Annotated in this window: 198 protein-coding genes, 2 tRNA genes and 2 pseudogenes (2 of these 202 running past the window's edge); 53 read left to right on the forward strand and 149 right to left on the reverse strand. The window is 42.5% G+C overall.

Annotated elements, in window-relative coordinates:
- From DRB05_RS20855 to DRB05_RS20865, 3 genes are all read right to left on the reverse strand, one after another.
- Nucleotides 1-1,760 carry the 5' portion of an SDR family NAD(P)-dependent oxidoreductase gene (locus DRB05_RS20855; RefSeq protein WP_128728626.1) on the reverse strand. It extends 1,270 nt beyond the left edge of the window, so the window shows 1,760 of its 3,030 coding nt (coding positions 1-1,760); the start codon lies at nucleotides 1,758-1,760; the stop codon falls past the left edge of the window.
- Between the two features lie 527 nt (nucleotides 1,761-2,287).
- On the reverse strand, nucleotides 2,288-3,409 hold the full coding sequence (locus tag DRB05_RS20860) for a PilT/PilU family type 4a pilus ATPase (protein WP_128728911.1): 1,122 nt from the start codon (nucleotides 3,407-3,409) through the stop codon (nucleotides 2,288-2,290).
- Nucleotides 3,410-3,423: 14 nt separating this feature from the next.
- Complete coding sequence (locus tag DRB05_RS20865) at nucleotides 3,424-4,470, reverse strand: type IV pilus twitching motility protein PilT (protein ID WP_128728627.1); 1,047 nt, start codon at nucleotides 4,468-4,470, stop codon at nucleotides 3,424-3,426.
- A gap of 30 nt (nucleotides 4,471-4,500) precedes the next feature.
- Between DRB05_RS20865 and DRB05_RS20870 the strand changes: the two genes are divergently transcribed.
- The 7 genes from DRB05_RS20870 (at nucleotide 4,501) to DRB05_RS20900 (ending at nucleotide 10,654) form a co-directional block, all read left to right on the forward strand.
- Nucleotides 4,501-5,184, forward strand: a complete 684-nt coding sequence (locus tag DRB05_RS20870) for a YggS family pyridoxal phosphate-dependent enzyme (protein WP_128728628.1) — start codon at nucleotides 4,501-4,503, stop codon at nucleotides 5,182-5,184.
- A gap of 13 nt (nucleotides 5,185-5,197) precedes the next feature.
- Nucleotides 5,198-6,019: a pyrroline-5-carboxylate reductase gene (proC, locus tag DRB05_RS20875; protein ID WP_128728629.1), complete on the forward strand. Its 822-nt coding sequence runs from the start codon at nucleotides 5,198-5,200 to the stop codon at nucleotides 6,017-6,019.
- 9 nt (nucleotides 6,020-6,028) lie between these two features.
- A complete protein-coding gene (locus tag DRB05_RS20880) occupies nucleotides 6,029-6,562 on the forward strand; it encodes a YggT family protein (RefSeq protein ID WP_128728630.1) in 534 nt (177 codons plus the stop codon).
- A 10-nt stretch (nucleotides 6,563-6,572) separates the two neighbouring features.
- Nucleotides 6,573-7,007 (forward strand): DUF4426 domain-containing protein, encoded by a 435-nt coding sequence (locus DRB05_RS20885; protein WP_128728631.1) that lies wholly within the window; start codon nucleotides 6,573-6,575, stop codon nucleotides 7,005-7,007.
- An 8-nt stretch (nucleotides 7,008-7,015) separates the two neighbouring features.
- Nucleotides 7,016-7,609: an XTP/dITP diphosphatase gene (locus DRB05_RS20890; protein WP_128728632.1), complete on the forward strand. Its 594-nt coding sequence runs from the start codon at nucleotides 7,016-7,018 to the stop codon at nucleotides 7,607-7,609.
- Entirely contained in the window at nucleotides 7,606-8,742 is a 1,137-nt protein-coding gene (hemW, locus tag DRB05_RS20895) for a radical SAM family heme chaperone HemW (RefSeq protein ID WP_128728633.1), read from the forward strand. The genes DRB05_RS20890 and hemW overlap by 4 nt, the downstream gene beginning before the upstream one ends.
- A 79-nt stretch (nucleotides 8,743-8,821) precedes the next feature.
- On the forward strand, nucleotides 8,822-10,654 hold the full coding sequence (locus tag DRB05_RS20900; RefSeq protein ID WP_128728634.1) for a DUF885 domain-containing protein: 1,833 nt from the start codon (nucleotides 8,822-8,824) through the stop codon (nucleotides 10,652-10,654).
- Nucleotides 10,655-10,798: 144 nt separating this feature from the next.
- Here the strand turns inward: DRB05_RS20900 and DRB05_RS20905 are convergent, their stop codons facing one another.
- From DRB05_RS20905 to DRB05_RS20935, 7 genes are all read right to left on the reverse strand, one after another.
- Nucleotides 10,799-12,601 carry a HAMP domain-containing sensor histidine kinase gene (locus tag DRB05_RS20905; RefSeq protein ID WP_128728635.1) on the reverse strand — a complete coding sequence of 601 codons (1,803 nt, stop codon included), beginning with the start codon at nucleotides 12,599-12,601 and terminating at the stop codon, nucleotides 10,799-10,801.
- Nucleotides 12,602-12,645: 44 nt separating this feature from the next.
- Entirely contained in the window at nucleotides 12,646-14,037 is a 1,392-nt protein-coding gene (locus DRB05_RS20910; RefSeq protein WP_128728636.1) for a diguanylate cyclase, read from the reverse strand.
- Nucleotides 14,038-14,318: 281 nt separating this feature from the next.
- On the reverse strand, nucleotides 14,319-15,236 hold the full coding sequence (locus DRB05_RS20915; protein WP_161568703.1) for a glycosyltransferase family 2 protein: 918 nt from the start codon (nucleotides 15,234-15,236) through the stop codon (nucleotides 14,319-14,321).
- Nucleotides 15,196-16,332, reverse strand: a complete 1,137-nt coding sequence (locus DRB05_RS20920) for a polysaccharide pyruvyl transferase family protein (protein WP_128728638.1) — start codon at nucleotides 16,330-16,332, stop codon at nucleotides 15,196-15,198. The genes DRB05_RS20915 and DRB05_RS20920 overlap by 41 nt, the downstream gene beginning before the upstream one ends.
- A 389-nt stretch (nucleotides 16,333-16,721) precedes the next feature.
- A complete protein-coding gene (locus DRB05_RS20925) occupies nucleotides 16,722-17,396 on the reverse strand; it encodes a sugar transferase (RefSeq protein ID WP_128728639.1) in 675 nt (224 codons plus the stop codon).
- 2 nt (nucleotides 17,397-17,398) lie between these two features.
- Complete coding sequence (locus DRB05_RS20930; RefSeq protein WP_128728640.1) at nucleotides 17,399-18,640, reverse strand: WecB/TagA/CpsF family glycosyltransferase; 1,242 nt, start codon at nucleotides 18,638-18,640, stop codon at nucleotides 17,399-17,401.
- Between the two features lie 184 nt (nucleotides 18,641-18,824).
- Nucleotides 18,825-19,562: a hypothetical protein gene (locus DRB05_RS20935; RefSeq protein WP_128728641.1), complete on the reverse strand. Its 738-nt coding sequence runs from the start codon at nucleotides 19,560-19,562 to the stop codon at nucleotides 18,825-18,827.
- Nucleotides 19,563-19,912: 350 nt separating this feature from the next.
- On the opposite strand from DRB05_RS20935, the gene DRB05_RS20940 reads away from it, so the two are divergent.
- The 8 genes from DRB05_RS20940 (at nucleotide 19,913) to DRB05_RS20975 (ending at nucleotide 30,548) form a co-directional block, all read left to right on the forward strand.
- Nucleotides 19,913-21,538, forward strand: a complete 1,626-nt coding sequence (locus DRB05_RS20940; RefSeq protein ID WP_128728642.1) for an LruC domain-containing protein — start codon at nucleotides 19,913-19,915, stop codon at nucleotides 21,536-21,538.
- A gap of 12 nt (nucleotides 21,539-21,550) precedes the next feature.
- A complete protein-coding gene (locus tag DRB05_RS20945) occupies nucleotides 21,551-22,063 on the forward strand; it encodes a hypothetical protein (RefSeq protein WP_128728643.1) in 513 nt (170 codons plus the stop codon).
- A gap of 238 nt (nucleotides 22,064-22,301) precedes the next feature.
- Nucleotides 22,302-23,747: a sigma-54 dependent transcriptional regulator gene (locus DRB05_RS20950; protein WP_239966838.1), complete on the forward strand. Its 1,446-nt coding sequence runs from the start codon at nucleotides 22,302-22,304 to the stop codon at nucleotides 23,745-23,747.
- Nucleotides 23,748-23,950: 203 nt separating this feature from the next.
- Nucleotides 23,951-25,183: an oligosaccharide flippase family protein gene (locus DRB05_RS20955; protein ID WP_128728645.1), complete on the forward strand. Its 1,233-nt coding sequence runs from the start codon at nucleotides 23,951-23,953 to the stop codon at nucleotides 25,181-25,183.
- 19 nt (nucleotides 25,184-25,202) lie between these two features.
- Nucleotides 25,203-26,225 (forward strand): glycosyltransferase family 2 protein, encoded by a 1,023-nt coding sequence (locus tag DRB05_RS20960; RefSeq protein WP_128728646.1) that lies wholly within the window; start codon nucleotides 25,203-25,205, stop codon nucleotides 26,223-26,225.
- Nucleotides 26,226-26,546: 321 nt separating this feature from the next.
- Entirely contained in the window at nucleotides 26,547-27,821 is a 1,275-nt protein-coding gene (locus DRB05_RS20965; protein ID WP_205125745.1) for a polysaccharide biosynthesis/export family protein, read from the forward strand.
- An 11-nt stretch (nucleotides 27,822-27,832) separates the two neighbouring features.
- On the forward strand, nucleotides 27,833-29,224 hold the full coding sequence (locus DRB05_RS20970; RefSeq protein WP_128728913.1) for a hypothetical protein: 1,392 nt from the start codon (nucleotides 27,833-27,835) through the stop codon (nucleotides 29,222-29,224).
- Between the two features lie 37 nt (nucleotides 29,225-29,261).
- Nucleotides 29,262-30,548, forward strand: a complete 1,287-nt coding sequence (locus DRB05_RS20975; RefSeq protein ID WP_128728647.1) for an O-antigen ligase family protein — start codon at nucleotides 29,262-29,264, stop codon at nucleotides 30,546-30,548.
- A gap of 612 nt (nucleotides 30,549-31,160) precedes the next feature.
- Here the strand turns inward: DRB05_RS20975 and DRB05_RS20980 are convergent.
- Nucleotides 31,161-31,245: transfer RNA gene (locus DRB05_RS20980), tRNA-Leu, on the reverse strand.
- Nucleotides 31,246-31,562: 317 nt separating this feature from the next.
- On the opposite strand from DRB05_RS20980, the gene DRB05_RS20985 reads away from it, so the two are divergent.
- Nucleotides 31,563-32,060 carry an RDD family protein gene (locus tag DRB05_RS20985; protein ID WP_128728648.1) on the forward strand — a complete coding sequence of 166 codons (498 nt, stop codon included), beginning with the start codon at nucleotides 31,563-31,565 and terminating at the stop codon, nucleotides 32,058-32,060.
- Between the two features lie 90 nt (nucleotides 32,061-32,150).
- Here the strand turns inward: DRB05_RS20985 and lptG are convergent, their stop codons facing one another.
- Both lptG and lptF read right to left on the reverse strand, forming a co-directional pair.
- Nucleotides 32,151-33,218 (reverse strand): LPS export ABC transporter permease LptG, encoded by a 1,068-nt coding sequence (gene lptG, locus DRB05_RS20990; RefSeq protein WP_162847799.1) that lies wholly within the window; start codon nucleotides 33,216-33,218, stop codon nucleotides 32,151-32,153.
- Complete coding sequence (gene lptF / locus DRB05_RS20995) at nucleotides 33,215-34,327, reverse strand: LPS export ABC transporter permease LptF (protein WP_102056161.1); 1,113 nt, start codon at nucleotides 34,325-34,327, stop codon at nucleotides 33,215-33,217. The genes lptG and lptF overlap by 4 nt, the downstream gene beginning before the upstream one ends.
- Nucleotides 34,328-34,523: 196 nt before the next feature.
- Between lptF and pepA the strand changes: the two genes are divergently transcribed.
- The 3 genes from pepA to DRB05_RS21010 all read left to right on the forward strand — a co-directional run bounded on the left by pepA (nucleotide 34,524) and on the right by DRB05_RS21010 (nucleotide 39,742).
- Nucleotides 34,524-36,035 (forward strand): leucyl aminopeptidase, encoded by a 1,512-nt coding sequence (gene pepA, locus DRB05_RS21000; protein WP_128728650.1) that lies wholly within the window; start codon nucleotides 34,524-34,526, stop codon nucleotides 36,033-36,035.
- Between the two features lie 390 nt (nucleotides 36,036-36,425).
- Nucleotides 36,426-36,872, forward strand: coding sequence for a DNA polymerase III subunit chi (locus DRB05_RS21005; RefSeq protein ID WP_128728651.1), 447 nt, complete (start codon nucleotides 36,426-36,428; stop codon nucleotides 36,870-36,872).
- Between the two features lie 20 nt (nucleotides 36,873-36,892).
- On the forward strand, nucleotides 36,893-39,742 hold the full coding sequence (locus DRB05_RS21010; protein WP_128728652.1) for a valine--tRNA ligase: 2,850 nt from the start codon (nucleotides 36,893-36,895) through the stop codon (nucleotides 39,740-39,742).
- 90 nt (nucleotides 39,743-39,832) lie between these two features.
- On the opposite strand, the gene rpoS is transcribed toward DRB05_RS21010, so the two are convergent.
- The 10 genes from rpoS to DRB05_RS21060 all read right to left on the reverse strand — a co-directional run bounded on the left by rpoS (nucleotide 39,833) and on the right by DRB05_RS21060 (nucleotide 46,957).
- Nucleotides 39,833-40,813, reverse strand: a complete 981-nt coding sequence (gene rpoS / locus DRB05_RS21015) for an RNA polymerase sigma factor RpoS (protein ID WP_128728653.1) — start codon at nucleotides 40,811-40,813, stop codon at nucleotides 39,833-39,835.
- Between the two features lie 63 nt (nucleotides 40,814-40,876).
- Nucleotides 40,877-41,698: a peptidoglycan DD-metalloendopeptidase family protein gene (locus DRB05_RS21020; RefSeq protein ID WP_128728654.1), complete on the reverse strand. Its 822-nt coding sequence runs from the start codon at nucleotides 41,696-41,698 to the stop codon at nucleotides 40,877-40,879.
- Between the two features lie 124 nt (nucleotides 41,699-41,822).
- Nucleotides 41,823-42,461: a protein-L-isoaspartate(D-aspartate) O-methyltransferase gene (locus DRB05_RS21025; protein WP_128728655.1), complete on the reverse strand. Its 639-nt coding sequence runs from the start codon at nucleotides 42,459-42,461 to the stop codon at nucleotides 41,823-41,825.
- Between the two features lie 9 nt (nucleotides 42,462-42,470).
- Nucleotides 42,471-43,211 (reverse strand): 5'/3'-nucleotidase SurE, encoded by a 741-nt coding sequence (surE, locus tag DRB05_RS21030; RefSeq protein ID WP_010377409.1) that lies wholly within the window; start codon nucleotides 43,209-43,211, stop codon nucleotides 42,471-42,473.
- 41 nt (nucleotides 43,212-43,252) lie between these two features.
- Nucleotides 43,253-44,284 (reverse strand): tRNA pseudouridine(13) synthase TruD, encoded by a 1,032-nt coding sequence (locus tag DRB05_RS21035; RefSeq protein ID WP_128728656.1) that lies wholly within the window; start codon nucleotides 44,282-44,284, stop codon nucleotides 43,253-43,255.
- Nucleotides 44,281-44,757 (reverse strand): 2-C-methyl-D-erythritol 2,4-cyclodiphosphate synthase, encoded by a 477-nt coding sequence (ispF, locus tag DRB05_RS21040; RefSeq protein ID WP_128728657.1) that lies wholly within the window; start codon nucleotides 44,755-44,757, stop codon nucleotides 44,281-44,283. Before ispF ends, DRB05_RS21035 begins: the two co-directional genes overlap by 4 nt.
- Nucleotides 44,750-45,448 carry a 2-C-methyl-D-erythritol 4-phosphate cytidylyltransferase gene (gene ispD / locus DRB05_RS21045; RefSeq protein WP_128728658.1) on the reverse strand — a complete coding sequence of 233 codons (699 nt, stop codon included), beginning with the start codon at nucleotides 45,446-45,448 and terminating at the stop codon, nucleotides 44,750-44,752. Before ispD ends, ispF begins: the two co-directional genes overlap by 8 nt.
- The gene (gene ftsB, locus DRB05_RS21050) at nucleotides 45,432-45,725 is read right to left on the reverse strand and encodes a cell division protein FtsB (RefSeq protein ID WP_128728659.1); all 294 of its coding nucleotides are present in this window, start codon (nucleotides 45,723-45,725) and stop codon (nucleotides 45,432-45,434) included. The genes ispD and ftsB overlap by 17 nt, the downstream gene beginning before the upstream one ends.
- 38 nt (nucleotides 45,726-45,763) lie before the next feature.
- Nucleotides 45,764-46,402 carry a hypothetical protein gene (locus tag DRB05_RS21055; protein WP_193554591.1) on the reverse strand — a complete coding sequence of 213 codons (639 nt, stop codon included), beginning with the start codon at nucleotides 46,400-46,402 and terminating at the stop codon, nucleotides 45,764-45,766.
- An 84-nt stretch (nucleotides 46,403-46,486) separates the two neighbouring features.
- Nucleotides 46,487-46,957 carry a DUF2947 domain-containing protein gene (locus tag DRB05_RS21060; RefSeq protein WP_128728660.1) on the reverse strand — a complete coding sequence of 157 codons (471 nt, stop codon included), beginning with the start codon at nucleotides 46,955-46,957 and terminating at the stop codon, nucleotides 46,487-46,489.
- A gap of 84 nt (nucleotides 46,958-47,041) precedes the next feature.
- Between DRB05_RS21060 and DRB05_RS21065 the strand changes: the two genes are divergently transcribed.
- Genes DRB05_RS21065 through DRB05_RS21075 form a run of 3 tightly spaced genes read left to right on the forward strand, consistent with a single transcriptional unit; the run spans nucleotide 47,042 to nucleotide 49,345 of the window.
- Nucleotides 47,042-47,278 (forward strand): DUF1653 domain-containing protein, encoded by a 237-nt coding sequence (locus DRB05_RS21065; RefSeq protein WP_128728915.1) that lies wholly within the window; start codon nucleotides 47,042-47,044, stop codon nucleotides 47,276-47,278.
- A gap of 43 nt (nucleotides 47,279-47,321) precedes the next feature.
- A complete protein-coding gene (locus tag DRB05_RS21070) occupies nucleotides 47,322-48,158 on the forward strand; it encodes a MoxR family ATPase (protein WP_128728661.1) in 837 nt (278 codons plus the stop codon).
- 2 nt (nucleotides 48,159-48,160) lie between these two features.
- Nucleotides 48,161-49,345, forward strand: coding sequence for a VWA domain-containing protein (locus DRB05_RS21075; RefSeq protein WP_128728662.1), 1,185 nt, complete (start codon nucleotides 48,161-48,163; stop codon nucleotides 49,343-49,345).
- A gap of 47 nt (nucleotides 49,346-49,392) precedes the next feature.
- Here DRB05_RS21075 and DRB05_RS21080 read toward each other — a convergent pair whose 3' ends face one another.
- Together DRB05_RS21080 and acs are read right to left on the reverse strand one after the other, a co-directional pair.
- The gene (locus DRB05_RS21080; protein WP_010377395.1) at nucleotides 49,393-50,046 is read right to left on the reverse strand and encodes a response regulator transcription factor; all 654 of its coding nucleotides are present in this window, start codon (nucleotides 50,044-50,046) and stop codon (nucleotides 49,393-49,395) included.
- 85 nt (nucleotides 50,047-50,131) lie between these two features.
- The gene (gene acs, locus DRB05_RS21085; protein WP_128728663.1) at nucleotides 50,132-52,072 is read right to left on the reverse strand and encodes an acetate--CoA ligase; all 1,941 of its coding nucleotides are present in this window, start codon (nucleotides 52,070-52,072) and stop codon (nucleotides 50,132-50,134) included.
- Between the two features lie 319 nt (nucleotides 52,073-52,391).
- Here acs and DRB05_RS21090 point away from each other — a divergent pair, with 319 nt between their 5' ends.
- Nucleotides 52,392-53,552 carry a DcaP family trimeric outer membrane transporter gene (locus DRB05_RS21090; protein ID WP_128728664.1) on the forward strand — a complete coding sequence of 387 codons (1,161 nt, stop codon included), beginning with the start codon at nucleotides 52,392-52,394 and terminating at the stop codon, nucleotides 53,550-53,552.
- A 64-nt stretch (nucleotides 53,553-53,616) separates the two neighbouring features.
- Here DRB05_RS21090 and DRB05_RS22685 read toward each other — a convergent pair whose 3' ends face one another.
- The 10 genes from DRB05_RS22685 to DRB05_RS21135 form a co-directional block, all read right to left on the reverse strand.
- Nucleotides 53,617-53,781 carry a hypothetical protein gene (locus DRB05_RS22685; RefSeq protein ID WP_161568704.1) on the reverse strand — a complete coding sequence of 55 codons (165 nt, stop codon included), beginning with the start codon at nucleotides 53,779-53,781 and terminating at the stop codon, nucleotides 53,617-53,619.
- A 15-nt stretch (nucleotides 53,782-53,796) separates the two neighbouring features.
- Nucleotides 53,797-54,675 (reverse strand): protease modulator HflC, encoded by an 879-nt coding sequence (hflC, locus tag DRB05_RS21095; protein WP_026000905.1) that lies wholly within the window; start codon nucleotides 54,673-54,675, stop codon nucleotides 53,797-53,799.
- A gap of 5 nt (nucleotides 54,676-54,680) precedes the next feature.
- The gene (hflK, locus tag DRB05_RS21100) at nucleotides 54,681-55,856 is read right to left on the reverse strand and encodes an FtsH protease activity modulator HflK (protein WP_128728665.1); all 1,176 of its coding nucleotides are present in this window, start codon (nucleotides 55,854-55,856) and stop codon (nucleotides 54,681-54,683) included.
- Nucleotides 55,857-55,948: 92 nt separating this feature from the next.
- The gene (gene hflX / locus DRB05_RS21105; RefSeq protein WP_010605651.1) at nucleotides 55,949-57,238 is read right to left on the reverse strand and encodes a ribosome rescue GTPase HflX; all 1,290 of its coding nucleotides are present in this window, start codon (nucleotides 57,236-57,238) and stop codon (nucleotides 55,949-55,951) included.
- Between the two features lie 24 nt (nucleotides 57,239-57,262).
- Nucleotides 57,263-57,526, reverse strand: a complete 264-nt coding sequence (gene hfq, locus DRB05_RS21110) for an RNA chaperone Hfq (protein ID WP_128728666.1) — start codon at nucleotides 57,524-57,526, stop codon at nucleotides 57,263-57,265.
- Nucleotides 57,527-57,602: 76 nt separating this feature from the next.
- On the reverse strand, nucleotides 57,603-58,493 hold the full coding sequence (gene miaA / locus DRB05_RS21115; protein ID WP_209319078.1) for a tRNA (adenosine(37)-N6)-dimethylallyltransferase MiaA: 891 nt from the start codon (nucleotides 58,491-58,493) through the stop codon (nucleotides 57,603-57,605).
- 106 nt (nucleotides 58,494-58,599) lie between these two features.
- Nucleotides 58,600-60,465 (reverse strand): DNA mismatch repair endonuclease MutL, encoded by a 1,866-nt coding sequence (gene mutL / locus DRB05_RS21120; protein ID WP_240036292.1) that lies wholly within the window; start codon nucleotides 60,463-60,465, stop codon nucleotides 58,600-58,602.
- Between the two features lie 3 nt (nucleotides 60,466-60,468).
- Nucleotides 60,469-61,812 (reverse strand): N-acetylmuramoyl-L-alanine amidase, encoded by a 1,344-nt coding sequence (locus DRB05_RS21125; RefSeq protein WP_128728669.1) that lies wholly within the window; start codon nucleotides 61,810-61,812, stop codon nucleotides 60,469-60,471.
- Nucleotides 61,805-62,278, reverse strand: coding sequence for a tRNA (adenosine(37)-N6)-threonylcarbamoyltransferase complex ATPase subunit type 1 TsaE (tsaE, locus tag DRB05_RS21130; RefSeq protein ID WP_010605655.1), 474 nt, complete (start codon nucleotides 62,276-62,278; stop codon nucleotides 61,805-61,807). The genes DRB05_RS21125 and tsaE overlap by 8 nt, the downstream gene beginning before the upstream one ends.
- On the reverse strand, nucleotides 62,275-63,759 hold the full coding sequence (locus tag DRB05_RS21135; RefSeq protein WP_128728670.1) for an NAD(P)H-hydrate dehydratase: 1,485 nt from the start codon (nucleotides 63,757-63,759) through the stop codon (nucleotides 62,275-62,277). Before DRB05_RS21135 ends, tsaE begins: the two co-directional genes overlap by 4 nt.
- An 11-nt stretch (nucleotides 63,760-63,770) precedes the next feature.
- Between DRB05_RS21135 and queG the strand changes: the two genes are divergently transcribed.
- On the forward strand, nucleotides 63,771-64,904 hold the full coding sequence (queG, locus tag DRB05_RS21140) for a tRNA epoxyqueuosine(34) reductase QueG (RefSeq protein ID WP_128728671.1): 1,134 nt from the start codon (nucleotides 63,771-63,773) through the stop codon (nucleotides 64,902-64,904).
- A gap of 162 nt (nucleotides 64,905-65,066) precedes the next feature.
- Here the strand turns inward: queG and DRB05_RS21145 are convergent, their stop codons facing one another.
- From DRB05_RS21145 to DRB05_RS21155, 3 genes are all read right to left on the reverse strand, one after another.
- Nucleotides 65,067-66,200 carry a response regulator gene (locus DRB05_RS21145; RefSeq protein WP_128728672.1) on the reverse strand — a complete coding sequence of 378 codons (1,134 nt, stop codon included), beginning with the start codon at nucleotides 66,198-66,200 and terminating at the stop codon, nucleotides 65,067-65,069.
- Between the two features lie 177 nt (nucleotides 66,201-66,377).
- On the reverse strand, nucleotides 66,378-68,330 hold the full coding sequence (locus DRB05_RS21150; RefSeq protein ID WP_128728673.1) for an ATP-binding protein: 1,953 nt from the start codon (nucleotides 68,328-68,330) through the stop codon (nucleotides 66,378-66,380).
- A 138-nt stretch (nucleotides 68,331-68,468) separates the two neighbouring features.
- Nucleotides 68,469-68,957 carry a GNAT family N-acetyltransferase gene (locus tag DRB05_RS21155; RefSeq protein ID WP_128728674.1) on the reverse strand — a complete coding sequence of 163 codons (489 nt, stop codon included), beginning with the start codon at nucleotides 68,955-68,957 and terminating at the stop codon, nucleotides 68,469-68,471.
- A 67-nt stretch (nucleotides 68,958-69,024) separates the two neighbouring features.
- On the opposite strand from DRB05_RS21155, the gene DRB05_RS21160 reads away from it, so the two are divergent.
- The 4 genes from DRB05_RS21160 (at nucleotide 69,025) to DRB05_RS21175 (ending at nucleotide 70,968) form a co-directional block, all read left to right on the forward strand.
- Nucleotides 69,025-69,576, forward strand: a complete 552-nt coding sequence (locus DRB05_RS21160; protein WP_026000907.1) for a glutathione peroxidase — start codon at nucleotides 69,025-69,027, stop codon at nucleotides 69,574-69,576.
- Between the two features lie 64 nt (nucleotides 69,577-69,640).
- Nucleotides 69,641-69,922: a peptidylprolyl isomerase gene (locus DRB05_RS21165; RefSeq protein WP_010377362.1), complete on the forward strand. Its 282-nt coding sequence runs from the start codon at nucleotides 69,641-69,643 to the stop codon at nucleotides 69,920-69,922.
- 99 nt (nucleotides 69,923-70,021) lie between these two features.
- Entirely contained in the window at nucleotides 70,022-70,600 is a 579-nt protein-coding gene (locus tag DRB05_RS21170) for a glutathione S-transferase family protein (protein WP_128728675.1), read from the forward strand.
- An 11-nt stretch (nucleotides 70,601-70,611) separates the two neighbouring features.
- Complete coding sequence (locus DRB05_RS21175) at nucleotides 70,612-70,968, forward strand: DUF2750 domain-containing protein (protein ID WP_010605663.1); 357 nt, start codon at nucleotides 70,612-70,614, stop codon at nucleotides 70,966-70,968.
- Between the two features lie 43 nt (nucleotides 70,969-71,011).
- Here the strand turns inward: DRB05_RS21175 and DRB05_RS21180 are convergent, their stop codons facing one another.
- The 10 genes from DRB05_RS21180 to ndk form a co-directional block, all read right to left on the reverse strand.
- A complete protein-coding gene (locus DRB05_RS21180) occupies nucleotides 71,012-71,398 on the reverse strand; it encodes a VOC family protein (protein WP_128728676.1) in 387 nt (128 codons plus the stop codon).
- 206 nt (nucleotides 71,399-71,604) lie between these two features.
- Nucleotides 71,605-73,074 carry a ribosome biogenesis GTPase Der gene (gene der, locus DRB05_RS21185; RefSeq protein WP_128728677.1) on the reverse strand — a complete coding sequence of 490 codons (1,470 nt, stop codon included), beginning with the start codon at nucleotides 73,072-73,074 and terminating at the stop codon, nucleotides 71,605-71,607.
- 74 nt (nucleotides 73,075-73,148) lie between these two features.
- On the reverse strand, nucleotides 73,149-74,330 hold the full coding sequence (bamB, locus tag DRB05_RS21190) for an outer membrane protein assembly factor BamB (RefSeq protein ID WP_128728678.1): 1,182 nt from the start codon (nucleotides 74,328-74,330) through the stop codon (nucleotides 73,149-73,151).
- Between the two features lie 9 nt (nucleotides 74,331-74,339).
- Nucleotides 74,340-74,957 (reverse strand): tetratricopeptide repeat protein, encoded by a 618-nt coding sequence (locus DRB05_RS21195; protein WP_095728661.1) that lies wholly within the window; start codon nucleotides 74,955-74,957, stop codon nucleotides 74,340-74,342.
- Between the two features lie 9 nt (nucleotides 74,958-74,966).
- Nucleotides 74,967-76,244 carry a histidine--tRNA ligase gene (gene hisS, locus DRB05_RS21200; protein WP_128728679.1) on the reverse strand — a complete coding sequence of 426 codons (1,278 nt, stop codon included), beginning with the start codon at nucleotides 76,242-76,244 and terminating at the stop codon, nucleotides 74,967-74,969.
- 179 nt (nucleotides 76,245-76,423) lie between these two features.
- Nucleotides 76,424-77,542, reverse strand: coding sequence for a flavodoxin-dependent (E)-4-hydroxy-3-methylbut-2-enyl-diphosphate synthase (ispG, locus tag DRB05_RS21205; RefSeq protein ID WP_010377346.1), 1,119 nt, complete (start codon nucleotides 77,540-77,542; stop codon nucleotides 76,424-76,426).
- 5 nt (nucleotides 77,543-77,547) lie between these two features.
- Entirely contained in the window at nucleotides 77,548-78,411 is an 864-nt protein-coding gene (locus DRB05_RS21210) for a RodZ domain-containing protein (RefSeq protein WP_128728680.1), read from the reverse strand.
- Nucleotides 78,408-79,901 (reverse strand): type IV pilus biogenesis/stability protein PilW, encoded by a 1,494-nt coding sequence (gene pilW / locus DRB05_RS21215; protein WP_128728681.1) that lies wholly within the window; start codon nucleotides 79,899-79,901, stop codon nucleotides 78,408-78,410. The genes DRB05_RS21210 and pilW overlap by 4 nt, the downstream gene beginning before the upstream one ends.
- Before the next feature lie 142 nt (nucleotides 79,902-80,043).
- Nucleotides 80,044-81,180, reverse strand: a complete 1,137-nt coding sequence (locus DRB05_RS21220; RefSeq protein ID WP_128728682.1) for a bifunctional tRNA (adenosine(37)-C2)-methyltransferase TrmG/ribosomal RNA large subunit methyltransferase RlmN — start codon at nucleotides 81,178-81,180, stop codon at nucleotides 80,044-80,046.
- A 195-nt stretch (nucleotides 81,181-81,375) separates the two neighbouring features.
- Nucleotides 81,376-81,807, reverse strand: coding sequence for a nucleoside-diphosphate kinase (gene ndk / locus DRB05_RS21225; protein ID WP_010377338.1), 432 nt, complete (start codon nucleotides 81,805-81,807; stop codon nucleotides 81,376-81,378).
- A 320-nt stretch (nucleotides 81,808-82,127) separates the two neighbouring features.
- On the opposite strand from ndk, the gene yegQ reads away from it, so the two are divergent.
- The 5 genes from yegQ to DRB05_RS21250 all read left to right on the forward strand — a co-directional run bounded on the left by yegQ (nucleotide 82,128) and on the right by DRB05_RS21250 (nucleotide 87,987).
- Nucleotides 82,128-83,486, forward strand: a complete 1,359-nt coding sequence (gene yegQ, locus DRB05_RS21230) for a tRNA 5-hydroxyuridine modification protein YegQ (protein ID WP_128728683.1) — start codon at nucleotides 82,128-82,130, stop codon at nucleotides 83,484-83,486.
- A 2-nt stretch (nucleotides 83,487-83,488) separates the two neighbouring features.
- Nucleotides 83,489-83,734: a YfhL family 4Fe-4S dicluster ferredoxin gene (locus tag DRB05_RS21235; RefSeq protein WP_010377334.1), complete on the forward strand. Its 246-nt coding sequence runs from the start codon at nucleotides 83,489-83,491 to the stop codon at nucleotides 83,732-83,734.
- A gap of 223 nt (nucleotides 83,735-83,957) precedes the next feature.
- Nucleotides 83,958-86,645: a PAS domain-containing sensor histidine kinase gene (locus DRB05_RS21240; protein ID WP_128728684.1), complete on the forward strand. Its 2,688-nt coding sequence runs from the start codon at nucleotides 83,958-83,960 to the stop codon at nucleotides 86,643-86,645.
- Nucleotides 86,646-86,647: 2 nt separating this feature from the next.
- Nucleotides 86,648-87,052, forward strand: coding sequence for a response regulator (locus DRB05_RS21245; protein ID WP_128728685.1), 405 nt, complete (start codon nucleotides 86,648-86,650; stop codon nucleotides 87,050-87,052).
- 2 nt (nucleotides 87,053-87,054) lie between these two features.
- The gene (locus tag DRB05_RS21250) at nucleotides 87,055-87,987 is read left to right on the forward strand and encodes a GGDEF domain-containing response regulator (RefSeq protein ID WP_128728686.1); all 933 of its coding nucleotides are present in this window, start codon (nucleotides 87,055-87,057) and stop codon (nucleotides 87,985-87,987) included.
- Between the two features lie 16 nt (nucleotides 87,988-88,003).
- On the opposite strand, the gene DRB05_RS22765 is transcribed toward DRB05_RS21250, so the two are convergent.
- A complete protein-coding gene (locus DRB05_RS22765; protein ID WP_162847800.1) occupies nucleotides 88,004-88,165 on the reverse strand; it encodes a hypothetical protein in 162 nt (53 codons plus the stop codon).
- Nucleotides 88,166-88,344: 179 nt separating this feature from the next.
- Here DRB05_RS22765 and DRB05_RS21255 point away from each other — a divergent pair, with 179 nt between their 5' ends.
- Both DRB05_RS21255 and DRB05_RS21260 read left to right on the forward strand, forming a co-directional pair.
- Nucleotides 88,345-89,505 (forward strand): M23 family metallopeptidase, encoded by a 1,161-nt coding sequence (locus DRB05_RS21255; RefSeq protein ID WP_128728687.1) that lies wholly within the window; start codon nucleotides 88,345-88,347, stop codon nucleotides 89,503-89,505.
- Between the two features lie 125 nt (nucleotides 89,506-89,630).
- Entirely contained in the window at nucleotides 89,631-90,344 is a 714-nt protein-coding gene (locus tag DRB05_RS21260) for a response regulator transcription factor (protein WP_128728688.1), read from the forward strand.
- 100 nt (nucleotides 90,345-90,444) lie between these two features.
- On the opposite strand, the gene pyrE is transcribed toward DRB05_RS21260, so the two are convergent.
- Together pyrE and rph are read right to left on the reverse strand one after the other, a co-directional pair.
- Entirely contained in the window at nucleotides 90,445-91,089 is a 645-nt protein-coding gene (gene pyrE, locus DRB05_RS21265) for an orotate phosphoribosyltransferase (RefSeq protein ID WP_128728689.1), read from the reverse strand.
- 21 nt (nucleotides 91,090-91,110) lie between these two features.
- A complete protein-coding gene (gene rph, locus DRB05_RS21270) occupies nucleotides 91,111-91,824 on the reverse strand; it encodes a ribonuclease PH (protein ID WP_010377321.1) in 714 nt (237 codons plus the stop codon).
- Between the two features lie 153 nt (nucleotides 91,825-91,977).
- On the opposite strand from rph, the gene DRB05_RS21275 reads away from it, so the two are divergent.
- Together DRB05_RS21275 and DRB05_RS21280 are read left to right on the forward strand one after the other, a co-directional pair.
- Complete coding sequence (locus tag DRB05_RS21275; RefSeq protein ID WP_128728690.1) at nucleotides 91,978-92,838, forward strand: YicC/YloC family endoribonuclease; 861 nt, start codon at nucleotides 91,978-91,980, stop codon at nucleotides 92,836-92,838.
- 129 nt (nucleotides 92,839-92,967) lie between these two features.
- Nucleotides 92,968-93,513: a hypothetical protein gene (locus DRB05_RS21280; RefSeq protein WP_240036280.1), complete on the forward strand. Its 546-nt coding sequence runs from the start codon at nucleotides 92,968-92,970 to the stop codon at nucleotides 93,511-93,513.
- An 18-nt stretch (nucleotides 93,514-93,531) separates the two neighbouring features.
- Here the strand turns inward: DRB05_RS21280 and DRB05_RS21285 are convergent.
- The 7 genes and pseudogenes from DRB05_RS21285 to DRB05_RS21320 all read right to left on the reverse strand — a co-directional run.
- Nucleotides 93,532-93,864, reverse strand: a pseudogene (locus DRB05_RS21285) (DUF3427 domain-containing protein); the annotation flags it as partial.
- Nucleotides 93,865-95,002: 1,138 nt separating this feature from the next.
- Nucleotides 95,003-96,120 (reverse strand): annotated as a pseudogene (locus DRB05_RS21295) (hypothetical protein).
- 48 nt (nucleotides 96,121-96,168) lie between these two features.
- Entirely contained in the window at nucleotides 96,169-97,518 is a 1,350-nt protein-coding gene (locus tag DRB05_RS21300) for a type II toxin-antitoxin system HipA family toxin (RefSeq protein WP_128728692.1), read from the reverse strand.
- The gene (locus DRB05_RS21305) at nucleotides 97,508-97,798 is read right to left on the reverse strand and encodes a helix-turn-helix transcriptional regulator (RefSeq protein ID WP_128728917.1); all 291 of its coding nucleotides are present in this window, start codon (nucleotides 97,796-97,798) and stop codon (nucleotides 97,508-97,510) included. The genes DRB05_RS21300 and DRB05_RS21305 overlap by 11 nt, the downstream gene beginning before the upstream one ends.
- 324 nt (nucleotides 97,799-98,122) lie before the next feature.
- Entirely contained in the window at nucleotides 98,123-100,006 is a 1,884-nt protein-coding gene (locus DRB05_RS21310) for a hypothetical protein (protein ID WP_128728693.1), read from the reverse strand.
- Nucleotides 100,007-100,143: 137 nt separating this feature from the next.
- The gene (locus tag DRB05_RS21315) at nucleotides 100,144-102,579 is read right to left on the reverse strand and encodes a DUF2309 domain-containing protein (protein ID WP_128728694.1); all 2,436 of its coding nucleotides are present in this window, start codon (nucleotides 102,577-102,579) and stop codon (nucleotides 100,144-100,146) included.
- Nucleotides 102,579-104,147 (reverse strand): NADH-quinone oxidoreductase subunit L, encoded by a 1,569-nt coding sequence (locus DRB05_RS21320; protein WP_128728695.1) that lies wholly within the window; start codon nucleotides 104,145-104,147, stop codon nucleotides 102,579-102,581. Before DRB05_RS21320 ends, DRB05_RS21315 begins: the two co-directional genes overlap by 1 nt.
- A gap of 110 nt (nucleotides 104,148-104,257) precedes the next feature.
- On the opposite strand from DRB05_RS21320, the gene DRB05_RS21325 reads away from it, so the two are divergent.
- Nucleotides 104,258-105,151 carry a LysR family transcriptional regulator gene (locus tag DRB05_RS21325; protein WP_128728696.1) on the forward strand — a complete coding sequence of 298 codons (894 nt, stop codon included), beginning with the start codon at nucleotides 104,258-104,260 and terminating at the stop codon, nucleotides 105,149-105,151.
- Between the two features lie 164 nt (nucleotides 105,152-105,315).
- Nucleotides 105,316-106,935 carry a FapA family protein gene (locus DRB05_RS21330; RefSeq protein ID WP_128728697.1) on the forward strand — a complete coding sequence of 540 codons (1,620 nt, stop codon included), beginning with the start codon at nucleotides 105,316-105,318 and terminating at the stop codon, nucleotides 106,933-106,935.
- A gap of 13 nt (nucleotides 106,936-106,948) precedes the next feature.
- Here DRB05_RS21330 and mutM read toward each other — a convergent pair whose 3' ends face one another.
- Both mutM and DRB05_RS21340 read right to left on the reverse strand, forming a co-directional pair.
- The gene (gene mutM, locus DRB05_RS21335; protein WP_128728698.1) at nucleotides 106,949-107,758 is read right to left on the reverse strand and encodes a bifunctional DNA-formamidopyrimidine glycosylase/DNA-(apurinic or apyrimidinic site) lyase; all 810 of its coding nucleotides are present in this window, start codon (nucleotides 107,756-107,758) and stop codon (nucleotides 106,949-106,951) included.
- A 24-nt stretch (nucleotides 107,759-107,782) separates the two neighbouring features.
- On the reverse strand, nucleotides 107,783-108,268 hold the full coding sequence (locus tag DRB05_RS21340) for a hypothetical protein (RefSeq protein ID WP_128728699.1): 486 nt from the start codon (nucleotides 108,266-108,268) through the stop codon (nucleotides 107,783-107,785).
- A 207-nt stretch (nucleotides 108,269-108,475) separates the two neighbouring features.
- On the opposite strand from DRB05_RS21340, the gene DRB05_RS21345 reads away from it, so the two are divergent.
- Both DRB05_RS21345 and DRB05_RS21350 read left to right on the forward strand, forming a co-directional pair.
- Nucleotides 108,476-109,399, forward strand: a complete 924-nt coding sequence (locus tag DRB05_RS21345; protein WP_128728700.1) for a manganese-dependent inorganic pyrophosphatase — start codon at nucleotides 108,476-108,478, stop codon at nucleotides 109,397-109,399.
- A 36-nt stretch (nucleotides 109,400-109,435) separates the two neighbouring features.
- The gene (locus DRB05_RS21350) at nucleotides 109,436-110,125 is read left to right on the forward strand and encodes an AraC family transcriptional regulator (RefSeq protein WP_128728701.1); all 690 of its coding nucleotides are present in this window, start codon (nucleotides 109,436-109,438) and stop codon (nucleotides 110,123-110,125) included.
- Here DRB05_RS21350 and DRB05_RS21355 read toward each other — a convergent pair.
- Entirely contained in the window at nucleotides 110,122-110,520 is a 399-nt protein-coding gene (locus DRB05_RS21355) for a hypothetical protein (protein ID WP_128728702.1), read from the reverse strand. The two genes, DRB05_RS21350 and DRB05_RS21355, sit on opposite strands and share 4 nt — an antisense overlap.
- Nucleotides 110,521-110,757: 237 nt before the next feature.
- On the opposite strand from DRB05_RS21355, the gene DRB05_RS21360 reads away from it, so the two are divergent.
- Nucleotides 110,758-111,459: a transglutaminase family protein gene (locus DRB05_RS21360; RefSeq protein ID WP_128728703.1), complete on the forward strand. Its 702-nt coding sequence runs from the start codon at nucleotides 110,758-110,760 to the stop codon at nucleotides 111,457-111,459.
- Nucleotides 111,460-111,511: 52 nt separating this feature from the next.
- On the opposite strand, the gene DRB05_RS21365 is transcribed toward DRB05_RS21360, so the two are convergent.
- On the reverse strand, nucleotides 111,512-112,555 hold the full coding sequence (locus DRB05_RS21365; protein ID WP_128728704.1) for a sensor domain-containing diguanylate cyclase: 1,044 nt from the start codon (nucleotides 112,553-112,555) through the stop codon (nucleotides 111,512-111,514).
- A 210-nt stretch (nucleotides 112,556-112,765) separates the two neighbouring features.
- Nucleotides 112,766-114,394 carry a pyridoxal-dependent aspartate 1-decarboxylase PanP gene (panP, locus tag DRB05_RS21370; RefSeq protein ID WP_128728705.1) on the reverse strand — a complete coding sequence of 543 codons (1,629 nt, stop codon included), beginning with the start codon at nucleotides 114,392-114,394 and terminating at the stop codon, nucleotides 112,766-112,768.
- Nucleotides 114,395-114,849: 455 nt separating this feature from the next.
- Between panP and DRB05_RS21375 the strand changes: the two genes are divergently transcribed.
- On the forward strand, nucleotides 114,850-116,772 hold the full coding sequence (locus DRB05_RS21375; protein WP_128728706.1) for an EAL domain-containing protein: 1,923 nt from the start codon (nucleotides 114,850-114,852) through the stop codon (nucleotides 116,770-116,772).
- A gap of 32 nt (nucleotides 116,773-116,804) precedes the next feature.
- Here DRB05_RS21375 and DRB05_RS21380 read toward each other — a convergent pair whose 3' ends face one another.
- The 9 genes from DRB05_RS21380 to DRB05_RS21420 all read right to left on the reverse strand — a co-directional run bounded on the left by DRB05_RS21380 (nucleotide 116,805) and on the right by DRB05_RS21420 (nucleotide 124,723).
- The gene (locus tag DRB05_RS21380) at nucleotides 116,805-117,470 is read right to left on the reverse strand and encodes a methyltransferase domain-containing protein (RefSeq protein WP_128728707.1); all 666 of its coding nucleotides are present in this window, start codon (nucleotides 117,468-117,470) and stop codon (nucleotides 116,805-116,807) included.
- 104 nt (nucleotides 117,471-117,574) lie between these two features.
- Nucleotides 117,575-118,342: an ABC transporter permease gene (locus tag DRB05_RS21385; RefSeq protein ID WP_128728708.1), complete on the reverse strand. Its 768-nt coding sequence runs from the start codon at nucleotides 118,340-118,342 to the stop codon at nucleotides 117,575-117,577.
- A gap of 2 nt (nucleotides 118,343-118,344) precedes the next feature.
- Complete coding sequence (locus DRB05_RS21390) at nucleotides 118,345-119,265, reverse strand: ABC transporter ATP-binding protein (protein WP_128728709.1); 921 nt, start codon at nucleotides 119,263-119,265, stop codon at nucleotides 118,345-118,347.
- Between the two features lie 6 nt (nucleotides 119,266-119,271).
- Entirely contained in the window at nucleotides 119,272-119,895 is a 624-nt protein-coding gene (locus tag DRB05_RS21395) for a flavin prenyltransferase UbiX (RefSeq protein WP_128728710.1), read from the reverse strand.
- Between the two features lie 5 nt (nucleotides 119,896-119,900).
- Entirely contained in the window at nucleotides 119,901-121,244 is a 1,344-nt protein-coding gene (gene mpl, locus DRB05_RS21400) for a UDP-N-acetylmuramate:L-alanyl-gamma-D-glutamyl-meso-diaminopimelate ligase (protein WP_128728711.1), read from the reverse strand.
- Between the two features lie 245 nt (nucleotides 121,245-121,489).
- On the reverse strand, nucleotides 121,490-122,263 hold the full coding sequence (locus DRB05_RS21405; RefSeq protein WP_128728712.1) for a CsgG/HfaB family protein: 774 nt from the start codon (nucleotides 122,261-122,263) through the stop codon (nucleotides 121,490-121,492).
- Nucleotides 122,264-122,710, reverse strand: coding sequence for a curli assembly protein CsgF (locus DRB05_RS21410; protein WP_128728713.1), 447 nt, complete (start codon nucleotides 122,708-122,710; stop codon nucleotides 122,264-122,266).
- A gap of 1 nt (nucleotide 122,711) precedes the next feature.
- On the reverse strand, nucleotides 122,712-123,101 hold the full coding sequence (locus DRB05_RS21415; RefSeq protein WP_128728714.1) for a CsgE family curli-type amyloid fiber assembly protein: 390 nt from the start codon (nucleotides 123,099-123,101) through the stop codon (nucleotides 122,712-122,714).
- Between the two features lie 98 nt (nucleotides 123,102-123,199).
- Complete coding sequence (locus DRB05_RS21420; RefSeq protein ID WP_128728715.1) at nucleotides 123,200-124,723, reverse strand: curlin; 1,524 nt, start codon at nucleotides 124,721-124,723, stop codon at nucleotides 123,200-123,202.
- A gap of 624 nt (nucleotides 124,724-125,347) precedes the next feature.
- On the opposite strand from DRB05_RS21420, the gene DRB05_RS21425 reads away from it, so the two are divergent.
- Together DRB05_RS21425 and galU are read left to right on the forward strand one after the other, a co-directional pair.
- On the forward strand, nucleotides 125,348-127,846 hold the full coding sequence (locus tag DRB05_RS21425) for a S8 family serine peptidase (RefSeq protein ID WP_128728716.1): 2,499 nt from the start codon (nucleotides 125,348-125,350) through the stop codon (nucleotides 127,844-127,846).
- 267 nt (nucleotides 127,847-128,113) lie between these two features.
- Complete coding sequence (galU, locus tag DRB05_RS21430; RefSeq protein ID WP_128728717.1) at nucleotides 128,114-128,995, forward strand: UTP--glucose-1-phosphate uridylyltransferase GalU; 882 nt, start codon at nucleotides 128,114-128,116, stop codon at nucleotides 128,993-128,995.
- A gap of 162 nt (nucleotides 128,996-129,157) precedes the next feature.
- Here the strand turns inward: galU and DRB05_RS21435 are convergent, their stop codons facing one another.
- Complete coding sequence (locus tag DRB05_RS21435; protein WP_128728718.1) at nucleotides 129,158-129,553, reverse strand: VOC family protein; 396 nt, start codon at nucleotides 129,551-129,553, stop codon at nucleotides 129,158-129,160.
- Nucleotides 129,554-129,574: 21 nt separating this feature from the next.
- Here DRB05_RS21435 and DRB05_RS21440 point away from each other — a divergent pair, with 21 nt between their 5' ends.
- Complete coding sequence (locus DRB05_RS21440) at nucleotides 129,575-129,865, forward strand: ribbon-helix-helix domain-containing protein (RefSeq protein WP_128728719.1); 291 nt, start codon at nucleotides 129,575-129,577, stop codon at nucleotides 129,863-129,865.
- Nucleotides 129,866-129,874: 9 nt separating this feature from the next.
- On the opposite strand, the gene DRB05_RS21445 is transcribed toward DRB05_RS21440, so the two are convergent.
- The 35 genes from DRB05_RS21445 to wecA all read right to left on the reverse strand — a co-directional run bounded on the left by DRB05_RS21445 (nucleotide 129,875) and on the right by wecA (nucleotide 170,358).
- Complete coding sequence (locus tag DRB05_RS21445) at nucleotides 129,875-130,552, reverse strand: hypothetical protein (RefSeq protein WP_193554592.1); 678 nt, start codon at nucleotides 130,550-130,552, stop codon at nucleotides 129,875-129,877.
- Between the two features lie 241 nt (nucleotides 130,553-130,793).
- Nucleotides 130,794-132,407 (reverse strand): hypothetical protein, encoded by a 1,614-nt coding sequence (locus DRB05_RS21450; protein ID WP_128728720.1) that lies wholly within the window; start codon nucleotides 132,405-132,407, stop codon nucleotides 130,794-130,796.
- Nucleotides 132,408-133,001: 594 nt separating this feature from the next.
- Nucleotides 133,002-134,612 (reverse strand): hypothetical protein, encoded by a 1,611-nt coding sequence (locus tag DRB05_RS21455; protein ID WP_128728721.1) that lies wholly within the window; start codon nucleotides 134,610-134,612, stop codon nucleotides 133,002-133,004.
- Between the two features lie 542 nt (nucleotides 134,613-135,154).
- Complete coding sequence (locus DRB05_RS21460) at nucleotides 135,155-137,275, reverse strand: YjbH domain-containing protein (RefSeq protein WP_193554593.1); 2,121 nt, start codon at nucleotides 137,273-137,275, stop codon at nucleotides 135,155-135,157.
- Between the two features lie 203 nt (nucleotides 137,276-137,478).
- A complete protein-coding gene (locus DRB05_RS21465) occupies nucleotides 137,479-139,440 on the reverse strand; it encodes a nucleoside-diphosphate sugar epimerase/dehydratase (RefSeq protein WP_128728722.1) in 1,962 nt (653 codons plus the stop codon).
- Nucleotides 139,441-139,580: 140 nt separating this feature from the next.
- On the reverse strand, nucleotides 139,581-140,135 hold the full coding sequence (locus DRB05_RS21470; RefSeq protein WP_128728723.1) for a sugar transferase: 555 nt from the start codon (nucleotides 140,133-140,135) through the stop codon (nucleotides 139,581-139,583).
- A gap of 21 nt (nucleotides 140,136-140,156) precedes the next feature.
- Nucleotides 140,157-141,062 (reverse strand): NAD-dependent epimerase/dehydratase family protein, encoded by a 906-nt coding sequence (locus DRB05_RS21475; protein WP_128728724.1) that lies wholly within the window; start codon nucleotides 141,060-141,062, stop codon nucleotides 140,157-140,159.
- A 7-nt stretch (nucleotides 141,063-141,069) separates the two neighbouring features.
- Nucleotides 141,070-141,876: a glycosyltransferase family 2 protein gene (locus DRB05_RS21480; protein WP_240036282.1), complete on the reverse strand. Its 807-nt coding sequence runs from the start codon at nucleotides 141,874-141,876 to the stop codon at nucleotides 141,070-141,072.
- A 32-nt stretch (nucleotides 141,877-141,908) separates the two neighbouring features.
- The gene (locus DRB05_RS21485) at nucleotides 141,909-142,859 is read right to left on the reverse strand and encodes a hypothetical protein (RefSeq protein ID WP_205125746.1); all 951 of its coding nucleotides are present in this window, start codon (nucleotides 142,857-142,859) and stop codon (nucleotides 141,909-141,911) included.
- A gap of 316 nt (nucleotides 142,860-143,175) precedes the next feature.
- Nucleotides 143,176-143,649: an acyltransferase gene (locus DRB05_RS21490; protein ID WP_128728726.1), complete on the reverse strand. Its 474-nt coding sequence runs from the start codon at nucleotides 143,647-143,649 to the stop codon at nucleotides 143,176-143,178.
- Nucleotides 143,649-144,863, reverse strand: coding sequence for an oligosaccharide flippase family protein (locus DRB05_RS21495; protein WP_128728727.1), 1,215 nt, complete (start codon nucleotides 144,861-144,863; stop codon nucleotides 143,649-143,651). The genes DRB05_RS21490 and DRB05_RS21495 overlap by 1 nt, the downstream gene beginning before the upstream one ends.
- Before the next feature lie 321 nt (nucleotides 144,864-145,184).
- On the reverse strand, nucleotides 145,185-145,658 hold the full coding sequence (locus DRB05_RS23060) for a hypothetical protein (RefSeq protein ID WP_240036284.1): 474 nt from the start codon (nucleotides 145,656-145,658) through the stop codon (nucleotides 145,185-145,187).
- Between the two features lie 27 nt (nucleotides 145,659-145,685).
- The gene (locus DRB05_RS21505) at nucleotides 145,686-146,594 is read right to left on the reverse strand and encodes a hypothetical protein (protein WP_128728728.1); all 909 of its coding nucleotides are present in this window, start codon (nucleotides 146,592-146,594) and stop codon (nucleotides 145,686-145,688) included.
- A complete protein-coding gene (locus tag DRB05_RS21510; protein ID WP_128728729.1) occupies nucleotides 146,578-147,288 on the reverse strand; it encodes an acylneuraminate cytidylyltransferase family protein in 711 nt (236 codons plus the stop codon). The genes DRB05_RS21505 and DRB05_RS21510 overlap by 17 nt, the downstream gene beginning before the upstream one ends.
- Nucleotides 147,289-148,377 carry a nucleotidyltransferase family protein gene (locus DRB05_RS21515; protein ID WP_240036285.1) on the reverse strand — a complete coding sequence of 363 codons (1,089 nt, stop codon included), beginning with the start codon at nucleotides 148,375-148,377 and terminating at the stop codon, nucleotides 147,289-147,291.
- Nucleotides 148,334-148,987 (reverse strand): acetyltransferase, encoded by a 654-nt coding sequence (locus DRB05_RS21520; protein ID WP_128728730.1) that lies wholly within the window; start codon nucleotides 148,985-148,987, stop codon nucleotides 148,334-148,336. The genes DRB05_RS21515 and DRB05_RS21520 overlap by 44 nt, the downstream gene beginning before the upstream one ends.
- On the reverse strand, nucleotides 148,980-150,050 hold the full coding sequence (gene neuB, locus DRB05_RS21525) for an N-acetylneuraminate synthase (protein ID WP_128728731.1): 1,071 nt from the start codon (nucleotides 150,048-150,050) through the stop codon (nucleotides 148,980-148,982). The genes DRB05_RS21520 and neuB overlap by 8 nt, the downstream gene beginning before the upstream one ends.
- Nucleotides 150,050-150,718 carry a PIG-L deacetylase family protein gene (locus tag DRB05_RS21530; RefSeq protein ID WP_128728732.1) on the reverse strand — a complete coding sequence of 223 codons (669 nt, stop codon included), beginning with the start codon at nucleotides 150,716-150,718 and terminating at the stop codon, nucleotides 150,050-150,052. Before DRB05_RS21530 ends, neuB begins: the two co-directional genes overlap by 1 nt.
- Nucleotides 150,715-151,512 carry a formyltransferase family protein gene (locus tag DRB05_RS21535; protein ID WP_161568706.1) on the reverse strand — a complete coding sequence of 266 codons (798 nt, stop codon included), beginning with the start codon at nucleotides 151,510-151,512 and terminating at the stop codon, nucleotides 150,715-150,717. Before DRB05_RS21535 ends, DRB05_RS21530 begins: the two co-directional genes overlap by 4 nt.
- Nucleotides 151,513-151,613: 101 nt before the next feature.
- Nucleotides 151,614-152,771 carry a UDP-N-acetylglucosamine 2-epimerase gene (neuC, locus tag DRB05_RS21540; RefSeq protein ID WP_128728734.1) on the reverse strand — a complete coding sequence of 386 codons (1,158 nt, stop codon included), beginning with the start codon at nucleotides 152,769-152,771 and terminating at the stop codon, nucleotides 151,614-151,616.
- Nucleotides 152,768-153,919: a LegC family aminotransferase gene (locus DRB05_RS21545; RefSeq protein ID WP_128728735.1), complete on the reverse strand. Its 1,152-nt coding sequence runs from the start codon at nucleotides 153,917-153,919 to the stop codon at nucleotides 152,768-152,770. Before DRB05_RS21545 ends, neuC begins: the two co-directional genes overlap by 4 nt.
- A 9-nt stretch (nucleotides 153,920-153,928) precedes the next feature.
- Nucleotides 153,929-155,119, reverse strand: a complete 1,191-nt coding sequence (locus DRB05_RS21550) for a UDP-N-acetylglucosamine 4,6-dehydratase (protein ID WP_128728736.1) — start codon at nucleotides 155,117-155,119, stop codon at nucleotides 153,929-153,931.
- A gap of 342 nt (nucleotides 155,120-155,461) precedes the next feature.
- The gene (locus DRB05_RS21555; RefSeq protein WP_128728737.1) at nucleotides 155,462-157,696 is read right to left on the reverse strand and encodes a polysaccharide biosynthesis tyrosine autokinase; all 2,235 of its coding nucleotides are present in this window, start codon (nucleotides 157,694-157,696) and stop codon (nucleotides 155,462-155,464) included.
- A gap of 14 nt (nucleotides 157,697-157,710) precedes the next feature.
- Nucleotides 157,711-158,145: a low molecular weight protein-tyrosine-phosphatase gene (locus DRB05_RS21560; protein WP_128728738.1), complete on the reverse strand. Its 435-nt coding sequence runs from the start codon at nucleotides 158,143-158,145 to the stop codon at nucleotides 157,711-157,713.
- Nucleotides 158,146-158,157: 12 nt separating this feature from the next.
- Nucleotides 158,158-159,273: a polysaccharide export protein gene (locus DRB05_RS21565; protein ID WP_128728739.1), complete on the reverse strand. Its 1,116-nt coding sequence runs from the start codon at nucleotides 159,271-159,273 to the stop codon at nucleotides 158,158-158,160.
- A 759-nt stretch (nucleotides 159,274-160,032) separates the two neighbouring features.
- Entirely contained in the window at nucleotides 160,033-160,512 is a 480-nt protein-coding gene (gene rfaH / locus DRB05_RS21570) for a transcription/translation regulatory transformer protein RfaH (RefSeq protein ID WP_128728740.1), read from the reverse strand.
- Between the two features lie 443 nt (nucleotides 160,513-160,955).
- Entirely contained in the window at nucleotides 160,956-161,816 is an 861-nt protein-coding gene (locus tag DRB05_RS21575) for a hypothetical protein (RefSeq protein WP_128728741.1), read from the reverse strand.
- Nucleotide 161,817: 1 nt separating this feature from the next.
- A complete protein-coding gene (locus tag DRB05_RS21580) occupies nucleotides 161,818-163,011 on the reverse strand; it encodes a polysaccharide pyruvyl transferase family protein (protein WP_128728742.1) in 1,194 nt (397 codons plus the stop codon).
- An 8-nt stretch (nucleotides 163,012-163,019) separates the two neighbouring features.
- Complete coding sequence (locus DRB05_RS21585; RefSeq protein WP_128728743.1) at nucleotides 163,020-164,303, reverse strand: oligosaccharide flippase family protein; 1,284 nt, start codon at nucleotides 164,301-164,303, stop codon at nucleotides 163,020-163,022.
- Between the two features lie 203 nt (nucleotides 164,304-164,506).
- A complete protein-coding gene (rfbC, locus tag DRB05_RS21590; protein ID WP_128728744.1) occupies nucleotides 164,507-165,049 on the reverse strand; it encodes a dTDP-4-dehydrorhamnose 3,5-epimerase in 543 nt (180 codons plus the stop codon).
- Between the two features lie 14 nt (nucleotides 165,050-165,063).
- On the reverse strand, nucleotides 165,064-165,939 hold the full coding sequence (rfbD, locus tag DRB05_RS21595; RefSeq protein ID WP_128728745.1) for a dTDP-4-dehydrorhamnose reductase: 876 nt from the start codon (nucleotides 165,937-165,939) through the stop codon (nucleotides 165,064-165,066).
- Between the two features lie 3 nt (nucleotides 165,940-165,942).
- Complete coding sequence (rfbA, locus tag DRB05_RS21600; RefSeq protein ID WP_128728746.1) at nucleotides 165,943-166,809, reverse strand: glucose-1-phosphate thymidylyltransferase RfbA; 867 nt, start codon at nucleotides 166,807-166,809, stop codon at nucleotides 165,943-165,945.
- Nucleotides 166,810-166,830: 21 nt separating this feature from the next.
- Nucleotides 166,831-167,904: a dTDP-glucose 4,6-dehydratase gene (gene rfbB, locus DRB05_RS21605; protein ID WP_128728747.1), complete on the reverse strand. Its 1,074-nt coding sequence runs from the start codon at nucleotides 167,902-167,904 to the stop codon at nucleotides 166,831-166,833.
- Nucleotides 167,905-168,113: 209 nt separating this feature from the next.
- Nucleotides 168,114-169,298 carry a nucleotide sugar dehydrogenase gene (locus DRB05_RS21610; RefSeq protein ID WP_128728748.1) on the reverse strand — a complete coding sequence of 395 codons (1,185 nt, stop codon included), beginning with the start codon at nucleotides 169,296-169,298 and terminating at the stop codon, nucleotides 168,114-168,116.
- A 7-nt stretch (nucleotides 169,299-169,305) separates the two neighbouring features.
- The gene (wecA, locus tag DRB05_RS21615) at nucleotides 169,306-170,358 is read right to left on the reverse strand and encodes a UDP-N-acetylglucosamine--undecaprenyl-phosphate N-acetylglucosaminephosphotransferase (RefSeq protein ID WP_128728749.1); all 1,053 of its coding nucleotides are present in this window, start codon (nucleotides 170,356-170,358) and stop codon (nucleotides 169,306-169,308) included.
- 572 nt (nucleotides 170,359-170,930) lie between these two features.
- Between wecA and DRB05_RS21620 the strand changes: the two genes are divergently transcribed.
- From DRB05_RS21620 to DRB05_RS21630, 3 genes are read left to right on the forward strand one after another with little or no spacing between them, the layout of a single operon-like run.
- A complete protein-coding gene (locus DRB05_RS21620; protein ID WP_128728750.1) occupies nucleotides 170,931-171,776 on the forward strand; it encodes a glycosyltransferase in 846 nt (281 codons plus the stop codon).
- Nucleotides 171,776-172,810: a glycosyltransferase gene (locus DRB05_RS21625; protein WP_128728751.1), complete on the forward strand. Its 1,035-nt coding sequence runs from the start codon at nucleotides 171,776-171,778 to the stop codon at nucleotides 172,808-172,810. Before DRB05_RS21620 ends, DRB05_RS21625 begins: the two co-directional genes overlap by 1 nt.
- Complete coding sequence (locus DRB05_RS21630; RefSeq protein WP_128728752.1) at nucleotides 172,807-173,523, forward strand: WecB/TagA/CpsF family glycosyltransferase; 717 nt, start codon at nucleotides 172,807-172,809, stop codon at nucleotides 173,521-173,523. Before DRB05_RS21625 ends, DRB05_RS21630 begins: the two co-directional genes overlap by 4 nt.
- Nucleotides 173,524-173,611: 88 nt before the next feature.
- On the opposite strand, the gene DRB05_RS21635 is transcribed toward DRB05_RS21630, so the two are convergent.
- The 18 genes from DRB05_RS21635 to DRB05_RS21720 form a co-directional block, all read right to left on the reverse strand.
- Complete coding sequence (locus DRB05_RS21635; RefSeq protein WP_205125747.1) at nucleotides 173,612-175,600, reverse strand: secretin N-terminal domain-containing protein; 1,989 nt, start codon at nucleotides 175,598-175,600, stop codon at nucleotides 173,612-173,614.
- 10 nt (nucleotides 175,601-175,610) lie between these two features.
- Complete coding sequence (locus tag DRB05_RS21640; protein WP_128728754.1) at nucleotides 175,611-176,084, reverse strand: hypothetical protein; 474 nt, start codon at nucleotides 176,082-176,084, stop codon at nucleotides 175,611-175,613.
- A complete protein-coding gene (locus DRB05_RS21645; RefSeq protein WP_128728755.1) occupies nucleotides 176,081-176,623 on the reverse strand; it encodes a hypothetical protein in 543 nt (180 codons plus the stop codon). The genes DRB05_RS21640 and DRB05_RS21645 overlap by 4 nt, the downstream gene beginning before the upstream one ends.
- Nucleotides 176,620-177,576: a hypothetical protein gene (locus DRB05_RS21650; RefSeq protein WP_128728756.1), complete on the reverse strand. Its 957-nt coding sequence runs from the start codon at nucleotides 177,574-177,576 to the stop codon at nucleotides 176,620-176,622. The genes DRB05_RS21645 and DRB05_RS21650 overlap by 4 nt, the downstream gene beginning before the upstream one ends.
- 3 nt (nucleotides 177,577-177,579) lie before the next feature.
- Nucleotides 177,580-178,419, reverse strand: a complete 840-nt coding sequence (locus DRB05_RS21655; protein WP_128728757.1) for a type II secretion system protein GspK — start codon at nucleotides 178,417-178,419, stop codon at nucleotides 177,580-177,582.
- Complete coding sequence (locus DRB05_RS21660; RefSeq protein ID WP_161568708.1) at nucleotides 178,412-179,095, reverse strand: prepilin-type N-terminal cleavage/methylation domain-containing protein; 684 nt, start codon at nucleotides 179,093-179,095, stop codon at nucleotides 178,412-178,414. Before DRB05_RS21660 ends, DRB05_RS21655 begins: the two co-directional genes overlap by 8 nt.
- Complete coding sequence (locus tag DRB05_RS21665) at nucleotides 179,082-179,510, reverse strand: prepilin-type N-terminal cleavage/methylation domain-containing protein (protein WP_205125748.1); 429 nt, start codon at nucleotides 179,508-179,510, stop codon at nucleotides 179,082-179,084. Before DRB05_RS21665 ends, DRB05_RS21660 begins: the two co-directional genes overlap by 14 nt.
- On the reverse strand, nucleotides 179,491-179,934 hold the full coding sequence (locus DRB05_RS21670) for a prepilin-type N-terminal cleavage/methylation domain-containing protein (RefSeq protein WP_128728760.1): 444 nt from the start codon (nucleotides 179,932-179,934) through the stop codon (nucleotides 179,491-179,493). The genes DRB05_RS21665 and DRB05_RS21670 overlap by 20 nt, the downstream gene beginning before the upstream one ends.
- Complete coding sequence (locus tag DRB05_RS21675; RefSeq protein ID WP_128728761.1) at nucleotides 179,918-181,108, reverse strand: type II secretion system F family protein; 1,191 nt, start codon at nucleotides 181,106-181,108, stop codon at nucleotides 179,918-179,920. The genes DRB05_RS21670 and DRB05_RS21675 overlap by 17 nt, the downstream gene beginning before the upstream one ends.
- Nucleotides 181,105-182,772 carry a GspE/PulE family protein gene (locus tag DRB05_RS21680; protein ID WP_128728762.1) on the reverse strand — a complete coding sequence of 556 codons (1,668 nt, stop codon included), beginning with the start codon at nucleotides 182,770-182,772 and terminating at the stop codon, nucleotides 181,105-181,107. The genes DRB05_RS21675 and DRB05_RS21680 overlap by 4 nt, the downstream gene beginning before the upstream one ends.
- Nucleotides 182,753-183,157, reverse strand: a complete 405-nt coding sequence (gspG, locus tag DRB05_RS21685; protein ID WP_205125749.1) for a type II secretion system major pseudopilin GspG — start codon at nucleotides 183,155-183,157, stop codon at nucleotides 182,753-182,755. Before gspG ends, DRB05_RS21680 begins: the two co-directional genes overlap by 20 nt.
- 211 nt (nucleotides 183,158-183,368) lie before the next feature.
- Nucleotides 183,369-184,076, reverse strand: coding sequence for a thioredoxin domain-containing protein (locus tag DRB05_RS21690; protein ID WP_128728764.1), 708 nt, complete (start codon nucleotides 184,074-184,076; stop codon nucleotides 183,369-183,371).
- Nucleotides 184,077-184,743: 667 nt separating this feature from the next.
- The gene (locus DRB05_RS21695; RefSeq protein ID WP_128728765.1) at nucleotides 184,744-186,540 is read right to left on the reverse strand and encodes a hypothetical protein; all 1,797 of its coding nucleotides are present in this window, start codon (nucleotides 186,538-186,540) and stop codon (nucleotides 184,744-184,746) included.
- A gap of 248 nt (nucleotides 186,541-186,788) precedes the next feature.
- The gene (locus tag DRB05_RS21700) at nucleotides 186,789-187,667 is read right to left on the reverse strand and encodes an O-antigen ligase family protein (protein ID WP_161568709.1); all 879 of its coding nucleotides are present in this window, start codon (nucleotides 187,665-187,667) and stop codon (nucleotides 186,789-186,791) included.
- A gap of 461 nt (nucleotides 187,668-188,128) precedes the next feature.
- Entirely contained in the window at nucleotides 188,129-189,022 is an 894-nt protein-coding gene (locus DRB05_RS21705; protein ID WP_128728767.1) for a Wzz/FepE/Etk N-terminal domain-containing protein, read from the reverse strand.
- Between the two features lie 16 nt (nucleotides 189,023-189,038).
- Entirely contained in the window at nucleotides 189,039-191,729 is a 2,691-nt protein-coding gene (locus tag DRB05_RS21710) for an SLBB domain-containing protein (protein WP_128728768.1), read from the reverse strand.
- 407 nt (nucleotides 191,730-192,136) lie between these two features.
- Nucleotides 192,137-192,928 carry a DUF481 domain-containing protein gene (locus DRB05_RS21715; RefSeq protein WP_128728769.1) on the reverse strand — a complete coding sequence of 264 codons (792 nt, stop codon included), beginning with the start codon at nucleotides 192,926-192,928 and terminating at the stop codon, nucleotides 192,137-192,139.
- Between the two features lie 14 nt (nucleotides 192,929-192,942).
- Nucleotides 192,943-193,761, reverse strand: coding sequence for a mechanosensitive ion channel domain-containing protein (locus DRB05_RS21720; RefSeq protein ID WP_128728770.1), 819 nt, complete (start codon nucleotides 193,759-193,761; stop codon nucleotides 192,943-192,945).
- A 200-nt stretch (nucleotides 193,762-193,961) separates the two neighbouring features.
- Here DRB05_RS21720 and DRB05_RS21725 point away from each other — a divergent pair.
- A tRNA-His gene (locus DRB05_RS21725) sits at nucleotides 193,962-194,037 on the forward strand.
- 505 nt (nucleotides 194,038-194,542) lie between these two features.
- On the opposite strand, the gene DRB05_RS21730 is transcribed toward DRB05_RS21725, so the two are convergent.
- The 5 genes from DRB05_RS21730 to secA all read right to left on the reverse strand — a co-directional run bounded on the left by DRB05_RS21730 (nucleotide 194,543) and on the right by secA (nucleotide 204,356).
- Nucleotides 194,543-195,844: an MFS transporter gene (locus DRB05_RS21730; protein WP_045987925.1), complete on the reverse strand. Its 1,302-nt coding sequence runs from the start codon at nucleotides 195,842-195,844 to the stop codon at nucleotides 194,543-194,545.
- 240 nt (nucleotides 195,845-196,084) lie between these two features.
- Nucleotides 196,085-198,676 (reverse strand): family 20 glycosylhydrolase, encoded by a 2,592-nt coding sequence (locus DRB05_RS21735; protein WP_128728771.1) that lies wholly within the window; start codon nucleotides 198,674-198,676, stop codon nucleotides 196,085-196,087.
- A gap of 328 nt (nucleotides 198,677-199,004) precedes the next feature.
- The gene (locus DRB05_RS21740) at nucleotides 199,005-201,077 is read right to left on the reverse strand and encodes a M13-type metalloendopeptidase (RefSeq protein ID WP_128728772.1); all 2,073 of its coding nucleotides are present in this window, start codon (nucleotides 201,075-201,077) and stop codon (nucleotides 199,005-199,007) included.
- Between the two features lie 114 nt (nucleotides 201,078-201,191).
- Nucleotides 201,192-201,584: an 8-oxo-dGTP diphosphatase MutT gene (mutT, locus tag DRB05_RS21745; RefSeq protein WP_128728773.1), complete on the reverse strand. Its 393-nt coding sequence runs from the start codon at nucleotides 201,582-201,584 to the stop codon at nucleotides 201,192-201,194.
- A 63-nt stretch (nucleotides 201,585-201,647) separates the two neighbouring features.
- Nucleotides 201,648-204,356 (reverse strand): preprotein translocase subunit SecA, encoded by a 2,709-nt coding sequence (secA, locus tag DRB05_RS21750; RefSeq protein ID WP_128728774.1) that lies wholly within the window; start codon nucleotides 204,354-204,356, stop codon nucleotides 201,648-201,650.
- A 483-nt stretch (nucleotides 204,357-204,839) separates the two neighbouring features.
- Here secA and DRB05_RS21755 point away from each other — a divergent pair, with 483 nt between their 5' ends.
- A complete protein-coding gene (locus DRB05_RS21755; RefSeq protein WP_235956501.1) occupies nucleotides 204,840-205,325 on the forward strand; it encodes a DciA family protein in 486 nt (161 codons plus the stop codon).
- A 44-nt stretch (nucleotides 205,326-205,369) separates the two neighbouring features.
- Here DRB05_RS21755 and lpxC read toward each other — a convergent pair whose 3' ends face one another.
- The 16 genes from lpxC to mraZ form a co-directional block, all read right to left on the reverse strand.
- Nucleotides 205,370-206,293, reverse strand: a complete 924-nt coding sequence (gene lpxC, locus DRB05_RS21760) for a UDP-3-O-acyl-N-acetylglucosamine deacetylase (RefSeq protein WP_010368639.1) — start codon at nucleotides 206,291-206,293, stop codon at nucleotides 205,370-205,372.
- Nucleotides 206,294-206,381: 88 nt separating this feature from the next.
- Nucleotides 206,382-207,626 carry a cell division protein FtsZ gene (gene ftsZ, locus DRB05_RS21765; RefSeq protein WP_045987929.1) on the reverse strand — a complete coding sequence of 415 codons (1,245 nt, stop codon included), beginning with the start codon at nucleotides 207,624-207,626 and terminating at the stop codon, nucleotides 206,382-206,384.
- A gap of 21 nt (nucleotides 207,627-207,647) precedes the next feature.
- Nucleotides 207,648-208,880 (reverse strand): cell division protein FtsA, encoded by a 1,233-nt coding sequence (ftsA, locus tag DRB05_RS21770; RefSeq protein ID WP_128728776.1) that lies wholly within the window; start codon nucleotides 208,878-208,880, stop codon nucleotides 207,648-207,650.
- Nucleotides 208,877-209,662, reverse strand: coding sequence for a cell division protein FtsQ/DivIB (locus DRB05_RS21775; RefSeq protein WP_069020760.1), 786 nt, complete (start codon nucleotides 209,660-209,662; stop codon nucleotides 208,877-208,879). Before DRB05_RS21775 ends, ftsA begins: the two co-directional genes overlap by 4 nt.
- A 1-nt stretch (nucleotide 209,663) precedes the next feature.
- The gene (locus DRB05_RS21780) at nucleotides 209,664-210,575 is read right to left on the reverse strand and encodes a D-alanine--D-alanine ligase (protein WP_128728777.1); all 912 of its coding nucleotides are present in this window, start codon (nucleotides 210,573-210,575) and stop codon (nucleotides 209,664-209,666) included.
- Complete coding sequence (gene murC / locus DRB05_RS21785) at nucleotides 210,572-212,005, reverse strand: UDP-N-acetylmuramate--L-alanine ligase (RefSeq protein ID WP_128728778.1); 1,434 nt, start codon at nucleotides 212,003-212,005, stop codon at nucleotides 210,572-210,574. Before murC ends, DRB05_RS21780 begins: the two co-directional genes overlap by 4 nt.
- 8 nt (nucleotides 212,006-212,013) lie before the next feature.
- A complete protein-coding gene (murG, locus tag DRB05_RS21790) occupies nucleotides 212,014-213,081 on the reverse strand; it encodes an undecaprenyldiphospho-muramoylpentapeptide beta-N-acetylglucosaminyltransferase (protein WP_128728779.1) in 1,068 nt (355 codons plus the stop codon).
- Nucleotides 213,078-214,253, reverse strand: coding sequence for a cell division protein FtsW (gene ftsW, locus DRB05_RS21795; protein ID WP_128728780.1), 1,176 nt, complete (start codon nucleotides 214,251-214,253; stop codon nucleotides 213,078-213,080). Before ftsW ends, murG begins: the two co-directional genes overlap by 4 nt.
- The gene (gene murD / locus DRB05_RS21800) at nucleotides 214,250-215,572 is read right to left on the reverse strand and encodes a UDP-N-acetylmuramoyl-L-alanine--D-glutamate ligase (RefSeq protein ID WP_128728781.1); all 1,323 of its coding nucleotides are present in this window, start codon (nucleotides 215,570-215,572) and stop codon (nucleotides 214,250-214,252) included. Before murD ends, ftsW begins: the two co-directional genes overlap by 4 nt.
- A complete protein-coding gene (gene mraY, locus DRB05_RS21805; protein ID WP_010368649.1) occupies nucleotides 215,572-216,654 on the reverse strand; it encodes a phospho-N-acetylmuramoyl-pentapeptide-transferase in 1,083 nt (360 codons plus the stop codon). The genes murD and mraY overlap by 1 nt, the downstream gene beginning before the upstream one ends.
- The gene (gene murF, locus DRB05_RS21810) at nucleotides 216,648-218,042 is read right to left on the reverse strand and encodes a UDP-N-acetylmuramoyl-tripeptide--D-alanyl-D-alanine ligase (RefSeq protein ID WP_128728782.1); all 1,395 of its coding nucleotides are present in this window, start codon (nucleotides 218,040-218,042) and stop codon (nucleotides 216,648-216,650) included. The genes mraY and murF overlap by 7 nt, the downstream gene beginning before the upstream one ends.
- Complete coding sequence (locus DRB05_RS21815; RefSeq protein ID WP_128728783.1) at nucleotides 218,039-219,502, reverse strand: UDP-N-acetylmuramoyl-L-alanyl-D-glutamate--2,6-diaminopimelate ligase; 1,464 nt, start codon at nucleotides 219,500-219,502, stop codon at nucleotides 218,039-218,041. Before DRB05_RS21815 ends, murF begins: the two co-directional genes overlap by 4 nt.
- Nucleotides 219,495-221,309 (reverse strand): penicillin-binding transpeptidase domain-containing protein, encoded by a 1,815-nt coding sequence (locus DRB05_RS21820; RefSeq protein ID WP_128728784.1) that lies wholly within the window; start codon nucleotides 221,307-221,309, stop codon nucleotides 219,495-219,497. Before DRB05_RS21820 ends, DRB05_RS21815 begins: the two co-directional genes overlap by 8 nt.
- Nucleotides 221,306-221,629, reverse strand: coding sequence for a cell division protein FtsL (gene ftsL, locus DRB05_RS21825; protein ID WP_128728785.1), 324 nt, complete (start codon nucleotides 221,627-221,629; stop codon nucleotides 221,306-221,308). The genes DRB05_RS21820 and ftsL overlap by 4 nt, the downstream gene beginning before the upstream one ends.
- Entirely contained in the window at nucleotides 221,629-222,561 is a 933-nt protein-coding gene (gene rsmH, locus DRB05_RS21830; protein WP_128728786.1) for a 16S rRNA (cytosine(1402)-N(4))-methyltransferase RsmH, read from the reverse strand. Before rsmH ends, ftsL begins: the two co-directional genes overlap by 1 nt.
- A gap of 14 nt (nucleotides 222,562-222,575) precedes the next feature.
- Nucleotides 222,576-223,034, reverse strand: a complete 459-nt coding sequence (gene mraZ / locus DRB05_RS21835) for a division/cell wall cluster transcriptional repressor MraZ (RefSeq protein WP_128728787.1) — start codon at nucleotides 223,032-223,034, stop codon at nucleotides 222,576-222,578.
- Between the two features lie 429 nt (nucleotides 223,035-223,463).
- Between mraZ and DRB05_RS21840 the strand changes: the two genes are divergently transcribed.
- The gene (locus DRB05_RS21840; protein WP_128728922.1) at nucleotides 223,464-226,457 is read left to right on the forward strand and encodes an EAL domain-containing protein; all 2,994 of its coding nucleotides are present in this window, start codon (nucleotides 223,464-223,466) and stop codon (nucleotides 226,455-226,457) included.
- Between the two features lie 32 nt (nucleotides 226,458-226,489).
- Here the strand turns inward: DRB05_RS21840 and DRB05_RS21845 are convergent, their stop codons facing one another.
- Together DRB05_RS21845 and DRB05_RS21850 are read right to left on the reverse strand one after the other, a co-directional pair.
- Entirely contained in the window at nucleotides 226,490-228,154 is a 1,665-nt protein-coding gene (locus DRB05_RS21845) for an alkaline phosphatase (protein WP_128728788.1), read from the reverse strand.
- Nucleotides 228,155-228,329: 175 nt separating this feature from the next.
- On the reverse strand, nucleotides 228,330-229,544 hold the full coding sequence (locus DRB05_RS21850) for a cation:proton antiporter (RefSeq protein WP_128728789.1): 1,215 nt from the start codon (nucleotides 229,542-229,544) through the stop codon (nucleotides 228,330-228,332).
- Nucleotides 229,545-229,786: 242 nt separating this feature from the next.
- On the opposite strand from DRB05_RS21850, the gene DRB05_RS21855 reads away from it, so the two are divergent.
- On the forward strand, nucleotides 229,787-230,686 hold the start of the coding sequence (locus tag DRB05_RS21855; RefSeq protein WP_128728790.1) for a TonB-dependent receptor. 1,896 nt of this gene lie beyond the right edge of the window; only the first 900 of its 2,796 coding nucleotides appear in the window; the start codon lies at nucleotides 229,787-229,789; its stop codon lies beyond the right edge, outside the window.

The following is a 230,686-nucleotide window of genomic DNA, read 5'->3' on the forward strand; positions in this document are numbered from 1 at the left end:
AGTCCTTGGTACGCAATATGAGATCCTAGTTGGTTAACATAGCGGGATGCGAGTTTGTTATAGAGCTCTGGTTGATTCTGCTGCGCTGATGCCGCAACCGATTGGCTCAAAAGAGTCATTCCAATTGGGAAAAACATATCGCTTAGTGATTTAGCCAAGGTGACAATATCTGGCTTGTTAATTTTGCCCTGATAGGACAAAAAGCGCCCCGTTCGCCACACTCCTGCGAGGACATCGTCAGTTCCAACTAGATATCCATTCGTTTCACGATAGGAGTCAACGATATCTAAAATGTCCTGCGGGATCGGCAAACAATCAAACCCTTGTACGACCTCAAACCAAACCAAACAGATATTGCCTTTACTCAATACTTTTACCAGCTGCTCAACGGCATCACTAGCATGAGGGTCAACATAGATGACATTATCACTATAAGGAGCAAATACGGTACTATCGGCCCAAGTCGCAGCGGATGCATACTGACTTAAGCTCATCGATAACAGAGTTTTTCCACTGTAGTTTTTATTGAAGGTAACAATATATTGTTTGTCTGGATTAGCCATTCGAGCAGCTAAAATGGCATTATCAACAGCACTTGCACCACTCACCGAGGGTAGTGCCACATTGAAGCCTGTAAGCTCAGATATTTTCTTACACAGTAACGCCCAATAATCTTTATCTTGACTGTGCGACTGTAATACGTGAGTCGCGATGGCATCATGGTTGTGACCTCGTAAACTGCACCCATAATTACCAGTACAGTCTAGAATATCCTCACCACTATTAAGCTTTAAACTCAGTCTTTTCGCCGATTTAACGTTAACATCCAAGCCGAGTAAACGATATAACTTCGTGCCCTGAGGGTTGATATACCTAGCCGTTGCCGCCAAGCGACTTTCAAAATCAGTCTCAATTTGATCTAGTTTATAACGTAACGCCTCAGATAGCCTTCCGGCTTTTTTTAAGCGCTCAATTGCAAAAGACAAGATTAAATTATTGCCGCCAAACGTCGAGGAATGCAAAAAACACATCTGAGGGTCATCCCAAGGTTTATACATTTCTGACGACATAATGAGCGCTCCAAATGGCGCTTGATAGTCGACGGCTGACTCACCTAATAAAATAAAGTCAGGTTCAACTTGCTTGGACAGCAATAGCTGCGCCTTTAGCTCAATACGCGATTCGTCCAAACCAAACGCGATATTGTTCTTTTTACAAACACTTCTTAATTTATTGAGACGACGTTTTTCAGCTTTAACTTCATCGCTTGAAGTTACCGGTTCAGCTTGAACTACCACGCTATGTACTTCGTCAGATAAAGACGCGTTTAACAGCGCTTCAATGGAGTCGTAAAAGGTGATACCAGTGGTAAATTCACAACTCCCCCCCAACCCAGCATGAAGCCACTTTTGGAAGAAATGATAGTCACCGAGGAAAGCGATTTTTTTTAAGGTGGGTTTACGGCTGTTTTCATAAGCCTTGTGACGACACAGCTTGATTGCAGCGTGTATAGCCTCATCATATGAGTTGTTGAAAAAGGTTTTGTAATCCTCTTTGATTATAGAAGATTGTAATAGGTCTGAGTAGACTTTTGCTAACTGAGCTAAACTTTCCGACACAAATAAGCTGACAATGAGCATACTTACGCGCTCTGATTGATGAAATGTTAGCGCATGCTCTAAAAACTCGCTTGATGTACACGCATACACCGATGCGTTAACTGGTGAAACCTCTATCTCCCGCTTATGAATACTATTCACAGCAACGTCCTTTTATAAAACAACAAAGATGACAGCGCTCACAAGCTGTCCCCGTAAACGCAAAGCAGGCAAGAATATACAACCTAAAAAACACCAGCGCAACTTTACATTTACATAAAAAACATTACATAAACCAAATAAACAAATTGCATACAAATCAATAAAAGATATTTTCAGTGAAATATTTCTTTCATAATCAGGAGAGAAAAAAGGTTTACTTCTAGCCTAACATTTAAGGCTAAAACGCATCTAAATCACATAAATAACAGAAAGTTAAAATCCCCCATTAGCTAGATAAAATATAACTTATGAGAGATTACGCGAATCAATAAATTGGCAGTAACTAATAGCAAAATAAATTGCAAATAAAGACAGAAAAAAGGATGAACTAAATTGTATTTCACCAGAAATGCAAAAAACAAAAAATTAACAAAAAGGAAATCGGTAGAAGGGATTTTGCAATACGCTCCATCTGAAATTCAAACAAGATGGAGCACATTTTTTAACATTATACTTTAGTATAATGTTTAATTTTTTGAGTCTAGGCCATCTACCGTAACCCCTTGTAGGAAGCCCGCACCTTTTTGTTCATTATTTTGCAGCTTGATCATTAGGCGCAAATCGTTTGGCGAATCAGCATGATGCAGTGCATCTGCATAGTTGATCCGCTGCTGCTTATAAAGCTCAAACAAGGCTTGATCAAAGGTTTGCATGCCCATGTCTTTCGATTTTGCCATTGCCTCTTTAATTGAGCCAATATCGCCTTTTTTAATAAGCTCAGCAACGAGTGGGGAGTTAAGTAACACTTCAATGGCAGCTTCTCGCCCTTCTCCCTTTGAAGAAGGCACAAGTTGTTGCGCCACAATAGCACGCAAGTTCAGCGCCAAATCGTACTTTAGTTTATCGTGCTTTTCTTTAGGGACTAAGTGCATGATACGGTCAATAGCTTGGTTAGCATTATTGGCGTGCAAGGTCGCAACGCATAAATGCCCCGTTTCAGCAAAACTCAGTGCATACTCCATGGTTTCTTGCGAGCGAATTTCACCTATTAAAATAACATCTGGCGCTTGGCGTAATGAGCTTTTTAAGGCAGATTCGAAACTGTCAGTATCAATGCCTACTTCACGCTGAGTAATGATGCTTTTTTGGTGTTGATGCACAAACTCGATGGGGTCTTCAATGGTTAAAATATGACCACGCTGGTTACGATTACGATAACCAAGTAGTGCCGCAAGCGAGGTTGACTTACCCGTGCCCGTACCACCCACAAATAACACCAAACCACGTTTGGACATGATCACATCAGTCAAAACTGACGGCAAACCTAGCTCATTGACATCTGGAATAGCGGTCACAATACGGCGAATAACCATACCCGCACAATCTCGTTGCCAAAACGCAGAAACACGAAAACGCCCGATATCGTTAGCAATCGCAAAGTTACACTCTTTAGTGTCAAAGTATTCTTGCTTTTGCTTGTCGCTCATAATCGAGGTAACAAGATTCAGTGACTGCGCGGCATCCAATCTTTCTTCACTTAACGCTCTTAGCTCTCCATCAATTTTGGCGCTCACAGCAAGCCCAGCCGAAACGAATAAGTCAGATGCCTGCTGATTGGCCATCGTTTGCAAAAACGGTTCTATATTCATCATTACACCACTACTTAATAGCCGCTATTAAACTGGTTTTTATCATGCGCTTTCGCACGCGCATCTTGCTGTGTGATCAAGCCACGGTTTAATAGGTTTGTAAGGCATTGATCCATAGTTTGCATACCGTGCATCCCACCGGTTTGAATGGCAGAATACATCTGTGCAATCTTGTCTTCACGAATAAGATTACGAATAGCGGGGATCCCGAGCATAATTTCATGCGCAGCTATTCGCCCGCCGCCAACTTTTTTCACCAGCGTTTGTGAAATAACCGCTTGTAGCGACTCTGACAACATAGAGCGCACCATGTCTTTTTCTTCACCTGGGAACACGTCCACAATACGGTCGATGGTTTTAGGTGCTGAGGTAGTATGCAAAGTACCAAATACTAAGTGACCTGTTTCTGCGGCAGTTAGCGCTAAACGAATGGTCTCAAGATCACGTAATTCACCGACCAAAATAACGTCAGGGTCTTCACGGAGTGCACTTCTCAGCGCCGCGTTAAAGCTGTGCGTGTCTCTATGTACTTCACGTTGGTTGATAAGACTTTGCTTGTTGTCGTGAACAAATTCAATCGGGTCTTCGATGGTTAGAATATGGTGGTGTTTGTTGTTATTAATATAATCCACCATGGCAGCCAACGTGGTTGATTTACCTGAGCCTGTCGGGCCGGTTACCAACACCAAACCACGCGGGTTATCTGAAATTTTGGTAAAAATGTCTGGCGCCCCCAAATCATCTAAGCTCAGCACTTGATTTGGAATGGTACGGAACACCGCAGCAGGACCACGATTTGAATTAAACGCGTTAACACGAAAACGTGCCAGATTTGGCACTTCGAACGAGAAATCTACCTCAAGGTTTTGCTCATAGTCACGACGTTGATTATCATTCATAATATCGTAGATGAGGCTGCTGACGTCTTTTGCTTCTAACGGCGGGATATTCACCCGGCGTACGTCCCCGTCAACGCGGATCATAGGGGAAACACCTGAAGAAAGGTGTAAGTCAGATGCTTTGTGTTGAACACTAAAAGCTAATAATTCAGTAATATCCATTTATAACTCCACAATGAGCACTAGTACTATATGGTTACAATAGCAGAACGCTTAGATAACGCCTACGGCAGGATAGAAAAAGCCAAGCAAAATTGTCAATTCAGCGAAACAGTACAATTACTCGCGGTTTCTAAAACCAAACCTATCGCCGATATTGAGGCTGCTATTGCGGCAGGCCAAACCCAATTTGGTGAATCTTACGTACAAGAAGCGGTTGATAAAGTTGCCTATTTTAAACAGAACAAAGCGCTTGAATGGCACTTTATTGGTCCAATCCAGTCCAATAAATCAAGATTAGTCGCCGAAAACTTCCATTGGGTGCAAAGTGTGGATAGAGAAAAAATCGCACGCAGGCTGAATGAGCAAAGACCAACAAACTTAAAGCCACTCAAGGTACTGGTGCAGGTCAATATTAGCGGTGATGACAACAAATCAGGTTGTCATCCTGATGAGGTTGATACGCTTGCGCAGTTTATTAATGACTGTCGTCAATTGGAGCTTCGTGGCTTGATGACTATCACAGAGCAAACCGATGACAGACAAAAGCAATTACAATATTTCCAGCAAATGCGCGCTTGCTTTGATAGACTAAAGGACCAATATCAACAGCTAGATACCTTATCGATGGGAATGAGTGGCGATTTAGACACTGCGATTGCAGCAGGTTCCACCATGGTTCGCATTGGTACTGATATTTTTGGCAAACGACAGTGAGGTGAATAACACAATGTCAAACAAGACAATTGCATTTATTGGAACGGGAAATATGAGCTATGCCATTATCGGTGGCATGATCAAAAGTGGCTTTGACGCGCAGTCCATTATTGCCACCAACCGCAATGCAGAAAAACTTGCCAAAGTCGCAGAGCAATTATCGGTAAGAACAACACAAGATAATCTAGAAGCAGTCGCTGCTGCCGACGTCATCGTCTTGTCTGTAAAACCACAGATGATGGCCGAGCTGTGTCAGACCTTTCAAGATGCAGATATTGATATTAGTAATAAACTGTTTATCTCTGTCGCCGCCGGTATTACCGTTGCACGACTGAGAGAAATGCTCGGCCAACCAGTAAAAATGGTGCGCTGTATGCCTAACACGCCATCATTGCTCGGACGCGGCGTGTCTGGCTTGTATGGCGTCGACATCAGCGATGAAGAAAAAGACTATGTAGAGCAAGTATTTTCATCCACCGGTATTGCCCTATGGCTTGATGAAGAGTCGAAAATCAACGACGTGATCGCGGTAACGGGTTCATCTCCAGCGTATTTCTTCTTGTTTATGGAAGCCATCGAAGAAAAAGCTAAATCCCTAGGCTTTAATGCTGAGGAAGCCAGAAAGCTTGTGCAGCAAACTGCGCTAGGTGCGGCTGAAATGGCATTATCACAACCAGAAATTAGCATCGCTCAGCTACGCGCAAACGTCACCTCTAAAGGTGGCACAACCCATGCGGCCGTTGAGCACTTAAAAGCACAGCAATTACCAAAAATCGTAGCGGACGCGATGGATGCATGTATCGCGCGCGCTGAAGCAATGGAAAAAGAAATCTAAAGGTGACCAATGAATGCCATGCAATTTTTAGTCGGGATCGTATTTGATCTATTTTTAATGGTCGTATTACTACGATTCTGGTTGCAGCTTGTCAAAGCCGACTTTTATAACCCGCTAAGCCAAGCGGTTGTTAAAGCAACCTCTTTTGCCGTGAACCCGCTGAGAAAAATCATTCCGGGTGTGGGCGGTTTAGATCTTGCCTCTTTGGTGCTGGCATTCATTATTGGCTTTGCCAAAATGGCGACGCTGATGGCGTTATTCGGTGGTTACTTTGACGCGTTAGGTGCGCTGGTTGGTGGTGCAATTACAGTAGTAAAAGAAGCATTTAGTCTGGTGTTCTGGATCCTTATTATTCGCGCCATCTTAAGTTGGGTAGCGCAAGGCTACAATCCAGTTGCCGCAGTATTTGAGCAGTTAACTGAGCCGATGCTAAGACCTATTCGTAAAGTAATCCCACCGTTAGGCGGACTGGACTTATCTATTTTAGTCCTAATTATCGGCATGCAATTTTTGCAAATTCTAATGATGGATTTACTGAGATAGGAGCGCCCTAATGAAACCATTTATTATTGCATTAATGATGCTGCTTGCACCAAGCGTGTTCGCTCAAGATGAGCAAGGCGGTCAATTTAAAGACTTAGGTCCTTGGGAAGTGCATTATATCGCCTTCCCGTCTACCTTTGTTCAGCCTAAAATTGCAAAAGCGTATGGCTTAATTCGTAGCGGCAAAAAAGCAATTGTGAATATCTCGGTTTTGGCCGACAAGCCAGGCAAACCAGCGGTCCAAGCTCGCGTTGCGGGGAGTGCCAAGAACCTGCTTGGTAAAACCGTACAACTAGAGTTTAAAGAAGTCGTAGAAGGTGAGGCTATATACTATCTCGCCCAATTAGATTACGACAATGAAGATATTTTTCGTTTCGACATTGAGATCAGTGAAGGTAAGCAAAGCCGTAAACTCACGTTCTCACAAAAGTTTTATGTAGAGTAGAGAAACTTATGGCAAATAAAGTGGTACTTGCCACGGGCAACCAAGGTAAAGTCAAAGAGCTTAGCGCGATGCTAAACCAGTATGACATTGAGGTATTACCGCAAAGTGATTTCGACGTGCCTGAGGTTGCAGAAACCGGCACGACCTTTGTGGAAAACGCTATTATCAAGGCGCGTCATGCTGCTAATATTTCTGGCTTACCTGCCATTGCCGATGACTCAGGGCTTGAGGTAGACGCCTTAGACGGCGCACCTGGAGTATATTCCGCGCGTTATGCAGGCACTAACGCCGACGACCAAAAAAATATTGATCACTTACTCGCAGCGCTTGGTGAACAAATTGAGCGCAGCGCACGTTTTTGGTGTGTTTTAGTTTATATGCGCCACGCTGACGACCCAACGCCGATTATTTGTCAGGCAAGTTGGGAAGGTGAAATCACCACAACACAACAAGGCCGAGAAGGGTTTGGATACGATCCAATCTTTAAGGTACAAGGTTTAGACTGTACATCAGCAGAGCTAACCAAGGAAGAAAAAAACGCAATCAGCCATAGAGGACAGGCACTTAAACAACTCGTCAGTCACTTTCAAGGCCTCGCGTGAAACTACCTCCATTAAGTCTTTATGTGCACGTACCTTGGTGCGTGCAAAAGTGTCCTTACTGTGATTTCAACAGCCATGGTAAAAAAGGCGATATTCCTGAAACGGAATATATTCAACATTTACTCCACGATATCAAAGCCGATCTTCACTATGTTCAGGGCCGTAAACTCAGTAGTATTTTTATTGGCGGTGGCACCCCTAGCCTGCTTTCAGGTGAAGCGTACCGCTATTTGCTCACTGAAATCGAGGCGCTAATTGGTTTTGAGGATGACATTGAAGTCACTTTAGAAGCAAATCCAGGTACAGTTGAAACAGATCGTTTTAAACATTATGTCGAGGCTGGCATCAATCGTATTTCGATAGGTGTGCAAAGCTTACAACAGGAAAAGCTCACTCAACTTGGCCGTATTCATGGCGAGCAAGAAGCGCTAAACGCAGCACAAGAAGCCCATCAAGCAGGGTTAAACAGCTTTAATCTTGATTTGATGCATGGTCTTCCCAATCAATCTGTTAGCGATGCCTTAAGTGATTTAGAAAAAGCCATTGCAATGGCACCGCCACACCTTTCTTGGTATCAATTAACCATTGAACCAAATACGCAGTTTGCCTCTAAGCCTCCGGTTTTACCTGAGGATGAAACACTGTGGGACATCCAAGAACAAGGTCAGGCATTACTTGCGGAGCACGGCTATCAGCAATATGAGATCTCAGGCTATGCCAAAGCGGGATTTCAATGTCGACATAACTTGAATTATTGGCAATTTGGCGATTATCTCGGGATCGGCTGTGGTGCGCATGGCAAAATCACTTTGCCTGAGCAGCAACAGATCCTAAGAACCGTAAAAGTAAAGCATCCTCGCGGCTATATGGATCTGAGTAAACCCTATTTATATGAGCAGTGGCATGTTGCAAGCGATGACAGGCCATTTGAGTTTTTTATGAATGTATTCCGTTTAAAAACTGCCGCATCAAAACAACAGTTTATTGACTACACTGGCCTTGAACTTAGCGCTATTGCGACGCAAATTGCTGAGGCCGTAGATAAGGGTTTGATTGAGGAAACCAATGATTCATGGCTAGTTACAAATAAAGGCCACCGATACCTCAATGATCTGCTAGAGTTATTTGTTTAATATAGAAATTATGCGGGTAATATTCACTGCAACCCGCATGAAAACCGCCATTCGGCAACATATAATAAAAGGGTATAAAATGCGTAAATTAACCATTTTAGCAGCAGCGGTAAGCGTCGCGCTTTTTGCTGGCTGTCAACAAACCACACACTCTCCAGCACCAGCTCAAAAAGCTGAACAACAAGTCGTAAAAAGTGAAGTAGAAAAGGCGAACGCACTTTTTGAAGCGTCGTTTACCCGTGGCGTAATGCGTAGCCCAGTTTACCAAACTTATATGGGTATCAAACAAGACTACGACAAGTGGGATGACGGCAGCGAAGCGCGCCAACTTGAAGATCTTGAGCTGACGAAACAAGACTTAGCTGCGCTTAATGCAATTGATCGCAGTAAGCTAGATGCCAATACGCAAGTGAGCTACGATTTATTCAAGCAAGGCCTTGAAAACACCATCGCAGATTTTAAATGGCGTTACCATTCTTATCCGGTAAATCAGATGTATGGTACACACTCTATGGTGCCTGCATTTTTAATCAACCAACATCAAATTACCGATGTGAAAGATGCCAAAGCGTATATCTCACGTTTAAACGGCGTACCGGCTGTATTTGATCAGCTCATCATCGACTTAAAAGCGCGTGCAGATAAAGGTATTATTGCACCGAAATTCGTTTTCCCTCACGTCATTGAGTCAAGTGAAAACATCATCAAAGGTGCGCCATTTGCAGCAGGTGACGACTCAACATTACTGGCGGATTTTAAACGCAAAGTAGCAACTCTTGAAATCAGTGAAGACGAGAAATCAGCACTGGTAAAAGAAGCAACAGACGCGCTAACAACAGCAGTAAAACCTGCTTATAACAAGTTGATTGGTTACCTACATAAACTTGAGAAAAAAGCAGACAAGCGTGACGGTGCATGGAAATTTCCTAATGGCGAGAAATTTTATAATAACGCCCTAGCCCGCACGACAACCACAGCGCTAAGCGCTGAAGAAATTCACGAAATCGGTTTATCTGAAGTGGCACGTATTCATGACGAAATGCGAGCAATCAAAGAAAAAGTGGGCTTCAAAGGCGATTTAAAAGCCTTTATGGAGTTTATGAGAACCGACAAGCAGTTCTACCTTCCAAATACAGAAGCTGGTAAGGCACAATATTTGGCCGAAGCGAAAGCGATGATCGATAATATGAAGTCACGCTTGGATGAGTTGTTTATCGTTAAGCCAAAAGCAGACATGATAGTAAAACGCGTAGAGGCATTCCGCGAAAAATCAGCCGGTAAAGCTTTCTACCAGCAACCCGCACCTGACGGCTCACGTCCTGGTGTATACTATGCAAACCTTTACGATATGGAAGCCATGCCTACTTACCAAATGGAAGCCTTGGCTTATCATGAAGGTATTCCTGGTCACCACATGCAGATCGCGATTGCTCAAGAGCTAGAAGATATGCCTAAATTCCGTAAGTTTGGTGGCTACACTGCATACATCGAAGGTTGGGGCTTATATTCTGAGCTTGTACCAAAAGAAATGGGTTTATACGAAGACCCCTATTCAGATTTTGGTCGCTTAGCGATGGAATTATGGCGTGCGTGCCGCTTAGTGGTAGATACGGGGATCCACGCAATGAAGTGGACACGTCAAGAAGGTATTGATTACTACGTAAACAACACACCCAACGCTAAGTCAGACGCTGTGAAGATGGTAGAGCGCCATATTGTTATGCCTTCACAGGCGACAGCATACAAAGTGGGGATGTTGAAGATCCTAGAACTTCGCGAAGCCGCTAAAAAAGAACTGGGTGATAAGTTTGATATTCGTGAGTTCCACGACGTCGTACTGAAAAATGGCCCGGTTCCACTAAACGTGCTTGAATCATTTGTTGATGAGTGGGTAGCGAGCAAAAAAGGCTAACTCCTACTATCAATATACTTAATAAAAGCCAGCATGCTCAATCATGCTGGTTTTTTATTTCAACTACATAAGCTGTATTTGGAGAAGCAAATCGGTATCAGAAATAATGGCCGCTAGAGAGCGAATTGTTATTCCGCCCTCAGGTTACTCTTCTGTAAAATTAAATTCTGTTCCGGTTAAAATAATATGCAAGCAGGCACCGCCATGCGCTGGGCTTTGCATTTTGATTTCACCCTTCAACTTCTGTGTTACTAAGTTATACACAATGCTCAAGCCCAGTCCTGTACCACCCGAAAAACGCTTTGAAGTAACAAAAGGCTCAAAAATGGCAGGTAGTAGCTCTTTATCTATTCCCGCGCCGTCATCTTTAAAATAAAAATGGATATAATCGTTAATTAACACGGTAGATACCACAATATTGAGCTTTTGTCCGTCAATCTTGGCATGCTTGATACAATTATTAATACTGTAACCAACAACTTGACTAAACACGGATGGGTAACTGTTCAACACTAAATTGTCTGGGATTTCGAGCTCAATGGCATACTCATCATGGTTTAACTCTGATTGGTAGCAATCAAAGACATTTTTAACCAAATGCTTGAGGTTGAAAGAGCTCTTTTCTTCAAACTCTCGATTCACGGCCACTAGCTTAAAGTCATCAACCAGCGAAGCTGTGCGATGCAGATTATTTTCTAATAAATATAACGCTGCTTCTGCCTCAGTAATTAGTGTCGTTAAGGTTTGTCGCTGTAACTTACCAAGTTCAAGTTGCGATTTTAGTGTAGCAACTTGCTCTTTTAAATGCGATTGGCTGGTAATAGCAACACCAAGCGGCGTATTTAACTCATGAGCAAAGCCACTTACCATATTTCCTAAGCTCGCCATTTTGGCTTCTTCGATTAAGCGTTGCTGTGCTGCGCTCAGCCGCGCTAGTAAGGTTTCAATAAATGCTAATAAGTCATCGAGTTGATGAGCAATTTGTGCAATTTCATCATTACCGTCAATATTCACCCTTAGGCTAAAATCTTCAAGCTTGGCAACTTTCACCAGTACCTTATTGATAGCCAATATATGCCGTGTGACTTTGCTATTTTGGTAATTAAGTAAGATAAGCACGGCAATATTCATTAGTACAATTAAAATGAGGCCATATAAAATGATGCTTTCTTTACGTTCTTGCGTAACGGCTTGGGTACGGATTGATACTAATTCAAACTGGCTTCTTAACTTTTGCTTCTCGGTGAACAGCTCAGCACGAACGCCTTCACCGTCGTGTAAACCTAGCTTTCTCAAAATAGTGACATAGCTTGCAAAACCCGCGTCATACCGCTTTAGCAAGTTGCTTATTTCTTCACTTAGCGCATTGCTTTTAATTAGTTGTTCAGCATGCTTCACTAGTTGCTCATGCTGTTGTAAATAACTTAAGTCAGATCTTAATAAAAAGTCCTTTTCTCGGCGTCTTAATTCCAATACTGCAATTTCTAGCTGAGGCATAGCTTTGCCTGAAATCCTATCCTGCAAAGCATGAGCACTGCGTCTAAACTCACCATAAATGCCAGCATTTTCATCATAGCCAAGCTGTTCATACAAACGAATGAGTTCATCTAATTTTGCAAAATAGGCTTTTGACAACTCATTCAGGGTTAAAAGTAGAGGTAGCAAATCCTCTTCATTGGCCATCGAATTTAGCAAATTGCTAAAGCTATCCTGATAGCTGTATTTTAATTGTGGAATAGCAGACACATGCTCCTTCTTTACTCTAATCAGAATATGCTCTTCTTGGTCCATAGTACGCTGCAGCGCTGTTTGTACATGACTCAACTGCGCGGTCAGACGTGCACTACGGCTCACCTCATAATACAAAAACCAGCTGACGAATATGATCACTATCGCAGAGGTAAACGCGGCGATTTTAAAAAATAGAACTGACTGCTTTAACTGCACGGTACACCCTCGCCTAACTAATACTCTGTAAGCTTAGTATAGTTCTAATGAGTTTCCTGATTTGTCTTTAGAATATGATTTTCTTTGCTTTGATGTTGTGACAGATTTTTATCGTAATACATATTGTGATCCGCTCTCGCCATGAGTTCAGACACACTGCTCCGTTTTGATGCAGGAAAAGCGTACCCAACGCTTATCGATGTTTGAATGGTATGCTTATCAATTTGTAGAGGTTGACTTGCAACCTGCTCTTTTATATTTTTTATAATAGAGTTGACCAAAGCGTCTTCTGACACTCTGTGTAAAATAATAACAAACTCGTCTCCCCCTAAACGCGCGATAAAGTCATACACGCGTACTGAATTCATCAAAATAGACGAGACATGGAGTAACAATCTATCTCCAACCTCATGACCAAACTTATCATTTACTTGCTTAAAATTATTTAGATCGAGGTTGAGTAGTACAAATGACGGCTGCTCTGAACGACTGAGTAGGGTATTAAGTTGCCTAATCGCATAACGGCGGTTAGGCAATTTAGTTAAATCATCCTGCAACGATGCGATACGCGCCAAATGATAAGCTCGATAGAGCACTAATAATGATAGAAACAATATCGACGCGACAGCAGTAACCAAAACCTGTGCTTGTTGCTTCGCTTTTGCGTAAGTGCTCTCGTCAATTTGATAATTAGCCACAAGTTGCCATTCACCAGATGGTAAATTGATTGGTATGGATAAATCCGGTGTAGCAAACAAGGTGGCGGTACCATAAAATACATCCCCGCTTTCCCCTTGCCCATCTCGGCCTCGAATAGCTAAAACTGCGTTTTCCAGCTCATTAATTCCACTGTATTCGAGCAACTTTTGATAATCCAAAACCACACTTATCGCGCCCCAATAGTTCTTATTCCTCGGATAGTCTGAAAATACAGGAAACCTCGCTATCAAGGCTTCTCCACCCTGTACGAGCTGTAATGGACCTGCGATAAATACCTTTTGAGAGTTTCTTGCAATTTCAACAGTGCGATATTGTTCAGGGTTAGTGCGAAAATCAAAACCGATAGCCGCTCGATTTCCTTCAACAGGATAAACATGGCTAATAATATTATTTGGTGCAAGACCAACATGGCGAATTAGCGTCGACTTTTCAACCGCTTTTTCAACCACATGAGACCAGTGCTCGATAGCAAAATCAGGATCAATTGTTACGAAAGTCGCTAAACTTTCAGCCAGATAGGTGTCCATAAAAATGGCATTTTCGATTTTGGCACGAATAAGTGAAATATTTGACCTTACCGTTTCAGTTCTTTCACTTACCTCCTGAACCACTATAGAGTGAGAAATAAGCTTTACCGCGTAGAAAGTCAAACTCCAGAACACGATGGTAAACAACGATAACAGCACTATGGTTTGTTTTTCTACGGTTACCTTCATCGCCTCTCTTACCTACCAAGGTTTGAACACTGTCTTACAATAAACCAGATTAGTTACAAAAGCATAGGCGAAAACACAGAAATCGCTAATTTTCCGCTAAGTCCGCGAAAGGAGGCTCCTTGCTAGGCTTAACACAGTACACTGAAACCTTATGTTAGCCAGGTTACTTTAACAGCTAATATGGCTCGCTCTTGGTTGGCTTCATGACTAATAGTTTACGGCGAACTGAGAAGTTCATTGCATGAATATCAAAAATGAACTTACTCATCCTTCACCCAGCCCTATCTAGAAATTAGAGACATCGGACCCGCAATTAAACTATATATTCCCCAGTGTAATAATTTAGCTCTCGCCGCTGGATGCGCTAATAATCTTAGTGCATGCCGATAGCTACGGTGTTTGATGTTTCGTTTTGCTAAATCACACAAGTGGGCACCAATGTATTTTTCTGCCATTTTTGCTGAACAGTCAGCTACTTTACCAATATGGATATCTATAAACAGTCTTTCAGCAAAAGGACAAATTGTGCTTGGTGGCGCTTTATCACAAGCGCTATCAGTAATCCCAATATAGTAAAAACTTTCTATTGCAGGGGTATAAACGATGGTTGAGTTTAACGCTATTTGCACATACAAACTTTGATCTTCACCCATCCATTCCCCTTCTGGAAAGCCGCCTAAACTAGTGAAGGTACACTTATCTAGTACAATACTTGATGCGGTAAAAGGCAAATCACCGTTTGCAGCAATTTCAAAATAATTATTCATTATGTAACCATCTGGATCCCAGCTGGTTAGCGCTATCTTTGCATCAATGTATTTTTGCTTGTCTAACACTTTTTGATAACGAGTCGCATAAAGACCGCCTTCAGGGAAGCGATGGATCAACTTACTAACCTTGGCTAAGAAAAATGGCGACCACTCATCGTCAGCATCCAGAAACGCGACATAGTCACTTGTAGCGTGTTTAACACCATTGTTTCGCGCGCTAGACACCCCTTGATTAGCTTGTTGAATGACACGTAAATTCTCTAGGTTCAGTGCTTTCACCTTGTCCACACTATCATCTGTAGACCCATCATCAACAACGATTATCTCAGCTGCTTGAAACTTTTGAGCAGCTACACTCTGTAGCGCACGTTCAATGCAGTCACTTTTGTTATATAGTGGAATAATTACGGAGAACTGTACTTTGCTCATGAGTTTCACTCCAGTTAGAAATTGATAAAGAAACGGCTTGTTGAAGGGGTAACTTAGGTTGGGTGAAACCATACCTTAACCCGTTGGTAATGCGGTTATGGACATCCGCAACATTAAAAGTGTCAGCGTCAAAGCGATTGTCAGTGCTCGTTGCTGTTTCAAGGCACCACTGAGCGCATTTATTATGATACTCGAGACTAAGATAAGGAGTCTCCATCATGTAGGCATAAATAAGTGCGTGTAAACGCATACCAACAACGACCTTAAACATCGACATGCATTTCAACATTGCAAAAGGGTTGGCGACATAGCTGATCCGCTGTACGTCAACCCAACTAGGCAATGCGGAAACGATTTTGTCATGTACAAGCTTATCGCTAATAAGCGGCTGATCGTTGAGCTCGATTAAATAAATCTTCTCCTGCGTGCTCTCCCAAATTGACGTGATTAGTTTCACAGCTTTTTCAACCCTTTGCTCCTCTGCATATGTATTGACATCACCAAAAGGATTAACCACTTTGGGGCAAAAGTTAAAAGCAATGCCTTGTCTGGCAAGTGGGCTGAATTTGCCACTAAAGTGATGTAGCAATGAGGGAGCAAGGTCAAACGTGTGTTTGATGTTAGCTTGAGGAGCTAACGCTGTTGCGATCTCAAAGCTTTGCTTGTCTCTGACTGTGACCAAGCCACACTCATTTAACAGCTTTTTACATTGCTTTTCAGCGTGGATATCACGGAAACCTTCGATGCCAACGCCTAAAGCCATCGAGTTTTTCGCTCCTGCTAAAGCAAGCATGTGGCGCTTTTGCGCGATGTCTCGACTACTATGAAGCACAGAACCACCGCCAAATATAACTGCTTTTGATTGCAACGCACGCTGATAATGTTTGATACGCTGATGCCCACGAAACTGCCTTAAGGTTTGACCGGTACAGCCAAGCTCTTTCAAAATTGGGTTTTCGATGGGAGCATTTACGGCAATTTTTGTACTTCCTAAAAACGTCTTGGCGCCCAAAATAGTCGCTTGCATGAGTGCATCATCGCCACTGTTCCTCATGCCGTAATAACCAACCAAGTATGCGTCAAAGTGATTAATCATATTATGTAGCTTCCACTAAGATGAAAAGATACGTTTACTACAGCAGTTAACATGCCAATATGTAACCACTTGATTTAAAACAAATATTATTTTATCTTATCAATTTGTTCGCAGATTGCATCGCATATTAAAATGAAAACTGAGTCCCAGTCAGAGCAACTCAGTTTAGCTTTAACGCTTTTGCTGACATATGTAGTGGATGAGTACAGCTGATGCTTTACACCAGCGGAAGCATTAAGTATCCAAGATTCAGACAAGTCAGAATCAAGAGAATCTCGGCGACAACAAGGAAAAATTTTTGCTACTGCTTGCTCTAAGAAAGAAACTGTTAGTAGCGTTGTCGCCGGACTTACTCCCTGTAAACGATTACGTATCAATGTGGATTGATGTTAATAGGCCCCTCTAGCGCCCAAAACACAAGGTACTGTCTTGAGGATAATCTTAATATCTTGCGTAAGACTTTGGTTTTCTATGTAAAGCTTGTCTAACATTACTTGTTGTTGAAATGTCGTGTCAGCACGCCCAGTTACTTGCCATAAACCAGTTAGTCCTTGTTCACAGTTCAATCGCTCAAGCTCATTTACCTGATAAGCATTCACCTCTTTCTCAAGGGCTGGACGAGGTCCTATCAAAAGCATGTCACCACAAACAACATTGAAAAGTTGAGGTAACTCATCAATTGAATATTTACGGATAAAGCGTCCCACAGTCGTGATCCTAGGATCATTACGAAACTTAGCGCATACACCTTCTCTGTTACTTTCTCTTGGGTCTGGCGCACTGAATTTAGGGTCATCTGCAGTATACATAGAGCGAAATTTATACATTGTAAAACGGCGACCTAACTTTCCAACTCTCACCTGCTTATAAACGCAAGGACCTTTACTCTCTATCTTTATGAGCATCATTACCAGCAATAATAACGGAGATATAAGAAGTAGGCCGATACCTGCGAAAAGTCTTTGAAGCATGACAGGGAGCCCATGATGAAGACCGTCAGAGTTATCGCTTGAAGGTGTTGCTGCAAATGTCATGTTACTAGATAATTTTTTAGTAGTGTTCATGATTAAAGCCCTCTCAATGCTTGATTAAGAATATAAACTCGGAATAAAAAAGTAGGGTTACCGATAACGTAGCGATAGAACTTAGTTTTGGGTTCTTGTATCAAACGCCAAACCCACTCTAGACCTAGTTCACGCATCCAAAGTGGTGCTCTTGGCACGTTACCCGAGAAAAAATCGAAAAGCCCACCAACGGCTAACGCACAATTGGCATTGATTTTATGTTTGTTTTGGTCAATCCAGAGCTCTTGTCGTGGTGATCCTAATGCAACTAGCACAATGTCAGCTTGGCTCTCATTGATTTGCTTAATTACCGCGTCGTCATCACTAAAATAACCATGATGTGCCCCCGCCACTTTTAGTTTGGGATAGGATTGCATCAAGAGTTTCGCTGCTTTGTTTGCAACGCCAGGCTTAGCACCTAATAGAAATAGCGACTGCCCAGATTTCTCCATCTGCTCACAAAGGATAGGTAACATATCAGTGCCGTTGCAGTTGTCAGCAAGTTGAACACCAACCTTTTTCACCGCTAAACGCATGCCTGAACCATCAATGAAATTACGGTTACTTCTTCTTAGTACAGAGAATAATGCGTCGTCATCGGCGGCTAGATTGATAGAGTTTGCGTTAATAAAATAAGCGCTACGACAGACCGGTAAATTCGAAGCGCTAAGCACCCAAGTTACAGCCTCTTCCATCTGGCAGTTACTAAACTGAATACCAAAAACTGAGCGAGCATCGCACTGCTTTGCTTTACTCGAATAAAATAAACGGCAGAAGAAAATTCTTACAACCATGGACAGATCAGCTTGCCACCCTTGCTGTGCTTGCTTCTGTAGCAGTGTTTGTGGATCTTCTGCCTTTAAGCCTGTTAGGCTATGAAGTTGGAGGTAGTCAAATAACCCTGGTTGAGTAAATGGCGATTTGAAGTTGTCGATTTTTGGTATAGATATGTTATCTCGCAGCAGTGGGTTACCAACGAAACCAATATCTCCTTTTAAAACATTGAACAACACTGCGCTATCAATAAAAAAACCTTTTCTCCACTGATATAACTCAACTCTAGAACCACTGATATCAATCCAAGATTTTTTCTCTATCGGAGCCTTCATCAGCAGTATTGAAAGTAAAAAATTTACGCTGTAGATTGGCAATAATAGAATGAAAAAAATAGCCGCGATAAGTAGCGATGTATATCTTGTTACTGCTGCGTTTGAGATTTTCTTTTCAAAATTTGACTCTCTCATAAATCACCTCGACTCCAGTTTCCTTACCTAGCTTTTGCTACTACCGTGCCAAAAGTATAAGCTATTGTTTTTATTTGAAATGTGGAAATTAAATGAAGTTAATGGTCGCAAAATGCAAAATAAATTCCGAATTAGAAAATGAATTTAGAAAAGATTAAAAATACAAAAAAAAGACCTAAAGGTCTTATGAAAAAACTTTATATTCTGAAATTACCCTGTTAAACAATATTGGGATCCGCTCTTGTACCTTTTTCAACTTTTCAGCCATCTCAGACTTTTTATTTAAATTGCAACGCAGCATTAATTTTGAAAATTTAAAAACAATTCGATGGAAGATGATATCGAGGAAAGAGCTTTTCATTGGGCCATAATTAAAATGTCTTATATAATCTTCACACTGTTCACTTCTTGTGTTATTCCACTTTTCATTAATAACTTCTAACCCATCACAGCCTTTTGCAAAGTGAATTACATGGCCGTTTTCTCCCCAGCCCACGGTATCTATGTCTGAAACAGGCTCATGGATTGCGTTAATGATTTGATCTAGCCACGCAATAGACTCAGGGCATGATTTCATTAACATCACCCCTGAGTTTAGCTTGCCGCTATATCCTTTCGCCATAAACAAAAATTTATCTGGTTTTACTAGACTTGTCAGTTCAGGACAATCATTTTGAATGTAGGCATCAGCATCAACAAATAAGACGTATTGGTAGCCGGCTGTCAATGCTGCGCGTAATAAGTACAACTTGAGCCAACAACACTCAGCACCAAGATTTGTCACCCACGGCTTTTCAACAACAATATATTCGTATCCCATTTTTTCCGCATATCTGCGCTGACTCTCAAGATGGCGGCGATATCTAATTTGGTACCCGTTCAGTGCTATGCTGAATATAAGTGTAGTATTTTTGCTTGCCATAAAGCCTCCTGTTTACTGTAACAGGCAGTGCAAATACTGCTCCAGCAATTAATCCTAAGTAACACCTAGCAAAAATAAAATTCATAAACATATGATTTTTATTAAAAATAAAATTTCGTATCCCTATCTTCACTCACTAAGCTACTTTTCTTTAGAAGAATGAGCTAGTCGTTTTAACTACTTATTTTAGATATATCACCAATCTGCAAGTCAGACTGCACTGCAAAATGCGAAAAACATGAACACCCTTCCCAAAATAAATCATAACTCAATGATAAATAATGATTTATAAAATTGGCACGGAAACTGACTAAAGTACTCCAAGCGAACTTCAGCCCTTGGAGGCAATCATGAAAAACATTTCAAAGTTAACATGTTCAATTTTTGCGTTAAGCGCCATAGTCTCTAACGCACTGGCAGTCGAAAAGCAGGGTTCAAACTATGTTTGGCAATTCAATTCTGGCCAGCCCTGGCCTCTGGGTTACAATCAAGCGACAGGAAAACCCGACCAACTAACATACGCCAGAGGGGAATATACGCCTGAATTTTTTAAACGGATTGCAAACGCTTTACCAGAAAGTCGAGTAAATGAAGCGTTTATAACTGGAGATCAAGGCTCAACAATACATTTGACTGAGGATGCAGAGGTCTTCATCACATTTATCCATGAGGGTGCGGGTTATAAAAACTCTTTCGGTTACTTTACGTTCGATCCCGAAAACCCTCCTCAAACACCAGAAGAAGTCCAAGAGAAAATTGTTTTTCCAAATTTGAGCTACCCCCACTTAACTAATGGTCACCGTGTGAGCATTGGAGAGTTCCCAGCTGGAACTAGTATCGGCTTTTTTATTGCAGCTAATGGATTTTGGTACTACACAGGGGTTAAGCCCTTCAAAGTTCCCTATTACTACTCGCTGTCTCATCTCAATCCAGAATCTGATGAGTCGCTCAAACAGCACTGTGTATTACTTCACGACGAAGAGCAAAATGAAGTGGTGATCGGATTTGAGGACTTACCACGAACTTGGGGAGATAATGATTTCAACGATGCCCTGTTCAGCGTTAAAAGTTCACCAGAAACCGCCATTTCAGCCTCAAATTTAAGCACAATGCCTGAATCAGATGATAGTGATGCTGATGGCGTACCCGACGACCAGGACGAGTTTCCAAATGATCATACCCGGGTGAGCAGTCAATACTTCCCTTCACAAGATGGGGTAGCAACCTTTGCTTTTGAAGACAACTGGCCTTATCGCGGTGACCATGATCTCAACGATTTAGTAGTAAAGCAGCGGATCAGAATCACGTTCGACAACAATAACCAAGTCAGCGGTTTTGTTTTAAATGGTTTTATCACGGCACGAGGTGCGGCAAATAATAACGGCTTTGGCCTCAGAATTATGGATAGCGAACCTGGCTTGATTGGTGATGCGAGTATCACAATTAACGACAAAAATTATAAAAAGCAGGCTGAAGAATATCAAACCAATGCCGTAATCACGCTATGGCGTAACACCCAAGCGTTTACCACGACAGGCCAAGCAGGTAGCTGTTCACATTTCAACACAGTGATGAACTGCGACTATTTCGCCCCAGTGCCTTTTACTCTTGATGTCAAGTTCGAGTACAGCATTCCAACTTTGACAGTGGCGGACTTTGACTTTTTCCTTTTCCGCACATGGGACCGCTCACTTGAGGTGCATATGGCGGATTATCCACCAACGGATCTATTCGATGACAGTCGACTTGGCAGAAAAGATGATACATCGGATGCACAGAATGGTCGCTACTTTAGGACTGCAGATAACCTATCTTGGGCACTAATGATAAGTGAAGACTGGAATTATCCAAGAGAGTATATCGACGTCGTATGGGCTTATCCTGATTATGAAAAGTGGGTAGAAAGTAACGGTGAAGAAGCACAAGACTGGTATCTCACCAATGAAAGAACAACGCACACATACAGCAAAAAATAACCGGAGGCAATTATGAATACATATAATCAATATTCAATATTAGTTACATTACTGAGCGTAGCCTTGTTAGGGTGTGGTCAAAGTGAGCGCGAAGCCGACACAAACGAAATAGCCAAACATACCTCGCAGGTGGTAACTAACAGCTTTGAACCTGATCCAGTACTACTTAGTTCAACGGCCGCGACATCTAAGCAGTTACATGTCAAACCTGAGTTTACCTTTAAGACGAGTAGTATTGTTAAGCTTGACCTAAGCGGAAATGATGTGTTTGGAGCTTCGTTAGCATCGAAAGCCGTGAAGGTCTATGCGCTAAAAGACCAAATAAGCCAGTACAACGAACAAGCCAACACGCAAAAGTCACTACTCGCGTCGACTCGGTTCGATACTTCAGGGCAATTAGGGCTAGACTTAGATATCCCATCACACTTTAAAACCCTACTGATCAGTGTTGACGGGATGTTAGAAGAAAACCATTTAATAGTGCCGATTGAAACCGGGGTCAATGTAACCCATCAGTTTAACTAACCTGAGGTTTGGATAAGGAATTAATTATTGGAAGCTCAGGTCCAATAGCACTTTGCAACTCTACTCTTATTGGTTTCCCCCACAGCTATCTATAATCCTATAGGTAGCTTTTTTCAATTTCAGCTTAGCAAATCAAAATAAAGTACAAATAAACAGCACTTACTTTTGATTTGCTGGGCTTAGAGCTGCTATATATAAGTTATGGGAAATTTAAGGTCGTAAAGGAAAAATGGAATCAATGCATAATGTGACTCTGCTATTTGTCGATGATGAACCTCTCATTCTCCGCTCTTTAGTTCGAGCACTGAAAAATGAACCCTATCACGTTCTCACTGCGAATAGCGGTGAGGAGGGTCTTGAGCTGCTAAAAGAGCATCCTATAGATGTGGTTATCTCAGATAAAATGATGCCCAATATGTCAGGGATCGAGTTTCTCGGAGAAGTCGCCGAGCAGTATCCCGATACACTGCGGATCATGCTTACTGCCTTCACGGACTTAGAGGGCTTAATTCATGCAATTAATCAGGGAAAAGTTTGGGGTTATTTGCAAAAGCCATTTGAAATAGACAGCATCAAATTAACCATAGAACAGGCGCTGCAAACTAAGATGCTAATCGCCGAGAGGAATATGTTGCGCTCAAGTTTAGCGCGCTATAAAAATGAGTACCGAGCTAAGTTTTATCGCTTTGTCGGGGATTCAGTCGCAATGCAAACTGTCTATAGAGCGATAGAAAAAGCTGGCCCTAGCAGAGCAAATGTATTTATCACAGGCTCAAGTGGTACTGGCAAAGAGTTGGCAGCAGAGGCAATCCATAATTCCAGCGAGCGGAGCAGTAAACCTTTTATTTGTTTGAATTGTGCCGCTATACCAAAAGATCTGATGGAGTCAGAAATCTTTGGCCATATCAAGGGAGCTTTTTCAGGGGCGATAGCAAATCGAGAAGGCGCAGCGTCTGAAGCCGATGGTGGCACTTTATTTCTAGACGAGCTAGGCGAGATGGATATCGCCCTACAAGCCAAGATTTTAAGATTTGTTCAAACTGGTACTTTTCAAAAAGTCGGAAGTGCAAAAACGGAAAAAGTGGACGTTAGGTTTGTGTGCGCGACCAACCGAGATCCGCATCAAGCGATTGCTGATAATTACCTGCGTGAGGATTTATTCTATCGGTTAAATGTTATCTCTATTGATATGCCCCCCTTACATGATAGAGGTAGAGATGTACTGTTGTTGGCTAAGCATTTTTTACAACAGTTTAGTGAGCTAGAAAATAAAATTTTTGTCGGATTTTCCGATAGCGCAGAACAGCTTATTCTACAATTTGATTGGCCAGGCAATGTGCGCCAACTCGAAAACTTTATACATAGTATTGTCGTGATGTCTGACGGTCCATTGATTGATTATGATGTTATTCAGGCCCACCTACCCTCTGATTTATCAATCCCAGTAAAACCTAAAGGTGAAGAGCAGCCTAAACAGGCCACAAAAGCTCCTCAAGACCAACTGACTCACATAAAGCAACGAGATGATAAAAAAGTTGCACCACTGGCTGAAGTAGAGCGTGTTGCCATAGAACAGGCATTGCTCGTATGTGATGACAATGTAGTAAAAGCAGCGAGTCTACTGGAAGTCAGCCCGTCCACCTTATATAGAAAGATCCAACAATGGTCAGAAGCGACTTCATAGCGCTAATTCAGTATATGTAAAATGAATTGCACTTTGCAAAATATCGAATTTGCAAAGTGCAATTTGCTCTCTAGCAGGCTTTATCACGCTTAGGAAAAAATAAAAAGCCATAAAAATCATAACTATAAATAAAAATATTATTTAGACTCTGTTTGGCATGCTTCTTGGAACTGTATAAATATCATTTCTAAAGGCTGACAGTTATGAGCAACCAAACAAGCACATCAACCATACTCGTATCCAACACCTCATATTTGGTTGGTGCTGAAATCGTTGCTAAAGGTTCTCGGCTTTTCAGTATTATGGCAATGGCGGTTTATTTCACCCCCACCGAGTATGGTGCAGTGATGTTAGCGCTAACCATTCATGAGGTACTTCGTTTACTTCTTAGGTCTGGCGCTGGCGTTCAGATCATTCGCGCTTCCGATGAAGCACTACCTTTATTCCTAGGAAATGGCTTGTTAATACAGTGGCTACTTTGCAGCTTACTGTGCCTTATTCAAATCGTAATAGGATGGAGTGCGCAATGGGCCTTTCCGGAGCACGACATTTTTGCTTTGGTTGCCCTAATGGCACTCACCTATCTTGCTTTTCCAGCAGTAAGTACACGTGTTTTTCTTTTGCAACGTAGTAACAGAATGGGCTTATTCAGCTTGATAAGTAGCATTTGCATTATCGTTGAAAACATCACTATCGCGATCGCACTGTATTTTGATGCGCATATGATGGCTATTGTTATAGCCAAATGGTGTTTTGCCCTACTGTGGTTTATTTGTTTTTCTCTGGTACCAAGCGTCTCGCACAAATTGAGTTATCACAAAGATACGTTTTGCTTGTTACTTAAGTCTTCATCACAAATCGCTATCAGTGAGATTTTACGGTCATTGAGAATAAATATGGATACCTTTATCGCAGCACGGCTATTAACACCAGAGCTATTTGGGATCTACAGCTTTGCAAAGAGCGCAGGGATCGGACTGGCTATGTCTATAAGTCAAGCATACACCAGTGCACTGTATCCAATAATATGTCGCCGCACACTAAAAAATAGTAATGGCCACAAGATTATTTTTATTACAACGTTTGCAGTGTCGTCCATATTCATGCTTCAAGCATTAGCCGTACCTGTATATGTACCAATTTTATTTTCATCACAATGGCAAAGTAGTTTTGATACCACATCGTTACTGTGTCTTGTTGCTGTAAGCTCAGTATGGGTCGATACCTACACCACATTTTTAAGAAGCGAAGCACAATACAAACGAGATTGCCACTTTTGTGGATACGCACTATTCGTGTCACTACTTAGTATCACGATTGTCATGCCCAATTCACCCACTCAACTTGCTGCAACCTTGTTAACTGGCAGCGTAGTTTGGTTACTATTTCCTTTAGCTGATATCACATCAAGATATCTACAGCCTAACCCAGCTTAAAACCTTACCGGAGATTTCTATGAAAAGTTCAAAAAAGAAAGCATGCCCAAAAGTAAGCGTTATCATTCCTATGTTCAATGTTGAAAAGTACATTGACGAGTGTATTTGCTCTGTTTTAAATCAGACATTCAAGAACTTTGAGGTTATTTGCGTCGATGATGGCTGTACTGACAATACGTTAAACTACTTAAAAGACTACAAAGACTCGCGTATTCAGATAGTACGCCAACAAAACAGAGGCTTATCAGGCGCTAGAAATACAGGTATAAGGGTTGCAAAGGGAAAATACATCGCCTTTCTTGATGCTGACGATTTTTGGGATCACAGAAAGCTTGAAAAGCACGTACGTCATTTAGATCGAGACTTCGACCTTGGTGTCAGTTACTCTTCTTCTTTATTCGTTGACGAGCAAAGTGCCCTTTTAGGCATTGGTCAGTTTCCCTCACTCAAAAATATTAGCGCCAAAACGATATTGTGCAGAAACCCCATTGGAAATGGCTCTGCACCAGTCATTCGTAAGGATGTATTAGAGCAAATCGCATTCAATGACGGCACTAAAAGTTGGCGTCAGTATTTCGATGAGAGCTTAAAGCAGTCGGAAGATATCGAGACATGGCTACGAATTGCACTCAACACACAGTGGAAATTTGAGGGAATTAAAGAGCCGCTGACTTTCTATCGAGTAAATGCGTCTGGTTTATCAGCTAATCTAACTAAGCAATTTGCTAGTTGGCAATATGCGATTGAAAAAAATAGTCAAAAGCACCCTTCATTCTTTAAAAAATTTGGTTCATTAGCCCAAGCCTATCAGTTGAGATATTTGAGTCGAAGAGCATTACAATCAAGAAACAAGGTTCAGGCATTGAAGTTAATCCACCAAGCCCTATGGACCAACTGGAGAATACTTTCTGAAGAACCGAGCAGAACAGTATTAACTTGGTGTTGCTCACTGTTATGTGTTTTACCAAACACGTTGTACTCTGCTATCGAACGACTAACTATGCGCGCTATAGGTCTACTTCAAAAACGCACGACAGCTTAACCTCCACGACTCTATGGCCAGCGTCGCTGGCCTTTTTCATTTTGCAATGCAAATCTCTAAATTCCGCATATAGTTACTAATATAGATCTCATGTTAAGCATAATAGTGTGAATATCAACTTGAACTTCAAGCAGCATGATTAGAGCACTAGTTAAATACAGATTGATATACAGCCTACTGATTTATATTGATTTAAAATCACTTGCTTGCATAGCTTAATATAGTTTTCATTACCTATACTCTTTCTTATGGTGTGTAAAAAAAACAACTTGGCCTGACTAATGCAGTCTAGTAAGTGACCGAATCCACAAGGAGCCCACTATGAAACATGTATATAAACCAGCATGGCTTAGAGTTTTAATTACATCCGTCATGGGTGGGGCATTGTTAGGATGTGCAAATAACGCTGCATTGATAGAGCTAGAAGATGAGGACATGCAATTTTATGGCTATCCCAATGCTTCTGGCAAGGCAATCAAACACCAAAAGGCCAGTTCAGTGTTTGCGACCAACATTGACTGTACAGATCTACAACAATTCGCAGCCCCAGCAAACTTCCGAGTAGATAAACCATTGACTTTGCAGGGACCACAACAAACGGTAGGCGCAGTAACAACTTCATTCTCATTACACTCTTTGCCACTAAGCCCTGGAGACTTAATTGAATTACATATGGAGTACGGTGAGGGCTTCAATGGCCGCTATATTCTTGACACCACAGGCTCTATTTTTCTACCCGTTGCAGGGGCGATAAAAGCTTCGGGTTTAACTAGCAACCAACTTGCGCAAAAGTTAGAGCTAGCATTGACTAAGGCCAAAATATTCAAAGCCTACACTATTGATGTAAGTGTCAAAGTGCTCAATTGGGCTGCGATAGAGGTACCTGTTTCTGGCGCTGTTTTTCAACCAGGACGAGTCACCATCAATTCAGCGCTACCCGAGCAAGTAATGGAAGAGCGGATAGATGCGTCAGGCGACTACTCAAATCAGCGTCTATTATCGGAAGCTATAAGAGCCGCTGCAGGCATACGACCCGATGCAAAACTGGATCAAGTTATTCTGATCAGACAAGGTTGGCAAATCGAAGCTGATCTCAGCGGAATTCTCACCGGACAGCCTGTTACGGATTACGCATTAATGGCAGGCGACCAAGTGATAGTGCCTAGTACAGGCTGTTTCCAACCTCATTTAGTAAGACCTTCGCAAATAACGCCAAAGGGCTTTAGGGTTTTTATGTCTAATCTAATCGACTCAGCTATGAGTAACTCAAATGCTGCGATCGGGCGATTTTCTAGCAACCTACCCTATGGCACACGTCTTCTACAAGCCGCTATTTCCGCAAACTGCGTAGGTGGCAAGGCGTACACCAATGCACCTAGACGTGTTGCTTTGGTAAGTAACAATCCAATTACTGGCCAGACACAAGTTATAGAGCGCTCCGTTGAACAGTTAATGAGAATGCCCTATCGGGATCTGATCAATCCCTACGTCATGCCTAACGACGCCATTGCCTGTTATGACTCTGACATCACAAACCTGAGAGATATCGCAGGCACCTTACTGGACTTAGTCGCTCCATTTTCGGCGCTAAATTAGGAGGATTTGTGATGGGTAATTATGTACAAACAACAACCTCGTATAGTCGCTTTAGAGCTTTGGTTTATCGAACTCTTCATAGACCTTACCTAGCAACTTGTTTAATAAGCTACTGTGTGATCGCATTAATGGTGGTTTTCTATTTGCAACTGCCTCCAAAGTACAGCAGCGATTTTGATATGGTGTTGCCTGGAACTGGCGCCAACAGCAATGTTTCATTGGATGACGTTGGTCAAGTCGTATCATCAACTAGCGCGCCATTTGGGAAAGGTTATAACCCAAGAGTAAACTACAAAGAAATGTTAATGAGCAGAAATTTACTTGAAAGTGCAGCTACTGCTGTGGAACTGGATATTAAAACTTTTGGTCGTCCAAAAGTAAGACTGACCGAGCAAACTTCTATTCTCAATGTCGAGATCAGCGCCAGCTCAGCTAAACTCGCAGAGCAAAAAGCTTGGGCACTATTTAATGCGCTCCAAAACCAGCTCGAGTTTTTAAGGGCGGATGAAGTCGCACGTAGAGATGACAGCATAAAAGCAGTGCTCGATCAGTATCGCGAGCGCCTAAACATCGCCAGAAACAATATCACCGATTTCCAGCAACGCTCTTTGTTGGTATCCACAGATCAACTAACTCAACACATAGCTACACTTGCTAATTTAAAAGAGCAAATTGTAATGATGAACGCCGAAATTGGCCGCTCAGAATACTATGTATCTCAACTTAGTGTAGACCTAGGTGTTTCACCCTCAATGGCAGGACAAGCATTTGCGCTGCAATCTGATGGCGAATTTCGGGCCTACTTATCCGAGCTAAATGAATCCTCAGCGCAACTGAGTGAGTATCGCTCTCGGTGGGACGAAGGACATCCAAAAGTAAAAGCTGAGCTCGCAAGATTCGAGCAATCAAAGCAAGCCTTACGGATCCGCTCTGAAGGTTTAGTTGGACCTCATGCAGCTCATGCTTTTCAGACAATGGACTTAGAAAGTAATCCTAACCGCGCGCAGCTATTCGCAGATCTGATTGGTGCATTTGCTGCAAAAAAAGGCATTGAAGCAAAGCAAGCGGATTTAAAAAACTCAGTACAGATACTTAGTGAGAAAATAAAAGTTTATGCCAGAGAAGCTGCGGAGCTTGATCGTCTAGAACGAGAATTTGACTTAGCGGAAGCAGTATTTACGTCAGCAGCTGCACGTTTAGAAGCAAGTAAAGCCGATGTATTTGCTTCTTATCCTGTCATCCAGTTAATGACGCCACCATCAGTTTCCATCAATGCCAGCAGTCCCAAAAAAAGCTTAGCGATAGCTGCAGCTTTAGCCGCGATGATCTTCTTAACGATGGGTATGCTAATGGTCAACAAGCGCAGAGAGATAGTGTCGGCTATTCTACAAAAACCGGAATAGTTCACGCTTTCCCCAATAACAACAAAAGGAGCTTCCGATGTTATTGAAAACGGCTCTACCGGGTAAGGACAAACATTTCATCAGCACAGAAGAAATGCTTGTTTGGGCAGGACTGGTACTTACTTATCCAATGTTCTTGCTAGGCATGTTATACGTTATGGGATCTGTTATCGGGTGGATAATTATTTTAGTTATTATCTTGCGTATGTACGTACAAACTAATCGAAAATATCCTCCTGTAGCCCCCCTAGTATGGATTTGGGTATGCGCGATGGCAGTAATGCTAATCGCTTTGCTTATCGCTCACAGTGAGTGGTCATTAGGTTTGCCACAAACAATAAAATCCTCCATAGGGTGGATGAAAGGCTGGGCTCTTCTCGCTATTTTTCCTTTAATCGCCAACTTAGCGAAGATCCGTAAAGAAGTTGTCATTCGCGGTGTTTGTATTGTTGCTATTCACACATTTATTTTCGCCATCGTTTCTATCGCTTTCTATGTAGTGAAGCTACCGGGAGATATTTTTCTCTCTCCATTGAAAGTGATTGGTGGCCCTGGTGAAAGTTTTTTTATGGTGAGCTTTTATGGTATTAACCCGGAAACAGGAGCTGGACGGTGGCGTTTTTTCACCCCGTGGGCTCCTGCTGCTGGCTTTATGGCATGTATTTATTTGGTTTTTTGCTTACAGGAAAAAAACACCAAAATACGCCGATGGGCGATTGCTGGATGTTGGGCAATGTTACTGCTTTCACAATCTAGAGCTGGTATGGCTATTTTCATAATGCTTTTTCCACTTGTTATTTTTAGTGATAAATTAAAGGAGCCTTGGCTTCTGATTTGCCTCGGAGTAATTGTTCCGACTGCGTTATTGTTGGGAGAACCAATTTATAATGCAGTCATGGACTCTTATGAAGCCGTAAAACAACAAAGACCAGGTTCTACGCGCGTTAGGCAAGCTCTCGCTAATATTGCCGTTCAACGCTGGCAGATGGAAGCTCCCATCTGGGGACATGGGATTGTCGAACGAGGGCCCAAAATGGTTGAGTTTATGCCTATAGGATCTCACCATAGCTGGTATGGCTTACTATTTGTTAAAGGGATTGTCGGGGCGCTTGCGCTTGCGATTCCAATGATCATTTCCGCACTTTATTTTTTATGGCATGCACAAACGTCAAAGACTTCTCAAATCGCTTTTTGCCTGCTAACCGTATTCATCTGCTACAGTTTTTTCGAAAATTTAGAAATTCTTTCTTATTTGTTTTGGCCAGCCCTACTATGGTTTGGCTTTGCGTTTTCTGAGAAAGATAAATCCAATTCGTCGAGATAAATCTCGACCTACAATTCGAGGTATAAAAAAACCCCAACCAATCGGTTAGAGTTATAAAAAGTGGTACCAGTGGGCGGACTCTTAACTTGTATTAGCGCAACCCGCGTGGCGACCAAGTCCAGCTCCAAAAGGCTGGTCTGTAGAGAGAAAACAACCCTTTGAGATAAGACCAATTCGTTCGTCGAGATAAATCTCGACCTACAATTTGAGGCGTAAAAAAACCCTTGCTAAAAAGCAAGGGTTATAAAAAGTGGTACCAGTGGGCGGACTCTTAACCTTTATTAGCGCCACCCGCGTGGCACCCAAGTCCGATGCCATAATTTCAAAGCATAAATTTGAGGTATAAAAAAACCCTTGCTAAAAAGCAAGGGTTATAAAAAGTGGTACCAGTGGGCGGACTCTTAACCTGTATTAGCGCCACCCGCGTGGCGACCAAGTCCAGTACCGCAAAGACGGTCTATCGAGATAAACCAATCCATTGAGATAAGGCCAATTCATTCGTCGAGATAAACCAGTCCATTGAGATAAGGCCAATTCATTCGTCGAGATAAATCTCGACCTACAATTTGAGGCATAAAAAAACCCTTGCTAAAAAGCAAGGGTTATAAAAAGTGGTACCAGTGGGCGGACTTGAACCGCCACGCCCGAAGGCAACGGATTTTGAATCCGTCATGTCTACCAATTCCATCACACTGGCATAATTTTTCTTTCATCTTCTAAAACAAGAGAAAATAAAGAAAAACCACTTTGAGCTCAGGCTTTTTTTATTTGCCTTCGTCTCTATGCTTTGCATTATACAAAGGCGATTAAGAACGGCAAGTAATTTTTTTGCAATAAGGCGTTAACTGCTTGTTATTTGCGCACACGTTGTTAAATATTGCCCTAAAGTCAACTTTATTCCTGCTAAAACGACGACGATAAGATGTTGCTAATCCATTAGTTAACGTAATTCAGTAAACGTTTTATCGGTTTATGTGTAAAATACTCCGCAACCTTGTAATTATGAGAGTTGTTATGTCACATTTTGCTCCAGCGAATTTCAGCCGTCGCTTGGCTTCACTTATCTACGACAGCTTAGTGGTCATCGCGTTCGCAATGCTGACTACCGTGTTATTTTTACTAACCATCAATGCCTTAATTTCAGTTAACGTGCTCGCGCTCGGCAATCATGAAGACGTATCGGCGCTTATCCAAGCGGATCCTATCTTATATACACTCCGAGCCACGTTATTGGTGTTGGTTTCGGTGTTATTTTTTGCTTATTTTTGGACTAAGAGCGGCCAAACTATCGGTATGCGCGCGTGGCGTTTAAAAGTGCAAACCCCCGATGGAGCATTGTTAACCTGGCCAAAAGCAATCGCTCGTAGCCTATGCGCGCTACTAGGACTGGGTAACCTAATTGTGTTGTTAGACTTTAAAAAGAAAAGAGCGCTCCAAGACATGCTGTGTGGCACTGAAGTGGTAGTACTAAGCAAAGAGGAAAATAAAAAGGTGTATAACAGCTTAGACTAATCTAAGCTTCAAATAGCAGCTTATTGACTACCCATATTCATAAAAAATATAGGCCTCAATACGAGGCCCATTTTTACTTAGTTCATAACGTTAATTTTGCTTCTTCAACAGATGGATAGCCAGCCCAATAAATAACAAGCTTGGCATTAACGCGCCAACCACCGGTGGCACTTGATATACCATCACGATAGGGCCAAAAATTTCATTACTCAGATGGAAAGCTAAGCCTGTTACCACGCCCATAATAATCCGCGCGCCCATGCTCACCGTCCTCAGTGGCCCGAAGATAAATGACAAAGCCACCAGCAGCATTACCCCAATCGTCAGCGGCTGCATCACCTTACGCCACAGCGCGAGTTCATAGCTACTTGAATCTTGCTCATTTTGCTTTAGATAAGCGAGAAATGACCATAACCCTGTAAAAGACAAAGCATCGGGCTCTATCGATACAACACCTAGCCTGTCTTCACTTAATTCAGACTCGTAGAGCATTGATTTTGAATAATGCGTTGTAATTTGCTGTTGATCGATATGCACTTCTTCCACGTCTTGTAATTGCCAACCGTTAGATATGCTTTGCGCCGACTGAGCGCGTACGATTTTTGCTAGAGTTAGTGAGTCATCAAAATAATAAATTGCGATATCTTTAAGCTTACCGTTTTTTTCAACATTACCAATGTTAATAAAATTGCCGCCATCTTTCGCCCAAACACCACGCTGAGCGCTGTAGACTTCACCACCATAAATTGCTTCGTTTTTTAACCGTTTTGCGGTTTGCTCCGCTTTTGGTGCGCCCCACTCTCCAAGCGCCATCATCAGTAGCGCCAGTACCACTGCCGTTTTCATCACCGACATAATGATTTGAAGACGTGACCACCCTGCCGCTTGCATCACAATAAGCTCACTGCTTGAAGCAAGTGCACCAAGGCCAATCAAGCCGCCTATCAGCGCAGCCATAGGGAAAAACACGACAATATCGCTTGGCATGCTGTATATGGTATAGAGCATAGCACCGAGTAAATCATAGCTGCCACGACCAACCGAACGCAGCTGCTCAATAAATTTAATAAGCGTATTGATCCCAACAAAAACTAATAGCGCGAAACCTGTGGTTTGTAAGATGCTACGCCCTAAGTACCAATCTAGCGTCTTCATCATACCGTCGTCTCCCGTTTCATAAATACCGAGCGAACCCATACTCCAAAAGGTCTTCCTTTCGCAATTAAATAAACGCCGATAAAGAGCACACTTAAGTGGATCCACCAGAGACCAACTGAAGCTGGCACTTTTTCTTCAGCTAACAAAAACTTGCCTGCATTGAGTAAAATGAAATAACCCAAATATAGCGTAATTGCTGGCACGAGCTTAGCGAACTTGCCTTGTCTTGGGTTTACCACACTCAAAGGAACCGCCAGTAAAGTGAGTAGCAAAATGGAAATGGGCACCGATAATCGCAACTGAAATTGTGCTTTTGCTTCTGGCGTATCCATTTCAAGTAACTGTAAGCTTGGAATAGCCTCTAATTTACGGCGTTGGTGTTCAATTTCTTGTTCTTTAATTTGCACTTGATAAGTACCGAATTCAGTGCGATTAAGTGCTTGGCTGAAACCATCGGTCTCGTACCGCTTACCTTCATGAAGGAGTAATTGCTGCTCACCACTATCAAGCTCAATCACTTCACCTTTTTGCGCATACACTAAACGAGCGGCTTGATTTGAGTCCTTCTCGGGCAATTGCGCGACAAACACTTTGTCTAATTCGCGGCCTTGTTCGCTAATACCGTGAACAAATACCACCGCTTTTTCATTGCCCGTTTGCTGAAATCTACCGGCTCTGAGAGTAGAAAGCCCCGATTCCGCATCAGCTTGCTCTCTTAATTGGTACTCTTTTTCGCTCGCCCAAGGCGCAATATACATGCTCACACAAGCGGCCAGTAATGCAAAAAAGACACTGGAGACTAAAGTTACCCTAACGACATACCACTCGCTGACCCCGCAAGCGCGCAGCACCGTCATTTCACTGTCGGCGTAGATGCGACTATAGGCTAAGATGATCCCAAGAAAGAGACTAAGCGGTAAAATATATCCGGCCAACTGTGGCAGTTTCAACGCAAGCATAGCAAGTACTAACTTACCCGGTATACTCCCTTCAGACGCAGAGCTCAGAATGAGTACAAACTTTTGTGACAAAAATATTGTCATTAAGGTGAGAAAAACCGCAACCTGAGATTTTAGTACTTCACCCGTTAAATAGCGGAAAATAAGCAATGTTCGTCCCTATAAAACGTCTTGTTTCACTGGAATAGTGGGAAAAATTGAGTAAACTGATTATTTTAGTCACTTTATTATATGTCAATGCGCCGGAATATCCTACCTAAGGTTAAAGCATATTCATGACTTTAATGTAGGAAAGTGTGTTGGCATAAAAAGTTCAAAATGACATGACAAAGACTCAGGAGTCGCAATGGAATTCAGCGTTAAAAGTGGTAGTCCAGAGAAACAGCGTAGCGCATGTATTGTTGTAGGTGTATACGAGCCACGCCGTCTCTCACCAATTGGTGAACAGCTGGATAAAATAAGCGAAGGCTATATCTCAAATTTACTTAGACGTGGTGATCTTGAAGGCAAACCAGGACAAGTTCTACTTCTTCACCATGTACCAAATGTATTAAGCGAACGCGTTTTGTTAGTGGGTTGTGGTAAGGAAAGAGAGCTCGACGATAAACAATACAAACAAATTATCTCCAAGACCATCAATACGTTAAATGAAACTGGCTCAATGGAAGCGGTATGTTTCCTGACTGAGCAACATGTTAAAGGTCGTGATACTTACTGGAAAGTTCGCCAAGCGGTCGAGACCACACAAGATTGCCTATATACTTTTAATCAGCTAAAAAGCAAAAAGAGCGAGGCTAGACGCCCGCTACGTAAAATCGTCTTTAACGTACCAACACGTCGTGAATTAACAATAGGTGAGAGCGCGATTGAGCACGGTCTTGCTATCGCAGCAGGCAGTAAACTGTGTAAAGACGTTGCGAATATGCCACCAAATATCTGCAACCCTCGTTATCTGGGCGAGCAAGCACAACAGCTGGCTGAAGACTTTGATAACGTTACGGTTAATCTTGTTGGTGAACAAGAAATGAAAGAGTTAGGTATGCACTCATACCTAGCGGTTGGTCGTGGTAGTCGCAACGAGTCAGTGATGTCGGTTATCCACTATAACGGTGGTGATGAAGGCCAAGCACCAATCGTATTCGTAGGTAAAGGCTTAACATTTGACTCGGGTGGTATTTCTATCAAGCCTGGCGAAGCGATGGATGAAATGAAATACGACATGGGCGGAGCCGCGGGTGTACTTGGCTTAATGCGAGCCATCGTACAAATGCAACTACCACTTAATGTGATTGGTGTTTTAGCAGGCTGCGAAAATATGCCTGGGGGCGATGCTTACCGTCCGGGCGATATTTTAACCACTATGTCAGGTCAAACCGTTGAAGTACTCAATACGGATGCCGAAGGACGCTTAGTACTGTGTGATGCACTCACTTACGTTGAAGCATTCGAGCCAGAAACTGTTGTCGATGTTGCGACACTAACTGGGGCATGTATTGTTGCGCTTGGTAGCCATGCGACAGGTTTATTATCCAACCATAACCCGCTTGCCCATGATTTGCTAAAAGCGTCAGAACAAAGTGGCGACAGAGCGTGGCAACTGCCACTTTGGGATGATTATCAAGAACAACTTGAGAGCCCATTTGCTGACTTTACGAACTTAGGTGGTCGCGCAGCTGGCACAATTACAGCCGCATGTTTCTTGTCCAAGTTTACGAAAAAGTACAACTGGGCGCATTTAGACATTGCAGGTACTGCATGGCGCAGCGGTAAGAATAAAGGCGCTACAGGTCGTCCTGTTCCTATGCTGATGCAATATTTACTTAACCGCGCCAATATCACGGACGCACAGCAAGATTAATAGTCCAGTCGCGACTCATAATAATTATAGGTCGTGACATAAAGTCGCTGCTACACAAGGTTAACCCAAACTGTAGCAGCGGGTTTTTCACACGACTATATTCAGCGCCAAATTAAGACGACAAAACAACTAAACCACCTCAGCAAGCGCTCCCTAGCACTTGCCATATTTTATTCTTCTTCTCTTGCTTCTTGATTGATGGTATTGCCTTTATATGGCAGAATACAGGCTTATTTATGTGCATTTAAGTGGCGCTATATTTAGTTTTAAACTAAGCCGCGCATACTGATTTTCTTCGTTTACGCTATCACGGTAAATAAGATTACAGATATTGAGCAGCTGTGGAGCCTGTGGCAAACCTCGGTACTCCTCGCAATTGGTATTATTATCATGACTATCAAAGCGCGCTTTTACGTGTTAAAACAAAACGATGAGCCGGAGATTAGCGTTCCGGCTCATTTTGATCTGGCAGCACAAACTGCGGCGAGCTTATATCAAGCTGGACACCGTATCTTTGTTAACGTCGATAATACTGACGACGCTCATTTATTCGATGAGCACCTTTGGTGTTTTGACGCAGACAGATTTGTGCCCCACAACTTACAAGGCGAAGGCCCCAAAGGCGGCGCACCAGTGGAAATTGGCACTATGCCTCCTGCTGCTCGTCGCCCCGTGCTCATTAATCTGGCTCGGGTCGTCCCTGACTTTATTCGTCGCTTTGAACAGGTGATAGATTTTGTGCCTGTTGAAGCCAGCGCTAAGCAAGCCGCGCGAGAACGCTTTAAGCAACTTCGTGCACTTGGCGCAACAATTTCCACTGAAGACATTGAGAAATAGCATTTTTAGGGTTCTGTGTAATGGATAAAACCTACAATCCACAAGATATTGAACAGTCTTTGTATCAAGACTGGGAGTCAAATGGCTACTTTAAGCCATCAGGCAATGGTGACGCATACTCGATTATGATCCCACCGCCGAATGTCACAGGTAGTCTACACATGGGCCACGCGTTCCAAGACACTATCATGGACACTTTGATCCGCTACCAGCGTATGAAAGGTAAGAACACGCTATGGCAAGTGGGCACCGACCACGCAGGTATTGCAACTCAGATGGTGGTTGAGCGTAAGCTTGCAGCCGAAGAAGGTAAATCACGCCATGATCTAGGCCGTGACGAGTTCATCAATAAAATCTGGGAATGGAAAGACCAATCAGGTGGCACAATTACTAAACAGTTACGCCGCTTAGGTGCATCTGTAGATTGGGATAGAGAACGTTTTACGATGGATGACGGCCTGTCTGAAGCGGTAAAAGAAGTATTCGTTCGCCTATATCAAGATGACTTAATCTACCGTGGTAAGCGTCTAGTTAACTGGGACCCTAAATTACACACTGCGATTTCTGATTTAGAAGTTGAGAATAAAGACAAGCAGGGCCATATGTGGAATTTGCGCTATCCACTTGCGGATGGCGTAACCACCAAAGATGGTAAAGACTACATTATCGTAGCAACCACTCGTCCAGAAACCATGCTTGGTGATACTGGCGTTGCGGTAAACCCGGACGATGAACGTTACCAAGACTTAATTGGTAAAGAAATTCTACTTCCTATCGTCAACCGTCGCATTCCTATCGTTGCTGATGAACATGCAGATATGGAAAAAGGCACGGGCTGCGTAAAAATCACGCCAGCACACGACTTTAACGATAACGAAGTTGGTAAGCGCCATGAGCTGCCAATGATCAACGTGTTCAACAAAGACGCAGCAGTTCTGCATACGGGTGAGTGCTTTACTTTTGATGGTAAGCCACTTGAAGCGATGGATGCCCCAATTCCAGAGCGTTTCCACGGCCTTGACCGTTTCGATGCGCGTAAGCAAATCGTTGACGAGTTTGAGCAGCTTGGTCTACTTGAGAAAATCGACGATCACAGTCTAACCGTTCCTTACGGTGACCGCTCTGGCGTAGTTATCGAGCCACTACTTACCGATCAGTGGTATGTTCGCGTAGCTCCTCTTGCAGAGCCTGCGGTAAAAGCGGTAGAAGATGGTGATATTCAATTCGTACCTAAGCAATACGAGAACATGTACTTCTCTTGGATGCGTGATGTTCAAGACTGGTGTATTTCCCGTCAGCTTTGGTGGGGCCACAGGATCCCAGCTTGGTATGATAATGAAGGTAATGTATATGTTGGCCGTGACGAAGCAGAAGTTCGTCAAAACCATAACCTTGATGCAAGCGTAGTACTTACACAAGATGAAGACGTACTAGACACTTGGTTCTCTTCAGCACTGTGGACTTTCTCAACATTAGGTTGGCCTGAAAACACAGAAGATCTAAAGGTATTCCACCCTTCAGATACCTTGGTTACTGGTTTCGACATTATCTTCTTCTGGGTAGCTCGCATGATCATGATGACCATGCACTTCATCAAAGATGAAGATGGTAAACCTCAAGTTCCATTTAAGACCGTTTATGTGACTGGCCTTATTCGCGATGAAAATGGCGATAAGATGTCTAAGTCAAAGGGTAACGTGTTAGACCCACTAGACATGATTGACGGTATCGATCTTGAGAGTCTAGTGACTAAACGTACTGGCAACATGATGCAGCCACAACTTGCTGCAAAAATTGAGAAAAACACGCGCAAAACATTTGTCGATGGTATTGAAGCACACGGTACTGACGCGTTGCGTTTCACTCTTGCAGCAATGGCGTCAACGGGACGTGATATCAACTGGGATATGAACCGTCTTGAAGGTTACCGTAACTTCTGCAACAAGCTTTGGAATGCTAGCCGTTATGTATTGATGAACACAGAAGAACAAGACTGTGGCTTCAACGATAACGAAAAAGTGTATTCTCTTGCGGATCGTTGGATTTTAGGTCAATTCCAAAATACGGTTAAGGTGTTCTCTGAGCACTTGGATAACTATCGCTTTGACCTTGCGGCAAACACCATTTATGAGTTCACATGGAACCAATTCTGCGACTGGTATCTAGAGCTAACTAAACCAATTCTATTTAAAGGCAATGAAGCGCAGCAGCGGGGTACACGCCATACGCTTATCACCGTGTTGGAAGGCTTACTTCGTTTGATGCACCCACTAATGCCTTATATCACAGAGACCATTTGGCAACGTGTAGCACCTATCGCAGGGGTCGAAGCGAAGACAATTATGCTTGAAGCGTTCCCTGTATTCGACGAAAGCAAAGTTGATGCGCAAGCGATGGCTGACCTTGAGTGGGTGAAGCAATTTATTATCGCTATCCGTAACATTCGTGGTGAAATGGATATCAGCCCAAGTAAGCCGTTAAACGTGCTACTTACTGGTGCAAGCGAAGATGACAAACGTCGTCTAGAAGAAAACCAAGCTTTCTTAAGCGCATTAGCGAAACTGGAAACGGTAGACTTACTCGCAAGCAAGGACGAAGCACCAGCTTGTGCAACTGCATTTATTGGCGACCTTGAGATTATGATCCCAATGGCAGGCCTGATTGATGTTGAAGCAGAACTTGCGCGTATTGCTAAGCAGCTTGAAAAAGCAGAAAAAGGTCTTGAGCAGGTTGAGAAAAAACTTGCGAACGAAAAGTTTGTAAGCAATGCACCTGAAGCAGTACTTGCTAAAGAGAAAGCAAAGTTAGCTGAGTTTAGCGATGCAAAAACGAAGCTACTTGAACAAAAAGCCAAGATAGAAAGCTTATAATCGCTTTCTATCTTGGCTGGTTTTATACCATTTCGAAAATTAAAAAAGCCGCATATTGCGGCTTTTTTAATGAGTAAATTGGTATGAGATTTACTGTTGCTCAAATAGGCTATCGGTACTTAACCCTTCGTGTTGTAAAATGTCTTTTAAGCGTCTCAACGCCTCAACTTGAATTTGTCTTACACGCTCTCTCGTTAGCCCGATTTCGCGACCAACATCCTCAAGCGTAGACGGTTCATAACCAAGCAAGCCAAAGCGTCGCGCTAGCACTTCTCGCTGTTTTGGATTTAACTCTCCCAACCAATCAACAATGTGTTTGTTAATATCGTTGCTCTGCACTTCGGTTTCTGGACCACCGCCTTTTTCATCCGCGATAATATCCAGCAGTGCTTTGTCGTTTTCACCACCAATAGGCGTATCAACCGAAGTGATCTTTTCATTTAGACGGAGCATCTTACTGACTTCTTCGACGGGTCTGTCGAGACATTCAGCGATTTCTTCTGCGGTAGGTTCATGATCTAGCTTTTGTGTCAATTCACGTGCGGTACGCAGGTAAACGTTAAGCTCTTTGACAACATGAATAGGCAAACGAATGGTACGAGTTTGGTTCATGATCGCGCGTTCGATGGTTTGGCGGATCCACCAAGTTGCATAAGTAGAAAATCTAAATCCACGTTCCGGATCAAACTTTTCCACCGCTCGGATGAGACCTAAATTACCTTCTTCAATAAGGTCAAGTAATGCCAAGCCGCGGTTGTTATAACGCCGAGCGATTTTAACCACTAATCTCAAGTTACTCTCTATCATCCGTTTACGAGAGGCTTCACAACCTTTTAATGCTTTGCGCGCGAAGTAAACTTCTTCTTCTGCACTAAGCAGTGGGGAAAATCCAATTTCACCTAAATAGAGTTGAGTGGCGTCTAAGTTTTTAACCACCTCATCTTTGGCAAAAACTTCTTCATTTTCTTCAAGATCTTCAAGTAGTTCGTCTTTCGGCTCGTCAATATTTTCGTCGTCGAGCGTGTCTAACTCTGGAGTTGATTTCGTAGGTAATTTTGCAGTGTGAGCCATAAGTATTCTCCCCAAGCGAATAAAAGTAAGGGTACTCGAACCAATCGATGTACTCGCATTACTTTATGGCAAGTATTTTGCCGGGTTTACAGCTTGACCTTTAAAACGGATCTCAAACCTAAGTGCCGTTTTAGAAGCATCTGTACTACCCATTTCGGCAATTTTATCCCCAACTTTAACTTTTTGCTGTTCTCTGACGAGTAACTTAGCGTTGTGGGCATATGCACTTAGATAATCATCTGTATGTTTCAAAATGATTAAATTACCATACCCACGCAACGCACTCCCTGCATATACCACTACACCGCCAGCAGCAGCCTTAACTGAAGTACCCGGCTTATTAGAGATCTCCAATCCCTTATAACCATTTTCTTTAATGGAAAACTGACGAGTCACCTTGCCTTCAGCAGGCCATTTCCATAGTACCTTATTATTATACAAAGCCTTGGTACTACTAGATTTTTGTGTGGCTTGCCTTTGAACATACTCTCGTTGATTTGGCTTATCAAGCTCTTTTTTGGATGTTTTGTTACTTTTTTGTTTTAAAGACTGAGACTTGTGGTTTACTTTCGTGTATTTTGTGTTCTTTTTGTTTTTATTTCTGGGATACTCTAAGCGTATAACCTGATCCGGGTAAATAGTGTACGGAGGCTTAATTTTATTGATTTTCGCGAGTGTTCTTACATCTTTATTAGCGCTAAAAGCAATTGCAAATAAAGTATCGCCTTTTTTTACTTTGTAACTGCTCCCGTTAATATTAATTTTATGTGTCGAACTGGTCTTACCAGAGTGTAAAGTTGTTACAGGTGCAGGCGTATGATTTGATGAGCAGGCAACAAGCAGGCCGCTTAAACAAATCGATATGATGACCTGAGACTTGTGCATTACTTATATTTTCCAGTGCTACTATCAACGACTATCATATCAATCTAACTTAATTTTGCTTGGTTTTCACATTTTACTGGAAAAAATAGTTATATTTTATGGAGTTGTTTTTAAAGCCTGTAAATTAACCGACTTCGCCAGCAACTAAAGGCACAAAGCGTACCGGTGCTAGGGCGTGGCGAATAAACTGCTCGCCCTGTTTAACAAACAAGGTGAGTGTTTGTGCTTCAACCCCGATGGGAATGACCATGGCACCGCCTTCTTCTAGTTGCGCCAACAACTCATCTGGAACTGATTGTGCAGCGGCTGTAACAATGATCCCAGCAAAGGGCGCTTTTGAAGCCCAGCCTTTCCAACCGTCTCCATGTCTCATCGTAACATTGTATAAGTCCAGCAAATGCAGCCTTCTGCGCGCTTGCCACTGCAGCGACTTGATCCGTTCAATGCTAAAGACCTGCTCAAACACTTGCGCAAGCACGGCGGTCTGATAACCAGAGCCCGTACCCACTTCCAATATGCGCCCCTTAACACCCACTTGCTTTAACACTTCAGTCATTTTTGCGACGATAAAAGGTTGAGATATCGTTTGCCCTTGGCCGATAGGAAGTGCTGTATTTTCATATGACTTATGTTTAAGCACTTCATCGACAAACATATGCCTAGGCGTGTTTGCGATGGCATTGAGTACCATTTTATCTTCTACGCCTTGCTGTTTTAGCAGTTCCACCAGCGCGTTGGCACTGCCCTGATAATTATTCAGCACATACGCCTCTTAAGATAACCAGCTCGCCACGGCATCTAAGCTCTCATAAGCCGTCATATCTACCTTGAGCGGTGTGATAGCGGCATAACCGTTGTTTACAGCATGAAAATCCGTGCCTTCACCAGCGTCACTTTCATGACCTAACGTGCCATACCAGTAAACACTTCGACCCCACGGGTCTATTTGTTCGGTCATGGTATCCGCTTTATGGCGTGAGCCTAATCGAGTGACTTTGATCCCTTTTAAGTCACTTAATGGAATATCAGGGACGTTGATATTAATGATTTGGTCTTTTGGTAGCGGGTGGTTTGCAAGCTTTTTAATGATCTCTACCGTGACATGTGCTGCCGTTTCGTAGTGGGCTTCATTTTTAGAGCAAAGAGAAACGGCAATCGCAGGTAAGCCCACATGTCGACCTTCAGTGGCCGCCGCAACAGTACCTGAATACAGCGTATCATCGCCAAGGTTAGCGCCATTGTTGATCCCTGCAACGACTAAATCCGGCAATTCATCCATCAGTTTGTTCACTCCAAGGTGAACACAGTCGGTTGGCGTGCCATTCACAGAGATAAAACCATTATCTAGCGTAGTTGCTCTGAGCGGGTTTAATAAGGTTAACGAGTTACTCGCACCGCTACAGTTTCTGTCTGGACCAATGACGGTTACGTCCGCGATTTGTGATAACGCTTGATACAAGATAGCAATGCCCTTGGCGTGAACACCATCGTCATTACTCAATAGGATCTTCATATTTCACCTCTTTTTCTTGTTAGACAATGAGTATCTCACTGCTATATCGACTCTTCATGTTTATTAAACTTTTTACTGGCATCTTTATGATTAACAAGCTCTCTGAGCAGCGCCGTGGCAAAAGTTCCTTTTGGTAAACTGAATTCAAGGGTTAGCGTACTGTCGTCAGCCATACTCACCTTAAGCGCTTGGGGTATTAATCTGAGCGCTCTACGCTCATTTTTCATCCCAAACTCAGCCAATCCTTCGTGCCATTTAGCAAAAGGTGCCAACCATTCACGCTCTTGCGGCAATAAGCCCTTTTCACCTTTACCAACCAATGGCGCCGAAAGCAAAATATCGCCATTCAGCAGCCGCTCAATGAGCTCGCAATCAATCTCTGAATCAAAAAAGGCGTTACTACCGCTCAGTAAAAAGATTTCACGGTGCCAAGTCGTTGCCAAACCATGCTCTGCCACGCGGCGACTGACGACTTCGTTGAACAGGTGAGAGCGAGCGGCTGAAAGCACCAGCCCTCGGAGCTTTTTATCGCGGATCTTTTCACCGTCAAATAACCTATCTGCCATGGCTAAGTTGTGGCCATCATGACCAAAACGTTGTTCTCCAAAATAATTAGGAACCCCTTGGCGTACAGCATTAATACGCGACAGAATATCAAGTGGAGCATTCACGTTTCTGAGGGTAATAGCAAAACGATTACCCTTATGACAACCTGTTTTTAACTTTCGATTGTGCCGTATTTGTTGCACCACAAAAATAGAGTCACTATTTAATGCACTAAAATCTATCGACTTTTTAATTGGCACCGGCACACTAAACCACTGCGTACAAACACCGTGTCTGTCTTTAATTCCTGCATAGCTGACATCTCGCGGTGAAATTTGGGCAAATTCTGCAAGCTTTTTAGCGACAAATGCGGTGTTTTCTCCCTTTTTAATGATCTGCAAACAAACGTGCTCACCTTCACCAGTAAAAGGAATATCTAAAATTTCTTCGACTCTAAAGTCTTCTGGTTGTGACTTATAATCGCCGTCAGATAACGGTTTGCCATAAAGATAATTGAGTGTCTTCATGCTTTTACCAATAGCACCACGGCATGGCTTGAGATCCCTTCTTTACGTCCTTCAAAGCCCAGTTTTTCGGTGGTGGTTGCTTTAACATTAACTTGGTCTAGCTGCGCTTCACAATCCGCAGCAAGATTACCGCGCATCGCATCAATATGCGGTCGCATTTTTGGTGCTTGTGCGACAATCGTGACGTCGATATTGCCTATTTGATAGCCAAGCGCTTTCACTTGTTCCATCACGCGGCGTAATAAAATACGACTGTCGATATTTTCAAATTCACTCGCGGTATCAGGAAAGTGCTTACCAATATCTCCCAGCGCAAGCGCACCCAACAAGGCGTCACACAAAGCATGAATTGCCACATCACCATCGGAATGAGCAATAAAGCCCTGTTCGTAAGGAATTTTTTCCCCACAAATCGTCAATGGGCCGGCTCCACCAAATTTATGAACATCAAATCCGTGGCCAATTCTAATCATGCTGTTTACCTTGTTGTTGAATTATAAACTCCGCCAGAGGTAAATCCTCCGGAGTGGTGATCTTAATATTATCTGTGCGTGCGGCTATCAACTGAACTGGTTTTTTTTGTAATTCCATCGCTGATGCTTCATCTGTAACATTGGCGCCTTGCGCTAACCCAAACTCCAATGCCGCCAATAACTCTTCATACTTAAACATTTGCGGTGTGAAAGCCTGCCATAGAGACTCTCTTGGCACCGTTTTTTGCACCAATTCAGTACCACATTTAATCGTATCTTTAACTTTGGCAGCCAGTATGCCACCTTGTCCTTCATTAACACACTTTGCTATCAAGTGATGAATATCTTCAAGCGCTACTAAAGGCCGAGCCGCATCATGAACTAACACCCAATCAGGGCGACTTGGTGCCAACGCTTTTAGCGCCAGTAAAACCGAGTCGGCACGTTCTTGTCCACCTTCACAGTGGCTAAAACGGCTATCAGGCAGTAACGCCGATGAAAAATATCCATCTTCTTTGGAAACGGCGACCATAAATTGACTGACGCACTCAAGTCCGGCTAGTTTTTCCAGTGTGTGTACTAAAATCGGTTTGCCTAATAGTGGAATATATTGTTTAGGCATCTGCGCCTGCATACGACTGCCAACCCCAGCAGCTGGGATGACGACTGCAAGTTTATCGTTTCTTTTCATGAGGTACTTTCGGTAATACACGGATAAAAGTTTCACCAGGTTTAATCATGCCAAGTTCATGACGGGCACGCTCCTCAACTCCTTCAAGGCCGAGCTTTAAATCTTCGATATCCGCTTTTAATAATTTATTTCGTTTACTGAGATTAGCATTGGTTTCTTGGTGCGATTTAACCACGGATTTTATCCGAGTGTAGTCCTCCATGCCGTTGTGGCCGAACCAAAGTCTGTACTGAATAAATAGCGCTAAACCCAACAGCGCTAACTGAAAAAATCGCATTGCTTAATCCAAACTTCTGTTTTTTGAGTCGATTAGGATCACTGACTCATTTTTGTTTTTTGTACTTGTGGCCAATTAATTGAACTGGCAAGTAGCATTTCTCTTAGTGTCAGCCTTCGTGGTACTACCGCTTTGCCAAAATGCCAAGAGTGGCCACAACAGGCTGCGACCATTAACGCTTTAGTCGGCTTGAGCAATTGTACACGCGCTTCATCACTTGCTTGTAAGCTATTGCCATTAACACTAAACCAGCCAAATTGGTTGCAGTGCAATTTGTCAGCCTCACCCACTTGGTCGACACTGTCGAGCCTAACCGTTGTCCCTGTCGGTTCTGCGTATAGCACAGGAACCACCAGCCCTACTTTCACCTTAGTAGTAAAAAATGCTGCGTTGGCAGCCTCATCACATTTAGGCTGTGATTTTTGCTTAGCTAACCAACATCCATTAAAACTATCTAGCTCAAGCGGGACATCACCATGAATAATATGTGTGGCCGCGCGCTCAACATAATACGGCAGGCTGTTTAACAAACGCTGAAGGCGAGTATGATCGGAGAGTTCAGCAAGTTTCGGCAACTCTCTGGCATAAAATACGTTTACAAGCTCGGCAAATACAAGGCGAGATGCTTCGTCATACCAGATTGTATTTTGCTGTTGCTCCAAAACGCCTCCCGTCAATGCAATCTACTTTAGTAGACTGGTGTACATCCTTTATACACTAGCCATGTTTCAAATCAAAGCAAACTGCTCTGTTGTACTTGCTTACGGCTTGGTTCCTAATTTTGCTTGCCCCTCAGCCATAAATTGTACTACTGAACTGCGTTTTTTTCCTATTAAGAAACTACCGTCAGTCAAAAACATAAAGTTCTGCCAACATCGCTTAAATACATCAAAGCGGGTCTCGATCACATCATCTCGAGAGAGACAAAAATACACGGTGGTATTAGCTTGCCAATCAAGAAATTGCTCGATAATTTCAGGAAACGCTTCTCCTGCTTCCCACGGCTGCTCCCAATTGAGGGTCTCTTGCCATGAGTCCGCTTTACCAACCCAGTCTGTTTTATCAAAGAAATCAGGGTGATCTTTTTCGTTGCTTATCATAGTGCTCCAAAGCACCGCAGCACGCGCCGCTGACATTGGTTTTATCAATGCCAGGTCAGATTCTTCGATTGGAAGATCTTTATGTTTGAAAACCCAAGCTTTCTTATAATCGTCCAGCGCAATATAATTCATCTTTAAACACCTTCAGTCTTAATGGCACGGATTATAACATTTCAGCCCGTCACGTACGGCTTTTATTTTTTGGAGCTTGAATTAGTGGATATCACACCTGGAATTTACCGCCACTACAAAGGAAAACTTTATCGTGTGCATGCTTTGGCAACGCACAGTGAAACGCAAGAGAAGCAAGTGGTTTATCAAACCTTATATGGAGATATGAGCTTTTGGGTTCGACCACTTGAAATGTTTTTAGAAGACGTTACGGTCGAAGGCGAAGCGGTGCCTCGCTTCACCTTAATCGAAACCGAAGCAGGGTTGGCAGCGAAAAGCTGATTGTGGCAAGATGAGCCTATCTCATCTGACCACAAGAAGTTGAATTATGTTTAAAGGTACTGATCAATATATTGCTACCTCTGCACTACAACAGGCCGTGAATGCGGCCATCGTTTTAGAAAAACCACTCCTAATTAAAGGTGAACCTGGCACAGGCAAGACCTTACTCGCCGAAGAACTGGCAAAAAGTTTAGATACAGAGCTAATCCAATGGCATATAAAGTCAACCACCAAAGCCCAGCAAGGCCTGTACGAATACGATGCGGTCTCGCGTTTGCGCGACAGCCAGCTTGGCGATCCTCGCGTTAACGACGTTGGCAATTACATCATCAAAGGAAAATTATGGCAGGCGTTTACCGCCACAAAACGTCCCGTTTTGCTCATTGATGAAATCGACAAAGCTGATATTGAATTTCCCAATGATCTACTGTTAGAACTCGATAAAATGGAGTTTCATGTCTACGAAACTAACGAGCAAGTAAAGGCAAAGGTGCGCCCTATCGTTATTATTACTTCAAATAATGAAAAAGAGCTACCAGATGCCTTTTTACGCCGCTGCTTTTTCCACTACATCGATTTTCCAAACAAAGAAGAGATGCAGCAGATTGTAGACGTACATTTTCCACATATTAAAGCGAATTTAGTACAACGAGCACTCGAAAGCTTTTTCCAATTACGCGACACACCAAACCTAAAGAAAAAGCCGAGTACGAGTGAGCTACTCGACTGGTTAAAACTATTATTAGCAGAAGATATTTCCCCTGACGCGTTGCATGACAAATCTAACCAAGGTGGCCTAATGCCGTTATTTGGTGCGCTACTTAAAAACGAGCAAGATGTTTCTTTGGTTGAGAAACTCGCCTTTATGAGCCGCCGCTGATCATGCTCATAGATTTTGTGCTCACCCTTAGGCGTTACGGTATCAAAGCGAGCCTGCGCGAATTACTAGACTGTTTAGAGGCGCTGGATAAAGAAGTTTGCTTTGCCGATCTAGACGGTTTTTACTTTTTGGCAAAAACCATCTTCGTCAAAGATGAAACCTTTTTTGATAAATTCGACCGTGCGTTTGCTGATTACTTTGAGGGAATAGAATCAATAGACCTCTTCTCACAACTTCAACAGCAGCAATTACCAAAGGATTGGTTGCGTAAAGAGTTTGAGAAATCGCTGTCTGAAGAAGAAAAAGCCAAATTGAACGCCATGGGAGGACTCGATAAGCTCCTTGAAACGCTAAAAGCACGCTTGGCAGAACAACAAAAACGTCACGCAGGCGGCAATAAGTGGGTTGGTACAGGTGGCACTTCGCCTTTTGGCGCTTACGGCTATAATCCTGAAGGAATACGTATTGGCCAAGATGGAAACCGCCATCGCAGAGCAGTAAAAGTCTGGGATAAACGTCAGTATCGTAATCTTGACAGTAATACCGACATCAGCAGCCGTAATATTAAGCTCGCACTCAAGCAGTTGCGTAAATTTGCACGCAGCGGAGCAAGTGATCAGCTCGACCTTAATGAAACCATTCGCGCTACCGCAAGACAAGGCGGCATGTTAGATGTGAAAATGGCTCCTGAGCGACATAACTCAGTGAAGGTATTGATGCTGTTTGATATTGGCGGCTCTATGGATGACCATATCCAGCTTTGCGAACAACTATTCAGTGCCGCACACAGTGAATTTAAGCACCTTGAGTTTTTTTACTTTCATAATTGTGTGTACGAGCATGTTTGGCACGATAATAACCGTCGTGACAGCGAATTGCTTGATACTTATCAACTAATTAACCGATACGGCTCAGACTATCGATTAATATTTGTTGGTGACGCGACAATGGGTCCCTATGAAATCACCTATCCCGGCGGTAGCGTAGAGCATTGGAATCAAGAGGCGGGAGCCACGTGGCTGAATCGTTTAACCAATCACTTTAGTAAGGTGGCTTGGCTTAACCCTCAGCCGCAAAGCTATTGGTCTTATTACCATTCGATAGAGCTAATAAATCAATTAATGCAAGACCGAATGTATCCGCTAACAATAGAGGGACTAAGTCAGGCGTTTAAAGAGTTAAGCTAAAGCAGTGCTGCTTGCAAGGTAAGCACCTTGCAAGCAATGATGCGAAGTTAGTCATTCGCTTCGATAGGTTCTAGTTGTAGTTTTGAAGCAATCAATACGGCTTGAGTACGATTATAGACACCCAACTTTCTGAAGATAGCGGTGATATGTGCTTTCACCGTTGCCTCTGAAATATTTAGCTCGTAGGCAATTTGCTTATTCAGCAAGCCTTCGTGTAAATATTGCAGCACTTTATATTGTTGCGGTGTGAGCGAGGCCACTTGCTGAGCAAGCTCTTTGTCTTCACCTTCAAGTTCAGCCACTTTATCTTTCATGCCTTCTGGCAACCACGTGTCACCTTCGAGCACTTGCTCTATGGCTTCGGTAATTTGTTCTACTGACGCCGCTTTTGGGATAAAACCCATCGCGCCGTATCCCATCACTTTAGAGATGATAGAAAGATCTTCGCTTCCCGAAACCACAACAACTGGAAGACTTGGATGATCCTCACGGATCCGAATTAGTCCATATAAATCACCATTGCCCGGCATATGTAAATCGAGCAGGAGTAGGTCTAGTTCTTCTTGTTGTTGTAAGACCGAGAGCGTAGTGTCAAAGTTTTCAGATTCGAATACCTCTAGTCCTTCAAACTGCGCTTTTAGAGCCCCCTTAAGCGCCTCTCGAAATAGAGGATGATCATCCGCGATTAAAAACTGATACATGCTATGCTCCTAAAAAATCGGCTGTTATCGTAAAGATAACAGCGTTATAGTATGTTTATATTAGGTCGCAATTCAAGTTATTCAGTTAACGATTCAATCTATTCTCGATTAATTCATCAACCACACTTGGATCGGCAAGTGTAGAAGTATCCCCTAACTGTTGATACTCATTGGCTGCAATCTTACGCAAAATCCGGCGCATAATTTTACCTGAACGGGTTTTAGGTAAACCTGGAGACCATTGGATCATGTCAGGGGTTGCAATTGGGCTTAGCTCTTTACGCACCCAATTTCTCACCTCTTTAGTTAATTCGTCTGATACCGCTACTCCTTCATTTGGCGTGATATAGACATAGATCCCTTGGCCTTTAATATCGTGTGGATAGCCCACCACAGCCGCTTCAGCAACCGCTTCGTGAGCGACTAACGCACTTTCGATTTCAGCAGTACCGAGGCGGTGGCCTGAAACGTTAAGTACATCATCCACACGACCGGTGATCCAGTAGTAACCGTCTTCATCACGGCGACAACCATCGCCCGTAAAATAAACGCCTGGATAAGCCGAGAAGTACGTTTGTTCAAAGCGCTCATGGTCGCCATAAACCGTACGAGCTTGTGAAGGCCAGCTATCCAAAATCACCAGGTTACCTTCGGTTGCGCCTGTGAGCGTATTGCCTTCCGCATCAAATAGTGCAGGAGCAATACCAAAGAATGGACGGGTCGCAGAACCCGGCTTAAGTGCAGTAGCGCCAGGCAGTGGCGTGATCATGATGCCACCAGTTTCGGTTTGCCACCAAGTATCGACGATAGGACAATCGCTATTACCAATTTGTTCGTAATACCAAGACCAAGCCTCAGGATTAATTGGCTCACCGACCGAGCCCAAAATACGTAAACTATCGCGCTTAGAACTTGCAGTCGGCTCGTCACCTTTCGCCATCAAAGCACGGATCGCGGTAGGAGCAGTATAAAGGATAGTAACGCCATGTTTATCAACAATTTCACCCATACGCCCAGACGTTGGATAGGTTGGCACGCCTTCGAATACAACTTGAGTACAACCATTCACAAGTGGACCATAGGCAATATAACTATGACCTGTGATCCAACCCACATCCGCGCTACACCAGTAAATATCATCTTCTTGCAGATCGAATACATACTCATGGGTCATTGATGCATACACTAGGTATCCACCTGTAGTATGAACTACCCCTTTAGGCTGACCGGTAGAGCCCGAGGTATAAAGAATAAAGAGCGGATCTTCCGCATTCATCATTTCAGGTTCACATTCGGCAGGTTTATCAGCAACTAATTCATGCCACCATACGTCGTGAGTATTCCATTCAACATCGCCACCAGTTAACTGATGCACAACCACATGCTCGATAGTGGTGACACCAGCTTGCGCTACCGCCTCATCAACATTTGCCTTAAGCGGCACACAATTACCACCGCGACGACCTTCATCTGAAGTGATCACCACTTTAGCACCAGAATCTTTAATACGATCTGCAATCGCTGAAGGTGAAAAGCCACCAAACACAACGGAATGGATAGCACCAATTCTTGCACAGGCCTGCATGGCATAAATTGCTTGTGGAGTCATCGGCATGTAAATAGCGACGCGATCACCCTTTGCAACTCCTAGGCTCTTAAGGCCATTAGCAAGCTTTGCGACTTCATCATGTAGCTGTTGGTAGGTAATATTTTCTGTTTGTTCTGGATTATCACCTTCCCAAATCAAGGCGATTTTATCGGCGCGTTTTTCTAGGTGTCTATCGATACAGTTATAAGAGGCATTTAGTACGCCGTCTTCATACCATTTAATATTGATATGGCCTTTGTCGAATGAGGTATTTTTAACTTTACTGTAGGGCTTGAACCAATCTAAACGTTGACCGTGCTCTTTCCAAAATTCTGCGGGGTCATCAATCGACTTTTGATATAGTTCTTGATATTGCTCGTCGTTGATTAATGCTGCGTTCTTGATTTTTTCAGGAACTGGATAAATGCTCTGTGACATAGTCATCTCCATTATATTTAGAGGTCTAGGTCTGCTAGACACGCTTTTCCTAAGGATCACTCAGCCTTGGGTGTTTAAGTATTAGACCTTAGTTGTAGAACACCTGCAAACGTAAAAGTTTCATACAACTTACCGATTGTACCTAATTTAATACAAACGTTATGATCGCCTTATCCTCCACTCATTTACCGTATGCCACCTTAGTCTAATAGACCAATAGGTAATTGAGTAAAAACCAACCTTAAACAACAGTTAGTGATGATTAAAATGAATATCGGCTGCTGCCAACTGCAAAGCACAGCTATTGAGGAACTGAATTATGACAACGAATAATATTAATAAAAAACTGCTCGCGGTTGCTATCAGTAGTCTCTGCGCTCTCCCTGCCACCGCAGCTGAAATTGGCGATACCAAAGTCAATTATGGTGGCTATATCAAGCTTGATGGCATTTGGAGTGACTTTTCTGACGGCGCATTGGGTGCACAAAATATCGGCCGAGATTTTTACGTCCCAGGCACTACTCCTGTCGGGGTTAATTCCGATAGCGATGCTGTATTTGATATGCATGCTCGTCAATCTCGCTTTAATTTAGCCACTGATACTAAGCTGGATGATGGCAGTAGTATCAAAACTAAGATTGAACTGGACTTTATCGCTTCGGTCGGTGGCAATGAGCGCGTCAGTAACTCTTACTCGCCACGTGTACGCCAAGCTTTTGTGACCTATAAAGGCTTCTTGTTTGGTCAAGCTTGGTCAAACTTTCAAAATGTTAATGCATTACCAGAGACTTTAGACTTCGTCGGCCCAGCTGAAGGTACCGTTTTCGTACGTCAAGCCATGGCAAAGTACACCAAGGGAAACTGGTCTTTTTCTATTGAAAATCCAGAAAGCACGGTTACCACTGCAGATAGTGGCCGCGTCGTCACAGATGACGCTAGCATGCCTGATTTCACTGCACGTTACACACACAAAGCTGATTGGGGTCATATTGCGGTAGCTGCACTTGCGCGTCAAATTACCTATAAAGTCGGTGGAGCTGATGAGTCTGAAAGTTCATTTGGGATCAGTGCATCCGGCCGTGTTAATTTCGGTGACAATAACTTGAAGTTTATGCTGACCCAAGGTCAAGGGCTTGGTCGTTACGTAGGCCTAAACGTCGCTAATGGCGCGGTATACGATGGTAACTCGTTACATGCAATTGATTCGACGTCGGGCTTCATCGCTTATCAACATAGCTGGAACGACCAGTTCCGCTCAACATTCTTATACTCATTCTTTAATGCTGATAACGAAAGCGATTTGTTGGCGATAACTGGCGACCCGACAAAATCAAGTATGAGTTACAGCGCAAATTTACTTTATTCACCCGTGAAAAAACTTACTTTTGGTGCTGAATATAAGATGGGTACTCGGGAAACAGAAAGTGGCCTTGAAGGTGATTTAGACAGACTACAACTTTCAGTGAAGTACGTGTTTTAAGGGTTTGTTATTTTAATAGGCCACTACCAATTCACTTCCTAACTGCGGCCTATTGGCCGCTTTTTTATTGTTGGTCGCGACATGTTTCTTCACGACATAAAGTCGCTGCTATGGTGTGCTTTTTTGCGGCGTAAAAGATCACAGCTACTTGTGAGGTTTCATCATCTAACATTTGTGACCATATTGCGCCAATAAAAAACCCCGCTGGCAGGCGGGGTTTTACTATCATTGTAAAAGCATCATCTTATTGTGCTTTTGCATCCTTCATATAATCAAAGAACTTGCTATCCGGTGATAACACCATAACGTCATTCTTATCTTTAAAGGTATTTTTATATGCTTCAAGCGAACGAACAAACCCGAAAAACTCAGGGTCTTTATTATATGCTTTAGCGTAAATGTTTGCCGCCGTTGCATCACCTTGACCGCGAACCGCACGAGCGTTACGCTCAGCATCTGCAAGCATAACTGTCACTCGACGATCAACATCAGCACGGATGGTCTCCGCCTTCTCTTGACCTTCTGAACGGTGCTCTTTCGCCACAGCCTGACGCTCCGCACGCATACGCTGGTAGATTGAGCTGCTTACTTCGTTAGGCAAGTTAATCTGCTTAACACGGACATCCAGCACTTCAATCCCAAGCTCACTCGCACTTTCCGACGCTTGAACTAGTGCTTCTTCCATTAGCTCGCTACGTTCACCCGATACTATCTCTTTGATAGTACGAGAACCGAAGTTTGTTCTTAGACCGTTGTTAACCTTTTGCTTAAGTAGCGTTTCCGCATACTGCTTATCACCACGCGCACGTAGGTAATAAGCGCTAAAGTCATTCACGCGCCACTTCACGTAAGAATCCACGATTAGATCTTTCTTCTCGCTCGTTACGAAACGATCAGGTTGACCATCTAAGGTTTGGATACGTGCGTCTAATTTACGTACTTGGCTAAAGAAAGGAACTTTCAGATGAAGGCCTGGTTCATATACCAACGCATCGCCATTCTCATCTTTTTGTACCTTGCTAAATAGCAATACAATCGCTCTTTGACCTTCGTTTACTACAAAGATACCAGAGAAAGACATGATCACGGCAGTGACTAATAGAAGTAGACTAAAATTCTTCATCTTGATTATCTCCCGTTACCAAATCTGTCGCGATTAAATCTATCGCCGCCTGAATTGACAGAACTATTTTGCTGTTGAGTACCTTCAATCGTTCTACGAAGCTGCTCAATGTCGCTCTGATTTGGCAAACGTACTGGTGACGAAGTGTTACTATGGGATTGCATAATCTTATCAAGTGGTAGATATAGCATGTTATTACCACCTTCAACATCAACCAATACCTTTGAGCTACGGCCCAAGATCTGCTCCATTGCATCAATATATAAACGTTTACGCGTTACTTCTTTTGCCGCTTGATACTCTGGCAGTAACTTCTCAAAACGCTCTACTTCACCTCGAGATTCAAGGATAATACGCTCGCGATAAGCTTCTGCTTCTTGCGTCATACGAGTCACTTGACCACGCGCACGCGGTTCAATTTCCCTTGCATAAGCTTCTGCTTCACGAATGAAACGCTCTTCATCTTCTTGTGCAGCAATCGCATCATCAAATGCGTCTTTTACTTCTGCTGGCGGACGAGAATCTTTAAAGTTAACGTCAGTAACAATTAAACCAAGGTTATATGGTTCAATAATACTGTTTAGCTCTTCCCAAGTGCGCTGACGAACCACTTCACGACCCGTAGTTAACACTTGGTCCATGCGAGAATGACCTACAACGTAACGCAGAGCACTGTCTAGCGCTTGTTGTAAGCTGTGATCAGCATCGGTCACACTGAAACGATAAAGCGTTGGATCTACAACACGATATTGCACTTCAAACTCAACGCTCACGACGTTTTCGTCTTCCGTAAGCATAAAGCCTGAAGCCGACAATGAACGCACCGCTTCAATATCTACAGGAATAACACGTTCGATGAACGTGGCTTTCCAACGCAGACCCGGCTCAGCAATACGGTCAAACTTACCAAATTGCAACACGATGCCGCGTTCAGCCTCTTTTACCGTGTAAATACCACTTAGCGCCCATACGATGGCTGCGATAATAAGTATAAAGACGAAACCAGCACCGCCTAATCCGCCATTACCACCTTTCCCCGGCTTACCGCCGAAAATACCACCGAATTTATTACCAAATTTACGGAATACTTCATCTAGATCAGGTGGGCCTTGATCCCGCCCCCCGCGGTTTTTCCACGGATCGTTATCATTGCCATTATTACCCGGTTCGTTCCAGGCCATAGCTATACTCCATTGTTATTTAAATGAATTAGGTTAAATCTAACAAAATTCGAGCGACTCTCATATAAAAATACGCTCGAAATTGACGATTTTTAACTACCAACGACCAAATCATTGAGATTTCGCCCGAATTCCTTATTGAGCTTTTCCCATTCGATTTTTGGCATTCTTACCGAAACAAGCCAATTGCCTTGCTCGTCGTAGCCTTTTTCATCCACGGCATTGAGCTCAAATAGTGCACCTCGTAAGCGCCCAAGCGCGGGAGGTACGGCAAGCTCAGCCGTGAAAACGGTTTTTGCCAACAACTCTTTAACGGCGTCGAATAACAACGAAATCCCTTCTCCAGAGTGGGCACTTAACCACACTCTGATCGGTTTTCCTTCATCGTCCCTATCTATTCTAGGCGCAACTTCGTCCATTAGATCAATTTTGTTGTAGACTAAAAGTTGAGGAATGTCATTGGCTTCAATTTCCTCTAGAACCAATTGTACCTGTTCTATATTTTCTTTTCTTCTCGGATCTGCAACATCAATGACATGAAGCTGTAAATCCGCTTCACGAGTCTCTGTTAAAGTCGCCTTAAATGCTGCTACCAAGTCATGAGGTAAATGGCGAATAAAACCTACTGTATCTGCTAAGATAACGGGGCCAACATCATCAATTTCTATCTTTCTTAGCGTAGGGTCCAGCGTTGCGAATAGTTGGTCCGCAGCATAAACATCGGCATCCGTAATTTTGTTAAACAGCGTCGATTTCCCCGCATTAGTGTAACCTACCAGAGAAACAGTTGGGATCTCATTGCGACTACGCGCTCGACGCCCTTGCTCACGCACAACGGCTACCTTGTCTAATCGTTTACGAATACTCTTAATTCGCTCTCTTAGTAACCGTCTATCGGTTTCTAATTGGGTTTCACCCGGACCACGTAAGCCGATCCCCCCTTTTTGCCTTTCTAAGTGCGTCCATCCTCGAATTAAGCGCGTAGAGATATGCCTTAGCTGAGCAAGCTCAACCTGCAATTTACCTTCGTGGGTACGGGCTCTTTGCGCGAAAATATCTAAGATCAGCGTTGTCCTATCTAACACTCGGCACTTACAAACGCGTTCTAAATTGCGCTCTTGTGAGGGACTGAGTTGGTGGTTAAATATGATGACATCTGCGTTGTGGATGTTGACAATCTCGGCAATTTCTTCAGCTTTACCCGTTCCGACAAACAACTTTGCATGTGGTGCTTGACGGCTGCCTTGCACAACCGCCACACTACTAACACCAGCAGAAGAAACTAGCATTTCCAATTCACGTAGATCTTCGCGATCTCCTTCGTGTGGAAATTCTATATGAACCAAGACTGCCTGTTCGCCGGCTTCATAACGGTCAAACAAGCATTAAGCTCCTACTAATAAGAATTAATAATTACCTTCTTCACTTTGGTCGCCCGCTTCACTTCCTGTTGCATTTTGGAAGTTAACCGCACGAGCTGGAACCACAGTGGAGATGGCGTGTTTGTAAACCATTTGGTTTACTGTGTTTTCAAGCAAAATCACAAATTGGTCAAATGACTGGATCTTGCCCTGTAATTTAATGCCATTCACTAAAAAAATTGAGACAGGAATGCGCTCACGACGCAAGACATTCAAAAATGGGTCTTGTAAAGATTGGCCTTTTGCCATTTTCTTATCCTTCGTTTTAGGTGTTATTATGTCAGGTCGTTGATTTAATCAGAACACGCTGATTTAACAACTACTATTAGCTTAGCGAAGTTAGAACACGTTGCAAGTTTTCTTGACTATCGGTGTCAAGCCAAGTCACATCTTGCCACCCCCTCAGCCAAGTTAATTGCCGCTTCGCCAGTTGTCTGGTCGCTGCGACGCCTTTGAAAACCATTTCGTTATAATCGCACTCGCCAGCTAAATACTCCCACATTTGCCGATATCCGACACAGCGAATAGAAGGCAAATCAGGGTGTAAATCTTTACGTTGATATAAGGCCAAAACTTCATTTTTAAAGCCTTCATCCAACATTATTTCAAATCTTTTCTCTATACGTTCATGCAAGACTTTTCGGTCACTTGGTGCAATCGCAAATTGATGAAATTGATACGGCAATGCATCCTGTTTGCTTTGCTGCAATTGAGTCATCGTTTTACCACTAATACGATAAACTTCCAAAGCGCGGTTTATGCGCTGCGAGTCGTTTTCGCTGATTTTAGCCGCGGCTTCTGGGTCAATTTCTTTTAACTGTTGATGCAATGCAGGCCAACCCTTTTGTTCAGCCTCGCGCTCCAATATCGCCCTGATTTCGACATCAGCCTCTGGTAATGGCGACAGGCCTTCAATCAAGCCTTTAAAGTACATCATCGTGCCACCCACTAAAATTGGCACCTTGCCACGCTGATGAAAATCATCAATTAGTTTAATAGCATCAGCACGAAACTCAGCAACCGAATAGCTTTGTGCAGGGTCAATAATATCAATTAGGTGATGTGGTGCCTTTGCTTGCTCTTGTGCGCTCGGCTTTGCCGTACCGATATCCATCCCTTTGTACACTAACGCCGAGTCTACACTGATGATTTCGGTATTTAACGCTTGGCATAACTCTATGGCCAATGCGGTTTTACCCGCTGCTGTCGGCCCCATAAGGGTAATGACAGGTAACTTGTTCACATCTAACCTACTAATAAACTGCACTAATCTCGTATTATAGCTGATAGTACATGGTAATTAATACCTACTTAGGCACGAATTACTGCGAACTTAAAAAACTGACCAACTTCTGGGTATCAATTGTAACTGCACTTTTATGAATACGAGCCAAACATGAGGCTTTCGAAAGTAATTTTTCTTTAACTAAATCAAAATGCTGGCTATCGAAATAGCTACTTGGTGTTGAGACTTCTAACCACTGTAACCAATCTTGGAGTTCAGCATCTGAGCTTGGTTCCATCATTTGCTTAGAAATTTCACCAACATCTATGCTATAGAGCGACACAGGCAATTTTTTAACTAAAATATGGCCATCAAAAATTTCAATCGCAAACCCTAAAATTGCCAACCAAGTTTCACGCTGCTGTAATGCTTCCAGTACGGCTTTATCTAACTTGATGCGCACAGGTAACAACAGCGCTTTGCCTTGCAGTGTGCCATCTTGTTCAATTTGCATCTGCCAATATGGCAATAGTCCCTGCCTACAATCACCAAACAACAACTGATTGTCTTGCTCAAGCATAACTTTGCCTTGTGGCAACAACATCCAGCTAGATTTACTGGCGGATATCGGGACGCTACTTACTTCACTTGGCGGTAATGCACCTTCTTCAACTTTATCGAAGTGCTGCATTTGTTGGTGTGATAGCCCTTGATAGAGCTGGTTCACATTGACCTGCTTTTTGCCACAGCCTGTTGCACCGCCATAATTACTTCGACCACTACTTGAGGCTGCTCTTGATGCTTCAGAACGCTCGCCAAAGGCACTTGGAGCCGAATAGGCCTGCGCTTGTGTTTCGGGCTGTAGGGTTGAACGATAACTTTGATGATAGGTTTCATCTACCTGTTCTTGAGGCGTAAATAATGGCGAGGTGGTATCAGGTCCTTGAGTCTCAGTCTCGATTGTATAAGGTAGATCAATTTGTTCCGTCGCGACCTGCTTTATTGCTTGTACAATAAAATCGTGAACCAAGCGCGCTTGATGAAAACGAACTTCGTGTTTCGCTGGGTGGACGTTAACGTCAACTTGTCTCGGGTCTAATTCAAGATATATGACAAAACCGGGGAGATCTTCATGCCCGATTGATTCATCAAATGCTTGACGAATCGCATGCAAGATGAGCTTATCTCGCATCATACGACCATTTACGTAGGTATATTGTGTGCCGTTGTTCACCCCCGCAGGTAACACCCAACCAAATAACCTCAGTCCCTCATGCCCTGAGTCAATAAAGCTTGCTTGCTGTAAGAATGCTTTACCGCCAACTTGCGCAACTCGCTCAACCCCTTTTTCAATAGTGCGTGGGCGATATTGACGAACCACCTTTTGGTTATGAGTGAGCGTGATGGCAACATCAAAACGACTCAATGCAATGCGCTTAACCAATTCATCAATATGGCTAAACTCGGTTTTTTCGGTGCGTAAAAACTTCCTGCGCGCAGGCGTGTTGAAAAACAGATCTTTGACTTCAATGGTGGTGCCATCTGGATGCGCGGTAGGTTGAACCTGCACAGCCATATCTCGCCCTTCAGCGAAAGCTTGCCAAGCAGTTTCTTGCGCTTGCGGCTTAGAGCTCAGAGTCAGCCGCGATACTGAACTGATGGATGCCAGCGCCTCACCTCGAAAGCCAAGCGAAGCAATACATTCCAGATCGTCCAAACTTTTCAGTTTACTTGTCGCGTGGCGAGACAACGCCAACATCAGCTCGTCTTTAACAATACCAATACCGTTATCACGGATCCGAATGAGCTTGTGCCCTCCACGCTCAATATCTATTTGAATGCGCGTCGCACCAGCATCAATACTGTTTTCCACCAGCTCTTTCACAACGGACGCTGGCCGCTCCACCACCTCACCGGCAGCGATTTGGTTGGCCAACCGAGCTGGAAGTATTTCTATCGTCATCATTTACGCTTTTGGAATAGTTAAGACTTGCCCAATAAACAAGGTATTGCTTTTCAGGTTATTTGCTTTTTTCAGTTCACTGACCGTAATACCATAACGGCTAGCCAGCACACTCAATGACTCGCCACTTTTTACTTTATGCGTAACCGGCTTGTTGGATTGCATTCGCGCAAAGAGCGAATTATCCGGTGGGTTCTTCTCATAATAGCCCTTTATCGAACTAAAAATCGCTCGAGCTAAACGCTCTTGATAATGTGGAGACATTAATAGCTTTTCTTCTTTGGGATTTGAAATAAAGCCAGTTTCCACCAGGATCGAAGGTATATCTGGTGATTTTAATACCCCAAAGTTTGCGGCTTGCGGTCTGCTCTTGTGCATTTTTGCCACTTTTTTCAGTTCTTTGACGACTTCTTCTGCGACCTGAAACCCAGTTTTCATCGAGTGTTCCATCGACATATCAAGTAGCGCTTTGGCCAAATACTTTTCGTTGGCCGTATCTTTAATTAAATCGGCAGCCCCTCCCAATAATTGTGAGTGTTTTTCTTTGTCTTCTAGCCATTTACCTATTTCTGAATTTGCTCTGCGCAATGATAACACCCAAACCGACGCACCGCGTGGTTGAGGGCTGGTGAAGGCATCTGCGTGAATAGACACAAAGAAATCCGCTTTTCTTTCGCGTGCTCTTGCGGTTCTCGTATTCAACTTAAGGTAATAATCGCCAGTACGAATAAGCTTTGCGCTCATTCCCGGCTGGCTATCGACTAAGCGTGCTAAACGCTTCGCAATTTGAATGGTTACGAGCTTTTCATAAGTACCAGAAGGTCCAATAGAACCTGGATCTTCACCACCATGACCAGCATCGATGGCGATGACTATATCTCTATCTTGCGCGAGTGTTTTTCGTGGTGTGGCAGTTTTTGTATCGTCATAAGCACTCATCTGCTTACCATACAAATCAACGACTAAGCGGTTTTTATACGGGCCAGTTGGTGCTAGCGCAAAGATTTTTGGCGTAGCGCTGCGGCTAAGCTCCACAACAATACGTGCAGAATTGTTGTTTTTCGGCTTGCTGTGGCGCACCTTATTGACAACTCGATGTTCGTCAGGAACACTCGGAAAGTCTTTTTTTTGCTTGGTGTTTTCAAGGTCGATAACCAAGCGCAGCGGATTTTTCAGCACAAAATAGCTGTAATCTGGCTTATCACTCATATCAAAAACAATACGAGTGCTTTCTGGGGAGGGCCAAACACGCACACTTTCGATGGCGTTTTGGGCGATGCTGTGCATACTCGTTAAGAGCATGCAGATTAAAATGAAAATATAACTAATAGTCGGCTGATTACGCATAATCTTGTAATTGTTTTAATAGTGCCTCGCCGCGGCTAGACTTGGCCTCAAGTGTAATTTGACGGCCATCACCAGCATACTGCATTGTGACGTCTATATCTGGGTTTGGAATAAAGCCTTCACCTTTTTCAGGCCACTCAACAACACAGATAGCATTACTTGCAAAGTAATCCCGGATCCCCATGTATTCGAGCTCTTCAGGCGAACCTAATCGATATAAATCAAAATGATATATTGAGACATCATCCAGTTCATAAGGTTCAACTAAGGTATAAGTTGGACTTTTTACCTTACCTGAATGACCAAGGCTTTGCACGATCCCGCGAGTGAGCGTAGTTTTACCTGCGCCTAAATCACCGTGTAAAAATAGTACCGCACCTTGACGAATAACATTGGCAATTTTATTACCCATGGCAACTGTTGCTGGCTCATCAGCCAAATCGAATTTCATATGACCTGTCGTCACCCTAAAATACCTCGAATATGTTCGAATAAATCCCCGGCCAACATACCTTTTTCGCCATCATGAGCAGCCTGCTCGGCAGCCAAACCATGAATATACACGGCTAGGTTTGTTGCAGCAAATGCTTCCATCCCTTGGGCAATTAAACCGCCTATGATACCAGATAAAACATCGCCCATCCCAGCACTCGCCATTCCTGCACAGCCTGAACGATTAATATTTATCCGCTCACCTTCAGATATCAAACTGCCCGGCCCTTTTAGTACCGTAACAGCGCCATATTCATGGCTAATTTTTTTAGCCACCGCGAAGCGGTCGTGTTCATTTAGTGGTGTCTCTAAGTGGTTCAATAATCGTCTAGCTTCACCTAGGTGAGGCGTTAACACCCAGTTTGATTTTTGCCTCGGTGCATGCGCTAAACAATTGAGCCCATCAGCATCCACAACCATCGGCAATTCAGTTGCCATCGCACAGTTAAAGAGAGCTTTGGCCCAAGCGTCTTGACCAAGCCCGGGACCAAGCACTATCACACTGGCTTTTTTCATCAATGGCGATAACTCATTCGTACTCTCAACACCGTGTACCATTAATTCAAAGCGCCCCTGCAAGACGCTCGCGATATTATCAGGATGAGTAGCGACCGATACAAGGCCAGCCCCTGCTCGCAGAGCGGCTTCTGCTGCCAATCGAATTGCCCCAGCCATACCACGATTACCGCCAATAAGTAACACATGGCCATGTGCATTTTTATAGCTATCTAGTGCTCGCAGTGGCCTTGCTGCCATTAATGTTTCATGATTTAAATAATTAGAAGTTGGCGTTACTAGAGTTTTGAATGCTTCACCAACATCCAAGTCGGCTAACAATAACGTTCCCACAAAACACTTAGCTGAGCCGCTAAGTAAGCCCTGTTTTAACGCGATAAAGGTAATGGTTTCGGTAGCTAAAAATGCACTAGATGCAACTTCTCCTGTTGTGGCATTTATACCGCTCGGTACATCAAGTGCCAACCTAGTAACCGGCAGTTTATTTATTCTGTCATAACAAAGGCAAACATGCTCAGGCAACTCACCTCTAAAACCAGTGCCGAACACGCCATCAACCACAACCGAAAACTGACTTAACTCTGCATCGTTTAAAGAAAAAACCAATGCGCCTTGGTATTGAGAGAATGCCTGCTGCGCATCACCCGTTAAGCTTTCGGGTGCAAATAACGCAAAGACGGTGACGGAAAACCCAGCCTGTTGACATAATTGAGCGACGACAAAACCGTCTCCTGCATTATTGCCTTTACCGGTGATAATTAAGATATGGCTGGATTTGGGCTGGCTGTTTTCAATAAAGCGAAATGCAGCGGCCCCAGCTCGTTGCATTAAGGTACTTAGATCAGTGCCTGATAGCTTAGCGGCTTTTGCTTCATATTGCTGCACTTGTTGGGCTGAATAAGCAAATTGTGGTAAATTGTCCGTGTATTCATTAGCCATTATTTCTTCCCGTGACGACCGATAATATCAATTATAGTGAACTTGCAGCACAAATTAAGCAATGGGGCCAAGAACTTGGCTTTGCAGAAGTCGGTATAACCGACATTGATTTACGTGAGCATGAAGCGCAACTTCAGCGCTGGTTAGACGCTGGCTATCATGGTGAGATGGCGTATATGGCGGCGCATGGAATGAAACGTGCTCGCCCCGCTGAATTGGTTCCTGGCACTCAGCGTATTATTTCGGTAAAAATGAACTACCTGCCACCTGATGCTAGCTTTGCCAGAGCGCTTGGTAATAAAACCACCGCCTACATCTCTCGTTATGCATTAGGCCGAGACTATCATAAAGTGATGCGCAACAGACTCAAGCAGCTCGGACAAAAAATTGAGCAAGAAGTCGGGGCGTTAGGGTTTCGTCCTTTTGTTGACTCTGCCCCAGTGCTGGAGCGACAAATTGCAGAAAAAGCTGGGCTTGGCTGGCGTGGAAAAAACAGTCTAGTGATTAATAAGCAGGCGGGCTCTTGGTTTTTCTTGGGTGAACTGTTTGTTGATATTCCTCTTCCTATTGATAAACCAAACCAAGAAGAGGGTTGCGGCCGTTGTACTGCCTGTCTAACTTTATGCCCCACCGGCGCTATAGTCGAACCTTATGTCGTCGATGCAAGACGCTGTATTTCGTATCTCACCATAGAGCTTCAAGGCGCTATTCCAGAAGAGTTTAGGGCAAAAATGGGCAACCGGATATACGGTTGTGATGATTGCCAGTTAGTTTGCCCGTGGAATCGCTATGGCCAAATAACGGAAGAAACCGACTTTTTGCCGCGAACTCAACTGAAAGATCAGCAGTTATTGAGTTTATTTGCTTGGGATGAAGCAACATTTTTGAAGAACACCGAAGGTAGCCCCATTCGTCGGATTGGACATGAACGTTGGCTACGAAATTTAGCCGTTGGCCTTGGCAATGCACAATACGATGAAGCTATCGTTATAGCGCTGGAAGCAAAGCGTCAAAATACCACTCCCCTTGTTATCGAACATATCGACTGGGCGCTGGAGCAACAAAGGCAAAAGTCAGATCAACATGAGCGCAAAAAAGCAAGGCTGATCCGCATTATTGAAAAGGGCTTACCACGAGACGCTTAGCTGGATTGTCGCGCTAAAGCACGACCTACGGCCAAATAGGTGAACAGAATTGCGTTAAAAAAGTCGCGCTAAAGCGCGACCTACGGCTAAATAGGTGAACAGTATTGCGTTAAAAAAGTCGCGCTAAAGCGCGACCTACGGCGGTATTGGAAGTGAAAGAGACTATTCTGAACGTCGGGAAAGTAGTTTTAAATCTTCCTCGATATCATAGAAACCACTTTTCACTTCTCGCACACTTTCTTCTCGTGCCACTGAACTTTGAATCGCTTTATCGACGTTTTGATAGATAAACATCTCCTGATCTTCATCTAAGCCCATCGTCGGAATGCGCTCTTCGAATAGCTCCTGTAGTGAGCGGAATACTTCTTCATTTTCTTGACGATTTTTATCAAGCAGCGACACCATGCTGTTAAACTTACCCTGCACCATTTTTATCGCTTCTTCCAAATCTTCATGTTGCTGTACCAGCTTGCGTTTAGTAGAAATGGCAATCAACTGTTGCTCAGTTACACTGGCAATAAAACAAATATGATCCCGTAACCTTCCGTGTTTATCAGGATCATCTCCCGGCATATTGAGGATCAAAATACTCAAAAACGGGTAGTTAACCAGTATGCGATTGGTAAATTCATGTAATCGCCCTTTGGTGTGTAAGATCTCAAATAATTCAATCACGATAGGCGAACAAATACCCGCAGTTGCGAAGTGATGTTTTTGTCCCTCAAGCCGGACCTCAACATTACAATTAAGTCCCAGTCCCTTTAAACATTGACATAGCGCTTCTGCCAGTCTCGGGATCGTTTCTATGTCACCAATTTGCTCAATGTAGTTAACAATCTGCCCCATTTCACTGCTATTAGCCATGGCGCTAAATGCCGTGGAAGTTGCATCCTCAATTTGCTGAGCCAGAATATCTTTTTCTAATAGCATTTGGTTCAAGTGCGTGAGCTTAGCTTTTAACTCACCTTGGCCAAACGGCTTAACAATATAATCTTCAGCACCAACCGAATAGCCTTCCATCCGCTCTTCAACAGAACCTCTTGCCGACACAAACATAACAATAATATGCTGTGTATTTGGGTTGGCTTTAATCGCCTTACACACCTCATAACCGCTCATCTTTGGCATGCTTACATCAAGCAAAATCACTTGAGGATCGAAGTCTTCAACTACAGCTAGACATTCATGACCACTTTCAACGGTTTTTAATTCAAAGTCTAAGTCTTCTAAAATCTCTTCAATGATTTCTAAATTAAATGGTTCGTCGTCAACAGCTAAGATTCTTCGTAAAGCCATAAATGGATGTCCTTCCTTTGTTGGTTCACAATGGGAAAAGGTACTGCGGGGAAAATACGGTAACTTCAGATCTATGCTTCAACAGCTCCCAACCACATTGTATTTTTACAAGCTCTATTATTATTTATAGACGCTTACTCAACGCCTTTCCAATCACACCAATTACATCGCATTACTTTAAAGGTGCTCTATTAAAGGCAAGCTCACATTAATACACGCACCGCCCTCAGGATTGTTTTCTGCGTATATCTGCCCTTTGTGCAATAAAATAAACTCCTTACAAATAGCAAGGCCTAATCCCGTGCCGCCAGCACCGCTGTCTGTTTTACTACTTTGTACAAACTTGGCAAAAATTTGCTCCAATTCATCATCAGGAATACCAACTCCTTGGTCGGTGATCTTGATATGAATATCTTGATCTTTACAGCTTAGCAGTACTCTCACCTCACTACCTTCAGGACTAAACTTGAGCGCATTACCTAATAAGTTTCTGATCACTTGGTTCATTTGCTCCGGATCGCAAAAGGTCATCACGCCTTGTTCTGGCTTTTCAAAGCGAATTTTTATCTTTTTCTCAAGCGCAGTGCCGGACACATCTTCAATGCCGCTTTGGATCACATTAATCAAATTATGGAAACTTGGATTAAATGGAAAACGTCCCGCATCTAGTTTTGATAAATCAAGCAAGTTATTAAGAAGCACCAATAGGCGCTCACCGCTGGTTTCGATACGAGATAAATATTTTTTGAGTTTATCTGTAGGTACTTCAGGAGCCGTGAGTTTATCTAAACCAAATCGAGCGAAACTTAAAATGGAGTGCATTGGCGTGCGTAATTCATGGGACATATTGGCCAAAAATTCAGATTTTGATAGATTAGCCGCTTCCGCCGCCTCTTTAGCTTTTTGTAACTGTGCTGTTCGAGCTTGCACTTCAAACTCTAGCAACTCTTTGGTTTCTTCTAACACTTCTTGCTGCTCTTTAAGCTTTGAGACATTTTTAAAAATGACGGCAAATGCCATATCTCCATGATGATCAATTTCATTAAACGTTCCCATTAAAGGAATGCTGCGTTCGCCAGCTTTTGGCAAACTCAGTTCACAGTTGAAGTGCTTTAACATACCAACATGCTTCATTAAGTCGCGCAATTGCGATACTGATATTTCATCAAATAGCTCAAAAATCGATAACGGCTGTAATTCTTCTTGTGTAAGTTCAAACAACTCGCAACACGCGTCATTTGCTTCAATGATATGACCTTGACGATTGAACAACATAATCGGATCTGGGGTATGCTTGTAAATCACTCGCAACAGACTATCGCGCTCTATCAATGCGTCTACCGTATCCTGTAAACGCTCAACTAGCTCTTGGTTATGGCGCCTCAATAACTCCGTTTGCCATAGTTTATGTAAGCTTTGTAATAAATCGCTCTCATCAAACGGCTTGATCAGAATGTCTTCAACCCCTTGACGCACGGCTTCTAACATATCCACTTGATTAACCCGAGAAGTCATCAATAAGCAGCGGCAATTGTGATGCACTTGACGAACTTTATTAAATACATCTAAACCGGTATCTTTCTCTAGATTAAAATCACAGATCAAAAGGTCGACCGACTGTCGTTCAACGACTTGCATCGCTTCATTGAGCGTTGTGGCGGTTGTGACAGCTAATTGTGCACCACGCAGGCCGTTTGCCAAGGCTTCAAGACGAGGAGTATGATGGTCGACCAGCAATACTTTAGGCAGTACTAAGGTGTTAGTAGAACCGATTTCCAGTAGGCGCTCAAGCAAGCCAGTAATATCTTTATTGGCAAAGAAGGGATAGATAACAATACCATTTGGTAGGGCACGGTTAATTTCGCTAAACGACTTCAAGTGCTCCGCATTGTCGGGTTTTGGAGCCAATAAAACTAACTTATCATGTTCTCTTAATTGGTATAACGCTTGGAGCTTATTGGCGGGCACACCATGAGCGATAACGATGACATCAAATTTATCGAAATCGAGATTTGCTTCTAGACTCCGGTAATGCACATGCTCTACCTCACCACCGAGTAACTCAAATAATACCTTTACTCGCATCGCTTGCACACTGCTGCTGTCAATAATCAGCACGCGATTCGTCATAACCAGATCCTTTACCGATAATTCTGAGATCCAGTTTAGTAGAAGAATCACAAGACGCTAAAAAATAGCACTATTTTGATATGTTCTACGCGGCGACTACACTTACTTTTTGAAACAATAGTCCAACGGCATATCAAACTAAGCGAGAGACTTACCCAAAATCGTCAAGCTATAGCGATTACCATCCATAACCGCGACATTGGGTAATTCTCCCCACTTTTTATAACCGTGCTTTTCAAACAAGCGGATACTGGGGAGATTATGAGAAAAAATAAAGCCAAGTAACGTTGTTATAAACAGGGTTGGCGCTTGCTGCTCCGCAAAATCCATGAGTTTACTACCTAACCCTTGGCCTTGTGCGGCTTTTGCAAGATAAATACTCACCTCAGCCGTACCATCGTAGGCAGGGCGTCCATAAAAGCTGCTAAAGCTTATCCACGCAACCACCTCATCTGCCTGCTCTACCACATAAATTGGGCGATTTTGCGTATGTCCGGCGAACCAACTTTGCTTTTGTGCTACGCTTACGGGCTCCGTATCCGCCGTGACTTTGCGGCTCGGTATCGTTTCGTTGTAGATGGCTACAATGGCACAAAGGTCATGCTGTTTGGCGAGTCTAATATTCATGAAGGCTGATCAAGGTAACGAATATTTTCGTATCATAAGAGATAACATAAATAAAAGGAAAGCACTGATGATAAAAAGTCTTTCGATTCTGAGCTTAGCGCTTGGTTTCCTAATCTCGAGTAACGCGTATGCAAAGACATCCAGCTGTGATGATTTTACCAATGTTGAGCTGCGAAAACTGCGTTCTGACGACTCACTCAACCTGTGTGAATTTAAAGACAAACCACTCCTCATCGTAAACACAGCCAGTAACTGTGGATTTACTGGTCAGTTTGAAGGCCTAGAGCAACTACATCAAAAATATCAAGATAAAGGCCTTGTTGTACTTGGGTTTCCCTCTGATGACTTTTTCCAAGAAGAAGACGACGAGAAAGAAACTGCAAAAGTCTGTTTTATCAACTACGGCGTAACCTTCAATATGTTTGCTACCTCGGAAGTCAGAGGCTCTGATGCCAACCCCATTTTCCAACATTTGAATGAAGTAACAAGCTCTCCAAACTGGAATTTTTACAAATACTTAGTGTCAGCTGATCGTAAAACAATTAAGCGTTTTAACAGCCGCACTAAACCTATGTCTGACGAGCTCACTAGCGAAATTGAAAAACTCTTGCCTAGATAAGCTGATTTTTTAACGTACCTAGATTAGAATAAAGTATGAATAATAAATAATCATCGGAGAAATTATGGCAATCGCTAGTGCAAGACACATCCTAGTAGATAGTGAAGCGCAATGCATGGAGCTCAAAGAACGCATTGCAGCAGGGGAAGATTTCGCAGAAATCGCAAAGCAGTACTCCAATTGCCCGTCGGGCCAAGATGGTGGTGCGCTAGGTGAGTTCGGACCGGGCATGATGGTGCCTGAATTCGATAAAGTGGTTTTTTCAGCCCCAATCAATCAAGTACAAGGGCCAGTGCAAACGCAATTTGGTTTTCACTTGCTTGAGGTAACCAGTCGTAGCGATTAATTCGCTTGCGAAAATTGAATCACTTCGCCATCATTCCGTAATACCAACTCGCTACATTTTCTGAATGAGCGAAAGATACTTAGTTGAAGGAATGATGGCATGAAACTTATCGGTTCGAACACCAGTCCATACGCCCGTCGAATTAGAATGTGGGCCGCGGCTAAACAGCTCCCAATGAGCTACCAGCATATAGACATATTTTCTGAAGCAGGCCATGACGAACTTATTCGCCATAATCCTGCTCGTAAGATCCCATTTTTAATAGACGATGCACAACTTATTTGTGATTCCAATTTGATTGTTCGCTACCTCCGCGAAAAGCATCAACTTCCATTTCCCAGTTGGGATCAAGAAAACTGGTTGGTCCTTATCAATGCCTGCAATGATTCTTTGGTGGAGCTGTTACTTAGTAAGCGCTCTGGTTTTGACATTGAACAAGATAAACTATTTTTTAATCTACAGCGGGAGCGAATTGGCCATACCCTGCACTATCTCAATGAAGAGTGTGTGACAGAAGAGTTTTTACACTGTGATTATCTCCAAATCAGTTTATACTGCCTTATTGATTGGGTTCTATTTAGAGAGCTCGTCGACCTGAGCGATTACACCAACCTAATGGCATTTCATAGCCGTTGGCAAAGCCAAGCAATCGCCCAGCAAACTGATCCACGAAATTGAGAACACCTATGATGAATGAAGAAGAAATTGGCTCAGAAGTCAGTGAGTTTATTGAGCAAGTAAAAAATACTGAAAGCGTTTGGGCACTTAGCTCTGATGACGGTGGCATGGTTGTGGTTGACTCTAACCAGTTTGACGAGACTGATGTGTTATTGCTGTGGGATAGTGAAGAAAAAGCGCAAGCTCAATGTCGCGACGAGTGGAGTGAGTTCTCGCCGATGAGTATTGATGTTGAAAGTTTTCTTGACGAATGGGTGCTCGACCTAAAAGAAGATGATGCACTCGTTGGTCTAAACTGGAACGATGACAACGTTTGTGTTGAAATCGAGCCCGTTGGTCTTGCTAGACTACTTGTCGATATCGAATAAAAGCACACCGCATCAACATGGCGCTCACCCCTTGTGAGTGCCGCTATTCACCGGGCTTTGATACCAAAGCAACTAAAGTCCCTTCAATGGCTCTTACATAAGCTTGTGTTACTCTGCCCTTTTGGTTTGGTGGGCTTAATGGCTCAGCCCCAGCGGCTACTGCCTTATCATAGCATTCAGGGACATTTTCACAGCTGATGCTAATTTCAAAACCAAGTGCAGGCTGTTTGGGATGGCAACGAATATAGTCTTGCCTAAACTGTGATTGGGCCAATGGATGACTGGCAAAGGCGAGTTTCACTTCTCCGGTGTCTAGCTCACCATAATCCCCTTCATCGGTCATATCAAAAGTGCTCAAACCAAATGCTTGATAGTAAAAATCCAGCACTTCCTCAACACATTCTACATAAATCACCGTTTTGGCAAACACCTAATCCTCACTATCAATAAAACCTAATGTAACTATATATAACTTAAGCACAAATGTTGGGCAAGGTAAAACAAAGTGAGAGAGTTCTGGGTTAACGTTAATTATAGTCAGATGTGGAAACAGGAATCGGTTGGATAGATATGGAACTTATGTTTAGCTCGACGCACTAACCAGATGGCGTCGAGCTAAACTTCACGCAAAGAGCCTTACGGCTTATTGCGGTTTTCTTTTGCAAATGCACGAAGCTTACGCTTTTGCGATAGCGTCATTTTGTTTGAACGGCCAGCGTAAGGGTTATCCCCTTCGCGGAATTCAATCTTAATCGGCGTACCCATTACGTTAAGCGCTTTACGATAGTAGTTCATTAAATAGCGCTTATAGCTATCTGGCAGTTCATGCACCATATTGCCGTGGATAACGATACGCGGCGGGTTATAACCACCTGCGTGTGCATACTTAAGTTTTACCCGACGTCCACGAACCAGTGGAGGCTGGTGATCCGCCTGAGCCATATCCATAATACGGCGTAACATTGCCGTACTTACTCGCTTAGTCGCTGATTCATAAGCTTCGTCAATCGACTCAAACAAGTGACCAACACCTGTACCATGTAATGCGCTGATAAAGTGCAAACGAGCAAAATCCACAAAGCCCAGTCGTCTGTCTAGCTCAGTTTTGATGCGCTCTTTGACATAATCATCAAGGCCATCCCATTTGTTTACCGCAATAACCAACGAGCGACCCGCATTTAGTGCAAAACCAAGTAGACTCAAGTCTTGATCTGAGATCCCCTCTCGCGCGTCTACAACGAGCAATACCACATTGGCATCTTCAATCGCTTGCAGTGTTTTGATAACCGAAAATTTCTCTACGACATCGCTGACTTTCTTACGTTTACGCACGCCGGCAGTGTCGATTAACACGTATTCTTTATCATTGCGCGTCATCGGAATGTAAATTGAGTCGCGCGTTGTGCCCGGCATATCGTAAACGATAACGCGGTCTTCACCTAAAATACGGTTAGTTAGTGTTGACTTACCGACATTTGGACGACCGATAATCGCGAGTTTAACAGGCTTGTCTTCAAAACCCGTTTTACCGTCTTCGACTTCTTCACCTTCAAGGTAAAGCTCGGCGATATCTTCATCGTCATGCTCAAGCTCTTCATCTTGAGCCGTAAGCTCAGCGATAATCGGTTGTAGCGTCAGCTCTAATAATTGAGTAACACCTCGACCGTGCGCGGCGGCGATCTGTTGAACGTCACCGAGCGCTAACTGGTAAAACTCAGCACAGTTGGAGTCAGCATCAATGCCATCCGTTTTATTGGCGACAACAAAGCAGTTTTTCTGTTGTTTACGAAGGTGCTGCGCGATAGCTTGATCAGCAACCGTCATACCTGCGCGCGCATCCACCAAAAATAGCACAATATCCGCTTCTTCAATTGCAAGCAGCGACTGCTCGGCCATTTCAGTTTCAATGCCTTCTTCAGAGCCATCGATACCACCCGTGTCTACCACAATAAACTCGTAGCCTTCATAGTTTGCTTGGCCGTATTTACGGTCGCGAGTCAGACCCGGAAAGTCAGCAACTAACGCGTCACGAGTACGTGTTAAACGATTAAACAGTGTGGACTTACCCACATTAGGTCGCCCAACCAGAGCGATCACAGGAAGCATAGACTACCTCTTTTAAAAACAACAAAAGGCTTCGCAAAAGCGAAGCCCCATAAAATATCTAAAAATTCAGAAAGTTACTGCGGAATTTGAACTGCGCTAAGTTCACCATCACGCGTGTAAACAAATACTTTGCCATCAACCACAATCGGTTCGACAAAAAAGCCTGAACTATCAAACTCGGTACGCGATACCAACTCACCAGAGCTCTTATCCAGCCAGTGTAAGTTACCTTCCTGATCGCCAACCACTACGTAGTTGCCAGCAACCGTAGGAGCGGTTAGATACCAACCGCGCAGAGCAGGTTGTGTCCAACGTTCAATACCAGAGTTTTTGTCTAGTGCGTACAGTACGCCGTCGCTATCAACCAAATAAATTACGTCAAGATCGAGTGTGAGGTCTCGGTAACTACTGTACTCACGATCCCACACTACATTGCCGCTGCGCACATCAATAGCGACTAGTTTACCATTATAGGCGATAGAATACACATATGCGCCGCTTACAACGGGTTTAGTATCAACATCGACCAAACGTTCAAACTCAGAAGCCCCTTTTGCAATTGCAACATCCGAGCTCCAAGCAGTAAAACCGTTTTCAGCGTTCAGTGCGGTTAACTTGCCACTTTCTTCGCCAACCAATACACCACCATTCGCGCTCGTTGGTGAGCTTAAACCACGTAATGTCAGCGCAGGAACTTCTTGCTCATAGTGCCAACGCTCTTCACCTGTATCTGGGTGCAGCGCAACCAGCTTGCCTGAACCTAAGTTAACGTAAAGAAGACCGTCACCTGCAGCTGGCGCAGACAGCGCTTCACCTGGTACTGACTTACGCCAAACGATTTCGCCAGTTTCACGGTCCAGCGCAAAAACCTGTCCGTGCTCAGAACCAACATACAGTTTGCCATAAGCTTGTGTGATCCCACCTGACAGCTTCGCACTGTCACTGTCTTCCCATGGCCAAAAGCTCTTATTCTCACGAACATCAACTCGCCACTTTTCTTCACCTGTTTGTGCGTCAAATGCTGTCACTAAACCTTCACGGGCAGCTGCAAAAACAGTGCTTTGATAGCTTACTGGAGATAAGCGTGAAAAGTAGTGCTCAACCCCGTCACCAATCCCCTCTTGCCATACAACAGCGGCGTCGAATTGATTGTTGATCTCAGGGAGCGTTAACTCTTCTTCATCATCACTTGAAGAGCAACCCGCGGTGAGTGCTGCAACACATAAAGCCAATGAGGCCATCGTTAACTTCTTCATGGCAGCTCCTTAAACCGTTGTCTTTTGTGCAAGATCATCCAGTTTAATTTGCAGCATAGGATTGCTATTGCCTTCCGCTGCTTCTAATGCCGATTGATAAGCGCTTCGTGCTTTATCTTTGTCGCCTTGAGCAAGGTAAATATCACCTTGGATCTCAGCAAGCTGCGCCTTAAACGCTTCAGGCATTGGCTTAGCCAGTGTTGCAAGTGCTTGTTCGTATTGAGACTGAGACGCTTGTACACGTGCAAGTCTTAACAACGCCGTTGCTTTTAGCTCAGCGTTGGCTACATTATCAGCCGCCCAAGTTAGCTTCTCAGCAGCTAGCTTAAGATCGTCTTTGTCGATTGCCTCTTTAGCAGCAACGAAAGCTGCTAACACGGCGTAGTTAGAATCTGCATTTGCAGCAACAAAAGCGTCGCTTTTTGCTAGTACATCGTCACTTTCAACAACCTGAGTGTATGCTTCGGATGCTGCTTCTGCGCTCTCGATCTGGCTTTGGTTATACGCTTTCCAGCCATATAAACCACCTAAACCAAGCACAGCACCGACTACAATCGTTGTGCCATTTTCACGGAAAAATCGTTTTATTGCTTCTGCTTGTTGTTCTTCTGTTGAATAAATTTCCATTCTAACCTCTTAGCTTACCAGCTCTGCTAACAGCGTTTTTACTTCTGCAAGTGGTAAGGTGATTTGTTCTTTCTGTTCACGCAGATACTTCACTGTCACTTTGCCTTCAGCGAGTTCATCTTCGCCTAGCACTAGCGCAATAACAGCATCGCTTTTATCTGCACGTTTAAATTGTTTCTTGAAGTTGCCACCGCCACAATGAACCATCACGCGAAGGCCAGCAATATCATCTCGTAATTGCTGTGCAACCACTGGAGCTTGAATAGCCGCTTTGTCACCCATCGCAACAACGTATACGTCTGCATTACGACGAATATCGCCCACACACTCCAACGTCTGTAGCATCAAGACTAAACGCTCGATACCCATCGCAAAGCCAACAGCTGGTGTTGCTTTACCGCCAAGCTGCTCTACTAAGCCGTCGTAGCGGCCGCCAGCACATACTGTGCCTTGAGAACCTAAGCTTGTCGTCACCCACTCAAATACGGTGCGGTTGTAGTAATCTAGGCCACGTACCAGCTTTTCATTAACTTGGTATTCGACGCCAGCTGCGTCTAAACGTTCACACAAATTAGCAAAATGTTCGCGTGATTCATCATCTAAGTGTTCAGAAAGCTTAGGCGCATCAACAAGTACAGCTTGTACCTCTGGATTTTTGCTATCCAACACACGCAGTGGATTGCTATACATACGGCGCAGACTATCTTCATCAAGCGCTTCTTTGTGTTGCTCCAGATATGCAATCAAAGCATCACGATATTCAGCACGCGCTTCATTTGACCCCAAAGAGTTGAGCTCAAGCGTAACATGGTCTTGAATGCCAAATTGCTGCCATAGACGCGCCGTCAATAAGATCACTTCGGCATCAATATCTGGCGTTGCCATACCAAAGGTTTCAACGCCAAATTGATGGAATTGACGGTAACGGCCTTTTTGCGGTCTTTCATGGCGGAACATCGGTCCCATATACCAAAGGCGCTGTTCTTGGTTGTATAGCAAACCATTTTGATTACCCGCACGGACGCACACTGCTGTGCCTTCCGGACGTAGCGTTAAGCTATCGCCATTACGGTCATCAAAGGTATACATTTCTTTTTCGACGATATCGGTTACTTCACCGATAGAGCGCTTAAATAGATCGGTCGACTCAACGACTGGAAAACGGATCTCTTGATAACCAAATGCCGCTACTGTGTCTCTTAACACCGATTCTACTTTCTGCCAGACCTGCGTGTCACCTGGCAGACAATCATTCATTCCACGGATTGCCTGAAGTTGTTTAGTCACTGAAAACCCTAACTTAAATTTGTCACCAACCGATTTCCTGCTGCTTTAGCCCTTTAACTAAATACGCTAAAACAGTCTCATCGCATTGGTTTTATTTCTTTAATGCCATTTATCGTCGTGCAGTCTAGCACGCCGTGAGAAAGCGCGAAAATTCGCTTATCTTAACGATTACGCTGGTATCAGTCGATGATTTTTACATCGATTTTTTCTTCGCTTTCTTTTTTCTCTACATATTCTCGGATCTGAGACTCTAATTGAGCGACAATATCATCATTATCAATCCGTGTCTTTTGGCGCTCACCATTGATATAAAGGCCTGAACGGCGATTTGCGCCAGCAAGACCTAAGTCACTGACGAGTGCTTCGCCAGGGCCATTTACCACGCAACCAATCACAGAAACCGAAATTGGTGTGACGATATCTTCTAATCGCTCCTCAAGCTGATTCATAGTATTCACTACATCAAATTCTTGACGGGAACAACTTGGGCAAGCAATAAAATTAATGCCGCGCGAACGAATTCGCAGCGACTTTAGAATATCAAAACCCACTTTGATTTCTTGCACCGGATCAGCCGCCAGTGAAACACGTAATGTATCACCAATCCCTTCAGCAAGTAGCATACCTAGACCAACTGCCGATTTAACCGAACCGGCTCTAAAACCACCAGCTTCGGTGATCCCAAGGTGCAGAGGTTGGTCAATCTCTTTTGCCAGTAACCGATAAGCGCCAACGGCTAAGAACACGTCGGAAGCTTTTACCGAGACTTTAAACTGATCAAAATTATGGCGCTGGAGAATTTCGACATGTCGCATCGCAGACTCAAGCAAGGCTTCAGGTGTTGGTTCACCATACTTTTCTTGCAAATCGCGCTCTAGTGAACCGCCATTCACGCCAATACGAATTGGAATGTTGTGCTCACCCGCCGCATCAATCACTGCACGAATACGGTCTTCACTGCCAATATTACCTGGGTTTATCCGTAAGCAGTCGGCACCATACTTAGCCACTTGTAATGCAATACGGTAATCGAAGTGAATATCTGTGACGAGTGGAATATCCACTTGCTCTTTAATGCTTTTAAATGCTTCAGCTGCATCCATTGTCGGCACAGAAACACGGACAATATCCGCCCCGGCGTCTTGGATAGCTCTAATTTGTGCCACCGTCGCATCAACATCTAAAGTATTGGTGTTTGTCATAGACTGTACTGCTATCGGTGCGCCATCACCAATAGGCACATTACCGACATAGATCCTTGTTGATTTTCTACGCTTTATAGGTGGTTCTGAAAACATGCTGACTACTCTGTTAACGGTAAATTGAATTTAGCTAGACGGTTTTTAGTAAACGCAGGCAATGGCACTGGTTTGCCGTCAAGCGTGACCTCCACGGCCTGATGCTTGCCGAGTATAACAGAAAAAGGGGCCTTACCTTCAACTGTCATGGTATATCCCGCTTTTTTAACACCAAACGCAACACGCTCTTGTGTTGCATCAAACATTTCAACCCAGCTTTCTTCGTTGAAATGCATGACTACTGTGCTCAGTGCGGGGTCTCGTTTTACCGCTTGCGGTTTCGCTTCAACAGGCACTGAAACCTCAGCCTCTCTCGCCTGTGGCTCGCTTTGCGGGGCTATCTCATTAACTTGCTCGGCAGGTAATGCCACCTCATCCATCGCAGGTGTTGTGACATTTTCAGCTGGCGTCTCAAGCTGAGTGACCGGCGTTTCGGGCACCACTTCTTGCTCTGAACTATTGGTCTGCCAAAACCAAAATGCCGATGACCCCAATACGATAGCCAGTACGATGTAGCTCACCATCATTAGGCGGTTATCATGGGCTTCTTTGTGAGTGCGGCGAGAAAAGCTTTGCATCCGCTTTTTCTGTGGCGGCAACTCTGGAGATTGATATTTAGCCAGCACTTCTGCAGGGTTTAACCCCAATAGCGCAGCGTAATTTTTGATATAGCCACGCACAAAAGTTTCAGGCCCTAGGTCTTGATAGTCATCCTGCTCGAGCTTGGTAAGTTGGGCATGAGTCATCTTTAAACGCGATTCAATTTCAGCAAAGCTGATCCCGGCATTTTGTCTTGCCGTTGCTAAAGTTTGCCCGAGTGAAGGCTGCTCTTGTTCAGGTGCTTCCTGCTCTTTCATTGTTTGGTTCATAAAACGTAATTTGTTGGGTCTACAATTAATAATCCGTGGCCTGCTTGCAGCGCCACGTCAGGAGTGAGTTTATTCCATCGCATAATTTCATCGATCAACACACCATATCGATCGGCAATACTGAGCAAAGTATCTCCCGCCGCAATTTCATGCACGACATTGGGATTGTTAAGATACACCTTTTGACCTGCGTATAACCTTGCAGATTCCCGCACTTGATTGTATTCCATCAATTCAACCATTTTAATGTCGTATTTGACTGAAATACTAAATAGGTTTTCACCTGCAATAACAGTATGAAAAGGCACCTGAGGCAGCGTAACGTCACGATTTAATAACGGTACATTTGAACTGCTTGATGACGTAGTCGCTAACACTTGAGGCTCACGTGAGCGAGGACTAAATGTGACTTCCGATGGATCCGGTTGATAAAACTCAACCCGAGCTTCAGAGTCCTGACTAACATTCACTAAAGACGTGCTTTTTGCCACTTCAGGTTTTGCCGAAGGCGCGAAATTATTGGTCTCAGCGGGTGAATCAACGATGAATGATTGGGTTGAATTAGATTGCGTTTTCTTACGCTTAATTTTAATTTTTGGGTTCGCAACAATATGACTGGGCGACGCCTCGGCAAGCTTATTTAACTGTGCTTCTCGATAGCGATTGCGCAACCGTTCAAATTCACTTGCAGCAATGTTATCAGTTAAGATAAGCCCTGCTTGGGCAGATTTGGGGTAACTTTGCACCAAGGTCGTGGCGATGTCTTGCGCCTTCTGTAGGTGGCCCATTTGCACATGTACTAAGTGTCCAAGCATTAAGCTTCTTGGTGAAATAAAGCCACGCTTGGCAACATTATCAAGCACATCTTCAGCTCTTAAGAAATCACTGCGAGCATAATATAGGCCCGCGAGCGCAAGCTGCGACGACATCTGCTGCGCGTTATGCTTAATCGCGCTTTGCAGATATTCCTCGGCCAGAGAATACTCATTTTGTTTCAGCGCACACAACGCCAAGTTTTCATAGCTTGCCGATACCCGCAAATAACTTGGTATCTCTATCGCTTTGAAAAAATATTGGCTCGCCTTGTCATACTGACCAACTCGACAAAGAAAAGTACCGTAGTTGTTTAGCGTGTCAGGGTTATCTGGCTCAATATCCAAAGCCACCTGATAGGCGTTATCAGCGCGTTGCTGCTCACCTACCTGCTCATAGTAATACGCCAATGTATAATGGGCTTCGGCCAGTTTCGGCGCTAACTGTAATGCTCGCTCTAAATTAAATTTGGCTGAAGTGGTGTTACCAGAGTTGAGATATTGAAGTGCCAGTGCAATGCGAGTTCTTGCGGCATTGGTGTTATTGACTTGTTGTTCGGCCACAGGACGCCCGTCGGAGCGATAACTACTCTCCGTCACACAACCTGACAAAACTAAACTCGCACCTGCGAGAATGGATGCAGCCAATCCTGTTTTGCGATAATTTCGCGATTGCATCACTCACCTTTGAATGCCACTGGGTTTTATATCTGCACTATATTACCCAAAAGGCTACGAGATTCATCTATTTTTTGTAAGATAACCAGAACTTATCTGAGGCTCAGATGAAATGAGCTGACCCAAACCAGCTCATTATTTGTTATTGTGCACTCACATTGACAGCAATGGCGTTGTCATCACGTTGCTTTTTCTTGGCTAGACGCTTGGTTCTATCCACAACATCACCAACCAACTGACCGCACGCAGCATCAATATCATCGCCACGAGTACGACGCACAATACAGGTCAGCCCAGCCGCTTGTAACACTTTCGAGAATCTATCGATACGGCTATTACTAGAGCGGCCATATTCATTACCCGGGAACGGGTTAAATGGGATCAAGTTAATTTTTGACGGCGTGCCTTTGAGAACTTGCACCAACTCATGGGCATGATCTGTACTGTCATTCACATCTTGTAGCATCACGTACTCAATAGTGACGTCTTTATTTGCTTTTGAGCCATCAATATAACGACGGCATGCAGCTAAGAACTCTTCAATCGGATACTTTTTGTTGATTGGTACAAGCACATCACGTAGTGGATTGTTTGGCGCATGCAGTGAAATCGCCAGTGCCACATCAATTTTTTCTTTCAAGATATCAAGTGCAGGTACCACGCCTGATGTACTTAGCGTGACGCGGCGCTTGGATAAACCAAATGCCCAATCGTCCATCATCAGCTCCATCGCTGGTACAACGTTATTTAGGTTTAACAGAGGCTCACCCATACCCATCATCACGATGTTAGTAATTGGACGTTTAGTGCTATCGCCTTTATGTAGACCAATGTCAGTTGCCACGCGCCAAACCTGGCCTATGATCTCAGACACTTTTAAGTTACGGTTAAAGCCCTGCTGCGCCGTTGAGCAAAAAGTACATTCTAGCGCACAACCAACTTGGGAAGACACACACAATGTTGCTCGATCTTTTTCTGGGATCCACACGGTTTCAACTTCTTGGCCGCCTTCGAGTAACAGTGCATATTTGATGGTGCCATCTGAAGCCTCTTGCTTTACTGAAATTTCAGGTGCTTTAATCTCACACTCAGCCTGCAAACGTGCACGAAGCTTTTTATTTAAGTTACTCATCTCATCGAAGTTATCGATACCAAAATGATAAATCCATTTCATCACCTGATCCGCGCGAAACGGCTTTTCGCCATATGATGCAAATAACTCGCGCATCCCCTCGCGATTTAAATCAAGTAAGTTAATTTTTTTCTCAATAGTGGTCATGAACAACCTCGGTTAAAGACGGTAAGAACAGCTAAATTGCCAACAACACATTGTACAAAAAAGCAGCAATCATCACAAATAATGTAACGTGTTTTGTGAAGTAGTGTGATTACTTTACAAAGCACGCTTATTCCGCAACTTAGCTGCGGGACAAAAAAAGGGCTCGAAAGCCCTTCTTTGGCACCAAGTCTCGAATTAACGAGTACGTGGGCAGATTTCTTCTTCAGCGAAGAAGTAAGCGATTTCGCGAGCAGCAGACTCAGGCGCGTCAGAACCATGTACTGCGTTCTCGTCGATGCTGTCTGCGTAGTCAGCACGTAGTGTACCAGCTAGCGCTTCAGCAGGGTTAGTAGCACCCATGATTTCGCGGTTTTTACGAACTGCGTCTTCACCTTCAAGCACCTGAACCATTACTGGACCAGAAGTCATGAAAGAAACTAGTGCACCAAAGAAAGGACGCTCTTTGTGCTCTGCGTAGAAACCTTCAGCTTTCTCTTGAGAAAGGTGAACCATTTTTGATGCAACGATTTTAAGACCAGCAGACTCAAAACGGTTGTAGATAGCACCGATGTGGTTTTTAGCTACAGCATCAGGCTTGATGATTGAAAAAGTGCGCTCTAAAGCCATCTTTTTTGCTCCAAAATATTATTGTGAATATTAACGGGCGCGAATTATACGTGTTTTGGTAGAAAAAACCTACTATCTCACGCCGCTTTCTTTGCGAAGAAACGAAAGTTTGGTGAATTATTTGTCGATTAAATACGCAGAATTGCCAGCAGAAGCCTTAAACAGTAAGGTAACTTGCCCTTCCTTGCACAATGTCAAAAAACCTGATCTACATCAAAATTACTTACTTAGCTTTCTTCTATACTGCGCCGCTTTTTAGAATCAGCACGCGAAATCACTCAACAGCTGACCCGTAATCAGTTCAATGTATGAGGTAAACCATGTTTGTACCAGAACTTCTCTCTCCTGCCGGCAGTTTAAAGAATATGCGTTACGCTTTTGCGTACGGTGCCGATGCTGTTTACGCCGGACAACCAAGATACAGTCTGCGCGTACGTAATAACGAATTTGACTTAAGCAACCTCGAAATCGGAATCAACGAAGCCCACCAGCAAAACAAAAAGCTTTATGTCGTATCAAATATTGCACCGCACAACGGCAAAGTGAAAACTTACTTACGTGATATTGAGCCTGTTATCGCGATGAAGCCAGACGCGCTTATCATGTCCGATCCCGGGCTAATTATGTTGGTGCGCGATAAGTGGCCAGACATGCCAATTCACCTATCCGTACAAGCGAATGCTGTTAACTATGCAGCGGTACAATTTTGGGCCAAACAAGGGGTTGAGCGGGTTATTCTTTCTCGCGAGTTGTCGCTACAAGAAATAGAAGAAATTCGTACATTGTGTCCAGACACTGAGCTTGAAGTGTTCGTTCATGGTGCCTTATGCATGGCTTATTCTGGTCGCTGTTTATTATCGGGTTATATCAACAAGCGCGATCCAAACCAAGGTACGTGTACCAATGCCTGCCGCTGGAGCTACGATGTCAAACCTGGTCAAGAAAACGAAACCGGGGATGTTGTCCATAAGGTCGATCCAAAAGCGATTATTCCAACCTTAGGGGAAGGTCAACCAAGCGACGAAGTATTTATGCTCGAAGAGCAAGGTCGTCCAGGTGAATACATGCCTGCATTTGAGGATGAGCATGGTACTTACATCATGAATTCCAAAGATTTACGTGCTGTCCAGTATGTTGATCAACTGACTCGCATGGGCGTGCATAGCCTTAAAATCGAAGGCCGTACCAAGTCATTTTATTATGTTGCTCGCACCGCACAAGTCTATCGTAAAGCCATTGATGATGCTGTTGCGGGTAAACCATTTGACCCAAGCTTAATGAAGACCCTAGAAAACCTAGCCCACCGAGGATATACCGAGGGCTTCTTGAAACGTCATGCACATCAAGACTATCAAAATTACGACTACGGTCATTCGGTGTCTGACCAACAGCAGTTTGTTGGTGAAGTGCTAGGTCGCACTAATAATGGCCTCGTTGAGATTGAGGTTAAAAACAAGTTCTGTACTGGTCACAGCTTGGAATTGATGACGCCTAAGGGCAATATTCACTTTAATCTTGAACACATGGAAAATAAAAAAGGCGAAGCGATAGATGACGCCAAGGGCTCTGGTCATATCGTCAAAATTCCACTGCCAGAAGACATAGACTTAAATCACGCCATTTTAATGCGCAATTTAGGCCAAAGTGAGGACACTCGTAATCCTTTTAAAAAGGCATAACGATGGCATTACTGATTAATGATAAATGTATCAACTGTGATATGTGCGACCCTGAGTGTCCTAATCAAGCCATTTACATGGGCGATAAAATTTATCAAATTGACCCTGACAAATGCACTGAATGCGTCGGCCATTACGACACACCAACTTGTGTGAGTGTCTGCCCCATTGATTGCATCAAACCAGATCCAAACCACAAAGAAAGCCTTGATCAGTTAGCCGAAAAGTACCTTAGACTCACTGAGTAACAAGGTGAAGCCACGCGCTTCACCTTGTTAACCTCTCAACTCCCCCCTCTTCCCTACCTCACGATAAAGATTTCTTACGCCTCTTGTCGAAATTTCAAATAGATATACTACAGTTAAAGCAGAGCATTGGGACTTTTTACTTTCGTAGCTTGAGTGCACTTTTACCGTGTTAAATACGGGCATTTTTATATGAATTGACTTCACGTTAAAGTAAGGAAATAGCATGGATTTGAACTCATTTGAGTCATTTTTTAATAGCGCGTATATGCCTCATGGCCATTGCTATTTATGGCAACCTCACCTGCTATGGACCAATGTTATCTCCGATATTTTGATAGCCGCCGCCTATTTCTCTATCCCCATGGCGATTATGATTTATGCGAAACAGCGTCCTGACGTTGGTAAAAATTGGGTCTTTGTGCTGTTTTGTAGTTTCATCACCTTGTGTGGGCTGACACATTTAATAGGTGTTTACACCGTTTGGCATGGCGCTTACGGTATCCATGGCATCTCAAAAGCAGTCACAGCGTTTATCTCAATGGTAACAGCAGTTTATCTTTTTAGACTGATCCCAAGTGCCGTTGCAATCCCAACCCCCAATCAATTCCATGGCGTAACCGCAAGACTCAAACGCATTACCGATGAAAAGCAGGCACTTCATTCACAACTCGACCAACACAGAGTGACCGAGTTTATGCTCAATGCCTTACCAACCAGTACCTTATTACTTGACCAATTGCTGTCTATCAGTAAGTGCAACCCTTACTTCTATCGTGAACTTGGCTATGACTCTCCTAACGAGCTACTGGGACTGAGACTCCATGACATCGTCAGCTTGGATGATCCTTTTGATAGTCTTGAGTCAATTAGTCAATCACTACTTGACCAAAATGATTTTAGTAAAGAAGCGCTATGTCACGTTAAAGACAAATTTGGAAATCAAATTCCAATGGAAATGCGCCTCGTACAAGAGCCTCATGATGGCACCAACCTAATTCTTGCAGTATTTAACAATCTCTCTTCTCTTAAACGCACCGAGCGGGCACTAGCCGACTCTACAGAGCAAATGAAGCGCGCCATTGGTGCAACTGAGGATGGTATTTGGGAATGGAATGTTGTTGACAATAGTGTGAGTTATTCTGCTCGTTTGAAAACCATGATCGGTAAAAGGGAAGATGAAAAAGTTACTTTTGATGATTGGTTTGCACATATCCATCCAGACCACCAAGATAAAGTACAAGATGCCATAGACCATCACTTTACCACCAAGGAGCAATATCTAGTCGAGTACTTAGGACGTGATAACAAGGGGGAATACGCTTGGTTTTCCGCCGTAGGAAACAGCCAATTTGACGACCACGGCAGAGCTTTGGTGATGTCTGGGGCACTTAGAAACATCCATCAGAAAAAATCCCTTGAGCTACAGATTGCAGAAAAAAACAAAATACTCAATGCCATATATGAAGGCGCAAGTCAGGCTATTTGGTTATTAAAGGTAGAAGAAAAGCAAACATTTCGAGTCCTTGAGTACAATAAATTTGCTTGTCAGCGCACTGGCGTAAAACTTGATGAAATATTGGGGAAAACCCTCAGCGAACTCAGAGGGACAGTGTTAGAAGCGACGTTAGTAGATAGAGTCGAAAAAAACTACCAACTTTGCGTTAAGGTCGCAAAACCCGTAGATTACACCGAAATGGTACCATTCAAAAATAAAGAGTATTGGTACCAAACGACTCTTTATCCACTCAAAGATAGTAAAAACCAAGTTGAGCGTATCGTCGGTATTGCTGTAGATATTACGGCGCGAAAGTTCGCAGAAAAAGAGCTGAAAGACAATCAACACTTTTTGCAACGAATGATAGATTCAGCTGTGTGTGGTCTTTATCTCTACGACTTTAAGCTTCACAAAAACACTCGTATAAATAAACGTTACACTCAGCTATTGGGTTATACTTTTGAAGAGCTTACCAGTGCAAATCTAGAGCTGTGTTTTCATGAAAGTGAACGCGCACTCGTTTACGAGCATATAGATGAAGTGAGAGCCAGCCAAGACGGTGAACTTATTCCAATCAAATATCGGTTTAAGCACAAAGAAGGACATTGGGTTTGGTGTTACTCAGTCGATACCGTGATCACTCGAGATCATAATGGCGAGCCAGAATTAATGCTCGGTACTTTTGTCGATATGACCGAGCACACCGAATTGCTATTGCAATTGCAAGAATCAAACGCTCACCTTGAGCACTTTGCCTACATTGCATCTCATGATTTGCAAGAGCCGCTCAGAAAGATCACTGCTTTTTCAGACAGTTTGGCGCAAAGAATTACGCCAGAGTTAACAGGTTATGACGATGCAAAATTTGAAATAGATCGCTTGGTTGATGCCAGTCAACGGATGCGGATCATGATCCAAGACTTACTCAAATTATCACGCTTGCATTCTCATGAGCTGAAGCTACAAACAACCAATCTAACTTTGTTATTAGAAGATATCTCTGAAGTGATGAGCTTTAGTATCGAGGAAAGCGGTGCAGAAATTAAACTCGAGAATGGTGACTTACCTATCAAACTTGATCCCTCGCTTTTTCTTCAAGTACTGCAAAACTTAATCAGTAACAGCATTAAATTTAAGTCACCAAAGCTTACGCCAGTGATCCAAATTTACACTAGCCAAACCAGTCATGAAACGGTGATCCATTATAAAGACAATGGACTTGGGATCCCAAAATCTCGACGCCAGCAAATCTTTGAACCGTTTAGACGCTTTGGCACCACGCAAGAGTATGGCAGTGGTATTGGGCTTGCGCTGTGCAAACAAATCGTAAAATTACATAGCGGCTCAATAAAATGCCTGCAAAGTGATGATGGCGCTTTATTTGAAATCATACTGCCAAAAGAGGCAAAGGGGTAATAATGGAACTGTTATTAGTTGAGGATGATCCTGATGATGTCTACTTTTTTAAAAGGGCATACAGCAGCCTTGCCAATGCGCCGGAGCTTAAGATTTTTTCTGACGGTCATGAACTGTTGCACTATCTCAATTCTATCGCAACCTATGATCAGGTTATTTTATTGGATTTAAACATGCCAAAAATGAGTGGCTTTGAGGTCATGGAAGTGTTAAAAAAAGAACAAGTTGCCGATAAATTAATAACTGTATGCTATACCACCTCCACTCACCACAGTGACATTCGAAAAGCATATCAATTAGGTGCTAAGTCATATATTACCAAGCCCGGACGCTTAAGTGATTTAGAGTCATTGATCAAATTAATCAAGCAGTATTGGTTTGACAATAACTGTGTCGTGCGAGGGTAACTATGAATACATGGCTGATTTATCTTCTTGAAGACAACGATGAAGATGCTTACTTAGTGAAGCGCACGCTTGCAAATACTGACGGTAGACAGAAGTTTAATGTTAAGCATTTCAAAAATTTAGAGCAACTTAAAACCGCATTAAACACAGTCAAACCAGAAGCCATTCTTATCGATTTGAACATTGATGAGAGCCAAGGCCTTGCTACGCTGATTAAAGTAAAACAACTGCCTATCAGCGCTCCTATCATCGTGTTAACAGGGGTGTCTGAAACGCTGTTTGGCGAAAAAGCAATTCAGCTTGGTGCTCAAGATTACATACCAAAACACGAAGTGAGCGGCCCACTGTTGGCGCGTACAATATCCTTCTCAAAAGAACGTTATGAAATGCAGCGGAACTTGGAGAACCTGGTGGTGATGGATAGGCTCACTATGCTACATAACCGCGGCGCATTTGATAGCGAACTAGAACGCGCGATTTCTGAATCAGAGCGATATGGCCATGGATTTGGTGTGCTGTTTATTGATCTCGATAACTTTAAACCTGTCAACGATCAGCTAGGTCATCAAGCGGGCGATCAACTGCTAAAAATACTGTCGGCTAAACTTAAAATGTATAAACGCGCTTCAGACTTTGTAGCACGCTACGGTGGTGATGAATTTGTTGTTATAGCCACTCACCTAACAGAAAAAAATCAATTACAAAAACTTGCTCAGCATAAATATGACTTGCTCAGCGATAATTACTGCCTCCAAGATGAAAGTGCAAATATCCGCGAAGTAAAGCTGGACTTAAGTATTGGTGCGGTGATTTACCCAACTGACGCTACATCGGCTGAAGAGTTAGTTGCTAAAGCAGATAAAGCTATGTATCACGCTAAGACTAATCACTTACCTTACGCGTTATACTCGGATGCAGGGCTCACATCAAAATAAGAGATGAATAAGGATACTAATCTATTCTATTTTGAACGTATTGTTTGTCAGCTTTTCGCCTAACATGGTTGCGCCTTTCAACGAAAGGCAGAACATTACTTTGCTGCTTTCGGCGCTCCCCTCCTTGTCTTTCCTCGAGTAATTCCTCTAGTTGAGACAGGGTAATTAGCCTTTTCATAGCAACCTCCACATCACACTACTTTCTTTTTTATAGTCGCTTTTACAAAAAACCCCAATCTACCAAGCAAAAATCTAAGCACCTCACTCAAAGAAATCACATTTTAAACTTTTATTTTACAAAATAATCACATTTAGGTATAACTTAATTGAACAAAAAACAAACAGAAAGGATACAACATGAAACGCCACTATCTATCAGCGTGTTTAATCGCGCTCCTCTCACATCAAGCAACAGCAGCAGGTCAGCATGACTCTGTAGCTATGCCTGAATTTACTGCTGAACACATCAATACCTTACCTATTTCTAGTGTGATGGCCGTAGACCCTGAACAGTTCCTTTTCAGTAATGCTTTACAGCAGGTAGATTGGCAGCAAGTACTTGATAGCACTGCACCGCATTTAAAAGACAAGCTCGAAGTGATCTTACACTATGCTGGATACGCCAGTATTAACCCTAAGTTATTGCTGGCACTAATGGAGCTCGAGTCAGGTGTGATAAGCAACCCAAATAATCAAGCTCTCTTTGCACCGTTTGGTACACTCTCTGATGAACATGGGTTTGATGCGCAAGTAAAAGATGTAGCACTTAATTTGAGTGCAAGATACTACGCATTTCAAAAACTTCGCGATGAGGGCAAAGCTAAAAAGTTACCAGCAGTAAACGAAGCAACAGTCGCACTTGCAGATCTAACACACACATCGGTAGATGCCCTACTCAATACTTACCAAACTTTATTTAACGGTGAGTCGTTGGCATTAAAAGCAGAAAACAGCATCGCTTTTAATGAACAAGCTTCAACACAAGCGGTATCCGCTGCTAGCTTTAGCATGAGCTTCCCATGGCCATCCGGTTACGCTTGGTATAGCGGTGGCGCACACTCAAATACGGGCTCTGGTTACCCTTACTCATCGCTTGATTTTAATAATGGTTCAGGTGGCTGGGGAAGTAATACACCTTGGGTTCAAGCAGCACATGGCGGTACGGTTACCCGCTACTCAGCTTGTAATATTCGCGTGACTCATTCAAGCGGCTATTCGACTCAGTATTACCATATGGAAAACCTGCAATATAACACTGGTGATGTCATTTCTGCAGGTGCTTGGCTTGGCCGTTACGCGGACGATAAAGCAACAGCATTATGCCAGGGCGGTCAATCCAGCGGTCCTCACGTTCACTTTTCTCTGCTGTACAACGGTGGACATATTTCACTACATAACTGGTATATCAGTGGTTACCGTATCGATGTGGGTAACTACAATTATGATGATAACTGTAGCCGTTTCTTCTTTGAAAAAAATGGTTATCGCACCTGTGCATGGCGCGCGTTATATAAGTAATTAGAGCATGCACAACCACTTTATTAGGCTCAACTTTTTAGTTCGAGCCTAATAAAAAGCTTAATTTTTTGTAAACTTTATGTATATTAACTTTAATTAAGAATAAAAAAGGATGTACTACTCCAATGTTTGTAAAGGAATATTCTAACAATCCACTAGCATGGCAAGACAGAGCATTTTTTATTCTGACGCATGCTCGAGCCAACACAGGCTCTGCAAACTACACCGTACTTATTAAAGTACTCGAGACGCTCGGGCACACAGTCAAAGTTGATACTCGACTACCAGATCTTGAGCTGCGTGAACAAACCGCGTTATTTTTGGTAGATACAGAGCACCGAGATTGCAATGAGCTTATCAGTGCTGAAGTAAAACTGTTAGCAGCGAAGCACAAGGTTGTACTTTTCAATGCGGTTCAAGAAAGTGTAAATGAGAAAACCGCATTACTCGGCAATGTGAAAGGTATACTTTATCGCAACGCCCCACCAGAGACGTTATTTCAAGGGTTAAGTAGCGTGCTCAAAGGAGAGCTTTGGTTCTGTCGTAGTGCTATTTCAGAGGCATTTAGTGAACTGATTGCCGCCATGCCACAAGCATTGCCTAACAGCGACATCATCTTAAGTAGTGAAGAGTTAAATATGCTTACCGGCAGAGAAAAATCTGTGATCAAACTTATTGCTGCTGGCGCGAAGAACGAAGATATTGCGGATAGACTAAACATCAGCAGTCACACTGTTAAAACGCATATTTATAGCGCGTTTAAAAAAACCAATTCACGCAACCGTGTTGAACTTGCTAATTGGGCGCTACGCCATATACCGATAGTGAGTTTGAATTAAATTTAACACCGATGAGTTCAGGTGCACAATCAAACCAAGATAAAAGAGAAGTAAATAGATGGCTAGCATAGTGCTAGCCATTAGCAGAAAACCATAGGTCTTACGCTACACCGTAACTATCACGGTATGCTTTAACAGCGTCTAAATGCGCATCCATACCACCTTGTTGCTCAAGGTAAGTGATCAGATCAGCCAATTTCACGATGGACACCACTTGAGTACTAAAGTCGCGCTCAACTTCCTGAATAGCAGAAAGTTCAGCTTTACCTTTTTCTTGGCGATCCAAGGCGATTAATACACCGGCAAGATCTGCACCGTTAGCGGCAATGATTTCCATTGACTCCCGAATCGCAGTACCTGCGGTGATCACATCATCAACTAACATGATACGGCCCTCAAGCGCTGAACCCACTAAGTTGCCGCCTTCACCGTGCTCTTTCTTTTCTTTACGATTAAAGCAGTAAGGCACGTCTTTATTGTGATGATCGGCAAGCGCGACCGCAGTCGTTGTCGCGATAGGAATACCTTTGTACGCTGGGCCAAACAACACATCAAACTCAATACCAGCATCTTCCAATGCCGAAGCATAGAAGCGACCTAAACGGGCCAGATCACGACCCGTGTTAAACAAGCCTGCATTGAAAAAATAAGGGCTAGTACGGCCAGACTTTAACGTAAACTCGCCAAACTTAAGCACCTGCTTTTCTAAGGCAAATTCAATAAACTCTTTTTGATACTGTTTCATGTCTTTCCTACTGAGTGTTGATTACGCTAACGCTTGTTTTTGTAGATCGATGATCTCACGAATTGAGTGCTTTGCCAGGCCAAGTAACTCGTCTAGCTCATCGAACGAGAAAGGTTCACCCTCGGCAGTACCTTGTACCTCAATTAGCTTGCCAGTTTCAGTCATGATCACGTTCATGTCGGTCTCAGCTTCTGAATCTTCAAGATATTCTAGATCCGTGATTGGCTGACCTTTATAAACCCCAACCGAGATTGCCGCTATCATAAACTTTAATGGGTTTACATTGATCATGCCTTTGGCACGCATGTGCGTTAGTGCATCTACCAATGCCACACAAGCACCGCTAATTGACGCCGTACGTGTACCACCATCCGCTTGAATAACATCACAGTCGATAGTAATGGTGTTCTCACCCAACGCTTTTAAATCAACTGCTGCACGAAGTGCACGCGCGATTAAGCGTTGAATCTCCATGGTGCGACCACCTTGTTTGCCACGCGCCGCTTCACGGTTGTTACGCGTATGTGTAGAGCGCGGAAGCATACCGTATTCTGCGGTGATCCAGCCCTTGCCTTGACCTTTCATAAAGCGTGGCACACCCGCTTCTACAGAAGCCGTACATAACACTTTTGTGTTACCAAACTCTACCATTACTGAGCCTTCAGCGTGCATTGTATAGTTACGAGTAAATGTAACCGGCCTGATCTGATTTGCAGTTCTTTCGCTTGGACGCATCCACGTTCCCCCATCATCAAAATTTGCCGTACATTATAAAGGGATCATAGAGACTATGCCACGCGATCCGACTAAAAATAAAATTCACTTTAGGGCTGTGTGGAAATTCGGCTATAATGCCTCAGTTAAACCAAGCTAATTTAGGGACTTTATATGATCCATAGTATGACCGCCTACGCCCGCAAAGAAGTGAAAGGTGACTGGGGCACTGGGGTTTGGGAAATTCGTTCAGTTAATCAACGCTACCTCGAAACCTTTATCCGCGCACCAGAACAATTTAGAGGCTTAGAGCCAGTAATACGTGAACGCCTGCGTAAACACCTACAACGCGGCAAAGTTGAAGTATTCCTAAAGTTCACCGCAAATCCTGCGCACGTTGGCCAACTAACCGTTAACGAATCGCTTGCAAAGCAACTTGTTGAAAGCGCAAAGTGGCTACAATCACAAAGCGGCGGTGATATTAATCCTGTAGATATTCTACGCTGGCCAGGCGTAATGGAAGCCGAAGAAGTCGACTTAGACACCGTAAACAGCGAACTGTTAGGTGGCTTTGATGAGCTAATAGAAGACTTTAAAGCTGCACGAGCAAGTGAAGGCGAAAACCTAGAAACCATGCTCACTACTCGTCTTGACGGTATTCTAGAGCAAGTTGCCATCGTTGAAGGCCACATGCCTGAAGTCACTAAGTGGCAACGTGAAAAACTTTCACAAAAATTAGAAGAACTAAAAACCGATATCGACGAAGGCCGCCTAGAGCAAGAACTGATTTACCTTGCGCAAAAGCAAGATGTTGCAGAAGAACTCGACCGCCTCAAGTCACACGTCAAAGAAACCCACAAAATCCTAAAAAAAGGAGGCGCTTGTGGCCGTCGTTTAGACTTTATGATGCAAGAATTCAACCGCGAATCTAACACCCTAGCCTCAAAGTCAATCAACAGCGACATCACCAACGCCGCCGTTGAACTTAAAGTTCTAATTGAGCAAATGCGCGAGCAGATCCAAAATATTGAATAACACACCGATATTCTATCAGCTTTGAAAAACCGCCTCTCGGCGGTTTTTTATTGGGTTCATTTTATGAAGTATATTAACCTTCATAATTTCGCTAAACTTCAACTGTTATTAGAACAAAAAGGCAACTGCATGATTAACCTTTTCTGTACACAAAAACTCATTGCAAAGCTCCCTGTCAATGAAGGAGTTATACCCGCTTGTTCCGATGCAAAGCTGACTGATTTAAGCACGCCAAACACTCACCCTTTGTCAGATTGGCATGCTAATTTGCTCACAATACAACGCAGAAACTGTGTGCTCCTGATGCATAATCAAACCCGCTTTCCGGTATTTATTATTGGTCTCACCAAACCAGATTTTGCAAAGTTAGATTTTCTATTTGCTGATAGCTTTATGAATACCTTGCTAAAAGTAGGTGCAACTAACCAGCAATTACAAAAAGCAGCTTCATTACTCGGCCCGCTAACAATCGCCAAAGCCAATAACCGTAGTGTGCAAGGGACGATGAATCAAATGAAAGGCGATATAGAACATCAACTTTGGTTCGACCAAATTAACATCATGGATTGTTCGCCTTATAGAACTGCCGCCTGGTTAGCTGAACGCCCTTGCATGGTTAAAGGACAAAAAGACTGTATTTGGCCAATTAAGGAAATGCTCGCTTTATTAAGCTAACGCTCCAATATCAACCTGCTAAGCCATTGCTAACTTAGCCGCCTGTTTCCACATAAATGCCGGCATAGAATTTCGCAACTGCCAAGTGATGTTCATGGGCTGCCTACCAATGTGCGATACATAGTCAACTTCGCCAAAATTAACAAATCCTATGGTTTTGCCAAATTCGTCTTTTGCTTGCTCTCTAACAAACAGAAAAAGTCGCTTACCCTTTGCTTTGTGAGTGACATAGTCTAGACCTCTACCATAATCAGGCCTTGCTGAGTTTTGGCTTTGCCAATGGAAAAGCTGTTCATTTATCGCGTAGTCGTGATACATAGTAGTGGGCGAAAACTGCTTTTCGTTTTCATCGAAGAATTCATCTTCTCGGACCCTATCTTTAAGCCATAATATCAATTGATTTGATAACTCAATTTGACGCTGTAATTGGTCGTCTCCGGCAGGCAAGCAATTAACCGCATACTCAATGATCCTGCTTAGAAACCGAGATAGCCATATTGCAGCTTCGGCTTGTTCAAGCACACGCTCCCCAATGTAGAATTGCTCTTTATTGAGGCGACCCGTGATCAAGTTAGTGATTATTTGCTCATAAATGCCAGTTTGATTCATAAGTACTGCTATTCCTTTAATTATGAAAGATAAATTTACACGCTCTCGCATTCAGTGAAAAGTGCGGTTTGATTCTTTAAGCGCTTTTTAGCCATTAACACCTCTACCACCCGCACGTTTAAAACCAACCCAATTAAGCGAGCGTAGTCATGCATTAAGCTAATAGCTAGCTCTCCAATCTGGCTCTTAATATTTATAAACAAGCTTAAAATTACGTCTAAGGATAATGGCGTTACCATAACTAAAGTTACAGCTACGTCGCACGCCAATCCGAATGTATCGCGGAAATTCTCAGCAAGTATCTCTGCAAACAAGTAAAGAACATAAATGGATTGCGACCTTAGGCAAGCGCAAAATCCGCTGCTGACGCGCTGAATGTACTGAGTTTGTGGGTGATTGTGTAGTTGGGTTCATCGTTTCTATTTTTTCCAAATAAGCCTCACTGATCTGTTGAGTTCATTTAGGAGTTTGCCCCAGTTTGTAGATAGTGCCCCAAATAATAAATGCTCTGTGGGCAGGGTTAGGGTGTGGCTAAGTGACGTGAATTAAGGTCTTGCCCAAACTGCCCCAAAAGCCCAGGGATGAGTGCCAAAAGCCTTGTAAAAAAGGGAAGGTCTTGCTCAATTAGAACGCAACAACACATTTAAGCGCATAAAAATGCAAAATATTACACTTTTATGCGCGATAAAGTGTGCAAAGCAAGTTGAGTACTCGTCTATGCGTTTTACCGAACGGGGGAATGCAGAGGTTGGAGGTCTACACAAAGTGACTTTATGGGTAACAATCTGTAGACCTAAAGGCGGACATACAAGCTTTCAACCAATCAAAACTGAATGATATTTTTTACTCACGTCATTTGGCCGACCTATAGCCTCATCGTTTAAAGCAAATCACTCAAACGATTTAAAAGTGCTTTACGGCTATTATTCGCCACAACAAAGCGCTTAAAGCGTTGTTCAAGCGCCGCTTCATCCGCTTTGAACTGATAGGCCTCACACAGCTGATGCAGATAGCGTGATGCCGCATCGTAACCACTGGCGCAAGTTCGATCCGCTTGCTCTTGTGCTTGCTGCCAGTAGTGCTCACGCCGATTGTAAACATCCGTCAACACTTTTTCTTTTTCTGCTTTTTCGATGGCTAATTTTTTGCGAGAGCTGCGGCTTGCTCTTGCTGTAATTGACTTTGCGCTTGCTCAATGAAAGGGGAAACTACCTCGGTGGTTAACCAGTATTAATAGATCTCGTCTGTGTTGATAGGTTCTTTTCGCGCCAGCGCTAAGGCTTGGTGACGGGTTAACTGGCCTTGCTCAAACAGCGCGCGTAATAGCATGTCTTTCTCTGCTTCTGAGAGACTATGGAGCCATGTATCAAACTGAAACTGGATTTGTTTGGCTTGGTGACTGGGTTGTGCGTTCAGCACCATGGCGAGTGCCTTAACCAATGCTAAAGGAATATCATACAGCGCTGCAAACGCCAGCTCCTCTTCACTGAGGTGCTCAAAATCGAATTGAACTAACGGCACTCGTTCAACATCATCATTAAAATCGCACTCTTTGAGCCACATAAAGTACATAAGGCGCCAATCCCCTTGCATTAACCCCCTGCGTAAAGCGGCTAAATGCTGGAAAAAGTCGTCAGCATGCTCATCGTCAAAATACTCGTCATACTCCTCAAGGGAAAAGATCAGCAACTGCCACTCATCGTTTTCGTGAACATGAAGCCCATCACTTGAAAAGCCAAGTAAAGCTTCAGGGAGCGTTCCTGCTGGTAGCTTGATGTAGGCATCGATTGAGCCCCAATCGGCATAGTAAAAACCGATATCAAAGTATTTTAACATCAGCTCAAAAGGCTCTGCTTTTAGATCACTGTAGGTGTAATACACCTGAAAGGACGTAGCGCTGATCTCGGCACGGCTTGAAATGGCTCTGAGTGCTTGACGTGCTTTAGCATCTAAATACCCATCCAGACGCTCAAATTTATAGTATTGATATTCGCTCACGATGACCTTGCTATGTATTTTTTGTGAATCGAAAAGTTTGTTTTACTGTCATTGAAAAAGCGCTGCATTTTCTTGTTTGCGCTGCTCCAGTGTTTTAGTGATCGCAGATGCTGTCGTTTTACTGATCCCTTGCTGCTGTGCAAGATAAGTAAATTGACTGATGGCTTCTGCAACTTCTTCAATGACTTGCCTTGCATCATGCCAACTCCCATAACCAGCACTGGTCGCTAGTTTTTGCATCACCTTAAGCGGTGGCGCTTTGCCATAACCTCCGAACGCAGTGGCATGCTCGTTAAATGGATGTGGGCTGTAGGTAACATCGTAAAAAGGGGCAGGATCCCATTGACCGTCATCCACTTGCAAAAACGCCCAGTTTTTACTGTGGTCGTCTTGATTAGACGACAGCAGGTTAAAAACGGCGCGGCGAAATTGCAGTTGTCCAGCCGCTGGTGATTTACACAACTGACGGCTGGCTTTGATCAAGTCAATGTAATCTAAACTTGGCGTTCTAAAGTCTGCATCCAGCAGCCCGCAAGCGCTGTGCATATGCAGGCGACCTGAACTGCGATTGCCGCTTAAATTGGTCTGCTCCGTGACATAATCAAAACGCTTAAGCGCCAACCAGGCAGACGCACCGCTTGTAGGTGGTGCTTCTATGAGTTGCCATTGCGGCGGTTGACACTTAGCAAGTTCTGCCATTTGTAAATAAACCGCCTCACACAAACCTTCTTCATGGCCGAGCGCGAGATTCTTCGAGGTAAATTTAATCAGCCAAGCCTCATCTCCAAGCTGAGCAAAGGTTCGACAATGCTGAGTTTCCCCAGCAGGCATATAAATCTGCGCTTTTGGCCTTGCCCCACCCGAACTACCACCCGCGACTAATGCAGCCAGTACCTGCTGAGTATGTCCATCTAACTCATCGTGATTATCATCCATATAATCTGACATTGAAGAATCGAACAGCGTTTGCGCTTCTAAGCCTAAAGTAGCTAAATCAATGTTAGCGTTCGTCGTGGTTGAAAACTCAGACACTGGAGAAAAAGACAGCGCTCCCATGCCTTTATCACCGACAAAGGCTAACCTATCCATCGCCGTTAATAGATTAGGCAGGATGCCCTTTTGCCGGAAAATACGATCTTGCAACAGCATGCCCCAGCCATCGGGCAAACAATCTCCAAATACGCCATGTACACCTTGATGCGGCGCTTTAGGTGCGACTTGAACTTGTGTGCTCGAATGCAAAGTAAAAGGTGATAAATTGCCAAACTGCTGCAAATAGCTGTCTGCATACTGAAAAAAAACGCCTTGCCGATTCTGCGCCAAGACCCCTACAGCAACCTGCTCACCTGAGCTTAATCTACGAGTTACCATGAGTTTTTGAATGGGTTTAAAACTCATCTTTTAGCACCTCATCAATACTAGAGGGCATTGTAGCGCGCTCTTTGTTAGATTGTGTGAGCTGATAAAGCCTATCCAATGAGTCGAGGGTTTGCCAGAGCAACAACAATTGGCGAAATGAAATTTGCCCAGTTAGCTCAAACTTCTTAATGGTGGCCGCAGGTACACAGCTTCGCTCAGCCAATGCAGATCGTGACAGTTTTGCCTGCTTTCGTAACTCACGCAAATAAGCCGCATAAGCTTGGCTTACATCGGTATCATCAAGTAAGGTAAAATTCATCCGCAAAAACCAAATGGACACAGTTATATCCATTATAGCGAAATAAAGCAGAAAATGGACATTATTGTATCCATAATAAATAATATGTTGAAAAATCACTCGCTAAAGCCCTTCAAAACTGCTATGTTTTAGCTCTAACAGCAGCACAAAAACGGCACTGTTTTTCCGTAGTCATAGCCAAGAAGCACCACTAAGATTTAGTAAAAGCCATAGACAAGTGGTGGGCAGTTTGGTAGGAAAACAGGCATTTTTGAGCGGTTTCTTTTCGATAAGTTTTTGAGTTTTTATATGTTTAGATTGCCACCCGAGGGTGGCATTTGTATTTTACTCTTCTTTATTTTCGAGTGCTTCTTCTCGGCGCAGATAAGCACCGGCTTCGTCACTACTTGCACGCAGTTGGTGGTTTTGGTCCACAGCTCTCGTTTGCTGGTTGAGTTGGTATACTTGTGAGGCGTTACCTAAATCACGCTCGCTGGTAATTGCGGCAATGGACTCCCGATCTTTTAAGAAACTAATCACATCTTTACGGATGTCGCTTAGCTGTGCATCGTCTTTATGCATTTCTAGAATATGTCTTGGGTGCTCTAGGTTTTTCATGCCCGTGGCAGCGAAGGTCGTTGATACTATTCTCGACACCACTACCCAAGGGGTAATACTGCTGCGTACTAGCGTATTTTCAGAGCGTGTGGAATCGTGAATGCCAGTACCCGTTGATATTTTAGACTCAGTAAATGTCCCTTCACATTTAAAATAAACCAGCAGAGATTCAAACTGCATCTCGGCATAAAATACGTGCGCAGCATTGTTGAGCATTGATGCAAACGATTTAATCAATAAGCCACTTAGCAGTATATGTACGGCTACCATCACAACGGCGCTGAACGACGCGATGTTTTCTTCGCTGAAGGCACTAGAAAAATTACTGATATTGGCGCTCGTTACATAGTGGTAAATATCTACTACGGCATAAGCAAAAAAGACACTTAACCCAAGGGTCACTAGTAGCAGTAAGTTACCACCAAGCAAAGATAAAAACCTAAAGCGCTCAAATGATTTACCTAAATCTAGGGGGAGAACTTTAGGTTGTACTTCTTGGATCATTTCGCCTTTAAAGCCACCTTTACCATCAACTTGTTCTTGCAAGCTCGGATCTAGCTCACGATAAACCCGGTTTGGTACTTCTTTATAGCGGCGATTTGCCATCACCAAGTTGTCTAAGTTAATAAATATCTCGTTTGGATGTACGGACTCTTGCCAGTTTTCTCTTAATTCAGACACTTCAACCACTGGGTTTACTTTATCTAAACGCGCTTTAAGCATAACAGCAATAATGGCGCTACAGCCAAGTGCAAGCACGATAACGCCCGTGAGATAAGCCCAAGTATGAAGACTAGGCAAAGGCGCAAAAAAGAGCTCAATATCGGCTTTACTTAACTTCCCTTCATCCATGATGTAAGACAAAGTTAGGCCTATCAAGATTGGTAGCACAAAAGAGAGCGAAATCACTTTAGCAAGGGTCGCGCTCCCCAAAGATTCAATAGCATGTTCCGCTTTGCGTGAAATCGGTTTAGCCGCGCTGTACCAACATGACAAAATATATATCATCAGTAAGGTGCTATAGATTGGAAAAGTCAGCTCCCCAGCATCACCGGCAAAGCCCGATAGCGATACAAACGCCACCACACCATAAAGCACGAGTGCGGTTAATGTACTCACCCATGCACCAAATAAGCGTTGGCTCATATTTCTGATAGGATAAGGGAGAAAAAGTAATTTAGGTGCAACGCTGTGAAGTAAACGCGATAAGAAACCTTTCGGTTCTACAAACGTGCTGTTCTTTCGGCCAATCAACATTTCTTCTAGCGTTTTAGCACGGTAAGCCACATCAGCCTTTTCTTGCTGGGCGGTTGAAGTTTCTGACTTACTGAAGTTATAAGCTAAAGAGGTGGGGTGATTACGACCCACAAAAAAGCGCAGCGTTGCATATATTCCTTTTGCAAGAGAAGTGATCCCAAGACCTAAAATCAACATGCCAAATAGCATGATGATCCAACCCATACCCGCATCGCTCTTAACGGAGCTGGCGGCAATCACCAGTAATGCAATGCCCGCAATAGTTTGTATTGCACCACGAATAGCAGTGATTTTACCTTCCGTTTTAAATGGGTTATTAAGCCCTAAATCAATAGAGCCATAATCAAAAGCCACTAGCAGCCTCCTTGTATAAACAGTCCAATGTCGGTGGCTAGGAGGTCGTTTAGCTTACGTAGCGTCCTGCCACACCTTTCAATTTCTGCAATACTCTGCACAATAACTTATTAAGTTGCAACGAGTTTCGTTTGAATTCAAAGAAGTTCCCACTTACCATTATCAAATCGTCTAACTTCGTTACAATTAGGCGAAATAGACAGAAGATAAAGCCACTCGTTTTCTACCAATTGTTTTACAACTGAGTGTGCTGTCATGATTTGCTCAAGCGCCTCGGTTGGTGCTTGTACAATGACGCTTAAACGTTGTGGGGTATGCATCCATTTTTCACCGTTGTGAACGGATTGCATTGGCAGGCCAATTCGCAAATCTCCGCCATTACCTTCAAACACTCCAATCCTTCCCCCTACTACATTATGCAGCACCTTGTTACCACTGCCGTATTTGTGGGTATCGGTTACCGAAGCGTTATATTGCATATTGATCCAGTTAGTGACGAGCATAGGAGCGGTTAAAATAGCAGTTAACTGACTAAAGTCTTGGTCTTGCTCGGCGCTGTATTCATGCAAAAAGACTCGGCCTTGCAAGTCAACTCCCTGCGTAACTTGTCTCGGTGCGACCACAAATGCTGCATTGTTGGCAAGGCCCCATTCCGGCCTGACTTGAGACCAATCTTTAGTCCGGGCTATAAATTGCTGCTCTAATTGCTGTACAGATAACTCTTTGCCAGTTATCGCAAGCGTATGAGCACGCTCCACTCGAGCCTGGTGCGATGCCTGCTTTAACCAGCCGGTTACCTCTATATCTACATCACCATAGAGGATTATTGTTTCAGTGGTGGTATTATGTAGCGCTGCAACAAACCGCGTTTGCGATGGAATAGTAATGCCCCGCGCAATTAATTCTGCGCGTACAGCTTGGTCGTTAAGAAGTTGCGCAAGTACTTTAACATTTACTTCCCCCGACTGGCCGCCACATGCACCACATTGCAGCCCGGCTTCATGTAAATTATTGGTGGTATGCGCTCCGTGGCCAACCAATAGGACTGTATCAGCAAATTCATCAGTCAGTCCCATCCCTTTTAATATGCCAGCTGCGAGTTTAGCTTGCTCCAAAACAGTAACTTCGTGTTCGCCTTGTTTTAATTGCCACTTCCTTGAATCAATATGGCTATCGACGGGATGCTGAGTTTCTTGCAGTGAAAACACTTTGCTAAATAGCTGATAAAAGTAACTCATCCCCATCGACTCCACCATCGAAAATGAAGCCGCAGCAGAGTGAGACCAGCTATGCCAACGGCCAGATTGCTGGCGTTTTGTGGCAAGGTGCTGGGGGGCTGGCGTTTGTATTGCGGTGATTGGTGCTTTTAACAATCCGGGCAACTGGGGCCGACTAAAACGGCAGTTAGTCGCATGATAATCAATAGGTAGGCCAAAGAAACCTGCATAACCTATGGTTTGAATACCAGCGTTTTGAGTTTCTAGCGCACGGCGGATCACCTCTGAGCGCACATCAATACAAAAAGCCGCTTGTAAGGTCGGTGTAGCTTGCTCACGAGCGCCTTCAGGTTTTACCTGCTGAGCTTTTATCTGCCCCACTAAAGTGGCTTGATAACTAAGCTCAAGTGCCCGCTGAAATACCAGCCGTGGCAACAATGCTTTTTTATGTTCAAGCACAATCTCAGCAAGTTGCAGCTTTTGCTTGTTCCAATGGTATTGAATACGGGTAAAGGTCGTTGGATGGCGCTCACTCACATAACGCCAAATCACCAGCTCCCACGCCATTCGAATTGCCAATAGCGCACGCATATCGGAAGCTGGATGCTGGGCAAGATCTGCTTGCCAGCGTTCATAAGCCGCCCAAGATGCCCAACCATTAATGTCTAGCAGTAGCATGTGCGCATAATCACTCAGCTCATTAAACCCAATCCCTAAGGTGTCGACAGCGAGTGCAATTAAAGACTCAGGTGATGTTGGCAGAGCCTTAAAGTAATCAACTAAGCCTGACTCCCCCATGACGATGCTTATCCCCAAGTCTCGCGATACGGTTTCATGCCAGTGGCGATACAAACAGAGCCTCTCTTCACCTTGGGTTTGTTTGAGAATAGGCTGCACCTGCTGATAATGCGCGGCGCAAAATTGGCTGATTTGCTGGCTGATCTCCTCTTGCCATGGCATCTTATGTTCAGAGCGGTAGCGATCAAGCAAGTCCGCTAATGTATGCCAATGTGGCAACTCGCCGCAGTGACTTTTTTTGAGCCAATTAAGTAGTGCGCTGGTACTGCGTTCCACCCCGTAATGTGCCGCAGATTGCTGCAACGCTTGCTCTGAAATCGCCTCTTGCTGCCATTGTTCAAGATAAAATGCCACGGGCATTAACATTCTAACCTGTGCCAATGCGCTCATTTTATTGACCACAGCATCAAAAGGCAGATCGCGCATTCCCCAAAATGGATTCACTGCGATTAATTGATCGAGCGGCCAAGTTGGCGCAATACGTGTTTCAGCGCTCAGTAGTTGTTGCTGTTGCGGCTTGGATAGCTGAGTCTGTTTGTTTTCTTGTGTCTCTATCATTACTTCTGCTCCTCGTGCCCTGCAGCATAGCGATGAATGGCTAGGTGTTTCTGCTTTTTAATACTTGGCAAATGGACGGGCCAAAGTAATATGGTTAAACGCGTCATCCACTCGTCTAAATACAAGCCGGCATACAACGCCCGAGAGAGTTTTTGCACCGTTACCAAATGCGCCCGGTAATAGAGCAGATAATTTACTACGATGAGTAACACTACTAGGCCGAGCAACCAAAGATCTGCACCATCGAGTGCTTGCGCCCTGAGCTCATTTGGTAGCGCGACCACCAAGTGCAATAGCCACTTTTGCGCACTATAGGCTGCCAACAACACAACAGCTGCGGTGATGATTCTAAAATAGCTACTAGGGGCTTGCGCCTCAAAACGCAGCGCTAACCACACCGTTAATGCGCCAACCATTAATCCCCAAATACTGACAGGGCCTTGATATTCAATAACGATTGCAGCCGCTGTAGTGAGGCCAGTTGCTACGGCAAGTGCAATAAGCCATTGCCACAAGGGTGGTTCAAGTTGGTCGCTCAAGCGACGAGTCAAATCTTCATGGATCCACTGGCTTGAGTTTAAAAATGCGTGGGCTTTGTAGGCTGAATGCGCCAATAAGTGTAGTAGCGCTAATTCATATAGCCCCAAAGCACACTCCACTAGCATCAATCCCATTTGTGCACAGGTTGACCAAGCCAAGCGCACTTTTAAACTGATCCGCGTTGTCATGATAAGTGCGGCCAATAATGTCGTTATTCCTGCCACAATCAAGAGCAGCCATTTCGCAGCTTCTACGCGTAAAATCAAAGGGCCAAATATCATCACCAAAAAACCACCCAGATTAATGATCCCTGCATGTAACAGAGCACTTACCGGTGTGGGTGATTCAACTACTTGCATCAACCAGCCATGCACAGGCAGTTGCGCGCACTTTATCAGTGCCACAATTGCAAGTAAGCCAGCTGCTGATTGATCTAACACAGTGAGTGTCGTTGAGTGAGTTAAGTAATAGTCAGTGATGTCATTAATCTGGAGCATGCCAGTGCTGAGGTAGATACAAATAAAAGCCCCCAGCAATGCACTTTCTGCCAAGCGTGCCAATATAAACTTTTTGTGGGCGGCCAATGTCGCTCTCGGGCGGTTAGGGTAAAATAGCAGTAAACGGTGCAGGCTCAAACTAATGCCGACCCAAGCCAACCAAAATAGAATGAGGTGATTACTGAGCACCACAATAGTTACACTCAGTAAGGTGGTGAGTAGATAGCGAAAATAACGGCCCCGGTGTTTTTCACCATGTAAATAATGAATGGAGTAGCGCAGTAAAATAAAGCTCATAAAGCCAATCAATGACACCACACTAAGCCGTAAAAAGTTTATTTCAAACAAGCCACTGGCAATATCACCTTGCGTTGCCCAACTCCCCCAGCCAAAAGCGATACAAATTACCACGCCGATAGCAAAACCGTTCGCGATACGAAATAGCCCAGTGTTACGACAAGACGCTTTGCTCATGAAAGACGCAGCAATCAAAAAGTGTAATAGCAACAGCACCACTAAGATATTAATCATTACTTTCTATGCTTCTCACCTAAATCTCTAATTAGATCATTATTCCAGCCTTTTTAATTTAATAAAAATAGATATAATTTAACTATTCGTTCTGTTTTACTTATATATAGATGAGCCGACTTAATTATCACCACCTTTACTACTTTTGGCAGGTTGCTAAGATTGGAAATTTGACTCAAGCAGCTAAAGAGTTACATGTTTCGCAGTCTGCACTCTCTTCGCAAATCAAACAGTTAGAGCATAATATCGGGGTATCGCTATTTGAACGCGTAGGCCGTAGTCTAATGCTCACCAATCAGGGTAAAAAGGTGCTGAGCTATGCCGATGATATTTTTACCACAGGTCAAGAACTCGAAGCCTTGTTAAGCAAAGGCGTGCAGTCAACCACCCATGTAACTATCGGGGTGTTGACCACTCTGTCACGTAACTTTGTAGAAGCTTTTATTAGTCCTTTGATGCGACGCAGCGATGTGCAATTTAAGTTAAAGTCAGGCAGTATTTCTGAGCTGCTCAACGGCTTAACCAATTATGAGCTGGACTTAGTACTTACCAACAGAACGATTAACCTAGATACTTCAGACCCCTACTGGCAGTGTCAACTAGTTGCAAAGCAACCGCTTGCGATTGTTGGCCCACCTGCACTTAAACCCAGCACACAGTTTCCACAAGGTTTTGAAAAAACACGCTGGATCTTGCCACCCGCCAATTCAGATTTACGCACCGCATTTAATGCACTATGCGCTCAGCATCAGTACTTTCCCAACATTTTGGCAGAGGTCGACGATATGGCGATGATGCGACTACTGGCACGAGACAGTGGCGCGGTGGCCGTTTTACCTGCCGTAGTAGTAAAAGACGAAATAGCCCAAGGGGTACTACAGCAGTATCAGGAACTGCCTAATATTTATGAGTATTTTTATGCCATTTCAACACAGAAAAAGGTTGTTCCTGAAGCGATTAAAATCCTGCTGCAAGAAGCGCATGACAAGTCCACACATTTTTAAGCTTACTGATTTTTATTCACCTGGAAGTATTAGAAAATCACGTTTTATTTCTGATTTTTAACTTAGCCCATATTAACGTAAGAAAATTGGCCTAAGCACTTGACCAATTGATGTTTCTTTAGCAAGCTGAAACTATAGGATAAAAATTCGACGAGGCAGTTATCGTGTTCAAGCTTGCGCACAATGGCAATATCTTAATGGATGTGAAGTCAGCTTCACCGCCAAGTGCTGCGTTTGTGATCGAAGCCCTTGAAAAGTCGCAATTTGCTGATTGCGAAATCGATCACGACTCGATTAAGGCCTTTTTCCAAAGCGACTTTCCTGAAAGTCAAATTGTGGTTGCTAAACAGCATGATGCAAAATTTGAAGTTACCTTAAGCGACGATAAAATGCAGGCCTTTGGGCAGCTTAAAACTGCTCGTGGTGGTAAAGCAATATCATTAGAAGAAGCGAAAAAGATCATAGTTAAAGCAGGCGTAAGCCGTGGCTATAAGCAAGCCTACCTTGAAAATATCCTACGTAAACAATTTGAAATTCCACCTGGTGAAGAAGCATCTGGGTTAATCGCCCAAGGTAGACCACCGCAAGACGGCCAGTCAGCCAAATTACTGCCACATATACAAACGCTAAAAGAACGACTTAAGCAGCCTAGAATGCGTGAAGATGGCACCGTTGATATGCGTGACTTTGGCAAGCTTGCAAGCGTTTCGCCCGGTGATTTACTGGTGACTCAAAAGCCCGCAACGCCTGGTAAAGAAGGCTTTACTGTAACCGGTGAGAGCATTGAAGCAAAACCCGGCGATTCGTTCCAGCTTGTAGCGGGTGAAGGTACTGAGATCAACCCTAGTAATCCACTAGAGCTCATTGCTACTATCGCAGGTTGCCCCTCTGATATCACCAACGGTATGCGCGTTGATGACGTATTTACCATTGCCGACGTCACAGTAAAAAGTGGTCACGTCGACTTTAATGGTAGTGTAGTAGTCACCCATAATATTGAACCAGGTATGCGCGTAACCGCCCAAGGCGATATCACAGTGCTCGGCACAGTGGAGTCCGGAGAGTTAGTTGCTGGCGGCAATATTGAAGTACGAGGTGGTGTTATCGGCCACGTTGACCATCAAAATAATGAACAAGGCTTAACCTGCAAACTTATCGCCAAAGGCAATGTTGAGATTGCCCACGGCCAATATACTTACCTTGAAGGCGATAACATTATTATCAACAAGCAAAGTAACCACTGCGATATTAAAGCGCAAAAGCTGATACAAGTTGGTACAGGCGAACAACCGAGTGGCAAGTTGATAGGGGGCTCAATCATTGATGCGCAAATGGTAGTTGCAGGTGAAATTGGCAGTGAGTCTGGCGCTAAAATGATGATTTATCTGGCACGCAAAGGTCTTAAAATCACCCAAGAAACCGACACCCTGTTCAAAGAAGTCGCCGCTACCAATGATTCTTTAGACCAATTACAGCAAGCGATTGAAAAAGCGGAGTTAGTAAAAGATGCTGCTAAAAAGCAGCAACTCAAAACTAAAATTGGCGCAACACAAATGCACTACTGCCAGCAAGCCGAGCACCTTGAGCAAAAGCTCAGCCAACTTGATCACGACTTACACGATTTACTCGACAACACTAAGCTTGCGGCAAATAAAGCGCTTCATTCAGGGGTTGAAATCCACATCTTTGACCGGGTGCATAAAACAACTCGCAGTTATCCCCCGTGCTCAGCAACGCTACAAGAAAACCAAGTTAAGATAGACTTTAAAACCGCCGGCTCCTAGCCAGCACTTTGCCTTAGCGCTGACATTTAGAGCAATACACTGTGCTGCGCTGTCCTAGACGTATCTCTTTTAATGGTGTTTCGCAGCTCACGCAAGGCGCACCTTTTCGACCATACACCAGCAGCTCTTGGGCAAAATAACCCGGTTTGCCATCACTTTGGGCAAAGTCTTTAAGCGTAGTTCCCCCTTGCTTGATAGCTGCACTTAAGGTTTCCTTGATGATCGGTGTCAGTACTTGGTAGCGTTTAAGTGAAATTTTACCTGCTTCTTTTTTGGGATGGATTCCTGCTTTAAACAAAGATTCATTGGCATAAATATTACCCACACCAACCACCACATGATTATCCATAACAAATTGTTTAATCGGCTGCTTTTTGCCTCTGCTTTTTTCAAATAAATATTCTGCAGTAAAAAGCTCAGTCAACGGCTCAGGACCCAGCTTTTCAAAAACGCTATGATCTTCACCCACACCTTGCCATAAAAAGGCTCCAAAGCGACGCGGGTCGTTCAATCTGAGCGACTTACCTGAGGCCAGAATGATCTCCACATGATCATGTTTTTTTAGTGGCTCCGAGCCATCAACAACACGTAAGCTCCCTGACATCCCCAAATGCAAAATCGCAGTGCCATGCTTGGATTCTATAAGCAAATATTTTGCCCGACGCTTAACCGCAAGCACCTTCTCACCCTCAAGCAATTGCACTTCCTCTGGTACAGGCCACCTCAACTTACCATTGTGTACTTTTACGCATTGAATAATATGTTGCTCTAAATACGGTTGAATGCCTAAACGGCTCACTTCGACTTCTGGTAACTCAGGCATAATTCACTCTATTACTGTGTGGTATTACAATTCTATCGGTAAAAATAATGCTTTGGCTTGCTCAGTATCGAGTTCAAACCAACGCTGTTGTTGTTTATCAAATAATACAAAGCCATTATCGCTTGGATACAGTTGATAGCTGAGCGGAAGCTCTTGAGTTGCCAGCCAAAACTGCGCAGCGCTGAGCGCGGGCTCCAACTGCTTTGGCGCCTCAACAACCAATAGCTGTAAACTCTGCCATTTGGCGACAAGCGCACCTAGGGTATCTTCACTAAAGGTCTGGTTTGAGCCTTGCGGTAGCTCTATACGCCAGCTTGTACCAATACGTTCAATTTTATAGCCAGGAAATGCCACGGTTAGGACAAAACTTTGTTCTGGTAGCACAGCTTGTATCTTTGCTTTGTCGTCGCTGGGATTCAATTTATAGTGGAGTCCGTTGAGAAAAAAGATCATCAGTAACATGGAAAAGATCACCACGTTATTCCACGCCTTACGGCTCATTTGAATCATACCCATCTCCTAAGCGTTTGAACGGTTAGTGTATAATACTAATTTGCATTTATACATGCTCAATTAGCCCTTGCTCGCCGAGGCGATTCCGCCTAATTTAACAATCTGTCATTACCGCACCCTATCTACGCCAAATTGCGCATTTACACTATTTAAATGGCAAGTTATTTTGCTAGAATGTGGGCAAAATTTTAAGGAGTTCCGTCAATGGCAATGTATGTAGTGGGTCATAAGATCCCTGATTCAGATTCAATTTGCGGTGCAATCGCACTTGCTTATCTAAAAAACCAAATTGGTGAAGAAGCGATCCCTACGCGCTTGGGTGAAGTCTCACCAGAGACTCAGTTTATTCTTGACCGCTTTGGTTTTGAAGCACCAGAGCTTAAGATGAGCTATGCTGGTGAAGATGTGTATATCGTTGATCACACTGAAAAAACACAAGCACCAGACGACATCGATAAAGCAACTGTGGTTGGCGTAGTTGATCACCACAAACTAGGCGACCTTACGACTTCAACACCACTTGAGTGTTGGATCCGCCCTGTTGGCTGTAGTAACACGATTATTAAAATGATGTACGACTTCTACGATGTAGAAATCCCAGCAAATATTGCTGGGATCATGATGTGTGCAATCCTAAGCGACACAGTCATCTTCAAATCACCAACTTGTACTACTGCGGATATTAAATGTGTTGAAGCACTTGCAAAAATCGCGGGTGTTGATGATGCAAAAGAGCTTGGCATGGAAATGTTCAAAGTGAAGTCAGCAGTTGAAGGCACACCAATTCGTGACTTGGTCATGCGTGATTTCAAAGACTTTAACATGAATGGTAACCTTGTTGGTATTGGCCAGCTTGAAGTAGTTGATCTTGCTGTATTTGATAAGATCAAAGATGAGCTACATGCCGATATCGCGAAATTAAAAGAAGAAGGTAATCGCCACAGTGTGATGCTGCTACTTACTGATATCATGAAAGAAGGCTCACAAATGCTGATCGCTTCTGATGATGAAACGATCATCGCAAAAGCATACGACGTTGAGCCTGAAGCAAGCAAAGTATGGTTAGACGGTGTACTGAGCCGTAAAAAGCAAGTTGTACCACCATTGCAAGACGCATTTGCTGGTTAATACTGTCCGCCGAGGTGAACGCCTCGGCTGTTTTTTATGCTGCACCTCACTCCGGGTATATTCGCTTCTTTTGTCAAAGACTTGAATGCCGCGTGCCATTCACATCACCTTATTCAAATCAACCTGCCCTTGAGCGACTGTATCGCACAAGTCGGTGACAAGACGCTATTTGGCCCAAGCGTAATTGCAGGCGGCGTAGAGCATAGCTTAAAAATGACCTCAGGATGGGTAATATTAGTCGAACCAAAAAGCTTGTATGGTAAGCAACTCCAGAGCAACGGCTGTGCAGCAATCAAGATAAGTACTGCACCAAAGAGCAATGCCAAGCTTGCCGAGTTAATACGCACAGTAGGGCTTACCGAGCTCCCGACGACGGCTCTAGATCCACGAATTGGCAGTGTATTGACGCAATTAGATGCATGCTTTAACGCACAAACTTGCCTTAAACCCAATCACTTTAGCGCCAATACGATTGCCGAGTCACTTTATCTCTCACCAAGTCGCTTTTTACACCTTTTTACCGAGCAAGTGGGGATAGCGTGGCGACCTTATGTGCTGTGGCGCAGGCTGATCTGCTCAGTTGTTGCCATACAGCAAGGCAACAACCTTACACAAGCTGCCATGCTCGCGGGGTTTGCAGATAGCGCTCATTTGAGCCGTACATTTAAACGGCAGTTTGGCATCACACCGACTGAGGCATTAAAAACACAAAGCACTATAAACTAAGCCTTCGGTTTATTACCTTGTTTATAAGCTTCACCAATCAACTTGACCATAGGCAGCGACGATATGGTTAATACGACAAGAAAAATAATCGAATGAACAATCATCTCATCGACCGTATAGCCAATACGAAACTGAATAAATGCCTGAAGCTGAATGTAAACATTAGCAGCAACAAATAGTGCTAAGGACACGCTCCAAAACCACACATCCGTGATAGGACGCTTACCATAAGCGACGCAAAAGGCACCAAATACATTTAAGAGATCTGCGACCAATAACACAATCCCAGTAAACATGCTTGATTCTATTGCTAAATGATCCGGCAGCGTAAATGCATCATAGATTGAGGCAATAAACGTCAGTAGTAAGAAATAAAATAAGACTTTCCATTTCATGCAAGCAACCCTTCATAACCGTAATATATATCATCGCAGTCATCTGGTCGCTGCTTCCGTGCTTTTTCAGTACATTCCTTATCAACAATCTTTGTTGTTTTTCTCATAGGATCCTTCCCTAAATACAAAATAAAAAAATCTAATTGTACACCCATTAACTAACTATGAATTTAGCCAGTTTATTCAAGCTTAGTTGCCTAAGTTGTATCACACTGCTACCAAAATAGGAGCATAACCATGAAGCAATTTTTAGTAACTACCCCCTTAGTTGATTATCAACATTCAGAGATCCAAAGTTTAATAGAAGCAAAAAATTGGCGGCAACTTAATGCGATCACGGCAACGGAGCAAATCTATAACTTTGTCAAAGACGACATTGAATTTGGTTATAGTGAGACAGATACACTAACTGCAAGCCAAGTGCTTAAGCAAGGCTATGGACAATGTAATACCAAAGGAACATTATTGGTTGCACTACTAAGGGCTTGTGATATTCCAACACGAGTTCATGGATTTGAGATAGCAAACGATCTAAAGCAAGGGTTAATTCCTACCCAACTGACATGGTTTGCCCCAAAAAGTATTATCCATAGTTGGGTTGAGGTTTATCTAGAGGAGCGCTGGGTAGAGCTTGAAGGTTACATAATAGATGACGGCTACCTTAAACAGGTTCAGCAACGGTTTTCAATGGCAAAAAACTTTACTGGATTTGGTATTTCCACTCTCTGTTTACAGCAACCCAATAATCGCTTTTCGTTAAATGGTGCATATATTCAAAAGCAAAGTATCACAAGCGATTTAGGGGTTTTTACAAATCCAGATACGCTTTATCAGCAACACAAAAATCTAACTGGCATCAAGCAGTGGTTGTATGCTCACTGCTTGAGACATTGGATAAATCTTCGAGTAAAACGCGTAAGGGCCGGGCGCTTCAACTGAATTCAAAATAGCAACCTAGCCGTAATTGTTGCTGGCATATTTAAAACCACAGCTACTGCGCAAGTATCACGCAGTTACGGCCTGAGGCTTTGGCTTGATACACCGCATGGTCTACTGCTTTTAACGAATGACCAAACGGTAAGTTGGTATTGACTTCAGCAACTCCAAAACTTGATGTAATGGCTATCTCCCCAGACGGTGTGGAAATAACCGCGAGCTCAATTTCCCGTCGCAAGCGCTCGGCAATCACCATTGCAGAGTTTACTGGTGTGTTAGGTAACAGCACGATAAATTCTTCGCCGCCTAAACGACACATGCAATCTTCTAGCCTTAGGGTATTCACACAGATTTCGGCAAAGCTTTTAAGCACTAAATCACCGGTTTCATGGCCGTGGTTATCGTTGATATTTTTAAACTGATCTATGTCTAGCATCATCATACTAAATGGATGATCAAAGCGTGCATGACGACTAATCTCACGTTTTGCATTATCCATTAAAAAGCGCCGATTACTTAATCCAGTGAGCGGATCTTTAAATGCCATATCTGTGAGTTGCTGCTGTAGCTGCCATAGCTCTTTAACCAATAATCGGCGACTGCAGCAATCTGCTATCATCTCCGCAAAAGCAATTTCATCTTTGTGCCATGTGCGTACACCATTATTTCCTTCACAACACACCACCCCGTGTGGAATACCATTTTTAAAGATCACAGTATCTAACATGGTTACTATGTGATTTGGCGTTAAATAACACTCTTGAAATTCAGATGTTCTAGGATCCGCAGCCGCGTCGTTCGCATTTATTGATTGTCCGCTGTTAATTGCAGAAAAATAAGCTGGAAAGTTCTCATACTTTAAGGCCGGTAGTTGCATAGGTAATTCATCACCCTGCCAATCCGTGTTTGCAACATTGATAAGCTCAGAAGGTTTGTCGAGATCATCAAATAACCAGACAGAAACTCGAGTGACGTCTAAGGTAAGCTTACCTTCATCAAGTAAATCAATCAGGAAGCTTTGAAATGTTCCCGATACATCAAGTTCTTGCGAGCTGAGCCTTCTAAGCCTTTGCGTAACATTGCTAAAGTTCTTCAACATAATACGAAGATTTTATTCTTTTCCACTAGCATAACGCGCCATAATTTTTAAGCATAGTCTTAAATACTAGAATTAACCTATGTTTAGGAATATTTTCACACGATTATGTTATAAATAAGAATATAAGTAGAGCAAACCGTAAATAGGGCAATACTAAAAGGTAGTAAAGGTGAGATTAATAGAGTGGCACGAGGCCACTTTATTCGTTGATTATTTAATATATTTTGCGAGGTATTTTTTAAATACCGGATCTGACATTGCCAATTGTCGTTGCTCATCCATGATTTCCTTAAGCAAAGACTCTGATGTCAGAGGGTTAGCCAAGACTACACGAAATACGACCGTTGGTTGGCGATCATATTGCTCTGGTGTTAATCGTGTTCGAGAAACAAAAGAGCGGCCTGCTTCACGCTGACGCTTTTGCATGCTCGCAGTAAAACGGTTAAGTGCGGCATAAATATCGATTTTTTCCTGTTCACCCGCCTGTGCGATTACCGCTTTTATTTGCTCAGGCACATAGCGGTAAGTCAGCAAACATAGCTCAGGTTCAGAGATCAGCTCAAAATCGGGGGTTTGTTTAATTAGTTCGGCAAAATACCGCGCCTTTTCAATCCCTTTATCAATAAGCATCTCATAGCCTTGCCGGCCAATAACACGCAAACATGCATGCACTAACATCGCCATACCCGGGCGACTCCCCTCTAATGTATGACTTCCCAGATCTTTAGAGCCTTTACGTAAGATGTATTCAGCGTGGTGCTCGATTGCATCAGATGCCGCTGGGTCTTTAAACAACACCATACCCGCTCCCATAGGCACATACATTTGTTTATGTGCATCTATGGTAATTGAATCTGCTCGCTCCACCCCTTTAAGAAGGTGGCGATTGTTATTTGATAAAAGTGTTGCCCCACCCCAAGCTGCGTCAACATGAAAGTGGCAATTGAGTTCTTCGGCTAAATCGGCCATCTCTTCAAGTGGATCAATATTGCCCGTTTCGGTCGTCCCAGCGACACCAACTAAGGCCAATACTTTTATCCCTTGTGCTTCAAGTTCATGAGCTTTGGCTCGCATGGCATTAACATCGACCTTATTGTTGCAAGCCGTTTTGATTGAAATGAAGTTATCTCGACCAATACCTAAAACATCTGCGGCCTTGCCTAACGAATAATGTCCTCTTTCAGAAACCAATACCGCTAAGCCTCGATAGCCATAATGTAGCATTGCGGCCACAATACCCGATGCGCCAATACCTTTAAATTCACCATCCGCTTTTAATAAACGGTTTCGTGCTATCCAAAGCGCAGTTATATTGGCGATGGTACCACCCGAACAAAAAGCACCGAGTGACGTTTTCGCGCTGTGCATCCATTTATCGTAGAAAGCATCATCACTGCTATAAACCAAGTGATGCATCATTCCCAATACTTGACGCTCGAGCGGAGTAAAAGCTTTTGACGTTTCGATTTTGACTAGGTTCTGATTGAGTCCCACCATCAACTTCGACAGAGGCAACACGAAATGCGGTAAAGCTGAGGTCATATGCCCAATAAAACTTGGGGCTGCGGTATGCACTGAATGGGCAACTAATTGCTCCATGATATCTTGCGCATAGTCAGAGACAAACATCGGCACTTCGGGGATCACCGCCGACTGAAAATCTTTTTCAACTTCGTGCAGAGGCTTTTCAATTGCCGCAATATTCTCATTTAAAAAGCCAGCCAAATTGCTCGAGATTTCTTGCTCGATTCTGCTTAAAGTTGAATCAGGCGCCTCAGGCACAGTAAATATACGCATTAAGCTTTCTTCAGACGCAACGGCGCAACGCTTTGGACCCATCAATACTACCTAAACATCAAACGGTGCAGTAGCTTACCTACCCATTCAAGAGATTGAGTAGATACAAATTGCACAAGAGATTGTGATACATGAAATGGCTAACTTTACTGTAAAGAAAGGGAATTGTCTTCTATTGTCTAGTTAAAATTCATGAAACATTGACAATTTTATTAAAACCCAACGAAAGTTCAGTGAAAAATCCCCAGGTGTTCTAGCGTTTCTATTTTACATTCTCGTCAAAAGTGAGGTATAAAATAGGAACATAGCCCAGCAAAACGGCACATTACCGACTTGCCTGCAACAATGCATTTTATTGATCATTGCTGAGGAAGTTTTTTGCTTTATTTCTTCTCAAGATATCAATTTATGTTGTATTGTTTATATTATGTAACAAAGCAGCGCCAGTTAGGCATTTTATCGTTGCGAAATAACGATATTGTGGATAAAGGATTATCATGAATACGCGGAGCATAGCTCAACCACTCAAAGCCAAGTCTAAACACCATTTAGCAAAAGCGACTCCGCTTTTAGGGTTTACAGGTTATACTTCCCGACTCCCTGTTGCATGGCTTCTATTAGCCTCATTTATCTTTTTAGCTGCTTTATCGATTTATGTAATCGCCAACTATTACGATACACGCCGCGATATCATGGCCAGAATTGACGCACAGCTTGTCAATGCCGCCACCAGCGCAAACGTCATTGTTGGCAAAAAGTATCACCAATCGCCTAATCAGATAACTGCAACTGAGTTTAAGCAAAAAAGCCACGCACTCACCGAGCTTGCCCGTGCTCTAAACGTTGAATACGTCTATACCATGGTGCTAAAGCCACCTTATGTGCATTTTACTGCATCCAGTTACACTCGAGAAGATCTCAAACTCAACCGACTAACACGCTATCAAGACGTTTATACTGAGGCATCCATTACTCTAAAAAGCGCCTTTCATTCCACCGAACCAGTATTTGAAATCGATAAGGACAAATGGGGTCACTTTAAAAGTGTGTTTATTCCCTTCGTGCTGCCCGATGGCACTACTTATATAGCAGGCGCTGACTTGACAATACACGATTTAGAAAGTCGGTTACAAGAAAGTGTGATGGATGCCGCGATTGACGCTAGCTTCTTTTTTGTGATGTTTTTGATTGTCGTAAGCCTGTACTTTATGTATTACAAGAAAACCTTAACAACGGATAGCCGCACCGGGTTTGGCAACCGAATTGCCCTTGAGCAGGCACTTAAGTATTCTAAGTCGCAACACCTTTGCTTGAGCGTAGTGTGGGTAAAAGAGCTTGAAGATATCATTAGCTTCTATGGTACAGAAGTCGGCGATAACGTTATGGCAAAAGTCATGAGCTACTTTATCGAGTTTACTCATCCGTTTGAGGTTTACCGCCTAACCACCTCTAAAATTGCGCTAGTGACCAGTATCGAAAATGGTGAGCATTATTTGGCGAACTTAACGGAGACATTTCCTTGTGCAAAACCCATATACGATGCGCCGCACTTATACGTTAATTTGTGTGCGGGTGTTGCTAAAGGCAATTGCGCGCTGTTGCTTGAGAATGCCTTTCTCGCGCTGCGTCAGGCTCAACAGCAAAATACCCAAGTCTGTTATTTTGATTCTCAGCTGCAAATAAACCCCCAGCAACAATCAAAAAACCTCCATCTCACTCGTTTACTGCAAAGCGCGTGTGAATCAGACCGCATCATTCCCTTTTTTACGCCGCGTAAAGCTTGTCACGACCATGCTGACATTCAGTACCACTGCACGGCACGGGTCCTTAACGAGCGCGGCGCTATCATCGACGCCGAACATTTTTATCCGGTAATGAAGCAGCCTAAACTTCGCGCACAAATTAGCATGAAACTACTTGAGTTATGCGTCACCCGTTTTCGTAAATCAAACCATGCTTGGAGCATGCAATTAAGTCACAGTGAAATCGCGGATGCGGAATACTTTGAATATATCAGCCAGATCCTACGCCGTTACCCACAACCACAGCTCATCACATTTGAGTTTAATGAAACGGATGTACTCAAAAACTTTAGCGATATGAGCTTAATGATGCAGTCGTTAAAAGCAAAAGGTGCAAATGTTGCGGTAACGGGTGTGAATTGCGGTTTCCTTACTATCAACCGGATCTTAAAACTCCCACTGGATGCCATTTGTTTAGAAGCTAGTATTTGTGAAAACTTAGATGAAGATGAGATGCTGCTGAGCTCCATTGAATATCTAGCAAGTCATTGCAATGCCAAGCGGATAGACTTGATTGTACCCTGTGTTGCCACCAGCAAACAGGCAAAACAATTGGAAGCTGCAGGCGTTGCTAGATTGGAAGGGAGCTGGATAGGCAAAGCAAGCGGCCACCTTTAAGCCGCTTTATCAACCTGAAGTGCCGGATTAAATTAAAGTGTTACGACTAGGCGGGTACTTGATTGACCACTTGCCCAATACTTACGTTCAAAGGGCGTAATGGCCTCATCACTTTCATAGGCTTCCACTTCAACATCAACGCCGCTAAGCGCCAAAGCTCTGGCAAACTCTTTGACATAAATCTCCCAATTACTGCGCAACTCCAACTTACCACCTAACTTGACGATAAAAGGAAACACCGCGCTACCATGCCAACGTCTTTGAATATGTTTAGCTTTCGGCCACGGATTGGGATACAGCAAATAATGGTGAGTTGGCTGCCAATCTGCTTCCAGCGCTAATCGCCAAAAGTCATTGAGATCGGCTTGCACCAAAATATATTGGCCTTGCTCCGTTTGTTTATATTCAACGTCGTGTTTATCTAGTCGATGCGCAGACTTGTCTATGCCAATTACCAATGCATCAGGGTGTCGCTTCGCCAAATTTGCTGTACTTTCACCAACACCACAACATGAGTCCAAAATAATCGGTCCATTAAAGGCCTGTACTCGCGCATTAACCTCATCGAAAGCACTTTGTGTATGTGCCGCAATGGGCTTTTTAAACTCAGCGGTTAGATGCTTAGTAACGATTTCATCGAGCTTATCGTGTAGGCCCTGTTGATTAGTGGTGATACTACGAGAGTTTGCTTCTGTCATAACCAGTCATTATTAAGGGGGATTAGTAAGGATTTTACCTGAAATAACACAAGAGCGCTGCAATTGATGGCAGCGCTCATTTTTCCAAATTAATGCTATTTACGTTAGTGTCTTAACCCAACACCGCGTTTAATCAAGTGCAGTGACAACCAAAATAGACCACATATAAATACACCTAATACCGTAAAGGCGACGCCAATATCAACGTCCGAAACACCTAAAAAGCCAAAACGGAAGGCATTTACCATATAAATGATTGGATTTACCTGTGACACACCTTGCCAAAACTCCGGCAGCAATGTGATTGAGTAAAATACGCCACCAAGGTAAGTCAGAGGTGTCAGCACAAAAGTTGGAATAATACTAATATCGTCAAAACTGTTAGCAAACACCGCATTGATCAATCCGCCCAATGCAAACACGGCTGACGTTAAAATAACCGTAATGATGATAACTGCAAGATTGTGAATTTGAATATCCACGAAAAACAGACTGACGATAGTAACAATAAGTCCGACTAGCATTCCTCTCGCCATGCCACCGCCCATATAGCCAAGCACAATAATATAGTTAGGCACGGGTGCCACGAGCAGCTCTTCAATGCTCTTTTGAAACTTGGTGGAGTAAAAACTCGAGGCAACATTAGAATAGGAGTTGGTGATCACCGACATCATGATTAAGCCAGGTACAATAAACTCCATGTAGCTAAAGCCCCCCATCTCACCAATGCGCGAGCCGATTAAACTGCCAAATATCACAAAATAAAGTGTCATGGTGATCGCTGGCGGTACCAAGGTTTGCACCCAAATACGTAAAAACCGAATACACTCTTTTATCCAAATACTTTTTAACGCGACGCCATATTTCAACACGATTATGCCCCTCTCCCCTGCTCCAGTAAGCCAACAAACAACTCTTCTAAACGGTTAGCTTTGTTACGCATACTTAATACTTGATTACCTTGCTCTGTAAGCTGTGTGAACACCCCATTGAGCCCTTGCGACTTAGCTACTTCTACCTCAATAGTATGGTCATCAACGGTGGTAAATTGGTAACCATCGAGTGCCACAGGCTGCATGGGCGACTTAAGATCAAGTACAAACGTTTCTTTATCCAACTTTGCAAGTAATGCCTTGATGGTCGTATGCTCAACAATCGTGCCTTTATCAATAATCGCAATATTTCGGCACAGCAGCTCAGCTTCTTCTAAGTAATGCGTTGTGAGTATAATCGTTACGCCTTGCTTATTAATTTCACGTAAAAAGTCCCACATTGAACGGCGTAGCTCAATGTCCACACCAGCCGTAGGTTCATCCAAAATAAGGAGCTTTGGCTCATGCATCAATGCTCTTGCAATCATCAAGCGACGCTTCATACCGCCGGATAGCGTGCGGGCTTGCTTGTCTTTTTTCTCAAATAATCCTAGCTGCTTGAGATACTTCTCGGCTCGCTGATGGGCAACGTCTCTTGGCACACCATAATAGCCCGCCTGAGTCACTAGAATTTGGTTTAGCGTCTCGAACTGGCTAAAGTTGAACTCCTGTGGTACTAAACCTAAGTTCGACTTAGCGTCTTCCAGGTGAGTATCAATACTATGACCAAAAACCTCTACACTGCCTTGGGTTTTATTCACCAATGAGGCAATAACGCCTATTGTGGTAGATTTACCCGCTCCATTTGGACCAAGCAACGCAAAGAAATCCCCTTCTTGAACTTCGAGATCAATGCCTTTAACGGCTTCAACGCCGTTACTATAAACTTTTTTTAACCCTTTGATGTTTAGTGCTATTGTCATATTTTATTATTCTCCATAACCCCAGCGTTTAGCTAGGGTATGCTCGATGTTTAGATGATCTAAAATACGGGCCACCATAAAGTCGACCAAGTCATCGATACTTTGTGGCTGATGATAAAAACCAGGCGCTGCAGGCATGATAGTCACCCCCAAGCGGCTAAGCTTGAGCATGTTTTCAAGATGAATTGGACTAAAGGGCGTCTCGCGCGGCACTAATATTAATTGGCCACGTTCTTTGAGCACCACATCGGCTGCACGCTCAAGCAAGTTGTCAGATGCCCCAAGCGCAATGGCTGACACGCTTCCTGCGCTACACGGGCACACCACCATCTGCTTTGGAGCGGCCGAACCGGATGCCACAGGGCTAAACCAGTTATCTTTACCAAACACCTGAACTTGCTTATCTTTAGCACAGAAAAGCGCCTGTAGTTGCTCCGTTGCTTTTTGTTCATTACCAGAGAGTTTTAGATTGGACTCAGTATCCAGCACTACTCTGGCTGCGCTCGAGATTAGCACGTAAACTTGATAGTTTAACGACACCAATACCTCGAGTAATCTCAGTCCGTAAGGGGCGCCCGACGCACCGCTAAAGGCCAGCGTAATTGGCCCATTAAATGTTTGTTCTGACATAATGATTACTTTTTCAATGCAGTTAAAAGTTTGTCGTGGATGCCACCAAAACCACCATTACTCATGATCAACACATGCTGGTTTGGTGCTTGATTTGTCACAACCTGTGCGACAATCTCATCTACGCTTGCAAAACACTGACGACCCGCAGTTTCGGCTTGTGCTTTAAGAGACCAAGATAAGCCTTCTGGTTCGAATAGATACACTTCATCTGCCGCATCAAGCGATTGCAATAAGGTTTCTTGGTGAATGCCAAGCTTCATCGTATTTGAGCGCGGCTCTAAAATAGCAATGATAGGTGCGTCTCCAACTTTAGCTCTAAGCCCTGCTAGGGTCGTTGCTATTGCTGTAGGGTGATGCGCGAAGTCATCATAGACAGTAACGCCATTAACTTCCCCTTTGGCTTCCATACGGCGTTTAGGAGAAATAAATTGCCCTAGCGCTTCGATACTCACCTCAATTGGAATGCCCACATGTCTTGCTGCCGCAATCGCCATCATGGCGTTCTTCACATTATGCACACCAATCGCCTGCCAATTTACTTCGCCTTTTTCTTCGCCTTCAAATAACACCACAAAGCGAGAACCGTCAGCCTTGAGCAGGTTATACGACCATTCTTTGCCAAGCGATTCCTGCTCGCTCCAAAAACCGCGTTCAATAACGTTTTGTAACGCAGCATCATCTGCTGGATATATGGCCTTACCCTGACTGGGTAGCGTGCGAATTAAATGATGAAACTGGGTTTGAATGGCATTTAAATCTGGAAAAATATCAGCGTGATCATATTCGAGATTATTGAGTATTAACGTGCGAGGTAAATAATGGACAAACTTGCTGCGTTTATCGAAAAACGCCGTATCGTATTCGTCGGCTTCGATAACAAAGAATGGCGTATCTGAGGTGCGCGCCGACACACCAAAGTTTTGCACTATGCCACCAATCAAAAAGCCCGGGCGTAATCCTGCGTATTCGAGTAACCACGCTAACATACTTGCTGTGGTTGTTTTGCCATGCGTACCGGCAACCGCCAACACCCATGACTGGCGTAATACATGGTCTTTTAACCATTCAGGGCCCGAGGTATAACACATACCCTTTTCTAAAACATATTCAACGCACGGATTACCACGACTCATGGCATTGCCGATGATCACCACATCAGGCTCAACATCAATGAGTTGTTGAGGGTCGTACCCTTGGGTTAATTCAATACCGAGTGATTCGAGTTGGGTACTCATCGGGGGGTAAACATTGAGATCTGAACCTGTGACTTTGTGCCCCAATGATTGAGCGATGGCTGCGATCCCGCCCATAAAGGTACCGCAAATCCCTAAAATATGTACGTGCATGATGTTAGCGTTCTTTATTATTTCATTGCCGTTTAGATTAACATACTCAGCTTATTGGTGGCTGACTTTATTGTTGAATCTCATGCACCAGTATTATTCTTTATTTTTAGATGGGTGATGTGAGGACGTGTTCAAGGTTTTGTCGCGCTTAAAAATGTGTCGCGCTAAAGCGCGACCTACGGTTGGTGGTGCGTGCCATGCAAAAAGGAACGTTGTGGCAAAGGTTTGTCGCGCTAAAGCGCGACCTACGATGCTGTTGCGGCCGACCACACGCCTTTTTCAATGCCCTGTTTTACCATCAAAGTCAGCGCTTTTTCTATCGCTTGCGTTACACAAATATGCATCGGTTCATTATCGCTAAACCCCGCTTCAGCTTCGGCTAAACGTTTGTAACTCACATAGCGGAAAAAACCAGCCCGAACTTCCATAGATAGCACTTTTTTGCTACTGGCGACGGAGAGCAACACTTGTCCTGTACGAACATCAACTGCGCGCATATAAATGGAGATAACATCCTCACGATAAAGCTCAGATGCACCTATACCAAAATACTCCATCCCCAAACCACCTGTACGGATATTAGAGTCATAGCTGATGATCCCACCTTCTAAAATGATCTTTGCAGTCATTAATGGTGGTAAAGCGCTTGTGTCATTATCATCATTTGCCGCACGGATGATCTTGCGCTCAGTCAGCAGGTTTTGCAGTCCTTCACGCTCTACCGGAATAAACCAATCAGTTTCGTGTAGTGCCTGCATTAAAATTGAATTAGCACCTTGGGTCACCGCTGTTGAAAATGAGCTTACATTATCTTGAGGCTTATATTGCCCAGTTTGGTCACGAAATGAATAAACAGAAACGGGAATTCTACCTTTAGGAGTGGGTAAGTTTTTCAATTCTGCAAAAGTTTCGGTGTCGGTCAACTCAATTGCCACGCTTTGCGAGGGTGGTAACACGCGCGACATGCTGGAACAACCTCCAAGCAGGAACAAAAAAACCAATAAAATTACGCGGAGCATTTAATATCCTCCACCAGCCGATGAGGCAAACCTAGGTACTTCCAGAATGGTTTCCTCACCCGATGCTGTATTCGTTATTCTCACTGTGATTGTGTCGGGTGTGCTGGTGATCACTTGGATTTGATAGTCGCCACTCATAAATGTCGCATCTTGATTAAAGATACTGTCTTGAATATCTTCACCAAACGCTACATCCGTGATCTCTCTCACCAAACGGTTGAGATAGGTACGCTCAAGCGACTCTTGAAACTTTTCATCATAGGTTTTTTCTATGATTGGCGCTCTGTGCTTATTTTGAGATTGCGCTTTACTCAGTAACATATTGGCGTTTAGCGGGTTACCCCCAAATGCTGGATTAATTGGTTTATAAACGAGTTCCGTCGCTGTCACATTTGCACCAATTAACATTAACCCAGCACACACGATTGTTGTTTTTATTATTGTCATGTTACCACCCACTTGCTGCCAAATCTTCTGAACCACTTTGCTGATATTGCTCTCTTGCCATTGCATCCATAATGGTGAAAATGGCAGTTTCGACTCGCTCATCAACGGAGCCGCCTCTTCTTCCCATTGCTGTCGCGTAGACTGCTCGATTATTCATTAATACCTCAAGTCGAGTGCCAGCTCGAGGCAATACCGTTTCTTTCACTGTAATATTGATCCCGGACGTATTGGGAACATCTCTCCAAAGTTGTGAAAACTGAAAGTAAAATTGGTGTCCAAATCGACTTATACTTTGATCTATGACTAAACCATCAATCTCTACATCTTCTCGAGCACTTAGTGAAGCAGGCAAACAAAGCAAAGCACTCAAGAGTATTATTTTTCTTATCATCGTGGATTACTCACAACTCGAGAGGTAGGGAAACTCAATATTTATCTGAATTAAGTAGAGAAAAATGAGAGGCACAGGGCCTCTCATTTATTACTCAATCACTGCTGAGTAATTGTAGCAACGTTGTTGTCACCAACTTGAGTTACGGTAATGTTTTGACCACTACCTGTAATTCCACCTTGGACTAAGTTGCCGTCACCAATTTGGCTTACTGTAAATGCATTATCATCACCGTTAATAATAAATGCCTCTGAGCCCATCCCCATCACAAAGTTGTTACTACCATTTTGTGTGATGTCTAACATATTGCGGCTGCCTTCAAGCATTAAATCGATCGCGTTAAATTCGCCTGATTGCGCAATATCTACTTGGTTTGAACTACTATCAACCACACTGCTCATGGTAAGGGCCACACCATTACCAGTGCCACTTTGTGAAATATCAACGGTATTATCATTACTTGCAAGGCTAACGTCTGGGTAAGAAGACTGTACAATCACCTCGTTCTCAGCCCCAGTCTGAGTAACATCAATATCGTTATCATTACCGTTGAAGTTCGCAACATGTGCAATGTTCGCGTCACCCACTTGAGTCGCTGAGAACTCATTGTTTTCACCAGCAACCCCAAGGTACATCTCGTTGCCATTACCGATTTGCATTGCGGTAAATTCGTTATCATTACCAACAACATCAGCTTGAACTTTATTCTCGTCACCACGCTGCTCAGTCGTCACTTCGTTGTCGTTACCAACTAATAGATCTGATGCAAAGGTGTTAGTTGAGCCTTCCTGATCGATACTAAACTCATTATTGTTTCCAGTAATTTCAAATACGTTAACCGTATTGCTATCACCTTCCGATTGCTCAATCTCAACCTGGTTGTCATCACCAATCACGGTCTCTACAGCAATAACGTTGAAGTTGCCGTTCTGACTCGACTCAATTTCGTTTTCATTCCCTTGTAGGCTAACCACTTTATATTGGTTATATAGACCATTTTGGTCCAAGGTAATTTGGTTCATATCACCTTGTACTGACTCAAGAGTGGCCTCGTTCCACATACCAGCTTGTGTTGCTGATATCTCGTTTTGGCTGCCCTGCATATCAAGGTTGTAAAACCATTGACCACCAGAGCCTTGAGATACCGTAATGGTATTTTGATCGCCATTAATAACATTGATGGCTTCGTTGTTGATCCCAAGGACTCCACTACCTGACTGCTGAACGTCAATCGCATTGTCGTCGCCAGTAACTTCCGTTAATGCGCCGTTTGCTTCACCATCTTGACTATATACTTGGTTATTGTTGTTACCAGTGGTCGTCACAATAGCGACGTTACCAGTACCATTCTGATCGGCCTCAGTAATATTATTGTCGCCAATCGTAGTCACATCTGTCAGGTTAGAAGTACCCAGCTGCACCGAAGCTAACTCGTTACCACCTTGGCTACCTGAAGTTTGTGAGAGTTTGAGTTCGTTACTTGTTCCACTTGCACGCTCCACTTGTGAAAGTGCAGAAGTAGAAAGCGCTTTATTATCTGATTTTGCCTCAGCATGTGCTGTAATTGAATGGGTTAACGCAAGCGCGATAGCGCAACTCACGATAGATTTAGAAAACTTCACACTGTTCTCCTTAGAGATTTATTATATTATTTTTTCAATTAAGTGTTCCGTGCAGGCCTTGAGTTGTTGCCGGACTCAGCCAACCGCAACTTTCCACTTAACTAACGTCCTGTTATGACTCATTTATCTGAGCCGCTCCCACCTGTGCCAGTTACCAGAGTGTTACATTTCGTGAGAAAACATAATCTATATCAAGTCCATCATAACAAAATGATGAAATGATATATTTTATTACGTCTTTTCACCTTCAACTCTAAGTTGGGAACAACTGAAGATAAATAAGAACATTTTACGAAAAAAATACCTTATATTTTTCATATCCCTAAGCGTTAAAAATCACATAAAATTACGGTAGAAAAATGAATCTACCAAAAAAGTATGATCAAACTTCAAACTTCTGCCCGTCACACTCCCTCACAAAAAAGAATTAATTAGCTTGAGAAAAAGACACCCAACCAATAAAAAATCCTGAATTTTTAGATTAACGCTTTTTTTACATTGCACAGGTCTATATCTAGGTCTAGGTTTTAATGCGTTGCCAAAAAGACCACAGCCACTACCAGAAAATTACCAACTCAAAAATTGCGTATTGTTTATACGCTTGAAATTAAAAGGTTATTAATAATGAGATCAAAACTTTCTGCATTGTCTTTGGCTTTGCTACCTGCACTTGCTTTTACTGCTCAAGCAGCAGTTCAAATTGAAACTACAACAGCAACTGCTGATGACAGCATCCTAGTTGTGTTTAAAGAGAATACTTCTGCAGCACTTCGTGCCAATGCAAGAAATCTAGTTAAAGCGAAAATATCTGATCTGAACGCCGACGGTGTAGATGACAAATACCGTCACGTTTTACAGGGTCGTTTAGCAAACTTTAAATTAGACGGTATTACAGCGAAGCAGGCTATCGAAAAGTTAGCAGCACACCCAGCAATCGCTTATGTTGAACCTGATTATCAAGTAAAAGCGTTAGGTATTCCGGATGATAGCCGTTTTGATGAGCTTTGGGGTATGCATAACACAGGTCAAACAGGTGGTACAGCAGATGCTGACATCGATGCGCCTGAAGCATGGGATATCACTATCGGCTCACGTGACGTGATCGTCGGTGTTATTGACACAGGTGTTGATTATACACACCCAGACCTTGCAGCAAATGCATGGCGCAATCCAGGTGAAATCGCAGGTGATGGCATCGACAACGATGGTAATGGCTATGTTGATGATGTTTTCGGTATTAATGCTATCACAGGCAGTGGTGACCCAATGGATGACCAAGGTCACGGCACGCACGTATCTGGTACTATTGGTGCGTCTGGTAATGATGCGACGGGCGTTGCTGGTGTAAACCATGAAGTGTCTATCGTGGGGTGTAAATTCTTAGATGCATCAGGCTCAGGCTCAACTTCTGATGCGATTGAATGTATTGACTATATGGTTGCACTTAAAAATGCAGGTCATAACGTTCGCGTTACTAATAACAGTTGGGGCGGCGGTGGCTTTAGCCAAGCACTTTCTGATGCGATCACTGCAAGTGAAAATGCGGACATTTTATTTGTAGCCGCAGCAGGTAACAGCGCGGTAGATAACGATGTAAACCCTCACTATCCTTCAAGCTACGAGCACGACAGCGTATTCTCTATCGCAAGTACAACACACACTGACGCGATGTCTTCATTTTCACAATGGGGTCTAACGTCTGTAGATATGGGCGCACCGGGTAGTGCTATTTTATCTACCGTTCCTGGTGGTGGTTATTCAAGCTATTCAGGCACCTCAATGGCGACGCCTCACGTTGCAGGCGCTGCGGCTCTAGTACTTTCAATCAATCCAACACTTACCGCAGTTGAGCTTAAAAACTTGCTAATGCAAAGTGGGGATGCCAATGCTGATCTTACCGACAAGACTGTAGCTGGTAAACGCTTAAATGTGAATCAAGCTGTAATTGATGCAGATCCAGAGCCAGGCTTTAGAGTATCAGCTCGCCCTGCAAATCAAGAAATCACTGCTGGCGATACAGCAACATATGAATTTACATTTGCTTCTGTCGCTGACTGGCAGGGCACCATTGACTTGTCTGTTACTTCACCAATTGCAGGTGCAACGCTGTCTGCGACTACTGCAATGCCAGGTGATACAGTAACTCTTTCAGTACCTACTACGGCTTCAACTCAGTGGGGCGAGTATAGCTTTACACTTAACGCAACATCTGGCGAGCTTGCGGATCAAGAGCAAGTAGGACTGTATGTATTACCTCAAGGATTAAGTGATTTCAGCTATGAAAATACTACCACGGTAGACATTCCAGATAACGATGCTTCAGGAATTACTTCTGTGATCACTGTGGCTGACACCGTTACTGTATTTGATAGCAATACCTTAGTGGATATTACACACACCTACATCGGCGACTTAATTGTTACGCTTACCTCTCCTGCGGGTACAGTGGCAACACTGCATAATCGCCAAGGTGGTGGTACAGATAATATTAACCAAACCTTTAACTCTGCGGCATTTAATGGTGAAGTTGCAACAGGTGACTGGACATTGTCTGTCTCAGATAATGCAGGTATCGATACAGGTACATTGAACAGCTGGACACTAAACCTAACAGGCCTAGGTGAAGCGTCACCTCAACCTCCTGTTGCGGGCTTTAGTTTTGTCGCATCTGGTCTTTCGGTAGCATTTACGGATGAAAGCCGTGATCCTAATGATGATATCGTTAGCTGGGTATGGGATTTTGGCGATGGCAGCATCAGCACAGACGCAAGTCCAATTCACGAATTTGCAGCCTCTGGTGAGTACAGCGTTGAACTAACAGTAACTGACAGTGAAGGCAACAGCAACACAACTACACAGTCTGTTGTGGTGAGCGCTGATGAGATTGAATTATCCGTTGCTCGCGTCAATAAATCTCGTTTAGGATTTATCCGTGTAGAGCTAGCATGGCAAGGTAGCAGTGCTGATACCGTGACAATTTACCGTGATGGGCAAGCTATTGATACAGTAACAAACTCGGGTAAATTCAGAGACTTCTCGCGTAATTTAGAAGCGACTAGTTACACCTATAAAGTGTGCCAATCTGGTGATATCTGCTCGAATGAAATCACAGTTAACTTTTAATTATTCCATATCTAAAGGTTAATTGAAGCCCCGAAAGGGGCTTTTTTGCGCAAACTTAGATATCGAGCTATATAATCCTGAAGCACAAGATTTACTTAAGCTTGTAAGCTCTACAACCAGCTCAAACACCACATTCTTGACTGCTAAAAGTCAGGTTTTCATAAGCAACTGTACATATTGCAACAGAAATTCGTTTGCAACTTTACTTATTCTGGTTAGAATTGCGGGCTAAATTAAAAAGGCAGCAAGATTTAAACCGGAGATGATATGAAAGCAGTGATCCCAGTCGCTGGGTTAGGAACAAGGATGCTTCCTATGACCAAAGCCATTCCTAAAGAAATGTTACCTTTGGTAGATAAACCACTGATTCAATATATAGTGAAAGAATGTGTTGCTGCGGGCATAAAAGAAATTGTGTTAGTGACTCACTCGTCAAAAAATGCGATTGAGAACCACTTTGATACTAGCTTTGAGCTAGAGGCAACACTCGAAAAACGTGTAAAACGTAAGCTTTTAGACGAGGTCCGTTCGATTTGTCCTGAAGATGTTACGATTATGCACGTCCGTCAGGGTGAAGCCAAAGGTCTCGGTCATGCTGTTTTATGTGCACAACCTATCGTTGGGGATAATGATTTTGTTGTTGTACTGCCCGATGTGATTTTAGATGAATACACTGCCGATCAAGAAAAAGAAAATTTAGCTGCAATGTTATCTCGCTTTGACCATACTAAAGCCAGCCAAATCATGCTAGAGCCAGTGCCACAGCAGGATGTTTGCAAGTACGGTATCGCTGATATCAATGGCGTGTCGCTACGCCCAGGTGAAAGTAGTGCAATAAAGCATATGGTAGAAAAGCCAACTGTAGAAGAAGCCCCTTCTAACCTAGCAGTTGTTGGCCGCTATGTGCTTTCTAAAAACATTTGGCCACTGCTAAGAAAAACGCCAGTTGGAGCTGGTGGAGAGATCCAATTAACCGATGCTATCGATATGCTGATGGAACAGGAAACCGTTGAGGCTTTTCATATGAGTGGTCGTTCGCACGATTGTGGCGATAAGCTTGGTTACCTTAAAGCCATTGTTGAATATGCGATTCGCGATGAGCAATTAGGTGAAGAGTTTTCACAATTTTTAAACACGCTAATCAATTAAGTATCGCGTCTTAATTTACTGAGGGCTAAACCCGCTGCTACAAATTTACGGAAATTCGTAGCAGCAACTTTGGACTGCGATTGTTTTCATGCCTTTACGCCACAACTCCTTTAACCATTTTATGTCGAGATCGACCACCTTTGGTGCGGAGTAAATCCGTTACTACCGATACACATCACTTCTTTCGATAACTTCAATATCATAACCATCGGGATCTTTAATAAAAAAGAATCTAGCAACTAATATACTTTGATTATAAAAATCCTTTATTTCTTTTGGCTGGTAACCTTTCTCTTGGGCTTGATTAAAAACCGCGGCTAAGTCGTCCACAACAAACGCCAGGTGCCCATAACCATTACCTAGCGTATATTCTTCAGCGACATCATGGTTCCAAGTGAGCTCCAATTCAAACGAGGTTTCATCATTACCAAGGTAGATAAGAGAAAAGTTAGAGAAATCTATACGTCGCTTCACTGCCAATGCAAATACATCATGATAGAATTTAACTGATTGTTCTGCATCTTTTACTCTGACCATAGTGTGGATCATTTTTGCCATTACTTTACCTTTGGAATCAATATGTGTGAGCTCTACGCATCAACCGCCCCCCACCGCTATAAGGTGGTCAAACGTTCAATTCGCATTCAAGGTGTAGTGACTAGCCTCGCCTTAGAAAATGAAACTTGGCAAGTTTTAGAAACCATCGCGCAAAGTGAACAATTAACACTTTCCGAGTTTATTTCGACACTTTATCAAGAAGTAATTGAGCGTCATGGTGAGATCAAAAATTTGGCGTCTATGTTGCGTGTCACATGTTTAACCTACCTTGCAAATAGTAATACACTCGATCTGCAAAGTGGTAGTAACTGATTACTACAATTAATGACGCTCTAGAAATCGTTGCCACGTTATATTTGGGTTAATAACGCGTATGGGAGATATCACTTGTTTGAGTATCGTGAGAGGCGGCTGCTCAACCTCATGACCATCCTCTTTCAATCCAAGCAAATACTGAAAACTGGCTTTGCTACCAAGTTGAATAGCTGAGATGCGGATCTGTTGTTCAAAGTTCAACCTCATACTACTAATAGCAGTTTTCATACCTTGCTGATCAACATTGGGTAAACCACATTTTTGTAGATATCCTTGTCTTTCACCTTCTCCAGAAAACCAAATTCTGACCTTCTCGCTATAACGACCAGTTTTCGCAGGTAAATCGAACATAATACGCCGCTCTCCTAGCTGTTTTACTAATGCTAGATATTGTTCCAGTCCAGCTTGCCATAGTGCAGGATGAATGGGCACCACTCGTGGTTGAATTTTACCGTGGGTGTTAAAGTGAAATACATGAACGTGGCCTTCGTAATAAACATCATCAAGTGTAAGTGAGCCAATTTCATCACTATACGCACCGGTGTAATAACTCAGCAAAGGCAACCAAAAGTGCCAATGCTTAGGCTGTTCACGCTTTAGCTTTTCATCAGAGTAAATATAGCCATTGAACAAGGTATGAAGTTCCATAGAGGAAAATGCTCGTCTGCCTAAATGAGTTTTCATACAGTGGTCAATATCTTGAGTTTAAAACAGATTTAAGTTTAACGGTTTTTAGTCTTTTTCGGAAGTTTGATAGCTCTTGCTCTTTTTCCCCGTGAGCTTTAGCAAGTAAAAGATACACAGCATAAAATCGTTACCATCAAAGAAATGGTTAATTTTGGGAATATGACTTGATAAGTAAATTATTAAGCGTGAAAAAAGCCGCGTCTCCGCGGCTTAACTGATTGGACTAATCATACTTTACTTAGCTGCCTGTTACAGTATCACAAGCTACTGAAACATCGATGATTTCATCTGTTCCATCGGGTGTGATAGACGCTGTAAATGGTGCTGAAATTCGAGGATCTACTCTGACAGCGTATGATGCGATATCACCGTTAAGTGCTGACAGTGCAAATGTACCGTCACCGTTATTCGCAGCTGTGCGGAATGGCTTAGTAGTGCTTGATCTATATTTTACAATCGCACCTGGAATAACTTCTGTTACCGTTGTATCGTTAGAACAAACAGCTCTAACAGTTACATTTTCGTTCACAGTAGTTTGAATTGGGTTTGCTAGCGTGATCGCAATTGGGCCATTACATACCTGAACTTCAGCATTTGTTGATGACGCATTCCCCCACACGTTACCTGCAGCATCACGGATAACTACACGTGCTGTTGCGGTTGAGCTAATACCATAACGCGCTGAAGTACTAGCTGAAACAACGGTTTTTGACGTAGCACCACCGCGTAAATAGCTTGATACGCTCGCATCAGCAGAGGTCATACTCACATATAGACCTGAACTCGGAACAGTATCGCCAGTCACATTAACAGTAATACCTTGCGTACAGATTGGAACTGAACGAGACAGTGTAAAAAACGTAAGGTGGTCGGTTTTAAAAGAGGCTTTGTAAGCCGTACCTTCAGCGTTTAACGCACCAACGGTTGCTTTATTCGTTTCTGATTGCCATTTTCCGGTATCTTCATTATTTGAAGAGACATCAAACATATCTCCCGTCTGAATTGTTCTATCACCAGAAGGTGCTAAAGTTGCGACGGGAAGTGAAACAGAAACGTCGATCTCTTGACTAAATTGCTTGATCTTAGTTCCGTTATTATCTTGCATAGTAACATTGCTTACACCAACAGGTTTTTTAACGCTGGTTGTACTACCAGCACTCAAGCCTGCTGGTAAAACAGCTGAAATCTTGCTAGACGTGGGATCCGCAGAGCCAACCGTTAATGATACAGAAGTACCTGTGACAGCATTACCATTTGCATCTCTTAGCTGCACGCCCGCAGGAATAGAAACATCAGAACTTGCATTACCTTTTGCAGCCACAGCAGTAACAGGAGATGCTGTTGTTGCGTTAGTAACACTTTCAGAAACACTTACTTCAACAACTTCATCACCACCTTTCGACACAAGCGCCAATTCAGCTTCAAGGGTAGCCTCTGAGTCTTCGTTACTTAAGTCAATATCAAAGCTCTTTGAAAAGTAACCGTCAGCAGTTACAACAGCCGTTACAACCCCGACATCAGCTCCTTCTTTTACGGTAAATGTGTAGCTACCGTCTTCTGTTGTAATTTGAGTTATTGCGTCACCGTCGACATTAACCAAACTCGAAGCTGGCTCTCCATCCTCAAAAAAGGCAATTGTCGCTGGTGCAACTATATCAACTGTATCAACGTCAACTACATTGCCACTTACAGCAAATGCTAAGGCCGCAGGGGTTTCTGGCGCCACTATCACCGGATCAGTTGGGTCGGGCGGTGTCACTACTACATTATTATCGTCATCGCTAAAACAGCCTGACAAAGCTAAAGCTGAAGCCACAGATAAAGCGAGTAAAGATTTTTTGTTCGAAATCATGATTGGTCCTTGTTCCCTTTTTTGAAAGCGCCAAGCAGCGCTAACGCGCGTTTTAGTACATCGAAATTTAAATATAGAAAAGGTTTAAGGATTGTCCAGTTTGGAAATAAAATTTTTTAACTGACTAAAGACTTAAAATTTTGAACGACTTTATAACACTCTAGATATTCGAAATACGCGCTCAAGTGACTGACCTTAACACAGCGCTTTCATGACTATAGCTCAGCCTAAATTCGGCTTCTAATCTAGCCCATCAACAAGCTTTTAAGTGTTACCAACTCGAAATAAGGCAGAGCGATATCGGTGTGTTGAATTTGAAGCTAGTGCTTTTTTGGTATTTGCATGAATGACTTTGGTTGTGATTCAACAACACTAAAATAGAGGGTGGCAAGATCGTTTAGACGTTCAGTAATTCACTAAATTAAATTGGGTTTAAGTGTGACTAAACAGCTCGAGTAGATTGTGAGGTACTTCAATAGAGTAAATAATACCCGCATAATTCTCAGTGGCAGAGCTACTGTAAAAAAATAAGCCCTGCTTACCAAAGCAGGGCTTATTATATCTAACTTGTAGTCAGCTTATAAGCTAAGGCTATTAAGAACCTGTAACTTCTTCACAAGCCATTTTTAGCTCTTGGTTAGCAACTTCAGTACCAGCTTCAAAAGTGAATGATGTCGCCTGATCTTCTGCAGTTTCTAGTGACAATACGTCAATGCTCACTGTGTACGTCTCACCAACAACTAGGTTATTTAATGAGTATGTACCTTCAGCATTTGCAGCAAGGTATGTTGCCTTGTCAGCACGGCGGTAAGTAACCACTGAGTTTTGTACTGGAACAGAAACCGACTCGTCATTAGAGCAAACGCCCGTCAAGTCGAAAGATGCTGTTGTGTACTCAACCGCTGGCGCTTCTAACGTTACTGCAACAGCTTCACCACATACTGCTACTTCATTTTCAGAATCAAACCACACTGTACCTTCTGCGTCACGAAGTACAATACGCGCAGTAGCGTCAGCGCTTACATTGTTTTTACCCGCGTTCTCTGCAGTGTAAATCACTTTAGACGTTGCGCCTGAAGCGATAAACTTAGTTGCATTGATATCAGATGACTGAACGTCAACAAATAAGCCGCCTGCTGGTACGTCACCAGTGATATTTACAGAAACATCATTGTTACATACGGCAACTTCATCAGTTGCGGTGAAGAATGTAAGGTGATCTGTCATAAATGAAGCTTTGTAAGCCGTGCCAGCGTCGTTTAAAGCACCAACAGTAACTTCATTATTAGTCTCTTTAGTCCAAACGCCTGTATCTTCGTTATGAGATGAAAGGCCTAAAACATCGCCAGTTTCAACAGCGCGGCCTTCAGATGCTAGTACAGTATCTTTTGGAATAGAGATTGAGATAGAGATTGGGTTGCTGAACTTTTTGATCTTAACGCCATTCTCATCAGTCATTGTTACGTTAGCAACACCGACTGGAGCTGCTAACGTCGCAGCGCTATCTGCATTCAGTCCTTCAGGAAGCACTGCACCGGCAGCTGAAGATGTAGGATCAGCAGAGCCAACGTTAAGTGTTACTTTTGTACCAGTGATAGCTTCACCGTTTGCGTCACGAAGTACAACACCTGCAGGAATTACTACGTCAGCACCAGCTTTACCTTTTGCAGCAGTTGCTGTGATTGCAGCATCTACAACACCGCCTTCAACTTCAGTTTCCACAACTTCTTCAACTGTTGAATCAGTATTTTTAGAAACAAGCGCTAATTGAACCGCCACTTCAGCAACATCTTCTTCCGTAGTAAGATCAATATTAAAGCTCTTTGAGAAGTAGCCATCAGCGGTTACAACAGCTGTAATTTGAGAAAGCTCTGCACCTTCTTTAACAGTAAATACAAAGTTACCTGCTGCACCAGTTTCAACTGTTGCCGTTACTTCGCCTTTGGTATTTACGATATTTTCAGAAGCTTCGCCGTTTTCTAGGAAAGCGATTTTAGCTGGAACAATGTTAGTGCTATCTTTATCAACAACGCTACCACTCACAACTAGAGAAAGTGCATCAGGTGCTTCTGGCGCTACTACTACTGGATCTGTAGGCTCTGGTGGCGGGATAGTTACGTTATTGTCATCGTCACTGAAACAGCCAGAAAGCGTCAACGCAGAAGCGACTGACAGCGCAAGAAGAGATTTTTTGTTTGCAATCATGATTAGTCCTTGTTTTCTTTTTCATTAACAACGCCACGTTAGCGCGTTAACACACAAAAAAGCTCCATTGCTAGGAACGGAAGCTTTAAATTAAAAATTTGTATGGTAGACAGGGACTAAGTCATTCCCTGACCCGATTCAACGTGAGCTTTGCAGTCAACTCTATGACCAAGATATAAACAGCCCACGATGACCCTGCTAATCTATCACAGTAAAGCGTTAGATCCAACCGCTTGATTTAGTTTAAAAGTAGGATACCGTTGGTACACTAAATACACAATGAATGAAGTGAAATTTATCGTAAATAATCGCAACATAATGGTTATTTATTAACGAGGCATAAATTGTAAATGTGTAGCTATCGTCACGAGATAAAATTAAAAAGAGAATCGCGACCCGTAACCACGGTTTACTCCGTAAAAACACACCAAAACACCACTCTCGTAGCGGCGGGTTTATCCCGCGATAAGCGCCCCGCGACACAAAGTCACCGCTACGAATAGGTAATTCCTAGTTATTGTAGACTTACCTGTGACCATCTCTTATTTATAGGTCAAATACACTTCTCTTAGTCGAGCCAAGTTACTATATACATAGCTGCTCGATAAACGCCCTTGGTTTAAGAATGTTTTATCAATATTAACCGGCGTGTTAACTAAATGACCTCGACCAATTGCAATGGCATTTGTTGATTCACCAATTCGCGTACTTGCAGCATGACGCCACGCCTCATTTCCTTTAATTTGACCATAACGTGTTGGTGCCATGTCTTTTCTAGGTGTAAGTGGAATGCTAAAAGATATACCTGCGATTTGCACATCGGTATCTTGCGCAAATATCGACACGTAGCTATCACCAAACCAGAAGCGCGTTTCTAATTTAACACCACTATCCTCATAAAAGAATCGACCTGCAGTTGCGTGAAAACTGACATCTTGCTCAACCCAGTTATAACGATAAGACAAGGTTTGATAATCCTTATCTAAGTCATAATCATCGTACTCAAAGTATCCAAGCTCTGCTGAAAATTGATGACGACCATTGCCACTCAACCAGGTTGTTTCGTTCTTAATACCTGTGTAATCATTAAACTCTTTAAAAAAGCCGATATGTGTTTGGTTATAAATACCATAAGGCAGTGCAAATGTTTGATAGATAGTCGCTTGTGTTAAGCCACTTTGTTTAGCCAAACGGCCAAATGCCTTACCATCATCGTAGTCACTCGTATTGGCAACTTCAGTTTCGGCACTTAAATTAATACCACCGCCATACCACATTGGTACATCAACATCAGCTTTTAAAGCGAGTGAGAAATCATAAACTCCCAGCTCCGTTGCCAACCTTGAGTCCAGTGCAGGACCAACGGTTAACCTTGGTTTAAAGTACGCGCTATTTGCCTTTGGCATACCAACCCAAGACACACTACCAATTGGGTCCATTTCGCCTCGACGAATATCCATATCAGGTGTAGTGCCAGTATTTACAAACTCTCTATAGTTATTAATGTGGCCTCTAAGTGCCAACATTGGAATACCACGGTTTAGCAATTGAACAGTAAACTGCGCGTTCGGCTCGTTCACATGTTCAGCAATACGACCTAATACTAAGCCAATTGCATCTATGTCGTTGCGATTAAAAACATAGTTTTCAAAACTCACGACAACATGAGGGTCTCGATTAAAGCCAACACTCACCGACTCAAAGCCATCTTCCAAGAGTGCCGCTTTTAAAGCGCGCGTTTGCATTGTTAGAGACTTTTTATATTCATCACGCTCTGTGACTTCTTTTTTCGCTTCAGGAAGAGGTTTACGGGCGAGACGGCGCTGCTCCTCATAATGAGCTTTAAATGCCGCTTCTCGCTCGGCGTCTGCATCAAGCGTTGGCGCTGGAGCTGCTTCTAAGGGGTCATTTAATGTTGCCTGCTCAAACAAAGGCATAGAGAAGTTTACACCCCAAAAAGTGTCTTTTTCAGCGTGATCGGTATTACTGTAAAACTTACTGGTAAGCGTTAAAGTACCTACATCATAAATCCATGCTTTTGGTACTGTTAAGCGCAAACCGGCATTAACTGCATCAGCATCATGTTCCACTTGTACAGCTAGCCAGTCTAGTGGCTGCCACTCAATACCCGCAAATGCACCATCCATTTGCCCTGTTGCGCGATCGCTTACCGCAAAACCTGCAGAGAATCTAAAGTCGTTCCATTCACGAGACCCTGCCAAATAATAGGTTTCATAATTGTTAGCCGCACCGCCGAGGTCTTTACCCCCTATTGCTAAGTTAAACCACTCTTTAGGCACAAAAGGGAGTTGGTATTTAAGATTAAAAGAAAGGTCACGGGTCTGCTTTTCGGCTTTTATCTCAGCGTTAAATAGATTGTCATGCATCGAACTTGCAGCTATTTGCCCACTTACTTCTAAGCCATCAAACAGTCCAGCAGCAAAAATATAATTATGCCCATCAACATACCTCTCACCACGAAGATCTAGGTTATTATTGTAACCAATATCTATACTTCCCTTTTTAAGTACCTCAGCAGTAGGGGTATTAAAAATACCAGTGTACCCCGCAAATGCAGTGTAGTTATTTATTTGGGTATCAGCTAAAACAGGTATGCTTGCAAGTGCAATGCTACCTGCAAGAATCGTATTTATTTTTGACATGTGCGCAGACCGATTTTTATTTTCAATTCTTGAATTAAGTGTGAAAGAGCAAATTAACAAACTCAGCCACCGTTATAAGTATTATGTAGATATCCTACAATGAAGTATAGAAAAACCCAACTTCGTAGCAGCGGGTTTAGCCCGAGAAAGATCGTCGCGACATAGAGTCGCCGCTACGAATGTATAACCCCGCGATAAGCATGTTACACGTTTCTAAAGTTAACCACTTTCAGCTCGGACTCACGCTCGACTTCAAGTACTTGGCGTTTTTCATTCCACACCAAATCACAAATACCATCTGTAGGATTAAAACCTGTAGGTGCTTCTAGCAACAATTTACGAATAAGTTCATGATCAAAATTATGACAAGCCGTGTCCATTGCACTCATAAAAGACTCTAGCTCTGCCATCGGTAGTTTTACCTCGTTGGCCGTCATGATCCGTGGATGAGAGGTTTCTTCTACATTGTCACCAATCAATAATTCTTCATATAACTTTTCACCTGGTCGCAATCCTGTACATTCAATTTCAATATCACCATGAGGGTTGGACTCTGATTTAACCTCTAAGCCAGAAAGGTGCACCATTTTGGTCGCTAAATCCTTGATCTTAACAGACTCTCCCATATCTAGCACAAATACGTCCCCCCCCTTACCCATGGCACCCGCCTGAATAACTAACTGCGCAGCTTCTGGTATGGTCATAAAAAACCGGGTGATATCTTTATGCGTTAAGGTAATTGGTCCACCTTCTTTAATCTGCTTACGGAATAGAGGCACAACTGAACCGCTAGAGCCAAGTACATTACCAAAACGTACCATGCAAAAGCGGGTATTTTTAGACGTTACTTTACTTTCAGCCAAGGCTTGTAACACTAACTCTGCCATACGCTTGGTTGCACCCATTACATTTGTGGGGCGCACCGCTTTATCTGTAGAGATTAATACAAAAGTCTCTACTCCCGCGTTAATAGCGGCTTTAGCTGTGTAATAAGTACCAAATACGTTATTACGAACACCCTCAACAACATTTTGCTCTACAAGCGGTACATGCTTATAAGCTGCGGCATGATAGACAGTTTGCACCCCGAAGGCTTTCATGCAAGTTTCAATACGGTTGATACGTTGCACCGACCCCATCACTGGTACTATTTCCAATGATACACCTTTATTTAATGCAAGCTGATTCAGCTCCTTTTCAATGCTATATAAACCATACTCGGACACCTCAAAAAGCACCAACTTTTTAGGTCCATTTAATATGATTTGCCTACACAGTTCAGAGCCTATAGAACCGCCTGCACCGGTTACCATAATGACTTTATCTTTTATATTTGCAGCCATCAGCTCTGTTTGTGGCGCTACAGGGTCTCTGCCCAGTAAGTCTTCGATTTCGACTTCTTTTATATCATTAAGCTGCGCTTTACCGTCAATAACGTCTGCCATACCTGGCACTGTCATCACCTCGAGCGGTAGTTTTTCTAACTTAGTGAGTATTTCTTTACGGCGAGAGCGCGATACGCTTGGTAAAGCAAGCAAAACCTTATTTACTCGCTTTTTATCTATCAAATTATAGATTTCGTCAAAGGCGACAACGGGGATCCCCTGGATAATCGCATTATGTTTGGTAGCGTCATCGTCTAGATACGCCGTAACATAATAGTCAGGACCTGTTGCTAGCGCAGTAGCTAACTGCCGGCCTGCATCTCCAGCGCCATAAATAACCACTGGGGTTTTAGTAAATGAGGTTAATCGCCAAATAAGTGCTCTTACTAAAATGCGCGAACCACCCACAGAAAGTATCATCAACCACGCATAAATAAAGGGCATAGTACGAGGAATGGCGGTTTGCGTAAAAAATGAAGACAACACTAAAATCACGGTACTAATAACTGTACCAAGCACAACAGCACCGACTGCATTAGCCCCAACGTAACGGAGTACAGCGCGATACAAACCAAGTTTTACAAATATCACCAAGCTAATGGGAAGTAATAACGCGAGGATTAACCAGTTATTTAAATTAGCCAATGGTGCAAAGCTATCGAGGCGAACAATAAGCGCTAACCAAAAGGCTGAGACTATAAAAACTGAATCTAATACGAGCGTGAGAAGTCGTTTTTGGCTACGAGAAGCGCCAAGTAAAGCGCGAAACCAACTATCCATTGTGTTCCCTTTTTATTCCAATCCGAATTAAAACCGCAGACGAACTAAAGCATAGTACATGTTGCAGTATACACAAAAGTAGCAAAAATGTATGAGGAAAATATGAAGAAGCTTAAGTTTAAGACAGAAAGTATCTTAAACTAGTGTTTACCAACTCGATCTCCTGACCCACTGCCAGTTACCGTCATTACTATATATTTAAAATAGTTAGCCACTGTCAAAGTATCAATCATTTTCCTGTCTGTTGTCGCAAGTAATTCAGGGGTTGACATATCGATTTCATTCACCTGCGCGAGACCAGTAATTCCAGGCCTAACCGAATATATGTCTTTAGCTTCTCTCGCATATGTGAGCTCTTCTTGATTGTAAAGACCAGGACGAGGACCTACCAAGCTCATTTCACCTTTAAGTACATTCCAAAGTTGTGGAAGCTCGTCTAGTTTTGTTTTGCGAAGAAAATGCCCAAATGGTGTAATAGAAGAGGTACTCGCAAGGTGACTTGCCACAGAAGCGGTATCTACTTTCATCGTTCTAAACTTAACTAAAGTAAATGGCTTTTTATTTCTACCAACTCGCTCTTGAGTAAAAATTGGAGAACCCGTATCAAAGAGGCCAATAATGTATAAAATAACCAAGAAAGGAAATGCGAATAAAAGGCCAAACAAGGCAAATAAAAAGTCGAGTAAACGTATCATTTATATATCCATTAGTTCATATTAAAAACAGCGTCGAATACCTTCATCAATAGTGACGGGTGGCTCCCAGCCTAATATTCTTTTCGTGTGTTCGATATCCACAATTAAAGAGCTCGAAAGCTTTTCTACTGTAGATTTTTTTCCAACGATAGCTGCTGCTAGATTCAAAAAGAAAGTTGGGATAGGCAAAAGTCTTGGCTTATTACCTGAACTTATGATTAACTTTTTCAACAGTTCAGATGTCGATATAACTTCGTCATCACTTATTAAAAAGCACTGGCCTTTTGCTTTTGGGTGACTTACACAAACTATCAGCAAGTCCACTACATTATCTAGCGCTGCATAACTTCTGTGATTGTTAATTGCTCCCAAAGGTAGGGGGTAATTATTTTTGGCGACCTTTAATAACGTACCAAAGTTTCCTGGAGCATCTTTTCCGTAAATTAATGGGCTTCTGATAATAACTATTTCCATTCCAGTTTCTACGCTAATCCTTCTAAGTTCAGACTCAACGCTAAGCCTAATTTTGGAATTATAGTCTAATGGGCGAAGTTCTGTATTAATATTAATGTGAGTTTGGCTACCATATACATTAATCGTATTTAAATAGATGAAGCGTTTTACCCCAGCTTTAGCTGCTTGTTCCGCTAAGCTCACTGTTGCAGCAAAATTCACACTATAGAGATAGTTTTCATCTAAGTTATATCTATGCGCTGCGGAAGCCAGATGAACGACTACAGAAATATTTTTTAGTACAGAAGAAAAGTCTCTATTGCGTGAGTCTGCAAAATCCCTTACTTTAAGCCAATTCTTTGCACCAGGCGCTATTTTTTGTTGCGTAAGAAAGGAAAAACCGCTTGTACGAGGATCTCTTGCCAAGGCTTTACCTACAAAACCATTCGCTCCCGTTACTAATACTTGCTCCATCCTAAACCTACTTAGTAAACTGGACTTTTGATATGACTACTTTCACTATAAAAACATATAGTTTGCTGTTCTTCTTTTTTAGTAAACTTAAAAGGGTAAATAATAATGTATTTAAAAAAGCCACAAAATAGTTAACACCCTCCAAATTATACAGTATATATAGATATGATTGGAAAGCATCTTTTTTATTCGACGATAAAGATGCGTTGTGAACTCTATAACTTGCCAACACTTCCCCCACATTGTACGCGAAATCAAACTTTTTAAGCATATTCAACCAAAGTGCAAAATCATGTCTCTTCTTAGTTTCTGGGAAAAAGAACTTTCCGAATTTATCCACATCATAAACAACTGTCAAACAACCAATAAAGTTCGACTTCAACATCTGCTTATAATTGACTTTTATAGGCGAAAAAATAGGTGTGTTATTTTTATCATTATAAAACTGTTTATAGTCCGAGTAAGTAAAGCCAACATTATTCTTTTCCATAAATTCAATATGGACGCTAAGTTTGTTCGAATACCAAAGATCGTCAGAATCAAGAAAGGCGATATACCGTCCTTTAGATTCTTTTATCGCAATATTCCGACTACCTGCACCGCCTAAATTAGTATCATTATTGATTAATTTTATACGTTGATCTATTAAATACGGAGCGACCACTTCCAAAGTTGAATCTGAAGAGTTATCGTTTACGATAATCAACTCCCAATTATCGTACGTTTGATTCAAAACCGAGTCTATTGACTCCCCAATAAATTCACCAACATTATATGCTGGCATAATAATACTAACTAGTTCTTTACTATTCACACTTCATCTCCACTACTTTTAAAAGACTCAACTTATTTTGAAAATACCTTTCCAACATCAATAAACTTACCGAGAACACAAACAGAGAAAAACAACATAAAGATAGGATCTAATACATAAAGTATGTTCAGTGGTGATTCAAACAAGTTAAGCAACAAATATGGAAAAACTACACAACACAATACGTTTAACTTTACATTCGGATTCATATGATAAGCAAGAGACCTGTATAGTAAAAAAATATATACCGGAATAATAATTAATGAAAATGGAAACAAAGGAGTGTAAAAAACCGATGATATTATTCCTGGAGACGCTCCTGCTCTTTCTGCATGATTTGTAAAAACTACCATATAGTTCAAACGATTTACTGTATTTATAAGTGAGGAATCAAAGTTATCCAAAGGAAGTATTAACGAAAATCTGTTATATAAAGTAGACGTAATTGCATCTATTATCTCACTTGAGTAGAAAACCCCATTTAATGACTTCTGCAATATAATTACAGCAGAGAAAAGTCCCGTTGACATTCTTGGAAATAGAATATCACCATAACTTTTTACAAACGCCAAACCTTCGTCTGTCATTAAGTAATCATACCCTACCTTATTACCTATACCGATAAAAAGTACAGAAACTACTACAACTGGTATAAGAATGATCGCAATTAAAATATATCGCCAATTGATATTACGAAAAGACAGTAGATAAAAATTTGGTTTTAATAACATACATAACAGAATTGGAATTGCCAGAACATGTAAAGATGAATTCACAGACAATACGGAAGCAGCGAATATTAGCAGTAAAGTGAATTTGCTCTTTCTCCCTAATTGATTACCATTAATTATATGAATCAACATTAAGGCTACAATGAAAAACATTAAAGGTTTAATAAAGAAAAGTAAAGAAACAAGAGGCCCAGCATTGGAAAGTCTATTTACATGCCTAAAGCTAGATGTAAAGTTCAACGAAAAATTCACACTTAAAGCAAGATATAAAAACGATAACAAAGTTATCAAGTAGAAAATAAAACTTGAGTTAAACCTTGGGAAATTTATAAAAGAAATTCTTCCAAAATAATAAAAACACAAAAACACCAACAATGTAAACAAAGGGAATACAATCAAGAATGAGGAGTACAGTCCACCATCGAAATTATAATAGTTCATATATCCTTTTTCAAACATAGGGTAAAAAATCAACCCAGGAAGATAAGTAATACATAAGAAAATAAAGAATGATTTAAAACAATTATAATTAAGTGACGTCATATTTTTACTGAAACCCTTAAAGCAGTTATGCTTTATAGTTTTTAATTACAACTGCAGGACAACCAGCAGCCACTGAATTACTAGGGATCGATTTAGACACAACGCTATTAGCCCCAATTAAAACGTTATCACCAATAGTTACACCAGGGCAAATAAACACATTGGCTCCAATCAATACATTATTTCCTATATTTACACTCGATTTTTTTTGTTTCTTAACTCCTTCCAAAATAAACGTAGAAGTATCTAATGTTGATGTATAAATTTTAACATTATGTCCAATCGAAACATCGTTACCAATAACAAGCTCTGTTTCTGCCTGAAGGTTTATATAAGAATAAAAGCTTATGTAGGTATTCGCTCCCACTTCCATACGACCATTTCCATTTATTCTTATTAGAAACCCATTGAACCTAAAGCCTTTAGGCAATTTATACTTTTTATAATAACCTCTATATACAAAAATTTTAAAAAAAAGCGTAAGAAATCGATAAAACATTACAACCCCTTCAACAACTGATTAGTGTATGTTATGCAAAAGAACAACTGAATAACCATACCGGTTAATATAGATAAAGCCATACCTACAACACCTTCAGTAAGCAAAAATGTAGAAAAAACACCTGCAACTCCAACTAAAGAGCTAAAGAAAACCGCCATATTCTTTTTCAAATAGTTCATATATCCCATGAAAAACTTACTCATCCCAAAAATTAAGTATGCCGAAGTCAATATTGCAACCGTAGAAAACAGGTTAGGGTTTTTCTCCAGATAAAATATGAAATATAAAATGTACTGTGCAAAAAGCATTGTAAGGCCAATTGGGATAACCAAAATCAGCTTTGGTAAGTTCTTTCTATAATATTTTAAAAGCTGTTCATCATTACCGCTACACTTTCGAACTAAAAAAGCTCCCCAAGAGGATGCAAAATTATTTACTATAAAAAGAGTTGTAGAAGATATTAATGCAGCTACGCCGTATGAAGTTAAAAGCTCGGGAGTCGTATTACCTAATATTAATTTATCTCCGACAACTAAAAATGACATTGTTAATGAACTTAATACTATCGGAGCTCCATAGCTCAAAGATAAAATTAGCTTTTTCTTGAAATCATTGAAAAATCTAGGCAGCCCTACATCTTTCACAAATGAGTAATAACAAATACTGGAAAAAAGCATACTAGATAATGAGATTATATAGAATGCACTCTTTAAGTCCCCAAAGTGAAAATAACTCAAAACTAAAACCAATGAATTTATAGATGTATATATTAAGAATAACGTACCATACTTCAGAAATAATTGCGTAACCCTATAGTAACCCATTATTATTAAAGAGACAGAATTAAAGAAACTTATCGTGAGAACACTAAACAAGATATCATAGTCAACATTTATGACATGGATGAATGACAAAAAAGTTGAAAAAGAAGCAGTTACAAGAAGAACCACTGGCATCAAGATAAATATTTTCTCATTCACCAATTTAAAGTATTCATTTTCGCTTAAGCTAAATCTAAAGATCACAACAGCCATCGTTGAACCAAATGGCATAATATTGACAAAAAGGAGCATTAAACTTTGATAATAGGTAAAACTACCAAAGTCAGTATTATGTGCATTTGCGGCCAAGTAAAAGTGACTCAAGTAAGTTATACACGAAGCCAATATACTAACTAGGGATGTTTTCCCAAGAATTGATATAAAGTTCATCTGTGACTTATTGCTTCAACGTTTCAAAGTGGTCTGGAATTTTGTCATTCCAAAAATAACAAAATAGCACATATCGACTTCCCATAGTTATTGGCTTACCTCTATGTATACCTTTGGTATCCGCGAAAGCGATAGTCCCCTGTTTAGCTGTAAATTCAGTTATACTCTTCCCTGTTTTATTTAGATAGTGATTCACTTCTGACTCACTAAAACGGTATTGACCAGGAGTAAAATAATTTGAAAAGTATGACTTCAATACATCTCTTTTTGAATGTGATTGCTTAATATATTGAAATGGTCCATTATTTTCATCTACATCACTTAGGTAGCAATAGCCTTGAACTGATGAGTTATTGGTGAATCTCTATGCCAGCCTCCACCCGAGCCTAAATTGCCGTCTTGAGCATCAATTCTAGCCGCGAGTAACATTCCCTCAGGTTCTCTTGTACCTGTGTACTTAGCTAGGATTTTTCGGATTTTAGGGTTTTCATAAAATCTATTGAACTCTTCGTCGATCTCATTGACAAAGTAAACTCGGTGGTCAGCCCCTTCGTCATCAATCCATACATTTGTAGAATTGCTTGCTATCAAGTCATCGATTTTATTACGTAAATTAAGGCATTCCTGAGCTGTAAAAAAGTCATGTTCAACCGCGATGCCTTCAGATTTGAGGCTATTGATAGCATTCAAGACCCCATCTGCTTCTTTGCCTGTTTTTAGGCTATTTATCAATAATCGATATCTTCGAATGATTATTTCTGCAAGCTCTTTTAGTAAAACAATTACGAATTTCATTATAAAACCCTATAGTATCAAACAAACTTAAATTAAGCTCAATTCTTTAATTCCAGCTCTATTAAAAACTTCATAAGAAAGCTTAATAGAATCACTAACCGTTTCATCCTTAACGTCTAAGTAATCAACACAGAAGTAAAAATCAGAATTCTTATGTGCACTAGAAATATTCAAAAGAGCAGTTGAGTAATAGCTAATAAAAACACCTTTACTAGCACGGCCTTTATAAAAGTACTGTTCAATACTACAATTCAACCGAAACACTCTATAACCTAGCAGTTTAATTTTTGACAATTTAACCTCTGACTCACTTCTATGTGCATAATAATTAAATTGTTTGTACTGTGGTTCAAAATTTTCTTTTATATTCTCTAATACTTTTAAATAATCTTCATTATTGATAAAGCCAAGCTCAACCAAGTGCTGACCAATAAAAGATACACTAGATTTTTCTTCATAATATTCAAACAGTTCTATTTCATTGTTTATTACAGAAAATACATCACCATCAAATGGTACAATGGGTAAAGAAGTATAGAGAAAGCATGGAACACTACGTAGCTTATTTACATATGATATCAAATACAACCCATCATCAACGAAGTAAACTTTTCTGTTAAGGTATTTTGAAACTTTAATTAATAGCCGACAAACAATAGAACGAGCATCGCCGAACACCATCTCCTTCTCTGTACATAATGAAAGAATATATCTTAAGTAAAAGTAGATTATTAATGGTATTTTCGTTATACCTCTAGCCGGTAAATAGAAAAATTTGGGTTTTAAACCATCTAAATGCGAATCGAATTGTTTTCGTTGCGTTTCGTTTCCATTATCCCTAATAAATACCACACATTCACTCTTATCGATATTCAGATGCTTAAATAAAGACAACGCATTTTGTAGCTGATAGGGTGACTCAATTATAGCCAGCAATTTCCTTCTCCCCCATGACAAGTTCTACCAACTTAAAATCAAGAGCAGTATCAATATCTAAAGACTTTTCAGGTGACATTATAAATGGATAATAGTCGTCCTCTTGGAATAATTTCTTTGTAGCTAAAAACGTACTCTTATCAACCAAGTAGATTGCGCCATTCAATTGATAAAACGCTTTTAAGTCTTGTGAACGAGTGTTCGATAAACCTTTTATAAACTCTTTAAAATCACTCTCACTTTCAAGAGGGGTCGCCCAAAGCGGCGAGTGCTCACATTTGGCCATTGATACCACTCCCTTTGCCTTTTTTTCGATATACAATGATATGGCATCGTCTATATCTTTTGCAGTTCTCAGAGGAGATGTTGGCTGTAAAAGACAAATGATATCAAATTCCCCTAATAAAACTTGGGCTTTCTCAACTGCGTGCAACAAAACATCTACAGAAGAAGCTGTATCAGATGCAAGCTCTTTAGGTCTATCTAACGGATATATATTCTTGTATTGTTGACTGATTTTAAGTACTTCTGGACAATCGGATGTGGCAATCGTGTCACTTATATATTTTGAGTTTTTAATTGCTTCGAAAGTATAGGTAATCAAAGGCAAGCCATTCAGAAGTTTTACATTTTTATTAGGTAAACGTTTGCTTCCGGCACGAGCCGGTACAACCGCTAACACTTTTGGTTTCATTTATAACCCCAATTCATAAATGTCTGTTTGCGCTTTAGCGAAATCATCATGACGACCTACATCCAACCAATATTCATATATTGGGAATTTTAAAGTCGTAAACCCTTCATTTTGTTTATTCTCAAACAATGTGGGCATATCAAGATGCTCATTAACCGATAAAGAGTCTATAATTTCGTGCGAAATAATATATATCCCCGCGTTGACAAAATAACGATAGGTAGGTTTTTCAACAATTTTAGAAATTGTATTTCCTTCACCTTCAATAACACCAAAAGGTACTTTCAATGCATAATCACGAACACACATTGTCGCATTACTGTTGTGTTTGATATGGAAATCTAATAGCTTACTAAAATCAACATTCGTTAAGATATCACCGTTAATCATGATTAACGGCTCTTTCGGGAGTGATTCAGGCAGTAACGATAGAGCGCCAGCAGTACCAAGGGGCTTTTCTTCATGCACATAAGTAATTTCTACACCGAAATCACTACCGTTACCAAAGTAATTTTCGATGATTTCTGGTAAATAATGTGTGGAAATATAAAACCTATAAAATCCATGGTTCTTAAAGTTATTTATTAAAATTTCTAACATCGGCTTGCCACCCACCTTAAGCATAGGTTTAGGACAATCGTCTGTTAAAGGACGTAAACGTGTACCAAAGCCGCCAGCCATGATGAAAACAGGGTTATTGCGTTTTTCAACTAAAAAGGTATCGTACAATGTTTTAAGTCCAACCACTCTGCCTTCATCGTCAACAATAGGTAACGATAGAATTTCATTTTCCTTCATCATTTTTTGTAGTTCATTACTGCTTAATGAGGCGCAGGCTGTAATAGGGTTACGGTTCATTATTTCTTCAACAATACATGACAGCTCAGTACCTTTTAGTATCGCTCGTCTTATATCCCCATCAGTTACCACACCTTTTAGAACCCCATTTTTCGCGACGATAGCCAGTCGTAATGCTTCTTTATCAATGACGGAAAGTGCTGTTTTGATCGAGTCATCAGGGCTGATTATGATGTTCTCCCAGTTTTTAATACTCACCATCTGCTCCTTTGCAAAAACTTTTTGCTCCATAAACCACTTTCCTAGATGGAATAGAATGCGTGACGTTTGCACCTACTCCGATGATAGTTTCGGCACCAATTGTGACGTTGTTAATAATACTAGCACCTGTCGCTATATGAACGCACTTTTCTAACACAACCTGACCACTTAATGTTGCGCCTGGAGCGATATGACAATGCTCACCAATATCACAATCATGCTCGACTGTTGCAGAGGTATTGACGATGCTATTTTCGCCAATTCTCGAGCCGATGTTAATAACTGCATTTTGCATCACTTGAGCTCCAGCTTCTAACACAGCATATTCTGATACGATGGCTGAGTCAGCAACGATAGTAGCAAATGAATACCCCAAATCTCGATAGCGATTATAGAGTAAACGCCTCAATGACTGCCTAGGCATCGCCCCGATACCATTGACTAGCAATACGTCTTTAGGATTAAAATCTAATACCGCATCGTCACTATCAAAGTGGCGAACACCTGTAAAAATACCATGTCCTACAACTACTTCTGGGGCAACGACACCAACTAACTCTTTTCCTTGTGAATACAGAATATCCGCAAGAACAGCTGCATGCCCCCCAGCCCCTAACATCAGGTAACTGATCTTACTCATCGATTAAATCACCAGCCTCGTACCCTTTACTACTTTCTTTGCCCAAGTAGCTCCAGTATTTTGACGGTTCAATGCCGTGACCAGGCCTTTTGATCGTTAAGTTGTTAGAGGTAAAGCTTTCCCCAACTGAAATTGCTTTTGCAGCAACAAGACTTTTTCTAGCGACCACTTTATTTTTTATTTCTGTTGGTCTGGGTCCTTTTATGCCATCACCTAATACTTTCTCAACAATACGAATACCATCCACCATTGACGCAAGCTCCTCTGGGTCTAACGATGCTTTATGATCGGGCCCTGGTAATGACTTGTCTAACGTAAAGTGCTTTTCTATTAACACTGCACCCTTTGCCACTGCAGATATCGGTACAACAATGCCTTCACTATGGTCAGAATATCCCACAGCAAGTTTAAAGCTATTTGCAATGGTATCCATTGCGTTCAAGTTTATATCCTCGAAAGGGGCTGGGTATTCCGTTGTACAATGAAGTACAATTACTTTTTCTTTCAAAAGCTTTTTTCCTTCATCTGAAAAATATGCCGCCTGCACTTTTTCATCTGTAGGGCTGTCCTCTTGATTCATGTAGCCAAACGCAATCATTCCTAAAGCAGCTTCAATTTCTGCCAATGTTGCCATCCCCGTTGACACAATTAAATCACAACCTGTACGGGCATGCTCAAGTACCAAAGGAGCGTTAGTTAACTCACCTGATGGTAACTTCAAACGTTTTAAGCCTAAATCATTCACTAAGAAGTCTAAACTTTCTGAATCAAACGCAGTAGATAAAAACTCAATACCAAGATTATTACAGTACTCCACCAATTGATGGTGTACCTCATAGCTTAGTTCTAACCGTTTAAGCATACTAAACTGTGACTCTTGGATACCGGTATTTGCTACCTGATACTCAGCTTGCTGTGCTGACTCCGTCACCAAATTTTTGGCTTTGAAAGTTTGAAACTTAACGATATCAGCACCCGCTTTATGCGCAGCATCAACTAATGCAAAGGCTAGCTCTTCATTGCCATTATGATTTACTCCAGCTTCAGCAATTATCAATGTCATTATATTATCTCCTTAATTAGCATAAACGCTTCAGCTGCTTCAGAGTTGCACTGAACTCCCCTAACTCTTGCAAGAGATTCAAGAGCCAAACGTGACCTAGGGAATGGGAATTCCCCAACTTCTGATTCAAATATTTCCAGTATATTGAGTTTTTCATCTAGGAATGCAGAAATATCCACATAAGTTGTGGCTTTAAAGCCTGAACTTTCAGGCTTTAGCCCAAAATCTGTTTCTGACATTGTTTCATATGCTAAAACTCTTTTTACGAATGGGTATCGAAATGACTTGGTCGCAGACATAACTGCATCATAGACGATCTCATGGTCACTATGTGCATCATTCCTATACGGCGTAAACACAATCTCAGGCTTCACCTGTGACACTACCTGCGCGATAGGTCCAATAACATCACCCTTAGCCAACACATCCAGCTTTGCTGGGGGTAACATAAGCTCATGTACACTGGTAAAGTTATAGCACTGAGCTACTTTAAGCATTTCTTCTTGTCTTTTAGCAATTTGAGCTTCTGAAAAGCCTGCTTCTTTAGTCATGCCCGTCACTACGAGCCAATGAACTTGATAACCTTGCTCACTTAACTTTAATATTGTGCCACCACAACCCAACGTTTCATCATCTGCATGGGGAGCCACAACTAAAACACTTTTCACAAATAATCTCCCACATCTATATCCTCTAAAACCGCGTCATGGAGCCAAATAGCTTGTGTTCCAGCGGCCTTAACCAAAATGCTATTCCCTCTTTTCTCCAGTACTTTTCCTGGTTCGATATTTGCGGGAACAGTCTGTTGTAGTATTTCTGAACGGCGTACTTGCACTAGATTTTCTTTGCATAAAAACTCAGCGCATGGATAAGGAGGTGCAAGAGCACGTACCAGATTATGGATCGACTCAGCCGACATTCTAAAATCAATCAGTCCATCTTTACGTGAGCGCTTCCGCCAATATGTTGCACTTTGCTGGTCTTGTTCAGCAAATACGGCAGAGCCTTCCAAAAGAGCCTTTGTAAAGTTTTTGATTTGCTGTTGTGCCGTATGGAGAATTTTATCGTATAAAGACTGCGCATTTTCATCCATATCAATATTTATTGGTTCCTGGCTAATAATCGGACCAGAATCAGCCCCGCTATCCATTTTAAAAAATGTCGATGCAGTCTCGCTCAGCCCTAATGCCAATGCCCATATGATTGGATGGCGACCTCTATTTTGCGGTAGCTTTGCAGGGTGGAAGCCAATAATGCCTTGTTTAGGCATTGCTAATAACTCTTCATCAAGCAAATAACTCCAACCAACACAATAAATAATATCCAAATCGAAGTCGCTTAAAAATGCTTTAGATGCAGTCTTATTTTTTGAATCTTCATAATGAAAGGGTATATTTCTGTCACAGCAAACAGGAGACAAGTCGCAAAAATCAGCATTCACAGCTGAGTTTTTTTTAGTCACTACGGCACATACTTCAATACCTTCAATACTTAGTAATGTCTCTAGTGCCATCCTGCTTGAGTGAACACATCCAATAAAGCCAACTCGCATGGTGCCTCTAATTATAAATCGTAGAATGTTTTGTAAACTAAATTTTCTATAGGAAAACTAAGTAGTTGCGAAAGTATTTTGTTTGAGCTATCACCATCACCATATGGATTAATAGCTGTTGCACATTGCTTTTTAAACTTCTTAGAAGTTGCTACTTCCAAACTGTGGAGAATTGCATTCTTATCATCAGTACAATGCAAAACTGTATCTCCCGATATACGCCCTTTTTGTCTGTCGCCAATATTTATTGTCGGAACATTGAACGTAGGAGCCTCAATTAAACCACTTGAAGAATTGCCTATAACTAAATCACAATGTTTCAACAAGCTTAAATAACGCAGCTGTCCTAAAGATTGAACCAACAACACTCTTGTAGAATGCTTTTCTTTGAACTCATTCAATAAAGAGATCAGAGCTCGGCCATGTGTATCTGCGTTGGGGTATGAAATAATTAACTTATAATCGTTGTATTCTTCAAGCGCACTAAGCAAGTTTTCCAAGCCTTGTGAAGCCCCACTTTTATCAAGAGTTACGGGGTGATATGTGACAACAATATAAGAACTAGAGGAGACATCAAAATCAATTGCCCGCGATAAAGCTTCTCTATCCAACAACTCAAGCGACTTGATGCTATCGATTCCAGGAGCACCATAGTTAAATACCTTGTTTGGATCCTCTCCTAGTTGGATGACCCGCTTTCTATATGTTTCTGTGGCTGTAAAATGAAGATGCGACATTTTGGTAAGTGAGTGCCTAACGGCTTCATCAATTAGCCCCTCGGTAGTTTCACCACCATGTATATGTGCGACCGGGATCTGTGCGACCATGGCTGCCTGAGTAATAGCCATTGACTCGAACCGGTCACCAAGCACTACTAACAAATCTGGCTGATTTCTTTCAAATGCTTCTGAAGCACTTATAAGTGCAAGCCCCATTGATTTAGAAATGCCCACAGGGCTGTCAGAAGATAATAAAAACTCAAGTCTTTCTGATACGTCAAAACCATCATTTTCTATTTGATTTATTGTCTTGCCAAACTCTGGAGATAAGTGCATCCCTCCAACAATTAGCTGAAGCTCTGCCCGTTCAGACTCATGAAGCCCTTTGATAATCCAATATAGAAGTCCATATTCAGCTCGAGTGCCGGTAAATACAGCTATTTTTCTCATATACTTCTCACTACAGGTGTACTTGGAATATTAATAAGGTGCGCCTCTAAATACTCTGAATTCGTCAAATCGCCTCTTAGAGCATTCTCAAACATAGGTAAACGATGCATCAATTGCCAAACAGGCCTAGTCATCACACCAGCCTTGTTTGCATACTTGAGTATCTCATTGCGCTTCTCTACATCAGGGCAAACAATTGCATTTAACCAGTAGTTCGACTTAGCGTACTCAGGCTCAGTAACAAACTTTACATCGCTACCTGCAAAAAATTCCTTATAGTGACAAGCAAGCTTGCGTTTTTGCTCCAAAAACGTATCAATCACTTCCATTTGCGCACACCCCAAGGCCGCGTTGATATTTGGCATGCGATAATTAAATCCCGGCTCATCATGGAAAAATTCGTAAGAGTGAGGAACCTTTGCGGTAGTCGTTATGTACTTAGTTCGCTGCCCACCTTCCTCGTTTGCACACAGCACCATTCCACCACCACCTGTTGTGATAATTTTGTTTCCATTGAAGCTTACTGCGCTATAATCACCAAAAGTGCCTGTATGCCTGCCTTTGTAGTAAGAGCCTAAACTCTCTGCAGCATCTTCGACTAACGTAATCCCCCATTTTCTGCATACAAGTATAAGCTCATCTAATTCAGCAGGGTGCCCAAAAGTATGCATTGGAACAATAGCCTTAATGCGCTGGCCCGTTAACTTATGATGACAACCATTTTCTGTTACTTCTGCATTTTCAGCTAAATAGTTTTCAACAGCAATAGGGCACAGGCTCAAACTTACATGAGACACATCAACAAATATTGGTTCTGCGCCCATATGGTAAAGAGCATTACAAGTTGCAACAAACGTTAGTGCTTGCGTAATAACCAAGTCACCTCGTTCTACCCCTGCCATATATAACGCAGTGTGTAATGCGGCAGTACCATTTACAGTAGCAACAGCTTTCACCGCACCAGTAAAAGCTTCTATTTTACGCTCAAAGTCATCAACAAACTTGCCAACACTAGAAACAAAAGTGCTATCAATTGTTTCCTTTACGTACTTATTTTCATTACCGCTAAAAGTAGGTGCATGAAGTGGAATAAATTCGTTGGTTGAGTATGTATCCCGTACAAAGTCAACAAAACTGTTGCAATCCATATATTTCACCTACATTTTACCGTCTAGGTATTTACCAGTCTCTTTGTGACCAAAATCAGGAATCATCTTGAAGAAAAGTTCAACAATTTGCTCTTTATTCCAGACTCGATCGGCCTTCATTTGTGCAATTTGCTCTTCAAATAAAGTCAACAGCTCTTCTTGGTAGAGTGGCTCATTTTTGATTATTCCTAAATTATCAAAGCGCGTCATGTCTAACACTTCTTTGTCAGTAAAAAACTCTTCAAAGTCTTTCTCACCTGTAGTATCACTATCAGTAAATAAACACGGCCATTTACCTTGCTCTGGTAATATCTTAGCTAATGCTCTAGCCTCATTTTCATCATTGCACAAATAAGGCTCATAGCCCTTATCAGCTAAGTATTTCTTCGCAACGTCTGAAAATGTCACCAAATGTAATAGCTCACTAAGTTTTGGAAAAAATATATCTCGATTTTCACCAAAAATACACGACATTAGACAAAGTTCGCCTGATTCTTGTGGAATTACGAAATACCTTTTAATATCATTAGGTGCGACTATTGGCTGCCTTTTTTCGATTCGCTGATTAAATCCATGCAGCAAAGAGCCGTCTGAAAATGCCACATTTGCAAAGCGAGCTGTCGAAATATCAATTTTCTCACTACGACGCATTAAAAACATTTCCATAATTCTCTTTGAGGCTCCCATCATATTCACTGGATTTGCAGCTTTATCAGTAGAAACGCAAAAGTATTTCTTTACACCTTTATCAATGGATTGCTGAATAGTTTTATCAGTGTTAAAAATATTAACATCTATCATTCGCATGAGCGTATATGGATCTTTTTCACTGCGCACGTGTTTTAAAGCTGATAGGTTAAGCACATAATCATATTCACCATCAGCGTCGATAAAGGCATCATATTCAATTGAGCCAATATCTAACGCAAAGGTCTGAAAATCACCGGCAATATAACCAAAGGTACTACGAATATCTCGAACAAGCTCAACCATATTGTTTTCGCTGATATCAACAACGTGCAATTTTTTCGGATTACGCTTAAAGATCTCTTTTGTAACCGCTTGACCTATAGAGCCCGCGCCTCCTATAACCAAAAATCGGGACTGCGATACAATTTCCGATAACAGCTCCTCTGCTCGTTCTATATCTTGATCAAACAAGAGCTTATTTCTACCTATTAAGTTTAATATATTGCTCATTGATAAATACCTTTAGTATCAATTAAATTCATCTCAATTCTTAGGTCTTTTGAATTGGTCTAAGCTCTTAATTAAGAGTAAAAATATATTTATTGAAGTAAGCTTAGAATTTTATCTAAAGAAGATAAGCTTGACCTATGTAAGCCCACCTATTTTTATAACACCCAATCGCTCGTATTCACGCTCAATTGATTCCCGAATTCAACATTCAGCCCCTATCAAAAAGCAATAATGGTGCAGCCTAACTATAAATATTTTTTTATAGCGGAAAAATCTCAACAACGGGGGCATTCTCGACTTTCGTAGACAAGCCAGATACTGCGGCAAAAAGCCGCAGTTAATTTATGCTTTATCTGATTTGTATTCGTAGTTGTAGTAGCCGTAGTAACCATAGGCGTTGGTTGATTTACGAACAACACCGTTGAATACCACCCCTTTTACATCAATACCATTTTGCTCAAAACGATTTCGTGTAATTTCTAGCTCTTTTGCATGATTTTGACCAAAACGGGTTACTAGTAATGTTGTACCTGCATGGGCACTCACAATTGCAGGGTCTGTTACCGCTAAGATTGGAGGAGTATCAACAATAACTAAGTCGTACATTTTGCTCACTTCCCCAATCAACTTGCTAAAGTTTTCATGCATTAGTAGCTCAGATGGATTCGGCGGTATTTGGCCTCGGGTCATTACTTGCAAACCTTCTACTTGGCTTGGCTTAATCACTTGCGCTAGGTTCAATCGGCCAGAGAGATAATCACTTAAACCGTCATCCCATTTCATGCCAAACTGAGTTTGTAGGTACCCTTTACGCATATCAGCGTCAATAACAAGAATGCGTTTGCCACTTTGCGCCAGCACGGTTGCAAGGTTTACGGTAATAAAGGATTTACCCACGCCAGGACTTGGACCTGAGATAGCAATAACATTGTTTTTTGCTTCTAGCATAGCAAAGTGCAAGCTAGTACGGAGGCTACGTAGCGCCTCAACAGAAAGGTCTGCAGGGTTATCCATGGCAAGTATCGATTTTGCCTTTGCCACTTTACCCTTGCGCGCCTTTGCAAAACCAGTGAGTTTTACTTGATACTCTGAAAAGGGCACGCTGGCGTATACAGGCAAACCCAATGCTTCTATTTCCGCTGGGTCTTCAATACCTTTATGCAGCGCTTTTTGCACAAGCACAATAGCAACAGCTAACATAGCGCCCAGCATGGTTGCCATCACAACGATTAGCGCTTTTTTAGGTTTGACTGGCTGGGTAGTATTTACCTCTGCGTAATCCACTATGCGAACGTTGCCTACCGTACCCGCACGCACAATATCTAACTCTTGCGTTTTACCTAAAAGCAGCGTGTAGATTTCATTATTTACTTCTACATCACGCTTTAAGCGTAGCAGCTCGCGCTGAGTCTCTGGTAAGCCTTGTACTTCACCAGCTAATTCGTTGCGTTGGCGCTTTACGGTATCAATTTGCTCTACCACACCGCGGTAAGAGGGGTGTTCACGCTTAAATTTACGGCCAAGCTCTAAACGCTTTAGCTCTAACTCTTGCAGTTTAGTTTCTAGTTTTACAATTTGTTCTAAAACGCCCTGTGTTTCTAGGCTAATATCAATAGACTCTTGGCGAATTTGATAGTCATTAAAGGCTTTTTCTGCGCGCTCTAGGTTACGCTTAACTTCAGGAAGCTGCACTTCTAAAAATTCAAGAGACTGCTGCGCTTCCGCGCTATTACGCTCCACATTACGACGCACATAAATACCAGCCACTTTATCTAGCACTTTTTCTGCATATTCAGGGCTAGCACTCTGAAGTGCCAAGTTAATAATGCCGGAGTCTTTCCCCTTCTCAGACGCGGATATTGCACTTTGTAGATCTAAAATCGTCTGAAGACGGTTACGTTTAACGATCGAAAACTCGGTCTCTGGACGTGCTATCAAAGTCTTAATAGTCAGCTCAAATTGGCCTTGTTTTACTTCTTCGCCTACTTTACCTGCGAGTACTTCGTCGCCGTCACTTGTTAATAATGCAAAAGACTCATCTGTTCTCGCTTGTAAAACAAACTCTTCGCCTACTGCACTACTTGGTACCTTAAATCGATGTATTTCAACTTGCTCACCACCCCACGCATAAGAGCTTGCGCCGAGGCTTGGCTCTGCAACTTCGCCTTCGCTTTGTGCAACAAATTTACGAAAGCTGCGGCTACCAAATAGTGGAAATAGTTTTGGTTCAACAACGGTATCTAAATTTAATGTGTCGACCGCTTCACCAATGACGCTTCTAGATTTTAGTAGCTCGATTTCAGTCACTGCCGCAGAGGTACTTTCAAACATACCAGACATATCGTCAAAACCAGGAACAGACCCGCCCTTTTCCTCTACCTGAACCATTGCAGTTGCTTGGTAGATTGGCGTGCTAAATATTGCGTAGGCTATACCTAACAGCATAAACAGTGCAGTAATGCCTGCGATAAAAAACTTAGCATCTAATAATGCGCCAACTAGCGCCATTAAATCGATTTCTTGCGTCTCTTCTTTTGATGACTTTTGATTAGAGATAAGATTTGGCTGAGCATTCATATACTCACGGATCCTTATAAATACTGTTGCCAAGCGCTACAGGCGCTATCGATAAGCTCATAAACATGCTCAAACGCTTCACGTGATTGGCGATATGGATCTGGAATTTCTTTATCGCCAATCCATTTACCAAGTAAAAAGGTTTTGCCACGGGCTTGAGGGTAACGGCTGCAAAGGTCAGTTAAATGCCTTTGCTCCATTACGAGGATGAGACTATTTTGTGCAACCAAGGTACCAGTTAACTGGCGACCTTGGTGCTCACTCATGTCGATTCCTTGTTCTTTCGCCAACTCCTGCGCTAATGCATCAGCGGCTTTTCCTTCTAGGGCGGTTAATCCAGCCGACGAAACAGCTACATTTTTGCCACTTAGTTTGTTTTTTAGCAGATACTCTGCCGTAGGACTGCGGCAGATATTACCAGCACAAACCATTAAAACACTATCAAACATGAGTACTCACAATTACTGATTTTCTATATCTTGAATCGCATCCACTGTAGACAATGAAGGCAATAATAAGCTGATAACTTTGTTCCAACGAGCAAGCGGCGCGCTAGTCACATAAACAATATCTTGCGGCTCAAGTTCAAACTGTTCTGCAAGTACTAGAGAGGCTACGTTTTTAGCATGTAGTTGATATACATCTGCTAGTACACCATCTTTTTGCAGGTCGCGCTTACGCAAGACAAAAACACCGTTTGCGTCTGCTGTACGCTCGTTAAAGCCACCGACATCCGTTAGTGCTTCAGCTAGGCTTAAGCCATATCGGTTTACGTCTACTTTGCCCGCCTTAATTACATCACCCAACACATACACGTTGCGTTTATCATTACGACTTACGTGAACAATATCACCGTGTTTAAGTAAGCGGTTTTGTGAAATGTCACCTTCGGCATAAAAGTCATCGAGTTGAATAACTTCTGTTTTGTCACCACGAGTAAAGGACACTGTTTCCCAATCGGCACTTTCTGTTAAACCGCCAGCTTGGTTGATAGCATCAATGAGTGTCACTGGAGTTTCTGTGATTGGATACACACCTGGTTTTGTAACTTCGCCGGTTACATACGCTTTTTGGCTTTTAAAACCGACCACTTTTACGTCGATTTGCGGCTCTTCAATAACACGACTTAGTCTTTTTGCAAGGTCAGTTCTAAGCTCGGTTACTGTGCGGCCAGCAGCAGGAACCTTTGGCGCATAAGCAAAGTTAATTGTACCATCGGCTTGAACACGGAAACCGTCAAACTCTGCTGTTCGTTGTACAGCTGCTGGAATAGTGAGTTCAGGGTGATCCCACACACCAATGGTGATTACATCACCTACGCCAAGACGATACTCGTAATTTGAAACATCAATACCCGCAAGCGACGAGTGATCAATTTGTTTCGCACGTTTGATTTTATGTTCTTGCACCAATTGCGAGTCGATAATATGAATATTTACTTTCTCAAGATCTCGCTCAAGGTTTGCAGTTTGTTCACCAGAACCTATTCCTTCGAAATGGCCACCTGGAACGAGTGTACAGCCACTCATTGCAAGTAATACAGTTGAAGCAATGATAGTTTTACAGCGTAGCGCCATTGTATCTTCCCAAAAGTGTTTATAGTCTTTTCTTTTAATTACTTTTATTGCCTTTTACTTAATAACGTAAAGACAACAGAAATTTCGTGGGCTAATTAAAGCATGCACGATTGTTAATCGCAAGTGAGTACTAGGTTTTGCAGCTGTTCTCACTCTTAGTTCCGTGTTTTATCTGCTATGTGATAAGAATTTGTGTTTTAGCCCCGTAAATTTTCACCAGAACCCTTTATTTAGCGCAAACCATTTTATTTATCATTTTGCAACTAACACACCAAATATAGAACGAAGAGCCAATTATTACAGTCTCTCTAAGATAGAACGTCTGTTCATCTACCAACTATGGACACAACTGCCTGGCTCACCCCTTCTCAATATTTTTAGGCACGCTTCCGCCCTTAGGTTGCAGCTCCTAAATGCTGTTCTAGTTTTTATTTGTTGTGCTTCGGGCCGCAAAGATATCTCAAGGTGATGTATCTACACTTAACTTAACGCACCCAAATAAAATGCTGTTCATTCATCAGCCATAGCTTTGATTAAACTTTTAAAGTAGCTTGTCGCTGTATTATCCAGCTAATTAATTATCTTTAGTAAAATCAAAGTTATTACAGAGCAAATCTAGCCTACAGGGGCCAAAACCACTCATCCTGAGCTGTTTTACTCTTTTGAGTAGAGAAGATTCAAATTTCAACTTAGATAACTTAACCGACAACACAGTACACCTTTAACGTTACAAATAAATAGGAATAAAGGATTAATTTTTCATTGTACCTTTTTAATTATGCCGTTATCAACAACTATTCTCGTATACTGATTAAGCAATTTAATTAATAAAATGCTTCGTAATTCTCCGTCAGGTTGTTGAAATATCGCGTGAATATCCTTATAGCAACCGTCTGTCAACTGAACCAGATCGCCTTCTTTCAAGTCGCATTGCACCTCAACATTGCAAGATTGCATGAGCTTATTAACTAGTTCATCTGGTACTATTTGTAGATCCATTCCATATCGAATGAAATTAGCAACACCTCGAGTGTTTTTTACCGCAGAAAAGTGAGAAGAATGTGGATCAAGACGAACAAATAAATACCGTGGAAAAAGAGGTTGTGTTATCGCTTTCGCACTTGAGTTTTTTTGTTTTATGAAAGTCGGAAAGCAAGATACGATCCCTTGACTTTGAAGATTTGACTGAACTCTGAATTCCTGTTTCGGTTTACAATAAAGTAGATACCAACGTTCCATGCAATAATCCATTATTAATTTTTTTGGTAGCCAAACTAATTATCGGAATTATACTTGAATAGATGCTTGTGTCTAGGGCGTTTCAATAATCATGTAATTACCATCACCAATTAAAAATAATTACACTTATGACAATAAAGCTCTAAACTTATATTATGCTTGAGCCTCATATACTGACATAGGATCAGTTTATCTTTCCTCTTTGTTTCGCAGCAGTTTGATTGCCATTCATACAAAGCAGGGCTTGCGTGGCATTGATATTCAATGTCTCAGGTGAACAGCTTTATGCTCTTGTAAAGACCCTTACCTCACATCCATGTGGGGTAACACAGAAAAATGCCAATAAAGCACTCTTCTTCGATTCAGCTGACTGCATTTTGTTCATTATGGCTCAGCGTTTGTTCAGATTACTATGTTGCGAGCTGGTCTCACTAAAAATATACTTATCGCTTACGATAATGTTTTCCTGAGAAAAGCGCTTTAAATAAAGGAGCTAAATCAAAGGTTGGCTGACCATTAAACAAACGTTTAGCCAAAGTATCGCTGCATACTTTGGTAAGTATTATCAATTGCTTAACTAATGGTGTGTAGTAACGCAGTGTAAGACCCAAATCATAACTTCGCTCAAGTCTTCTAAAAGCAATGACCTCAGCACTTTCTTTTTGATGTCGTGACAATGAATGTTCAAACCCAGGGATTATCACAATTGCTTCAGAGAGTTTCGCTAGGAATACCCGAAAACAGAATGTAGTATCTACCCCATATAAATAAAAGCGCTCATCAAACACACTTCCAAATAAAGCTTCTAACTTATTTGCAATGTCTTTTCCAACAATAAGACCACTTCCAATTGTAATCACTTTGTCTTGTTGCCCTATTTGAGCACTTGGATTTGCCGGCCGACCATTAATAACAGGGTTAACGATCTGCCCCGATGATTTAATCAATGGCATGGCTATCCGATCAGAGACTGCTTGCGCTGAAGCGTCAATGTAACCTTCATTAAGCTGCGAATCATCATCTAAAAAAATATATTTTTCACTCGTTGTTTCGCGAATAAACCGATTGTAAATCGCAGCCAATGAGTGATTTTCAATAGTTTCTTCAATTACAACTTCATAACCAACCTGTTGAAATTGAGACACATCTTTAAATTTCAATGCCTTAGGCCCATTATTCCAAATAACTAGTCTAGCATTTTTATATTTAATCTTAGATCGTAGCAGTGAGTTTAATGTGTCACTTTCGCTTATCTCTTTGTTATATAACAAGACCAAAATGGCAGTATCAAATTCTAGACTCACCTCACTTTTCCTTGATGATATCTAAGATTTTATTGTTATTTTCAATAATAGCTTGATTAATTCTGTCCCTATTTTCTTTTAGCTTCTCTAAACATTCGTTATCGACATGGTCAAGAATCTTTGCAGCATTCCTCATGTCTAAGCACTTATTGAATGGAGCTAGGCTCCAATCTTTAAGGAAACTATCTAATTTAGGGATTTGTGGATTTAAACCGACATGAGGCTTTGCATAAGCCATTGCAGTAATCACTCCGTGTAAGCTTGTCCCGATGAAGAGCGAGGACTGTTTAATCACATACATAATTTCCCATACATTCAGTGGGTAAAGTAATTCGTGTTGATAGTCCAAAATTGCACTGAGTTTTACTAAATACTCATTGTCGTCATGACCCGAAGCATAACCAATTGGTAATAAGATAATTTTTTTACTATTTTTTTGCGCTATGCTCTTGAGATTCTCAACTACACTTTCTATCGAGTTTCCAACTTTTGTAGGTGCGGCTTGAAATACAATATAGTCTTCACTACATGCTAGCCTTACTTTTTCTGATACGTGCTCGGCAAAGGTATCATCGTCAACTAAATCTGACATCAAAAATGCTGAGTCTGGCGCCAATCCTGTCTCAGAAGTTAGTTCCTGTACCTGAGCTTGTGTCCGGGTATCTCGTACCGATACATAAGATGCTTTATTGAGACGATCGACCACCGTTTTTTTATCTTTTGGTCTCAACCACTGAATACCACCACCAACAGTGTTATAAATAACCTTTACAGAAGCGTCAAAGCTTGCAGGATCGACGATAAATGGATATTCCCATTTAGCTGAATAAAACCAATCAGAATAGAGTGAAAAGTATCTTCTGGTCGCCTTTTTTACGAGCGTTAGAAACTTATTAAAGAGTGCGCTTTTTTGCATGTGAAGATACAAAGTTGCATTCGTTGCGCAAAGCACTTCACCACCTATTACGATTACCGCAGATCCATCGTTGAGAAGCGTCGTATAGTTATTAATTGATTCGCTAGGTAAGCATTTGTAGTTGGTTAAATCAGCTTTGCTAACTGCTGCATATTCAAGCTGGAACTCCTCAAGCACCTCTGGTCTATATTTTTTTATGAATCTTTCAAAGAGAATCGGCATAAGGTTATCGCCGTAGTTGTAACGATCAAATGCCCCAAGTAAAACTATTTTTTTCACACACAACCCTAACACGATTTGTATTTACTATGGCGCTTTGCTTTTAGTAAAACGCCACCAATGATAACTAATTGAGGTATGATACCTGCAATTGAGAAAAGTGCCACTGCGGTAACGTCACTACCCAATGCACCACCAAGATAAAAAGCGGATAAAACTAATCCTGTATTAAATATGCTGTTGACTAATAGTACCTTTTCAAACTTCAGCACTGCGACTGCTGCAACACAAGGTCGGTTGATAAAGTTGAAAAAGAGCCACACACTAAACCACTGAGCATATACTCCTGCCTGATGCCACTCTGAGCCAAAAACAGTACTAAATAACCAAGGGGCAAATAAAATTAAAACTATCATTGGAATGACTCCAATGAGTACAAGGACTAGCGTGGACTTTAAAAGAAGTCCGAAGATAGGGATACCAGAGGCAAAACGCTCACTAATATTTGGATACAAAACATCACTTACAGACTTAGCAATTAGGTTCAGTGGCATCGTCAAAATACTACGACACAAAGTAAAGAAGCCTGCAGCTGGTGCTCCAAATAGAGACGCTAGCAAAATAATTGGCAGAGACTGATTAAGCCCAGCTAACAGCCGTTGTGGGGTACGGTATTTAAAAAAGTCTTTAAACTTATATGCAAGAGCGCGACTGTAATGTGTATGACTCATTTTGAAGGGTGTTTCAATAATGCTTCTTCGAAAAACATAAAAATAAGTAATGACGCTGACAGCTGTTACAAACGTTGTAATTGCAATAAGGGTAATTGGGGAATTCAAAGTACTGCCAAGTCCCAGCTTTAACCCATTACTTAGCAAAGACTGAAACAGTAAAACCTTTGAATTTAAAGAAAAGTACTTTTTCCTGAGCGCCAAGTATGTGAACACTTCTAGTGCAGCTAGCAGCAGTACATATACAGAAATTATGACTTCTATTGCATTGAGTTCGCTTAACGAAAAGTACCCAAGTAAAATATCATTGCTACTATACAGAACAATAAAAATGACTAACGACCAACCTAGTGCAAAAACCAAAGACAATATCGCTAATCGTATCGCTGTACTTTCTTTTTTGGGCAGAATTACCGCCATTGAATAGCTAAAGGTCATTAACGGCAATAACATTGTCGCCAATGCAGTAAAACTTCCCAATAGTCCAAATAATTCAGGACCATATAAACGTGTGATAATTGGGGAACAAAGAATTGTTATTAGCTGAGCGCCAGCAGTACCAGTTGCAACAACGAATACACCTTTGACTAGCTTGTTCTCAAATAAGCTTGATATTTTCATATATGAGTTTTCTACACCGAGTGAGTGTACTTTTATTAAGTAGAGTGTGAATTTTTACACAGTAGTCAGCTTCCTAATACTCATTTAGCACGATTAGGTTGAATCCACTCCCAGCAACTAGACAGGGAGTAACTTCAACCAGACTTAAAACTAATTGATTAACTAATCCTCAGCTGATATTTAAAGTGAAATAGGCCTTGGTTTTAGTATTGAAACTCTTTGAGCGAGATCCCCTCTTTATCCTTTTCCGAAAGGAGAGGTTGACCTTTTAAAGGCCATTTAATCGCGAGCTCCTTATCATCCCAAGCAATAGTGACTTCTGACTGAGGGTGGTAATAATCGGTACACTTATAGACAAACTCTGCATGTTCACTTACAACATAAAAGCCATGCCCAAACCCTTCAGGTACCCATAATTGGCGCTTGTTATCAGCAGATAGATATTCTCCGACCCATTGGCCATATGTCGGTGAATCTTTGCGTAAATCAACCGCAACATCAAAGACTTCTCCAGATACAACTCTCACCAGTTTTCCTTGAGTATGTTCTTTTTGTAGATGAAGTCCACGTAAAATACCTTTGCTAGACTTGGAATGATTGTCTTGGACAAATTCAGTTTTTTGATGAGTCACCAGAGCTTCAAACCTCTGTTGATTCCATGTTTCCATGAAAAAACCTCTACTATCTTCAAAAACGCGAGGTTCTATAATTTTGACAGCGGGTATATTTGTATCAATTACGTTCATCTATTTATATCTGCCTATTGGTATTTTTCTATCTGTTGTAATTGCAGTCGCCAATCGCTTTGAGATATTGCAAATTGTTCAAATATTTTTTGACAATTTAATTTAGAATTAGCCGGTCTTGAGGCCAATGTTGGGTATTCTTCTGTTGTAAGCTGGGTAAGTGTGATCGGAGTGGATATGATTCCGCGCTCTAGCGCCCTTTGGAAAATCACGTGAGCAAACTCATGCCAGCTTACATAGGGAAAACCAGAAAAATGATAGACTCCAAACTTAGCTTTTCTATTATAAATAGAGTGAGCCACTGACAACAAAGCATGAGCTATGTCTCCTGCGTAAGTCGGACCACCAAATTGGTCAGCAACGATACCCAATGACTTTTTAGACTGTGCTAACCTCAGCATTGTCTTTACAAAGTTATTGCCATATTCACTAAAAACCCATGCAGTACGAAGAATTATATGGCGCTCGCAAGACTCTCTTACTTGCTGTTCTCCTGCTTGCTTGCTTCGCCCATAAACATTTTGCGGGCTCTCAGTATCGAGTTCAGTATATAACCCCGAACTGTCTCCAGCGAATACATAATCTGTTGATATATGCAGAATCGCCGCATCGTGCTCATCAGCTGCAATGGCCAAATTTCTAGCCCCGTCTCGATTAACCAAGAACGCAGCCTCAATCTCATTTTCAGCATTGTCCACTGCTGTATACGCAGCAGCATTAATAATAACATCTGGTTTAAAACTAGAAACACACTTTGAAACTTGACTTATATCTGTTATATCAAGCTCTTCTCTACCCAGCGCTAAAAAAGTAACTTCTTCTTGTTGTTCAAGTATTGATACAAGGCTTTGCCCTACCTGACCATTTTTCCCTGCGACGAGTATTTTCATTACTTACCCTTTAGATACCAACCGATTCAAATACTGGCCATACTCATTCTTGAGCATTGGCTTTGCTATTTCTAGAATTTCATCTGAACTTAGCCAACCATTTCGCCAAGCAATTTCCTCTAAGCATGCGACTTTCAAACCTTGCACGTTTTCAATTGTTTGGACAAAAGAAGAGGCTTCGTGCAAACTTTCATGGGTTCCAGTATCCAGCCAAGCGAACCCTCTTCCGAGCAGTTCAACATTTAAACTGCCATCTTGTAAGTACATATCATTAATTGATGTTATCTCAAGCTCACCACGCTCAGATGGCGTTACCTGTTTGGCAAACTCAACTACTCGATTATCATAGAAATATAAACCAGTTACGGCATAATTGGATTTTGGAGTAACTGGTTTTTCTTCAATCGAAATTGCTCTCATCTGCTCATCGAATTCAACCACTCCGAAGCGTTCAGGATCTTTTACTTGATAACCAAAAACTGTAGCTCCTTCGCGCTTAGTTGCTGCTTTCAAAGCATTGCTAAACGATTGGCCATAGAAAATATTATCTCCAAGCACTAAGCAAACACTTTCATCACCTATGAACTCTTCACCAATAACAAATGCCTGCGCAAGGCCATCTGGTGACTCCTGTACCGCATAACTTAAGTTAATGCCAAAGTCACTACCATTCCCTAGCAAACGTTTAAAACCTTCATTGTCCTCTGGAGTTGTAATTATCAAAATATCCCTAATTCCAGCCAACATAAGAGTTGATAAAGGGTAATAAATCATTGGCTTATCGTAAACTGGCAGCAATTGCTTTGAAACGCCTCGTGTTAGTGGATATAGTCGTGTACCCGACCCTCCGGCCAAAATTATTCCTCTCATTATATCCTCAACTTACAAATTCTAAATTTCGCCTAACCGCGATCTATTATATGAACCATCCTGAACATTCCGACACCACTTTTGATTAGCTAAATACCACTGAACGGTCTTTCTTAATCCAGATTCAAATGTCTCTTTTGGTGTCCAATTCAGTTCAATCTGCATTTTGGTAGAATCAATTGCATAGCGACGATCATGGCCTGGACGGTCATTTACAAAGGTGATTTGCTCCGCATACTTTGAGTCTTTTGGCACTAGTTCATCTAACAATTTACAGATACTTTCAACCACATCAATGTTCTGCTTCTCGTTGTGCCCGCCAATATTATAGGTTTCTCCAACTCTGCCCTCTGTAACAACGGTATACAAAGCTTCAGCGTGATCTTCAACATATAACCAATCTCTAATTTGGTCTCCTTTGCCATAAACTGGTAATGGCTGCCCTTCGAGCGCATTCAGAATAACAAGTGGGATTAACTTTTCAGGAAAGTGAAAAGGGCCGTAGTTGTTTGAGCAGTTTGTAACTATCGTTGGTAATCCATATGTGCGCAACCACGCCCTAACCAAATGGTCACTAGAAGCTTTACTTGCTGAGTATGGGCTGCTTGGAGCATAAGCCGTTTGCTCAGTAAATAGCGGCAATTTAGCAGCTTGTTCAAATTGGTCTGGGTGAGGTAGATCTCCATAAACTTCATCTGTTGAGATGTGATGAAACCTGAACTTAGCTTTTCGGTCTTCACCTAGCGAATTCCAATATACCCTTGAAGCCTCTAATAAATTATAAGTGCCTACAATATTAGTTTGAATAAACTCAGCAGGTCCGGTAATAGAGCGGTCCACATGACTTTCTGCCGCTAAATGCATTACTGCATCAGGTTGATGTTGTTTAAATACTCTATCTAGTTCAGCGCGATCACAAATATCCACCAACTCAAAGTCATAGCGCTCATCTTTCTCGACATTCTCAATTGACTCTAAGTTGCCCGCATAAGTTAATTTATCCAGATTTACAACCGAGTCACTGGTTTTATTAATAATATGGCGAACAACAGCAGAGCCGATAAATCCTGCACCACCTGTAACTAGAATCTTCAAAATATACCCTTATAAATTACTTTTTATATTCACAGTTCAGCAAAGCAATAGTTAATAACCTTAGCTTCAACTATTGCCCATTACTGTGAAAAACAAAAAAATATGGATTTTTAGACTGAGAAAGCCATAAGCTATTGATATTTAGCTAGCTACAATCAATTTTGATGCTTATAGCACTTAACAATTAAGCTTAATAGAACGGTGTTTATTTAATCGCAGCCAAATATATCTCTTGTATATACTTTACTTTTAACGTCTATAAGTTCTTCAACCATTCTATTTGAGACAATGATATCACTGCGTTCTTTTAGTTCAGAGATAGACTTTACAATTTCGGAGTTAAAAAAATGCTCTCCATCATAGCTAGGTTCATAAACTATCACCGTTACACCTTTAGCTTTGATGCGTTTCATCACCCCCTGAATAGCGGAAGCTCTAAAGTTATCAGAGCCTGCTTTCATAATAAGCCTATAAATCCCAACGACTTGAGGTTTTTTTGCCAAAATTGAATTAGCAATAAAGTCTTTCCTAGTGGTATTAGCTTCTACTATTGCACCTATCATATTGTTTGGAACATCTTGATAGTTAGCCAACAACTGCTTAGTGTCTTTAGGCAGACAATAACCTCCATAACCAAATGAAGGGTTGTTATAGTGATTTCCAATTCTAGGGTCCAGCCCCACTCCCTCTATTATCTGCCGACTACTCAGTCCATGCGCCTCTGCATAACTATCTAATTCGTTGAAGTAAGCGACGCGCATCGCTAAGTAAGTGTTAGAAAACAGCTTTATCGCTTCAGCTTCAGTTGAATCTGTAAAAAGTAGAGGAATATCTGCTTTTTTTGCCCCCTGCTGAAGAAGCTGTGCAAAGGTTTTCGCTATATCAGTGTAACCACCAACAATTATTCTCGATGGATACAAATTATCATGTAAAGCCTTTCCTTCGCGAAGAAATTCTGGAGAGAAAGTTAAATTTTCGAATTGAAACTGCGCCTTTATCTTCTCAGTATAGCCCACTGGCACAGTTGACTTGATAAATACAGAAGCTGATGGAGCATACCTTTTAATATCATGAAGAACTGCTTCAACAGACGATGTATTAAAGTAATTTGTCTCAGGATCATAGTCTGTCGGTGTTGCGATGATGATAATTTCAGCATTATCGTATGCTCGCTGTTTATCCACAGTTGCAGAGAAGCATAAGTCACTAGAAGATAAGTAGGATGAGATCTCTTTATCTTCAATTGGAGAAACACCACGATTTAGCAACTCAACTTTTTCTTGAACAACATCCAGTGCAATAACGTTATTGTGCTGGGCTAGTAACAGAGCGTTAGAAAGACCAACATAACCCGTTCCTACTACTGTGATATTGAACGATTTTCCTTTATTCATTACTACTTTACCTTATTGCTGTGCGCTTTCTGTACCACTTTAAGATTCGCCAAACATGTAATATTGCATAGTTATAACTAATGAATATCGCAATAAATAGCAAAAACATTAATCCCTCTGATACCTGATATACCTCGCCAACAAGTCCTACCATAGCAAATAGAATACCGATAACTGAAATAATGGCTAATGCTTGCTTTGAGGTAAAACCAGCTCGAAGAAAGATGTGATGCAGATGGTCACGGTCTGGACTGAAGGGAGATTTCCCTTTTCTAATTCGCCGAATAATAATCGCAGCCATATCCATAAGTGGAACAGCTACAATCCACAAGGCTGTAACGGGACGAAATGAACTAAATTCCCCCTGCGTATTAATTACAAGTAACCAAACTACCGTGAAGCCAATAAACATGCTGCCAGCATCACCCATAAATATTTTTTTATACTGCGTACCAAATACACCTAAATTGAATATTAGATATGGAACGAGAGCCGCAACCAATAAAATCGACAATAAGCTAGTTTGACCACCACTAAACAAGAGAAATGAAATAGAAATTAGCGTGATAATAGCCATTGAACCGAGTAGCCCATCTATCCCATCAACCATATTAAAGGCGTTGATAATTCCAATAACCGCCACATAAGTAAAGATAACACCAAACCAAGCGAGGTTTACATCACCAAAAAACAAGATATTACCCAAGTTCTCGATGTAGCCGTCCGTCGAAACTATCATCAATGTAGCTACGACAACTTGAAAAAACACCCTAATCCGAACACTTAAATCATGTCGATCATCCATAACTCCAAGCATGACCATTAGACCCGAAGCAAACAGATAACTGGCTAGTTCATTATTTAGGGGGAAAAAGAGGCTTGCGGTAACAGAAACGCTGCAAAAAACTGCAATTCCACCTATTAATGGAATATTTCCCTCGTGTTTCTTCCGTTCATTTGGTTTGTCGACGAGGTTGAAACGAATCGCAACAGGTCTCACTACCCCAATCGCTACAAGAGACATCACGAACGAAAAAAATAAGGCCAGCATGAGCTCCATTAAAAACACTCCAAAATCATATAACTCATTCGTCTACTCGTGCTCTTACACGGCAATCAACATTGATACAGACAAATTACAAATGGAAATAGCGCAACAATTGTAATTCAAAACCGACATAGTGTACTTGATTTAGATTACTTATGCACTATGAAAGGGGATTTCGTCGTCAATCATCATCTCCCGTTAAGCTGTAAATAAAAAGCCTCTTGCTGTTAATAATTGTTATCTCCAGTACAATATCTCTCAAGTGAACTCTCTTTCGCCGGAGCATCTGAATTCAGTTCTCATGAAGATTCAAGTTAATTATTAATAAAAATGGTTCTTTCTCAAAAAAGTACAGCTTTGAAACAAAAAGCTGACGATAAATAGATTCACAAGAAAGGACTCTTATGTAAAAATATGGGGTTCAATATTTATTCCAGAAGTTAACACAGTATTATTCGCACGCTCAGTTGGTGCAGCATGACTCACATCGACTATCGATACTGTTCACGTTGCTCCCTATACCTTACTATTGCTGGGTAGTATTGTGGCTAATTGAATACTTACGCCTACAGATTAAGAGAATTATGACCGTCAGTCTTAAGCACCCAAGCACTTCCCCATTAATCACCATATACATGCCTACCCATAATAGATTAGACAACCTGAAACGGGCGCTATTAAGTGTTCAAGCTCAGAGCTATGGTAATTGGGAATTAATAATTGTTAATGACGGTTCTAGTGATGGGACAAAAGCATTTTTAGATTCGATCCAAAGCGATCAGATCAGAGTATTTCATAATGATAAAGCCAAAGGTGCGTGCCATGCTAGGAATACTGCTATTCAGGCTGCCCAAGGTGAGTTTATTACGGGGCTCGATGATGATGACGAGTTTAGCCCTGATAGATTAGAAGTACTGCTAAGCTCATGGCAACCACAATATAGTTTTCTCTGTACGCCAGTCACAATATGCAAAGGCTCAACCCAAAAAGAGCATCCATTTTTCATCGGGCCTATCTCTATAGAAAGTATGCTGGTTATCAATAAAGTAGGTAATCAAATCTTCTGCAAAACAGAACATCTAAGAGAGATTGGCGGGTTTGATGAAGAATTTAAAGCTTGGCAGGATTACGACACATGGGTGCGGTTCATCGAACGCTTTGGTCCGGGGCTAAAACTACCTAAATCAACCTACCTTCAGCACGAAAGTAGCTCTGTGAGCATAACGCGCTCACCAAATAGGCTAAAAGGATTCTATCAGTTTTTAGCAAAGCATGAGCATTTAATGGATCAAAAACAACGTAATGCTATGAAGTGCTGGGAGCATATAATTAAAGGGCAATGGGTCCCTCTTAGAGTGCTAGCATCGGCTGATCATGCTATTTTCAAATACTCATTTTTCCATAATATAAAACGAATACTAGGTCGATAATGAAATTGCTATTTGTACTTGAGGACTTTACTTTAGGTGGAGTTGAGAGAGTAACTCTACAGTTAATAAAAGGGCTTTTATCAGAGTATGATGTTGAGATTGCAGCTACCTCAGTATGCAAAGAAGGCCCTTTATTAAAAGACTTCGAGAGTATCACCACTGTTTGTGATAGCGCATCAAAGTTGAATAATTTCAAAACGTTAATACAGCAATATAAACCGACCATCGTTATCTTTACAAAAGGTGGGCTGTCAAAATTGGCTGCCGTTTTACCAAAACACTGCAAAACAGTTGCAATACAACACGTTCCTATTCAACTTCCCGAAGAAAGTTGGGTTAAAAACGTTATTCGAAGAATCGGGGCTACACTGCTTTATCGTAAAATGGATAAAGTAGTATGTGTATCTGACGGAATATTCCAGAATCTCATAAAACTAGGCGTTTGCTCAAAAAACAACATAACTAGAATTTATAACCCAGTTTTGAGCGAAGATATTCTTACATTAGCCGATCAGGCGATGCCTGAATATGAAGACTATTACGTTTGTGTTGGGCGACTGCATTATCAAAAGGGCTACGATTTGCTGCTCGAAAGTTTGCTCAAATTAGGAAAGCCGACATGTAAAGTAGTCATCCTAGGTAATGGACCTGACAAAGCCAAGCTAGAAACCTTAATAAAGAAGTACAATTTAGAGTCTCAAGTAATTTTACACGGTGCAACAAGCAACCCTTATAAGTATATTAAACACGCTAAGGCAATCCTATTACCTTCTCGATGGGAAGGCCTCCCAACCGTTTTGGTGGAAGCTAGTTACCTAAAAACCCCCATCATTGCGTTTGATTGTCGATATGGTCCGAAAGAGCTTACGAGAAATGGATTATATGGCTACCTTGTGCCCTTTGGTGATACCACTCAATTTGCAAGTTATATTGATTTGATTGAGCAAGGTGTAATAAAGGAATCCGTGGATACTGAAGAGTTCACACTAAAATCATCGGTTCACAACTACTATAAGCTGTTCAAATCTCTATGAAACCAAGTTTAAATAGAAAGATCTACTCTGGGCATCAATTTTCAGAAATAAGAAATAATGCATTTCTACAGGAAAAAACTATCGCGATCTCGTTTGTAAACCCATTTTCTTACTACGAAGTGCAAAAAAGTGACTCATTAATTGATGGTATTGATTACTATTTCTCCGATGGTGCACTACTTTGCATGCTACACAATCTCTTCTCTCCCAAAATATCTAGGGCGAGCTTTGATTACAGCTCTATTGCAAAACCTTTCCTTGAATACGTTGAACAACATAACAAACGCTTGGCGGTCATTGGAGCAACAAGCTCTGAAAATGCTAAAGCTGTGGAAGTGTTAAAGAAGCAGTACCCCAATCTAAATATCGTGTTCAACAGAGATGGTTATATTGATGATATCGAGCCTGTAGTAAATCAGATTGAAGCTTTAGAGGTAGACGTAGTTTTGGTCGGTATGGGAACTCCCTATCAAGAGAAGTTTTGTGTGGAAGCTAAGAAAAAGCTAACCCGCCCAATGCTACTAATTACATGTGGCGGCTTTTTGACTCAAACCTCTATAAAACCAGACTACTATAATCCTATTATCAAAAAGCTAGGTCTCAGATGGCTGCAACGCATGATAATGCATAAACACGTTAGAGATCGTGTAATAAAACAGTACCCAGCTTTCGTCATCAACTACCTTACTCATATGATATTCAAAAAAAGGTAATCAAGTTGTACACCATAATACTATAGCTTTCTGTTCCGAGCTCTTACAACACAAGATAAGATGGGTTAAAGCTCGGAACAGGCATTTTTTATTTAATCACAATTGGGGCGCTATACAGTTCTGATATCGCTTCACCAAATTCGTCAACTTCTGATTCACTCTTGACTACTTTAGTCGTAATAAGCATCATCAACTCTGTACGCTGTAAGCTATCCACCTTAGCTTTGAACAGGTTTCCTAAAATAGGCAATTCACCTAACGCAGGAACGCCCTGAGTATAGTCACTTTTCTTCTCTTGGATCAGTCCACCTAAAGCTACTGTTTGACCATCCCCAGATAAAACTTCAGTACTAATTGAGCGGTTTGTAATAGTTGGAGAGGAGACCCCACCAAGTGTGTTAGGTTTACCATCACTCACAGACATTGAAACAGATAAAGTCACAACACCTTGAGAGTTAATGATTGGAGTAATAGATACATTAATACCTGTTGAACGATATTGCACTGAGTTTGATACAGAGCTATTGTTACCAAGGTTTTCAACTGTTTGAGTAATTATCGGGATCTGATCACCTGAACTCAACGTCGCAGATTCACCATCTCGAACAATAAAATAGGGTCGTGACAACACTCTTGCATCATCAAGAGAGTCTTTCCAATTGAACTCAGCCTTCCAATCGCCAGATATAGCTTGACCAAATAGCGTTCCGACTCCCGGATCTAACGTCAGCTTATCAGACCCACTTGCGCCAGCTTGGTTATATAGCCACTTAATACCTGATGACATTTCGTCATTCAGTGTGATCTCTAAAATCGTGATATCCAGTATTACTTGCCCTGGTAATACATCCATTTTTTTCAATAGTGATTCAACTAGCCGATACTCATCTTTAGTTGTGTAAAAAATCAACGCGTTCTGCTGTTTATCTAAGCTAAATTTAACATTTTCTGCGCTTTTATTTACAGCACCTTTCGATGCGGTATCCTCACTCCCACCTGATGTTCTGCCTCGTAACAATACATCCAAAGACTCTCGCATATCTTCGGCTTTCGCATACTTTGGCTTATAGATGAAGTATTGCCTTTCATCACCAGCTAATGGCACATCTATTTTTCTAGCCCAAAAGCTAATACGCTCAATTGTATCTTGGCTTGCAGCGTATGCCACGAATGAATTTATGCGTGGTAATGGCACAAAAGAGACATCACCTTCTTTCGATACACTTAAGCCATCTTCTTCCAACAACGCCTTTATTTGTTCAATACCCTCACTAGGGGAAATGTGTGCAAACTCAAATAAACGTATTTCACGACCAAAAGCACGAGGTACATCAAGCATATTGATAATTTTTATAGCCCGCACTAGTTCAGCTCTCTCTCCTTCGAGAATAATAAGCTTTTGTAACGAGTTAACGGTCACTTTGGCTGTCGATAATTTGCTAAGAATATTGGTAATATTTCTACTACTACTATAAACATACGGTACGATATGCGTGATAGCGCCAGCAACTTCAGGGATATCATTGACTTTATTACCTATTCCCACCGCAATTGAATTTTTTTGTTCCGCGCCACTTGATTTCGAAAGGTATAGAATTTCATCTTTTCTGAAGCTAGTCACGCCACTCTCTTCTAGCGCTTTCATTGCAACTCTGTAGAATTCAGTTCTCTCGATGGAAGAAGAAAGATTTAGTGTTACAGTATCTCTAGAAGCTGATAATTTAGGAGATATAACATAGTTAATTCCAAGCAACTCTTGAAATACCTTGTTTGCAAATTCTTTTACGGGCATTTCATCGGCCGAAAAAGTAATAGCAGGGCCTTCAAGCTTAGGAGCAGATTTAGCTTCTTCTTTTAGACGCGTAATTCCCCCCCAATCTTCAACGTTAACTTCTTTAAACTGTCGGTCTTGCTCCTCAACCTGTTGTTTTTCAGAGGCGGTAGCAACCTGTTCATTCCTTTTGTTTAGGAGGGACTTTTCCACTTGAAGCTCTTTGTCCCGTAAACCAGTTTTGCTTGCACAGCCCGAGACCAACAATATTGACATTATCGCCAAATACAGTTTCTTTGAAGGCATTGGTATCATTCTAAACTTCTCCATTAGCTTCACTTGCCATAACAGACACGGTGAGTGGCTTGAATATCTTTAACTCTATCGGTTGGGTGTCTTTAAGCGACAATGTAATGCTATTCACATCAATTTCTGTGATGAGATATTGATAAAACGAGTCACCCTTTTTTATATTCAAAAATTCATCACTATCACTAAGCTTTACCCTGACCCTTGCTACAGCTAACTCGCCAGATGTATAAACAGCAATAAGTGACAGTTGTGCATCTTGGTACAAGGGAGCATCGAGCTTTTTATCGTCGATCTTTTTAAACTCCACGCCTAGATTTCTTGATAGCGCTTCAACATCCAGAGGTGATTCCGTGTGAATATTGATCGTTGTCAGATTATTTTCCTTTTCACTAACATTAATATATGAAGCCATTATCATTTTCAGTGCCCACCAAATAGCAACAATGATGAAACTACACAGTATTAGAAGGTTTTTCATTTCTTTTTATACACCCTCACAAACTCAATGTTAGCAGTTACATGTCCTTTACGAGCCTTAGATTGGAACATGGAGGCTTGCCTAACTCTATTTCCTTTACTAATGTCTTCTAACTCGGATAAAAGATTTAGAATACGATTATAATCTCCAGACACATTTATCATCCCGGTAAAAGCAGAATAAGTGCTGTTAATAGCAACTTCTCGTTGTGGTGCTTTGTTATTAACTTGGACTTCTACTTTTTCAATCGCCACATCAACAACTTCAAGCCAGAGTAACGCTGGATCCTCCTTTTCACTTAACTGCGGAAGACCTGAGTAATTCTCTAGTTGAGAGTCTAATATTTTTAGTTGTGCATCAATCTCATCATACTGAGCAGCTACAACCGCTTGCTTAGATGCAAACACTCTAGCGGCGGCAATTTCATCCATTGATTTTGAAATCCAATCAATCCAAGGAAAGATTAAAAACTCCAAGGAGATCAGAAGACCTATAGCAGCCCCTCCCCATTTTTTTATCAATTGCTCACGTGAGTTCACAGCCAAACTACCTCTATTGTAAAAGCCTCTCCGCCTGCTTTTTGCTTTATAACTGGCCCTGAAAACTTTGCTTCTTTGACTCCGGGAGAGCTAACAACTTGCTTTAATAAATCAGTTGCAGATCCCACGGTGACACCTCGCAGCTCAACCCCTTTAGGTATTACTGTGACCCTTTCAAACAGAACATCCCTAACATTTAATTGCAAACCTGCAAGTTTATTCAGTACATTTGGATTATCGGCTAAAAATTGCTGTAATTCTTTAACTGAGTCAATCTGGTTATTATATTGACGTCGTTTATCAATACTTTCATTCACTTGAGCTTGGTTTAATTCTTTTGCTGAGTCTAACGTCATTTTATTCCAAAAGACGTAGCTAGTAAGGACGGTAGCAGTTATAACACCTGCAGCCAAAAGGCCATAAACTAAGTTTCTATTCGAGATCCGCTCACTTCTTTTTGGTTTACTTCGCTTTATTCGAAGTCCAATAAGATCAAACCATAATAGTTGTGATTCGGATAACGAGAGCTGGCTACTATTTTTATGGGCTAGACTGAGAGGCCAGTTATTCGAGTCTTCTACTTCGCAATAAAGTGGCAGGATGAATTCACATGAATCAGGGATCAGCTGATAAACATCTTTAGGGATGACAAAATATTCAATACTAAAATGACTTTTGCTTAAGTTTCTAGCACGCCAAAAAAACGTACCTTCAAATGGAGGCAAAGCTTTACTTTGTGCCTTGATAATATTAAAAATCTGATTTAAGGAAGACTTTGAATACTGCTTCGTAGTTGCCCAAAAAAGATTTCTATCTAGCACACAGGCTTCAGATAACTTGACTTTGACTGTGGGGCACTGCGTATCTACGAGCTCTTTTTGGCTGTTAAGAAAGTACTTTTTATGTACGACCAAAGCTGTCGCATCATTGATATTTTTATTCGACAACATCATGAGCTAGTTCACTACTTCTTCTTTACTTACAAAATATGGCCGTAACCCTGGGCCTCTCTCAAAACTAAAACGCTTTGAGTAATTTACAGACCCCTCAAATGTGATTTGAATAGAAAGCTTCCCACTGGCGATGCTATCAACACCCCCTTCCCCCTCATCTAGCGAAGGTGTTTGCCCCTCAAATCCAAACGCAGAGTATAAAGACTTAGGTGTAAATTGTCGAACAATATAGGGATTGACCCGAAGCACCAAAAAAGGCTGAATTTGTTCAAATAAATTATCATTTTGGAGAATGTAGCGTAGCTCTTCAACGGTCTGCAACGCTGTATTATTAGGTAAAAAAGGCTGTATATAATCTCCCTTTTCAGCTCCTTCTAGACGGCGAAAATTATCGATATCCTGCCAATCATCAAAGCGGTCCATAATTTGGTTTATGTCGCTAGAGTCTGTGCCGTAATGTAATAATAACTGCTTAAATGCTCCTTCGTTCAATGGCGCGAGCGATACCAGGCCACTTAGATCTTGAGCTCGTACATGAAGGTTACCCCGCTTTGTAGCCTCACCTCTAAAGTTTTTTAGTGAAGGATCTATTAACTCAATCCCAGGATAACGAGAGTTTGGCCCCAAAATACCTAGCGGTGTTGTCATTAACTCATAGATAATTTCAGATTGAGCATTGTCGACTGCAATTTTAGCCCTATTATGTTGCTTGATCATATTTGCCATATTAGCTGTATTGCTACCTTTTTCGGACATAAAGATCATCATACTGGCCATCGCTGCAGTGATCATCAATACTAATAGCAATGCTGCACCATTACTTTTACTTATTTTGCTATTCACTACTTGCACCTAATAAAGAAGGTGGAATTCTAGATATTCGATAGATCAGATGATTGACTTTACCGCGCGCATTATCATTTTTGACCTTAATACGAATAAAAAGAGGCATTATTTTACGCTGAGACGCATAGAATGTATCATTCCAAGTGGGCTTAGGCTTCACAACTATATCTAAGTATTCAGAGTAGTAATTGCTAAACTCAAGCCAGTCTTTCCAACCAAAGTATTGAAACTCAAAGCTTTGGCTGGACATAAATGAAATGCTCTTCTCACAGTTACTCTCATGAATTTTAAAGCTACTTAACGAAACAACACCAAGAGGGACTTCACAATACAACAAATCACGGTCTTTAATATACAGTGTGGATACTGCAATTGGCTCCGATATCAATACTGGAGAACGAGTAACAAACGCAAATCCCTCTTTTTTTCCAATAAAAAAAGGAACTGTTTTGCCAAGCTCGTCTACATACCCATAAGGGAATGCCTCTCTAATTTGTTGATTCACAAGTTTTACTCTAGAAAGCTTGTCAATATCATATCTGCTATTTGAGCTGGTTAAATTTTGTAGGGAGAATCGATAACTCATTACAGCAAGTGCAATTACTATCGAAAAGATAACCATTGAAATTAATACTTCAATCAGGGTAAACCCAGTTCTATTACTTTGCTTCACGCCAGAATACATTTTTGAACTCAGTAATTTTTTTGGGGGCTGGGAGTAATTGAGAAAAAACAGCGCATTTATATAAAATCATCGTTCCATTTGATGTTTCACCGCTTTCACTACCACCAACGCTTGTCAAGGCTGGTTTCTCTGATACCACTTCAACTCGCCAATAGTAACTTTCACCATCATATTTGTACTCACCTTCAACCTGAAGGTTATACTCATACTGATACCTTACTTCATCTTGAATATATTCAAGCATGTAGGATTGCTGTGCCGTTGTAACAAGCCTTCTCTCGTTCAACAACATAGCTTGAGTAACATAACTAATTGCGCTAATAGATATAAATAAAATAACAGAAGCAATTAGCACTTCAATTAGTGTCATCCCTGTCTGCTGCTTAGAACTCAATCGTTTCACTTTTCTCTGTGTCTTTGTAGGTAAATGATAATTTTTTCGCCACTAAATAATTGCTAGAAGACAATTGAACCGTTTCACGTTCAAAACTAAGCTGTGAGAACGTTATTGATTTAAGTGCTGATATATTAGCTTTCTCGGAGGATTCATACTCAACCTCTGGTTGGGGTATTTGTACTCTCCCAGCTTCCCACACCTCTATGTTAAATCCTTCAATACGCACTTCTAAATCACGCCCTCTATAAATTGAGTACTGTTTTGCATATTCAAGCAAAGATTTAAGTTGCTGCTTTTCAGAGTAACGCTTAACTTGTTCTAATTGGCCCCACATATTTGGCAGTACCACAGAACTTGTCAGGCCGACTAGTACCAAAACAATCAGCAATTCGACTAAAGTAAAGCCTTTTTGTTTAGAAAGAGACATCATTCATCGACACTATACTTAGAAGCATCACGATCACGACAGAGCCAACTATCCCCCCCATTATTAGTATCAATAGTGGCTCTAACAATGCGGTAAATTTAGTGAGCCAACTCTCAAAACGGTTTCGAGAGCGATTGGCTATCTCATTAAAAGAGCTTGCTAGGCTACCACTTTCTTCACCTACAGTAATTAGAGAAATAGCAACATCATCATACAGACTAACCCCCTTAAGTTCGTTACTTAAAACACCACCACTACTAACAACGCTCACCACTTTCGTAAGTTTTACGTGAAGTCTAGGGTTAGCCACCGTTTGCAAAGCTAACTGTAAACTATCAGATAAGCTAACACCACTTTCTAATGTCAACTGCAAAGCCGTTGAGAACTTTATACGATCTGAGTGGTTTACTATTTGCTTTACAATAGGAAACTGAATCACCATCGAAAATAGCTTTTTTCTTAGTAAATCTCTTTGCATTGCACTGTATAAAGCTAAGGCGCATAAAAGTAAGAAGATTAGTAAATGAAGCTGATAATTTTGAACCCAAGTCGAAAGGTCTAATAGCAGCCTAGTGTATTCGGGGATCTCTCCACCATTGTCAAACATAGATGACATACTAGGAATGACAAAATTAAAAATAGCCCAGATAGCAGAAATGCAAACGAACAATATGAAAATGGGATAAGTTGAAGCTTGAATAACCTTGCTTCTCAATGCACTTTGAAACTGCAAGTTTTGACTTAACCTTGCAAATACCTGAGGCAAGTTGCCTGTTGCCTCGCCAATTTTCACCATTTCAATATACAAAGTTGAAAAAATATCCGCTCTTTTCGCCAGCGCTTCGCTTAGCACAGCACCTTGCTTTATATCAGCCAGAACAGAGGCCCATACTTGTCCAAGAGCAGAATTCCGATTAGATTGGGCAAGCACATCCAGAGCTTTGTCCACGCGGAGGCCATTTTGAAGTAAAGTAGACAACTGGCTAGTTGACTGCTCTAAATCGTTAAGTGATACTTTTTTACGAATACTTCTCGTCTGTATCTCTTTTATTTCAAGAACTAATAAATCCTTCGACTGTAGCTGATTATATACCGAGCTTTCACTTTCGGCCGTGAGCTCACCTTTTTCTATCTCGCCCTCTGAATTACAGACTTTATATCTGAATACTTGACTCACCCAGCTACCCTCAATACTTCCTCTATAGTCGTCTGACCATTTACAGCTTTTAGAAAACCATCTTGCTTAAGCGTGCGAAGCTGCTTTTGCTCCATCATTTCATAAAGGCTATCGAGAAGGCGCTCATCTTTGGGGAGTTTCTTAACATCTATATCACAGGGCAAATACTCTAGAAATGCGACGCGACCAGAATAACCTGTATTCTCACAGTGTTCACACCCTTTAGCTTGATAAAGAGGCTTGTCTACTCCCTCTGCAACCTCAGATAATTTATATCGTTGATATAGTTCTCTTGTTTCTTGTTCACTTAGAGGTTGTTTACAATGATTACACAAGGTTCTGGCTAGTCGCTGCGCCATAATAGAAACTAGACCGGCGTTTAATAAATACTCTTGAATACCCAAATCCAGTAATCTCGTATAAGCCGAAGGCGCATCGTTTGTGTGGACCGTACTAAAAACTAAATGCCCAGTTAGTGCTGATTGTAAAGCTATCTTAGCAGTTTCATTATCACGGATCTCACCAACCATGATTACGTCGGGATCCTGACGCACAATACTTCTAAGCCCTGCTGAAAAATCATATCCAATCTCAGCATTCACTTGTACTTGGTTAATCCCCGGTAATTGATACTCGATAGGATCTTCTAGGGTAACTATTTTAATATCGGGACGATTTATTTGATTCAAAAAGGAATAAAGAGAGGTTGTTTTGCCTGAGCCCGTAGGTCCAGTCATTAAAATAACTCCGGATGTTTTTTTAAGGTCCTGGTTTATTTTATCGACAAGATCGGCTGAATAGCCTAACTTTTCCAAATCGAATTTAACAGCATTTTTTATTAGAAAACGCATTACGACACTTTCGCCAGTACCCAAGGGCAATGTTGAGCAGCGAATATCTAGGTCAGTAGCACCCGCCTTCATTTCTATTTTACCGTCTTGTGGGCGCCTCTTTTCGGCAATATCCATCCCTGATAGAATCTTAATTCTTGAGATAACTGCTAGCTGAAGGTTGTTGGGTATCGGATCTGCTTCTTTTAAAATGCCATCAATTCGATACCTAGCTCGATATTTACCATTAATAGGTTCGATGTGTAAATCTGAAGCTCCAAGCTTCACCCCTTTATTTATTAGGCTATTTACCAGATTTACAGTTGGCGCGCCTAACGCTAACTCTTTTAATGCACTTAGATTATCACTTGAGATAGAAAGCTCAGGCGTATCTGAAACTAACGCTCGACATTGTTCGGCTAGTAACTCAAAGTCTTTCTTTGTTACAGCGTAAAACTGCTTTTCCTGAGTAATAAAACGAAGGTAATCTAATGCATCACGGCTATGTGGGTTAGCGAATACTATGCCCACCTTCGTCTCACAGACAGAAACCGGAGCCATGTCATTTTCTAATAAAAGCTCTAAATTGATAGATTTTAAAAAGCTTATATAGTCCGCTGAAGTATCTAAGTTATCTTTCCATTTTTTGCAATTAAGCAATGTGCAATATAACTCACAGAGCTGGTCTTCATCAATCCAGCCAGAATTCAATAGTACTATCTCAAGTTGAGAAAGTGCACCTCTCTCAAACTCAGCAACTTGCTGCAGCCGCTCACTATTTAATATTTGCTGGCTGCCAATATACTCATGAACCTTAGAGTTCCACGTCTGCATCTTCACCTTCGCCACCAGGTTTGCCGTCTCGGCCAAAACTCTTCAACTCAAATTGTTCGCTACCGTTTTCACTGATAGCTTTATAACTATATGGATTACCCCAAGGGTCATTTGGTATTTGCTTCGGAAAGTAAGGACCATCCCACATTTCTTTGTTACTTGTCACAAGCTCATCAAGAGTTTTTGGGTAGTAGCCTATATCTAATCGATAAGAATCTAACGCGGTTGAAATAACCTGCATTTGCGCTTTTGCAGTACCCTCTCTAGCAGTACCCACCTTACTAAACATTCGAGGCGCAACAACAGAGGCTAAAAGCCCCAAAATTACCATAACAATTAACAACTCCACTAAAGTGAAACCCTTAATTTTTTTTAACTTTTTCATTTGAATACTCATTTAGTCAATGCTGTTTATATCAAGTAGAAAGCCGTGACCTGCGTAAGACACCAACAACCCAAATTAGTTCCAGCACAATGTAAACAAGGCCTTTGACACAATAAATGCATAATTCTAGAGTGAAAACCCATCACAAGTGGGCTCCATCTATACCGCTGAAATCTAACATACAACGGTATAATTTTGAACTAGTGTAGCTTTACTTTAATGCATTAATTGCAGCACTTAGTTTATCAATGCCACCACCTGTTACGATTTGATAATCAACTAATATTCCGTCTTTCTGCTTTCCAATCACAAATGAAGGAGTGCCATCTAAACCAAGTAGTTGAGCATCAGTAATTGAGCGAGAAACTTCTGCATGTACGGATTTATCCTCAAGACATGCATTAAACACAGTTTCATCTAAGTTAAAGTCAGTGGCAATTTCCTTTAGTGAATCCGTGACTATGTTATTTCCTAACTCAAAAAGCTTATCTTTAACCCCTTCATACTGACCTTGTTTATTTGCACAGCGCAGTACAACAGCGGCATAGCCAGATTTTGGGTGAAGCTTAGTTAATGGGAGTTCACGCGCTAGTACAGCAACCTCACCAGAATCAACAAACTTGCTTTTAAATTCAGGCCAAATTTCTTGTTGGAATTTTTTGCAATAAGGACAATGTAAATCAGTGTATTCAATCATCACAATACTAGCATTTTTATCTCCAATCCATTTACCTTCGTTGGACAGGGGTAATGTATCTGGCTTTACCAGCTCAGCAAGTCCAACTCTGACGGCTACTTGCTGTTGAATTTCTCTTAATTTTTCCACTTCTGCACGTAGCTCTTTAAGCTCAGTATTCTGAGTGGTACTACACCCTAGTAGTAAACTTGATAATGCTATTGGTAATAACCAGTTTTTCATTGAAACTCCTTAATTTAGGTTTTTTTATGACAGGTTGGTCCGGACAAACACAGGTTGTTGGTATACCTGATCAATCTTAGTTTTGGGTAACAAATAACTTTGTGATAACTAGCTTTGACTCTAAGTTCACCAGATACGCTTCACTAATATTGGCATCAGATTATAACGGCGTTTTGATACGCAGGCAGAGTTAATTATAAAACTCACTGTGTTGATAAAGATATAATTGCGGTGAACTTCAAAATTAAACGGTCAGTCCATGATTTACCCAAAACTCATTTTCACAACCACCTTCGAAAACCCATGTCACACTCATATATCAGAAAGCTAGTAGCAAAATATTTAGCCTCGGCTATTTTTGAGCTTTACTACCTCATCGATTTCTACACGAAACGGTAGTGCACGATAAAGCTTTCTTGTCTCGAAAGAGATCACTTAAGTAGGCAAATGAATATCTGTTCGCTTTGTCCCCCTATAAAAGCAGAATCTGTAGATCTATTTCCATTCCATTAGCTCATCTATACTTAAAGTGAATGATGTTTGACGCTAATAGAGTCAACGTTGACCAAAAAAATTGTGATAAGGCACAGAGCCAAACATTAGCCTATAATGATAAAAAAACCCTCGCAAAAGCGAGGGTTTTTAAACTATGGTAAGTAATTAAAAATTACTGAGACCATTCGTTTTGGTCTAGTACTGGCATTACGCGGTCAGTACCACCAATGATTTTCTGTACAGATACACCGTGTACTGAATCTTTAGGAGCAGTAACAGTGAATGTTACAGTATGACGATTGTCAGCTGATTTAGCGTTTGCAGCGTTTGTACCTAGAGATTCTGCAGCGTAACCGCCGTCAGCACCTGTGTAACCTTTCTGAGCAACAGCTTGCTCAATTAGCTTAGGTACGAAGTATACTACAGAAGACTTAGCAGGAACCTGACCAAGTTCTACAGCAGTCACTTTACGAGCGCCAGTGTTACCGTTAGCAGATTCACCAAACACGTCAACTGTTACTTCAGCCGCTTCATCGTGTTCGTTAGTAACACGTACAAAGTTACCTTCAGCATTTACTACGTAAGGAACTTTAAGAACTGCACCGTTAACGCCAACTTTGTGAGTTACTTTGTTATCTTCACAGTGATCAAGCTCACCTGCTGTACCGAAGTCTAGCGTGTAGTAAGTAGTAGCTTCGTAGTTGAAGTTCATGATACCGTCAGTCGGGTTATTCTCAACAACGTAGTACATTGTGTTGTAAGTTGCACCCTGAAGTGGAGCAGTTGTCTGAGTATTAGGCTCTGCATCACCTGTACCAGCATTCGGAGTAAATAGATCAACAGCTTCTGTGTTGTATACAGTAGCAGCAGCTTGAGTTAAACCAAATGAACCCGGTACTGTACCAGTTTGTACAGGAACAGATGTGTCTAACACGCCTGTAGCAGCAGTGCGGCCATTGTATAGGCGCATTTTAACGTTTGCGCCTGGCTCTGCAGTTGCAACGAAAGCTGTTTCTAGGTGGTCATCAGCGTCTAGAGTAATAGCTTGGTCTAGAAGTGCTGCACGGTTATAGAAACCGTTCTTGTAAATCGCTTGTGAGCTAGTAGCTACTAAACGGTTGTTAGCTGCTGCATTGTATACAAATTCAGTACGAGCAACGATCGCATTGCCTTCAGAATTTGAGCTTTCAGCATTAACCTGAACTTCAGCAGTTGTGCCGCCGTGTAGTGCGTAGAACTGAGGAGTGATATCAACAACTTTCTGAGCAGCTGAAACAGCACCTTGGATGTTATAACCATTACCACCATCTGTAATAGCAGAAGTAGACTTGATTGTTACAGACTGTGTTGTAGAAGCTGTAGTACAAGTTGTGTTAGCAATCTTGATACCTACTGGATCGATAGCTGTAGAGTCAGCACCCGTAGAAACACGAGAGAACGCAAGACGAGTACCTGCACCGATAGTGATACCAGCTTTAGTCAGGAAAGTGATAGAAGAAACACCATCAACTGTACCATCCGAAGATGCTACCGCTTCAAAGTTAGTGTTTGCACCAGAACCATCAGCATCTTTTACTAGGTGGATTTGGTTAGCGTTACCAGCGAAAGTTGCACCACTAAGCTCGATAGTGATTTTAGTACCACCAGGGATATCAGTAGTAGGGATGTAAACGATGTGTTGGTCAGTGTTTGTACCATCAACAGCGTCAAAATCTAATGTTAAATCACCAGTAAGCTCATAAGCAACTTTTGCTTCGTTAGTAGCTTCAAGGTTTGCAGCAGTTGCGCCTGTACGGTTAGCTTCTGCGATACAAGCCGCACCGCCGTAGATAGTGTCAAAGCCTGTAACAGCTAGAGCATCTGCGCCTTTGTAAACTTCGAAACAAGCTTCAGTACCTGCGTAAGCATTACCTGCTAGTACAGCAGCAACTGCAGCAGGGATTAAAGCGACTTTATTAAAACGCTTCATTTTTATCTCCATGTATCCGGTGGACACTTTATGTTTTCAGTTAATATTTACACACTCTGGACACCAGAGTATAGCAAAACGTTAAATAAGTTAAAGGGCCCGACCGATACTGCACAAACATGTAGCATCAAATCTAGGCTCGTCTATTATGATAATAAGCTAAATTAAATTCAAGAGCTAGCGCTAAATTAATATGGTTTTAAAAGTAACATAACAAGTCGTATTCGCAACCTTTTCATAAAGATTAATCACACAACACCACCACGACACTTTTTGCTTACATTTGAGGTCAACAAATAACCAGACAACACGTAACCAAATAGCAGGTAAAAGGTAGGCAGCGTTTTAAAGCGGTCGCTTATCGCTGAAGAAAAGCCAAACAGCAAGACTTCTGAGGCGACCAAACATGCTACAGCAAACGCTAGCGCCGTTTGAGTTTCATTCCTCTTGGAGCATAACCCCTTTTTATATACATAACAACAAACTAAGAAAAATACAAACTTAATTACTAGAGCTGCTGTTAACCCTAGAATCCCCCACTTAATAAGGTGAAAGCCATAGAAAGATTCTATTACCTCTATCCTAGTCTCAAGTTCTAATCGATTTGAGCCTTCAGACAACGGCGGTAACTGTGATAAATACTCGCCAGCCAACGCAAGCTCTTTTAGTCGGTGGCTAGTCGAGCCGTCAACATCTCCATCTTCGCCACCAAAAGTCTCAAGTATATAAGAGACTTGCTCAAACTCTTCACTAAAGGATAGAAAAATTGAGACGCTAGCCACAACCATAGCAAACAGCAGTAAGTACGAAGTTTTGCGCGTTCTTGCGCCAGTGAGCCAAAAAGCAAGGCCTAAAATTCCTACCGTCGAGAATAATCCACCTCTACTAAAACTCAAAAACATCGCACAAAACGCAACAAACACAATTGACCACTCACCAACCGACATTGATATTCGCCGAGCAAAAAAGCTGAAATAGTAAAAAATAAAAAATGACAGATAAAACGAGAAGTCTGAAGGATAACCATAGGTTCCTGACCAACGATAAAAATGTAACGGCATGTCATCACTAGGTCGTCCCTTAAATATATCAACGACAGGCCACAGTGCAGGAATGTAAATCAACATTGAAATGATCACCTGAAATACAAACATTTTTTTGAAGAAAACAAAAAATGTACGCAGTTCCTCCTCATCTAGTGGATAGATTAAAGGGATGAGAATATATATCAAGTATATAAGAGGACGTAAATAATCGGGCAGATCTTTAAAGGTTAAAAAGTTAGTAAAAGCCAATGATACAGCCATGTAATAGCTCATCATCACAGTGCAAATAGCCACAACAGCAGTGACGAAGCCTGGCTTAAAGTAAGTGCGTCTAATCACTAACGACAAAGCGACGAATACAAAAGCAAAAACGTGTAGTACTTTTTGTGCGGTGGGGGCCCCTAGAGTATGAGGCAAAACTGGGAATAAAAAAACAAAGAGCCAAACAAGTTTGTTTATAACAAGATTATTAAATATCACGATTAACCTTACATGCCCAGCAATAGCGCTGGGCATACCTATCAAGGAGCAAAGTGCTATGATTAATTATTCGTTGCCCTCAGGCCCGAGACTATTACGTATCCTGTGGCTAACACTCCTCCTAACAACGCAAAAATCACCACGATCAGCGCTCTGTTAGGGCCATACTTACGCTCAGGAATAATAGCGGGGTCGATAACTTTAAAGGCATATTCTTCTTTAACACTGGCCAGCATTTTGGTTCGGTGTTGCTGCTCGATCAACTGATAAAACATTTTTTTTGTTTCAAGCACTTTAGTCGCTTCTAGCGCAGCTTCTAAATAATCGATACTTTTATTAGCTTCAGAGATTTCTTCTTGACGGATCACTTGGTTAATATCTTTCACCAATAAATCGGTGATCTCTTTAGCTACAAAAGGAGATTGATGAAGCACTGATAGCGCGACTAGTCCAGTCTTAGTATCAATTTCCAGCTCAAAATTGTTTTCAATAAATTGCTCAAAAACCATATTTATCGAAATAGGTTCTTCTGCATTCACATCAAATTTCGCAAGCTTATCCGCATCATAGAGCAACTCTCCTTTCTGCCATTCATACGACTTCGCTGCATAGATTTTTTCCTTTAGCTTATGTTTTTTAATAAACTCAGTTAAAAAAACACGACTCTTGAAACGCTCTAAATGCAGCAATGACTTGTCTGCAGAGCCGCCTCCAAGCTGCACACCTGCAAGCGCCGCAAGACCTCCAAGTTGTCCAGATAAGCCCCCACTACTATTTGACGGATTACTTGCTGGGCTTAGAAGAACTTGAGACTGGTAGATATTCGCTTTAGAGAGTGCAAAAGCCACACCTAATCCGATAAACAAACCTGTGACAACAATAATAACTAATAATCGTTGCTTTACTAAGGTGAAAATATCTCCAATTGAAACATCTTCGTTATTTTGTTTAGACATCAGAAAGTTCCCTAAATTAAATATTGTTGATAGCTGCGGCTGCAACACCAAGTTGATAAATAATTTGGGTAGTAGTACTCCAAAGCGTTAGGTTGTCCATGTAATTAGAATTAAGTGGAACTACAATGGTATCCCCCGCAGAGAGTGTGTCTTCCCGATTTACTGCGAACCAGTTATTCTTTGGAATAATAACGGAACCATTGGCTTTGATGATATATATTCTCTCTTCATCAGCCAATTCTTTAATACCACCGCTACGCTCTAGATACTCAGAAAGACTCAAACCTTGTTCAAATAAATGAGAAGCTGGATAATTCACCTCCCCGATAACACTAATAGAATCTCTTTCTTGAGGAATATAAAGAGTATCCCCATCTTGTAACACTAAGGATTGCCTGCCATTCATAATACTAGGCAGATTGATTACCAGCCGACCTTGCGCTTTAATCGTACTTAAGTCTTTGAGTAACTGTTTAACTTCGGAGTAAGTAATATTTTCAGAGCTAGGCTGAAGACTCTTAGATGCAATCTCTCGCTTTAGATTTTCAGTTAAGCGTTTAAGTTGTTCCTGTTCTTGATTTTTTATCTCTTCTCTTGTAAATACAGCACTGTCTATTGAAGCGAACTCCGTCAATCCCCCTGCACGTGCAAGCACATCATTCAGTGTTTCGCCACGCTTGATTGTATATGTACCTGGGAACTTCACTTCCCCCTTAACTGTAACTTGGTTTTCATCCATCCATTTTGGAACTGACAGTATATTTATGGCATCTTTACTTTTGATGGTAATAGACGGCTGCTTCAACTCCATAGCCAAATCGAAAGATCTATGCTCTACATTCATCGATTCATCATTTTTGAACGTTGTCAACTCGGCTAAACCTAAATAGGCAGATTCGAGTAATCCACCTGCCGCCTCTATGGCATCTTTCACAGTATAATTACTGGCTATTGGATAATTACCAGGGTATTTTACGCGCCCCTGAATTGTTACGATTTCCAAAGGGTGCTGTGGTGTTGCTTGATGTTGTAGTTGCCTAATAACGGGCTCTAATAAAGATATTCTAGAAAACGGACTTGGCAGTTCAGTTTTAGTGTCCAACTCTGCATTCGTCTCTTCTGGTAACATGAAAGACCAGTTTTCGCTTTCAGGCTCACTTTTTTCTTCAAAATCTTCTGTGGCGACCTGGCTTTTTTGTCCCTGATTTAACGTTGCAATGGCTTCGGTGTCCACAAATGCCTTAAACAACTCATTTTCATATAAGTGCCATAGCTTTGTTTTTTCTTGCTGCTCTAGCTCATCAGCAGTTAAATCTAATGCTTTTAGCGCATCTTTCTCCTCGTTGAGATACTGAAAACGGCTAAAAACAAACACTTTATCGCCACTTTGTAGCTCTACAAGGTGTTTCTTATTAGTATTGGGTCTTAGTTGCTCAAGTAAGTTAAACTGTACAAGAGATACTTTTTCAAAACGTCCCCCTCGTAGGACCAATCCATAGCCCGTATCAGCTTGGGGAAGAACTGAATGCAGTGAGTTATTAAATAATTCACTGATAGTCAACCCTGGTTTCCAAGCATATTTACCTGGCCTTACAACGGCACCAATCAGCGTCACTTCATTATCGAAGTGAGTTCCCGTTTTATCAACCTTAACAGCATCACCATCTTTGAGCATCGTACTTGCAAACTCACTCCGCTCAACACCAATCACAGTTCGTGTACCGTTAGTATAGCGGCTAATCGTCACCGAATTTTTAAACGCTGTTGCACTCATACCACCAGACATTATCATCAGATCAGCTAGAGACTCCCCCTCTTTGACTTCGAATATAGCTTCTCGTCTAACCGCCCCCTCAAGTCGCACTTGACTTTTCAGACTTGGTACAAATACTGTATCTCCAGCTCTAAGCGGTGCATCATCTGCATTATCACCACTTAGTAATAAGTCATAAAGATCCAGCGTTTTTATGACTTTCCCCTTACGCTTCAACTGAATATTACGAAAAGAGCCAATATCAGTTAATCCACCGCTGGTATATATACTATGAGTGATATTTGACAAAGACGATAAAGTATAACTTCCAGGCTTTTTAACTTCTCCAACCACTAAAACCCGAATTTTTTTCAGCGTTGTAAGGGATACGTATACTGAGGTACCAATAAGCTCTCTTGATACCTTATCCTGCAATAACTTTTTAAATTCACTATATTGCATTCCAGTAACACTAACAGGTCCCAATTCTGAAAGTTTGACATGGCCCTCACCATCAACTTCGACTATTTCTTCAAAGCTTTGTTGGCCGAAAAAACTAACCTTAAGCTGATCGCCAGCACCCAAGATATAGTCCTGTGGAACAGAAACATTACTTACGTCAGTCTCTGAAAGTGTATTGCCACTAAACAACTCACTACCAAAAGGCTTTAAATCCTCTTGCTCAGGTTTGAAGCGTTTTTCTTCATTTGATAGGTAGTCTTTCTCAGGCTGTGGCTGTGGCATGTTGACTGCTTCTGGCTTTTGATTTTCTGTTGTGCCACCACTAGAAGAGTTTAGTGTACTAATATCAATACCGTACTGCTTAGCAAGCAACTGTTGTTGACTTTTCGGTAGTTTTTTAAACTGTTCTATTTGCTGCTTTGTTGGAGTAAAAGCGGCTGCGGAGCAGGCAAATAGCATTATTAGTAATAAAAGAAGACGGTTTACCAACATGCCTTACTTCATCCTGTGTAAGTGAAATTCATAAATAGACGCGTATTCTACACTAGTTATTCAAAAATCCAAATCGGGGAGAAGTATGCATTCTGTTATATTGTGTAACAGTATCAACTTGAGAAGCGGTTGGACTGAATTTGGGATAGCTACTTATTTTCTAGTAGTTGTTGTTCTCAGCTATGCCCTCCCTTATCAATCTTGAGTCAGAAAGTATCATCTGAATAGAATAACTGACATAAGTGAGCTCGTTATTTTCAATGAGTTAGCCCACAACTTATCGCTAGCTCAAATTAGTTAATTTGTTTAGCTAAACGGGAAGATTAAACTCTTCAAGCTAATAATGATGTTTAAACGGAAGACCTAGCAAGTTTAAACATCATTATTTAAATGAACAGGTTTACGACTTAAAAACTGTAAACCAAAGTAAGTGAAGTTTCTGTGTCTGTATTTTCTTTATCGTCTGCTACGTCAGAGTTGTGGATAATGTTGTACGCCACTTTCATCTGTAGAGAACCGTTGATTTTGGTCAGCAACGCCGTTTCAGACGTTGTTTTAGTGTTGGTATCACCATATTCAACCGCAACCAATTGTGTAAACCGTGCGTTTTCTGAGATCTGCCATTGGTAATCTAATTTACCAACACCGATAAATTCGCTTTCAGACGTACCAGCAAGTAGCTCACCGTCATCGTCAAGTTCAGTGCTATCGTCTTGGTGCTCAAAACGCTTTACACCGGGACCAATTTCAGCGTTAAGGTACATATCATCATTTTCGAATAAACGTTGACCATAACCCACTGAAATAACCGCTTCACTACGGTAGGCACCAAAGTAATCTGAAACATAAGAACCAAACACGAACAAATGACTGTTATCTTCATTTAGCTTGTAGTTACCCTGAACTGACGCTGAGTATTTTTCGTTGGTACGAGATGTAACATCTACGCCGGCATCGTTTTCACGCGTGTCTTCTTTGTAGAAACCATCTAACTTATACTCGTTGTTCCAATTAGTTAGGTTGTGCTTAGCTTTTATCCCACCTTTTAAGGTTGTTGTTTCTGTGTTACCACTGGTGATAATCGCACCCACTTCACTGGTTACATCCCAAACTTTCTTTGGCTTCTTAGCTTTGCCTTCTGCCGCTGCATTAGCGCTCGCAGCCATAAGAATACAACAGGTTAAAACCTTTAATTTCATTTCTAACTAACCTTTTACTGATCTTTATGTAGGTGAACATCCATTTGCGGGAATGGAATGGTGATATCGGCTTCGTCTAGCGCAATCTTAATATTTTCCACAAGTGTGAAATACGTCGGCCAGTACTCTTCTGTTTTAACCCAAGGACGAACAACAAAGTTAACACTTGAATCAGCAAGCTCTAGTACGGCAACATTATACGCAGGTTCTTTAAGAATTCTTGGCTCATTGTCTAATACAGACTTTAATACTGCTTTGGCTTCTCTTAGATCTGCGTCATAGCCAACACCAATAACAAGGTCAATACGACGTGTTTTTTCACGTGAGTAGTTAACAATTGCGCCTGACATTATAGAAGAATTTGGCATCACAATCACTTTGTTATCAGGGGTGCGAAGCTCTGTAGAGAAGATTTCTATTTTTTGTACGCTACCCGCTTTACCGCCTGCTTCAATATAGTCACCTGACTTGAATGGACGCAGCATGATGATCAATACGCCAGAGGCAAAATTAGACAGTGAACCTTGTAGTGCAAGACCAACTGCCAAACCTGCTGCACCTAGAATAGCGATGAATGAGGTGGTTTCGATACCGACTTGAGACAATGCCATAAGCAATGTCGCAGCAAACACAATCGCATAAGCAATATTGGCAACAAATGAGCCTACTGCTTTATCTACCTTGCGCTTACCAAATGCTTTTTCGGTAAGATTAGCACTGAGCTTGGCAAGTTTTAAGCCAACGAAGAAAATTATTAGTGCTATAACGCCTTGAAGCACATAGTGTAAGATTAAATCTGAGTTCTCATTAACCCACTTCCAAATAGCTTCCATACTCATCCCCCTTTTTATATTAAGCAGTTATTTATCATTAGATCGGCTGGATCATACATAGGATATATGAATATTTGCTGTATGTAGAAATAATCTCCAAAAAAATCTTTTATTAAGTTTTTTCTATATTTCCCTTTGCATTTGATAAAAACTTATGTATTATGCGCGCCACACCACACGAGGTGTTCAAGTCTTTAGTGGCGGCTGTAGCTCAGTTGGTAGAGCCCTGGATTGTGATTCCGGTTGTCGTGGGTTCAAGTCCCATCAGTCGCCCCATTCTTTCTATGTATTTATTTTCATTTTATCTTTTTGCGTATACAGAGCTCCTGCACGATAGAGATCTGCATAGCAACGATTTTATATCGTGACTTAAGAATGAAAACCTCGCTACATAAAGTAGCTCCTACACGACCAACATCAAATAATAAGCACCAAAGATCAGCATTGCTGAGATTTTATATCGCGACTTAAGAATGAAACCCTCGCTACATAAAGTAGCTCCCACACGACCAACATCAAACAATAAGCACCAAAGATCAGCATTGCTGAGATTTTATATCGCGACTTAAGAATAAAACCCTCGCTGCATAAAGCAGCTCCTACACGACCAACACCAAGCAACAAGCACCAGACATCTGCGTAGCGGCGATTTTATATCGCGAATAAGATCTCAGCATTAAGCCGGTTTTGCAGATAACGGAGTGATTTAGGCATAAAAAATGCCACCTTATTCAGGTGGCATCACACACGGGATTATTTCTACATACATAGAAATTCTGTATTACTTCCAGCTTCTCATTTTATGACCCTTCAATGCATAGAAGAGAATGAATAAGTAGCTAGGTAGCATTAAACTGTACGCACCTTGAGCACCTAGTCCAGCAACGTTGCCTAAACCGATAAGCAATGGTCCAAGTGCGCCACCGGCAATACCCATAATAAGTAGGCCTGATGCAGTGCCTGTTAAGCGCCCTAAGCCATCAAGTGCTAAAGGCCAAATTGCAGGCCATACCATGGCATTAGCAAAACCCAACAACGCAATACACAATAGCGGATCTGGTAAGTGAGGTCCACCAAAAGGTACCAATAGTATATTCGATAGGAAGTATGACTCATTACTGCCTAAAACAACAGCAAAAACGGTGATTATACCTGCAATAGCTGACATCACGAGCGCAGTTTGCTGTGACATAAAGCGTGGAATAGTCGCGATCCCGATCGCATAACCGATTAACATACAGCCCATGGTATATGACGTCATCACAGAGTAATCAGCGATCCCTAACTGTAATGCATATGAACCAATCGTATCGGCGGCAATAACTTCAACTGCAACATATAACGCAATACCAATAACGCCTAGCGCTAAGTGAGGATGACTAAGCGCTTCTTTTACTTCACCCTTACCTGTTGAAGCTTCTTCTTCAAATACGAGATCTGGAAGTGGTGATACTTTTGCAAATAAAGCAAATAAGAAGATTAAACCTGCGATACTCATATATGGGGCAATCAAGCTGTTTGCCATCGCGTCCTTTTGAACTTGTGACAGTGCTTCACCTTCATTTACTACACCGCTGACCACAACAGCTGCAAATACGATAGGTACGATTACACCCGCAGACTTATTGAGTAAACCCATAATACATACGCGTACAGCCGCTGATTCTTCAGAGCCCATTTTTACCACATATGGATTTACAGCAGTTTGCAACACAGTTTGACCAACACCTATCATTAACTGAGCAAATAGGAAGATTTCGATCATTTGCATTTTTGCAGCAGGAATATACATCAATGCAGATAAAGCCATAATCGCGCAACCGATAGCCATACCATTTTTGTAACCGACTTTTTTGATCAGCATCGCTGATGGGATACCAGCGATCGTCACTGCAATATAGAAAGAAGAAATGATAAATGAAGCTTGGAGCGGTGATAGCTCCAACATCTGTTGTAAGAATGGCGTAATAGCCCCATTTAACCAAGTAATGCAGCCCAATATGAAAAACATTGACCCTGCGAGTGTCATAGGTAGCCAGACGCTTTGTTTGGCGAGTTGTTCTTTATCCACTGTCGCTTCCATAAAACTCTTCTTGTTGCTAGGGGTACATTGCAGTTTTGAAGCAAACTCAGCAATGTACAAAGTTAATTTGGATTATTATTTTTGCGCTTTATGTGCTCAATTTGGCATAGACCCAGAAAAATGACAGCGCTGACATTTAACTTTACGTTAAAATCTATTTCATTACCAGTTAGAATTTGAGCAAAATTATCACCAAAAAAGGGCCATTGCCCTTTTTTGCGATAAACTGAATACGAGGGTTTATTTCAACCCTGTGACACGGCTCGTATTTTTTTCTCCGGCTCGCGTTCTCAACAATACCTTACTTTCATCTGAGACACTCATCTGATCAGTATAAGGCTGCCAAGATTCACCATTGTCTAAGCTCACTTCTATTGCCAGATAGGGAAACGTACTATTCGCTTCAAGTTTACCAAGCACCACTTTGGCACCAGGAACCGGAAGGTTTGGCTTAATGCCATCGTTTTGCAACTTTGCAATTTCTTTTAAAGACAAGGCTGCTGCGAAGGTTGAGAAGTCTTTGTTTAGCTCTTTTTGGTTAATACGACGCCCTTCCCAATCCGCTTTATGCCAAGCGCGCTCTGCAAGCGAAAGCAAACGAGGGAAAATCAATCGTAACACTTGGTCTTCCGAGCGAATGGTCTCACTCCATATTTGCCCTTGCATACCAAGAATATTTTGCGGTCTCTTAAGCGCCGGTAACTCTCGACCAACTAAGGCTTCTAGATTCACGATAGGCTCACGGTTTCGCGTGAAGTCCGCATTTGCATATATATTATCTGGCATATATGAAAATGCTTTTTTCGTATCTGTATAACGAGTTGCCCAATAATAGCCGCGCTCTTCAGGGTGCGCTTCGTAAGGGTGATCAAAGTACAAATGAGTACCGTGAGACAAAATAACTTGGTAATTGTTGTTTGCAAAACGGTGAGCTCTGTCTGCAACTCCCCACTCCCAAATGTTATCCCAAGTATTTACCAAAAACTGCGGATTTGGGAATTCATCACGTTTAAAGGTCGTCGTAGTGTTATACATTAAACCATCTTCCCAAGCGGCAGGGGTAATCCCACGCTTAGCAAGCAGTTTTGCTACTTTTTGAGTAAAGTATGGTTTTAAATCATTGGGTCCAGCGACCCCATTGTCGGCTACCGCAAATAACTCATTACATGCAGGTGACTCAGTCCATGAGCCCTTTCCAACCTCATCGCCACCAAAATGGACTGTCGTTAGCATAGTACCAGCATCGCGATACATTTCCTGCAGCTCATATACCACCTTTTCTATAAAGGCATAGCTTGAGTCCAAGCAAACATTAATAGAGTTATCTGTGTAGAGTTGTACGGTTAGATACTTTGAAGTGTCATCAATATCGTTCAGAAGATAGGCTTTGGCCTCTTGCGCTTTACCCGCTTCCATCAATTTGTGATAACGCGCTTCCATCGACTTAATCGCAGCACGAGCATGCCCGGGGCTTTCGATTTCTGGAATGATCTCAATATGACGCGCAGTAGCAAATTTAAGTAACTCGACAAAGTCCTCGCGAGAAAGGTAACCATTTCCACTTCCCGTTTTGAAAGGGCCTGTGCCCAACTGAGTCAGTAAGCACTCACGCTCTTGTAAGTCAAAACAACGGAAAGCGCCAACTTCCGTCAACTCAGGAAGCCCAGGGATCTCCAAGCGCCAACCTTCATCATCTGAAAAGTGCCAGTGGAACTTATTTAACTTATAGCGCGCCATCTGTTCAATTAACTTAAATAACGCATCTTTACCATGATAGTTACGGGCATTGTCGTAATGCATACCACGCCAGCTAAAACGCGGAGAGTCTTTGATCTCTACGTGAGACAAGGTAATTTCATTTTTACTATCGGCAGGAAATAGCGCAAGCAAACTTTGAATACCGTAAAACACACCTGCGTTATCAATACCCGTGATTTCAATCACATCATCATCAATATCTAATGTATATGACCCGGCTTGGTTGTAGTCATAATCGCGCCCTAGACTTTTCGCAACTTTAAGGCGGATCGTTGGGATATTCCCTTCAGGCACATGATTTGCTTCAGCTTTTAAATCCAACCCATATTCTGATAAGTCTTCCTGAAAAACAGCGACTTCTGACTTTAAGCGTCCCGCAAAGCGGATCTGCCAGTTGTTGTTAAGGGCAATTTCACCACGGTTAAAGTCGATATGCTCAGGCTTTGGAATGATACGCCTTAGCGCATCTTCTTTTGAGACCGAAACATTGCTTTGATTACGTTCAAAACGCAGCGCTGCGTTAGCTATCTGCGTGTAATCAGTAGGTGTATTGTATCTTTTCAGCTGGTTCTCACGCTCAAATGGCGCAACAAACTGCGTCATGTCTTCGGTATCAGTATTTGCAAAAATGACCGGCTTATTTTTACCTGAGACAATAAAAGCACGCGGCATAAAATCGCTGTATGCAGCAACCCAAGCTGAAGCATCAAAAGCTAATTTGAGCTTTTCACCCGCTTTTAAACCAGCGAACGAATCGGTAGGGGTTATACGATGGAGGTCGCCATTAATATGCTCAAAGCGCAGACCTTTAGCTGTTTCCGTTGAAATATGACGTACTGAGTGCAAGTAGATTTGCCAATCGCTTTGCCCTTTTGGTAGGTCAACTTTTGAATTATTTGTCAGTATAATAGCGCCGCTAAAGCCCTCTGCACCGTTGCTGAAGTTATTTTCTACCGCAAATTCAAAATGCGTGTCACTTGCAAACTGCGCTAACTGCTGCTGCGTGAAAGATGCTTGTGTATAGAACGAGCACCCAGCAATTACCGCCCCAAGCAAAGTCGTTTTTATTCTCATCTTTTGCTCCCAGTCTTCATGTTCAATTCAAAATGAACATCATTTAATCACTCATTGTTCCGAAACATCATATAAAAGTTAAAATGACAGCGCTATCATTATTTTTTCATATCCCTGTGTTAGACAAAATGAAACTACTCTGATTTAGCTGTAAATACCATCAAATAGCGATGAACTTAACCTTAGAAATAGCGAGTGCTTGCAGAAAGTGCTGGATTGAGTTTGATATCTTGTGAAAGCTTCAGAGGATCGTAATTGAGAGTCGTAAAAAAAGCGGCGGATTTACTGCATGAATGCAATAACGCCGCCACTGAATCAAAATGTGAAATTACCAGATTTTCACTCTGTCTTCTGGCTTAAGATACATCTTATCGCCCTCTTTCACATCAAATGCTTTATAAAATTCAGGCATATTTGGTAGCACACCGATCACTCGATAATGACTTGGTGAATGCGGATCTGTCATCAGACGATTACGCAGCTCTTCATCGCGATATTTGCGACGCCAAATTTGTGACCAACCCATAAAGAAGCGCTGCTCTCCAGTGTAACCATCTATAATCGGCGCTTTCTGATCGCCTAGTGAAATTTGGTACGCTTTATATGCAACGGTTAAGCCACCTAAATCACCGATATTTTCACCCAGTGTCAGTTCACCATTAACGCTAGCATCTTCAAATGGTTTAAAACTATTAAATTGCTCAACCAACTTTTGACTACGCGCTTCAAATTGCGCTAAATCAGACTCACTCCACCAATTACGCAGGTTACCATCTCCGTCATACTTGGCACCTTGATCGTCAAAGCCGTGACCCAACTCGTGACCGATAACCGCACCGATTGCACCGTAGTTTACTGCATCATCCGCTTCTAGGTTAAAGAATGGTGGCTGTAAAATCGCAGCAGGGAATACAATCTCGTTATTCACCGGGTTATAGTACGCGTTCACCGTTTGCGGTGTCATAAACCACTCACCACGGTCCACAGGTTTGCCTAATTTATCGATCATCTCCTGATTCGCAAATTGGCTATAACGCACATAGTTACCCACTAGATCATCAGGACTTATCTCAAGTGCTGAATAATCTTTCCATTTGTCAGGGTAGCCTATTTTAGGCGTGAACTTATTGAGCTTTTCTTTGGCGGCTACTTTCGTTTCAGCGCTCATCCACTCTAAGCCGTCAATTGCTTGATCAAACCCTTTAATGAGGTTGGCAACCAGTTCTTCCATGCGCGCCTTTGCTTCTGGTGGGAAATACGACTTCACGTAGATTTTGCCTAACATCTCCCCAAGAACAGAGTTACTTGCATCTACCGCTTTTTTCCATGTTGGTGCTTGCTCTTCTACACCCTTCAATGTTTTGCCAAAGAAGCCGAATTTAAGATCAACAATATCTTTGCTTAATAACTCTGCATAGTCATTGGTAAAGTGAAAAGTTAAATAGTCTTGCCAGACTTCTAGCTTTGAATCAGCAATGATTTTTGATAGCGATTCAAAGAAACTCGGTTGGCTTACAATAAGTGAATCCGTTTTAATACCAAGTGCGGTTAAAAACGCAGACGTATCAAAGTCAGGCATTAACGCATTAAACTCTTCTTGGCTGAGCTTGTTATAAGTTTTAGTCGCATCGCGGCTTTCAACACGTGTCCACTGTGCCTCAGCAATCTGCTTTTCTAACTCAATAATATTCAGTGCAGCTTGACCTGGATTTTTATGACCAGCCTTAGCTAACAATTGCTCGATATAGCGCTGATACTGTTCGCGAATTTTACTAAACTTTTCGTCCTCTTTCAGGTAGTAGTCGCGATCAGGTAGACCAAGCCCTGATTGGAACATATAAAGCGCGTTTTCACTCGAGTTTTTAGCATCATTATTAACGTACCAACCAAACGGTGTACTTGCCCCCGTTAAACGCATTTTAGCAAAGATAGTTGGTAGCTCTGATTTAGTCTTCAGCGCTTGAACGTCATCCAAGTACGGCTTAATGGGGTTTAAGCCTAGTTCGTTTCTCGCTCCTTCATCCATATAGCTTTGATAAAACGCACCTAATTTCTGCTCATCGCTGCCTGCTTTTGCAGACGCGTTATTTGCAGCATCTTCTAGCACTTTACGCAGTGCTTTTTGTGACTCATCATAGAGCTGCGAGAAAGAACCATAATTTGACTTATCTGCAGGGATTTTTGTTTTTTCTAACCAGTGACCATTCACGTGAAAATAGAAGTCATCTTGTGGGCGCACTGATTTATCAATATTTTCGAGTTCAATACCAGAGTTCAAAACCACCTTTTGTGCTTCGGCTTGCTCCGCTGGCTGTTGTTGTTGTGTTTGCGGTTGTTCACTACAACCAATCAATCCCAATGCAAGTGCAACACTTGCAGCGGTCAGTGAGAGTTTTTTCATTATATTCCCCTGATAGAATTTCGCGTATAAGTAGCCATTCAATAGTCTACCGCTGAGCCTAATGAATGACTACGTTCTGATCTTTGAATTTAGTAACAAAGTTTGTCACTTACTTTAGCGTGCTTGTAGTAACTCTACGATTGCTTTATTGGCCTCAGGAAACGCTAGCTCATGCAAATGCTCAACTGCAACCCATTTAGAAGGTTGCCCTTCTGCACCATGGGCTTCACCGGAAAAATCCTCAACATGATGAATATATAAACACACCGCCTTATCAGCATAGTCATGCTCAATACGCATTAGCTCTGATGAGTTATAGATCTCGATGCCAACCTCTTCTTGTAGCTCACGTTTCAATGCCGAAAACACATCTTCGCCCGCTTCCATTTTCCCGCCAGGAAATTCCCAAAGTCCACCTTGATGTTGCTCTTCACCTCTTAAACATACAAAGATTTGTTGATCTTTTTCGATCACTCCAACGGCAACTTCAACACGCTTTTTTTGCATAATTCACTCCATAAAAAAAGCGACTTAGCGTCGCTTTTTATACCAATTTAGATTTAGGGCTTGTTATTTTAGTTTTCCGCAACACTGCTTATACTTCTTGCCAGATTGACAAGGACAAGGATCGTTACGGCCTACTTTAGGCTCATTTCGATGAGCAACAGACACACCTTCTGGTGCATCACCACCTACGCGCTCAACCTCTTCATGTTGATATTCACGCGGTGCTTGCTCACTCTTGCGGTGCTGCTCTTCAACTTTTTCAACATCTTCTTCAGCACGAACCTGAACCTTACTAAGTACACCAACCACGTCAATCTTCAAGTTCTCAAGCATTTGTGAGAATAACTCAAATGACTCACGCTTATACTCTTGCTTCGGATTCTTCTGCGCATAACCACGTAAATGAATACCTTGACGAAGATGGTCCATTGCCGCTAAGTGATCTTTCCAATGCTGATCTAGGCTTTGTAGCATAACCGCTTTTTCGAAATGACGTAGTACATCTGAGCCTACCATCTCTTCTTTTTGCTTGTACGCCTTATCAACCTCTTCTACGATACGATCGCGTAGCACTTCTTCATATAGTTTGCTGTCTTCTTCAAGCCATTTTGCAATCGGAAGCTCAACATGGAAGTCATTTTTCAAGCGTTCTTCAAGTGCTGGAATGTCCCACATTTCAGCAAGACTTTGCGGTGGAATATACTGATCAACAGTCGCATTCAACACATCTTCACGAATAGCCGTAATAGTCTCTGAAATATCGCCTTCTTCAAGTAGTTCGTTACGTTGCTCGTAAACCACTTTACGTTGATCGTTCGCAACATCATCGTATTCAAGTAATTGTTTACGAATATCAAAGTTACGCGCTTCTACTTTGCGCTGGGCGTTTTCAATAGCGCGGTTAACCCATGGGTGCTCAATAGCTTCACCACGTTGCATACCGAGTTTGCGCATCATGTTAGTCATACGCTCACCAGCAAAGATACGCATCAATGCATCATCCATCGATAGGTAGAAGCGGCTTGAACCTGCATCACCTTGACGACCAGCACGACCACGCAACTGGTTATCAATACGACGAGATTCGTGACGTTCAGTACCAATAATGTGTAAACCACCAGAAGCCAGTACTGCATCGTGACGCGCTTTCCAAGCTTCTTTGATTTCTGCTACTTGCTCTTCTGATGGATTTTCTAGCTTTTCAACATCCGACTGCCAGCTGCCACCCAGTACGATATCCGTACCACGACCAGCCATATTCGTCGCAATCGTTACTTTGCCCGGTAGACCCGCGTCCGCGATAATATCCGCTTCTTGTGCGTGGAATTTAGCATTCAGTACGTTATGCTCAATTTTTTCTTTGCGAAGGAAGTGAGAAAGATACTCAGAACTTTCGATAGATACTGTACCCACCAACACAGGCTGACCACGTTCTTGGCAAGAACGAATGTCTTCAAGAATGGCTTCAAATTTCTCTTCTTGCGTCAAATATACAAGATCCGCTCGGTCATCACGAACCATAGGTTTATTGGTTGGGATAACTACCGTATCTAGACCATAAATTGATTGGAACTCGAATGCTTCAGTATCCGCCGTACCTGTCATACCAGCAAGTTTGTTGTATAGACGGAAGTAATTCTGGAAGGTGATGGAAGCCAAGGTTTGGTTTTCGTTTTGAATACGAACCCCTTCTTTAGCTTCAACGGCTTGGTGAAGGCCTTCAGACCAACGACGCCCTTCCATCGTACGGCCCGTGTGCTCATCAACAATAATAACTTCGTTATCTTTTACAACGTAATCAACGTCTTTTTGATATAGTTTGTGAGCGCGCAGTGCTGCGTAAACATGGCTAAGCAGTGAAATATTACCAGCTGAATAAAGAGAGTCACCCTCTTCAATCAACCCACGTTCCGTCAGTAATTCTTCAACTTTAACTTGGCCACGCTCAGTAAGGTGAACTTGTTTACCTTTTTCATCGATGGTGAAATCGCCGTCACCTTCAATGCCTTCTTCGTCCTCTTTTTCTTGTTGCACAAGATCAGGAACAATTTTATTGATTTCAGCATAAAGCTCAGAACTATCTTCGGCAGGACCAGAAATGATAAGTGGTGTACGTGCTTCATCAATTAGGATTGAATCCACCTCATCCACCACCGCATAGTTAAGTGGACGCTGTACACGCTCTTCAACACTAAACGCCATGTTATCGCGTAGGTAGTCAAAGCCGAACTCGTTGTTAGTACCATAAGTGATATCCGCTGCATAAGCTTGCTTTTTTTGCTGTGGCATCATGCCTGGTACGTTACATCCAACAGTAAGGCCTAGGAATTCAAATAGTGGACGGTTTGTCTCAGCATCACGCTTAGCTAGGTAGTCGTTGACGGTAATAACGTGAACACCCTTACCTGAAACTGCATTTAAATACGCAGGCAATGTTGCTGTTAGTGTTTTACCTTCACCCGTTCTCATTTCTGAAATGCGGCCTTGGTGTAGTACCATACCACCAATCATTTGCACATCGAAATGACGCATTCCAAATACGCGCTTAGATGCTTCACGCACCGTAGCGAACGCCTCTGGTAATAAATCATCTAGACTCGAACCTTGTTCAATACGCTGTTTGAATTCAGCGGTTTTTGCCTTTAGTTCTTCATCGCTTAATTTGTCGTATTGTTCTTCTAACGCATTGATTAAAGCGACTGTTTTTCTTAGGTTTTTGATGGTGCGATCATTACGACTACCAAAAATTTTGGTAAAAATATTTGCTAACATGTTTAAACCGTTTCACTCTGTGTATTGGCTGACCCATGTCTCTAAACCTATGTTATTAAGACTGGGGCGCGCTTGTCCTGTTGGCGACAAAAGCGTTCCTAAACTACGGTTTTCATTATGCCAATTTAGGAGTGAGCATTTTGTATCTTGCCGAATTAAAATTATGCCCTATCATACCAGACTCTTTGTTTCTGCAAACCTTATTGGGTAAATAATACCAAGTTCAATTGCAAGAAATCTTTACTGTTGAGCGTAAGTGTAGCGTTGCAAGTGATAAAGTTTAGTTGGCACCTAACTCGACTCATTTATTCGAGTACAAAACTAAGCGCTTTCGACAACAAATGTTGGTACTTTTGGATTTCTCAAAAATTTCTCTCTGATATACTTAGTAGACTGAGAAACCACCAGTGCGGAGTAATTTAACTCCGTATTATCCCGATATGGCGGTTATTTTTTATTTTTCAACCTATGGGAAGTAAGTCATTGGCTAAAAATCGCTACAATCCAAAACCGCTTGATGAAGTGATGGGGGGGTGGTCAGATAAACTCAATCAATATGGTCAAAAAAGCGCCCAAGCGGCACAGTTACAGAGCTGTTTGGAAGACACTCTAGGCCCTATTTTGAGTAAGAAGTGCCGTGTTGCTCACTACAAAGAGGGGACACTGACGATAGAAGCGGCTTCAGCAACGCTTGCTACTCGGTTAAACTTTTTAAAAATGGATATTCTCAGTGCATTTAGAAAAGTGGGATTACATGACTGTGCGTTAGTGAAAATTACCACCAATCCAGAAGCTCAACAGCGTCTCTCAAATAAGGTGGAATCCCAATCTTCGACCTATCAAGCCAATCGAAGTATGAGCCAAGCCACTGGCGAGCATTTGCTAGCGCTAGCGCAATCCGCGCCACCATCGCTTAAAGCAAAACTAGAAAGACTCGCTAAACACGCAAACACAACGCAAAAAAAATGACGCCTTAGCGTCACTTTTTATCAAACTATATTAGCCTAAGAGGCTTATGCCGTTGCGGTATTGATACCCGCTTCCATTCCTGGCGCTGGCATACTGACTGGCTCTTCGAATGTTGCCCACTCCCATGCTGACTCAGTTGCCATGATTTCACGAAGCAACATATTGTTTAGGCCGTGGCCTGATTTATAGCATGAGATCTTACCTAAAATGTTGTGACCTGCCATAAACATATCACCCACACAGTCTAAGATCTTGTGTTTAACAAACTCATCCGCATAGCGCAGGCCATCTGGATTTAATACTTTAAACTGATCTAAAACAACCGCATTGTCCATGCTACCACCTAAGGCTAGGTTGTTTGCATGCATGTATTCGATGTCACGCATAAAACCGAAAGTACGAGCACGACTGATCTCTTCAGTAAAGCTTTGCGCGGTAATGTCCAATCCAATACGTTGGCGGCTAGCATTGATCGCAGGGTGATTGAAGTCGATTTCAAAGTCGATGTGGAAGCCATCGTAAGGTTCAATTTCAGCCCACTTGTCGCCATCTTCAACACGCACTTTTTCTTTGATGCGAATAAAGCGCTTGGCAGCGTTTTGCTCTTCAATCCCGCCTTTTTGAATTAAGTAGATGAATGGCAATGCACTGCCATCCATAATAGGCACTTCGGCGCTGTCTAGCTCTACGATGAGATTATCAATCCCAAGCGCAGCGACCGCAGCAATCAAATGCTCGGTAGTAGACAAGCGAACGCCGTCTTTATTTGTTAAACACGTACACAGTTGCGTGTCGCCCACAGCTTCCGGTGTTGTTTCAAAATCAACAACAGGGTCTAGATCAACGCGGCGAAATACAACACCTGTATTCACACCAGCTGGTCGGAGAGTGATCGTGACCTTTTCACCTTTGTGTAAACCTACACCTGTGGCTTTAACGACTTGTGCAATCGTACGTTGTTTAATCATATATTCGCCCACTTAAATTCTAGATAGGCGGCGGAGTATAACATAGTTCCACCAAACTGCCAATCTTTGTTTATTTTTTATACCAACCTTAGTCTGACTGCTTACGTAAAAAAGCCGGAATATCGAAGTAGTCACCTTTTTCTTTACTGTCGCTGCCTTTTGCACTTGCTGAACTAGAAGCTTGTTGTGGCTTCTGCTCTTGTACTTGTGGTGCAGGCGCTTCAGCTGGTTGCTCAGGTTCTGCCGCTGACGTTTGTGGTTGCGTAAAGCTTGGCACATACATGCTCGTTTGTGAGCTAGTTTGTGTGCCACCTACTGCATCTGAGCCTGAGGCTTGTCTAAAGCCATTGTCTACAATACCAAATTGCGGACGACGGTCACCACCTAAGCCTGTAGCAACTACGGTCACTCTTAGCTCTTCGCTCATTTCAGGGTCAATAACAGCACCTACTACCACAGTCGCGTTTTCTGACGCTAATGCTTTAACATGGTTACCAACGACCTCAAACTCTTCGATAGTAATGTCCATGCCAGCGGTGATATTCACCAAAATACCTTTCGCGCCAGTTAGGTCAACATCTTCTAAAAGCGGGCTAGAAATCGCGGCTTCCGCAGCTTCTTGTGCACGATCAGGACCTGTTGCCGAAGCAGTCCCCATCATTGCAGTACCCATTGCTGACATCACGGTTCTCACATCCGCAAAGTCAACGTTGATTAGACCTGAACGTGTGATCAACTCTGCAATACCTTGTACCGCGCCATAAAGCACGTCATTTGCTTTAGCGAAGGCATCTAGCAGTGTAGTCCCTTTACCAAGAACTTTAAGCAATTTGTTGTTTGGAATTGTAATAAGTGAATCTACAATTTCTGACAACTCAGCAATACCTTGCTCAGCCGCAGCCATGCGCTTTTTACCCTCGAGATCGAAAGGACGCGTTACTACAGCCACAGTCAAAATACCTAGTTCTTTTGCTGCACGAGCAACAACAGGTGCGGCACCGGTACCTGTACCACCGCCCATACCGGCTGCGATAAATACCATGTCTGCGCCTTCAAGGCTGCTCTTGATGGTTTCTAGATCTTCTTCTGCTGCGCTGCGACCCACTTCTGGGTTTGCGCCAGCTCCAAGGCCTGAGGTAATCTGAGTACCTAGCTGTACGGTAATATCCGCAGACGAACGGCGTAACGCTTGTGCGTCAGTATTCGCTACGATAAAACGTACACCTTCAATTTCTTGGTTTACCATGTGTTCTACGGCGTTACCGCCGCCGCCACCGACACCGATGACTTTAATGACAGCTTCTTCGCTGTGCTGTTCCATAATATCAAACATCTTCACTCTCCGACTTGAGTATTAAAACTCGCCTTGGAACCATTTTGTAACACGGTTCCACCAACTCCCCTCTGCATCTACTTTCGATTTCTGTGCATTCATCGATTGTAGTGAACGGCCGTATTGTAACAAACCTACCGCCGTTGCATATGCAGGGTCATCAACATAATCTGTTAATCCTTTAATGCCAATTGGTTTACCTATTCTTACTGGCATTTGGAATATATCTTCTGCGACTTCTTGTGCACCTTGCATCTTGGCACTACCGCCAGTGATAACAAGACCCGCCGCAATTTGATCTTCAAAACCTGAGCGACGTAATTCTTCTTGTGCAAGCTCAAACAGTTCTCTAAATCTTGGCTCTACCACCTCAGATAAAGTATGGCGAGACATTACCCGAGCAGGGCGTCCACCAACACTTGGTACTTCGATGGTTTCTTCGCTTGATGCCATTTGGCTCGACGCGAAGGCATATTGTACTTTCAGAGACTCGGCATGCGAAATAGGTGTTCTAAATATTTTTGCTATATCGCCAGTGACCTGATTACCCGCGACCGGGATCACAGCAGTATGGCGCAGCGCACCATTTACATAAATCGCAATATCCATGGTGCCACCACCGATATCTAATACCGCAACACCAAGCTCTTTTTCATCATCAGTCAACACTGAGTAACATGATGCCAAGGCATTAAATGTTAATTGATCTACCTGTAAACCACAGCGTTCAACACACTTTTCAATATTCTTTGCCATGTCATTTGAACACGTAATGATATGTGCTTTCGCTTCCATCCTTACGCCACTCATACCCAGAGGGTTTTTGATCCCCTCTTGCATGTCGATGCTATATTCTTGCGGCAATGAGTGCAGCATTTTGCGTTCGGCAGACATAGGCACAGAGCGCGCGATATGAATAACATTGGCAATATCATCGTCAGTGACTTCAGCATTGTTTATTGCCACCACGCCACTTTCGTTTTGACACTGAATATGTTTGCCTGAAATCCCCAAATAAACCGAGCTTATTCTGCAATCAGCCATTAGCTCGGCTTCATCTACAGCGCGTTTAATAGACTCAGAAACGAGGTCTAAATCGTTTACCCCGCCCTTATCCATGCCGTGAGACTCTTGGCGTCCGACACCGACAATACTAAGTTGATTGTCCACAGTGATCTCCCCAACTGTGGCGACGACCTTTGATGTGCCAACATCTAATCCAATCACTAAGTTTCTTTCTGCCGACTTTGTCATGCTTCACTCTTGTTATTTTGTTGTTCTTGCTGCTCAGTAGGTTCTTTCCAACTCACTGCCAGTCCCGTGTCGTAGCGTAAATCAATGACATCGATTACTTTACCTTCAGGCCGCTCCATACGTGGATACACGTCAATAAAACGTTGTACTCGTTTGGCTTTGTCTTCACGCCCTAAATTTAATCGGATCCCATTGTCCAGCCATAGCTGCCAAGCAAATCGTTCTGAAAGCGCTAAACTTTCCAACGTAAACTGATTTACCGCCAACAAGGCTTTAAACTGCTTAAATGTTTGCCATGCTTCTTCAGCACTCCCTTCAGGGCCATATAATTCAGGCAGCCCCTGCGGCAACTTGTTACTGCTTGCTTGGAATACTTCACCATCATCATTGAGTAATGAATCGCTGTTCCAATGCGCAACCGGCTTATGTTCCACCACATAGACTTGCAGCGTATCCGGCCATTGTTTTCTGACTGACACTGTCGCAATCCAAGGCAAAGACTTTACCGCCTTGTGGACTGCTTTTACATCAAGTTCAAAAAAACTATTTAAATCTGCGGTTTTAATTGCCGCCACAATGTCATCTTCATTGGTGTAATGTGGTTTACCGAGTACTTTGAGTGTTTTTATTTGCGCATCATGATGTGCAACTAACCAATCACTTACCCAGTATGTTCCTCTCACCAATGTAAAAATCACCACAAAGAAGAAGCTAAGTCCCCAAAAAAGAGGCCAGTTCACTCTTGAACCGATCAGCTTCAACCCTGCCAAAAATGCTCGCATATTAAAGCGTTTGCTCCAAAATGCGAACAACTAATTGCTCAAAACTTACACCCACCGCTTTTGCTGCCATCGGCACCAACGACTTTTCGGTCATACCAGGTACGGTATTTACCTCGAGTAGATAGAAATGGCCCTGCTCATCTTGCATGGCGTCTACGCGTCCCCAACCAGTGGCACCAACCAATTCAAAAGCGTGCTTTGCCATCACTTGTAATTGCTCAGTATGTGCAGCGCTAATATCTGCCGGACAATAATACTCTGTACTATTAACTTGGTATTTCGCTTCATAGTCATAAAAACCACGAGGCGTACGCATTTCAATAACAGGCAATGCCTCTTTACCAAGCATAGACACGGTAAACTCCCGCCCAGTGATCCATTGCTCAACGAGAACTTGATCGTCAAACTTAAAGGCATTATTTAATGCCGCAGTCAGGGTCTCTTCGCTGTCTGCCTGCGCCATACCTATACTTGAGCCTTCGTGGCTTGGTTTTACCATGACTTTACCAAACTCAGCGATTAGCGCCTTAGCATCAAAACCCGTCTCTTTGCTCACTACAGCGTAAGGTGCCGTACTTAACTTGGCAGACTGAAATAGATGCTTACAGCGGACTTTATCCATTGCAAGCGCACTACCAAGTACACCGCTTCCTGTGTATGGTATCCCCATAAACTCAAGCGCACCTTGAATAGTACCATCCTCACCGCCACGGCCATGCAGTGCGATGAATACCCGATCCACACCTAGGTCTTTAAGTTGCCATAAATTACGTTCTGCTGGATCAAAAGCAATCGCGTCAACACCTTGGTTAACGAAAGCATTTAACACTGCATTACCAGACTTTAGCGACACCTCTCGCTCTGCTGAACTACCGCCAAGTAATACGGCTACTTTTCCAAACTGACTACTCATAATTCACTCTGTTTTAACTGCGCTATCGATAGCCCGGTTGCGGCTAACTGCTTCACGATTTGACCTATATTGCCAGCTCCTTGCGTCAACACTAAGTCGCCATCAGCCATAGTGCTTGCCAACACTTTCGCCAATTCACCATGGTCACTGATATGGATCGGCTCAACGCCACGTTGACGGAGACTACGACACAAACTTTTACTATCCGCACCAACGATGGGCGCTTCGCCGGCACTATATACATCTAACAGCAGTAGTTTATCAACATCGCAAAGCACTTTTACGAAATCTTCATATAAATCGCGTGTTCGGCTATAGCGATGTGGCTGATAAATCATAACCAAACGCTTATCAGGCCAACCAGACTTAGCGGCTTTTATCGTCATCGCAACCTCAGACGGGTGGTGACCATAATCATCAACCAGCATCACCTCACCCACTTCATTATTGAATGAGCCGTAATGCTGGAATCGACGTCCTACGCCTTCAAAATTGGCTAATGCCTGATAAATCGCTTCGTTTTCAATATTGTGATCTTTTGCAACCGCAATAGATGCCAGCGCATTCAATGCGTTGTGCTTACCTGGCATATTTAGCTTCACTTCAAGTAACTCACCGTCTTTGGTTCTGACTTTAAAGTGTGATTCACTTTGTGTTTGCTTGAAGTCCAGTAACTGATAATCCGCATCGTTAGCCTCACCATACGTGATGGTCGGCCTTGCAAAGCGTGGCAATAATTCTCTTACGACTGGCGAATCGATACACACCACTGCCAGACCATAAAATGGTAAGTTATGGATAAACTCGATGTAGGTGTCTTTCATTTTTTCGAAGTCACCCTCGTAAGTATCCATGTGGTCTTCTTCGATATTCGTGACCACCGACACCATCGGCTGCAAATGCAAAAACGATGCATCACTCTCGTCCGCTTCTGCGATAAGGTATTCACTGCTGCCCACTTTGGCATTACTGCCAGCACTATTGAGCAAGCCACCGATAATAAAGGTTGGATCCAGCTCAGCCCGCGCAAAAATACTCGCAATCAGGCTCGTCGTTGTGGTCTTACCATGTGTTCCTGCTACCGCAATCCCGTGACGAAAGCGCATCAACTCAGCGAGCATTTCGGCGCGGCGAACGATTGGCGTACGGTTTGCCTTCGCCGCTTGGATCTCTGGGTTTTGGTCGTTGATTGCACTCGATACCACAACCACATCAGCCATTTTTACATTTTCAGCTTGGTGGCCGATAAAGATCTCGGCGCCCATATTTGTTAATCGCTCTGTCATCGTACTTTGGGCGATATCTGAGCCTGTAATTCGGTAACCTTCAAAGGCCAGTACTTCTGCAATCCCACCCATACCAGCACCACCAATCCCGATAAAGTGGATGGTGTTGATACGTCGCATTGCTCTTCTGCTTGAAGCTTCCATTTAATATCCTAGTTCGATAATTCTGTACAAATTTGGGCAACTTTCGCTGTTGCCTCCGACTTACCGCATTGTCTCGCTTTTGCTGCCATGGTCGCAATTTTTTGCGGCTCAATAACAAGTGGCTGCAGTGTAGTTGCTAGTACTTCTGGCGTCAGTGCCGTTTGCTGCAGTATAAAAGCTGCCCCAGCCGACACTAAAAATTGCGCGTTAGCCGTCTGGTGATCGTCAACGGCATGTGGGAAAGGCACAAAAATCGCCGTTTTCCCAGCTGCGGCTATCTCACTCACAGTAAGCGCACCGGCACGGCAAATAACCAAGTCAGCCCAAGCGTATGCGGCATCCATATCATGAATGAACTCGCTGACCTCAGCATTAATGCCTGCACTTTCATATCGTTGTTGTGTATCGTCTTGGTTATGTTTACCGCTTTGATGACGAATATTTAATCCGATACTGGCCACCTGTTGCTTTAGTAACTTGAGCCCTTCTGGCACGGTTTCATTCAGTGCTTTTGCTCCCAATGAACCACCGACAATTAATAGATTTAACGGCTCTGAAACGGGTTTATCGCTAATCTCAGCCACACTTGCACGTACCGGATTCCCCACAACCTGAGCGAGCTTTTCACTGAATGCGCCGGGAAAACCCGCCAATACGCGACTTGCAATTTTCGCCAGCAACTTATTGCTCATACCCGCAACTGCATTTTGCTCATGGATCACCAAAGGGATCCCAAGCAGTTTCGCAGCAACGCCTACAGGACCAGTTACATAACCGCCCATAGCTAATACCACATCAGGTTTACGCCGTTGTAAAATACGCTTTGCTGCAAGTACCGCTTTTAAAACCATGAATGGTGCGGTTAGTAATCGTTTGACCCCGTTACCACGGACGCCTTTCATGGCAATAAAGTCAATTTCAAAGCCGTAACGTGGCACAACATCGGCTTCCATTCTGTCCGCAGTGCCAACCCAGCTCACTTGCCAAGCCTGCGCTTGTAAAAATTGTGCCACTGCAATACCCGGAAAAATATGTCCACCTGTACCGCCCGCGACCACTAGAAGACGCTTTGTCATCGCCTACCTCCACGGGATGTTGCTTGCCTTGTCGACATTTTTGTCTCAAAGTCTATGCGCTGTAAAATGCCTGCCGCAATTGTCATCACCCAAAGACTCGACCCACCGTAAGAAACAAACGGCAACGTTAAGCCCTTAGTGGGTAAAATGCCGGCGCTCGCACCAATATTAACGACTGCCTGAAAGGCAAACCAAATACCAATGCCCAAGGCAAAATATCCTTCGTATTCTTTGCCTGCTTTAAGGGCCTTTTGCCCGATAAAAAGCGCTCGAGTAACCAATACGCCGAGTACAATAATTATGCTAAATACACCAATAAAACCCAGCTCTTCAGCGATTACAGCAAAAATAAAGTCATTATGTGCTTCCGGTAAATACTGCAGTTTTTGTATGCTATTACCCAGGCCCTGACCAAACCAGCCCCCTTGACCGTATGCCATCAGCGATTGTACCAATTGATAACCAGCACCAAACGGATCCTCCCAAGGATTCAAAAAGCCAACAACGCGCTTCATTCGGTACGGCTCAATAATTATCAACAACACAACTAAGGAAACCCCAGTTAGCATTAAGGTAAAAAACTGCCAAAGCTTTGCGCCAGCTAAAAACAATAATCCCACAGTTGTCACAAACATCACGACAACGGTTCCTAGGTCAGGCTGCATCAAAATTAAAAATGCATAGGCCGCAAACACCACCATAGGTTTTGCAAACCCTTTGATATTTTCTTGTACTTCTTCGCGTTTTCGTACTAGATAGCCAGCTATGTAACTAAAGAAAAACAGTTTAGATGCTTCTGCAACCTGAAGACCAAAAGGTCCAAGCGGGATCCAGCGCCTAGCACCATTTACCTCCCGGCCAATAATAAGTACCGCGACTAACAGTACCAAACCAAAAAGCAGCAAATATGGATTACTGCGCTTCCACCAAGTCATTGGCACGCTAGTCGCAAACCAAAAGAGAATAAAGGAGCCCACTAAAAAAATTACGTGGCGAATAGTAAAATGAAAAGGATTATCAAATAGCCGCTCTGCAACAGGCATAGAAGCACTCGTCACCATCACAAATCCCACTCCAATAAGCATGAGCATGCAGTACATCAAAGGCACGTCAAATAAGCTCTCAGACTGGCGAGGCGTTAAAGCCTCTCTGATATCAGCGACGTTAATCAAGTGTGCTCCCCCACTAAACGGACGAACTCATCCCCACGCGCCATATAGTTTGGATACATGTCTATGCTGGCACAGGCTGGTGCTAGTAGCACAACATCACCCTTGGTCGCTATCGTTTTTGCCGCCAACACTGCTTCTTCCAAATTGTTGACCTGATGGCTATTGCGCAGCAGTGGCATAAACTGTGCGCCGTCTTGCCCAAAACAAAATAGCGCTTTGCAATGTGCATTGAGTGGCGCCTTGAGTGGTGAAAGGTCTGCGCCTTTCGCATCCCCACCTACGATCAAAATAATATTTTTTCGGCCTGAAGCCAAAGAATCAATAGCGGCGACCGTCGATCCAACATTCGTCGCCTTTGAATCATTGAAGTAACGAACCCCTGCAACATCGGCAACCAACTGACAACGATGAGGTAACCCCGTGAAACTCGCAAAGGCGCTGGCAAAGACCTGCATAGGCAGTTGCATCGGCGCTAATAACGCCAACACTGCCAAGGCGTTAAATTGGTTATGTCGCCCTACCATCGCCAGTGTTTTTACCGGTAACAGTGGTGTTTGTTTGTGTGCAAAATGCGGCTCACCGTCACAGGTCATTAAGTGATAATCTCCCTCAGTAAGGGACACACTGCTGCCTTGCCCATGCTGCGCAAAGGTATAATGATCTTCAGCATTATAAACAATATGCTCAACATGTTGGTAAATACGTTGCTTCGCTTCAATATAAGCTTGAAAATCAGGATAGCGATCCATGTGATCTTCAGTAATATTGAGGATCATTGCCGACAAACAAGCCAAGCTATGCGTGGTTTCAAGCTGAAAACTAGACAGCTCGAGCACATAAACATCATACGGCTGCTCTAACAACGACAACACGGACGTGCCAATATTGCCGCCAAGCCCAACTTTTAAGCCTGCGGCTTTCAATACTTCTGTCGCGAGCGTAACAACGGTGGACTTACCGTTAGAGCCCGTAACGGCAATCACTGGACGGGTATTGAGGCGTGCAAATAGCTCAATATCGCCGATGACTTCAACGCCTTCGGCAATGGCTGCGGCAACGCTTTGTTCAAATAATGGGATCCCCGGGCTGATGATAATTAGATCCGTTTGCGCCAAAGCGGCATCAGCAAGATTGCCAAATACCGCTTCACATTCAGGTGCGTTGTGACTTAGCCAATCCGAGCCTGGAGGCACTGGACGACTATCAACCACTTTTGGATTAATACCGTGCGACAGCAGAAAACGCACGATCCCCTGTCCTGTGACTCCAAGTCCCAGTACCGTGACATGCTTTTTCTGTAATTGCTCAATATACGTCATTATCTAATCTTCAACGTCGCAAGACCGGCCAAAACCAAGATAATCGAGATAATCCAAAAACGGACTATCACGCGAGGTTCAGGCCATCCTTTTAATTCATAATGATGGTGAATAGGGGCCATTCTAAAGATCCGCTGACCTCTGAGTTTGTAAGACCCCACCTGTAAAATGACGGATAATGCCTCCATCACAAATACACCACCCATAATAATCAGCACCAACTCTTGGCGTACTAAAATAGCGATGATCCCGAGTGCGCCACCCAACGCTAATGAACCAACATCGCCCATAAAAACTTGTGCCGGATAGGTGTTAAACCACAAGAAACCAAGACCTGCGCCGACAATCGCCGTGCACACCACAACCAACTCACTCGTGAGTGGTAAATGTGGAATATGAAGGTAGCTTGAGAAATTCGCGTTACCGGTAACGTAAGCAATAATAGCAAGTGCGGAGGCAACCAAAATGGTCGGTACAATGGCAAGACCATCCAAACCATCAGTGAGATTAACGGCGTTTGACGTACCCACAATCACGAAATAGCTCATAACCAAATAGAACAAACCAAGTTGTGGTAATACATCTTTCAAAAATGGTACAACTAACGTGGTTTCCGCAGCGCTGGTAGACGTAAAGTACAAAAATGCCGCCGTAGAGATCGCAATAACCGACTGCCAAAAGTATTTCCAACGCGCAATTAGGCCTTTACTGTCTTTTCTGATCACCTTGCGGTAATCGTCCACGAACCCAACAATACCTAAGCTGCCAATGACAAATAACGTCACCCAAACATATTTGTTGCTAAGGTCGCCCCACAGTAGCGTACTGGTAAAGATTGCAGCCAGAATTAACAGTCCACCCATAGTTGGGGTACCCGACTTGGATAAGTGCGATTCCGGACCATCATCACGTACAGTCTGACCGATTTGCATGCGCTGTAATGCAGCGATAAGTTTAGGGCCAAAATACAACGAAATCATCAAGGCTGTTAAAATGCCTAAAATCGCCCTTAGCGTAAGGTAAGAAAAGACGTTAAACCCAGAATAATACTGAGTAAGATACTCGGCTAGCCAAACTAACATGATACTTCTCCTGTCTCGCTATCCGACTGGCCAGCGTTTACTAATTCTTCAACGAGCAGTTCCATCCGCGCACTACGTGATCCTTTAACGATAACGGTGCATTGCCCTGATTGCTCGGCCAATACAACCCGTAACGCCTTCATTAAATTCTCGCGAGTCGAGAAATGACGATTTGGCTTTTCAAATACATTGCTTGCGCTGCTACTCAGCACCCCCAATGAAAACAATTCATCAATGCCTTGCTGCTTAGCATATTCGCCGACTTCACGGTGATATTCACGGGCATCTTCACCCAGTTCTGCCATATCACCCAACGCCAATACTTTATAGCCAGACATAGACGCCAGTAAATCAATCGCCGCGTTAACAGATTTTACATTTGCATTGTAGGTGTCATCGACAACACGCAGCGTGTCCGACACCTGGATCATGTTGACGCGGCCTTTTACTTCAGCCATTTGTCCAAGACCCGTAGCCACCTCACTCAAGCTTGCGCCCAGCTCAGTTGTCAATGCAGCCGCAATCAGCGCATTGCTAACATTATGCAATCCAGAAAGCGGTAAACTAATGATCGCGCACTCCTCACCTTGACATAGCGTAAAGGTCGGGCGAGCTAACTCATCCAGCTCAATCGCTTCTACCCAAATATCAAGCTGATCATTTAAGCTATAACGTTTTACTTTGGAAACAGCTAAGTTTTCCTGCCACATCTGGGCATAGTCACTATCTGCATTGATGACTGCGACACCGTCAGCTTTTAGCCCTGAGAAAATCTCGCCCTTTGCTTTTCCTACCCCATCAATTGAACCAAACCCTTCGATATGGGCTGGCGCGACATTACACACTGTCGCCACGTCTGGACTTACTAATGCAGTGGTATAAGCTATTTCACCCAAGTGGTTAGCGCCGAGTTCTATCACCGCGTATTCATCATCTTCACTTAAGCGCAATAGCGTCAACGGTACTCCGATGTCGTTATTAAAATTACCTTTTGTCGCAAGGACTTTGCCTTTTTGCGCCAAAATCGCCGCACACATTTCTTTCACTGTGGTTTTACCAACACTGCCAGTAATTGCAATGGTTTTAGGGGCAACAGTCTCAATCACTGCTCGGCCAATTTGGCCTAAAGCGATACGCGTGTCTGCAACCACAAACTGCGGCAAATCAATATCTTCATCAAGCTCAGAAACAATAGCTGCAATGGCACCTTGCGCTTTGGCCACATCCAAAAAGCGGTGGCCGTCAAAGTTAGGTCCTTTCAGTGCTAAAAATACCTCTCCAGACTGTATTGTTCTGGTATCAGTATTAATATTGGCGACTGCCAAATTCTCCCCGTCGTAAGGGGTTTTTAAGACTGCTGCAAGCCAAGAAAAATCCATCTTGATCATGCCTTTTCCCCTCGTAAAATCGCTGCAACGCATTGCCTATCACAAAAATCAATGCGCTCAGTACCTATAATTTGATAATCCTCATGCCCTTTCCCCGCGATTAGCACTACGCTGTTTTCATCAGCTAGGTCTATCGCGTGTTGAATGGCTAGCCCTCTATCAGGCTGGCAGACAGCATACTCAGGGTGGATGAGTCCAGCCTTAACGTCGTCAATGATTAAATTGGGATCTTCACTTCGTGGATTATCGCTGGTGATCACCAGTTTATCTGCATATTTCTCTGCAGCTCGTGCCATTTCAGGACGCTTACCTTTATCTCTGTCACCACCACAACCAAACACACAAATAAGATTGCCCGGTACATGTGCTCGCAAGGCTTGTAGTGCAAGTGCCAAAGCGTCTGGGGTATGGGCATAATCAACAATACACGTAGGCTTTTCAGGGGCACTAAATGGCTGCATGCGTCCTGCCACAGGCGCGAGTTGGCTGCATGCTTCGCTTAACGCTTCAAGACTTGCGCCTTGCAATAGTAAGGTCGCTACCGCGGCAGCCAAATTATAAAGATTAAACTCACCATACAGTGGCACGCTGACTTCACATTCACCCCAGCTGGTTTTTAACGTTGCCGTTAAGCCATTTGGGTGTGCCAATACGGCATCAAAGAATACATATTGTTGGTAGCTATGCGTTTCATCCCAGCGACCGTAGGCAACCAAAGTGCCGTCATTAAATTCAGCTGCCCAGTTTGCACCCACTTCATCGTCAATATTGATGACTTTATAGTTTGGCGCACAGCGAGTGAATAACAGTTTCTTGGCTTTTGCATAGCTTTGCATATCACCATGATAATCTAAGTGATCGCGCGTTAAATTGGTGAAAACAGCCACATCAAAGTCACATTCGTCAACCCGACCTTGCACCAAGCCATGGGAAGAGACCTCCATCGCGACTTGATCATATTGTTGCTGTAAAAGCGCCAAAATACGTTGTAAATCTACGTTTGACGGCGTGGTGTTTGCCAGCGGAATAAGACTGTCTGGTTGGCCATAACCAAGCGTACCTATCACAGCCCCTGCACTACCGGTTAGACTAGCTAAATTGGCAATCATCGCTGTCGTGGTAGATTTACCATTAGTGCCAGTAACGCCTATGAGTTTGAGTTTTTTACTCGGATATGCATAAAACTGCGCTGCAATTGCCGCCAACTTATCGGCAAGATTATCGATAAAAATGGCTTGCTCTGGTGCAACATTAAGCTCGCTTCCCGTTTCTGCAAGCACACATTTAGCGCCTTGCGCAACGGCACTGGCGGCATATTTCGCACCGTCTTGGGCATGGCCTTGCAGTGCAATAAAGCAATCACCCGGCCCAACCGCTCGACTGTCTATACGCAGATGCTCAACCTCAACAGGGGCAATATTGACACCATAATCACTGAGTACCTGAGCCAGATCACGCATCGTTATCTGCTCCCGAAATATAAGCAACGCGCTCTTTATCAGGCGCTACGTTTAAAATTCTCAGTGCATTAGACATAATTTCAGCAAACGCGGGCCCTGCTGTTTGGCCACCATAGTAAACATCTCCCGCCGGCTCATTGACCATCACTACAACTGCAAGCCTTGGGTCGCTTACTGGTGCAACGCCCGCAAAGTAACCAACGTACTCATCACCGTAGCCACCCGCCACGGCTTTTTCTGAAGTGCCTGTTTTACCAGCGGCACGATACCCATCAACTTTTACGTTGTGGGCTGTACCACCACGTTCAAATACTGACTCCATCATCTCTACCACTGCGTGTGTATCTTGCTCGCTAAAAATACGCTTACCTTCAGGAATTTCATCCTGCTTCACTATTGTAAGTGGTCGCAAGATACCACCGGCTCCAAACATAGCGTAAAGTCTCGCCATTTGAGCAGTGCTTACTGATACTGCGTAACCATAGGATAATGTTGCGATTTCAAAGTTAGACCAACGGCGGTTTGGATAAAATAAACCTGCGCTTTCACCAATCATGTTTGAGCCCGTTGGCTCACCAAAACCCACTTCTTGGTATAAATTGATAAAATATTCTTTTGGCAGCATTTGCGAGATCTTCGCAACCCCCATGTTACTGGAAATTTTAAGGATTTCTCTTAAGCTCAGCTCACCATTGTTGCGAGTGTCTTTCACTAAGCCACCGCTTAAGTTCATCCAGCCCGGATAAGTATCTATCGTGTCTGTTGCCTTGACTGCACCATAATTTAAACCTGCCAGTACCGCTAAAGGCTTTAAGGTTGAACCGGGCTCAAATAAATCGGTCATAGCACGATTACGTCGTTTGTATGGTGCTGCGGTACTTAGGTCATTAGGATTAAAACTTGGACTATTCACCAATGCCAAAATTTCGCCAGTGTGTACATCAACAACAATCGCCGAACCAGAGGTAGCTTTATAGCTCAGTACAGCTGACTTTAACGCGCGATAGGCAATAGCTTGGATCCGTAAATCAATACTCAAGTAAACATCTTCTGGCTCAACACGCTGCTCTTCTGATAGCACTTGCACTTCACGGCCTTGCGCATCTTTACGAATGGTGCGTTTACCTGCTGTACCGGTTAATGCAGAGTCGAACATACGCTCAACGCCTTCGATACCCTTACCATCGATATCCGTTACACCAATCATGTGCGCCGTTACTTCGCCACTTGGGTAAAAACGTTTGGACTCGTCCAGCAAGTGCACGCCCGGCAGGCGCATTTGACGAATATAGTTGGCAACAACCGCCGTCACTTGGCGCTTCAAATAGACAAAACGACGGCTTGGGTCTCCCCGAAGCCGTTCATCGACATTTTCTGGTTTAAGTCTGAGCACATCTGCAAGCTCTTTCCACCTGAGCTCATCATCGTACCAAGCTTGTTTCCGTATTTTCAGCTCCGCGTCATTTTGTTCCAACGCCTTATAATCTTCACCTTCTTTACGGGCTTTACGTAACACTTTTTTGGCAAGTGCCTTATCAATGGCAAGGGGATCAGCATAAACGCTCACAACCGGCACACTCACTGCCAGCTCTTTGCCATTGCGGTCGAAGATCATGCCTCGTTGTACATTGAGTTTTTCAACCCGAACTGTACGCTTTTCGTTTTCTGCAATTGCCTTATCGGGCTCAATTACTTGCAAAAATGCAGCGCGTGCGACAAGTGTCATAAAAACGGTGAGCATCACGCCGCAAACTAGCGCGAAGCGCCAAGTAATAATAGATTGAGTTTTTTGCTTTTGTTTATTCATGGCAGCACGATCACCTGTTCATCTTTACTGGTCGGGCGTTTCATCTCTAACTGCATCTTCGCTATCTCTTCTATCCTTGCATGCTGCGAGTAAAACTCTTCTTCTACAACGAGGTAGCGCCACTGCAGGTCTAGCTCATCGCGCTGTTGTAATAGTTCATCTTGCTGTATCAATTGCTGGCGAGTTAAGTGAGTAATTTGCACTACAGCGAGTGCAGAAATCAAAATCGTAAATAGCAAGAATGCAGTCAACTTATTGGCAATAATGTAATGGCCAATTTCTACAAACAGATTCGGTTGACGTTGCTTACTTGCATTCATTAGAGCTTCTCCGCCACTCGCAATACAGAGCTTCGCGAGCGCGGATTTTGTGCAATCTCCGCATCGCTAGGCTTAATGGCTTTACCCACTGCCTTTAAGGTGAGGTTTTGTTTAAGTTGTTCATCCGTTAAAGGCAGACCTCTGGGTATCGCCTCTCCCTTACTCTGCTTCTTGATAAACTGCTTTACAATGCGATCCTCTAGAGAATGAAAAGAGATCACCACTAACCGACCGCCCGGCTTTAACACCTCAAGTGATGATTGCAATGCAGTCTGAATTTCTTCTAACTCGCTGTTGATGTAAATACGAATAGCTTGGAAAGTACGAGTTGCTGGGTGCTTGTGTTTGTCTTTGACAGGCACGGCTTCATCAATTAATTGCGCTAATTGCGCGGTGGTTGTAATCGCGGTGTGCTCACGCACTTCAATAACTTTACGAGCAATGCGAGTAGCAAACTTCTCTTCGCCGTATTTTTTGATCACAAACACCATTTCTTCAAGTTCAGCCTCAGCTAGCCACTGTGCGGCGCTTCGACCTGAATCTGGATCCATTCGCATATCCAGTGGACCGTCTTTCATAAAACTAAAGCCACGATCTGCATCATCAAGCTGAGGTGAAGACACACCGATGTCTAACAAAATACCGTCAACTTGACCTAAAATACCGGCTTGTTCCGCTACGGATTTAATTTGCGAAAAACGACTTCGCGCTATAGAGAAACGTGTATCGTCGGCAAATTTTTCAGCCGCCTTAATTGCTTGAGGGTCTTGATCTATGGCTTGTAAACGCCCAGTAGACAACCTTTTGAGGATTTCACCTGAGTGCCCACCGCGACCAAACGTCCCGTCGATATATATACCTTCAGGGTTAATTGCTAGGGCATCTAGGGTTTCGGTCATTAATACCGAAATATGCTTAAACTCTTCGCTCATTAATTTGTTTACCCCTACAAGGAAAAATCATCCAGTTCAGGGCTTTCCTCAAAGTTTCCTGAGTGTTCAATTTCGGTATCAGCCTGCATTTGCTGATACCAGCGTTCTTCATCCCAAATTTCAAATTTATTGAGTAGCCCAACTAGCATGATCTTTTTGCCTAGCTGCGCATGGGAGCGCAACGAAGGCGCCAGTAAAATCCGGCCATTTTTGTCTAGTTGGTATTCTGTAGCATGACCTAACAACATCCGTTGCCAACGTCTCACTCTGGGATTGGTGTTCGAGATACGACTTAGTTTGTTCTCAATTTCTAGCCATTCGGAGAGTGGGTAGAGCCACAGGCACGGTTCGTTGATCGCAATAGTACAAATAACAGTTCCCTGATCTTCGGACAGCAGCGGTTGACGGTACTTAGTTGGCACCGCAAAACGCCCTTTGTCATCCAAAGCTAGCGAACTTGCACCTCGAAACATGCGTGATCCTATTTATAAGTTGGTTGATCCAGTTTGATCCACTAAAACCCACTTTTTACCACAGAAGAACAGTCTAGGGCTTGACAAGCACTTTTGTCAAGTTCAGTCGGTACCTTTAACACCTTTGAAAGCCAGAAAAATCGCGGGATTTGTGGAAGATCATGAATTTGGTGGAAAAAAGTGGAGAGAGGAAAAAATGCCATTTTTTTTGACCGAATAATCACGTCATACTTTCAAATGAGAAATTAAAAATTCGATTTGTTCAACCTTACTTTAGCGTACTTTTTCTACTGAATTATTTATGCAAATTTGCTTGGTTGTAACAACTTGATTCGGTATCATTCGCGCTCTCTGATCAGCTCCATAGGTGGGATTATTCTGAAATCTTCAATACAGTTTCGATTTTATCGCTTACTCGTTCTGCTTTGCTTGCCATGTCTGATCATTATTTTATTTCTTTTATACGAGCAACGTCAGCTAGCATTAACACAACAGTCACAACAGGCGCTGCATTACGCCAAGCAAGTTGCGGCCATTCAGCAGGTCGAGCTCGCAGATACAGAGCAAGTTCTTCAGCAACTGTCGACCCGTATTGATCATCTCACGGTAGAGCATGGTCAATGCCCTGCGCTGCTATATCACGCGATGCTTCTTAGTCCTAACCTTGCTAACCTGGGTATAGTCGACGCACAAGGAAACGTACTTTGTACTACGCATCAGCCAGATCAACGCAAAATCAACATTGCTGATCGCGGCTATTTTAAAGCCGCAATGCGCACTGCTCAGTTTAGTATTGGTGAATATCAAATTGATCGCAGTATGCAGCGCGCCACTGTTAACTTCGCATTGCCAATTTACAACGATCAACAACAGTTTTTGTTTATGCTAGTTGCAGTGAAAAGCTTAACCCATTGGAGCCAAACCTTAGCAAAGTTGCCCCTTCCGGTTGGCACTCGAGTAATGATTGCCGATGCCAAAAAGCAAATTATTGCACAGTACCCGACATCAAAAGCACAACTCGGTCTTGCTGTCAGCAGCTCGTGGCCAAGTGATTTAACCAAGCAAGCGACGCTGCTTACCACCCCTGAAGGCAACCGTTTGGTGTATGTTAAGCAATCTCTTAATAGCAGCAATCACGCTTTACAAATCTACTTCAGCTTTGATTTCGAATCGCAGTTAAGTAGCATAGACAAGCGGTTTACACTCTTTTTGGGAATATTTTTTGCGCTTGCGTGTATTTTGTTTTGGCAAACCCATTGGCAGTTAAAACAACAACTTTTAAAACCGCTAAGCGCACTAAAACATGCAATTGCTGCGCTTGAGTCAGGCAAACAAGATTCCAGTTTTGACGCCACCAAAGTTCCGAGTGAATTTGAGCATATTGCCGAACGCTTTGCCCATATGGCACGGACCCGTTTGGCCGCCGAAGACAATGCCAATCATAGACTTGCCGTTGTAAAGGCCCTAATTAATGCACTCCCCGATAGCTATGTGCGCCTAGATCAACAAGCTCAGATCTTATCCCGTTATGGCGATTATACAGACAAAGCACAAACGCTTAGGGAATTACTTCCAGAACATATCTATAAGCGGATCCGTGCAGAGCTTGCATTGTTAAATGACAAAACCTACGTACAACTAGAGTTTTCACCCACCAGTAGCCAAGTTGTTGAATGTCGTTTGTGTGCCATTGAATCACATCCTCAAGCGTTGCTTATTTTCCGTGATATTAGTCAGCGTAAGCATCAGGAAGAAGCGCTGAACCTTGCGGCATTAGTCTACAACAATAGTAGTGAGTGCATGATCATCACGGACGCCAATGGCTTTATCTTGGACGTTAACCTCGCCTTTACTCGAGTTACAGGTTACCAACGCTCCGAAGTCCTAGGTAAGTCCACCGCTATGTTGGGATCGGGTCAACATGACCGTAGCTTTTACGAACTTATGTGGCAGCAGCTTAACGAGCATGGTCGCTGGCAGGGAGAAATTGTCAATCGAAAGAAAAATGGAGAGCTTTATAACGAATGGCTAACCATAGATAGTGTTTACGATAATAATCGTGAAATCTATCGACGTGTCGCAATTTTCACCGATATTACCGAAGTTAAGCGCAAAGATGCGCTGATCTGGAAGCAAGCACATTTTGACGAATTAACCGACCTCCACAATCGTGTGGGACTTAAAAAGCACTTGAAAAAACAAGTTTCTGGTGGCCAACATCAAACGGCCGTACTGTTACTCGATCTCGACAACTTTAAAGATATTAACGACACATTGGGCCATTATTACGGCGACTTACTTCTCAAGTTGGTAGCACAACGCTTGAAAGCGCTTTCGCCAAACGCTTTTTTATCTCGTATCGGTGGAGACGAATTTGTCTTTGTGTTGGAAGATGACGAACATAAAACAGCGTGTAAAACACTGGCCTCTCAGATCCAGTCAGCATTCAAACAGCCTTTTGAGATCCAAGATGAACAATGCCATATCACCACAAGTATGGGCATTGCAATGTCACCAATGGATGGTAACGGAGCGGAGACCCTGCTGAAGGCCGCCGATCAAGCTATGTATCGAGCAAAACAGCAGGGTCGTAACGGCTATGTGATTTTTGACGATACCTTACGAAAAGTCGCAGAATCTAGAATGCAAATGCTCAAAGGCATTCGTACTGCACTTCATAAAAATCAATTTGAAATGCATTACCAACCCATAGTGTCACTTGCAGATAATCGCGTTGCTAAAGCAGAAGCCTTGATCCGCTGGCGACACCCTGAGCAAGGCATGGTCAGCCCGGCTGAGTTTATTCCCTTAGCCGAAGAAACCCAGCTTATTCACCATATTGGTGATTTAGCATTCTCACAGTCCATAGACACCTTGACGCAACTACAGCACTTAGGTCACAAAACACAAATTAGCATTAATGTCTCGCCAGTCCAATTTGCCGCTAAAAATTGCACCTTGGCAGGTTGGAGTGACAAACTCACGACGCTTGCAATTCCTGCGGAGCAAGTGGTACTAGAAGTTACTGAGGGCATGATGATGCACAATGATAGCCGCACAAAGCAACGTGTTGAACGATTAAAGCAGCAAGGTTTTCAATTTGCATTAGATGATTTTGGCACGGGTTACTCGTCACTTGCTTATCTAAAACAATTAGATTGTCACTTTGTGAAAATTGATAAGCGTTTCGTCGATGGTATCGCAACCAATGCAGACGATTTAACCCTATGTGAAACCATTGTTCTGATGGCGCACCGTCTAGGCTTAAAAGTCATTGCAGAGGGCGTTGAGACCGCGACTCAGCATCAACTATTAAAACAGGCTGGATGTGATTTTGGTCAGGGTTATTACTATTCTAAACCATTGCCACAAAATGAGTTCCTGACCTTAATGACAGAAAAAAGCCACATTGCTGTGGCTTAGATCTGAAGTTACTTAAAATCTAGGTGCTTGGTTTATTCAGTTAAACCAAGCGCAGTCATCATTTTGTTTGCAACATCCACATGGTGCTGCATGGTTGAGAACTGCTTAGTTACCCCTTGTGGGCCATAAGCATAAACAGGCACTGGGGCTGCGGTATGCGTACCTGTTCCCCAAACAACATTTTGCTCTGAGGCAAGCGCTCGTGCAATTTTACCTGTGTAGTCTTCTTTCGCGTATACATAGAAATCACTAAAGTCTTCAAACGCAGGGATCATATCAGCGCTATTTTCATCGTATACACTCTGACCGACTTTTGCAGCATTATCTAGCGTCACTGTGTAAGCCGTCATATCTTCAATGGTCGCTTTCCAAGTTGGGCCCGATACATTTTCATAGACTTCATCAGGCGCAGCTTCTGCAAGGATATCGAAGAAGGTGCCTGTTTGCGCGTAAAGCTTGTCTAGTTGCGCAAGCGGGCCAAAGTTAAACTTAGGGTGATATTCTTTAGCAACCCCATTTACATACATACCATCGCCAGACAGGGTCTGTGCTTCAGGACGCTCATGCTTAGAGTAACTAAAGCCAAAACTGCCCGTTTCATGGTCTGCAGTCACAACGACTAGTGTATCGTTACGGTCTTTTACCCATTCATGCACAGCTTCAACAGCTTCATCAAATTTAAGCAGCTCGTTTAACATCCAACCCGCATCGTTTGCGTGACCCGCCCAGTCAATTTGACCACCTTCAATCATTAAGAAAAAGCCATCTTCATCTTTAGATAAAATATCTAAAGCCTTAATTGTCATTTCTTTTAATGAAGGCTGCGAACAGCTGTCGTTTTGTTGACAAGCTTTATAAGCAATTGCGTCATTCATACCTGAATTTGCAAATAGGCCAAGTACTTTCTCACCTTCAAAACTATTTAGCTGTGCTTTATCAAAAGCAAGGCCATAACCGTGTTGCTCTTTTGCTTCAACAACTAGGTTAGTTTCATCTCCACGCTTTGATTTTTTGTATACGTTGCTTGGCATGCCAAGCGCGTCAAGCTGAGCTTTAACCTCTGCATTATCAGGTGTACTCTTTGGTACAAACACACGCGCACCACCAGATAACATCACATCGACATTACCTGAACGAACTAGTTGCTCAGCAATTTCTGCCTCATATGAGCGATGTGGCATATGTGCAGCGAAAGCCGCAGGTGTTGCATGAGTGATACGCGTATCTGAAACAAGACCCGTTGCTTTACCTGCGGCTTTGGCTTTTTCTAAGATAGTGGCGACTTTATTACCGTCGGCATCAAGACCTATCATTTCAGAGCCTGCCGCAATACCCGTTGCTAACTGTGTTGCCGAACAAGCAGAATCAGTCACAAGACTACCCGTTGCACCATGTGGCGCATTAAGCGATAAACCTAAATGACCACCCGCAGCAAGTTTAGAAAGCGCTGTTTGATTGCCTTTGTTTTTATAAGTTGAGTTTGGCGCGCGCTGAGCATACTCTTCAAGTAAGCCAACTTGCTGTGGTCCCATACCGTCACCGATCATAAGGATCACATTTTTTACTTGTGTCACTTCTTGCACTGGTACTTCTTTAATGACTTCAACTTCTTTGATCACCTCAACGGTTTTTGTATCGTCATCGCACGCGGTAAGTAGAATTGCAGAGATAGCAACTGTAAGTAACTTTTTATTCATTGTACTGTTCCTGAAACGTAATATTTGTCTGTAAGGCGGGCACAGTCTAGGCGCGTTACATGACTTTTTTATTTCAGCGAAGTGAAAAAAATTATTTTATTTCGCAACAAGTTACATTATAACAATACAATTTAAGTGCGAAGCTACCCTGTACAGCTATCATGATTTAGAGTAATCACTCTCTACCTGAAGTACTGGTAAATAATTTAGAAATGGGTCGACTAGATAATCCAAATACAAAAATGCTGAGCAGCACCGTTGCCATCGCCACTTGAGTAATTTGCAAACCATTTGGCAATTCTTCGCTGAGGAGCATTAAGGTTAGCACCACCGAAGCTAACCCCTTGGGGCCAAACCAAGCTAAAGTAAAGCGCTCTTTGGTTGTCAGGTCACCACCTAACAAACAGAGGAATACTGGGATCAATCTAAACAAGGCGGTTGCTAACACTGCGTACACCCAAACCTGCCATTCAGTGACTGCCAAAAGCACCATGCTGGCCGACAAACCAAACACAATCCAGATTATAAAAGCCGCAAATTCGGCGAGGTGTTCGCCTTCTTCTATAAGCTGATCTTTAAACTCATCACGATAATATTTATCAAACAGTAAACCGCTGACAAATGCAGCAATAAAGCCGCTGCCATGCAAAGCTTGGGTTACCGAGAAAACTAAAAAAGCGATGCCAACAAAGAGAAAAGGGCTAGTTTTAGACGCAAAGTAATGATGTTGATAGGCACGTTTAAGTAACCAAATGATCACCCCAGTCAGTAACCCCGCGACAACGAGTGCAATCCCCACTTCACGCATAAAAATCCAAGCAAATGATTCAGTCGTCGCTTGCATTCGCTCAGCTAATACTCCCAGTAAAAACAGAAATACCGGAATACAGAGGCCATCATTCAGGCCACTTTCTACATTAATTGCCTCACGTAATCTGGAGGGCACAGACTTATCCTGAATGAAGGTTTTGCATAAAGTGGCATCGGTTGGGGTAATGATCACCGCAATTAAAAAGCAAGCCAACCAAGATAACTGAAACAGCTCATGAGCCACCCAAGCGCCAAATACCATGGTTAATGGCAGCCCTAGTAATAATTTAACCGGTAACTGAAAGCTGTGAGATAACACTCGCAATCGCGTTTTTGCAGCATCGGAAAATAAATAAATCGCAAGCGTCAGCTCAATTACGGGCAGCAGTGTCTGTAGGCCATTAATATCTACCGCTAAAGCTTGTTGCCCTCCCTCAATATTACCAAGCACAAAGCCTATCGCCCCGCCCGTTAGCACAAACCACATAGGTGCAGTGAGCTCAGCCCTATCTAATTGTCGAGCTGTGATGCTATAGATAAAAAGAGAAAGTCCAATTGCCGCGATCAAAGCATAAATCACGTTGCCATTCCTTTACTGAAAACCTGTTGCTGATAAAGCCAGTATGACAAATCTTATTCAGTTAAGCCAAACATGTAACCACACCCTCCTATCTCATTTAAAGCGAATCAAACAACAAAGAGCAGTAGGCGCGAGTTAATTTTTCACCTTTGTGTCATCGGAATGTAAAAAACCGTCATTACTCTATCTGCAACAAACTGGACTAGACCAGAAATTTAACCCAAACTTTTGAGAAAAGAGCAATGAAAAAACTAACCCAAATCGCTGCTGTCGTGTTACTCGCCACCAGTCCCAGCTTATACGCTGCGACTGGTAAACTTGTTGGTGTTGTAAAAGACCCACAAAGTAATCTGTCTGGCGCTGTTATCTCGGTAAAGGGCCAAGATGTTTCCACTGTATCTGATTATCGTGGTCGCTTTGAACTGCCAAAACTAGAAGCAGGTCGCTACACCCTAGTTGTGAAATATATGGGTTATCAGGAAACTGAACTTCAGGTTGAGGTGATTGATGGTAAAGTTACTACGTTGTCTCCAATCTTATTAAACCAACAACAAACGATGGAAGAAGTGGTCACGGTTGGGCAAATCTTCCGTGGCGAAATGGCCGCAGCAAATAACCAAAAAAATGCCAGTAATATCAAAAGTATCATTTCTGCCGATGGGATTGGTAAGTTACCAGATAGAAATGCCGCAGAAGCGGTGCAACGTATTCCAGGTGTGTCGATAGAGCGTGACCAAGGTGAAGGCCGTTTTGTTGCAGTACGTGGTTTACCGTCACAATGGAGCTCGGCCAGCATCAACGGTAACCGTCTTCCAACCGCAGAAGAAGAAACCACCAGCCGCGCCACTGCGTTCGACTTTTTTCCAAGCGAATTGATTGAGTTTGTGGAAGTGTCTAAAGCTATCACTCCCGACATAGAAGGCGATGCGATTGGCGGTAATGTTAATTTCGTGACCAAAAAAGGCGCTGATGATTTTATCCTCAAAACCAACTTTGCTGTGGGCCAAAACGAACTGGCCGATGGTACAAATTATTCTGCCAATGTGGTGTACGGCGATCGTCTACTCGACGACAAGCTGGGTTTTATTATTAACGCCACAGCGTGGCAGCGTGATTGGGCAACCGATAACTATGAGCCGCGC

Origin of the sequence: Pseudoalteromonas sp. A757 (assembly GCF_004103285.1) — a bacterium.
GTDB classification, from domain to species: Bacteria; Pseudomonadota; Gammaproteobacteria; order Enterobacterales; family Alteromonadaceae; genus Pseudoalteromonas; species Pseudoalteromonas galatheae.

Bases quoted from the DNA above. Each gene is read 5' to 3' on its own strand.
- DRB05_RS20860 (WP_128728911.1), bottom strand. From the start codon at position 3,409: ATGAATATAGAACCGTTTTTGCAAACGATGGCCAATCAGCAGGCATCT.
- DRB05_RS20865 (WP_128728627.1), bottom strand. From the start codon at position 4,470: ATGGATATTACTGAATTATTAGCTTTTAGTGTTCAACACAAAGCATCT.
- DRB05_RS20870 (WP_128728628.1), top strand. From the start codon at position 4,501: ATGGTTACAATAGCAGAACGCTTAGATAACGCCTACGGCAGGATAGAA.
- proC (WP_128728629.1), top strand. From the start codon at position 5,198: ATGTCAAACAAGACAATTGCATTTATTGGAACGGGAAATATGAGCTAT.
- DRB05_RS20880 (WP_128728630.1), top strand. From the start codon at position 6,029: ATGAATGCCATGCAATTTTTAGTCGGGATCGTATTTGATCTATTTTTA.
- DRB05_RS20885 (WP_128728631.1), top strand. From the start codon at position 6,573: ATGAAACCATTTATTATTGCATTAATGATGCTGCTTGCACCAAGCGTG.
- DRB05_RS20890 (WP_128728632.1), top strand. From the start codon at position 7,016: ATGGCAAATAAAGTGGTACTTGCCACGGGCAACCAAGGTAAAGTCAAA.
- DRB05_RS20900 (WP_128728634.1), top strand. From the start codon at position 8,822: ATGCGTAAATTAACCATTTTAGCAGCAGCGGTAAGCGTCGCGCTTTTT.
- DRB05_RS20910 (WP_128728636.1), bottom strand. From the start codon at position 14,037: ATGAAGGTAACCGTAGAAAAACAAACCATAGTGCTGTTATCGTTGTTT.
- DRB05_RS20915 (WP_161568703.1), bottom strand. From the start codon at position 15,236: ATGAGCAAAGTACAGTTCTCCGTAATTATTCCACTATATAACAAAAGT.
- DRB05_RS20920 (WP_128728638.1), bottom strand. From the start codon at position 16,332: ATGATTAATCACTTTGACGCATACTTGGTTGGTTATTACGGCATGAGG.
- DRB05_RS20925 (WP_128728639.1), bottom strand. From the start codon at position 17,396: ATGAACACTACTAAAAAATTATCTAGTAACATGACATTTGCAGCAACA.
- DRB05_RS20930 (WP_128728640.1), bottom strand. From the start codon at position 18,640: ATGAGAGAGTCAAATTTTGAAAAGAAAATCTCAAACGCAGCAGTAACA.
- DRB05_RS20935 (WP_128728641.1), bottom strand. From the start codon at position 19,562: ATGGCAAGCAAAAATACTACACTTATATTCAGCATAGCACTGAACGGG.
- DRB05_RS20940 (WP_128728642.1), top strand. From the start codon at position 19,913: ATGAAAAACATTTCAAAGTTAACATGTTCAATTTTTGCGTTAAGCGCC.
- DRB05_RS20945 (WP_128728643.1), top strand. From the start codon at position 21,551: ATGAATACATATAATCAATATTCAATATTAGTTACATTACTGAGCGTA.
- DRB05_RS20950 (WP_239966838.1), top strand. From the start codon at position 22,302: ATGCATAATGTGACTCTGCTATTTGTCGATGATGAACCTCTCATTCTC.
- DRB05_RS20955 (WP_128728645.1), top strand. From the start codon at position 23,951: ATGAGCAACCAAACAAGCACATCAACCATACTCGTATCCAACACCTCA.
- DRB05_RS20960 (WP_128728646.1), top strand. From the start codon at position 25,203: ATGAAAAGTTCAAAAAAGAAAGCATGCCCAAAAGTAAGCGTTATCATT.
- DRB05_RS20965 (WP_205125745.1), top strand. From the start codon at position 26,547: ATGAAACATGTATATAAACCAGCATGGCTTAGAGTTTTAATTACATCC.
- DRB05_RS20970 (WP_128728913.1), top strand. From the start codon at position 27,833: ATGGGTAATTATGTACAAACAACAACCTCGTATAGTCGCTTTAGAGCT.
- DRB05_RS20975 (WP_128728647.1), top strand. From the start codon at position 29,262: ATGTTATTGAAAACGGCTCTACCGGGTAAGGACAAACATTTCATCAGC.
- DRB05_RS20985 (WP_128728648.1), top strand. From the start codon at position 31,563: ATGTCACATTTTGCTCCAGCGAATTTCAGCCGTCGCTTGGCTTCACTT.
- lptG (WP_162847799.1), bottom strand. From the start codon at position 33,218: ATGATGAAGACGCTAGATTGGTACTTAGGGCGTAGCATCTTACAAACC.
- pepA (WP_128728650.1), top strand. From the start codon at position 34,524: ATGGAATTCAGCGTTAAAAGTGGTAGTCCAGAGAAACAGCGTAGCGCA.
- DRB05_RS21005 (WP_128728651.1), top strand. From the start codon at position 36,426: ATGACTATCAAAGCGCGCTTTTACGTGTTAAAACAAAACGATGAGCCG.
- DRB05_RS21010 (WP_128728652.1), top strand. From the start codon at position 36,893: ATGGATAAAACCTACAATCCACAAGATATTGAACAGTCTTTGTATCAA.
- rpoS (WP_128728653.1), bottom strand. From the start codon at position 40,813: ATGGCTCACACTGCAAAATTACCTACGAAATCAACTCCAGAGTTAGAC.
- DRB05_RS21020 (WP_128728654.1), bottom strand. From the start codon at position 41,698: ATGCACAAGTCTCAGGTCATCATATCGATTTGTTTAAGCGGCCTGCTT.
- surE (WP_010377409.1), bottom strand. From the start codon at position 43,211: ATGAAGATCCTATTGAGTAATGACGATGGTGTTCACGCCAAGGGCATT.
- DRB05_RS21035 (WP_128728656.1), bottom strand. From the start codon at position 44,284: ATGAAGACACTCAATTATCTTTATGGCAAACCGTTATCTGACGGCGAT.
- ispF (WP_128728657.1), bottom strand. From the start codon at position 44,757: ATGATTAGAATTGGCCACGGATTTGATGTTCATAAATTTGGTGGAGCC.
- ispD (WP_128728658.1), bottom strand. From the start codon at position 45,448: ATGAAAAGAAACGATAAACTTGCAGTCGTCATCCCAGCTGCTGGGGTT.
- ftsB (WP_128728659.1), bottom strand. From the start codon at position 45,725: ATGCGATTTTTTCAGTTAGCGCTGTTGGGTTTAGCGCTATTTATTCAG.
- DRB05_RS21060 (WP_128728660.1), bottom strand. From the start codon at position 46,957: ATGAATTATATTGCGCTGGACGATTATAAGAAAGCTTGGGTTTTCAAA.
- DRB05_RS21075 (WP_128728662.1), top strand. From the start codon at position 48,161: ATGCTCATAGATTTTGTGCTCACCCTTAGGCGTTACGGTATCAAAGCG.
- DRB05_RS21080 (WP_010377395.1), bottom strand. From the start codon at position 50,046: ATGTATCAGTTTTTAATCGCGGATGATCATCCTCTATTTCGAGAGGCG.
- acs (WP_128728663.1), bottom strand. From the start codon at position 52,072: ATGTCACAGAGCATTTATCCAGTTCCTGAAAAAATCAAGAACGCAGCA.
- DRB05_RS21090 (WP_128728664.1), top strand. From the start codon at position 52,392: ATGACAACGAATAATATTAATAAAAAACTGCTCGCGGTTGCTATCAGT.
- DRB05_RS22685 (WP_161568704.1), bottom strand. From the start codon at position 53,781: ATGATAGTAAAACCCCGCCTGCCAGCGGGGTTTTTTATTGGCGCAATA.
- hflC (WP_026000905.1), bottom strand. From the start codon at position 54,675: ATGAAGAATTTTAGTCTACTTCTATTAGTCACTGCCGTGATCATGTCT.
- hflK (WP_128728665.1), bottom strand. From the start codon at position 55,856: ATGGCCTGGAACGAACCGGGTAATAATGGCAATGATAACGATCCGTGG.
- hfq (WP_128728666.1), bottom strand. From the start codon at position 57,526: ATGGCAAAAGGCCAATCTTTACAAGACCCATTTTTGAATGTCTTGCGT.
- miaA (WP_209319078.1), bottom strand. From the start codon at position 58,493: ATGGGGCCGACAGCAGCGGGTAAAACCGCATTGGCCATAGAGTTATGC.
- mutL (WP_240036292.1), bottom strand. From the start codon at position 60,465: ATGACGATAGAAATACTTCCAGCTCGGTTGGCCAACCAAATCGCTGCC.
- DRB05_RS21125 (WP_128728669.1), bottom strand. From the start codon at position 61,812: ATGCGTAATCAGCCGACTATTAGTTATATTTTCATTTTAATCTGCATG.
- DRB05_RS21135 (WP_128728670.1), bottom strand. From the start codon at position 63,759: ATGGCTAATGAATACACGGACAATTTACCACAATTTGCTTATTCAGCC.
- DRB05_RS21145 (WP_128728672.1), bottom strand. From the start codon at position 66,200: ATGGCTTTACGAAGAATCTTAGCTGTTGACGACGAACCATTTAATTTA.
- DRB05_RS21150 (WP_128728673.1), bottom strand. From the start codon at position 68,330: ATGACGAATCGCGTGCTGATTATTGACAGCAGCAGTGTGCAAGCGATG.
- DRB05_RS21155 (WP_128728674.1), bottom strand. From the start codon at position 68,957: ATGAATATTAGACTCGCCAAACAGCATGACCTTTGTGCCATTGTAGCC.
- DRB05_RS21160 (WP_026000907.1), top strand. From the start codon at position 69,025: ATGATAAAAAGTCTTTCGATTCTGAGCTTAGCGCTTGGTTTCCTAATC.
- DRB05_RS21165 (WP_010377362.1), top strand. From the start codon at position 69,641: ATGGCAATCGCTAGTGCAAGACACATCCTAGTAGATAGTGAAGCGCAA.
- DRB05_RS21170 (WP_128728675.1), top strand. From the start codon at position 70,022: ATGAAACTTATCGGTTCGAACACCAGTCCATACGCCCGTCGAATTAGA.
- DRB05_RS21175 (WP_010605663.1), top strand. From the start codon at position 70,612: ATGAATGAAGAAGAAATTGGCTCAGAAGTCAGTGAGTTTATTGAGCAA.
- der (WP_128728677.1), bottom strand. From the start codon at position 73,074: ATGCTTCCTGTGATCGCTCTGGTTGGGCGACCTAATGTGGGTAAGTCC.
- bamB (WP_128728678.1), bottom strand. From the start codon at position 74,330: ATGAAGAAGTTAACGATGGCCTCATTGGCTTTATGTGTTGCAGCACTC.
- DRB05_RS21195 (WP_095728661.1), bottom strand. From the start codon at position 74,957: ATGGAAATTTATTCAACAGAAGAACAACAAGCAGAAGCAATAAAACGA.
- ispG (WP_010377346.1), bottom strand. From the start codon at position 77,542: ATGTTTTCAGAACCACCTATAAAGCGTAGAAAATCAACAAGGATCTAT.
- DRB05_RS21210 (WP_128728680.1), bottom strand. From the start codon at position 78,411: ATGAACCAAACAATGAAAGAGCAGGAAGCACCTGAACAAGAGCAGCCT.
- pilW (WP_128728681.1), bottom strand. From the start codon at position 79,901: ATGCAATCGCGAAATTATCGCAAAACAGGATTGGCTGCATCCATTCTC.
- DRB05_RS21220 (WP_128728682.1), bottom strand. From the start codon at position 81,180: ATGACCACTATTGAGAAAAAAATTAACTTACTTGATTTAAATCGCGAG.
- ndk (WP_010377338.1), bottom strand. From the start codon at position 81,807: ATGGCTTTAGAGCGCACTTTTTCAATCATCAAGCCTGATGCTGTAGCT.
- yegQ (WP_128728683.1), top strand. From the start codon at position 82,128: ATGTTTGTACCAGAACTTCTCTCTCCTGCCGGCAGTTTAAAGAATATG.
- DRB05_RS21235 (WP_010377334.1), top strand. From the start codon at position 83,489: ATGGCATTACTGATTAATGATAAATGTATCAACTGTGATATGTGCGAC.
- DRB05_RS21240 (WP_128728684.1), top strand. From the start codon at position 83,958: ATGGATTTGAACTCATTTGAGTCATTTTTTAATAGCGCGTATATGCCT.
- DRB05_RS21245 (WP_128728685.1), top strand. From the start codon at position 86,648: ATGGAACTGTTATTAGTTGAGGATGATCCTGATGATGTCTACTTTTTT.
- DRB05_RS21250 (WP_128728686.1), top strand. From the start codon at position 87,055: ATGAATACATGGCTGATTTATCTTCTTGAAGACAACGATGAAGATGCT.
- DRB05_RS22765 (WP_162847800.1), bottom strand. From the start codon at position 88,165: ATGAAAAGGCTAATTACCCTGTCTCAACTAGAGGAATTACTCGAGGAA.
- DRB05_RS21255 (WP_128728687.1), top strand. From the start codon at position 88,345: ATGAAACGCCACTATCTATCAGCGTGTTTAATCGCGCTCCTCTCACAT.
- DRB05_RS21260 (WP_128728688.1), top strand. From the start codon at position 89,631: ATGTTTGTAAAGGAATATTCTAACAATCCACTAGCATGGCAAGACAGA.
- pyrE (WP_128728689.1), bottom strand. From the start codon at position 91,089: ATGAAACAGTATCAAAAAGAGTTTATTGAATTTGCCTTAGAAAAGCAG.
- rph (WP_010377321.1), bottom strand. From the start codon at position 91,824: ATGCGTCCAAGCGAAAGAACTGCAAATCAGATCAGGCCGGTTACATTT.
- DRB05_RS21275 (WP_128728690.1), top strand. From the start codon at position 91,978: ATGATCCATAGTATGACCGCCTACGCCCGCAAAGAAGTGAAAGGTGAC.
- DRB05_RS21280 (WP_240036280.1), top strand. From the start codon at position 92,968: ATGATTAACCTTTTCTGTACACAAAAACTCATTGCAAAGCTCCCTGTC.
- DRB05_RS21300 (WP_128728692.1), bottom strand. From the start codon at position 97,518: ATGAGTTTTAAACCCATTCAAAAACTCATGGTAACTCGTAGATTAAGC.
- DRB05_RS21305 (WP_128728917.1), bottom strand. From the start codon at position 97,798: ATGAATTTTACCTTACTTGATGATACCGATGTAAGCCAAGCTTATGCG.
- DRB05_RS21315 (WP_128728694.1), bottom strand. From the start codon at position 102,579: ATGATAGAGACACAAGAAAACAAACAGACTCAGCTATCCAAGCCGCAA.
- DRB05_RS21320 (WP_128728695.1), bottom strand. From the start codon at position 104,147: ATGATTAATATCTTAGTGGTGCTGTTGCTATTACACTTTTTGATTGCT.
- DRB05_RS21325 (WP_128728696.1), top strand. From the start codon at position 104,258: ATGAGCCGACTTAATTATCACCACCTTTACTACTTTTGGCAGGTTGCT.
- mutM (WP_128728698.1), bottom strand. From the start codon at position 107,758: ATGCCTGAGTTACCAGAAGTCGAAGTGAGCCGTTTAGGCATTCAACCG.
- DRB05_RS21340 (WP_128728699.1), bottom strand. From the start codon at position 108,268: ATGATTCAAATGAGCCGTAAGGCGTGGAATAACGTGGTGATCTTTTCC.
- DRB05_RS21345 (WP_128728700.1), top strand. From the start codon at position 108,476: ATGGCAATGTATGTAGTGGGTCATAAGATCCCTGATTCAGATTCAATT.
- DRB05_RS21350 (WP_128728701.1), top strand. From the start codon at position 109,436: ATGCTGCACCTCACTCCGGGTATATTCGCTTCTTTTGTCAAAGACTTG.
- DRB05_RS21355 (WP_128728702.1), bottom strand. From the start codon at position 110,520: ATGAAATGGAAAGTCTTATTTTATTTCTTACTACTGACGTTTATTGCC.
- DRB05_RS21360 (WP_128728703.1), top strand. From the start codon at position 110,758: ATGAAGCAATTTTTAGTAACTACCCCCTTAGTTGATTATCAACATTCA.
- DRB05_RS21365 (WP_128728704.1), bottom strand. From the start codon at position 112,555: ATGTTGAAGAACTTTAGCAATGTTACGCAAAGGCTTAGAAGGCTCAGC.
- panP (WP_128728705.1), bottom strand. From the start codon at position 114,394: ATGGGTCCAAAGCGTTGCGCCGTTGCGTCTGAAGAAAGCTTAATGCGT.
- DRB05_RS21375 (WP_128728706.1), top strand. From the start codon at position 114,850: ATGAATACGCGGAGCATAGCTCAACCACTCAAAGCCAAGTCTAAACAC.
- DRB05_RS21380 (WP_128728707.1), bottom strand. From the start codon at position 117,470: ATGACAGAAGCAAACTCTCGTAGTATCACCACTAATCAACAGGGCCTA.
- DRB05_RS21390 (WP_128728709.1), bottom strand. From the start codon at position 119,265: ATGACAATAGCACTAAACATCAAAGGGTTAAAAAAAGTTTATAGTAAC.
- DRB05_RS21395 (WP_128728710.1), bottom strand. From the start codon at position 119,895: ATGTCAGAACAAACATTTAATGGGCCAATTACGCTGGCCTTTAGCGGT.
- mpl (WP_128728711.1), bottom strand. From the start codon at position 121,244: ATGCACGTACATATTTTAGGGATTTGCGGTACCTTTATGGGCGGGATC.
- DRB05_RS21405 (WP_128728712.1), bottom strand. From the start codon at position 122,263: ATGCTCCGCGTAATTTTATTGGTTTTTTTGTTCCTGCTTGGAGGTTGT.
- DRB05_RS21410 (WP_128728713.1), bottom strand. From the start codon at position 122,710: ATGACAATAATAAAAACAACAATCGTGTGTGCTGGGTTAATGTTAATT.
- DRB05_RS21415 (WP_128728714.1), bottom strand. From the start codon at position 123,101: ATGATAAGAAAAATAATACTCTTGAGTGCTTTGCTTTGTTTGCCTGCT.
- DRB05_RS21425 (WP_128728716.1), top strand. From the start codon at position 125,348: ATGAGATCAAAACTTTCTGCATTGTCTTTGGCTTTGCTACCTGCACTT.
- galU (WP_128728717.1), top strand. From the start codon at position 128,114: ATGAAAGCAGTGATCCCAGTCGCTGGGTTAGGAACAAGGATGCTTCCT.
- DRB05_RS21435 (WP_128728718.1), bottom strand. From the start codon at position 129,553: ATGGCAAAAATGATCCACACTATGGTCAGAGTAAAAGATGCAGAACAA.
- DRB05_RS21440 (WP_128728719.1), top strand. From the start codon at position 129,575: ATGTGTGAGCTCTACGCATCAACCGCCCCCCACCGCTATAAGGTGGTC.
- DRB05_RS21445 (WP_193554592.1), bottom strand. From the start codon at position 130,552: ATGAAAACTCATTTAGGCAGACGAGCATTTTCCTCTATGGAACTTCAT.
- DRB05_RS21450 (WP_128728720.1), bottom strand. From the start codon at position 132,407: ATGATTTCGAACAAAAAATCTTTACTCGCTTTATCTGTGGCTTCAGCT.
- DRB05_RS21455 (WP_128728721.1), bottom strand. From the start codon at position 134,612: ATGATTGCAAACAAAAAATCTCTTCTTGCGCTGTCAGTCGCTTCTGCG.
- DRB05_RS21460 (WP_193554593.1), bottom strand. From the start codon at position 137,275: ATGTCAAAAATAAATACGATTCTTGCAGGTAGCATTGCACTTGCAAGC.
- DRB05_RS21465 (WP_128728722.1), bottom strand. From the start codon at position 139,440: ATGGATAGTTGGTTTCGCGCTTTACTTGGCGCTTCTCGTAGCCAAAAA.
- DRB05_RS21470 (WP_128728723.1), bottom strand. From the start codon at position 140,135: ATGATACGTTTACTCGACTTTTTATTTGCCTTGTTTGGCCTTTTATTC.
- DRB05_RS21475 (WP_128728724.1), bottom strand. From the start codon at position 141,062: ATGGAGCAAGTATTAGTAACGGGAGCGAATGGTTTTGTAGGTAAAGCC.
- DRB05_RS21490 (WP_128728726.1), bottom strand. From the start codon at position 143,649: ATGTTTTATCGATTTCTTACGCTTTTTTTTAAAATTTTTGTATATAGA.
- DRB05_RS21495 (WP_128728727.1), bottom strand. From the start codon at position 144,863: ATGAACTTTATATCAATTCTTGGGAAAACATCCCTAGTTAGTATATTG.
- DRB05_RS23060 (WP_240036284.1), bottom strand. From the start codon at position 145,658: ATGAAATTCGTAATTGTTTTACTAAAAGAGCTTGCAGAAATAATCATT.
- DRB05_RS21510 (WP_128728729.1), bottom strand. From the start codon at position 147,288: ATGAAACCAAAAGTGTTAGCGGTTGTACCGGCTCGTGCCGGAAGCAAA.
- DRB05_RS21515 (WP_240036285.1), bottom strand. From the start codon at position 148,377: ATGGAGCAAAAAGTTTTTGCAAAGGAGCAGATGGTGAGTATTAAAAAC.
- DRB05_RS21520 (WP_128728730.1), bottom strand. From the start codon at position 148,987: ATGAGTAAGATCAGTTACCTGATGTTAGGGGCTGGGGGGCATGCAGCT.
- neuB (WP_128728731.1), bottom strand. From the start codon at position 150,050: ATGACATTGATAATTGCTGAAGCTGGAGTAAATCATAATGGCAATGAA.
- neuC (WP_128728734.1), bottom strand. From the start codon at position 152,771: ATGAGAAAAATAGCTGTATTTACCGGCACTCGAGCTGAATATGGACTT.
- DRB05_RS21545 (WP_128728735.1), bottom strand. From the start codon at position 153,919: ATGGATTGCAACAGTTTTGTTGACTTTGTACGGGATACATACTCAACC.
- DRB05_RS21550 (WP_128728736.1), bottom strand. From the start codon at position 155,119: ATGAGCAATATATTAAACTTAATAGGTAGAAATAAGCTCTTGTTTGAT.
- DRB05_RS21555 (WP_128728737.1), bottom strand. From the start codon at position 157,696: ATGAATGCTCAGCCAAATCTTATCTCTAATCAAAAGTCATCAAAAGAA.
- DRB05_RS21560 (WP_128728738.1), bottom strand. From the start codon at position 158,145: ATGTTTGATAGTGTTTTAATGGTTTGTGCTGGTAATATCTGCCGCAGT.
- DRB05_RS21565 (WP_128728739.1), bottom strand. From the start codon at position 159,273: ATGGCGCTACGCTGTAAAACTATCATTGCTTCAACTGTATTACTTGCA.
- rfaH (WP_128728740.1), bottom strand. From the start codon at position 160,512: ATGGAACGTTGGTATCTACTTTATTGTAAACCGAAACAGGAATTCAGA.
- DRB05_RS21585 (WP_128728743.1), bottom strand. From the start codon at position 164,303: ATGAAAATATCAAGCTTATTTGAGAACAAGCTAGTCAAAGGTGTATTC.
- rfbC (WP_128728744.1), bottom strand. From the start codon at position 165,049: ATGAACGTAATTGATACAAATATACCCGCTGTCAAAATTATAGAACCT.
- rfbD (WP_128728745.1), bottom strand. From the start codon at position 165,939: ATGAAAATACTCGTCGCAGGGAAAAATGGTCAGGTAGGGCAAAGCCTT.
- rfbA (WP_128728746.1), bottom strand. From the start codon at position 166,809: ATGAGAGGAATAATTTTGGCCGGAGGGTCGGGTACACGACTATATCCA.
- DRB05_RS21610 (WP_128728748.1), bottom strand. From the start codon at position 169,298: ATGAATAAAGGAAAATCGTTCAATATCACAGTAGTAGGAACGGGTTAT.
- wecA (WP_128728749.1), bottom strand. From the start codon at position 170,358: ATGGAGCTCATGCTGGCCTTATTTTTTTCGTTCGTGATGTCTCTTGTA.
- DRB05_RS21620 (WP_128728750.1), top strand. From the start codon at position 170,931: ATGACCGTCAGTCTTAAGCACCCAAGCACTTCCCCATTAATCACCATA.
- DRB05_RS21625 (WP_128728751.1), top strand. From the start codon at position 171,776: ATGAAATTGCTATTTGTACTTGAGGACTTTACTTTAGGTGGAGTTGAG.
- DRB05_RS21630 (WP_128728752.1), top strand. From the start codon at position 172,807: ATGAAACCAAGTTTAAATAGAAAGATCTACTCTGGGCATCAATTTTCA.
- DRB05_RS21635 (WP_205125747.1), bottom strand. From the start codon at position 175,600: ATGCCTTCAAAGAAACTGTATTTGGCGATAATGTCAATATTGTTGGTC.
- DRB05_RS21640 (WP_128728754.1), bottom strand. From the start codon at position 176,084: ATGAAAAACCTTCTAATACTGTGTAGTTTCATCATTGTTGCTATTTGG.
- DRB05_RS21650 (WP_128728756.1), bottom strand. From the start codon at position 177,576: ATGATGTTGTCGAATAAAAATATCAATGATGCGACAGCTTTGGTCGTA.
- DRB05_RS21670 (WP_128728760.1), bottom strand. From the start codon at position 179,934: ATGATGTCTCTTTCTAAACAAAAAGGCTTTACTTTAGTCGAATTGCTG.
- DRB05_RS21680 (WP_128728762.1), bottom strand. From the start codon at position 182,772: ATGCAGACGTGGAACTCTAAGGTTCATGAGTATATTGGCAGCCAGCAA.
- gspG (WP_205125749.1), bottom strand. From the start codon at position 183,157: ATGAAAAAGTTAAAAAAAATTAAGGGTTTCACTTTAGTGGAGTTGTTA.
- DRB05_RS21690 (WP_128728764.1), bottom strand. From the start codon at position 184,076: ATGAAAAACTGGTTATTACCAATAGCATTATCAAGTTTACTACTAGGG.
- DRB05_RS21695 (WP_128728765.1), bottom strand. From the start codon at position 186,540: ATGAAGCGTTTTAATAAAGTCGCTTTAATCCCTGCTGCAGTTGCTGCT.
- DRB05_RS21700 (WP_161568709.1), bottom strand. From the start codon at position 187,667: ATGTTGATTTACATTCCTGCACTGTGGCCTGTCGTTGATATATTTAAG.
- DRB05_RS21705 (WP_128728767.1), bottom strand. From the start codon at position 189,022: ATGTCTAAACAAAATAACGAAGATGTTTCAATTGGAGATATTTTCACC.
- DRB05_RS21710 (WP_128728768.1), bottom strand. From the start codon at position 191,729: ATGTTGGTAAACCGTCTTCTTTTATTACTAATAATGCTATTTGCCTGC.
- DRB05_RS21715 (WP_128728769.1), bottom strand. From the start codon at position 192,928: ATGAAATTAAAGGTTTTAACCTGTTGTATTCTTATGGCTGCGAGCGCT.
- DRB05_RS21720 (WP_128728770.1), bottom strand. From the start codon at position 193,761: ATGGAAGCTATTTGGAAGTGGGTTAATGAGAACTCAGATTTAATCTTA.
- DRB05_RS21730 (WP_045987925.1), bottom strand. From the start codon at position 195,844: ATGGAAGCGACAGTGGATAAAGAACAACTCGCCAAACAAAGCGTCTGG.
- DRB05_RS21735 (WP_128728771.1), bottom strand. From the start codon at position 198,676: ATGAGAATAAAAACGACTTTGCTTGGGGCGGTAATTGCTGGGTGCTCG.
- DRB05_RS21740 (WP_128728772.1), bottom strand. From the start codon at position 201,077: ATGAAAAAACTCTCACTGACCGCTGCAAGTGTTGCACTTGCATTGGGA.
- mutT (WP_128728773.1), bottom strand. From the start codon at position 201,584: ATGCAAAAAAAGCGTGTTGAAGTTGCCGTTGGAGTGATCGAAAAAGAT.
- secA (WP_128728774.1), bottom strand. From the start codon at position 204,356: ATGTTAGCAAATATTTTTACCAAAATTTTTGGTAGTCGTAATGATCGC.
- lpxC (WP_010368639.1), bottom strand. From the start codon at position 206,293: ATGATTAAACAACGTACGATTGCACAAGTCGTTAAAGCCACAGGTGTA.
- ftsZ (WP_045987929.1), bottom strand. From the start codon at position 207,626: ATGTTTGATATTATGGAACAGCACAGCGAAGAAGCTGTCATTAAAGTC.
- ftsA (WP_128728776.1), bottom strand. From the start codon at position 208,880: ATGACAAAGTCGGCAGAAAGAAACTTAGTGATTGGATTAGATGTTGGC.
- DRB05_RS21775 (WP_069020760.1), bottom strand. From the start codon at position 209,662: ATGCGAGCATTTTTGGCAGGGTTGAAGCTGATCGGTTCAAGAGTGAAC.
- DRB05_RS21780 (WP_128728777.1), bottom strand. From the start codon at position 210,575: ATGAGTAGTCAGTTTGGAAAAGTAGCCGTATTACTTGGCGGTAGTTCA.
- murC (WP_128728778.1), bottom strand. From the start codon at position 212,005: ATGGAAGCTTCAAGCAGAAGAGCAATGCGACGTATCAACACCATCCAC.
- murG (WP_128728779.1), bottom strand. From the start codon at position 213,081: ATGACAAAGCGTCTTCTAGTGGTCGCGGGCGGTACAGGTGGACATATT.
- murD (WP_128728781.1), bottom strand. From the start codon at position 215,572: ATGACGTATATTGAGCAATTACAGAAAAAGCATGTCACGGTACTGGGA.
- mraY (WP_010368649.1), bottom strand. From the start codon at position 216,654: ATGTTAGTTTGGCTAGCCGAGTATCTTACTCAGTATTATTCTGGGTTT.
- murF (WP_128728782.1), bottom strand. From the start codon at position 218,042: ATGATCAAGATGGATTTTTCTTGGCTTGCAGCAGTCTTAAAAACCCCT.
- DRB05_RS21815 (WP_128728783.1), bottom strand. From the start codon at position 219,502: ATGCGTGATCTGGCTCAGGTACTCAGTGATTATGGTGTCAATATTGCC.
- DRB05_RS21820 (WP_128728784.1), bottom strand. From the start codon at position 221,309: ATGAATAAACAAAAGCAAAAAACTCAATCTATTATTACTTGGCGCTTC.
- ftsL (WP_128728785.1), bottom strand. From the start codon at position 221,629: ATGAATGCAAGTAAGCAACGTCAACCGAATCTGTTTGTAGAAATTGGC.
- rsmH (WP_128728786.1), bottom strand. From the start codon at position 222,561: ATGAGCGAAGAGTTTAAGCATATTTCGGTATTAATGACCGAAACCCTA.
- mraZ (WP_128728787.1), bottom strand. From the start codon at position 223,034: ATGTTTCGAGGTGCAAGTTCGCTAGCTTTGGATGACAAAGGGCGTTTT.
- DRB05_RS21845 (WP_128728788.1), bottom strand. From the start codon at position 228,154: ATGAATAAAAAGTTACTTACAGTTGCTATCTCTGCAATTCTACTTACC.